Genomic DNA, 224687 nt, shown 5'->3' on the forward strand with positions numbered 1-224687 from the left:
TCGTAAAGGACTGCTGCGCGGGAAGCCCGGAACTGTGCGCGCCGCTGATCTCCGAACTCGCCTGCTGCTGAGAGGCTCGCCAATGCCCACCGATATCATCGTCTATCACAACCCGGAGTGCGGAACTTCGCGCAACACGCTCGGCCTCATCCGCAACGCGGGGCTTGAGCCGCATGTCATCGAGTATCTGAAGACGCCGCCGTCGAGGGCGATGCTGGAAAGCCTGATCGAAAGGGCCGGCATTTCGCCCCGCGACCTGCTGCGGGAAAAGGGCACGCCCTATGCCAACCTCAATCTCGGCAACCCAGAGTTGACCAACACGCAGTTGATCGACGCCATGATGGCGCACCCGGTCCTCATCAACCGCCCGCTCGTCGTGTCACCATTGGGCGTCAAGCTCTGCCGTCCGTCCGAGGAAGTGCTCAGCTTGCTGCCAACGGCACAACAGGGCGCATTCACGAAGGAAGACGGCGAGCAGGTCATCGACGCCAGCGGCAAACGCGTGGGCGCCTGAAGACCCATGAACAGCCCCGCACGCCCACGCCTATCTTTCCTTGATCGATACCTGACGCTCTGGATATTCATCGCGATGGCAATCGGAGTTGGCCTCGGCGCGCTGTTCCCGAGCCTGCCCGCCGCCATCGACAGCTACAGCATCGGCACCACCAACCTGCCTATCGCGGTCGGGCTCATCCTGATGATGTATCCGCCGCTCGCCCGAGTCCGCTATGAGGAACTGCCTCTGGTGTTCCGCGACAAGCGCATCCTTGCCATCTCGCTCGTGCAGAACTGGATTATCGGTCCGGTGCTGATGTTCGCGCTCGCTGTCATCTTCCTGCGCGACCATCCCGAATACATGACCGGCCTGATCCTCATCGGCCTTGCCCGCTGCATCGCCATGGTGATCGTCTGGAACCAGCTGGCGAAGGGCGACAACCAGTATGTTGCGGCCTTGGTCGCGTTCAACTCGCTGTTCCAGATCCTGTTCTTCAGCGTCTACGCCTGGTTCTTCCTCATGTTCCTTCCGCCGCTGCTGGGGCTGGGAGGCAGCGTAATCAACGTCAGCTTCTGGACCATCGCACAGGCCGTCCTCATCTATCTCGGCGTCCCGTTTGCGGCAGGCTTCCTCACCCGGCGCCTGCTGGTCGCACGCAAGGGCGCCGACTGGTATGAACAGCGCTTCCTGCCAAAGATCGGCCCCGTCACTCTGCTGGCGCTGCTGTTTACCATCCTGGCCATGTTCAGCCTGAAGGGGCAGGACATCCTGACGTTGCCGGGCGACGCGATCCGCATCGCCATCCCGCTCGTCATCTACTTCGTTGTCCAGTTCCTCATCAGCTTCTGGATGGGGAAGCTGATCGAGGCGGATTATCCCCGCACCACGGCGGTGGCGTTCACGGCAGCCGGCAACAATTTTGAGCTGGCAATTGCCGTTGCCATCGCGGCCTTTGGCCTTGCATCGCCGGTCGCCTTCGCAGCCGTGATTGGCCCGCTGGTCGAGGTGCCGGTGCTGATCCTGTTGGTGAATGTTGCCTTCTGGCTGGGCCGCCGATGGTTTCCTGCCACCACGCCCAACGTTGCCACCAAGGATAATACATGAGCCGTTTGCGCACTCTTCCAGACCCCGAACATTTTCCGGCGCTGAGGCCCGAGTATCTGCATCGTCTACCTGCGCTGGATCTCGGCGAACTCGACCCGCCGCCGCGCATCCTGCTGCTCTACGGCTCGTTGCGGGATCGTTCTTTCTCGCGTTTGGCGACGGAGGAGGCTGCAAGGCTGTTGCAGCTGTTTGGTTGCGAGACGCGCATCTTCGACCCATCCGATCTCCCGCCGCCCGACCTGTTTCCTTACGACGACCATCCAGCAGTCCATGAACTACGCGAGCACTCGATCTGGTCAGAAGGGCAGGTTTGGTGCAGCCCTGAAAGGCACGGGCAGATCACCGGCATTATGAAGGCGCAGATCGACCATCTGCCACTGGCCATGAAGGGGGTTCGCCCAACGCAGGGCCGCACGCTCGCGGTGATGCAGGTCAACGCTGGCTCGCAGTCGTTCAACAGCGTAAACACCTTGCGCATCCTCGGCCGCTGGATGCGGATGATCACCATCCCCAACCAGTCCAGCGTCGCCAAGGCCTACGATGAGTTCGACGACAATGGGCGCATGAAACCGTCGAGCTATTACGACCGGATTGTCGATGTCATGGAGGAGCTGGTGCGGTTCACCGTTTTGCTACGTCCCCACACCGATCAACTGGTCGACCGATACTCCGAGCGCAAGGATCGGAACGAGCCGGTGGAGACGCCGGTCGAGTTTGCGGGATTGGTTCGTTCGTAGCTGTCGCTGACAGTTCGCACCCGGCCAAACATTGCAGCGTCGCCGGTCTGCGATACGATGAACGGACGGCAGCTCTCGGGGCATGCGATGAAGGTCGGGAATGTCAGAAATGTCGGCGATTGCCGCCCCAAACGCCAGTTGCGGTAGGTTTGCAAAGCGACAGATCGGCCTAGTAACCTGGATTGCACGAGGTGCAGCATCGGAAATTCAAAAGCCATGCACGCCTATGCTGAGCGTTCGCTCTGCACAGTTTACTTGCCCGCTTTCCTATCGCACGCTCCCAGTTCAGGAATTTGCCAAAACGGGGATGAGTGATGCGAATGAAGCTGGTGCTGTTGGCCGGACTGTCGTTGATGAGTGTTCCAGCCATGACTCAGCCGGCCACAGCTGACGGCACGGGCGTTGCCGCGCTCGTCGGCGCGCTGGGCCGGATCAATTCGGCCACTTCCCCAACGCTCTCGCCCGACGGCAAGCGGCTCGCCTATGTGTCGAACAGCAGCGGCGTGCCGCAGATATGGGTGCAGGATGTCGGTGGCAACGCGCCTGCCCGTCAGATCACCAACCTCACCGATCCCGTCGGTTTTGTCATCTGGTCCCCGACGGCAGACGAGCTTGCCTATCAGGTGCTGCCCGGCGGCGGGTTGAACACGCAGATCTGGGTCGTGAAGCCCGACGGCACCAGTGCCCGAAGGCTGTCTCCGGGCGGCAAGGAAAACAACGGGCTGGACGGCTGGACGCGTGACGGCCGCTACCTGCTGGCAGAGAACAATGCGCGAAACCCATCGTCCCGCGATGCCGCGCTGATCAACGCCGCCAGCGGGGAATGGCGCTTCCTCACCTCCAACACCGGGCTGAACAGCATCACCGACGTGCGCGGCGACCGCGCCATCGTCACTCGTCTGGTCGGCCGGGGCGACAACAACCTCCATCTCATTGACCTGAAATCGGGCAGGGAGCTGCTGCTGACCCCGCACGACGGGAAGGCGCAGACGGGCTGGGGCGAGCTGTCTCCCGACGGCAGGCGGCTCTGGGTCAGCTCCAATATCGGGCGCGACCGGCAGGCTTTCGGCTATATCGATATGGCGGCCGACGGCACCCCTTCGCCGATCCGCTATCTCGCTACCCGCGACGATGCCGTGGCCGACAGCGCCTTGCTTAGCGACGACGGCAAGACCGCCGCGCTGGTGTGGAACGCCAACGGCCGCAGCAAGCTGGACTGGCTGGACACCGCGAGCGGCGGGATCACGCCCGGGCCGGAGCTGCCACTGGACATTGTCTCCCCCTATGAGCTGTCGCAGGACGGCAAGACACTCCTGCTCACCGGCTTCTCCGCAAACCGCACGGGTGACATCTACAGCATTGATCGCCCAAGCGGCGCGCTGACCCGGCTCACGCAGAGCCGCCATGACGGCGTCGATCTGGGCAAGCTGGTTCGCCCCGAGCTGATCGAATATCAGGCGGCCGATGGGGTGAAACTGTCTGGCTGGCTGTACCGTCCGCCGGGCGCCAAGGGGCCGCTGCCGCTGGTGTTCAACTATCATGGCGGCCCGGAAGGGCAGGCCCGCCCCACGATGAACCCCGACGCGCAGGCGCTGGTCGCCAACGGTATCGCGGTGTTCGCACCCAACGTCCGCGGCTCGTCCGGCTTCGGCAAGGCGTTCATGGCGATGGACGATGGCGCCAAGCGCGTGGACGGCGTGCAGGACATCAAGGCAACAACCGACGCGCTGGTGCGGATGGGCATTGCCGATCCCAAGCGTCTGGGCATCATGGGCGGCAGCTATGGCGGCTATATGGTGATGGCCGGCGTCACCGAATTCCCCGACATGTTTGCAGCCGGCGTCAATCTTTTCGGGGTCGTGAACTTCGAGAGCTTCTTCCGCGAAACCGAACCCTGGATGGCGGCGATCTCCACCACCGAATATGGCGATCCGAAAACTCAGGCCGAAATGCTGAAGCAGTTGTCTCCCATCCACAAGCTGGACCGTATCACCACACCGCTGTTCGTGCTGCACGGCGCCAACGACACAAACGTGCCGGTGGTGGAGGCCGAGCAGATCGTCGCCAGCCTGAAGGCGCGTGGCGTGCCGGTTCGCTACACCCTGTTCCCGGATGAAGGCCATGGCTGGCGCAAGACGGTGAACCGCGTGCGTTCCACCACCGAGATCGTGGACTTCTTCGTTCAGCATCTGAAGGCGCCGGCAAGCTGAGCAGTCGGTGACTTCCCAAGCGGCCAAAGAGGTTGGATCAAATCTCGCTGTTTCGGGTCGTCTGAATGGCAGACCGCTATCGGGCGTTCGACATTTTCGCCGAAGGTCGGATTTGTCGGCGGCTACCGAAGTCCGGCAATCAGGCCGTCCATCGTCCAGCGGCCCAGCCATTGCCCGCAGCGGGCTGCGGCGCCTTCGTGCTCTACTGATTCCGCATGCCTACGGCAGATCTCGCCGAAAGCCACGCCGTTGGCCGCATCTGCAAGCGCCGCTCCCTCGTCATCGGGGAGTAGGCGGAAGCAGGGCTCAAGCCCCGCCCGCCAGACTGCAACCGTTCCGGGCACCGGTAGGCGTGCGTTGGGCAAAGGCGGTATGTCCGCGCCGATTGCCGTCCACATGGGCGTGACGTCGTAGAATAGCGGCCTCGTCACCAGTTCGGGCGCGATGACGAGGCGCATTTCCTCCCAATCCCGTTCGGAAAAACGGGCGGTGGCTTCCGTGAAGCTGCCTGCATCCAGCCGCGCCCCATCCGGTGCGGTGAACAGCCTCGCCATCTGCCATTCCAGCCAGCACAATTCGGCAAGCTCGGGGTTGTCGGGAAACAGCTCGGCGAGCGTAGCGTCGAAGCCCGCGCCCAGCGCGTCCAGCGTCCAGCTGGTCGGTGGCTGGCGGATGCAATGGTGGCTGGCCGCTGCATCAAAGGCAGCGTCTCCGGCCCATGCGCGGCATTTGGGGAAGCTTTCCTGCAGGCAGCCAATCAGCCGCGCGCGATAGGCGTTGCGATAGACCTGAAGCCCCGCGTGCATCGACGGCGGCCAGCCGCCATCGTCAGGCTCTCCCGCGCTGGAGACGGTTCCCAGGAAGCCGCGCTGCATCTCGATCAGGCGCATCGGGCGAGCCCGCCTGCACCGGCTGCAATCGCGCGGGCGATAGCGAGTTCCGCCAGAATCTCCGGCAGCGGCGGGATATGATCGTCGCGCTCGATCATCACCGCCACCGGCCCCAGCCGGGGCAGGGTTTCGGCGAGCAGCGCCCAGACCGGATCGGCAACGGGCGCGTCGTGCGTATCGATCAGCATGTCGGAGCCCTGGCTATGGCCCGCCAGATGCACCTGCCGCACCCGGTCGGCCGGGATTCCTGCCAGCCAGGCGCGCGGATCGAGGCCATGGTTCGTGCAGCTGACGAACACATTGTTGATGTCCAGCAGCAGGCAACAGCCCGTCCGCGAACAGATTTCCGACAGGAACGCCCATTCGGGCATCTCGTCCCCGGGAAACTGCACATAGCTGGAGGGGTTTTCGAACAGCATGGGCCGGCCAAGCGCATCCTGTGCCTGATGGATATTCTCGCAGACGATCTCCAGCGCCTGCGCCGTCAGGGGCAGCGGCAGCAGGTCATGGCTGTTGCCGCCATCGACGCCGGTCCAGCACAGATGATCCGAAACCCAGAGCGGATCCAGCCGGTCCGCCAGCGCTCGCAGCCGCGCAAGATAGTCGCGGTCGAGCCCGCTCGCCGAGCCGATGTTGAGCGAGACGCCGTGCATGGCGACCGGAAGCGTCCGGCGCACGGCATCCAGCACAACGAGCGGCCGTCCGCCCTCGACCATGAAATTCTCGGAGATGATCTCCACGAAATCCACATCGGGCATCGGCGCGTCGAGGAATGCCGCATAATGCTCCCGGCGCAGGCCCAGGCCGAAGCCGGTAAAGGGCGGGATGAGAGGCTGCATGTCAGCTTCTTTCAGCGGTTTCGCCGCCCGGCCGCAGGGGGAAACGGCCGGGCGGCGCGCCTGTCAGCCGAGGTCGCCGATGGTGCCGCCAGCCTTCAGGCATTCGCCCGCCTGCATCGCCTTGAAGCCATGGCCCTTGCAGGCGTTCTGCCCCTTGCAGGCATGTTCCGCCGTCTTGCAGTCGGAATTGCCCTTGCAGCTGTGCAGGCCATAGCAATGCACGGTGTCGGTGGTGGTGAGCGCGCGGCCATTGCTGCCCTGCGGCGACGGGGCGGCCAGCGCCATGCCGGAAAGGGCGAACAGCGCAGCGGCCGATGCGATGGCGATACCTGTGGTGTGTTGGGTCATGAAATTGCTCCCATCTGATTCAGCCGAAGTGGCTATCCGGGATACGCACGAAGGGTGCGGCTGGTTACACCGGGCAATATCCGACAATCCGCGGACCGCCTGTAACTTCCGGGCAGGTGCCATCGAACAGGTCAGCAGAGGGCGGCGTTCGGCCGACCCGGAGGGAGACAGGACATGCGCAATATCACACGCACAGGCACCCTGCTGGCGGCGGCAGTCGCCGCCGGGATCGCAGGGGCCGCCCACGCCCAGAGCAAGCCGGCCATGGAAAAATGTTATGGCGTATCGAAGGCCGGGCAGAATGACTGCGCCGCCGGACCCGGAACCAGCTGCGCAGGCACCTCCACGACGGATTATCAGGGCAATGCCTGGAAGCTGGTTCCGAAAGGCAGCTGCCTGAAGATGCAGACGCCGAAGGGGCCCGGTTCCCTGACCGAGAAGAAGTGAGGCGGCGGTGACGGCGCTCTGGAGACTGGCGGGCCGGGCGCGTGATGGCGTGAGCAGCGCCTGGCCCGAGGCGCTGGCGCTGCTGCTGGCGCGGCTGTCGCTTGCAGGCGTCTTCTGGCGATCCGGCCGCGCCAAGATCGCCGACGGCAGCCTGTTCACGATCAGCGACAGCACCTACTATCTGTTCGCCGAGGAATATGGGGGCGTTCCGCTGCCATCGGACCTCGCCGCCATCCTGGCGACGACGGCCGAGCATGTGTTGCCCGTGCTGCTGGTGCTGGGGCTTGCCACCCGGCTGTCGGCGCTGGGTCTGCTGGGGATGACCATGGTGATCCAGATCTTCGTCTACCCGCAGGCCTGGTGGCCGGTACATTCGCTGTGGGCGGCGCTGGCGCTGGTGCTGATCGTGCGCGGCGGCGGGCGGCTTTCGGTAGACCATCTGCTGGCGGCCCGGCTCAGCCCAGCATGAGGGCCGACGGCGTCACGCTTGGCCGGCTGATGGCCGAAGCCCAGCGTGGCGACCGTCGCGCCTATGCACAGCTGCTGCAGGAATGCGCCGGCTGGCTGAAGCGCTTCTATGGCCGCCGCGTTCCGCCCTGCCAGATCGATGACCTGATCCAGGAGACGCTGATGTCGGTGCATGGCAAGCGCGCAACCTATGATCCTGCGCGCCCCTTCCTGCCATGGCTGGCCGCCATCGCCCGCTATCGCTGGGTCGATCAGCTGCGCCGCAGCTATCGCCGCAACGAGGTGGAAATCGACAGCGACATGGCGGCGCTTCAGGACGACGAGGCCGATGTGGTTGCCCGCATGAGCCTGGACGGGCTGCTGGCGCATCTGCCGCCGGCGCAGGCGCGCGCCATCGAGCTTGTGAAGATCGAGGGGCTGTCGATTGCGGAAGCCTCGCGCGCCACCGGGCAGAGCGAGCCGCTGGTAAAGGTGAACATACACAGGGGTTTGCGTAAGCTCTCCCTGATCGTCGAGCAGATGGACTGAAGATGGCCAAGGATAGCGACACACTGATTGCAGCGCTGGCGGCAGAACTGACCCCGGTGCGCCCGATGCGCCGCCGAACCGGGCTGGGCTGGCTTGCGGCCGCCGTGCTGGCAACGCTGGCGGTGACGGCCCTCTGGTTCGGCATCCGCGCCGACCTGATGGCGGGCGCCGCGCCGCCGCTGGTTCCGCTGGCAAGCGGGCTGTGGCTGCTGCTGGGGCTGGCGACGGCCTCCAGCGCCATTGCGCTGGGCACCCCCGAAGTCGGGCGGCGGTCCTCCGGCTGGCGGTGGACGCTGGCGATGGCGGCGCTGCTGCCGGCCGGCGCGCTTTTGACGATCCTGCTCAATGCCCCCGATGGCCGGATTCCATCGGGAACGGTGGAGTGGGCTTGCGTCGGCGATGCGCTCGCCCTCAGCCTGGTGACGGCCGTCCCGCTGATCCTCTGGCTGAGGCGGGCGGCACCCGTCTCGCCCGAGAGGGCGGGGGCGCTGGTGGGTATCGCATCGGGCAGCATCGGCATCTTCGCCTTTTCGCTGCATTGCCCGATCGACGGGTTCGCACATCTTGGGCTGGGTCACTCAGTGCCCGTAGTGATCGCCGCCTTGGTCGGCCGGCTGCTGCTGCCACGCTTCTTGCGCTGGTAGCTGTCAGCGGCTGATGCGCTTGCAAACTTTGCTGAATGCCCGTTAGTCTAGCGGCTGCTTTCGTGCCTTGAATCGCGATCACGCAATGTCCGGAAAGTCGGCGGATCATGCCAGGCGCACGCGCAAGCGCGAATGGCTGCTTTTGCGACGAATTCAGTCGTTCAAACGGGTCGCGCAGCTTCCGGAATGCAGCCCGCTACTCACTCTGGCGTCCGGTTTCTGCTTGTGTCACCACTGCAATCGGGGGTGCATATGAGCCACATCTTCATTTCCTGTTCCATCAGGACCCGGCGGTCGCCTGTCGGCCGATTGATACGGTGGAGGGTGCCGGCATGAGCCGAAACCTGCTTCTGCTTTTCAGCCTGCTTTGCCTCACCGCGGGTCCCGCACTGGCGCATACTGATGCCCCGGATGGCACGCTGTTGTCGTCCAAACCCTGTCCGCCCAATCCGAACCGCTCCTACGAGGACGTCGTCCGAATGATGCGCACGAACCTCGACAGCGAGGTGGAGGCGGCGCGTGCGGAAAACCTGGTCATGCCGCCGATCAGCGACGCACAGTTGACGGCGGCGCTCTCGGATCGGGCGCGGGTCGAGGAGGGGCTAGCCTATCGGGGCTTCGAATGCCGGGTCATCAGCTACGCAAGTGGCGGCTTGCGGATCGCCGGCCTCTTGTGGAAGCCTATCGAGACCGAAGGCAAGCGCCTGCCGCTGCTGATTGCGCTGCGCGGCGGCAACAACAAGTTCGGCCCGATGCAGCCATGGATGTACCAGGGCTGGTACGCCATTCTGAAGGCCGGCTATGTGGTGCTTGCCACGCAGTATCGCGGCGGGCCGGGCAGCGACGGCGCTGATGGCTTTGGCAGCCGGGGCGACCTTGACGATGTCCGGAACCTTGTGCCGCTGGCGCAAGCGCTAGGCTATGTCGATACGTCGCAGACCTTCGTGTTCGGCGGCTCCCGCGGAGGGATGCAGGCCTATATGCTGGCGCGGGAGGGGTTTCCGATGCGCGCCATGGCCATCCGCGCCGGCGCCGGCAGTGTTCGCGACGCGAACCGGCCGAAGTTGATGCCGATGCAGGCCCGCATGATGACGGACTATGCCGCAGACCCGGAGGCCGCGCTCGACCGCCGCTCTGCCATCTTGTGGGCGGATGAGATCAAGGTGCCCACTATCCTGTTTCATGGCACTGCCGACTGGCGCGTGCCGGTCAAGGACGCGCTCGACGTGGCGCGGGGGCTGAACAAGGCCGGCACGCCATTTGCGCTCCACATCTACGAGGGCGACACCCACTCGATGACGCTGAACGCCCCGGACATGATCGTGCGCACGCTCGCCTTCTTCGAACAGTATCGCACCGCAGACGGCGACGGCGCCAAATCGCCCCAAGCTGAAGCAGCGGACGCTGATCCACGCTGACAGCGAATTCGACAGGTAAGCCAACCACAACCTGCCATTCCGCTTTGGAATCTTTTCCCGCCACGCCAGCATGCCTGAACCGCCTTCGGTTATCGGGCACTCGGTCTAGGCCGGGGATGTCGGCTTCGTCGGCGGATCATGCCCGTCTTGCGGCGAACCAGGCCGCAACCTCGTCTTCGGTCAATTCTCCGGCCGCCAGTCGCAGGGCCATTTCGATGGCGTCTTCGGGCCGGAAGGCTAAAGGGACATCATTCAGCGCCAGAAAAAGGCGAGCCAGCACCCATGCCGTCCGCTTGTTGCCGTCCGTAAACGGATGGTTGCGCGCGATGCCGAAAGCATAGGCGGCCGCAAGCGCACACAGATCGGTCTCTCCGTAAGCCCATTGGTTGCGCGGGCGGGCGAGCGCCGATTCCAGGGCCGAAGGATCGCGCACACCAACTGGTCCACCGTGCTCAGCCAATTGTCGGTCGTGAACGGCAAGGGCAAGCTCAAGCTCGAGCCACACCGGCTCGACAGACGCTGTCATGGCTATTTCGCCAGAACGCGCAGGATGTCCCGATCTTCGCGCATGATCCGCTCGGCCACAGCCATCTTCTCCGCAAAATCCGGATTGGCGGCAGTGATCCGAATGCCCTCAGGCGTTTCGGACACGTACAGCGTATCGCCGACACCTGCGCGCAGCTTTGCCAGCAGCTCCTTTGGCAGAACAACGCCGGCGGAATTGCCAATCTTGGTGATCTTCAGGCTTGCGTTCATACTGCGGTTCTAACACTTCACGCCTGCCATTCAAAGAGCGGTATTTTGCCATTGGCCATTCCGGCCATTGGAGAAGTGTCATGGGACATTCTGATCTGGATCCCGCTGTGCGAGAGCGTCGTCCGTGGAACGCGGGAACGATTGTCGGCGCGAAACGACCACTGAAGCCCAGAGACGTCTGGGCGATCCGCTTCTACTTGGACGAGCATCGACGACTACGGGACAAGGCGATGTTCGACCTCGCGATCGACAGCAAGCTGCGTGGTTGCGACATAGTCAAAATGAAGATCGGTGACATTGCCGTCGGAGGATCCATCCGCAACCGCGCCACCATCGTCCAGCAAAAGACTGGCAAGCCAGTGCAGTTCGAACTGATGGCCGATGCACGCAAGAGCCTGCTGGCCTGGCTGGAGCGTCGAGGCGGTTACACCGACGACTTCGTGTTTCCGAGCCGTGTGGATTATCTCGGGCATCTGAGCACAAGACAGTATGCTCGTCTCGTTGACGAGTGGGTGACGGCCGTTGGCCTTGATGTTCGACAGTACGGCACGCATTCGTTGCGGAGAACCAAGGCCTCGATGATCTACAAGGCGACCGGCAACCTGCGAGCTGTGCAAATCCTTTTGGGCCACAGCAGGATCGAGAACACCGTTCGCTATCTGGGTGTCGATGTCGACGACGCCCTTACGCTCTCCGAGCGAACTGAGATTTAACTATCATGGCTCTCCGCTCCGGCGGGGAGCCCCTTTACTCCCGGCAAACGAACGGCAGGTTTCAGGATCTTCGTTACGGAAGTCCAACGTCTGGAATGTCGGCGTTACCGGTCTACCGCGCCCAACACGCTGTCAGCCAAAGGCCGTTGCATCGCCCTGGCATCCGCCCAAGGGGCGGCCATCCAGATGTCCCATTCCATCGGTTCGGTCAGGATCACCGGCATGGCCTTGGGGTGGACCTGCCGGACAAGATCGTTCGGCTCGGTCGTCAAAAACCCATAGAGATCCACCGTTATTTCGCCCTCCGCCAGCTTCCGCACTGACGTCCACCTCGTCCATAACCCGGCGAAGAACATGGGCTGATCGGAATCCACTGCCGCAAACCACTGGTTGCGGCTCTTGCCGTCTGCGGCACGGGCCGGTTCGGTAAAGGCGGTGACGGGAACGAGGCAGCGGTTCTCCACACCCAGCCAGCGCCGCCAGTGCGGGGATGCGGTGTTGCGGATGTTGGTGACGCCGCGATCGGTCTTCTTGCCCTCCAGCGCGAATGCCGGTGACGGCATACCCCAGCGTGCCATCACCAGTTCCAGATCACCCGCCGATCCATTGCGGACGATCGGCGCCTCCTGGTCCGGATAAATTGTCGCCAGGGCAGGCAGGTTGCCGACGCGATCCGCAATCTTCGGAAACAGGCGACGGACAGCCTCCTGATTGGTGGTGGCGCTATACAAATTGCACATGGCCGCACCCTGCCATCACCAATCTGCGCTGTCATCCAGACTCATGTTCTTTATTTGTTCCGTTTCGTCCAATATGCTTCGCGCATGCGACGCCCCGACACCATCGAACATATGTATCTGGATTTTGACGGCTTTTTTGCGTCCGTCGAACAGCAGATCGATTCGCGGCTGCGTGGGCGGCCGGTGGGGGTCATCCCCTATGTCGGCGGGACGCGCGCGATCCTGATTGCCTGCTCGCGCGAGGCAAAGGCGCGTGGCGTCAAGAACATCATGCCCGTGGATGAAGCAAAGTCGATCTGCCCCGACCTCATCCTGGTACCGCAGAAGCCGGAGATGTACCGCCGCGCACACAATGCGCTGGTGGCGGAGATCCACGCCGTAATTCCCATCGATACCGTGAAATCCATCGACGAACTGGCCTGCCGCCTTGGCGCCGACGACATCGCCGACCCCTATACGCTGGCCCAGCGGATCAAGCGCGCAATCCGCTATGGCATCGGCGCCAGTATCACCTGCTCCATGGGGTTCGCCGCCAATCGGCATCTGGCCAAGATCGCATGCGCCGTCGGCAAGCCGGACGGCTGCACCGTGTGGCGCCCGCAGGACATGCCCGGGCCGTTGATACGCATCCCGCTGGAGGATGTGCCAGGCGTTGGCCGCCGCATGGCCCAGCGGCTGGCCATTGCCGGCGTCGAGACAACCGAAGGCCTGTTACGCCTTGCCCCGAAAGAGGCGCGTGCGCTTTGGCGCAATGTGTCGGGCGAACGGCTTTGGTACGCGCTCCACGGCTATGCCATAGAGGCACCGCCCAGCCAGCGCGGCATGTTCGGCCATATGCGCGTGCTACCACCCGAAGGCCGTACCTTGCCAGCCGCGCGGGACATCGCGCGCCTACTGGCCGTGAAGGCAGCCAGACGCATGCGGCGGGAAGGCTACACCAGCAGCCTGCTGATGCTGCATGCCAGCCTGAAGGATGGCTGGTGGGGCCGGGAACGCGTGATGCGGCAGGTGCAGGATGATGCCGCCGTTCTGCAGTCACTCCTGCTTTTATGGTCAGAACTTCAGACCACAGCCGGCAAAAGCCGCCAGATCTTCCGCGTAGGCGTCACCCTTGGCGCACTAACCCCGGCAGGCGAGCGCCAGCTGGACCTTCTCGACGATGACGACGATGACCGTCAGCGCTGGGAACGGCTGGGGCGTGCCATCGATGGCGCCAATGCGAAGTTTGGGCGCACGCTCGTCAGCGTCGGTCCATGGGATCCGCCCAAAGGCGGCAATGTCGGCGGAAAGATCAGCTTCACCCGCATTCCGTCTGCCGAGGACTTCGCATGAGCTGGGCTGACACCCTTCAGGTGCTGGACCTCGATCCGGGCGATCGGCTGGAAATGACATGCCGCCGCTGCGGTCACCTTCGCTACATCGAGGTCACCAGGCTTCAGGCGCACCCGCTGCACCGGCAGCTCTATCTCCGCGAGGTGGAAGCCCGTTCCCGCTGCCGCGCCCGGGGATGTCGCGGGCTCATGCGTATGGCCCTGCCACGGCCTCACCAGACCAGCGGATTTGTGGGAGGCTTAGCCTGAATGCGTTGCAGGATTTTCAAGGTGCGTGGTTTCTCATTCAACCAATTCAGGCCGCATGAGTTCGAGCAATCGGTGAAGGGCTGGATTCGTATTTCCAGATGACCAGGCCGCGCAGAAGGGCAGCGTTATGGAAGACAGCGGGACATATGCGATACCGGGAACTGAAATCGATGTCGTGGCCTCGCTCGTTAGCGTCACTCCCATTTCCAGACGCACCAACTGCAGGAGATTGTCCCGGCCCACGCTTTGCTGATGGATATCGGGGTGATGTCCAAGATCGGCGAGCTGTTGAATGAGAAAGTCATGAATTTCTTCGCCCGGCGGCGCCTCGCTCACCAGAAAGCGTTCGTGGGACAATAGGCCAAGTTCAATCTCCGCTGCCTCAGCCAGCTTATGTGCGGTGGAAAGGGCAGCGAACACGCGCTCAGTCCATAATTGCCTGCTTTCACAGTCTGCCCACCCCTTTGTGCCGGTAAGAAATGCAATGTCAGTTGTGTGCTTCCTGATCGCGGCAACGTGCTCCGCAGGGTTGCATTCAATGAAAACAAGGTCGACGCCAGCGTGCCTGGACCGGAACTCGCTGATCAGACTTGGCAGATAGCCGGAAGCCATCGATGAAAAAATTCCGATGCGTAGTTCACCTTCATTTGCGGCACTGCGTCTGCCAACCACGTTCCTTGCCAGTTCAATGTGGGATAATGCCCGCCTTGTCCGAGTAACAAAATCTCTTCCCGCAGCGTTCAGGCGAACGCCAGATGGGCTTCGGTCGAAGAGCGGCGCGCCAAGTGAAAGCTCCAGCTCACGGATTTGCCTGCTGATTGCGGATTCCTGGACACGAAGGACAGCAGCGGCCTTGCGAAAGCTGCCGTTTTCGGCGGCCGCGATGACAAACTCGATCTGACGCAATTGCATCGACATTACGCAACACCTGCACCCATCGGGCCGACCCGAATTTAATCTGGAGCAGTGGGAAAAAAGCCTCAAGCAACATTCTGCACGGCCGCTGCCGAATCTGTCGCGATTAACCATCAATTTTCGATTTGGGGCTGGCTTCTGGCCTCAGAGGAGGCGCCACACCGACGAATGCACGCCGGAACAGCCGGAATTACGTCCCCGATTGCTTACATTATGCTTACATTTTTCGGAAATTCCAAAATGTAAGCATGGCAAATTCGGAACCTCTAATCTCAACTCACTGATTTAACAGTGAAAAACTGGTGCCGCTTAGGTGACTCGAACACCTGACCCCATCATTACGAATGATGTGCTCTACCGGCTGAGCTAAAGCGGCGAAACCAGCAGGGGCGCGGCCTTAGCAGCATGATGGCGGGGCTTCAAGGCTCTATCCATATGGCGGTGCAGATGCGGGGGGCACTTCCATTCGACGCGCGGGCACGCCATCTGGGGCGCATGTCCTTCGAACCCACCCATCTGGGCCAGTCCTCCGGCCTTCCCGCCTCTCCGGATGCGGCCGTGCTGGATTATCCGCCCAACCCGCATCCCGATGCGCTTTACCTGATCCGCTTTGTCGCGCCGGAGTTTACCTCTTTGTGCCCGGTTACGGGCCAGCCGGATTTCGCGCATCTGGTGATCGATTACGCGCCGGGCGAGACCATCGTCGAATCGAAATCGCTGAAGCTGTTTCTGGGCAGTTTCCGCAACCATGCCGGGTTCCACGAAGCCTGCACGGTGGGAATCGGCCGGCGGCTGTTCGACGAGATGAAGCCCAAATGGCTGCGCATCGGCGGCTATTGGTATCCGCGCGGCGGCATCCCCATCGACGTGTTCTGGCAATCCGGCCCGCCGCCAGAAGGGCTTTGGCTGCCCGATCAGGGCGTGCCGCCCTATCGCGGCAGAGGCTAGCGCACCCCGCCCATCCGTCAGGTTGATTCCCCCGGCCCGTCGCGCCACGCAACGGGCGAACCGACACTCAGGGAGAGACAATCATGGCAGGGCCGCTTCAGGGCGTTCGCATCATCGAAATGGCCGGGATCGGCCCCGGACCCTTCGCGGGCATGATGCTGGCCGATCATGGCGCAGAGGTGATCCGCATCGATCGCCCTGGCGCGCAGGCACCGGAACCGGTGCTGGGCCGCAGCCGCAAATCCATCGTGGTGGATCTGAAATCGCCCGAGGGGATCGCCGTGGTGCGCGATCTGGCGAAATCGGCGGACGGCTTCTTCGAAGGCCTGCGCCCCGGCGTGATGGAACGGCTGGGGCTGGGGCCGGACGTGTTGCTGGCGGACAATCCGAAGCTGGTTTACGGGCGGATGACGGGCTGGGGGCAGACGGGGCCTTATGCGCCCGCCGCGGGCCACGACATCAACTATATCGCGCTGGCGGGCGCGCTGCACACCTATGGCCGCGCGGGCGAAAAGCCCACGCCACCCATCAACATGGTGGGCGATTTCGGCGGCGGCGGCATGATGCTGGCGTTCGGCATGGTCTCCGCCATTCTCAGCGCCCGCGCCACCGGCAAAGGTCAGGTGATCGATTGCGCCATGACGGAAGGGGCCGCCGTGCTGATGGGCATGATCTGGGGCTTCCGCGGACTGGGTGCCTGGGCCGACGAGCGGGGCGTGAATATGCTGGATACCGGCGCGCATTTCTATGACACGTTCGAATGCGCCGATGGCAAGTTCGTCTCCATCGGCTCTATCGAGCCGCAATTCTATGCCCTGCTGCGCAAACTGACGGGGCTGGATGCAGACCCGGAGTTTGACGCGCAGATGGATCAGCGCCAGTGGGGCCCGCTGAAGGCGAAGCTGACCGCGCTGTTCAAATCCAAACCGCGCGATCACTGGTGCGAGCTGATGGAAACGACGGACGTCTGCTTCGCGCCGGTGCTCTCCATGGCGGAAGCGCCCGAGCATCCGCACAACAAGGCGCGCGGCAGCTTCGCGGAAATCGGCGGCATGACGCAGCCGATGCCCGCGCCGCGCTATTCCGGCACGCCGACCGCCACGCCGGTCGCGCCACCGGCGAATGGGGCGCACAGCGCCGAACTGCTGGCCGGGCTGGGCTATGATGCGGCGAAGATCGAGGCGCTGAAGGCGGCGGGCGCGTTCGGGCGCTGAGCGCTGCAAATGTCGCATTGACGGCCATGGCTGGAGGGAGTCAGAAGGGCAGCCATGGCCAACATTGTGACGCGTAGCATGCACACTCTTCTGATCGGCTTGCTGGCGGCCGGGGCCGCAGCTCCTGCCATCGCGCAGGATCTGGGCCTGATCGAGGATTATCGCGACGAATATGGCCAGGACGGGCCTGAGACGGAGGATGAAGATCTTCGCGTCGGCCCGCGCCCGCCCTGGACGTTCCAGATGCGGCTGGCCGGGGACTGGCGCACCAACCGTGATGTGTTCGCCGCGAACAGGCAGCCCGGCGTGGTGCTGGCACCCGATCTCTCGCTGTGGCGGCGCTGGAACCTCGGCGGGCTGCGCCTGTTCACGGAAGCGGGGGCGATCGCCCCCACCTCCATGTCGGATGGCGCGCTGGACAGTTCGGCCCTGTTCGCCACCGTAGAGCTGGAGGGCGGCACGCCGGGCGAGGGGCTGGTGCCCTATGCCGCGTGGGAGCCGTGGCGCGCCTATGGCGGCACCTTCCAGTCCCACATCGTTACGTTCCACACTTTTTCCGCCGGTTTTCGCCGCAGCTGGGGGCCGACCTTCGTCGATCTGTATCTGCGCAGGCAGGAAGCCACCATCGACATCGCCGAGCGCAGCAGCCTTGGCCTCACGGCGTTCCACAACTTCCCGTTGGGGCAGGGCGTGCTGAACCTGCGCGGCGAAATCGAGGGCCGCCGCTTCGACTGGCAGCCGGGCGGGCGCGAAAAGCAGCTGCGCACCCGGCTGCGCGCCCGCGCCATCATCCCGCTGGCGAGCGCCGTGGACATGCAGCTGACGGCGGACCTGCACCGCACCGACAGCAATTTGGAAGGCCACAGCTTCACCAACCTGATCATCGGCCCGACGATTCTCGCCCGCGTCAGTTTCTGACATGCGCGGCCTGCCGATCCTTGCGGCCCTGCCGTTGCTGCTGTCCGCCGTGGGCGGCCATGCGCAGGGCGTGTCGTCTGATTCCCGCACGGATAAGCCGCATGGCTTTCCGCTGGGCGGCGAAGGGGCTGCCGCTTTTGACGCAGGCAAGCCATGGACATTGGGCGTGCTGCTGCCCTTCGTATGGCAGAGCAACCCGGCGTCTGCCCCGTCCAACCCGCGCACCGGCACCGATCTGGCCCCGGAAGTGGCGCTGGGGCGCGTCTGGCAAGCCGGATCGCTGGAAGTGGCGGTGGAGGGCGGGCTGTTCCTGTCGGACATGTCACTCAGCGGCTATGACAGCAGCGGCTGGTTCGGCACGGCCACGCTCACGCTGGGCGACGCCACGGAGCAGTTTGCGCCATGGCTGCGCTATGATGTTGTCGCCGTCTATCTGGACCGGTTCGACACCCACGACCTCACCCGCCACGGCTTCAGCGTGGGGGTGTCGCGCAGCTTCGGCGATACCGCGCTGGAAGCCTTCGCCACCCGTTCCCCCACCAGTGGCGGCGTGGCGGATCGCAACGTGATCGGGCTGTCGTTGCAACAGGGCTGGCAGGCGGGGCCGGTGGGGATCGTCGTTTCCGGCGATGTGGAACAGCGATTCTATGATTATGATCCCGAATTCGGGCGGCATCGCAGCGTGAACCGTGCCCATGTGGCAGCCTCTGCCGAACTGCCGGTGACGAAGGCGCTGACGCTGCAACTGGCCGCGGAGGCCATGCGTTACCGCTCCAACGATCCCGATTGGTGCTTCACCAACTTCGTGATCGGCCCGCGCCTCGCCGTTCAGTTCGGATTCTGATTGACTTGCACGGGCCACGAGGCGACCGCATCCGCCATGCCGCGCGCGCCCTTCGCCACCGATCCCACCCGGTCGCGCGGGCGCCTGTTCGCCGAGGATGAAAGCCCCATCCGCACGGCGTTTGCGCGCGATCGGGACAGGCTGATCCACTCCACCGCCTTCCGCCGCCTGCGCTACAAAACGCAAGTATTCGTCGCCCCGGATGGAGATCATTTCCGCGTGCGGCTGACGCACAGCCTGGAAGTGGCGCAGATTGCCCGCACCATCGCCCGCGTGCTGAAGATCGACGAGGATCTGGCCGAAGTGGTGGCGCTGGGCCATGATCTGGGCCACCCGCCGTTCGGCCACAGCGGCGAAGACGCGCTGCAACGGGTGATGGCCCCCTATGGCGGCTTCGATCACAATGGCCACGCCATCCGCATCCTGACGCTGCTGGAAAGCCGCACCCCCGCCTATGACGGGCTGAACCTCAGCTGGGAGGTGCTGGAGGGGCTGGCGAAGCACAATGGCCCGGTTGCGAACCCCGGCTGGGCGCTGGCCGCGCAGGAGGAGGTCTGGCCGCTGGACCTCTCCAGCTTCGCCGGGCTGGAAGCGCAGGTGGCGGCGCTGGCGGACGACATCGCCTATAACGCGCATGATCTGGACGATGGCCTGCGCGCCGGGCTGCTGGAACTGGACGCCGTGTGCGAGGCGGTGCCGCTGGTCGATACGCTGTGGCGCGAAGTGAAGGCGCGCTGGCCCGGCGAAACCCGGCTGCGGCGGCTGCGACCGCAACTGGTGCGGGACCTGATCGGGGCGATGGTGGACAGCCTGCTCGCCGAAACCCGCGCCAATCTGGCGACCGTGCAGCCGCAACGCGTGGCGGACGTGCGCGCGGCGGGCCGCCCCATCGCGGGCTTCACCCCGGCGCTGCTGGCCGAACTGGGGCCGCTGCGCGCCTATCTGATGCGCACCATGTACACCCATGCCTCCGTAAAGCGCATCCGCGCCCCGGCAGAGCAGATGGTGGAGGACTTGTTCGCCGCCTGGCACGCCAGCCCGGGCGAACTGCCGGAAGGCTGGCGGGACCGATGCAAGACAGAGGAGGAACCATGGCGGGCGCGGATCGTGGGGGATTATGTGGCGGGCATGACGGACAGGTTCGCCATCCGGCAACACCGGAAGCTGACCGGGCGCGACATCATGCCGGATGGAAGCCTGTTCTAGCCGCGCTGACGGCGTTCGCGCTGGCTGCCCCCTCGTTCGCGCAGGTCGCGCCGAACGCGCGCACGCTGGCGCTCGCGGCGGGCTGGAAGGCAGGGTTCCTCTGCTCCGGCCTGTTCGTCGCCGGGCTGGATGAAGCCACTGTGACGGCCAATGATCTGCAGGCCGCCTACACCGATCTCGCGCCGCATATCGCCGGGCTGCCCGCGCGCATCGACCGCACGGCGAAGCGGGTGGAAGTGGGGGCCGGGGATGCCGCCCCGCCCCGCGTCGCACAGTTCGTGGAAGGGCGTGGCTGCGTGCAATTGCCCATCGGCGCAGGCCTTTCTCAGCCGCCATCCGGCGGCGGGGCCGGGCAGGTGCCGATGCCGCCCTCGCTGATCGGCGGGCCGGACGTGAAGGCGATGGACGCCCGCATCTGGCCGCAGGGCGACCGGCTGGCCACCGCCAGCCTGCCCGCCGCAAAACGCCGCGCGCTGGACCTCGCGGTGGCGGATGCCTTCACGGGCACCCGTTTCGGCGCGAACGGCCGCACCTCGGCGCTGCTGGTGGTGCAGGATGGCAAGATCGTCTCTGAACGCTATGCGCGCGGCATCGGCATGCACACGCCGCAACGCACCTTCTCCGTCGCCAAGTCGCTCGCCGCCGCGCTGATCGGCCGCGCCGTCGCGCTGGGGGTGATCGACGTGATGGCCCCCGCGCATGTGCCGGAATGGGCCGCCGCCGGAGATCCACGCGCCGTCATCACCGTCGATCAACTGCTGCGCATGCAATCGGGCCTGTGGACCAACGGCCCCGGCAACCGCACGGATTCGCTCTATTTCGGCGGCTCCACCGTGCCGGAAACCGCCGGTGCCGCGCCGCTGGAAGTGCGGCCCGCCAGCCGCTTCAACTATGCCAACAACGACACCCTGCTGGCCGCCCGCGCGCTGGATACCGATCTGGGCGAAGCCGCGCCCAGCTTCGCCTACACCCACCTGCTCTGGCCGCTGGGCATGACCCGCACCACCATCGAAAGCGACTGGCAGGGCAACCCCATCCTCTCCTCGCAAGTGTGGATGACCGCGCGCGACATGGCCCGGCTCGCCCTGCTGCACCTGAACAATGGCGCGTGGAACGGGCAGCAGCTGCTGCCCGAGAACTGGGTGCGAGAGGCCACCACCCCGACAGGCCCGCAACCCGCCGGGCGCAACGGCGAAGGCTATGGCCGCGCCATCTGGCTGCTCGGCCCGGCGCAGGGCCTGCCCGAAGGCAGCTACGCCTTCATCGGCAACCAGGGCCAGTTCGCGCTGATCGTGCCGTCGCGCAAACTCGTCATCATCCGCCGCGCCTTCGATCCGCCGGGCACGGACTTCCAGTTCATGGCGTTGGCGAAAGAGGTGGCGGCAGCGCTGGAGTAGTGGGGGCGGCTGGGGTTTTGAGCCTCCGGCGACCAAGGGCTTTGCCGTTGGAATCCGGCAGTCCGTTTTTTGCCTCCGGCGGGCAGGGAAATGATTTCCCTGCACCCTCAAAGTTGGCGTTGTGCTCAAGCTCCAGCGTCGTGCGAGTGATCAGATTCGATTGCCTGCGGCGCGACGAAGCCCTCTCCCCCTGCAAGGGGGAGAGATGGAGAGGGGGTGTCACCGGTTGGCCTGATCCACCACCATCCCCACAAACTCACCCCAAAACCCGCCGTTTACCCCAACCCGCTTTCCAACCCGCTCAGGCTGAGCTTGTCGAAGCCCCCGAAGCAAAAGCGCAACGGTTGAGGCCGGGGTCATTCCACATGAGGCTTCGACAAGCTCAGCCTGAGCGGGGGGGAGGGATATCGGGACAAAATTCCTAAGCGCCGCAGGCAATAAACTCCAACCTCACGCCAAGCGGATGGCCCCCACCCCAACCCCTCCCCTCAAGGGGAGGGGCTAAGAAAAAGTCCGGGGGTGCAGGGGCGTCACGCCCCTGCCGGGTCTCGGGCAGAGCCCGAGCCGCCGGAGGCCTCCACCCTATCCGCCTCAACCCAGCCGCCGCGCAGGCGCAACCTTCAGCGTCCACCGCCCCCCCGCCCCCCGCGCCTGCACCGCCCCCAGCGTGCCGGAGCCGCCCGCTTCCAGCCGGGCCAGCAGCCGGGCCAGTGCCGGGCCGTCGGCTTCGACGCCGAAGCTGCGCAAGCCATCGGCCAGCAGGCGGCGGCGGAGTTCGGCGGGGAGACCGTCCGGGTCCAGCAGCAGGGCGTCGCCGCGCGGTTCGCTGCGGGTGGCGAAGGCGCGGGCGGCGGCCCATGCGAGTGCGGCTTCGGCTTCGGCGAGGTGGGCGGTGCTGGCGGCCAGCCGATCTGGGTTCAGCCATGGCAGAGCGGTGAGCGCGGCGCGCGCCTGTGTGCGATCGAAGCGGGGGTTGCGGTTGGAGGGGTCGTCTGCGGGCGTCCAGCCCCGCGCCGCCACGAGGGCGGCGAGATCGGCGCGCCGCCAGCCGAGCAAGGGGCGGATCAGCGTGACCGCATCGCGTTCGCTACGGGCGCGGATGGCGGCCAGCCCGGAGAGGCCGCTGCCGCGCGCGAGCCGCAACAGCAGGGTTTCGGCCTGATCGTCGGCGTGATGCGCCGTCATCAGCACGCCGATTTGCCGGGCGCGGCACCAGCCGGCAAGCGCTGCATAGCGGGCGGTTCGCGCGCGGGCCTGCAAGTCTCCGCCGGAGGCAACCGAGACTGTCAGCGTGGCGTGCGGCAACCCCAGCCCGGCGGCGAGGGTGGCGACCATCGCGCATTCGCCAGCCGCCTCGCCACGCAGGCCATGATCCACGCTCAGCACATGCGCGCGGGGGCCGAAACTGTCGGCTGCCAGCGCCATCAGCGCCAGCGAATCCGGCCCGCCGGACACGGCGATGGCGAGGTTCGCCCCAGAGGATTCGGGGGCAAGCCGCAGCACTTCGGCTGCGAAGCTGTCGGCGGTCAGCGGCCCCATCGGGGCATCAGGGCGTGCATTTCGCCTGCGCGCGGGTGGCGGCGACATCGGCTGCGAACTGGCCGGTCATCCGATCCGGGAAGGATTTCCCCAGCTGGTCCAGCGTATCGCAGGCGGCCTTCACCGATTTCGGGCCCTTGGTTTCCAGAAGCGATTTCGCCAGCCACAACAAGCTGTTGTGCGCGCGCTGGCCCTTGGGGCTGTTCTGGTAACCGGCGTAGAAGGTGCGCGCGGCATTGGCCGGATCGCCCTGTTGCAGCTGTGCGCGCCCGGCCCAGAAGGCGGCGTTGGAGGCGCGGGCGTGTTTCGGATTGGCCTCCACGAAGCTTTTCAGCGCCTTTTCCGCCCCGGCGAAATCGCCCTTTTCATACAGCGCATAGCCCGCCTCATATTGCGCGGTGAGCGGATCGGCACCGGCGGTTGCAGGCGGCGTGGCGGGCGGGGTCGCGGCGGGCGGCGTTGCCACGGGCGGCTTGGCGGGCGGGGTGGCCGTGGGGGCCTTCACCACCGGCGGCGGAACCGGCGCGGCGGTTTCGGGCGTTGCGGGGGCCGCGCCCTTGCCTTCCAGCGCATCGAAGCGCGCGATGGTGCCCGCTTCCAGCTTCTGCATGGCGGATTCCATCTGCCGCAGCTTGAACTGAAGCTCTTCCACCTGCCCTGTCAGCGCGCGCTGCTGGGTTTCCAGCGCCGTGACGCGCTGTGTCAGGTCGACCAGCGGCGAGGTCGCGGGCGTGCCCGGCGCGGGCGCGGCGGGCTGGGCTTCGGCCACCACTTCGGGCGCGAAGAAGCGCTTGTCACCGCCGGGGAACACCTGCCGCTGCACCGCGCGCATCTGGCTTTCCAGCACGCCCACGCGCTTGTCGATCTGGCCGACCTGCGCCTGACTTGCGGGTGTGCTCTGCGCGAGAGCTGGCCCGGCGATCGCCAGCGCCGAAAGGCCCGCGACAAGAGATTTCATCATGTTGCTCCGCGAATCCGTCATCATAGGGGCCGAGAAAAGCCAGACCGGCCCTTGCGGCAAGCTGAATCAGCCCGCTGGAGCAGGCTGTGCGGCAGGGGGAGACGCCGCGGGCGGCGCGATCCCCGGCCGCAGGGTGGCGGGCAGGCCCCCGGCGGCGGGCGCGGGCCGGGCCAGCAGATCCGCCGGTTTCAGGGAGAGGTTGCGCACATGGTCCGCAGCGCCGCCGAGCGGCGGGATCGCGGTGGCACCCACTTTCACGTCCAGCGCGCCGGCGCGGCCGGTGCGCAGCGTCCAGTCCCGGCCTTGCGGCAGGGTCATGGTCTGGCCGGGGCTCATCGTGCCCATGAAGAAGGTTTCCTGCCCGTCGGAAATGCGCAGCCACACCTCCTCTTTCGCCGTCAGCGTCACCGGGTCCGCCGGGTTGGCGGCGGCGGGGGCGGCATCAGCCCCGGCGGCTTCATCGGCCTCCGGCTCGGCGGGGGCATCGGCCTGCTCATGCGTTTCCGGCACCGGCGGCGGCGCGGGCGTCAGCCATCCGGCCCCCCAGGCCCAGAAGCCGCCCAGCAGCAGCAGCAGCAGCGCCACGCTTCCGGCCACCAGCAACGGAGAGGGCAGGCGCTTTTCCTCCAGCGGCTGCAAATCCACCATTGTGGGGATCGGATCGCCCTTCTGACTCTCCAGCCGATAGCGTTCGGCGGCGGCGTTCGGGTCCAGCCCCACGGTGCGGGCATAGGCCTTCACAAAGCCCAGCGAATAGGTCAGCGCGGGCAGCTTTTCATGATCGTCGGCTTCGATTTCGCCAAGGATTCCGGGGCGCACCTTGGTGCGTTCGGCCACCTGCGCCAGCGTCAGCCCGGCGGCTTCGCGCGCGCGGCGCAGCGCCTCGCCGATGGTGCGCGGTTCAGCGACAATTTCAACAGGTGCGTCTGCGGCGACTTCGACTGTCGTTTCGGCGCTGGCGGCCCGCTTGCGGGCGCGCGCCGTTGCAGGCCGGGCCGGGGTCAGCGCGTCTTCGGGCTGGGACACGTCGTCAGCCGGCCCGTCATTCAACGGCGGCCCGTCTTGCAGCGGCGGAACGCCGTTCGCGCTGTCCACATTCGCGTCGTCCACCAGAACGTCCCTTCAGGCCTTTGGCGGGGCCTGTTTCCCGCGGTGGAGCAAGCCCTTGCCGGGCCGTCACACCTCTTGTTCGACACGGTTAATTCGATAGGCTCCGGCCGCTCGCAAAGTCAACCGCGCCCTATGCGCGCATCCCCCTAAACCCCCTGTGTGCAGCGGTTTCGGCCTGCCGTGCGGAAGCTTCGGATCGCCGCGCTTGTTGCGGCACAGCATTTCATGTATGCGCCGCCGCAACTTCTCCCTCCCGCAATCTGGAACCCCGCATGCAACTCCGCAACGTGGCGATCATCGCCCACGTCGACCATGGCAAGACCACCCTCGTCGATCAGCTTTTCCGCCAGTCCGGCACCTTCCGGGACAATCAGCGTGTGGAAGAGCGCGCGATGGATTCCAACGATCTGGAAAAGGAACGCGGGATCACCATCCTCGCGAAGCCGACGTCGGTGGAATGGAACGGCACCCGCATCAACATCGTCGACACTCCCGGCCACGCCGACTTCGGCGGCGAGGTGGAGCGCATCCTCTCCATGGTGGATGGCGTGATCCTGCTGGTCGATTCGTCGGAAGGCGCGATGCCGCAGACGAAGTTCGTGACGGGCAAGGCGCTGGCGCTGGGCCTGCGCCCTATCGTCGTCGTCAACAAGATCGACCGCCCGGACGAGCGGATTCAGGAAGTTCTGGACGAAGTGTTCGACCTGTTCGTGACGCTGGACGCCACCGATGAACAGCTCGATTTCCCGGTTCTCTATGCGTCCGGCCGCAATGGCTATGCCAATGAAGACCCCACCAAGCGCGAAGGCACGCTGGAGCCGCTGTTCCAGAAGATCGTCGATCATGTCCCCGCCCCGGCGCTCGACGTCGATGCGCCGTTCAGCTTCCTCGTGACGCTGCTGGATCGCGACAATTTCCTTGGCCGCATGCTGACCGGGCGCGTTCAGTCGGGCACGCTGAAGGTCAATCAGGCGATCCACGCCATCGACGCCGACGGCAAGGTGCTGGAAACCGGCCGCGCCTCCAAGGTGCTGGCGTTCCGCGGCCTCGATCGTGTGCCGGTGGACGAAGCCCGCGCCGGGGACATCATCAGCCTTGCCGGCCTTGCCGTCGCGACCGTGTCGAACACCATCGCCGACACCTCGGTGACGGAGCCGATCAAGGCGCAGCCGATTGACCCGCCGACGCTGTCCATGCGCTTTGCAGTGAACGATTCGCCCATGGCCGGCCGCGAAGGCACCAAGGTGACGAGCCGGATGATCCGCGACCGCCTGATGCGCGAAGCGGAATCCAACGTCGCCATCAAGGTGACGGAAAGCGCCGACAAGGACAGCTTCGAAGTCGCCGGGCGCGGCGAACTTCAGCTGGGCGTTCTGATCGAGACGATGCGCCGCGAAGGCTTCGAACTGGGCATCTCGCGCCCGCGCGTGCTGTTCGGCGAGGATGCGGACGGCAACAAGACCGAACCCTATGAAACCGTCGTCATCGACGTGGACGATGAATTCTCGGGCACGGTCGTCGACAAGATGAACATCCGCAAGGCCGAGATGACGGACATGCGGCCCTCGGGCGGCGGCAAGACCCGCATCACCTTCTCCGCGCCGTCGCGCGGGCTGATCGGCTATCATGGCGAATTCCTGTCCGACACGCGCGGCACCGGCATCATGAACCGGCTGTTCGAGAAATATGGCCCCCACAAGGGTCGGATCGAAGGCCGCAAGAACGGCGTTCTGATCTCCAACGGCGCGGGCGAAGCCGTGGCCTATGCGCTGGGGCCGCTGGAAGAGCGCGGCATCCTGTTCGTGGGTGTGGGCGAAGCGCTGTATGAAGGGATGATCATCGGCGAAAACGCCAAGACCGACGATCTTGAAGTCAACCCGATGAAGTCGAAGCAGCTCACCAACTTCCGCGCCAGCGGCAAGGACGACTCGATCCGCCTGACCCCGCCGAAAATCATGACGCTGGAACAGGCCATCGCCTATATCGAAGACGATGAAATGGTCGAAGTCACGCCCAAGAACATCCGCCTGCGCAAACGCTATCTGGATCCGAACGAGCGCAAGCGGCTGTCCCGCAATCTGAAGGCGACCGGCTGAGGTTCGTTAACTTCTTTTGTCTTGTGTTGCGTCAATAACTTTCATAGCCTCTCCGTGGGGAAAACGGAGGGGTTATGAAAACGATATTTTACTTCGCGCTGGCGGCTGCCAGTTTTGCGACGACACCGGCATTGGCAGCATCTGTTGTCGATCAGGCGGCTTATCTGCCACAGGATCCGGGCTATCTGCCCGCCGCGTCCACGCTTCGCCGCAACGGCAATTACGAGCGCTGGCAGGCGATGTCTGTTACCGCCGGGATTTCGGGGCAACTCACGCGAGTCGATCTGCAGGTCGCGCATGTCGTGGGCGATGCCGATCTGGTGCTGCGCATCGGCCATGGCGAGGTGACGGACAGCGGCTGGACCTCTGCAGGCAGCATCTCCACATCTTACCTGCTGGTGCCGACGGTGGCACAGGCGAACGATGGCGACTATCTCAGCGTCGACGTCTCGAGTCTCGGCTTTTTCCAGACCGCCGGCGAGACATTCTCGCTGCTGCTCTCGATCGGCCCGTCGAACTATAACAACACCTACAACTGGACGTTCGGCATGACGAACGATGGCGGCGTGACGTCCACCTACATCGACTATCCGGGTGGTGTGAACCGGCTGAGCGAAGACCATGGTCTCAGCTGGACGCAGGCCGCTGCGGATCGCGGCTTCCGCACATGGGTCGACGCCGGGGCCGTGCCCGAACCAGCCAGCTGGGCGCTGATGATCGCCGGATTCGGCATCGTCGGCGCGGCAGCCCGCCGCCGGAGGGCGGCTGCACAAGTCTGACGCCGGAGGGCGGCTGTTCAGGCCTGACGCCGGGTAAGCGGAACTCAACGATGTCGGCGCGGCCCTGAACAGGGCCGCGCCGCCCGTCTTTTACCGCGCCGCCCGGGCTTCTTCGAACTGCCGCTTCGCATCCTCCCGCGCCTTGCGAGCGACTTCGCCGCTCAGAATCTGGTCGTAGGTGCCGCGCGTGCCTTTCAGGCTGGTTTCCATTTGCCCTGCCATGTCCACCAGATTGCCCTGAAAATTGGGCCGGAAAAACCAGTGGGAGGCCGGTTGCGCGCCATAGAGTTCCCGAAACTTGACCAGCCCGGCGATCTGCGAATCCAGCTTATCTGCCACCTGCTGGATATCGCGCCGGGAAAAGCCGGGGGCAGAGGCTGCCTCGGGGCGCATCGGGTCCCACCAGCTGAACGGGTAATCGGGGGCCTGCGCCTGCAACCCGGCCACGATTTCCTGCCTGCGCGCCGGGTCCGTCTCGGCCCGCGCCAGCACCACCGTCAGCGAAGGGTCGCCCGTGCTGGCCGCCAGTTCGCGCAGCTTCGCCAGCGCCTGCGCCTGCCCCAGCGCCGCAGAGGCCACGTCATAATAGAGCTGCGCCGCATCCAGTTTGCGCGGTGCGGTGCCGGCATACATCGCCTGCGCCTCCGTCCACGCCGTCTGGCTGTCGCCCCGCAATTGGTGGAACAGGAACGCGTTATGGTAATGGTCCGCCGCCGTTTTCGGCCGCTTGATGGGGATGTTGATCTGCGAAGCGTCGCGAATATCCCCCACATCTTCGGCCACCACGTCCAGCTTCTGCTCGATGACGCCCAGCCGCTGGCCGATGGCCTCGATCCCCGATCCGCCGCCGCCGATCATCCACAGGATGGAAAACACCGCGGCCGAAAGGGTCATGAAATGGCCGATGTCGCAGGGCAGGCACTTGATCTTCTCGTCCAGATCCGGCCCCTCCGCCACTGCGGCGGGCTGCACCTGTTTCAGGCAGAAATACAGCGCAACGGCCGCCCCGCCCGCGAACAGCGCTGCCAGCATCCACGCCTGCACGCTGTCCGTCACCATGTTGGCCAGATCGCCCGCCACGCCCACGCTGCCCGCGATCGCCTCTGAAACCGGCTTCTGCCCGGGCCGCACCACCTGCCACAGCAGCTTCGCCTGTCTCGCCATCCCTGATCCCCCTTCACATTTCAGTGCTGTATAAAAAGCCGCCAGCGCGTGCGAAGGCAAGTGCAGATCAATCCACAATTGCCATTGCGGCGGCGCGCGCGCAGTTATGGCCCATGCCGTTTCCGCCCAGCCCGCACATGGCCCGCGCCCTCGCGCTTGCGCAGGAAGCCGCCGCGAAAGCGGAAGTTCCTGTCGGCGCGGTGCTGACCGCGCCCGACGGATCGACCTTGGCCGAAGCGCACAACCTCACCCGAACCCTGCCCGATCCCACCGCCCACGCCGAGATCCTCGCCATCCGCGATGCCGCCGCCCGGCTGGGCAGCGAGCGGCTGATCGGCTGCACCCTGTGGGTCACGCTGGAGCCATGCCCGATGTGCGCCGCCGCCATCGCCGAAGCCCGCATCGCCCGGCTGGTCTATGCCGCAGCCGACCCGAAGGGCGGCGGCGTGGAGCATGGCCCGCGCATCTTCGCCCACAGCCGCCACGCACCGGAAATCATCAGCGGCATCGCCGAAGCCGAAGCCGCCGCTCTGCTGAAGGCCTTCTTCGCCAGCCGCCGCTGACCCCTCTTGGACAGCGCCCGCGCCATCCCATATCCTCGGCTTACCGAAAGGACAGGCCAATGGCAGGCGGATGGGCGCGCGACGGTGCCGTGCAGGATCAGATTGACGACAGCGTGACAGACGCCGTGCTGCTGGCTCGCGCCCGCCTCAGCAGCGGCGAAAGCGCTACCCATTGCGCCGATTGCGGCGAACCCATCCCCGAACGCCGCCGCGCCGCCATGCCCGGCGTGCGAACCTGCGTGACCTGCCAGACAGAAAATGACGGCGCCCGTGCGCTCTCCGCAATCAACCGGCGGGGGAGCAAGGATAGCCAGTTGCGGTAACGGAGGCGCGGCTCACCCCAAAGCGCCGCAGGCATTCACGCCGACCCTCGCGCCAAGCGGATGGCCCCCACCCTGAAGGGGAGGGTGCCGGGTCCCGGGCAGAGCCCGGGCCGCCGGAGGCCTCCAACATCCCCCGCACCCCGGTTGCACCCGGCCGCGCCGCCCCCTAGGTCTGGCGGATGGACTCGCCCGCACCTGTCGCCCCGGCCCGCAAGCGTCTGGTGGATTATCGCCCGCCGGACTGGCTGGTGCCCGAAATGGCGCTGCGGTTCGAGCTGGATGCGGAGCGGACACTGGTGCATGCGCGAATGCGGGTGCGGCGGAACGGCGCGCATGCGTCGGCGCTGCAGCTGGACGGCGAGGAGCTGGAGCTGCTGTCTCTGGCGGTGAATGGCGTGGTTCGGCCGGTGAATGCCGCGCCGGAGGGGTTGGTGCTGGAGATCGACGGCGACGAAGCGCTGATCGAGACCGTGGTGGCCATTCGCCCGGCCGCGAACAGCCGGTTGATGGGGCTGTATAGCTCGGGCGGAAACCTGTGCACCCAGTGCGAGGCTGAGGGGTTTCGCCGCATCACCTTCTTCCCCGACCGGCCCGATGTGCTGAGCCGTTATCAGGTTCGGCTGGAGGCGGATGCTGCGCGCTATCCGGTGCTGCTGGCGAACGGCAATCCCGGGGCGGCCGGGGCGCTGCCGGACGGGCGGCATTTCGCGGAGTGGGACGATCCCTTCCCCAAGCCCTCCTATCTGTTCGCGCTGGTGGCGGGCGATTTGCAGGCGCTGGAGGATGCGTTCGTCACGCTATCCGGCCGCACGGTGAAGCTGGGGATCTGGGTCGCCGCGGCCGATGTGCCGCGTTGTCGCCATGCGATGGAGAGCCTGAAGGCCAGCATGGCGTTCGATGAACAGGTTTATGGCCGCGAATATGATCTGGATGTGTTCAACATCGTCGCGGTGCATGATTTCAACTTCGGCGCGATGGAGAATAAGGGCCTCAATATCTTCAACGCCAAATATGTGCTGGCGGATCCGGATACCGCGACCGACTGGGACTATGACGCCATCGCGGCGATCGTGGCGCATGAATATTTCCACAACTGGTCCGGCAACCGCGTGACCTGCCGGGACTGGTTCCAGCTGAGCCTGAAGGAAGGCTTCACCGTGTTCCGGGATCAGCAGTTTTCTGCCCACATCGGCTCGGCGGCGGTGAAGCGGATCGAGGGGGTGCGGCAGCTGCGCGCGAGCCAGTTCCCCGAGGATGAGGGGCCGCTGGCGCACGCCGTTCGCCCCGAAAGCTACGCCGAGATCAGCAATTTCTACACCGCGACCGTGTATGACAAGGGTGCGGAGCTGATCCGCATGATGGCGACGCGGCTGGGGGCGGCGAAATTCCGCGCCGCGACGGATCGCTATTTCGCCGACAATGACGGCACGGCGGCGACGGTGGAGGATTTTCTGGCCGCCATGCAGTCGCAAGGGCTGGAATCCGAGCTGTTCCGCCGCTGGTATGAGCAGCCGGGCACGCCGCGGGTGGCTGTGCAGGCGACGCATGCGGACGGACGGCTGGAGCTGCTGATCCGCCAATCCAACCCGAAGCTGCCCGGTGCTGCGCCGCTGCCCATTCCGCTGCGCTTCGCGCTGTTCGCAGCGGATGGCCGCAAGCTGCTGGAGCGCGACGATTTGCTGCTGACGGATGCGGAGACGCGGCTGTCAATCGAGGGGATCGCCGAAGCGCCGATCCTGTCTTTGAACCGGGGGTTTGCGGCCCCGATCCTGATCGAGCCTGCGCCGCGACGCGACGAGTTGCTGGTGCTGGCCGCGCATGAGGATGACCCGTTCGCCCGTTACGAGGCGGTGCAGCAATTGATGTTGTCTGCCTTGACGGCGTCGGCGGCGGGCGGTGTGGCCATCGGCCATGACGAAGTTGTGGAGGCGGCCCGCGCGCTGCTGGCGAAGGCGGGGGACGATCCGGCCTTCGTGGCCGAAACACTGCTGCTGCCCAGCGAGGCGCTGATCGGCGACCGGATGCCGATCGTGGACCCGGAGGCGATCCATGCCGCGCGCGAGGAATTGCGGTGCAGCCTATTGTCTGCGCTGCGTGAGCCGTTGTGGGCGGCGTGGCGCGGTTGCGACGCGCCGGAGGGGCAGGCTCCGCGCGCGAAGGGGCTGCGGCGGCTGAAGGGGATTTTGCTCTCCCTGTTGTTGGCGGATGACGGGGCGGAGGCGACCGCAGCGGCCTTTGGCCAGTTCAGTGGCGCTGCCAATATGACGGACCGGATGTCGGCGCTGACGGCGCTGTCGCATTCGCAAGGTGCCGAACGGGACGATGCGTTGCGGCTGTTCGCGGCGCGCTATGACCTGCTGCCCGAGGTGCTGGACAAATGGTTCCTCGCCCAATCCTCCTCCACGCGCCCCGACACGCGGGCGGTGGTGGAGGCGCTGGCGCAGCATCCGCGGTTCGATGCGCGCAACCCGAACCGGCTGCGCGCGCTGGTGCTGGGCTTCGCCATGAACCAGACGCGCTTTCACGATCGCGACGGCGCGGGCTATGCGCTGCTGGCCGGGCATGTGCTGACGGCGGACCGCATCAACCCGCAATCCGCCGCGCGGCTGGTGCAGCCGCTGGCGCGCTGGCGGCGGCTGGCCGAGCCATGGAGGCCGCTGATGCGGGCCGAGCTGGAGCGCATCGCGCACACGCCCGGCCTTTCACGAGACCTGACCGAAGTGGTGACGACGAGCCTGTCATGATGAAAAAGCTGATCCTTGCGGCGCTGCTCGCCGCCACCCCGCTTTCGGCCGTTCCGGCCGTTGCCGCCACTGCGATTGCTGCGCAGCAAAACCCCGCGCCGCTGAGCGCGCTGGTCGCCAAGGTGGACATTCCTTACGAGCAGTTCACGCTGGCCAACGGGCTGCGCGTGATCGTGCATACCGACCGCAAGGCACCCATCGTTTCGGTGAATGTGTGGTATCATGTCGGCTCTGTGGACGAGCCGAAGGGCCGGTCCGGTTTTGCGCATCTGTTCGAGCACATCATGTTCCGGGGTTCCGAACACAGCCGGGTGGATCATTTCAAGCCGCTGGAGGAAGCGGGCGGCAGCCAGTTCAACGGCACCACCGATTTCAACCGCACCAACTATTTCCAGACGGTGCCGACCCCGGCGCTGGATCTGGCCCTGTTCCTGGAATCCGATCGCATGGGCTGGCTGCTGCCCGCGCTGGACGAGAAGGTGGTGAGTTCCGAGCGCGAGATCGTGCTGAACGAGAAGCGCGACGGCGAGAACCAGCCGGGCGGGCTGCTGTTCCCGGCGCTGCTGGCGGCGCTCTATCCGGCGAGCCACCCCTATTCGATCCCCGCCATCGGCCGCGAGCCGGACCTGCGCGCGGCCGGTGTGGAGGATGCGAAAAACTGGTTCCGGGGCCATTATGGCCCGAACAACGCCGTGCTGGTGCTGGCCGGCGATATCGACGCCAAAACGGCGCGGCCAATGGTTGAGCATTGGTTCGGGCAGATTCCGCCCGGGCCGACGCCCGCGCGCTTCGCCAGCCCGGTGCCCGAACGCAGCGCACCCACAAGGCAGACGCTGACGGACAAGGTGGCGACCGTGCAGCTGATGCGCGCATGGCCGCTGCCCGGCGAGGACACGCCCGGCATGGCGGCGCTGGAAGTGGGGCTGGCGACCTTCGGCAGCGGCCCGACCTCTCTGTTGTATGACAGGCTGGTGCGGCGCGAGCGGCTGGCGGTGGGGGTGTCCGCCGATGTGTATGGCTGGGAAGGCGCGAGCATCGCCATGATCGGCGCGGAAGTGCGCCCCGGCGTGGACCCGGCGCAGGTGGAAAAGCGCATCGACGAGTTGCTGGCGGAATGGAAACAGACCGGCCCCAGCGCCGACGAGCTGAACCGCATCGCCACCCGCTCCGTCGCGGGAACGATCCGCGCGTTGGAGCAGGTGGGCGGTTTCGGCGGCAAGGGGCAGACGCTGGCCGAAGGCGCGGTGTTTTCCAATGATCCGGCTGATTACAAGCGGCAGCTGGCGGAAATCGCCGGAGCCACGCCGGAAACCGTGAAAGCCGCCGCCGCGCGTTGGCTGACGCCCAACGATCACCGCGTGACGCTGATGCCCGGCGAGCGCAACCCGACCAGCATCGACGCACCGCAAGCCGAGCGCGTGGTGACGGACGCTGCAAAGCCCGCCACGCCCGGCTTCCAGCCGCAGGGCACGCCCGCAGACCGCAGCTTGGGTGCGCCCGCCGCCGGGGACATCACGAAACTGACCGCGCCGAAGATCGAGCGCGCCACGCTCTCGAACGGGATGAAGGTGCAGTTCGTCGCCAATCATGCCGTGCCGGTGGTGCGCATGCAGCTGGCGCTGGACGGCGGAGTTTCGGCTGACAGCAGGGCGAAGCCGGGCACGCAACGGTTGATGCTTGGGCTGCTGCGTGAAGGAACCAACGGCGCGCTGGGCGCGCTGGACGGGCCGGAAATCGCCCGGCGGCTGGAGCGGCTGGGCAGCAGCGTCTCCGCCTCTGCCGCGCTGGATCGCACGCGCATCAACCTGAACACGCTGACGCCGAACCTTGCCCCATCGCTGCAACTGTTCGCCGATATCGTCAGCCGCCCCGCCTTTCCGGAGGATCAGCTGGAACGGATTCGCGGGCAGGTGCTGGCGGACCTTGCCAATGAAGCCACCGAGCCGGGCGGGGTGGCGATCCGCGCCGCGCCCGCGCTGATCTATGGGCCGGCGCATCCCTATGGGCAGAGCTTCAACGGCAATGGCACGCCGGATGGCGTGAAGGCGGTGACGCGCGCCGATCTGGCGGCCTTCCACGCGGCCTTGCTGCAACCGGCGGACGCGGTGTTGTTCGTGGTGGGCGATACCTCCATGGCCGAAGTTCTGCCGCTGCTGGAGCAGAGTTTCGGCAAGCTGAAGCCCGCCGCCGCGCCGCTGCCGCTGGCGAAGGCGGCGGTGCCTGCTCCGCAGGCCCCCGGCAAGGTGGTGCTTTATGATCGCCCCGGTGCGCCGCAGGCCTTCATTCTGGCTGGTGCGCCGCTGCCGCTGACCGGGCGTGACGACATCCTGCCGCTGGGCCTTGCCAATGACGTGTTCGGTGGGCTGGCGACCAGCCGGTTGAACAAATTGCTGCGCGAGGAAAAGGGCTGGTCTTATGGCGCGTCCTCCTCTGCTGCGCCGACGCGGGGGAACATGCCCTTTCTGCTGACGGCGCCGGTGGATCGGGCGCGGGCGGGTGAATCCATCGCGGCGATCCGGGGCTTGCTGGACGAATTTCATGGCAAGCGCCCGCCCGAGGCGGCGGAGGTGGACCGCGCCCGCGCCTCCTCCATCCGCAGCCTGCCTGCCGATTTCGAAACCGGCGGGGCGATGCTGGGGGCGTTGGAGCGCGCGGTGGTGCTGAACCGGCCTGACGATTATCTGGCGACTCTGCCGGCGCGGATCGAGGCGGTGCCGCTGCAGGCGGTGCGGCAATCGCCCCTGCCCGCCGCCGCCGATCTGGTGTTCATCGTGGTGGGGGACAAGGCGACTCTGGAGCCGCAGCTGAAGGCGCTGGGCCTGCCCGTCGAATTGCGCAGCCTTCCCTAGAGCGGCCTCCTGCCGGTTTGGATCACCGAGACGTGTTTGGGCGGGCCAAGGGGTAGGAGCAAGGAGGGAGCGATGCTTGAGCATCGTGACCGACACGGCGACGCCCCCCTTGGTTCGCCCAAACACGCCTCCGGTCGCCGAAGGCGATCCCGGTGGTCCAAACCGGCTGGAGACCGCTCTAAAGGCGTAGCTTGTCGCCTCGCGCCTCTGGCGGTCCAACGGGCCGAAAGAGGAGAGGATCATGACCAAGCTTTCGCGCGCCGATTTCGAAGCGGCGCTCGTCACCACGCATTTGCCGACGCTCGCCCTGTGCGCGGTGCAGGCCAGCGGCGATGATTCGCTGCTGGACCTTGGCATCCCCGTTTATGATTTCTTCGGCGATGGCATGGGCGATTTCCCGCCCGAGGTGCAGGCGAAAATCCGTGCCGAGGCGGACCGGGTGCTGTGGCCGATCCTCTCTGGCGAGGCGAAGATGGCCGATGCGCCGTCCGAAGCGCGCATCAGCCGCATGATCAGCTGGATCGCGGGCGGCGAAGTGCCCGCGCATTACCTGCCCTTCCTGCAGGAGGAGCTGGCGCTGGACGGGGTGGACCACAAGGCCCCCGCCCCCATCGCCGCGCCGCGCAAGCTGACGGCGCTGATCGTGGGCGCGGGCATGTCCGGCCTGCTGGCGGCTTACCGGCTGCGGCAGGCGGGCGTGGAGGTGACCATCGTTGAGGCGAATTCCGACGTGGGCGGCACATGGTTCCTGAACCGCTACCCCGGCGTGCGGGTGGATACGCCCAACCACCTGTATAGCTATTCGTTCGAGCCGAACCATGACTGGCCGGAATTCTACAGCCAGGGCGAGGTGCTGCTGGGCTATTTCCAGCGCTTCGCCAGCCAGCATGGCTTGCGTGACCTGATCCGCTTCAACACAAAGGTGGAGGCGGCGGAATGGGACGGTGCACGCGGCAAATGGCGGGTGCGGACCTCTGCCGGGCCGATGGAAAGCGACATTCTGATCTCTGCCGTGGGGCAGCTGAACGAGCCGCGTTACCCGGATATTCCCGGCTGCGACAGCTTCGCCGGCCCGGCCTTCCATTCGGCGCGCTGGCGGCCTGACGTGGATTTGAAGGGCAAGCGGGTTGCGGTGATCGGCACGGGGGCGTCGGCCTTCCAGTTCGTGCCGGAAATCGCGCCAGAGGTGGCGCATATGGACGTGTTCCAGCGCACCCCGCCATGGCTTGGGCCCACCGACAATTATCACGATCCGGTGCCGGACGCCTTCCAGTGGGCGGTGGAGCATATCCCCAACTACGACAAATGGTATCGCTTCTGGCTGTTCTGGATGCTGACGGACGGCATCATTCCCAACGTGACGGCGGAAGAGGGTTGGAATGGCCCCGAGGGCACCATTGGCGCGGCCAATGCCGAGTTGCGCGCCGCTCTGGTGGAAAAGATCGCCGCGCAGGTGGAGGCGAACCCGCATCTGCTGCCGCATGTGGTGCCGAGCTATCCGTTCGGCGGCAAGCGTTCGCTGCGCGACAATGGCGTGTGGCTGAAAGCGTTGCAGCGCGACAATGTGGAGCTGGTGACGACCGGGATCGACCATGTGGAGGCCGACGCGGTGATCACCACGGACGGCCAGCGCCACCCGGCCGATGTGCTGATCTATGGCACCGGCTTCCACGCATCGGATTTCCTGCGCAGCTTCACGGTGAAGGGGCTGAGTGGCAAGGATCTGCACGAAAGCTGGGCCGGAGACGCCCGCGCCTATCTGGGAATGATGGTGCCCGGCTTCCCCAATTTCTTCATGATTTATGGGCCGAACACCAATATCGTGGTGAACGGATCGATCATCTTCTTCTCGGAATGTGCGGTGAACTACATTACGGAAGCTGCGCGCCTGATCGCGGCGCAAGGCCCCTTCACCGTTCGGCAGGACGTGCATGACAGCTTCAACGCCAAGGTGGATGCGGAAAATGCGATGATGGCATGGGGGCAGCAGGGCTTCACCAGCTGGTACAAGAACGCCAGCGGTCGCGTCAGCCAGAACTGGCCCTTCGCGCTGGTGCACTATTGGCAGGCGACGCGCAGCCCCAGCCCGGACGATCTGGAGCCGGTGACGCCAGACAGCGCGCCGCCCGGCCAGGCCGCCGCCTGAGCCGATGCGCCGCGCCGCCCATCCCGAACCGCATGCCGTGGAGCGGATCGGCTGGCTGCGGGCGGCGGTGCTGGGCGCGAATGACGGCATCCTGTCTACCGCGGGTCTTGTGATCGGCGTGGCGGGCGCCGGAACGGGCCGATCCGACATCCTGCTGGCGGGGATCGCCGGGATGGCGGCTGGCGCGCTTTCGATGGCGGCGGGGGAATATGTCTCCGTCAGTTCGCAGAAAGATGCGGAAACCGCCGATCTGAAGCGGGAGGCGGCGGAACTGGCGGCGCAGCCGGAGGTGGAGCTGGCCGAACTGGCCGCCATCTACATGGAGCGGGGGATGGACCGGCCCACCGCCGAGCAGGCCGCGCGGCAGACGAGCGAGCATGATGCGCTGGCGGCGCATGCGCGGGCCGAACTGGGCATCACGGCGGCCACCGTCGCCCGGCCGTTGCAGGCGGCGCTGGCCTCTGCGCTGACATTCTCCGCCGGGGCGGCGCTGCCGCTGCTGGCGGTGCGGTTCGCGCCGGAGCCGCAGATCGCCTTTGTGATCGCCGTCACCACCCTGCTCGCGCTGGCGCTGCTGGGCTGGCTGGGGGCATGGGCGGGCAAGGCCCCGCCCGCGCGGGCGGTTTTGCGCGTGAGCTTCTGGGGTGCGATCGCCATGGCCGTCACCTTCGGCATCGGCAAGCTGGTGGGCACCGCCGTCTGACCAACGAAAAAGGGCGGGGTTTCCCCCGCCCTTTCCGTTTCGTGCCTGAGGCGTTGGCCGTCAGAACTTCGTGCGCAGCGTCAGCCCGAAGGTGCGCGGTTCCGCCATGAAGCTGCCGAACAGCGTGGTGGCAGGCGTGCCGTTGCTGGCCGTCTGCGCGATGCTGCCGGAGCCTTGCAGCGGCGCGTTGAACACCACTTGCCGATATTGTTCGTTGAACAGATTCTGCGCCCAGGCCTCGATCTGCCACTTGCGATCATTGCCGTTCAGGCCCAGCCGCGCGTTCACCACCATCACCGGGGCCTGCGCCTTTTCCGGGAACAGGTCAGACCCGGTGTTGATGCCGGATTGCAGCCGGTAATCGACATAGACCAGCGCGCCGATGTCATCCGTCACCGGCGGGGTCCAGGTGAAGGCCCCCGTCTGCACCAGTTCCGGCGCGTTCGACATCTGCTGCCCCGGCAGGTTCGCCAGCGCGGACGTCAGCTTGCGGCCGCCCGCGCCCACCAGATTTTCGCGATACTGGCTCTTGGCGTAGGTGAGGCCGAGGTTCACGCTGATGTTGCGGGCCGGGAAGATCAGGCTTTCCAGTTCCACGCCGGTGGAGGTGACGCCGCCGCGCAGCCGGTCCGGATCGCAGGTGCCGTCGGCTGCCAGAGCGTCGCGGCAGGACTGGATGTTTTCCACCACATAGGAAGTGCCGTTAAAGGTGTTCAGCTGGAACTGATCATACACGGCGCGGAAGGCCGCGACGTTCAGCTGGAACGAGCGCAGGTCCAGCTTGGCGCCGATTTCCATGCTCTTCACCTTCTCCGGCTCGAACGCCAGCTGGGACAGATCAGGCGTGGTCGGGTTCAGCGGCGAACGATCAAGGTTGAAGCCACCGGCCTTATAGCCCAGCGAGTAGCTCGCGTAGGTCATCAGCTGGTCGATCGGCTTCCAGCTGAGCACTGCCGTGCCCGTCCATTCGCTTTCCGACTTCGACGTGCTGTCGGACAGGTTCAGGATGGGGTTGATGGCGCAGGGTGCCGCCGCCAGCGAGGCGAAGGCCGGGTTGGAGGCGATCGCCGTGCAGAGCGTGTTGTCGCCCACGAGATCGACGTCCAGCGTCTTTTTCTCGTTGGTGTAGCGCGCGCCGACGGTCAACTGCAGCGTATCCGGCACCAGATCGAACACATTGTGCGTGAAGATGGCGAAGTTGCGGCTGGTCTGGTGGAAACGATCCTCCACGGTGCCACGGCCGTTGATGGTGTCGCCGGGGCGGCCCACGGCGGCGGCCACCGCGTCATAGCCGTAGAGGCCCGGAATCGCGAGGCCGCTCCACAGCGCGACGGGCGAGCGCAGCGCGGCGGGGATCAGCGGGTTCGACACGATGGCGGTGGCGACGCTGCGGTTCACGCAACCGTTGGAGCCGGGGGCCAGCAGACCGGCATAGCCGATGGAGGCAGCCGTGGCCGACAGGCTGTTGGCCACGAGGCAGTTGGTGTAGGTTGTGGCGTCCTTGCCGAAGCGCAGGTCGTCCGTCATGTCCAGCGTTTCATGGGCGAAATAGCCGCCCACCAGCCAGTCCAGCCGATCATCAAAGGCGCGGCCGTTCAGGCGCAATTCCTGGCTGAAGGTGCGGAAGCGGCGGGTCTGGTTGTCGCGCGCGAGGATGTCCAGATTGTTGAAATCCGCATCCTGCCCCATGCCGACCTGCCAGTCGCGGTAGCCGGTGATGGAGGTGAGATCGCCGAAGCCGAGTGACCAGTTCACTTCGGCCGAAAGACCCCAGTCCTTCACGTCGGAGCGGTAATCGCGGCCCGGGGTGATGGAGGTTTCGCGCGCCGTGGTGTCATCGCTGATCACCGCACCAAGGCCGCGCAGAATGCCGACGATCGGGTTGTTCTGGGTGACGTTCACATTGCCCTGCGCATCGCGCGTGGCCATCTGGAACGGCTGGTAGCTGGCGGCGCAGCATTCTTCGTTGCGCTTGGCGTAATCGCCCGTCACGCGGATCTGCAGATCGTCGTTGGGCGTGAACAGCAGCTGGCCGCGCAGCAGCCAGCGGTCGCGATCGTTCACGGAACGGCCCGAAATCACGTCCGTCACGAAACCGTCGCGGCGGGTGAACACGCCATCCACACGATAGGCCAGCTTGTCTGCGATCAGCGGGCCGGTCACGCCGCCGGCGATGCGCCAGTAATCGAAATTGCCATAGGAGACTTCGGCGGTGCCGCCGGTTTCGAACTCCGGCTTGGCCGTCACGATGTTGATCAGGCCTGCCGAGGCGTTGCGGCCGAACAGCGTGCCCTGCGGCCCGCGCAGCACTTCGATCCGCTCGATCGCGCCCAGTTCGGTGAGGCCGACGCCCGAGCGCGAGCGATAGACGCCATCGATGAACACCGCGACCGAGGATTCGAGGCCGGGGTTGTCGCCCACGGTGCCGATGCCGCGAATCCGCGCCACGCCGCCGCCGGATTCCGACGAGGAGGAGGAGACGAGCAGCGACGGGCTGATCTGGTTCAGCTGGCGGATATCCGACGCACCGGAATTCTGCAGGCTTTCAGCCGTGATCGCGCTGACGGCGATCGGCACGTCGCTGAGCGCCTGCGCGCGCTTGGTGGCGGTGATGATGATATCGCCGCCGAAATCGCTTTCGGATTCGACGGCCTGGCTGTCCTGAGCAGCGACGGGCATAGCGCAAAGCAGCGCCACAGACGCGAGAAGGGTGGAACGCATGATGTCTCCCAAGGGTAATGTGAATGCGGCGCCCTCCACAGCGGCCGCTGATTGACCGGTCAGCTAGGCGTCTGGCGCAAGCTGGTCAAGCTTTGCTGCGCCGCACAAGTTCGCTTTGAGACCCTCACTGTTGCAACAGGGCCACGCTATTCGCGGCGTTTCGCCGCAGTTTCAGACGAAAGTCGCGTTTCCATCCCATTACCCTCCCAGCTTCGAGGCTGGAAGCCTCTGCGGCAATGCATTAGCGAGCGGCCAGCAAAGGGAGGACTTTATGGCACGTCTGGAAGGCAAGATCGCGCTCGTCACCGGGGCCGCATCCGGGCTGGGCAAGCGGATGGCGGAACGCTTCGCAGGCGAAGGCGCGCGCGTGCTGCTGACGGACCTGAACGGCGAAGGCGCAGTCGCGGCTGCCGCCGCCATCGGCCCCAACGCCGCCGGGTTCGCGCATGATGTGACGAGCGAAGCGCAATGGATCGCCGCGATCGCCGAAGCCAAACGACTGTTCGGTGGGCTGCACATCCTTGTGAACAACGCCGGAATCGGCACCCCCGGCAGCGTGGAAGACACCAGCCTGGAGAGCTGGCGGCTGGTGCACGCCATCGATCTGGACGGCGTGTTCCTCGGCTGCAAACACGCCATCCCGCTGATCCGCGAAACCACCCGCGCGGAAGGGAGCCGCGGCTCCATCCTCAACATTTCGTCCATCGCAGGCGTCATCGCCTCGGGGCGGATGGCGGCCTATAACAGCGCCAAGGCCGGGGTGCGCCACCTCACCAAATCCGTCGCACTGCACTGCGCCTCCAAAAAAGACGCCATCACCTGCAACTCCATCCACCCCACCTTCATGGACACGCCAATCCTCGACAATTTCCAAAGCGCGGGCGTGACCAAAGAGGATGTGAAAGCCAAACTCGGCCGCCAGGTGCCGCTGGGCGTGATCGGCGAACCCGACGACGTGGCATGGGGGGCTGTCTACCTCTGCTCGGATGAAGCCCGCTTCGTGACCGGAGCGGAGCTGTTCATCGATGGGGGGATTTCGGCGATGTGAGTGGGCGGGGGTTTCTGCCTCCGGCGGCCAAGGGCTCTGCCCTTGGAACCCGGCAGGGAAATGATTTTCCTGCACCCTCTGACTTTGCGTTGCGGCCCAGCTCCAACGCTATGTGAGTGATCAGATTCCATTGCCTGCGGCGCTAAGCTTCTCTCTCCCCCTGCAAGGGGGAGAGTTGGAGAGGGGGTGTCACCGCCGGGCCTGAGCCACAACATCCCCTCAAACCCGCTATCATCCCAACCCACTTTCCAACCCGCTCAGGCTGAGCTTGTCGAAGCCCTCAACGCGAAAGCGCAACGGCTAAGCCCGGGTCACACCAGATGGGGCTTCGACAAGCTCAGCCTGAGCGGGAGGAGGGGCAATTGGAGACTCCCCCAAAAGCGCCGCAGGCCATAAACCCCCAACTTCGCGCCAAGCGGATGGCCCCCACCCCAACCCCTCCCCTGAAGGGGAGGGGCTAAATAAAAAAGTCCGGGGGTGCAGGGGCGTCACGCCCCTGCCGGGTCTCGGGCAGAGCCCGAGCCGCCGGAGGCAAATACCACGCCCCCGCCGCTCATTCCCCCCGATACGCCGCGCGGGGATAGGCTCGCCCACGTTTCACCACGGTTTCCACGCTGCGGATGTTGGCGATGTCGGCCAGCGGGTCTGCGCGAAGGATCACGAAGTCGGCGAGTTTGCCGGGGGTGAGGGTGCCGCGCTCTTTCTCTTGCCCGGCGGCGACTGCGCCGAGCCGGGTGGCGGCTTCGATCACGGCCATGGGCGGCATTTTCACGTCTCGGGCGAGGAACAGCAGTTCTTCATGCACTTCGGGCCATGGCTCGCTGGCGGGGAGGGTGAAGTCGGTGCCGGTGGAGATGGGCACGCCCATGGCGACGGCTTGTTGGGTGAGGGCGATCACGGCTTTGCCGGAGCAGCGCAGAGGGTTGGCTTTCGGGTCTGCCTTGCGGCTGGCGTCTTCGCGGACGAACAGGCTGCCGGTTGCGTCGACGAGGATATGCTGGGCGAGGATTCGCCGGAACAGCCCGGCCATCACCGGGTCGTCTGGTTTCAGCAGCCGTTCGTCGACGGGGGTGCGGTCTTCGTAGGAGGGGTGGATGTTCGGCTCCACCTGATAGGCGAGGTAGCAGATGTGGCTGACGCTATCGACGCCCGCTTCGATGCCGTCTGCCGGGCGGGTGGGGAAGATGGCGCTGTGCGCCCACACCATCAGCCCTTGTTTATGCGCTTCGGCCGTCAGCGCGGTGACGAGGTGGGGCGGCAGGTCTGCGTAGATTTTGATGGCGGTGGCCCCGGTTCCGCGTACCAGCGTCATCGCCTGTTTCAGGTCCGTGCTGTCGTCGATGGCTTGCATCCATGGCGCGGTGCCGGGTTTCCAGCCCCGGCTGGCGGCGGCCACGCGCGGGTCTGCGAAGAAATCCGGGCCTGCGGTGATGGCGGCGAAGAAGATGTCGGGCGCGGGGATTTCCGCTTCGCGCGCGGCGCGCGCCAGTTCGGCGACGGCGCGGTCATCGTCCGCCATGCTGCGCACCATGGTGACGCCGCCATAGAGGTTGCGGCGCAATTTCGCCTCGGCCTCTTGGCGGTTGGGTGGGGTGGCGAGGTGGACATGGCTGTCCACAAGACCGGGGATGATGGTGCGGCCCGCCACATCCACGCGGGTTGCGCCGCCAGCGTTCAGGCTGCCGCGCGGGCCGATGGCGAGGATGCGTTCGCCCGAGACGAGCAGATCCTGATTCAGGCGGGCGGGCGCGCCGGTGCCGTCTATGATGGTGGCGCCGGAGTAGAGGGTGGCGGGTTCGGCGAGTGCCGGGGCCGACAGTAGGGCGGCGATCAGGGCAGGAAGCAGGCGTTTCATCCGCCCGGAATAGAAAGCGGGGGGCCGTTGCACAACGGCCCCCCGCCTGTTTCCGACCCTCAGTTGTCGATGTTGCGCCGGAAGGTTTCCGGCAGGAACACAAGGCCGATCACGAAGGTGAGGCCCGCGACGAGGATCGGATACCACAGCCCGAAGGTGATATCCCCGGTTGCCGCCACCATGGCGAAGGCGATGGTGGGCAGGAAGCCGCCGAACCAGCCGTTGCCGATGTGATAGGGCAGGGACATCGCCGAATAGCGGATGCGGGTGGGGAACAATTCCACCAGCAGCGCGGCGATGGGGCCGTAGACCATGGTGACATACAGCACCATGATGAACAGGATCAGCACCACCATCGGCTTGTTCATCGCCGCCGGATCGGCCTTGTCCGGATAGCCTGCCGTGGTGAGTGCGGCCTTGGCTTCGTCTGCGAAGGCGCTGATGGCGGCCTTGCGGTCATCCCCGGCCAGCACCGACGGATCGGCGATGGAGAGCGTCACGCCGCCGATCTGCACGGTTGCGCCCTTGCCGGTGCCCGCAGTCTCGATGTTGTTGTACGAGATGCCGGCCTTGGCGAGGAAGCTTTTGGCAACGTCGCAGCCGCTGGTGTCATATTTCGTCTTGCCGATCGGATCGAACTGCACCGAGCAGCTGGCCGGATCGGCCGACACGGTGACGGGCGCGCTGGCCCGGGCGTGCGACATCGCGGGGTTGGCATAGCGTTCCAGTGCGCTGAACAGCGGGAAGTAGGTGAGCGCGGCGAGCAGAAGCCCGGTGAGGATGATCGGCTTGCGGCCGATCTTGTCCGACAGCCAGCCGAAGATCACGAAGAAGGGCGTTGCAAGGGCAAGCGCGATGGCGATCAGGATGTTGGTGGTCGCGCCATCCACGCGCATCATCTTTTCAAGGTAGAACAGCGCATAGAATTGCCCGGTGTACCAGATGACGGCCTGCCCCGTGACGGCCCCGAACAGCGCGATCAGCACGACCTTCAGGTTCGCCCACTGGCCGAAGGCTTCCGTCAGCGGCCGCTTGGAGGTGGTGCCTTCTTCCTTCATCTTCTTGAAGACGGGGCTTTCCTCCAGCTGCATGCGGATCCACAGCGAAACGCCCAGCAGCAGCACCGAAACGAGGAAGGGAATCCGCCAGCCCCATTCCTTGAAGGCATCCTCGCCGACGATGAAGCGGGTGCCGATCACCACCAGCAGCGCAAGGAACAGGCCCAGCGTGGCGGTGGTCTGGATGAAGCTGGTGTACAGCCCGCGCTTGTTGTTGGGCGCATGTTCGGCGACATAGGTGGCAGCGCCGCCATATTCGCCGCCCAGCGCAAGGCCCTGCAGCATCCGCAGCAAAACGAGGATCAGCGGAGCCGCCACGCCGATGGCAGCATAGTTGGGAAGCACGCCGACGCAGAAGGTGGCGACGCCCATCAGCCCCATGGTGACGAGGAAGGTGTATTTCCGCCCCACCATGTCGCCCAGACGGCCGAACACCAGCGCGCCGAACGGCCGCACGGCGAAGCCCGCCGCGAACGCGCCCAGCGCGAAGATGAAGCCGGTGGTTTCGTTCACGCCCGAGAAGAACTGGGCGGTGATGATGGTGGCCAGAAGGCCGTACAGGTAGAAATCATACCATTCGAAGACCGTGCCGAGCGAGGAGGCGAGGATCACCTTCCGCTCGCTCTGGGTTGGCTCATGATGTTTCGGCAATGCCCCCGGATCGTCGAGAGCGTCTGCGGTTGGCGGTGTCATCTCTCTCTCCCTGTTTTGTGTGACAATTGATCAGAAGCTGTATTTCGCGGCAAGCTCGAAACGATCGAGGCGACCGGTCGCGCCCGAAACGATCTCCCGCTCGGCGTGGCGATATTCGATGCCGACATCGAGCGCCTTCACCGGCGTCCAGAACAGGTTGCCCGCCAGGCTCCATGCGGATTTGTTCGCGGCGGGCGGGATCAGCAGATCGGGGTAATCGACATTCTGAAAGCTCGCCATGAAGGTGGAGCGGACGTTCGCCGTCCAGCCGAACTTCAGGGCGGCGAAGCCCGCGACCGTTCTTACGGTGGAAAGATCGGTGCCCGCCAGCACGGCGTCGGGTGCGAAGTTCAGGCCGAGATAATGGCCGATGCCCTGCCCGTAGTTCAGCATGAAACGCAGATCGTGGCGGCCATCCGGGCCGAAGGGGATTTTCCCCGCGCCGGAGATGCCGAAGCCCAGCTTGCTGTCGCCCTCGCCGGACTCGTTCACCGCGCGAACTTCGTGCAGCAAACCGGCCAGCGAGAACTCGGCCTTGCCGGATTTCACCACCAGCTTGGTCGTGAGGTCTGGCAGGCGATCATCGTCATTCTCGATCAGCGCGGCCGAGGTGGTGCTGATGGTGGCGGATTCGGGATTCTCCAGCGCCACCGCGAGCTGCACCTTGGGCGAGAGCGTTGCGGTGTAGCGAATGAGCGGCTGGCGCACGAACACCGAGCCTTCCGTGGGGCCGATGAAATCGGTGGTTTCCGGCAGCACGCCGACATTCTGGAAGGTGGACCAGTCCTGCCCGATCAGCAGCTGGCCGGATTTGCCGGTTAGGGTGAAATAGGCCCGGCGCAGCGCCGGATTGTAGCCGTTGGTCGTGCGCTCGGAACCTTGCGAGCCTTGCGCCGTCTGGAAGTCGATCTCGGTATAGACGCCGACCGTCTGTTCCCCCAGCGGGGTGGAGCCGGAGAGCCAGAAGCGGCTCTGCTTCACATGCATATTGCTGTGCGTGGTGGCCTCGCCGCCGATGGGAATCTGCTGCGGCAGATAGAAATCGCGCAGCAACTGGCCGGACGAGGTGGTGCCCGCCGAATAGCGCGATACCGCAGACCACAGCTTCACATAGCCGCCGATCTTCAGCGTGGTGTTGCCGGATTTGAAGCCATCCGCTGCGGGTTTCGCGGCCTTTTCCTCCAGCGCGGCGACACGGGTTTCCAGCGCCGGGGCTGCCGGGGCAGCGGCTACGGCGGCGGGCGTTGCTGCGGCCTTTGCTGCAGCCAGTTCGGCCTTCAGCCGACCGATCTCGGCTTCCATCGCAGACAGCCGCTGCTCGATATCGGCAGTGGAACTTTGCGCGGCGGCGGGTGCGCAGAGCGCGGTCGCAGACAGCAGCGCAAGGCCGATGTGGCGTGGTGACATGGCGATTCTCCCCGCCCGTCGCCGCTTCTCCCAAGCGGCTTTCGGGCAGGCTGGATCATCGCGGCTGAACCGGGGGCGGAAACAGCCCGGCGAAAGTCTTGTGCGACAAAGGTCTTGGGCTGCCTGTGATTCCCGACAAAGGTCGGGGCTTCCCCATCCCGCGCGATTGGCGCTAGCCTGCGGCCAACATGCCGGGTGCGCGCCGTGGGAGTCGGTGCCCCGTTATCTGGGAATAGCATTGGGGAGAGTTTCGGATGAACGATCATGTCTATCCCGTGCCCGCGGACTGGGCCGAGCGCGCCAAGATCAACAAGGAGCGCTACGCGGAGCTGTATCGCGAGAGCCTGAGCAATCCGGACGCCTTCTGGCGGCGCGAAGCGCAGCGGCTGGACTGGCAGAAGCCCTTCACCAAAGTGTCCGAAAGCAGCTTCGACGAAGCGACCTTCGGAATCAGCTGGTTCTCAGACGGGCAGCTGAACGTCTCCGCCAATTGCATCGATCGGCATCTGGCCGAGCGCGGCGACCAGCCCGCCATCATCTGGGAGCCGGACAGCCCCCCTGAAATGGGTGGGGGCGAAGGCCGCATCATCACTTATGCGCAGCTGCACGAGGCCGTGTGCCGGTTGGCGAACGGCCTGAAATCGCTGGGTATCCGCAAGGGCGACCGTGTCACCATCTATCTGCCGATGATCCCTGAGGCCGCCATTTCGATGCTGGCCTGCGCGCGGATCGGTGCCATCCATTCCGTGGTGTTCGGCGGTTTTTCCCCGGATTCCATCGCCAACCGGGTGCAGGATTGCGATTCGCGGCTGATCATCACCGCAGACGAAGGGCTGCGCGGCGGCAAGGTCGTGCCGCTGAAGGCCAATGTGGATGAAGCGCTGAAGCTGCTGCACGGCCCCACCGTGGAAAAGGTGGTGGTGGTGACGCGCACCGGCGCGGGCGTGTGGATGGAGGAGGGCCGCGACCTTTCTTACGAGGAGCTGGTCGCCGCGCAATCGCCCGACTGCCCGGCGGACGTGTTGAACGCGGAAGACCCGCTGTTCATCCTCTATACCTCGGGCTCCACCGGCAAGCCCAAGGGCGTGCTGCACACCATGGGCGGCTATCTCACCTGGGCTTCGATGACGCATGAATATGTGTTCGATTACCGCCCCGGCGAGATTTTCTGGTGCGCCGCCGACGTGGGCTGGGTCACGGGCCATTCCTATGTCGTTTATGGTTCGCTGGCGAACGGGGCCACCACGCTGATGTATGAAGGCGTGCCGAACTTCCCCGATTTCAGCCGCTTCTGGCAGATCATCGACAAGTATCAGGTGCAGATTTTCTATGCCGCGCCCACCGCGCTGCGCGCACTGATGCGCGAAGGTGATGACTGGGTGACGAAAACCAGCCGCGCTTCGCTGCGCCTGCTGGGTTCGGTGGGCGAACCGATCAACCCGGAAGCGTGGGAATGGTATCACCGCGTGGTGGGCGAGGGCCGCTGCCCCATCGTCGACACATGGTGGCAGACGGAAACCGGCGCGGCGATGATCACGCCCATGCCCGGCGCGACGGACCTGAAGCCCGGCTCTGCCAGCTTCCCGATGTTCGGCGTGGAACCGCAACTGGTGGATGGCGACGGCCATGTGCTGGAGGGCGCGACCGAGGGGAACCTCGTGCTCACCCGCAGCTGGCCGGGGCAGATGCGCACCGTGTGGGGCGATCACCGCCGCTTCTTCGAAACCTATTTCACCACCTATCGCGGCAAATATTTCACCGGAGACGGCTGCCGCCGCGACGCGGACGGCTATTACTGGATCACCGGCCGGGTGGATGATGTGATCAACGTGTCTGGCCACCGCATGGGCACGGCGGAGGTGGAAAGCGCGCTGGTGGCGCACGCCAAGGTCGCCGAAGCGGCCGTGGTGGGCTATCCGCACGATCTGAAGGGGCAGGGCATTTACGCCTATGTCACGCTGAACGCGAATGACGTGCCGTCTGAAGCGCTGCGCCGCGATCTGGTGCAGTGGGTGCGAAAAGAGATCGGCCCCATCGCCACGCCGGACGTGATCCAGTTCGCGCCGGGCCTGCCGAAAACGCGGTCCGGCAAGATCATGCGCCGCATCCTGCGCAAGATTGCGGAGAATGACGTCTCCAGCCTTGGCGACACCAGCACGCTGGCCGATCCCTCTGTTGTGGCAGACCTTGTTGCCAATCGCGCGGGAGCCTCCGATAAGGCGGCATGACCAATGTCGTCATTGCCGACGACCACCCCATGTTTCGCGCGGCCCTCAGGCTCGCGGTGCAGGGGGTGGCCCCGTCTGCAGCGATTCGGGAGGCCGGAACGCTGGATCAGGCGCTTGAGGCGGTGCGGGCGGAGCCCGCGCCGGACCTGATTCTGCTCGATTTACGCATGCCCGGTGCCGAAGGCTGTTCCGGCGTCGCCATGGTGCATGCGGAGCGGCCGGATACGCCGATTCTGGTGATTTCCGCCGCTGACGCCCGCGCGGCAGCGCCGCAGGTGCGGGCCTGGGGGGCGATCGGCTTCCTCTCCAAATCCACGGACCTGCCGGAGATCGAAGCCGCCGTCGCCCGGGCGCTGAACGGAGAGGCGGACCCTGCCCCGCAACCGTCCGACGCACAGGACGCCGAGCTGGAGGATATGGCCGCGCGCATCGCCAGCCTGACGCCGACGCAACTGAAGGTGCTGATGGGGGTGCTGAAGGGCAAGCTGAACAAGCAGATCGCCTGGGAACTGGATATCTCCGAAGCGACCGTGAAGGGCCATATGACGGCGCTGATGCGCAAGATGAACGTGATGAACCGCACGCAGGCCGTGCTGGCGGCGCAGGCGCTGCAACTGGAGCCGCACGTTTGAGGGGCTGATTTCCGGGCGTTTTTCCAACGCTCCCCCCCCGGGGGCTGTCGGCCTTTGCCGCCTCTCCCCTCCGCCCGCTCAGGCTGAGCTTGTCGAAGCCCGTGGAGGATGCCAGCCCCGGCTCAGCCGTTGCGCTTTGACGTCCGGGGCTTCGACAAGCTCAGCCTGAGCGGGGGAGAGGTCAGCTGGAGCGGGACAGAGGACAGGCTCCAGACAGAGAACCGGCAGGCGACGCCTGATCACAGAGCATGCAATCGCCCCAACCTCGCTTCACCGCTCCCGCTGATAGCGCAGGTTGACGCTGGATTCACCCAGCGAGCTGACTTCCAGCAGCACGCTCCAGATTCGGCTCAGCGTTAGTTGCACGGTGGTCAGCGTGTTGCCCTGGCTGTCTGTCAGCACTTCCACATAGACATTGCGGGACAGCCTTTTGCCGATGGCGATGCCGGTGCCCATGTCGGTCTGGGCGTTGTCGCCCACCAGCCGCAGCCGGTCCACCCCGACCGAGCGGCGGACCTTGCCCATCGTATCCACGCCGGATTGCAGCCCGGCAATGGCGGTGGCCAGCTGCACCGCCTCTGTCACGCTGAGGTCCGCCACGGAGGAGCCGAACAGCAGGCGGGAGAGGATTTCATCCTCCGGCAGTGCAGGGGACGAGCTGAAGCGGATGTCCGGCTGGCCCGCCGTGCCGCTGATGGTGACGAAGGCGGTGACTTCCGCTGCCTGCGTCTGCGCCTGAATGTTGATGGAACTGTCCAGCGGGCGGCCATTGAAGCCGACGCGGCCCGATGTCAGCTCGAAGGTGCTGCTCGCGAAGTTGAACTCGCCGCGCACCAGCGTGGCGGTGCCGATGAAGCGCGGATCGGCCACGGAACCACGAATGCGGATGTCGCCGCGCCATGTGCTTTCCAGCCCCATGCCCTCCACGAGGACGCGGTCGTCCGCGCGGACCCGCACGTCCAGCGCGATGTCCGACATGCGCAGCGTCGGCTCGGCCTCCGGCATGCGCACTTCGCCTGCGCGGCGCACCTGCAGCTGCGGAATCTCGCTGGTTTCCACCTGCACCAGTTGCACCCGCGCCGAATCGACACGCAGATCGCCGGACAAGGTGATGCGGCGGCCCTCGCCCGCCAGCCGCAGCGGGCCGGTGAGGGTGAATTCCATGATATCCGAGTTGGCGAGCCGCGCCCGGCTGAGGTCCATCTGCAGATCGACCTGCTGTTTCAGGCCGAAGCGCACGAAGCCCGAGCCGGAGATGGTGCCGCCGTTGGCGCGGCCGGTGATGCTGTTCAGCTTCAGCAGGTCGCCGGTGAAATCGCCGTCGAACGCCATGTCGACGATTTCCGTGCCCAGCATGGCGTTGCGATAGACCAGCCCCTTGCCTCGGGCGATGCCGGTGAGCGACGGGTTGGCAGGCGTGCCCGAGATATCCGCGCCGATGGCGATGGAGCCTTTGAGTTCCTGCCCTTCCATTCCGGCGAGCGCCCACAGCGGTTCCACCGGGCCGTTGTAGCGGATGCCGCCGGACAGCTGGCCCTGTTCGAACCGCTCCTGCGGGGTTTCGCCCGGACCCGGTTCCAGCTTCAGCACCAGCCGCCCCAGATCGTTGTTCTGGTAGGACATTTTGGCCCCCATTTGCAGGCCGGTGCCATCGGATTTCGCGGACAGTCGCACGTCGATGGGGATGGTGATCCCGGTGACTCCGGCGCGTTGCAGGCCGGTGATGGTGAGGTTGGCCTCTCCCGCCGGGATACGGGATTTACCGTCGCCCCGGATCGCCAGCTGCCCGTTCACCTTGCCGCCGAAGCCCCAGCGATCCGACACAAGATCGAGGATGGAGAGATCAACATCGTGCAGCGCCAGCCGGAGGTCCTGCTGCTGGCCGAAGCTGCCCTCCATATCCACCTGCCCGCGCGGCAGCAGCAGCCGCGTCGGCATCAGCCGCCAGCCGTCGTCCGTTTTCACCAGCCGCGCCGGGCGCTCCAGCTTCATCGGCAACTGGCCCACCTGACCGTTCATGAAAAACACATAGCCATCCGCCACGGATTGCACGCGGCCGGTGGCCTTGAACGGCTGGCCGTCGCCGGTTCGGCCGCTGGCGTTCACCGTGGCCACGCCGCTGGTGCCCGCCAGATTGGCCGCGCCGTTCACCTCCGTCAAAACCAGCGTGCCGCGCCGTACGCCGGTGGCGGCGAAGCTGCCGCGAATCTCGGGCTTGTCCGGCACCAGCAGGATGGTGGCGCGGGCGGCCCCCTTGCTGATGGCGATCGGCTCTGCCAGCGGGATGCGCGCGTTGATGGCGCGGGCATCCATATCGACTTGCTGGATCGCGCCCGAGGCAGCGAAATCGAGGGTGGCGTCCAGCCCGTGCCCGTCCACGATCAGCCGGCCGGCAAACGGCCCGGCCGGGGTCTGCACCAGCCGCCCGCGCGCTTCAAGGCTGGCGATGGCGGCGCGCTCGATATCGAGGCTGAGCGGTTTGCCTTCGCCAAAGCCCACCACCACACGGCCATCCAGCGGGCCTTGCGGGCTGTCTCCCTTCGCGGTGACGAGCAGGCCGCCGGGCGCGGGGGCGATTTCGGCGACGAGGTTCGTCACGTCGAAGCCGAAACCGGGTTTGGGCATGGTGAGCGTGGCGTGCGGGGCTTTAGAGGTGCCGGAGGCGACCAGCGTGAACGGACCATAGGCGCGGCTCTGCCCCTTGGCATCCAGCGTGAAGCGGCCGCTGGCCGGATCATAGCTGGCCTTCGCGCCCGACACGTTCAGATTGGGGCTGCTCAGCGTGGCGTTGCTGACGCGGATCGTGCCATCCGGTGCCAGCGCGAAGCCGCCACGCATGGCGGGAAGCCCGCCGAGGAAATTCTTCATCGAGGCGTTGGCGAGCCCCAGCGCCCGGCCGTCAAAAGTGCCGGACACGCTGAGCGCGCCGTTCGCCGGACGCAGCACATTGGCCTGCACCCGCGCCGTGATCGGCCCCACACCGGGAAGTTCGATGCGGGTGACGCCCGCGTTCAGTTGCGCCGTCGCCCGCCCGTCGGGTGCGAGCGAGCCGCTGCCGCTGGCGTCCACCATGGTCGTCTGCAGCCTGACGTTGGTGGCGGTGATGGTGCCGTTGGCGAAACTGGCCGTGCCGGACAGGAGCGGCCGTTCCATCAGCGCGGCGGTTTCCGGCGGCAGGCCCACCAGCCGGGTCGCGCTGGCGGTGAAGGCAATCTGCATCGGCCGCGCATCGGTGGCGAGGCGAAGCTGCCCTTCGGCCACCAGCCCGTCCGCGCCCATCGGCCCTTGTTCGCCCGCGAAGCGCAGCGTGTCTGCGGTGGCGCGCCAGCGGATGTCCGGGTCTGCCACCGGGCCGCTCGCCGTCAGCGTCGCCTGCATGCCCGCGCCGGAAAGGGTGGGTGACACCGTCTGCGGCTGCTTCAGCACCAGCGTCATCTGTACGCCGTCCAGCAGATTGTCGCTTGTGTTGATGCGGCCGCCACCCGCCAGCGCCAGCGCGGCCGAGTTGGCCATCAGTTTCAGATCGAACCAGTCGCCGTCGCGGCTTCCGGCGGCGTCGATCGCGATGGCCGGGGCGGCCAGATCGGCCAGCGCGCCCTTGGGCAGCAGCGGCAGCGGGAACAGCTGGCCCTGCGCGCGGAAGCGTCCGCCGTCTGCGCTGAGTTTCAGGTCCGCCAGCGCGGTCGCCGCCTCGCCTTCGCCCATGGAGGCGTCGAGCTGGCCGCGCCATTGCTGCCAGCTGCCCTTGCCGCTCGCCTTCAGCGCCAGCGGCTTGTCGAAGTTGATCGCCGTCGTGACCATGCCGCCCACCGGCGCGCGCAAATCCGCATCCAGCTGGAACTTGTCGCGATCCGGCTCGGCATCCAGCAGCAGCAGCAGCCGGTCTCCGGCGGCGGCGCTAGCTTGCGTGTCCAGCAGCAACCGGCCCGAGCGGATGTCGGCGCGGCCCGTGGCCGCCAGCACTTCTTCGCGCCCCAGCAGCGGCTTTTCCAGCACGATTTTCGGGAAGCTGAAGCGCCCCACGCGGATGTCGATATCGGGCAGGATCGGCTCGTCCGGGTCGCGCGGGTTCAGCTTCCACATCCGCAGCAGCCGCACTTCGGGCACGTCCAGCCGGTTGATGGAGACGACACGGCGGACAAGGGTGATCGGCTCCCAATCGACATCGGCGCGCGGAATCAGCGCCAGCGGGCCGTCCAGATCATGCACCACCACGTCGACCAGCTGGAATTGCGACAGCAGCGAGCCGTCGATCCGCCCCACCTCATAGCGGATGCCCGATTCGGGCTGCAGGCCCGACACCCGGCTGGCGACGAAAGCGCGGCCGCCCGGCGTTTCCGCCAGCCACCACAGCCCCAGCGGCACGGCGGCGGCGAGCAGCAACACCACCGCCAGCAGCGCGCCCAGCAGCCATGCCCACCAGCTGCGGCCGGCGCGGTCCTCTGGCTCAGATTCGTCCGGTGCGGGGATCGGCTCGTCCGCCATCAGAAGGCCTGGCCGATGGAGATGTAAAGGGCGAACGGCGGATCGAGCTTGCTGCGGTTGATCGCCCGCGCGACGTCGATGCGGATCGGCCCGAAGCTGGTGAAGTAGCGCGCGCCCACACCTGCGCCGAAGCGCACGTCGCTGAAGCTGGGGCCGACATCCTTGTTCACGGAACCGGCATCCACGAAGGCGACCGCGCCGAAATCGCCGAAGCGGTGGCGCACTTCCACGCTGGATTCGAACAATCCGCGCCCACCCACCGGCAGGCCGTTTACGCCCAGCGAGCCGACCGACTGGAAATCATAGCCGCGCACCGAGCCGCCGCCGCCCGCATAGAGGCGGCGGGTGGGGGCGATCTTCAACAGGTCCGCCCCGGTGATCGCGCCGACCCGCGCCCGCCCGGCGAGCACGGTGGATTTCGCCACGCCCTGATAGGCGCTGCCTTCAAGGAACAGGCGGGCATAGGTTTCCACATTGGTGCCTTCGCGGGACACCTCCGGGTTCACATCCACCCGCAGCCGATAGCCCGATGTCGGGTCCAGCAGATCGTTGGAGCGGTCATAGCCAACCCACAGCGGCAGGCTGGCGAACAGGAAGTCCCGCCGTCCGCTGTCCGGATCGAGATCCAGCGTCACGCCCTTGCCCCGCTCGCGCGAGATGCCCAGTTCGAAGGCGGCATTCCATGTCCAGCGCTTCTGCCAGATCGGCGTGGAGGCACGGCCGATGCCCACGCCCAGCGTGAACTGCTGCGCCGAATAGGCAGCCGGATCGAGGTTCGCGAGATCGGCCGAAATATCCAGCGTGCGGTCGCGCTGGCGGAAGTTGCCGAACGAGAGCGCAGCCGAGGCGCGCTGCTCCTCGGTGCCGAGCACGGCCCGGGTCGTCAGCATGCCTTCCGGCTCGATGAAGTTGCGGTGCCGCCAACTGCCCTCCAGCCGGAAGCCTTCCTCGGTCGCATAGCCGATCTGGCCTGTGAGCAGCCGCTGCGGGCCGCGATTGCCCAGCACCTGCATTTCCGTCACGGCGCGCCCCTCGGCGTCGCGGATGCCGGTATCCACCGGACTGACGGTGACGCCGCCGAACTGCTGGGTGGCGATCAGCGCGCGGCGGAAATCATCCACCAGCCGCGCGTCATAGGGCTGGCCCGGCCGGAAGCGCGCGATCACCTGCGCATGCTGTTCGTTGAACGGGCGATAGCCCGTCAACTTGATGTCGCCGAACACCCCCTGCGGGCCGATATCGCCCGTCAGCAGATAGGTGCCGGTGGGCTTGTCGGTATCCAGCACCACGTCGCGCACGCCGATTTCCGCAAAGGGATAGCCGTTGCTGTTCAACTTCAGCAGCAGCGCGCCTTCGGCTTCTTCCACGGCGACGGCGCGGATCGGGTCGCCCACCTGCAGGCCGAAACCCTGCGCCAGTTCGGGCCGGTTCGCGGGGATCAGGTCCAGCACGATCTCGCGCCAGCTGTAACGTTCGCCGGGCACCACGATCAGCCGGATGTCCGCTTCGCCCTCCGTCTCGAAATCGGTCTGCACGGCGACGGTGGCGCTGTACCAGCCTTCGGAAAACAGCAGCCGTTCCATCAACTGCTTGTCTGCATTGGCGCGCGCGGCGAGCTGGGCGGCGGTGGCCGGGCGGTTCTGCCCGCGATAGAGCGCCGACAGGCGGCGGAAATTCGACTCCAGCCCGGTCGGCTGCAACCCCTCCACCGTCACGCGATAGCGCACGCCGTCGCTGGCCACGTTGGTGAAGCTGATATCCGTGCGCGGGGCCGGATCGAAGGTGGCGAGCGGCGGCAGCGGCGCGACCAGCGCCGGGTCCATCGCCTCCACCGGGGGCAGCACCAGCGGTTCCGCCGGTTCCTCGGGCAGCGGCTTGTCGGCATCCGGAATGGGCGGCAGCGGCGCGAACAGATCGTCATCCGCAGGCGGATTTTGCGCCAGCGCGGGCGAGCCCATAGCCAGCAGCCCCGCCATCATGACGGTCATCCCCCGGGAAACAGGCAGTCGGCTCAGGCTCACGCGACCGACAAAGACATGTCCGGCGGCAAAGGCAAGCATTTCAGTCATGAATCGGCTGCGGCTTGCGGCAGGCGGGGCTGGCGAGGGGGCGTTTTGCCGTCTAGGGAGCCGATTCTGACCTGAAAGGACCGAAGATGCCCGACACGCTGAAGCTCGCCACCGAAACCGGCGAGGTGACGATCAAGCTGCGCCCGGACCTCGCGCCCAACCATGTCGCGCGGATCGTGGAACTGGCCGACAGCGGCTTCTATGACGGCGTGGTGTTCCACCGCGTAATTCCCGGCTTCATGGCGCAGGGCGGCTGCCCCAACGGGCGCGGCACCGGCGGATCGAGCCTGCCCGATCTGAAGCAGGAATTTTCTGCCGAGCCGCATGTGCGCGGCACCTGCTCCATGGCGCGCACCTCCAACCCGGACAGCGCCAACAGCCAGTTTTTCATTTGCTTCGACGACGCCCGCTTCCTGGACAGGCAATATACCGTGTGGGGCGAAGTGATTGAAGGCATGGAGCATATCGACGCCCTGCCCAAGGGCGAGCCGCCACGCGCGCCGGGCAAGATCGTGTCTGCCCGCAGCGCGTAAAGGGTTGCGCGTCGCACGTCAGGCGAAGGCGAGCAGCGCGTCTGCGGTTTCATCGACAGCGGTCACCATCAGCATGTGGCCGCTGTCGATTTCCGGCATCGGCCAGCCATTGTCCCGCGCTTCGGCCGCGCCCTTGCGCGGCGCGGCGAGGCTGTTGCCCAGCGCCAGCACATAGGCTTTCGGCAGCGTGTGGAAGCGGGGCGGCAGCGTCGGCTGCGCTTCGGCAAAGCAAGCCCATGGCATCGGCGTCTGGCGACGGTTGACCCACTCGAAGCCGGAGTGATCGGCCGGAACGCCGAGGATGTCGGCCGTATAAGGAAGCTGTGCCTTCGCGCCCACATACACGGCTGACGCCTCTGCCGCCTCCATCGCCCGCGGTGGCGCGCCATCGAACAGCGCCGTGCCTTCCCCCATCGCCACGCCATCCAGCGAGACCCATTGCCGCACGGCGGGGTGCGCCGTCGCCAGCGCGGTGGGACGTGCGCCATAGCTGTGGCCAACGAGGACGACATCCGTCAGCTCCTCGCAATCCATGAGCGCCAGAAGGTCCGTGGCGTGGGTTTTCACGCCCGTTTCCGGCGTCAGCAGATGCGCGCGTTCACCAAGGCCCGTCAGCGTGGGGGTGAATACGCGATGGCCGTGCGCGCGCAGCAAATCCGCCACCGGCCGCCAGCACCAGCCACCCTGCCATGCGCCATGAACGAGAACGAACTGGGTCATTTTTTGATTTCTCCTCCGCTTCGCTTCGGGCGCGCAGTCGCGCTTGCGGTGGCTTCGCCACCGGGCTTGTCTGATCCTCCGCTTCGCTGCGGGCGCGCGGCCGCGCTTGCGGTGGCTTCGCCACCGGGATCCTCCTGCCAGTAATCGAAGCAGCGCTGCTGATGCTGTTTCACAAACCGTGCCGCCTCAGGCCCGGTGAACAGGCCCTGCCATTCGTCATGATCCTTCGACAGCCACCACCCCTGCCCGGGCAGTCCATCCGATTGCCGCACCACAAGGCTGGCGAGGCCGGGGCGGTCCTGCGCGCGCTGGCGGCTGTCCACCTCTTCCAGCGCGGCGCACAGCTGGCCCACCTGAAAGCGCTGGAACGGGTGGCCGAACCAGCGGAACACGTCGCCATAGCTGATCGGCTCGGCATTGCCCGCCTTCAGGATCAGCAGGGCCTCAAGTTCGTCGATGGGGAACAGCGCCATGTTGCATGGCTAGCGCATGACAAAGGCAGGCGCTACACGCCGGAGACGATGAGCATAGGTGAATATCCCGCCACGCGAATGCGGCGGCTGCGGCGGCAGCCATGGTCGCGCGCGCTGGTGGCCGAAACGCAGCTGACGCCCGCTGACCTGATCTGGCCGATTTTCGTGCGCGACGGCACCGACATCGCCGAGCCGATCGCCACCATGCCGGGCGTGTTCCGCCATTCGGTGGACAGGCTGCCCGCGCTGATGCGCGAGGCCGAAGCGCTGGGAATCCCGGCCATCGCCCTGTTCCCCTATACCCAGCCCGAGCGCCGCTCCGACGATGGCGCGGAAGCTCTGAACCCGGACAATCTGGTCTGCCGCGCCTTGCGCGCCATGCGCGATACCGGCGCGAACGTGGGCCTGCTGACAGACGTCGCGTTGGACCCCTACACCAGCCACGGCCACGACGGGCTGGTGGACGACAGCGGCTATGTGCTGAACGACGTAACGGTGGATATGCTGGTGGGGCAGGCGCTGAATCAGGCGCGTGCCGGGGCCGATATCGTCGCCCCGTCCGACATGATGGACGGGCGGGTGGGAGCAATCCGCGCCGCGCTGGAGGCGGACAGCCTGCACGATGTGCAGATCATGGCCTATTCCGCCAAATATGCCTCCGGATTCTATGGCCCGTTCCGCGACGCGGTGGGCGCGGGCGGCTATCTGAAGGGCGACAAGAAGGGCTACCAGATGGACAGCGCCAACGCCCGCGAGGCGCTGCGCGAAGTCGCGCTGGACATCGCCGAGGGCGCCGATTCGGTGATGGTGAAGCCGGGCTTGCCCTATCTGGACATCGTCGCCCGCGTGGCGGAGCGCTTCGACGTGCCGGTGTTCGCCTATTGCGTCTCCGGCGAATATGCCATGGTGGAGGCTGCCGTCGCCGCCGGGATGCTCGACAAGGACCGGGTGGTGCTGGAACTGCTGACGGCGTTCCGCCGCGCCGGGGCCTCTGGCGTGCTCACCTATCACGCCCCCCATGCCGCGAGGCTGCTGAACGGATGACCGACTTCGACCGGCTGCTGGCCACCGACCAGGGCGCAGACGCTATAACCATCACGCCCGTCAGCGAGGCCGGGTTCGACGCCTTTCTGGGCGGCTTGCCCGAACTGGCGCGCACAGCGGTGGCGGCTGCCGGGTTCAAAGGCCGCGCCGACACCGCCCTGTTCCTGCCCGGCGGCACCGGCCGGGACTGGAGCCTGGCCGTGGGGCTGGGCGCGAGCGAAGCGCCGGGTCGTTGGACATTGGCGGCGGCGGCGAACCAACTGCCCGAAGGGCGTTACCGCTTTAGCGGGCCGTTGCCGCCACAAGCGTTGCACGGCTGGCTGATGGCGCAGCATCGCTTCAGCAAATACCGCAAGCCGGACGACGCGCGCGGCCCGCGCCAGCTGCTGGCTGATCCCGCCGCCGTCAGCCGCGCCATCGCCGATGCGAACGCTGTGGCGGAGCTGCGCGACCTGATCGACACCCCCGCCGAGGATCTCGGCCCGGGCGAAGTGGAGGCGGTGATCCGCGCGCTGGCCGAGAGCGTCGGCGGCAAGTTGCAGGCCGTGGTCGGCGAGGCGCTGATCGATCAGAATTTCCCCGCCATCCACGCCGTGGGCCGCGCCTCTCCGCGCAAGCCGCGCCTGATCGCGATGGACTGGGGCGACCCGCAGCATCCGCTGGTCGCCATCGTCGGCAAGGGCGTCTGTTTCGACACCGGCGGGCTGAATCTGAAACCCGGTAATTCCATGGCGCTGATGAAGAAGGACATGGGCGGCGCGGCGCATGCCATCGCGCTGGCGCGGCTGCTGATCGCCCGGCGGCTGAAGCTGCGCCTGAAGCTGGTGGTGGCCGCCGTGGACAATGCCGTCTCCGGCGATTCGATCCGGCCCGGCGACGTCATCTCCACCCGCAAGGGCCTCAGCGTGGAAGTGGGCAACACAGACGCGGAGGGTCGGCTGGTCCTCGCCGACGCGCTGGCCTTCGCGGCGGAAGCGAACCCGGCGCTGATCCTCGATTTCGCAACGCTGACGGGCGCGGCCCGCGTGGCGCTGGGGCCGGATCTGCCCGCGCTGTTCGCCAATGACGATGCGCTGGCGGACGGCCTGCTGGCGGCGGGCGCGGCGGCTGACGATCCGCTGTGGCGGCTGCCGCTGTGGCAGCCCTACACTCGGCTGTTCCGATCCGACATTGCCGATCTCAACAACAATGCCGAGGGCGGCTTTGCAGGCGCCATCGTCGGCGGATTGTTCCTTGAACGCTTCGTGCCCAAGGGCACGCCTTGGGCGCATGTGGACACCTATGCGTGGAACGGCACGCCGAAGCCCGGCCGCCCCAAGGGCGCGGCGGCGTTGTCGCTGTTTGCGGCGCTGGGCCTGCTGGAAAGCCGCTTTTCATGAGTCTTCCCCGCACCCTCAGCCGTATCAGCGGCCCGCGTGACGCCCAGCCGCTGGGGCCGCTGGACCCGCGCGAACATGCCTGGCGCGACGATCTGGCTGACATCGCGCTGGCGGGGCGAGTCGCGGTTCCGCACTATGCCCGGCCGGTGGAGTTTCGCGCCCTGCGCCAGACTCCGGTGCTCAGCGCAGACCGCAGCAGCGCCGTCGCCGTGTCCGAGCTGCTCCCCGGAGAGCGCTTCGCCGTGCTGGACAGCGGCCATGGCCACGCATGGGGCTTTTCCGTCGCCGATCATTATGTCGGCCATGTCGCGCTGGACGCGCTGGGGCCGGTGGATAGCAGCACCGCCACCGAAGGGCTGATCGGCCCGGGCGACGCGCTGCTGTTCCGCGAACCGGGCATCAAGGCCGAAGTCGCCGCCACCCTGCCGCTGGGATCGCGGCTGCACTGGCAAGAGTATGATGAGCGCTTCGTGCGCATCGTCGGCGGGGCAATGGATGGGCTGTTTCTGCACCGCCGCCACCTGCTCCCCGCCGATGGCGACCCCACGCTGGACTGGGTGGAGGTGGCGCTGCGCTTTGTCGGTGCGCCCTACCGCTGGGGCGGGCGCAGCCGCAGCGGCATCGATTGCTCAGGGCTGGTGCAGGTCTCCCGCCAACTCGCCGGGCTGCCCTGCCGCCGCGACACCGACATGCAGTTCGCCGGCCTGACTGAAGACGTGCCGCAAGGCGAAGCCCGACGCGGCGACCTCGCCTGGTGGCCCGGCCATATCGGCATCCTGCTGGACCGCGACACCCTGCTGCACGCCAACGCCCACTGGATGGCCTGCCGAATCGAACCGCTGGCCGACGTCGTCGCCCGCGCCGGTGCAGGCGGCGGCCCGGCAGAACCGCGCGTGCGGCGACCCTGAGGTCGGGGGCCGTTTTTTTGCCTCCGGCGGGCAGGGAAATGATTTCCCTGCACCCTCTAAGTTGGCGTTGTACGCGAGCTCCACTGTCGTTCGTGTGATGGGATTCGATTGCCTGCGGCGCTACGAAGCCCTCTCCCCCTGCAAGGGGGAGAGATGGAGAGGGGGTGTCAACGCCGGGCCTGATCCGCTGACATCACAACATGCGCAACGAAAAGCGCCGCCGACCATAAACCCAACCCTCCGCCACCCCCCACTGAGTCCCCCGGGTCACGCTTCGTGAATTTTCGTCGCATCTGAATTGCTTCGCCTTGCCGGGCCGATATGGCTGGGCTAAGGCGCGCCCACGAAGCGACCGGGAGAACGGCCGATGACCATTCACCCCGGATTCTTCGGGTGACCGCAGATAAAAGGACAGCCTTCGAAGCTGCCGAGCGGTCAGGCGCCCTGGGGAGGGCAGGTGAACGGGCTGCGGGCGGCGAGGAGATTGCTGGCGTGTCGAATGTGCAATCGAAACGGGATGAAGCGACGGTGTTCGGGCATGACGGTCTGGTTGCCGAGCTCGAACGGCTGGAGCTTCCCAAAGATTACCGGCCCACGGACGACGAGCCGTTCATGAACGAACGGCAGCTGGCCTATTTCCGGGCTAAGCTGTTGCGCTGGAAGGCGGATATCTCGGCAGAGGCGAAGGCCACGCTGGAGACGCTGAAGGAAGGCCCTATTCAGGAGCCCGACCAGACAGACCGCGCCTCGTCCGAAACCGACTGGGCGCTGGAACTGCGCACGCGGGACCGGCAGCGCAAGCTGATTTCCAAGATCGATTCGGCGCTGCGGCGGATCGACGCCGGGGATTATGGCTATTGCGAGATCACCGGAGAGCCGATTTCGCTGCAGCGGCTGGAAGCCCGGCCCATCGCCACCATGACGCTCGAGGCGCAGGAGCGCCACGAGCGCGAGGAGCGGGTGAGCCGGGACGACTAGGCCCGTCTGGTTCGGATGCGCGAGCCTCAGTGAGGCTGGCGCTGCATTTCCTCTTTCAGCTTCAGCTTCTGCCGTTTCAGCTTGCTGAGCATGGTGAGGTCTGGAAGCGGACGATTCATTTCTGCGGCAATCAGCCCGTCAATCTGTTCATGACGGGCGTTCAGAGCCTGCAGATGCGCGGTAGCCATAGAGCCTATCCTTTCGCTGTCCGTTCGGCCCGGACCATCCGGGCCGGACAAGCAGTAAATCACGGCTTGGCGCGCATGGGAACGGCTGTTTCACATATGCCATATTTGACTGGATATGGTGTGGCGATTCCGGGGCGAAGCCCCAGATGTGGGCGAATCCGCCCGCCCACTGCACCGTGGCGGGCGCGAATCGGCAGCGGCGTTGACGGGGTGGCGCGAAGCCGCCAATGGCGGCGGGTGCACTGACGCATTTACGGATGGCCTGGCAGGGAGCGGCGATGGACGAAGCGGAGCTGAAGGCCAGGCTGAACGCGCTGACGCAGGAGCATCGCGACCTTGATGCCGCGATCGAAGCGCTCGCCCGCTCTACCACGGCGGACATGCTGCAGATCGCCCGGCTGAAGAAGCGCAAGCTGCGGCTGAAAGATGAAATCGCGCTGATTCAGGACTTGCTGATTCCCGACATCATCGCCTGATCTAACCCGCAATAGTGCGCCACCACCTCGTGGAAGCGCTTGATGCCCTGTTCCAGCCCGCCCAGTTCCAGTTCGGCGATTGCCCCTGATTCCAGCCCGCGCTGCCCGGCTTCGGCGGCACCAAAATCCTCCACGCCGAACACCTGTCCGTCAAGCAGCGCCCAGCTGCGTTGCCAGTGCGCCTCTGCCTTCTCTGTCTGCGGCTTTTCCGGGATCAGCATGAAATCCTCGACCAGCGTTTCCCCCACCGCCTGCGGCATCAGCACCATCAGATTCACATAATCCGGGCTGGCGACCAGCACGGTGCCGGGGAACAGCTGATAGGCATAGGTGAGGATGCGGCGCAGCGCCGGCCAGTCCGCGAAATCCACGCCGTCCAGCCCGCCCAGCCGCGCCACGGCGGAACGGGCGTGCGGACCGACGGTGTCGCCCGCCGTCAGCCCGTCCTCGAAGAATTTGGCGATGCTGTTCTGGTGCAGCCGCTGCACATGATAGCTTTCCAGAAACGCATCCATGATGAGCTTCCAGTTGGACCTGACCCGGTGCGTGCGCCGGGCATAAAGATGCATCTCTGCCAGCCCCAGCGCATCGAAATCGGCGGCGAGCGGGCCGGTCGCGAGATCGAAGCTGGCCGTTGCGGCCCGTTGCGGCGCGGCCCAGATCAGCCCGCCCGCCTCTGCACAGGGAACCGGCACCAGCCCGGTTTCGCGCTTGTTGAGGCCGGGGAAGGTTTCCGGGCGCGGCAGGCCCTTCAGCTGCCCATCCAGCGCATAGGCCCATGCGTGATAGGGGCAGATGACCAGCGGTTCGGCCACCGGCTCCGGCGCGTCGATCAGCCGGGTGCCGCGATGGCGGCAGGCGTTCAGGAAGATGCGCAGCGCGCCGCGTTTATCCCGCATCAGGATCAGCGGCGCGCCGAATCCGTCATGCGTCATCAGCGTGCCCGCCTGTGGCAGCATGGCCGAAGGGCCGATCACCACGGGGAAGGCGTGGAACAGCTTCGCCTGTTCGGCGGCGAAATTCTGCGCGCAGGTATAGATTGCGGCGTCCACCGTGGAGCGGATGAAGGGATGCGTCCGCGTGCCGTCGCGGCACTGCACGGCAAGGGCGATCTGCGCATCCGTCGGCGCGCGGCGCCGGGGTTCGTAAGGCGCGTTCATGGGGGCCATAGTGCGCCCTGCGGGCAAGCCCCCGCAATCCTGTTTCAATTGCGTGGAAAAGCAGGCAGACAGGGTGCCGCATGACAGACACCGCACGCCCGGACCGCTCGCTGGTCGCCGCCATCCGCCCCTATCTGGAGAAGGAACCGATTGGCGCGCTGCTGCTGGGCCTGTCCTCTGGCGCACCCTTCGCCATGATCGCTTCCACGCTGACCACGCGGCTGGCGGAATCCGGCATCGACAAGAAAACGGTGACGGCTTTCGCGCTGACCTTCCTGCTCTATAACTTCAAATTCCTCTGGGCACCGTTCATCGATCGCATCCGCATTCCCGGCCTTGCCGCCGCCGTGGGGCAGCGGCGGGCGTGGCTGTTCCTGATCGCCGCCTGCACAATTGCCGCCATTGTCTGGATGGGGCAGGTGGATCCGGTCGCGGATATCCGGCTGATGGTGATCGCCGCGCTGACGGTCGCCTTCTTCGGGGCCACATTCGACATCATCATCGACGCCTTCCGCATCGACAGCCTGAAGCCAGACCAGCTGGGCGCGGGGTCGGGGATGAGCCAATATGGCTGGCGGCTCGGCTCGGCGGGCGCGGGCGCGCTGGCGCTGGTGATGGCGGAACGTTCGGGCTGGAACACGGCCTATGCGGCGGCGGCAATGTTTGCGCTGCCCGCCGTCGCCGCCGGCCTGCTGCTGGGCGAGCCGGTGCGGCGCACCGCCGTGCTGGCGAAGGAAAAGGCCGAACCCTTCCTGAAGCGGGTGCAATCCACCTTCGTCGCCCCGCTGGCGGACTTCCTGACGCGGCCGAACGCCTGGCTGGTGCTGCTGTTCGTGGTGATCCACAAGATCGGCGACACGCTGGCGAACCTGTCGCTGCGCATCCTTCTGGCGGACCTTGGCTTCGATAAGGATGCCATCGCCGCCTATGATGTCGGCTTCGGACTGGTGGCCTTCATGGTGGGCATCTTCGTGGGCGGTATCGTCTATGCGCGAATGGGCATGATGCGATCGGTGATGCTCAGCCTGATCCTGATGGGCGTATCCAACCTGATGTTCGCCTGGCTGGCCACCATGGGCCCGGTGAACTGGGCGCTGGCCGCCACCATGGGGTTCGAGAATTTCGCCAGCGGCATGGGTGGCGTGGCCGTCGTCGCCTATCTCAGCTGGCTGTGCGACTTGCGTTTCACCGCCACCCAGTTCGCGCTGCTCTCTGCCATGTCGTCCATCCTCGGCCGTTTCGTGCAGGGGACGACGGCTGGCGCGCTGATCGAATCCATGGGCTTCGTGAATTTCTACCTACTCACCACGCTGTTGGCGGTGCCGGGAATCCTGCTGTTCTGGGTTTTGATGAAGCGCGAGCCGCCCGCGCCCGCCAGCGCACAGCCCGGTTCAGGAGCCCCCGCCGGATTGTCATAATAAGCGGCTAGAGGCCGCCTACCGGGTGACAGGCCCGGCAGGAGGTCAGACGCTCGATGCTGCATCAATCGATCGCAACAACTTCAGTCGCCCCCCAGTTGCTCGCGCGAGCGCCGCACATCCACCGGCAAGGCCAGTTGGACGTGCGCATCGCCACCAGCGAGGAGGAAATCGCCGCCGCGCAGGCGCTGCGTTACCGGATTTTCTACGACGAGATGGGCGCGAAGCCGACGCTGGCCATGCAGGCCGCGCGCCGCGACATCGACGATTATGACCATGTCTGCGACCATCTGCTGGTGATCGACCATGGGCTGGATGGGCGGCCGCAGGTGGTGGGCACCTACCGGCTGCTACGCCAGCAAGTGGCGGAGCGGCAGCGCGGCTTCTATTCGGCCGGGGAATATGATCTGGCCCCGCTTCTGGCGTCTGCCGGTGGCCAGTTGCTAGAACTGGGCCGCAGCTGTGTCGCGCCCGAACATCGCAACACCACCACCATCAGCCTGTTGTGGCGCGGCATCGCCACCTATCTGGCGCAGCACCGCATCAGCCACATGTTCGGCTGCGCCTCTTTACACGGCACCGATCCGGCGCATCACGCCGCCGAGCTGAGCTATTTGTATCACCACCATCTCGCTCCGCCGCAGCTGCGCGCCCGCGCGCTGGCCCATGCGCCCATGGACCTGCTGACCGCCGGAAGCTATGACGTGAAGGCGGCGCAGCGCGCGCTGCCGCCGCTCGTCAAAGGCTATCTGAGGGTCGGGGCCATGGTTGGGGACGGCGCGTTCGTGGACAGGCAGTTCAACACGGTGGACGTGTTCGTGCTGATGCCCGTGGACGGCATCACGCGCCGCTATCTCGACAGGTTCGCCACCGCCAACGACGCGGTTTGATCGCCGCCTTCCGATCTTTTCTGGGCACGGCGCGGCGGGAAACGCTGCCCGATCATGTGCTGCTGGGCGAGGGTCGGCTGCCGCTGATCGCACGGGTGAACCCGCGCGCGCGGCGCATGTCGCTGCGGCTGTGCACCGCCAGCCGCAGTGTGAAACTGACGCTGCCGCCCCGCGCCAGCCTTGCGCAGGCGCGTGCGTTTGTCGCCTCGCATCAGGGCTGGATCGAGGCGCAGGCCGCGCGGCGGCTGCCGCAACCCTTGCCCTTCGTTCCCGGCGCGCTGCTGCCGGTGGCAGGCGAACCGCTGCGGCTGATGCCCGGCAGCGGGCGCATCGCGCGGCGCGACGGCGACACGCTGCTGGTGCCGGGCGAAGGCCCGCTGTTCGCCGCCCGCACCCAGCGCTGGCTGAAAGCGGAATCGCTGCGCCTACTGGACTCGGAAACCCGCAGCATCGCCGCGCTGATCGGACGCGAGGTGAAAGAGGTGCGCGTGGCCGATCCGCGCAGCCGCTGGGGCAGCTGCGCCGCCGACGGGCGAATCGCCTACAGCTGGCGGCTGATCCTCGCGCCGGACTTCGTCCGCCGATCCGTGGTGGCGCACGAAGTCGCGCATCTGGCGGAAATGAACCACTCCGTCCGCTTCTGGCGGCTGGCGACGCAATTGCTGGGCGAACCGCACGACAAGGCACGCAACTGGCTGCGCGCGAACGGGCCGCTGTTGCTGAGCTATGGGGTGGCGGATGGCGGCGGGTTGGCGGAGAGGGTGTAGTTGAGGGGGCGCTGCCCCCTCAAACTCCCCCGGCAGGGGCGTGACGCCCCTGCACCCCCGACGTTTTTTGCCCCTCCCCTGCAGGGAAGGGGTTGGGGCTATCCGCTTGGCGCGAGGGTGGGTGTTTTAGTGCCTGCGGCGCTTTGGCGTGTGTTCCACGCGCCTCACCACCCGTCACCCGGATCAAGTCCGGGGTGACGGGTGTGGTTGGTGGGGAGGGGGGTGGATCAGGCCCCACGTCGCTCCCCTCTCTCCACCTCTCTCCCCAACGGGGAGAGAGAGCCTGTTGCGCCGCAGGCAATCGAATCTGATCACTGAAGCGGCGTTGGGAGTTTAGGCGCGGCGCCAAGTTTGAGGGTGCAGGGAAATCATTTCCCTGCTGGGTGCAGGGCAAAGCCCTGCCCGCCGGAGGCAAAAATCCCCGCAGGCCGTGTTCCAGAAGCGCAACCCCAAGCCGCCGATGCCCCCATCCCTCAATGCAATGTCAGCACCCCATCCACAGCCCGGAATTCGGCCGGGCTGATCAAATCGCGGTGGGCGACGCGGATGGCATGGATGGTGGCTTCGATTTCGCGCCGCCAATGCTCCAGGAAGCGGGCGAGTTCCGGGAAGGATGGGGCGAGATCCCAGCTTTGCCAGATATATTGCTGCAGCAGGCTGGGGTGATCCGGCATCCAGTAGCTGATTTCCGCCGTGAGCAGCCCATAGCCCGACATTTGCAGCCGGAACCCGTCGTCGATGGATCGCATGCCCGTCTCCTGCCTGTTGGGAGGGCATGGTTCATTGGATTGCGATTTTACGCAAGATGCTGAATTGTAACGTGAAACTGGCAGCACTCTTTGCCGGTGAGTGCCAATGGATCAGCGGGTGGCGCGCACCATGTCCACGATATCCGGCAGGCCCCGGCCCAGTGCGACGGCTTGCGCCTCCCTGCCGCTGATCTTCATCCAGAACATCCGCCAGTCGCCCATGAAGCTCCACCATGGCTTCACCCAGCTGGCGGGCTTGTTATGTTCGAAGCGGAAGTGGCCGATCCATGCGCAGCCATAGCCGAACAGGATTCCGGCCAGCACCAGCCACCAGTTGCCGGTGGCGATCAGCGCGGCGAGTGCCGCCAGCCCGCCCGCAGAGCCGAGGTAATGGATGTTGCGGTTCCGCTGATCCTGATGCGCGGCCATATAATAGGGCCAGAATTCGGCGAAGCTGGTGGGGATGGGGGGCTGGTTGGTGGACATGCCCGCATCATAACCCATCAGGCCTGTGGGATGAACTTGGCAATTCTATCAAAGGCGCGGTCCAGCGTTTCCACCTCCGGTGTCAGGCTGATTCGCACATGGCCGCGTCCGCCTGCGCCGAAGCCGCTGCCGGGCACCACCCCCACCTGCGCTTCATCCAGCAGGCGGCGGGCGAAGCGCTGATCGTCCGGCTCCACGCCGCGGCAATCCAGCATCACGAACATGCCGCCAGCGGGCATCGCCGCCGACAGTCCCTGCAGCGCGTTGGCGCGGGCGACGACATGTGTGGCCCTGTTGCGGAAGGCGAGGCGATAGTCCGCCAGTTCGGAGTCCGGCAGGGAGAGCGCGACCACGGCGGCGTCCTGCACGAACTGGCAGACGCCGAACAGCGCGGCTGCGCACCAGTCCCCCAGTGCGGCGATCAGCCGCTCAGGCGCGATGGCCCAGCCGACGCGATAGCCCGTCATCGCATGGCTTTTCGACAGGCTGTTGATGGAGACGGTGCGGCCGCGCGGGCCGTGCTGCCATGCGCGCACATCCTGCCCGTCGAAGCGGAAATGCGAATAGACTTCGTCCACCACCAGCCACAGATTGTGCTGCTCGCACAGTTCCGACAGCCGGACATAATCCGCCGGGGAGAGCGCGGTGCCGCCGGGGTTGGCCGGGCTGTTCAGGAACAGGCAGCGGGTGCGCGGGGAGATGGCGGCGGCGATCGCCTCGATGTCGGTGGACAGGTCCGCGCGGGCGGGCACGCGCACGGCGGTGGCCCCGGTGGCGGCGACCACGCCCGGATAGGTGGCGTAGAAGGGGTCTGACAGGATCACCTCGTCGCCTTCCCCTACGATCAGCGTCAGCACCGCCAGCCCGGCGTGCTGCGCGCCCGGCATCACCATCACATGGCCATGTTCGCAGCCTTCCGTGCGGGCGATGGCCGAGCGCAGCGCGGGTTCGCCGTGCAGCGGGGTGTAATGGGTGCGCCCGGCGTCCAGCCCGGCCTTGGTGGCGGCAACGATGGCCGGGTGCGGCGGGCACACGGGATCGCCCAGCGTCAGCAGCAGGATGTCCTCTCCGGCGGCCACGCGGCGCAGCCCTTCGTCGGCGATGGCCCAGCTGCTGGCCTGCCCCACGGCGGCAAGGCTGCGCGCGCGGCTGGAAAGGGGGGGCAGGGGCTCAGTCATCCGGCAACTCCGCTTCGGCTTCGATTTCGACCCGCCATTCGGGCCGTAGCAAAATGGCCCCCGCCACCACGGTGGCCGCCGGGCGGATCGCGCCGAACAGCCGCCCATGGGCGCGGCCGACGGCCTCTGCGTCGGCCGCGTCGCGCAGGAACATGCGCGTGCGTACGATGTCGGCGGCATGACCGCCCAGTGCCCCCACCGCCTCCACGATGATTTGGAGGCAGCGCTCCGCCTGCGCTTCGGCGTCGCCGGGCGTGCTGGAGCCATCCGCCTCTACGGGGGCCGTGCCCGAGACGAGGATGCGGCGGCCCACGCGCACCGCGCGGGAGAAGCCGATGCTGGCTTCATAGGGAGAGGCGGAGGCGTGGCGCGCGCGGGGCATCGGGCGCGCTTAGCGGGCGCTGCGGCGGGTGGGAAGAGCGAAGGGCATCCGGGGCCTTACGCCCCGGTCAGCGCCTTCAGCTGCCAGCCCACCACCAGCAGACGCCCTTCCGCGCGGATCAGCGCGAGGCCCGCATCCAGCGCCTCGCGTTCGGCGTCGAGCAGGCTCAGCTGCGGCTTCATACCCGTCTGTACTTCCAGCCGGGTGGCGCGCAGCGCCTCTGCGGCTGCATCCTGCTGTTGCCGGGCAGCTTCCAGCATCCGCTGCGCGGCGGAAACACCCTCGAAGGCGGCGATGGTTTCGGCCTCGATTTCGCGGCGCGCGCCTTCGTTTGCGGCCTGCGCTGCGGCGGCGTTGGCCTTCGCCTCGGCGATGCGGCCCTGCCGCCCGCCGTCGAACAAGGTCCAGCGGGCGCGCACGCCGACCACGGCCTGATCGGCGCGGTAATCGGGGAAGAACTGGTCCCGCACGGTGGAGGCCTCGGCGAAGGCACCGACGCTGGGCAGCCAATCCGCCGTGGCGGCCCTGGCCTGCGCCTGCGCCGCGCGGGCAGCGCCTGCGGAAGCCGCCAGCGCGGGGTTCGCGGCCAGCGCGGCGGAAACAGCCGCCGCGCGGCTGGCCGGTGCGGCCGGAGGTGGCGGCAGCGGGCCGAGGGCATCCGGCTCCAGCCCTGTCAGGGCGTTGAAGCGCGCCACTGCCCCGGCTTCGGCGGCAACCGCGCCTTCCAGACCGGCCTCTGCCTCTGCCCGCCGGGCGCGGGCCTGGCTGAGATCGGTGGAGGGTGCGTCGCCCGCCTTGTAGCGCAGCCCGGCCTGCCGCTCGATCTCGCGCATCTGCACCAGCTGGGCGCGGCGCAGATCAGCTTCGCGCCGGGCGGTGGCGACTTCGGCATAGGCGGCGGCGACTTCCACGGAAATGTGCGCGCGGGAGAGTTCGGCCATCGCCTCTGCGCTGCGGCGCGCGGCGCGGGCGGCTTCGCGGCCGGCCAGAATCCGCCCGCCCGCGAACAACGGCTGCTCAAGGCTGGCAAGCGCTGCGCGCGGGTTCACATCCGCCGCCTGCAAGCCGAAATAGCCCTTCGGGTCCAGCCGACCCACGCCATAAGTGCCGGAAAGGGTGGCCGTGGGCAGCAGCGCGCCATCGGCCTGAGACACCCGCGCCCGCGCCGCCGCCAGCTTGGCATCGGCTTCGGCGATGGTGGGGTTGGAGGCGAGCGCCGCCGCCAGCGCCTCGTCCAGAGAGACGGCAGCGGCGGGCCGGGCCGCGCCCAGCAGCAGAAGCCCTGTGATCAGCAGGCGGATGGCGGGCGAACGCATTGGCGTGCTCAGCGGAAGGCGTTGCCCGGGCGCAGGCCCAGTTTGCGGAAGATGATCGCGGCCGGGCAGAAGCCGGTGAAAGCGGCCTGAATCATGTTCGCCCCGGCAAAGGCCGACAGCCAGAGCCACAGCGGGTTCACGAAATGCCCCAGCGCCAGCCCGGCCAGAACCACGGCCCCGGCAAAGGCGAGAACGGCACGATCAATGTTCATCGCATCTCTCCTTGTTACTTGCGGGTGCGCAGCTTTTTCACGCCCATCGCATCGAGGGCGAGCTTTTCGTAAAAGGGTTCGGATTCCCCTTTGCGAACCTTGCGCAGGAAATATTTTTCGAAGGCGATTTTCGCCACATGCACCCATTTCCCGCTGGACGACCAATTGGTGTTCCGCGGCGGAATCTGCGGCTGGGCCACGAACGCAACGCCACCATCACCAAAGTCCGCCAGACAGATGGCGTTCCAGCTGGCCTCGAACTCCGGCTCCTTGCCGTCGAGCAGGTCGGACAGGTTGTGGGCGACGGCCGTGACCATCGATTCGATCATGAAGCCCGTTTTGGGCACGCCGACCGGAACCGGGGTGGGGCCGGTCGGCGGGATCGCCACGCACACGCCCAGCGCAAACACGTTGCGGAAGCCGGGGTTGCGCTGATGCTTGTCCACCAGAATGAAGCCGCGCGGGTTGGTCAGCCCTTCGATGCCGAACACGGCGGGCACGCCCCGGAACGGCGGCATCATCATCGCCAGCCCGAACGGCAGGTCATGCGCCTTCTTCACCTGCCCGTCGTCGCCGATTTCCTCCACATGCATCATGTTCGGATCGACCGAAGTGATCCGGCTGGAGGTGAGCCATTTGATATGACGTTCCCGCATTTCGGATTCGAGCAGGCCCTTGGTATCTCCGACACCGTCCAGCCCGAGATGGCCGATATAGGGTTCAGAGGTGACGAACGTCATCGGCACCTTGTCCCGCACCTTGCGGCGCTTCAGCTCGGTATCCACCAGCATGGCGAATTCATAGGCCGGGCCGAAGCAGGACGCGCCCTGCGCCGCCCCCACGATCACCGGTTTGGGGTCTTCGGCCAGCCGGTCGAACAGGTCTGCGGCGGCAGCGGCATGATCGGTCTGGCAGATGGAAATGGTGTTGGCTGCCGGCCCGAAGCCCGGAATCTCGTCGAAGGCGAGGTCCGGCCCCGTCGCGATTACCAGCCAGTCATAGGAAAGGCTGGTGCCGTCGTTCAGTTCCAGCCGGTTTTCGGCCGGATGCACCCGCTTTGCCCCAACGGAGGTGAAGCCGATGCCCTTTTTCTTCATCACCGGCGGCAGGTGCACGCGGATCGCCTCCGGCTCCCGCCAGCGCACCGCGACCCACGGGTTCGACGGCACGAACCAGTAATCATCGGAATTGGAAACCACCATCAGTTCCGCGCGACCCTTTACAGCGTCGGCCACTTCATAAGCGGCAATGGTGCCGCCCAGTCCGGCGCCCAGAACGATAATCTTCGGCAGTGCCATCTCGCCCGATCTCCCCGCCAGTCGGCGCCTGAATTTTGCCCGGAATGTGACCCGGTGTCTTGACTATATATTAGTAATATAGAATATATGCAAGTATGAATTCAGGAGACGAAAACATGTTCGGATTCGGCAGGAAGGCCAGCCCGCGTGACATCGGCGCACAGGCGCTGGGCGGCATGGTGACGGCGGGCGAGGTGCTGGTGGTGGACGTGCGCGAGCCGCATGAGTTCGCGGCTGGCCATATTCCGGGCGCGATCAACCTTCCGCTCTCGCGCTTTTCCCCCGCACAACTGCCGGATGCAAAGGGCCGCAAGCTGGTGCTGAACTGCGCGGCTGGCGGGCGCTCTGCACGGGCGATGGCCGCATGCGATTCGGCGCGCGCCGCAGTCGACGGGCATCTGGCAGGCGGCATGTCCGCATGGGCGGCGGCCGGGCTGCCCGTCGAGCGCGGGGCCTGATCATGCGCGCCCACCTGCTATTGACGGCTCCGCTGGCGCTGGCCCTTTCGGCGTGCGGCAGTGGGGAACCCGCCGCCGTGCCGCCGCAAGCCGTCGTGACAGGCGAGCGCTTCACCCTGCGGCCGCAGCAATTACCGGATCTGGCCGAGGTGCCCGCCACCGTCACAACGCGCGATATGGCAGAGGCGCGGGCGCGGATTCCGGGCGTACTGACGGCTCTGAACGTACACGCGGGCAGCCGCGTTTCCGCCGGGCAGCCAATCGCCCTCATCACCGACAGCCGGTTGACGCAGGAGGCCGCAGCGCAGGGGGCAGGCGCGGCGGCTGCCGAAGCGCAGGCTGCGCGCGCGAAGGCCGATCTGGATCGAATCCGTTTCCTGCACCGCGAAGGCGTCTATGCGCAGGCGAAGCTGGACGAGGCGCAGGCCGCCTCGCGCGCGGCCAATGCCATGCTAGCGGCAGCCCGCGCCCAGCAGGGGGCGGTGAAGGCGGTGGAGGGGCAAGGCGTGGTTCGCGCGCCAGCCGCCGGAACCGTTCTCGTGGCCGATGTGCCGGAAGGCTCGGCCGTCGCGCCGGGGATGCTGATCGCCACCATCACAGCCGGGCCGCCCATCGTGCGGCTGGACGTGCCCGAAGGGCTGGCCGCCCGGCTGCGGGCGGGTGCCGAGGTGCATGTGAGCGGGCTTGCGGGGCAGGCGGCAGGTGAAACGGCGATCGGCCGCATTGTCCGAATCTACCCCGGCGTCAGCGATGGGCGGACCCGCGCCGACGTGACGGTTTCGGGCCTCAGCCCCGAACTGGTTGGCCAGCGCGTGGCCGCCGCCGTGGAAGCCGGCGCGCGCGAGGGGCTGGCCGTTCCCGCCCGCTTCGTGGAACAGCGCTTCGGCCTGCGCTTCGTACGCCTGTTGTCGGCAGACGGCAAGCGCGCCGCCGATGTGCCGGTGGAGGTGCGCCCGCTGGCCGATGGCCGGGTGGAAATTCTCTCGGGCCTGCATGGCGGAGACATGATCCTCGCGCCGCACGCAGGGGCTGGAAAATGACTCGCCCCGCCGTGCCACTGGGGGTGGCTGGTCGGCTGACGAAGGCGACGATCCAGTCCCCCCTCACGCCGCTGCTGCTGCTGGCGAGCCTGCTCATCGGGCTGCTCGCCATCATGACCATCCCGCGCGAGGAGGAGCCGCAGATTTCGGTGCCGATGGTCGATCTGGAACTGTCGGTTCCCGGCATGTCGGCAGCCGATGCGGTGGAGCATGTCGGCAAGCCGCTGGAGGAAATCCTGCTGGCGACCCCCGGCGTCGAGCATGTCTATGTGCAGGCGCGCGACCATGGCGTGCTGGTAACGGCCCGTTTCGAAGTCGGCTCCCGCCCGGAGGATGCGGCCATCCGCGTCTCCGAACGACTGGACGCCAATGCCGACCGCGCGCCGCCCGGCGTGCCGTGGCCGAAGGTGACGGTGCGCGGGATCGACGATGTGCCGATCCTCGTTCTCACCCTGTCGCCCGAACCGGGCGTGGCGGATCGCTGGTCGGACCGGGAGTTGCGCCAGCTGGCCGCACGGCTGCGATCGGAAATGCTGAAGGTGCCGGATGTCGGGCTGACCTTCCTTGTCGGTGGCCGGTCGGAGGCGATCCGCATCGTGCCCGATCCGGCGCGGCTGGCAGCGCATGGCGTGCCGCTGTCCGCGGTGATCGAAGCGGTGCAGCAATCCTCGCGCAGCTTCCCGGCGGGCACCGTCCGCAACCGGGGAGAGGCCGACCTGCTGGTGGCGGGCGGGCAGGTTCGCTCGGCGGCCGACCTCCAATGGTTGCAGCTGCGCTCTGTCTCCGGCGCGCCGGTGCTGTTGTCTGACGTGGCGCGGGTGGAGCAGGGCGGATCGGACGATCAGGCCCGCAGCTGGCGCATGACGCGCGACGAGCAGGGCAGCTTCACGCTGGCCCCGGCGGTGTCCATCGCCATCGCCAAGCGCACGGGTGCGAACGCGGTGACTGTTTCGGAAGCGGCGGTCGCCCGGCTGGAGAGCCTGAAAGGCAGCCTGATTCCTGACGGTGTGCGGGTGGAAGTGACCCGCAACTATGGCGAGACGGCGAACGAAAAGGCGAATGAGCTGATCTTCCACCTCGCGCTCGCCACCGTCTCCATCGTGATTCTGGTGGGCTTCGCGGTCGGCTGGCGGGAAGCGGCGGTGACAGCCATCGTCATCCCCACCACCATCCTGCTCACCATGTTTGCCTCCAAGCTGATGGGTTACACCATCAATCGCGTCAGCCTGTTCGCGCTGATCTTCTCCATCGGCATATTGGTGGATGACGCCATCGTCATCATCGAGAATATCGCCCGCCATTGGGCGATGCGAGACGGGCGCGGCCGGATCGAGGCCGCCATCGATGGCGTCGCGGAAGTGGGCAATCCCACCATCGTCGCCACGCTCACTGTGGTGATGGCGCTGCTGCCGATGCTGTTCGTCTCCGGCCTGATGGGGCCTTATATGGCCCCCATTCCGGTGAACGCCTCTGCAGCGATGATCTTCTCGTTCTTCGTCGCCGTGATCATCGCACCCTGGCTGATGGTGCGCTTTGCGCGGATGACGATCTTCGGTGTCGATCATCATGCGGCTGATGCGCATGGCGGCAAGCTGGGGCGGGCCTATGAAGCGGTGGCGAAGCGGGTGATCGCCACGCGCGGCACGGCGCTGGCCTTCCTGCTCGTGGTGGGCGTTGCCACGCTCGTCGCCGGTTCCATGTTCTATTTTCGCGCCGTCACGGTGAAGCTGCTGCCGTTCGACAACAAGTCGGAACTGCAACTGGTGCTGGACATGCCGCCCGGCACCAGCCTTGAAGACACGCAGCGCACGCTGATCGCGCTGGCGGGCATTGCCGGGCGGCAGGGCGAAGTGACGGCGATGGACCTGAACGCGGGCACCGCCGCGCCGTTCAACTTCAACGGCCTTGTCCGCCATTATTTCCTCCGCCGCGATCCCAATCAGGGCGATGTGATGATCACGCTGCAGCACCGATCTGACCGGGCGCGGTCCAGCCATGAGGTCGCGCTTGCCTTGCGCGCCGCTCTGAAGGCGGTGCCGCTGCCGCCGGGCGCGACGCTGGGCGTGGTGGAAACGCCACCCGGTCCGCCGGTGATGGCGACGCTGCTGGCGGAAATCTACGGGCCGGATGAAGCCAGCCGCCGCGCGACTGCGATGCAGGTGGAAAAACTGTTCCGCAGCGTGGATTTCATCGTCGATGTGCAGAACAGCTTCCGCACCCCTGCGCCGCAGCTGCAACTGCTGCCGAACCGGGTTGCGATCGATCATCTGGGCCTGTCTGAACGGCAGTTGCTGGATAGCGTGAGTGCGGTGATGGGGCGGCAGGTGGCGGGCTATGCCCCGCGCGGCGGCGGGCAGGTGCCACTGCCGATCGAAGTCTCGCTGGATCAATCCGCGAAGCAGTGGAACGGCGCGTTACAGGCCACCCCGGCCGCCGTTGCCGCCACACCAACGGGGCCGCGCCTTGTGGAACTGGGCGAACTGGTCACCGCGCAGACGGCAGAGGGCAGCCATATGCTGTTCCGCCGCAACGGTCGCGCCGCGGACATGGTGATGGCGGAACTGGCAGGCACGCAGGAAGCGCCGATTTACGGCATGATCGCCGTGCGCGACGCCATCGACGCGTTCGACTGGGCAAAGGCAGGGCTGGTGAAGCCGCTGATCCGCCTGAACGGCCAGCCGACGGATGAAAGCGTGCCCAGCCTGCTATGGGATGGCGAGTGGGAGATCACCTGGGTGACCTTCCGCGACATGGGCGGGGCCTTCCTGGTGGCGTTGCTGGGCATTTATGTGCTGGTCGTGGCGCAGTTCCGCAACTTCAAGGTGCCGCTGGTGATCCTGACCCCCATTCCGCTGACTCTGGTGGGAATCGTGATCGGCCATATGCTGTTCCGCGCGCCTTTCACGGCCACCTCGATGATCGGTTTCATCGCGCTGGCGGGGATCATCGTGCGCAATTCCATCCTGCTGGTGGATTTCATCAACCACGCCCGCGCGCCGGGCAAACCCATGCGCGACGTGCTGCTGGAGGCCGGGCGGATTCGCTTCAAGCCCATCCTGCTGACGGCGCTGGCAGCGATGATCGGCGCAGCGACCATCCTGATGGACCCGATCTTTCAGGGCCTCGCCATCAGTCTGCTGTTCGGGCTGGCATCTTCCACGCTGCTGACGGTGCTTGTGATTCCTGCAATCTACATCATCCTGCGGGATGATGGCCTGCCGCCGACGCACCAACCATTGCCGGATGCGGCCTGAGCCGCCCCTCGAACGACAGAAGGAGAGACAGACATGGCACAGGATTGGCCCGGACTGATCGCGGAGATGAACCCGCAGCTGGCTGCGTTTCGCGGATTGCAGCCCGATGTGATGAAGGCCTTCGCGCAGATGGCGCAGGCCGCCACCACCACGAACGCGCTGGATACGAAAACGAAAGAGCTGATCGCACTGGGCATTTCCGTCGCGGTGCGCTGCGACCCGTGTGTGGCCTATCATGCGAAGGCAGCGGTGAAATCCGGCGCGAGCGAAGCCGAAGTGGCCGAAGCTTTGGGGCTGGCCGTTTACATGGGGGCAGGCCCCAGCGCCATGTATGCGGCCAAGGCGCTGGAAGCCACGCGCCAGTTCGCCCCCGCAGATGGCACGGCCTGAGGCGATGGCCGCAACCGACCCCGGCGCACAGGCCTTCTGGGACGCGCGCTTCGGCAACAGCGAGTGCCTTGTGTTCGGCGAAGCGCCGAACCTGTTCCTGAGCCAGCAGGCGCATCTGTTGCCGCCCGGTTCGGATGTGCTGGCCGTGGCGGATGGCGAAGGCCGCAATGGCGTTTGGCTGGCGGAACAGGGCCATCGCGTGACCGCGACCGACATTTCGCCGGTGGGGCAGGCCAAGGCCCGTGCGCTGGCCGCAAAGCGCGGCGTGACGCTGGACTTCGTGATCGCGGACCTCGACGAATGGGACTGGCCGGAAGCCGACTATGACGCGGTGGTGGCCATCTTCATCCAGTTCTTCGGTCCGGATGCGCGCGCCCGCATGTTCCAAGGCATGAAGCGCGCCGTGCGGCCGGGCGGGCTGATCCTGTTGCAGGGCTATCGCAACGAACAGCTCTCCTACGGCACCGGCGGGCCGGGGGCAGTGGAGAATCTCTATACCGAAGCGCTGCTGCGCGAGTTGTTCGCGGACTGGCAGATCGAGCACCTCGCCGTGCACGACAGCGCGCTTGCGGAAGGCCCGGCCCACAACGGCATGTCGGCGCTGATCGACCTTGTCGCGCGGCGTCCTGCAAACGGCTGAGGTTCGTTACTGCGGCAGGCGCGACGGCAGGGTGCGGGGCGGCATATGCTCGATCCCTGCGCGCACACGCGTCAGCCGCGCGCGGGCGATGATCACCTCGTCCTGAATGGGCGCGGTGTCGCTCAGCGCCTCCAGCCCCTCGTCGCCGTCGGCCGCGCCCCACAGCTTTTCCCGCCGCCAGGCATCCCGGCCCCGGGCCTCCGCAGTCCGCAACAGATAGGCTTCCACATTGTCGGGGCCGCACATCGCCCGCCGCAAGGCTCACATAGGCCCCTTGCAGCAGATCATCGCAATCCACCCGGCGCGTCAGCCGTTCCACCTGCGCCAGCAGCCCGGTCCAGCCCGCCCACAGGCGATTCGCCGACATCTTCTGGAATTCGTCATGATCGCCATCAGCCAGGGGGCAGCGCCGCCAGGCGCAGTTGCAGTCAGTTTCATGACATCCGGCAGTAAGCCTGATCTCAGAGACCGGGCAGCCAGCCCATATGCTCGCCCAGAATGATGAGGCCGATAGAGATCAGCGCGATGCCGCCCAACAGTTCCGCCTTTTTGCCGAAGCGCACGCCCACGGCCGCGCCGATCAGCATGCCGATGGTCGTCAGCACAAAGGTGGAGACGCCGATGGCGGCGGCCACCACCCAGATGTTCACGCCGATGAAGGCAAGGCCCACGCCGACAGCCGCCGCGTCGATGCTGGTGCCGATGGCCGTCAGCACCAGCCCCAGCGGCCCACCGCGTTTCGGCGTGTCCGCTTCCTCTGCGTCTGGTGCCTCGAACGATTCCTTGATCATGTGGCCGCCCACCAGCGCCAGCAGCACGAAGGCGATCCAATGGTCGATCGCCTGCACATAGCTCGCCGCGAACGAGCCCAGCGCATAGCCGATCAGCGGGGTGATCGCTTCGATGATGCCGAACACCAGCCCCCATTTCAGCGCGACGGGCCATGTGGGGCGGTGCGCCGCGCCACGCCCCACGGCGGCGGCGAAGGCATCGGTGGACATGCTGAGCGACAGGATGAGGATGGCAATCGGGGTCATTGAGGGCAGGCTCCTCCGGGCGGGCGAGACACGCGCCCACCTCCGCCCGGTGCGGCGGTGGACGGCGATGGTCTCGCAACGCGGGCCTGCCTTTTCGGGCCGGTCCGCTGATGGTGCCACGCGGGCGGATCGGGATCCGGCCACGAGCCTGTTGACACCACCCCGGCTGTCTCGCCGGATGCTACTCCCCAACGGGTGACGCGCTCCTACCGCCCGGCCGCCGTTCAGGCAAGCCCTTCGCCGCCCACCAGCAGCACGGCTTTGCCGCAGCCTTGCCCGGAAATGGCGGCGTTCAGCGCCGCGCCGAAATCCGCGAAGTCATGCACCGTGCCGACGGCCGGGCGGATGCGCCCGTCTGCCGCCATCGCAAGCAGCTCTGCCATCTGCCCCGGCACTTCGCGGCCGTCGAACAATATGTGCTGTCGCACATCCACGCCGATCAGCGCCGCGCCCTTCATCAGCGTGAGGTTCGCGGGCAGCGCCGGGATCGGCCCGCCGACAAAACCCACCACCAGATGCCGCCCGCGCCAGTGCAGGGAACGGAAGGCCAGTTCGAACAGTGGGCCGCACACGGGATCGAACACGACATCCGGACCCTTTCCGCCGCAGGCCGCCTTCAGCCGATCCCGCCAGCCGTCCTGCGCAGTGTCGATCACCGCGTCCGCGCCTTGCGCCAGCGCGAAGTCGCGCTTGTCTGCCGCGGAGGCCGCCGCCACCACCTTTGCCCCCAACGCCTTGCCCAATTGCACCGCAGCCGAGCCGACTCCGCCCGCCGCGCCCAGCACCAGCAGCGTTTCCCCGGCGGTCAGCCGGGCGCGATCCTTCAGCCCGTGCAGCGCCGTCAGGTAATTCAGCGGCAGCGCGGCGGCTTCCGCGAAAGGCAGCCGGTCCGGGATGGGCCAGACCATCGGCGCAGGCGCGACGGCCAGTTCGGCGAAGCCGCGCCCGGCCATCGCCGTCACGCGCTGGCCGACGGCAAGGCCCGTCACGCCTTCGCCCAGCGCCGCCACCACGCCCGCCACTTCCTGCCCCGGCACATGCGGCAGCGGCGGCTTCACCTGATAGCGCCCCAGCGCCACCAGCGAATCCACATAGCCCACGCCGCAGGCCGCCACCCGGATCAGCACCTGTCCCGGCCCGGCTTCGGGTTCCGGCACCTCGCGCTCGGCATAGCTGGCGAGGGACTCGAGAGTTTCAGCGACAATGGCCCGCATGGTCTGCTCCTGCCGGAAAAGGCCTGCCTAGCGCGGCCGGCCCATACGGAGACCCTGCGAAAAGCAGCAAGACTGCACGGCCCGCCGATGCTGTCACACGGCCTGCCGACAGGCCCTTGCCCCCGGACGCCTTCATACTTTTATCTTGGCGGCAATGAACGGTCGCCATCTCTCCATGTCCCGCCGGGCCCTGCTCGGTGCCGCCGCTGCCCTCGGCGCGGCCCCCGCGCTTGCTGCCCCGCAGCGCAGCCTCGCCGATGTCGCGCGCGAGGGTTTGCAGAAGCACGGCAACGCCACCCTGCATCGCGATCTGGTCGGAATCGCCGATTTCGCATCGCCCTCGCGGTCGCCGCGCTTCTATCTGGTGGACATGGCCAGTGGCCGCGCCAGCAGCCATCTCGTCAGCCACGGTCGTGGCTCCGACCCCGATCACAGCGGCTGGGTGGAGCGCTTCTCCAACGATTTCGGCTCTAACGCCTCCTCGCCGGGCGGCTATCTCACCGCCGACTATTATTCCGGCAAGCATGGCCGCTCGCAGCGGCTGATCGGGCTGGAGGCCAGCAACAACAATGCCGAAGCCCGCGCCATCGTGATCCACGGGGCCTGGTATGTCTCTGACGCGATGGCGCGCCAGCATGGCAAGATCGGCCGATCCGAAGGCTGCTTTGCCTTCGATGAAGGCAATGGCAGCCTGAACGAAGTGCTGGCCCGGCTGGGGCCAGGGCGGCTGCTTTATGCCGGGCGGTTCGATATCGCCTGAGGAGGCGGGGCACTGTTGCCCCTTCGTTCTTACCCCGGACTTGATCCGGGGCCTCGCTTTTCTGCTCCAACATTGTCGAAAAACAGCTGGACCCCGGATCAAGTCCGGCGTGATGGTTGTTGGGATGTTGGTGGATCAGGCCAACCGGTGACACCCCCTCTCCAACTCTCCCCCTTACAGGGGGAGAGGGCTGCGGTGCGCCGCAGGCAATCGAATCTGATCACCCTCACGGAACAGGAGTTGCGGCGCGACGTGAATTTTGAGGGTGCAGGGAAATCATTTCCCTGCCGGCCGGAGGCAATCAGCCTACCCCTGCGCGTCGGTCTTGCGGCCCATGGCGACCAGATAGGTTTCGCTGGATTCTTTGCGGCTGGCAGGGGGTTTGGCGTGGCGGACGCTTTCGAAGCGGCGTTTCAGTTCTGCGACCAGCGGGCCTTCAGCGCCGCCGCCCAGCACCTTGGCGACGAAGGTGCCGCCGGGGCGGAGGACGCGGACGGCGAAGTCTGCTGCGGCTTCCACCAGCGCCATGGTGCGCAGATGGTCTGTGGGGGGGTGGCCGACGGTGTTTGCGGCCATGTCTGACATCACGAGGTCGGCCTGGCCGCCCATCAGCTCGATGAGTTTGTCGTCCATGCCGTCTGCGAGGAAGTCGCCCTGAACGAAATTCAGGCCCGCGAGTGGCTCGATTTCGAGCAGGTCTATGCCGACGACGGTGGTTTTGGGGCGGCGTTTCAGCACGACCTGACTCCAGCTGCCGGGGGCAGCGCCGAGGTCTACGACGCGGTCTGCGCCTTGGAGCAGATCGAAGCGTTCATCGAGTTCGATCAGCTTGAAGGCGGCGCGGGCGCGCCAGCCTTCGAGTTGGGCGCGTTTCACATAAGGGTCGTTCAGTTGCCGTTCGAGCCAGCGGGCAGAGCTGTTGGAGCGTCCGCGCCGGGATTTCAACCGGGTGCGGCCGCCGAGCGACCGGCCGCCGGTGCGGCCGCCGCCGCTGCGCCCTGTCATGGCCGTGCTGCCCGTGCGCTGTCTGGGCGGCGGTTTTGCCTTGCCCTGTTGTCCCGGGGGGTGGTTTTGCCTCTGTCGTCTCGGGCCATCATGCTTCTGAGGATTCCTTCGCGAATGCCCCGGTCTGCGACGCGCAATTGTGGGGCGCTTCCCAGATCGATCAGGGCTTCCAGGATGGCGGCGCCGGCGACCACCAGATCGGCGCGATCCGTGCCGATGCCGGGGATCAGCGCCCGTTCGTCCGGGGCTTTTACGGCGAGGTCGTGGCTGAGCGCAACCAGATCGGCGGTGGTGGCGAGCGAGCCGTCCACCTGCCTGCGATCATATTGCGGGAGGCCCATGTTCAGGCTGGCGAGCGTGGTGACCGTGCCGGATGCGCCGAGCAGTTGCACTTCGCCCTTCAGCCGCGCCTTCAGCGGGGCGAGATGCTCTGCCACGCGCGCTTTCATGCGCTGATAGGCTTCCAGCCGCCTTGTGGGGTTGCCGGCATCGAGCGGTTCGGTTTCCCCCAGCGAAACGACGCCCCATGGAACACTGATCCAGCAATCCATGCGGATGGAGGGCGGCTGGTTGCGGCCGCCGTTCACCCGTTCCAGCAGGACGACCTCTGTGGAGCCGCCGCCGATATCGAACACCAGCGTGCGGCGGGCTTTTGGATCGATGAGGGTCTGGCAGCCGAGCACGGCCAGCCGGGCTTCTTCCGCCGGGGTGATCACGTCCAGCGCGAGGCCGGTTTCCTCGTAGACGCGACGGACGAATTCCGCGCCATTTTCCGCGCGGCGGCAGGCTTCTGTGGCGACGCTGCGGACCTGGATGACGCCGCGCCGTTGCAGTTTATCGGCGCAGGCGGCCAGCGCGGCGACGGCGCGGTCCATTGCGGCATCGGACAGGCGGCCCGATTGCATCAGCCCTTCGCCCAGCCGGACGATTCGGGAGAAGGCATCTATCACCTGAAATTCGGTTTCACCCGCCGGACCGGGGATGCGGCGGGCGATCAAAAGGCGGCAATTGTTGGTGCCGAGATCCAGTGCGGCGAACGGCCCGCGCGGGTTGTTGCCCTGTCGTGAATCCAGCCGGGAATCCGGTTCCCGCAGCATGCGCCGTTCGGCGGCCTGTGCCCGCCCGTTTCGCGGTTGTTCCGCGCCATTGGTGCCAATGCTGGCACCGCTGCCGGGCGTGGTGCCGGCTCGCATCTCCGCCATCGTCGTCGTCCTGTCCCGCCGGAAGCCGGATGAGGCTTCAGGCACTTGCAGCCAAGCTAGCATGGGAATGGGGATTAACAAGGCCCGGTTCCGCCGGGAGAAGCGGCTGGCGCGCAACAGCCCATTGCATCGGCCCGGACTCGTCGTTATAGGCCCGGCTTCCCAAGGCCTGGGCCCTCGGCGATGAACGGGGACGTAGCTCAGATGGGAGAGCGCAGCAATCGCACTGCTGAGGTCAGGGGTTCGATCCCCCTCGTCTCCACCAGGCCCTTTTGGATTTCGAAATCTGCGCGGGTTTGCGACCATTCGCAGCCTTTGCAGTCTTCATCCCGACCCGCCGGTCTGATGTGCCGATTATTGCCTATGCTGAACGGGCGCGGGAAATGATCAGGCGGTGAACAGCGCCTCCGGCACTGTCGTCAAGCCTTTGATTCGAATCCGTTTGAAGCGGGCGAACCCGCCGGATACCAGTTCCACGTCGCGGCGCGCCACACCGCAGCGTTCGGCCAGAAAGGCCAGCGGCGTTCGGTCGCTTTGCCATCCTCTGGCGGGGCCGCCACATCCACTTGCAGGAGGCCGCCCTTGATGCCGCGAATGCGGTCTGTGCGGGCGCCGGGGCGGGCTTTTACGTTGATGAGGAGGTCTGTGCCTTCGATGCGGATCGCGGCTTCGATCATGCGTCCCGGATGCGCAGGAGGGCTTCCTGTGCGGTGCTGGCGACCAGTGTGCCGTCTTCGGCGTAGATCAGGGCGCGGGAGAGGCCGCGACCGGCTTGGGCCGACGGGCTTTCGCAGGCGAACAGCAGCCATTCATCGGCGCGTGCGGGGCGGAGGAACCACATCGCATGATCGAGGCTGGCCATGAACAGGCTGGGGCTGGGCATGGGCAATGTGTGGGGGAGCGCCGCCGTGCCCGCGAGCCAGTAATCCGACAAATAGGCGAGCAGGGCCGCCTGTTCGGCCGGGCCTGCGCCTGCGCCGCTGGGCAGGCGCATCCAGATCGCGCGGTTGGCGGGGCCTTCGGGCTGTTGCAGGAAGGAGCGGGGGTTGGCGGGTTTGACTTCGATCGTGCCCAACTGCCCGCGCCAGCGGACGCGGATCCAGTCCGGCAGTTCGGCGGCCATGGTGTCGGCGAGTTCGGGCAGGGTCAGCAGATCGTCCGGACGGGGGATGCCGGGGGGTAGCTGCGCCTGATGATCATAGCCGCGTTCCTCTGCGTGGAAGCTGCATTCCATGTGGAAGATCGGCTCGCCTTCCTGCACGGCGGTGACGCGGCGGGTGGAGAAGCGGCCGCCGTCTCGGGTGCGGTCCACCTGATAGATGGCGGGGGCATGGGCGCGGCCCGCGCGCAGGAAATAGCCGTGCAGCGAGTGGACGCTGCGCGCGCCGCCTGCACCGGAGCCTTCCCCCACCGTTGCGATGGCGGCCATGAGCGCTTGTGCCAGCACCTGACCGCCGAACAGCGCGTCATTCGCGTTGCGATGGTTCAACCGGTTGCGGAACAGATCCCGATCAAGCCGCTCCAGCGCCAGCAGTGCCCGCGCGTCGCGTCCGTCCCACTGCAGCGCGGTTGGCTGAATCGACTCTTCCACCTGAAACCCCCGAAAAATCTGCGGCGACACCTGCCGGAGGTCTTCCTAATAGTATCCGGCAATGACCAGTCCAGACCCTGCAGGCGCGATTGCCGCCGCCACCGTGATCGTTGTGCGCGATGGCGCCGACGGACTTGAGATTTTGGCGATCGAGCGGGCGAAGGGAATGGGGTTCGCCGGTGGAGCGATCGCCTTTCCGGGCGGCAAGGTCGATCCGGGTGATGCGCCTTCCACGGAGGCCTTTATCGGATTTGCCGGGCTTGCGCCCGATGACGCGATTGCCCGGGTGGCTGCCGCGCGCGAAGCGTTTGAGGAATCCGGCATCCTGTTTTCCGCCGGGCCGGTGGTGGATCATGGCACGCGCACCCGGCTTCGGCCTGCCTCAGACAGCCATGCGATCGGCTTTGCGGAATTGCTGGGTGAGATCGGGCACAGTCTGGATGCCGCCGTGCTGCGGCCTTTTGCGCGCTGGTTGCCGCCGATGGGGCTGCACAAAAGGTTCGACACGCGCTTTTATGTGGCGGCTTTGCCCGAGGGCGAGGTGATGCTGGCGGATGGGCATGAGGCCGTGCATGCGCGCTGGGCCACACCTGCGCTGTTGCTGCGGGAAGCGGACGAGGGGCTGATCAGCCTGTTGTTTCCCACCCGCTGCAACATTGCGCGGTTGGGGCAGTTTGCCAGTGCGGCGGCGTTGCTGGCGGATGAGACTCCGCCGCCGTTCGTTCAGCCTGACATATTGGAGGATGGCTGGCTGAGCATTCCTGAGGGGATCGGCTATCCCTATGTTCGGGAGCGGCTGGAGCGGGTGCGCCGGGAGTAGGGGCGGGCTGCCGGCCCGCCCGGAGTTGGTCAGGCCGGGCGTTTGCGACGGCGGGCTGCGCCGCCGACGAGGCCGAAGCCAGCGATCATCATGGCCCAGGCTGCCGGTTCCAGGGCAGGGTCATATTCGATGAAGCCGACTTCCTGTGCGATGAAGCGGGCATCGTCATAGTCATTGTCGCCGCCGCCCTGCATGTCTTCGAAGCCGATCGCTGCATATTGGATGCGGGCGAACCATTTGCCGCCGATACGGTTTCCGCCGTTGTAGGCGTCGGCATAGAGGTGGTTGAGGCCATCGGAGTTCAGCGAGGAGTTCGAGAAATAGGTCTCTCCGGTGTTGGTGACATCAAGATAGAAGGAGATGCTGGAGCCTGCCTCGACCCAACCATAGTTCCATGTGGTGCCGCGGGCCACTTTGTTGCTGAGGCTGAGGCCGAGATCGACGCCGTTCACGACGACGCCGAGATAGCTTTTGTAGCCCGCCGTGCTGCCCACGAAGCTGATGAGCAGATCGCCATCGGTGAGCTTTTCGAAGCTGTAGCTTTTGCTGATGGCGACGCCGGGGTTGCTGTAGATGAGGCCCGCAGCCTGAGCGGACGTGCCCGCAAGTGCGGACATGATGCAGATTGCCGTCAGTCGCTTGCGCATTTCGTTTCCTCTGTCGATGAAGAAGACCCGTTGCAGTGCAGCAAGAAGTGTGCCGAACAGGGTTAACGCCGCTAAGCGGTTGGTTAGTTTGCGATCCTGATACGAAAGAATTGGCAGTGTTTAGGCCACACTGTCAAAATCCCTTACAATTCTTAGGGGCGCAGGCCTCTGGCCTTTGCGCCGGGCTTTAATGCCCTTTGGGCGGTTGCGGCGAAGGCGCACAATTCTTCCCGCGTTTCTTCGGGTGCGATGATCGCTTCGACGCCGAAGCGTTCGGCCGTTCGGAAGGGGCTGCGCACGCGTTCAAGCCGGGCGCGGATTTCGGCGAGTTTCGCAGCTCGATCCTCGGCGGCATCCAGTTCGCTTTTGTAGGCGGCTTCCAGCCCGCCTGCGATGGGGAGGCTGCCCCAGTCTCCGCTGGGCCATGCCATGCGCCAGCGGAACCGGTCTGCCGGGGCGTGGGCGGAGCCGGCCATGCCATAGGCCTTGCGCAGGATCACGGTCGCCCAGGGCACGCTGGCCTGATAGATGGCGGCCAGCGTGCGGCTCCCCCAGCGGATGGTGGCCTCGTCTTCGGCGCGCCGCCCGATCAGGAAGCCGGGGTTGTCCACCAGATGCACGACGGGCAGGTGGAAGGTATCGGCGAGGTCCACCATGCGTTCGACCTTGCGGGCGGTTGCGGCTGTCCACAGGCCGCCCAGCGCTTCGGGGTTGGAGGCGATTACCGCCACGGCATAGCCATCGAGCCGGGCGAGGCCGGTGACGACGCCCAGCCCCCATTCCCGGCCGATTTCGAACCAGCTGCCTTTATCGACAATGGCTTCGACGATGGGGCGGATGGGGTAGAGGCGGCGCGAATCGCGCGGGACGGCGTCGTTCAGCCACGATTCGCGGCGGGCAGGGCGATCACGGCCCTTCACCCGCGCGGGGAGTTTATCGACGCTGGAGGGCAGATAGCTGAGGAAGCGGCGGAGGCGTTCGAACGCTTCCGCTTCTGAGCCGACCCTGTCATCCACGGCGCCGTTGCGGGCGTGGATGGCGGCCCCGCCGAGATCTTCCTTGGTGCGGACTTCGCCTGCGGCGGCGACGACCGGCGGACCAGCGACGAACATTTGCGACAGGCCATCGACCAGCAGGCTGTAGTGGGCCATGACCATGCGCCCGGCCCCCAGACCGGCGACCGGGCCCAGGCCGAGCGCCACCACCGGCACTTGCGACATGTTGGCGACCATTGCTTCCCAGCCGGGGATTTCGGGGATGTAGGTGTGGCCCATGTTTTCGAGCGTTTTGACCGAGCCGCCGCCGCCGGTGCCCTCGATCATGCGGATGAGCGGCATGCGATATTCGGTGGCGAGACGTTCCGCTTCGAGCAGCTTGCGGTGGAGGGCGGCGTCTGCCGCGCCGCCGCGCACGGTGAAATCGTCTGCGGTGACGACGACGGGGCGGCCGTCTATCTCTGCGCGGCCGAACAGGAAGTTGGCGGGGAGGAATGCCTGCATCTCCCCTTCCGGGCCGTAGCTGGCGAAGCCTGACAGCTCGCCGATTTCACGGAAGGTGCCGGAATCGGCCACTGCCGCGATTCGGGCGCGAACATCCATTCGGCCTGCCGCAGCTTGACGAGCGAGTTTGTCTGGGCCGCCCATCTGCCGGGCCAGATGTTGCCGCTGACGCAGCTCTTCGATTTCAGAATCCCATCCCATGGCCCAAGCATAGTGGGAGATACGGGGCCGCCAAGCCTCTCTGTAGTAGGGTGTTTTGCGGTTAGAGGCGGCGGATGAGGGAGTGGACGCGGGCGATCCATGGGGCGTCTGCGATGACGGTTTGCCGGGCGCCGGGGCGGGCTGGGAGCAGGTGCAGGCGGTTGCCTTCGGTGGCGACGAGGCGGCCGAAGATGAAGCGGCCGACCTGACGCGGGATGAGGACATCCGTGTTGACGGCCTCTGCGAAGCGATCCGGCGGGAGTTGTTCGAGCCAGAGTTGATCCCCGGCGCGGTAATCGCCCTGCGAATCGCGGACCATGAGGCCGATGGTGCCTGCGAGCGGGGTGGGGGCGTGGATCTGCAGCTGTTCGCTGAGCGGTTGTGCGCCATCGGCCGTGAGTTGGGCGGCGACGGCGATGGCGGTGTCGCCTTCTTGCGCGATGAGTTCGCGCGGTTCGACTTGCAGGGCGACCGCGAGCTTTTCGATCCATGGCACGGTGAGTTGGCGGGTGCCGGTTTCGAGGCGGCCGATTGTGACCGCCGTGGTTGGTGGCGAGCAGAGGGCGGCGACTTCGGCCAATGTAAGCCCGCGCGATTTGCGGATTTCCCTGAGGCGGCTCATCATTTGAAAAGTCTCCGGTTTGATTCTGTCCTACAGAATGACCAATATGGCAGTTCGGACGCTCTGTCGAGAGGAGTGGTGCCATGGTGGATGCAATTGACTATCCAAATCGGGTGATCGGGCGGCGGGTGTTGCCGCCTTCGGACGCGGTGGACCGGCAGCTGGTAGCGGTGAATCTGACCGAATCGCCTGTTGGCTGGTTGGCACGGCGGGGGATGCTGACGCCGGTGCAGGTGGCGGCCGCCGAGCGGCTACGTGCCGATCATGGCCGGGCGGGGCTGGCGGCGCGGGTAACGATGCGCTGGGACCCTTCGCCGGGCGGGCGGTCTGACGGCTGGCGCGATGGGGCGCATGCGCAATCGCTGGGGGCGATCGATGCGAAGCGGCGGTTTGATGCGGCGCTGGCGGCTGTTGGGCCGGGATTGTCCGACATTCTGTGGCGGGTGGCTTGCGAGGGCGAGGGGCTGGCGGATGCGGAGCGGGGGCTGGGGTGGCCGGTGCGGGCGGGGAAGCTGGTGCTGGGACTGGCATTGGATCGGTTGGCGGCTTTCTATGAAAACCAATATGGTAAAATTCATCTTGACAATCGTGACGGTCTGGATTAGAGATTCGGGCATGCTCCGAAATTGCGACTGAGGGGTTGCGGCGGGCGGGTTGGTGCTTCCGGGGCGAAAGGCGGGCGGGGTGATGCGCGGGCTTTCGTTGATGGAGCGCTTTGCCCGGTTGCCTGTTGGCCGGCGTGCGGGACTGTTGACCGATCTGGATACTTCCCGGCGGCTGGGGCTGATGCGGGCATGGGGCTGGACGGCGCGACCGGCGCAGCTGGCACCTGACGGGGACTGGTCCCTGTGGTTGATCCTTGCCGGGCGCGGCTTTGGCAAGACCCGCGCTGGAGCGGAATGGGTGGCGGCGCAGGCGCGCCGCCACCCTGGTGCGCGCATCGCTCTGGTGGGGCAGACGGCCAAGGACGGGCTTGGGGTGATGATCGAGGGCGAGTCTGGCTTGCTGGCGGTGGGGGGAGGCGGGTTCAGGCCGGTGTGGCAGGCGGGGCGGCGGACGTTGTTGTGGCCGAACGGGGCGCGGGCGACGCTGTTTTCGGCCTTGGAGCCGGACCAGTTGCGCGGGCCGCAGTTTCATTTCGCCTGGTGCGATGAGTTGGGGGCCTGGCCGAATGCGAGGGAGACACTGGACATGCTGCGGATGGGGCTGCGGCTGGGCAGCCATCCGCGCATTGTCGCGACGACGACGCCCCGGCCGATTCCGCTGCTGCGGGATTTGATGAAGGCGCCGGGCACCGTGGTGACGCGCGGCTCGACGTTCGACAACCGGGCGCATCTGCCGGGGCAGTATCTGGCGGATGTGACGCTAAATTATGGCGGCACCTCTTTGGGGCGGCAGGAGCTGCTGGGGGAGTTGCTGGAGGCGCGCGAGGGCGCGTTGTGGACGCTGGACGGCCTGGATCGCTGCCGGGAGGCCGAGGTGCCGTCGCTGGTTCGGGTGGTGGTGGGGGTGGACCCGCCCGCCGGGCCGGGCGGGTGTGGGATCGTGGTGGCCGGGCTGGATGCCGACGGTGTGGCGCATGTGGTGGCGGATGCCAGCCTGTCTGCCGTTTCGCCGGAGGTGTGGGCGGCTGCGGTGGCGAGCGCCTATCGGCGGTTCGAGGCGGACCGGGTTGTGGCGGAAGTGAACAACGGCGGGGCGATGGTGGAAACGGTGCTGAAGGCGGCGTGCCGGGAATTGCCGTTGAAGCAGGTGCGGGCGGCCAAGGGCAAGGTGGCCCGGGCGGAGCCGGTGGCGGCTTTGTATGGCGCGGGCCGGGTTCGGCATGCGGGGGCGTTTCCGCAGCTGGAAGATGAGATGTGCGGGCTGATTTCGGGCGGCGGCTATGTGGGGCCGGGGAGTTCGCCGGATCGGGCCGATGCGCTGGTTTGGGCATTGACGGAATTGCTGCTGGGGCGGCCGGGCGCGGGGCCCGGCCTGCGGATGCTGGCGGACTGACGGGAGACCTGGAACATGGAACCTTTCTGGACGCAGGAGCCCTGGGCTTCTGCGCTGAGCTGGGCGCGCCTGCGCCTGACCGAAAGTTCGACCTGGGTCGGCTTTGCGACGATCGCGGTGGTGCTTGGGTCTGATCCGATGCAGGCGCATGGGCTGGCGCAGGCGATTTCGCTGATCATTGGTGGAGGGCTGGTGACGCTGGGACCAGACGGCAAGCGCGGAGATGATGCGTGAGCTGGGCGCGCAAGCTGTTGGGGCTGGAGGAAGCGAAGGCGCTGGCACCGCCCCGGAGTTGGCTGGGTTCGGAAGGCGGGGTGGCCGAGCCGCCGTCTGGCTATGCCGGGCAGGTGCGGGCGGCGCTGGGCAATCCGGTGGCGTTGCGGGCGATCCGGCTGGTGGCCGAGGGGCTTTCCAGTGTGAAACTGTCTGCAGCGGGTGAGGCGCATCCGGCGGTTGAGCTGCTGCCGCCTGCCTTGCTGGAGCAGCTGGCGACGCATCTGCTGCTGCATGGCAATGCCTATGTGGAAACGGGGCTGGATGCAGGCGGGCGGGCGGCGACCTTGTGGGCGCTGCGGCCTGAACGGATGCAGTTGGAGACGGATGCGCGCGGCTGGCCGCTGGGCTGGATCTATCGGGTGGGCGGGCATGTGCAGCGCTTGCCGGTTTCGGGCGATGCGGCGCGGCCGGGGCTGTTGCATCTGAAGGCGTTCGACCCGCTGGACGACCATCTGGGTTCGGGCTGTGTGGGGGCGGCGAGCGAGGGTGTTGCGCTGTTGCAGGCGGCCGGGCGCTGGAACCGATCCCTGATTGCGAATGCGGCGCGGCCTTCGGGGGCGTTGGTGCTGGACGGGGAGGATGGGCCGCTTTCCGCCGAGCAATTCTCGCGGCTGCGCGAGGAGATCGAGGCCGGGTTCCAAGGGCATCGCAATGCCGGGCGGCCGATGCTGCTGGAAGGCGGGCTGAAGTGGCAATCGCTTTCGCTGACGCCGGCCGAGATGGATTTCCAGAAGGCGCGCGAGGCGGCGGCGCGGGATGTGGCGCTGGCCTTTGGCGTGCCGCCGATGCTGCTGGGGCTGCCGGGGGATTCGACGCATGCCAATTATGCCGAGGCCAATGTGGCCTTGTGGCGGCTGACCATCTTGCCGCTGTTGAACCGGATATTGGACGGGGTTTCCCGGCATCTTTCGGTCTGGTGGCCGGGGCTGATGCTGGAGCCTGATCTGGATCTTGTGCCCGCACTTTGGGCGGATCGGGAGCGGCTGTGGCGGCATGTGGGGGCTGCCGAGTTTCTGGATGAGGATGAGAAGCGGGCGATGCTGGGGTGGGCTCCGCGTGAGGGGAGGGCCGGTTGATGGACGCACTGGTGCGGATCAGCGGCTATGTCAGCCGTTTCGACAGCGTGGACCGCGGTGGAGACATCGTGCGGCGGGCGGCGTTTCTGGGCGCGCGAGCCGATGTGCCGCTGCTGTGGCAGCATGACCCGGCCCGGCCGATCGGGCGGGTGCTGAGCCTGACCGAGGATGGTGTGGGCCTGAAGATGCTGGCCGGGGTGAGCCCGGATTGCCGCGACGGCGAGGATGCGCTGGCGCTGATGCGCAGCGGCGCGGTGGATGGATTGTCGTTCGGCTATCGCGTGAAATCTGCCAGGCCCCGGCCCGGCGGGGGGCGCGAACTGCTGAAACTGGAGCTGATCGAATGCTCGGTGGTGACGCTGCCGATGCACGGGGAGGCTCGCGTTTCGGCGGTGGGCTGAAGCGCGGTTGAAGGGGCCGGGCGACCGGCTGGAAGGGGCCCGATGGTTGGGCTCCGGTGAGGAGACATGCAGCATGGGGTATGAAACCAAGGCTGCCGCGGTGGTGACCGCGGCGGATGCGGCCGCGCAACTGGACGGTGCGGGCGCAGAGGCGCTGCGCGGCGAGCTGGATGCGCTGCGCATGGAGTTGAAACAGGATCTGGACGGGCTTTCGCGCCGGCTGGTGTCGGCTCCGCCGGTGATGGGTGGGGCGATGGCGACGCGCTCGACTGCGTTCGGCGATGCCTATCTGCGCAAGGGCATGGAAGCCGGGTTCGAGAGCAAGCGAATGTCGGTGGGCGTGGGTGGCGAAGGCGGGCTGGCGGTGCCGCTGGAGATCGACCAGCGCATCGAGACGACGCTGAAGCAGATTTCTCCGATCCGTGCTCTGGCCGATGTGGTAAAAATTGGTTCGGCCAACTATCGCAAACTGGTTGCTTCTGGCGGCTTTGCCTCTGGCTGGGTGGCCGAGACGGCGGCGCGGGCCGAGACCTCGACCCCGGTGTTTTCCGAAGTGCTGGCACCGATGGGTGAGCTGTATGCCAACCCGGCCGCCACGCAGGCGATGCTGGACGATGCGCTGTTCGATGTGGAAGGCTGGCTGGCGCAGGAAGTGGCGACCGAGTTCGCCCGTGCCGAGGGTGTGGCTTTTGTCTCTGGCAGTGGTGTTTCGCAGCCGAAGGGGTTCCTGACCTATCCGGTGGCGACGGCCGGGGATGCGACCCGCCCGTTCGGGACGCTGCAATATGTGGCGGCGGGTGCGGCCGGAGGGTTTGTCGCCTCCAACCCGCACGACAAGCTGATCGATCTGGTGCATTCGCTGCGGGCACCTTACCGGCAGGGCGCGGCCTGGGTGATGAATTCCAACACCATGGCGACGGTGCGGAAGTTCAAGGATTCGACCGGCGACTTCATCTGGAAGCCGGGCCTGCTGGAAGGGCAGGCTTCGACGCTGCTGGGCTATCCGGTGGTTGAGGTGGATGCCATGCCGGACATTGCGGCGAACAGCCTGTCCATCGGTTTTGGCCAGTTCAGGAGCGCCTATGTGATCGCAGACCGGGGCGAGACTGCCGTGCTGCGCGATCCCTATTCGAACAAGCCGTTCGTTCACTTCTATGCCACCCGACGCGTGGGCGGGGCGCTGGTGAACAGCGAGGCGCTGAAGCTGATGCGCTTCTCTGCGACCTGATCCCTTGCTGACCCCCACTTGCCGGGGGGCTTCGGCCCCCCGGTTCCTTTCCTGATCTGGCCGGAGCTGGCGATGGCGATTGTCTCGACTGCCGTTGAATCGAACGGTTGGGTGCTGGCTGTGACCGGCGATTGGCCGCAGACCGGTGGTGCCTGGGAGTTCAATGGCGCGGACCGGCCCAATGGCCGCTTCCTGCTGAGCGGCGTGGACCAGTTTCCGCTGGATCCCAAGGGTTCGCCCAAGGTGGTGCTGCAGGTTCGGACAGCCGGGTATGACCGGATTGGCGGGCAGGCGGTGGCGAATGCCGCGCGGGCGATGCAGATCGTCGCCACCAAGGTGATGCGGTTGCCGTACCCGGATGCGAAACTGCTGAACGAGACCGACAATGGCAACGGGACGCGGACCGTTCGGCTGGCGTTGAGCAAGCGGGTGCCCGCCGGGGCGAGCATCGTGCAGGCGAGTTTCGGGGCGGGCTGGAAGCAGGGCGAGGCGGCTACGGTGCTGACGGCCGTGGCGAACCAGTCTGTGCGGCAGGTGATCCCGGTGATCAGCCGGTGGGCGACGCCGAGTTATCTGCCGGTGATGGGGACCGATGACAGCCCCAATCATATCGGGCGTGTGGATTTGATCGTGGCGGCGGAGCATCCTGAGCATTTCGGCCCGGCGCGCAACCAGGCGGTTGCTGCGGTGAAGCTGACGGCGACGGATGGGACGATCACCAAGGAATATTGGTTCAGCGAGCCACAGACATCGCCTGCGCATGGTGACAATTTGCGCTGTTGGGGCGGGGAGATCGATCTTTCAGGGTTGAACCCCGGCCTGATCACCGTGCATCGCACGATGTATCCGTGGATTGGCGAGGCGCGGGTTTCCGGGACGGGGCATGTGGCTTCGGTGAGCGGCGGTGTCGGCCCTGCGCACGAAACCCCGCTGCACATGATCTATGACCCGACCGGGAGCCGCCACGGTAACCGGCGGCGCTATGTGTTTGTGGACAGTGATTCTCCGCGAGTGGCGCAGGCGGATGTGGCGAGCGTGGTGTTGCACACCGACATCGATTCCGCGCGGTCGGCACCGGTGGCGAGCAAGGCCGGCAACCTGATGGTGGCGCTGCAGGCGTTCAAGAACCTGCTGGTGGCCAGCCCGACATTGGCCCCCCCCGATGCCAATGGCGTGAGCAGCGCAACGCGGGCCTGCGATTATTGGGAAATCATCCTGACGGACGGGCAGGCGCACACCGTGGGCGGGGCGATCAGTTCTGCGGCTCCGCATTTGAACCCGTGCGAGGGGCTGACCATCGTGCGTGGCGATCCGGCTGCTGCGAATCCGCGCGCGACGACAATCTTGCGTGCGAGCACGGCGTATGTCGTGCAAAATCAGCGCTGGTGGTTTCGCGACCTGCGGCTGGAACTGGGCGGTGCCATGCTGTTCAGCGGCTCTCCGACGAGCGGCGTGGGGGTGACTGAGCGGGTGACGCTCACTGGGCGAGCCGGTTTCGAGACCAGCACGACCGGAATCTATGGATCGAGCGGGAGTTTCCAGAACCAGATTGTTGACAGCGATTCCTTCGCGCATGGCAACCAGCCCAGCGGCGTGTTGATCCGCAACATGCAGCGCACCCGGATTGCGGGTGGGACGACGTTGATCGGCGTGACCATCAACCGGGAAGCCGGCACGCAGCGGACCACCTCCGCATTCTATTTGGCGAAAGACACACCGGACCAGATGATCTGGAACTGCCGGGTCTATGAATGGCCGGGCTCTTTGATGACCGTGCTTTTGGGGGCAGGGCTATTCGGCAATCCCGCCACGATGCTCCGGCTTGCTCTGGTGAATGTGCAGCTGGAAGGGCAGGCCGGCGACCCAGCGCACCAGTTGGGGGAATATTCCTATATCCAGATGCAGGACTGCATCTGGGAAGGATGCACCCTGTTGGGTAGCCGCTATAACTGGCACAATGAAGCGCCGATGCCGTTCGTTTCGAGCGGGACGACGGTGACGGCCGGGGTGCTGAACCATGGGCTTGCGGTGGGCGAAGCGGTGAGCATCGCCGGGCTGTTGCCCGAGGCATACAACGGGACATTCACGGTGGCGAGCGTGCCGGATGTGAATCGCTTCACCTATGTGGCGGCGAGCGAGCCGGGAGCTATGGCCACTTACAAGGGTGGCACGGTTAAGCGGGTGGCGGGCGGGCCGGTGATTCCGCTGGTGCGCATGTCTTTGGAGCATAACGGCAATTGCCTTCGCAATGTGGTGTTCGACCGCAATGCGACGAAGCAGGACCAGTGGATCGCCGACGGGACGCAGACCGGTTGCTGGGAGCTGCTGTACGGAGTGGGGCAGTCCAGCGTGTTTCGCGCGAACCGGGGGGTGAACAGCCCCTTCGACTGGCAATATGCCTTTGACGGCATGGGGTCTGAAGCGGACACAGACTATGCCGTACAGACCAATCCGGCGGCCTATAAGGACTATTATGGGCTGGTGAACGACGCGACCAACAGCGGTTCGGGCACCTGGGGCGGGGATTATCGGCCGAGTGTTGCGAAGGCCAGCCGGCTGATCGGCAAGGCGACTCTGGCCGGGATCGACAGGGACATCGACGGACAGGTGCGCGGCGCTAGCTTCGCGGCCGGGGCCTATGAGGCAGACGAAGTCGTTGTGCCGGAGGTGACGCTTGCGGTGGTTTCGGCCGTGCATGGGCATGCGGCGGGCGTGGGTGTGTTGAAATGGACGGCTGGGCTGGGTCCGGCGGCGGCTGCGCACGCCCAGCTGGTGACTTCTCCGCTGTTGCTGGCGGTGCCGCCGGCGGCGGAGACGGGTGGTGGGCAGCGGACTCTGGTGGTGGGGTTCGAGGACAGGGGCATCGCGGTTTCGGGCGAATGAGGCAGCACAATTCGGGAGAATTTTGATGGGCAAATGGGTTGCAGGCGATGTGCTGGACGGTGCGCTCAGCGTGATCGCCATGGCGGATCGGATGATCGCGCTGACGGGTCAGCCGGCGTCGTTTCAGGCGGCGATTTCGGGTGGTCTGGCTGAAGCCGCAATGGCTCCGGCTGATTATACGATGCAGTCAGGTGCCGGGACCGGCAGGCGGATTGCGATTGCCGGCAAGTCCGGCGCGACGGTGACCGGTTCGGGCATCGCCGATCATATTGCGCTCGTCGATATGGCGGATGGCAAGCTTTTGTATGTGACGACCTGCCCCGCGACTTCTCTGGCGGCGGGTGGAAGCGTGAGTTTCGACGGCTGGACCGTGGAGATTGGGGCACCGGCCTGAGCGCGGGTTGGAGGAGATGGACATGTTCCTGAAGGATCCGGACGCGGTGCTTGACTATCAGGTCGACTGGGCCGCGGCGATTTCGGGCGGGCAGGCGGTGGTGGCCAGCAGCTGGGCGGTTTCCCCCGTGGAGAGCGGCGGGCTGGTGGTGCTGGAGTCCGGGCTGGACGGCGCGATGGCGCGGGTGCGGCTGGGGGGCGGGGTTGTCGGCCACGTGTATGAGGTGCGGAATCGCGCGGGCTTTTCCGACCTGACGGTGGATGAGCGCAGCCTTGTGCTGCGGGTGGAGGATCGCTGATGCCGAGCATCGAGAAGACGCCGCCTGCGGCCGCGCTGGCGGAACTGAAAGCCTATCTGCGGATCGAGGACAGCGGGGAGGATGCGCTGTTGTCTCAGCTGTTGCGCGCCGCGACCGAAACCGTGGAGGCCATGTTGGGGCTGCTGCTGTTCGAGCGCGAGGTGGAGGAGCGGGGCGAGGTGCGGGACGGCGCGTTGCGTCTGGTGGCGGAGCCTGCGCGCAGTCTGGTGAGCGCTGAGGCTGTGGCGGCGGACGGGACTGGGCGGGTTCTGGCGGCCGGCGAGGGGCAGTTTCGGGTTGGCCGCTATGGCGAGGGACGGCTGGACGTGCCTGCGTTCCCGGACTGCCAGCAACTGGTGGTGCGTTATCGCGCGGGGATGGCGAGCGACTGGAACTGGGTACCCGAAGTGCTGCGGCTTTCGGTGATCCGGGCGGCGGCGCATTTCCATGCGCATCGGGATGCCCCCGACGAGCCGGGTGTGCCGCCCGCCGTGCGCCGCATGCTGACGCCCTGGCGGGCGCGGCGGATTCGTTAGGAGGCAGACATGGCCGAACTGGCTGGGAGGCTTTCGGAGCGGGTGCGCTTCGAAGGCCGGGATGACGTGCGCGGTGCGGCTGGCGAGCGCGAGGGCGGGTGGCATTTGCGCTTTGAGCGCTGGGCGCGGGTGGAGTTGCTGTCTCGGTTCGAAGGTGTGACGCCGCGGGCGGATACGCGGCAGTCTGCGCGGCGCTGGCGGCTGGAATTGCGCGACGGGGTACGGCCGACGCTGGACATGCGGATCCGCTGGCGGGGTGAGCTGATGCTGCCGACCGCCATCGAGACCGATCCTGCGAAGCCCGGCCGCATCATCCTTTGGGCCGAGGACTGGAACGACTGAGGAGGCAGCATGAAGGCAAGCCTGGAACTGCAGCGCCTTGTGGCGTCTGCACTGGCGGAGGATGCGCATCTTGCGGCGCGCGCCATCGCCGTTTTCGACGGGCCGCCGGCCAACGCCCGCCCGCCTTATCTTTCGATCGGCGGCGATACTGTGGTGAGCCGGGCCTGGCAGGGCGGCGAAGGGACCGAGCATCGGTTCACGATCAGCCTGTGGGACAATCGCGACAGTCTGGCCGAGGCGAAGGCGGTTCTGGCGGACGTGGAGCGGGCGGTACTGGCGATTCCGGCCTTTCGGCCCGGGCTGCGGCTGATCGGATTGCGGCTGGCGCGCGGCAGCGTGCGGCGCACGGCAAAGAACTGGATGCTGGGTCAGCTGGAATTCCGGACCCTGAGCGTGATGGAGAATTGACATGGCGGTTGAGAGTGGAGCGGCATTCCTGCTGAAGATCAGCGATGGCGGCACGCCTGAGACGTTCCGCACAGTGGCAGGCCTGCGCACGACGCAGTTGAGCCTGTCTGCCGAGCCGGTGGTGGTGACACACAAAGGCTCTGGCGGGTGGCGGCAGTTGCTGCCTTCTGGCGGGATCCGGGCGGTTTCGATCAGTGGGGCTGGGGTGTTCACCGGGTCTCAGGCGGAAGTGCAGTTGAAGAACCGTTTGCTGAACGGAGCGCTGGACCGGTTTGAGGTGAGTTTTGAAGGCGGCGAGCGGCTGCGCGGGGCGTTTCAGGTGACCCGGCTGGACTATGCCGGGGATTTCAATGGCGAGCGCAGCTACACGCTTTCGCTGGAGAGTTCCGGGCAGGTGGAGAGCCTGTGAGCGCGAACCCCGTGCGGGGCGAGGTTGCATTGCCGTTGGGCGGTGTTGCGCGGGTATTGCGACCGAGTTTTTCGGCGCTTGTTGCGGCGGAGGAAGAGGCCGGGAGCCTGTTCCTGATGCTGGACCGGGCGGCGAGCGGGCAGGCGCGGATTTCTGACATGAGTGCCTTGTTCTGGAATTGTCTGGGCGACCGGCAGGACGGCGAGGGGCGCGCTTCGTTCGAGGCGGCGCTGCTGGCGCAAGGGGTGGCGGCCTTGCTGCCGGTTTATCGCGCCCTGCTGTCGGCCGTGTTCGGCGGGCGCTGATGCAGCTGTTTGCCGATTTGGCCCGGCGTGCAGCGTTGGTAGCGACCGGGCAGTTGGGTTGGTCTCCAGATGAGTTCTGGCGGTCGACGGCGGCCGAGCTGGCGTTGGCCATCGAGGGCCGGGCGGGGCCGGGAGAGCCTGCGCCGCTGGACCGGCGTGAATTGGAACGGATGCAGCGGGGAGCAAGCGATGGACGATGAACTGGATGCGCTGGCCGTTCAGGTACGGGCTGATACGCGTGGCTTTACCGACGATGTGGGCGAGATGCGCGGCGTGCTGCGCGAGGGGCTGGGGCGTGAGGCTGACAGTGTTAGCCGTGGGATCGAGCAATCCTTGCGGCGGGCGGCGCGGAGCGGGCGGCTGGAATTCGAGGATCTGGGCAGGGCGGCGGCGAGGGCGCTGGGCGAGATTGCGGGCGCGGCGTTGAAGCTGGATGGGGCCGGGCTGTCCGGTTTGCTGGGGCAAACCGGGACCGGGTTGCTCGGGCTGCCGGGGCGGGCGACCGGCGGGCCGGTGGCGCCGGGACGGGCCTATGTGGTGGGGGAGCGGGGACCGGAGTGGTTCGTACCGACATCAAGCGGACGGATCGAAACCGGATCGGGCGGCGGGCAGCAGGTTCGGCTGACCGTGAACATGAACGGCGGAAGTCGGCAGGATAGTGAGTTCATGGCGCCGACTGCACGTCAGCTGGCGCGCGAGGTGCGCCGGGCACTGGAGCGGGCCAATGGTTGAGGTTCCGGCCTATCTTGCCAGCCGCGAGGATCAGGTGCGGACGGGTTGGGTGAAGCGATTCCGGCCGCAGCTGTGGACCGTCGATTTTGCCCGGCCGATGATGGCTGCTGTGACGGCTCCGCAGCTGGGGCTTGTGCGGCTGGATCTGGACTTTCTGACGAAGGGTGATCTGGCGGGGCTGATCTGGGAGAGCGAGGATCGCTGGTCTCACCCGTTGCTCGCTTATGCGACCGACCGGGACTATCGCGGCTGCCGCTTGCGGTTCGACTGGGTTTCGGGGCCGGGGGTGATGGCGCTGGATGCGCTGAACGGGCCGGTGTTGACGCTGGAGGGTCGGGATGCGGCCGGTGTTGCGCGCACCTGGTATGTGCGGCTGTGGAATTATGCCGTTGTTTCCGGGACTTCTGCAGCGATTTCGCTGGAGTTCGACCAGTTGAGGGCTGGGTTCGGGACGGATGGCGAGCCGGTTTATGCCGGTGATATCGACCGGATGTTCATCTCCATGGTGCCTGTGGGGTTCGATGGAAGTTCGGGGGCGCTCGCGGCACCGGTTTCGAGCTGGGTGGAGCTTCGCAATCTGCGGGCGGACGGGCTTCGCACGATGCTGGCCGTGGGGGATGCGTTTCTGCCGCCGCATGGGCTTCGCATGTCCTCTGGCTATGATGACAGTTATCATCAGGCACCTGAGCGGCTGATCGAGCAATGGGAGGCGCTGGGGTATCGGGCGCTGGCCAACCATTATGTGGGGATGAGCCATTATTATGCGCTGTCTCATGTAGGGGCAGGGCGGTTCGAGGTGGCGGGTGGGTTGTGCGGGGCTGCTGTGGCCTGGCACCGGCGGTTGCTGCAGGCTGGCGGGGAGGCGGGGTTTGAGCTGATCCTTTCGCTGTCATTCGAGTTGTTTGATGCCAATGCGCCTGCGGGTTGGGCCCAGCGGGACAAGGATGGCGAGCGGGCGCTGACGGGGTGGCTTCCGCCTTCGACATTGCTTTCGCCCTGCAATGGGCAGGCAATGGGGTGGTTGCAGGGGATTGCACGAGCCTTTGCCGGGCTGGCGGCGGAGACCAGCCAGCTTGTGCAGTTTCAGGTGGGTGAGCCCTGGTGGTGGGTGGGGCAGGCCGGAAAGCCCTGTTTTTATGATGCCGCGACGGTGGGTCGATGGACGGTGGAGACCGGCTCGACGCCTCCGTTGATGGCGGATGTGGTTGGCGGACGGACGGCGGCGGAGCGGGCGTTTCTGGATTGGCTGGGTGCGCGACTGGCGGAGGCGACGCTGGCGTTGAGTGGGGCGGCGGCATCTGTGACGGGGGCGGGCTATCGCTCCCATCTACTGTTCTATGCGCCGCAGGTGTTGGACGTGGATAAGCCGGAGCTTTGGCGCGCCAACATGCCGGTGGGTTGGGCGTGGCCGGCATGGGATGTGCTGCAGCTGGAAGACTATGACTTTGTGACCGCCGGGAACGAGGCGGGCATGGCGCGGGGCGTTGAGGCGGTGGATGCCCGGCTTGGCTATCCGGCTGAGGCTCAGCATTACCTCGCGGGTTTCGTGCTGAACGCGGCGGATGCGCAGAAGCAGTGGCCGTTGATTGCGGCGGCTGCGGCGCATGCGCGGGATCGGGGGGTGGCCGAGCATTTTCTGTGGGCGTGGCCGCAGGTGGCTCGCGACGGTTTCACCTGGCTTGAGCTTGGGCCTGCGCCCGGGGCGGAGGATGTGATGGACGAATTTCATGATGTGCGCTTTCCGCTGGATACGGGCTTCGAAGCCGTGGGCGGACCGGGGTTTTCGACGCAGGTGGCGGTGCTGGCCTCTGGCTATGAGCAACGCAATGCGATGTGGCAGGGGGCGCGGCTGTCTTACGACGCCGGGTTGGGGGTGCGATCGGAAGCTGATCTGGCGTTGCTGCTGGCGTTTTTCCGGGCACGGCGGGGGCGGGCGATCGCGTTCCGCTTTCGTGACCCGATGGATTGGACCAGCGCGCCGTTCGGCGAGGCTGTTTCGGCAGAGGATCAGCTGTTGGGCGTTGGCGACGGACAAGCGCTGAGTTTCCAGTTGGTCAAGCGCTATGGTGCTGAGGCAGGATCCGAGGTGCGCAGGATCAGTCGGCCGTATGACGGGAGCGTGCGGATATCCGTGGGGGGTGTCGAGCCGGATGGTGGGTGGACGTTGCAACCCGGCGGGTTGATCCGCTTCGAAGATCCGCCGGGCGCGGGAGCCGAGGTGCGGGCTGGGTTCGAGTTCGATGTGCCAGTGCGGTTCGACGTGGATCGGCTGCAGATTTCTCTGAGCGGTGTGCGGGCCGGTGAGGCACAGGCCGTGCCGCTGGTGGAGGTGTTTGAATGAACGCAGGGCCGCAATGGCTTGACCGGCCGCTGACCAGCATCGCCTTGTGCTGGCGGCTGGTGCGGGCCGATGGGCTGGCTCTGGGATTCACCAGCCATGACCGCGACCTGAGAGTGAACGGCCTTCTGTATCGGGCAGGACCGGGGATGACACCTTCGTCTGTGAGCCAGTACGCCGAGTTGGAGCCAGACAACATGGAGATCGGGGGCGTTCTGGACGATCGCTCGATCCGGGCGTTCGACCTGGATTCGGGGCGTTGGTTGAATGCGCGGATCGAGTTGTTCGCTTGCGACTGGAGCGAACCGGATACGCCGCTGGCATTGTTGCGAGGCGCGCTGGGGCAGGTGAGCCGGAGCCTTGCGGCTAGCGGCGGAAGTTATCGGGTGGATTTGCGCAGCGGGGCCTATGCGCTGAATCTGCTGCCGCCGATGGAGCTGTCTCCGACATGCCGGGCGCGACTGGGCGACGGGCGTTGCGGGGTGGATATGGCTGGTCGCGTGCGGCGTCTGGCGGTGTCTGGCGGTGGCGGGTCGGAGTTGCTGTTGCAGGCGGAACTGGCTGATGCGGCAGATTTTTCCGGCGGTCGAGTGCGGGTGCTGGACGGCATGCTGGCCGGGCTGGATTTTGGTGTGATCGAGGTGGCGGGGGCGGTGGTCCGGCTGGATTCGCTGTTGCCCGCAGCGATTGAGCCGGGGACGCGGGTTCGGTTGAGCGAAGGTTGTGACAAGCGTTTCGCGACCTGCCGGGATCGGTTCCAGAATGCCGAGGCGTTTGATGGCGAGCCGCACGTGCCGGGTGCCGATACACTGGTGCGCTATGTCGACCCCTGAGCGGCACCCTAACGCCGATGCAATCGTGGCGGGCGCGCGATCTGCGATTGGCACTGCTTTCCGCCCTCAGGGCAGGGGCATTGGAGGGCTGGACTGTCTGGGGCTTGTGCTTCGCGCGGCGGCGCAAGCCGGGGTCGAGGCTGGAATCGGGCCGCAATTGCTGCGCGGGCATACGATGGAGTCTGCACGGGACATGCTTCGCGAGGTCGGTTGCAGGGAGTTGCCGCTGGCGGCGATGCAGCCCGGAGACGTGTTGCTGTGCAATCCGGCGGTGCGGCAGGTTCACTTAGCGGTTCGCACCGAGCTGGGCGTTGTGGAGGCCTGCGCGCGGTTGCGTCGGGTTGTGGAGAGGCCCGGGCTGGACGGTGCGCTGTGGCGTTCGGTCTGGCGCTTACCCGAAGGAGGTGAGTGATGGCGTCGGTGTTGTTTTCAACCATCGGGCAGGCCGTGGGCGGGCCCTTTGCTGCCGGAATCGGTGCTACGGTGGGGGCGAGCCTGGATTCGGCGCTGACGCGTCGCGGGAGCGCTGACGACAGCTATGTTCAGCAATCCGCCTATGGCGAGGAAGTGCGGGCGCTGTTTGGTACGACCCGAAGTGCGGGCCATCTGGTATGGGCATTGCCGCCTGCCGCCGGCGGGGGACGCAAGGGCGACGGACGGCGGGAAGCAGATGCAAGTTTTGCGATCGCAGTTTCGACCGGGCCGGTGCTGGAGATCGGGCGCATATGGGCGGACGGCCGGGAAATCCGGTCTGCGGACGGCGTGTTCGCGTTCGATGTGACCATGCGCTTGCATAGCGCACCTGTTGCACGGCCGGATCCGCTGATTGTTGCGGCGGAGGGAGCTGGTGGGGCACCGGCTTTGCGTGGTTTGAGCCATGTTGTTTTCGAGGGTTTTCCGCTTGGCTCGTTCGGCAATCGCATTCCGAGCCTGAGCTTCGAGTTGGTGGCGGACCGGGATACGCCGGATGCCTGGCTTGGGGTGGTTGCGGCCGACGCAGGCATTTCCGTTGGGCAGGGGGCCTCGCCCATTGCCGCGACCGGATTCGTGTCTTCGGGGGCGGCGCGATCGGACGATCTGCAACGGCTTGCCCGGATGTCGGGCGCGGAGCTTGCACTGGTTGATGGTCGCTTGAGGCTGGGCGGGGCGGCGCGTGAGTTTGACGTGCCGTTTGACGAGCGGCTCCAGCCCGGAGGCGATACGGATTTAGAGCAGCAGTCGGTGAGGACCGAGCCCCCCACGGCCGTGAGTCTGATCTACATCGATCCCGATCGGGAATATCAACGGGGGCTTCAGCGTGCGGCACGGGACCGGGCCGGGCGGCAGGTGCAGTTGAGCTGGGCAATGAGTTCGTCCGCCGCGGGAGCGATGGAGTTGAGCCGTCGACTGCTGCTGCGGGAAGAGGCGGGGTGCGATCGCATCAGCCTTCAGCTTCCGCCGCGCTGGCTTCATCTGTCTGTTGGCGATGAGATTCTGCTGGAGGATGGCGGGCGGTGGCGGATCATTCGGCGGGATATCCGCAACTTTGTTGTGACGGTGGAAGCTGAGCGTAATGTTGTCGTGGGTAGTTTGCCGCCCGCCTCATCCGATCCGGGGAGGAGTCTGCCGCTTCCGGTGATGCCAGTGGGGCCTACGAGCCTGACTGTGTTTGAAACGCCTGTTCCCGTGTTTGGCGATGGATCGACGGTGATGGTGGCCGGCGGCGGAGATGCCTCGTGGCGTGGTGCTGACATTGGTGTGATGACCAATGGAGAAGTGAAGAGCATCGGACGACTGGAGGCTGGCAGGGCGTTTGGGACCTTGCTGTCGCCATTGCCGATGGGGCCGGACACCATATGGGACGAGCGGAATGTCATTCTGGTAGATGTGCCTGGCAGCGAGAGTCTGTTGAGCCGTGACGGAATTGCGGTTCTGTCTGGCGCGGGGCTGATTCGAGTTGGCAACGAACTGATTCAGGTTCGGGACGTTCAGCGGCAGGGGGATGGGGCGCTGCGGCTTTCGGGGTTGTTGCGCAATCGGTTTGGAACGCGTGGGCCTGATACCGGGTGGCCGATTGGAACGCCGATGGTGGAATTGCCGGCTTCGGGCGTTCCGAGCCTTTCGATTTCCGCTGAGATGATTGGTCGCGAACAATTGATTCTGGCCGAAGGGCGCGGGGATCCGCCGGGCGGCACGGAGTTTTCCTATCATGTGGAGGGGCGGGGGCTGGCACCTCTTGCGCCTGTTCATGTGTCTGCGCGGATTCGGGCCGATGGGGTGTTCGAGTGCCGCTGGGTGGAGCGGCGACGCTCGGCGTGGATTTGGTCGGACGAAGGGGTATTGCCGGCTCAGCAGTTCGTCTGGTGGTTGCGTGCTCCGGGGGGAGAGGTGCGAAATCTGGCTGTGAGCGGATCGCAGTTGCTTCTGGATGCGCAGCAGCGGTTGGCGTTGTTGGGTACGCCCTGGTCGTTGGGGGAGTGCCGATTGGAGGCTGTCGGCGATGGGCCTGAATGGGTTCGTTGTTCGCCTTGGGTGAATTTCTGAATGGGAGTGGGACATGGTTGAATTGACGGCGCGGCATCGCATGCCGCTTCTGGTGGCGGGCCAAGGCCAAAAGGATATCACGCACAATGAGGCGCTGTTGCAGGTGGATGCGCTGCTTTCGCCGGTTGCCGAACGGGCGGATTTGATTGAGCCGCCTTTGACGCCCGTTTTCGGCCAGTGCTGGCTGCTGCCTGCTGCCCCTTTGGCGGCCTGGGCCGGTGAAGCAGGCAGGCTGGCTGTGTGGACCGAGGGGGGATGGCGCTTTTTCGATCTGCCTGTAGGAACCGCAGTCTATGTGAAATCAACGGGAAAACTGATGCGCAGATATGCTGGGGGTTGGGCCGACGAGCATTGGGCCGGGGTTGTCGGTGCTTCGGTTCCGTCTCCATCGGGGGGAAGCGTGATTGACGGTCAGGCACGCTCTGCGATCAATCAGTTAACCCAAAGGCTCGTGGCGGTTGGGCTGCTTGCAAGCTAGGCTGAATTGGTCTCTCCATTGCGCCCAACATGTTGCTCTTGTAACACAGTTTTGGTCTCGCGACCCCTTGCTAAGCCCATATGCCCTCGTTTAGATGGCTGCGCCTTAGTGCGTCATTACGTTGAAGGGGATAGTCATGGGCAAGTTCGCCGTTGCGGTCGCGCTGGCGACCACGGTGCTGGCAGGAGCCGCGCAAGCGCGCGATAACTCCTGGTATATTGGGCTCGAGGCTGGTGGTTTCGTTGCTGAAACCAAGAGCTGGGATATCGAAACCGCCGCTGGCGTTGGTGTTTCGAGCGCGTTGCGCAACAAGTATGAACCCGGCTGGGAAGTCGGCGGCGTGCTTGGTTATGACTTCGGCGCTTTCCGGAGCGAATTCGAAGTTTCGTACAAGAACGCCAATCTTGATGCGATCACCGTTGCGGGCGGGATCCCGCCCATCGCTTGGGGCAACCCGGCGTGGGGCGGCCTGGGTGGTGTGGGCGTTCCGCCCGCCGGTCGCTATGACAGTGCTGACGGCAATGCTCAGATTCTGTCGTTCATGCTGAATGGCATGTTCGACTTCGGTGCCGAAGAGGGTTCGCCGTTTGGTGGCTTCGTCGGCGGTGGTGTCGGTGTGTCGCGCTTCAAGGCGCACATCTGGCAACTCCAGAAATATGGTGCCGCGTTCTCTGATGACAGCGACACCGGCTTCTCTTGGCAGGCCATTGCGGGCGTTCGTTACGCGCTGTCCGACAAGATTGACCTGTCGCTGAAGTACCGTTTCTTCAACATGAACGGTGTTGACCTTCAGACGACCAATGGCCACGATCTTTCGGGCAATTGGCGTAGCCACAGCCTGCTGCTGGGCCTGAGCTTCAACCTGTACGAAGAAGCTCCGCCGCCTCCGCCGCCTCCGCCGCCTCCGCCGCCTCCGCCGCCTCCGCCTCCGCCTCCGCCGCCTTCGGTGGTTGTGCCCGGGCCGTTCCTGGTCTTCTTCGACTGGGATAAGTACAACATCACGCCGGAAGCTGCTGCGATCCTCGATCGCGCCGCGGAAGCCTATGTTCAAACCGGCCAGTCGTCGGTGGTGATTGATGGTCACACCGATACGTCGGGTCCGGCTGCCTACAACCAGGCTCTGTCGGAGCGTCGGGCAAATGCCGTGAAGGCCTATATGGCTGGCAAGGGTATCCCCGAAGCGCAGATGACGACGCGTGGTTTCGGCTTCAACCGTCTGCTGGTCGACACGCCGCTGGGTGTGCGCGAGCCGCAGAACCGCCGCGCCGAAATCATCTTCGGTCAGCCGACGAACTGATAAATGGCTGGCGGGGGTTTAGGCCTCCGCCAACCATAAAATTAGGACCCGTACAGCTAATGTGCGGGTCCTTTTTTATTTCGGCTTCTTCTAATTTGTCGTTTCCGAGCCAGCTTAATCAGACAACGGATCTCATGAAGGGGAATTCATAAGACGTTGCCGCGAGTTCGGAATGTGGTTGCTTATCCCCTCCGCCAATTCAGCGACAGCGGCGCTTTCCTTGGCAGGGATCCGTCAGCACCGGAACCACTGCCCATTCATATTTGGGGAGCAAGATCGGCTCTTGCCGTTGGTTCACGCTTTCCCTTAGTGCAGGCAATTCTGTTGCCGCGAATTCCGCGAACTGGCCCTTTGGAATTGCAAGGGCCTTACGCCCGACGATGGCGGCCTTGTTGCAGAAGCTGATCTGTCCGTCGAAACTAGCCCAGCTTTGGTTTGCGCGCGTCGCATAAGTATCGAACGCCCGTTGCCCGATGCGCGGGCCCTGCGTGCGGACGAAATACCCCGTCATCAGCTTGAATGACTCAGCCATTTCGTCAGAATGTTGCCGCAACAGTGCGTTGTAATTGGGCACTGTACCCAAAAACGGCGAGAACTGGCATTGCAGCGCCGCGACGTTCAACCCAGCGCGCAAGGCCCAGACCTTGTCTGCCCTGTCTTCCTTCGTGTTCAAGCCGGCCAGCGGGGCCGGGGCAGTCATCGCCCCGGCCTCGTGGCCTCCGAACGCGATTCCGCCCAGCAGTGCGCAGGTGGTCGCCAGCAGAAATCTGGCGGGCGGAGCCTTCCGGATGTGATCCATCAGCCCAGAATCTTGCCCAGTTGCATTGCAATACCCATGTCGCCTTCAACCTTCAGTTTGCCCATCATGAAGGCCATTTGCGGGTTTTGCTTGCCAGAAGCAATGTCGGTGAAATCGGCGATCGACACCTTTACCCGACAATCCGCGGGTCCATTGTCATTGTCTACAACGGCAGGCGTCGCAGTGCCGTCGATTCGAACGGCACCATCGTCCCCAAAATCAAAAGTCACAACCTTGCCGGCAATGCCCCCATTCTTGGCAACACGATCCGACATGCCTTGGGTAATTTCTGTGAGGCTCATTTTTCTCTCCCTCCACTTGTAAGAAAGGCCGCCTTTCTGGGGCGGCCTTTCCGGAACCATTCGATCATTCGATCGATGTAAGCCAGACTACTTGGCCGGCGCTTCCGCCGGGGCAGCAGCGGCAGCAGCGTCGGTCGCAGCAGCGGCGGCGTCGGTCGCAGTCGCGGCGGCATCAGTGGCAGCAGCAGCGGCGTCGGTCGCAGCTTCCGCAACCGGGGCGGCGTCAACAGGAGCGGCGTCGGCCGGGGCGGCTTCAACAGCAGCAGCTTCGGTCGGGGCAGCAGCCTCTTCAGCCGGCTTGGCGCCACCGCAAGCAACAACGAACAGAGCGGCACCGGACACGAGCGCGGCAGCCTTCACCTTCTGGAGAACTTCACCCATTATCTGACTCCTGATTGGTCTTTTGCAAAAGTTCTGGAGTTCCCGGTCTCAGCCGACCCCGAACCGGCACAAAACCTAGCGGCAATCCGAGGCAGCCTCAAGCGTCTTGATTCGCGGAGGAGCGGATGCCGACAAAGAGTGCATCAAAACCGGCAGATTGTGTGACAGTGCCTCATCCAGTGCCTGCATCGTGGCCAACGGTGCCAGATCCACAACCCGCGCGACACCATGTCCAGCAATCCCGCACGGCACGATCGCGGAAAAATGCCCCAGATCGGTCGAGACGTTCAACGACAGGCCGTGAAAGCTGATCCATCGCCGCACACGCACCCCGATCGCGCCGATCTTAGCAAGTCCCGTGCGGGTCTGCACCCAGATGCCGGTTCCGGCATCGCTAATGCCAGCCTCGATGCCCAGCTCCCCCAAGGCGGCAATTGCCCAGGCTTCCAGCCCGGCGACATAACGTCGCACGTCGCGCCCGCGCTTCCCCAGATCGAGCATCGGATACACCACGCGCTGGCCCGGCCCATGATAAGTAATCCGCCCGCCACGGCCGACGTCGTGGATCGGGAACCGCCCCGGTTGCAGCAGATCTCCCGCCGTGGTGCTGGTGCCCGCTGTCAGAACCGGCGGGTGCTCAACCAGCCAAATTTCCTCGCCCACGTTGCCCGACATCATCGCTGAGACATGCGCCTCCATCGCTGAAACCGTTTCGGCATAATCGGACAGTCCCGGGAACGGGCGCCAGATCGGATCGGGCAAAGTCTCCATTGTTGCGCCAGATAGGGCTTCAATTGCGCCATTGCCACCGAATTGGCGCTCTTAGACTCTAGCCGCCGGAGTCCCCGCTATGGTAACTATCCGGCAATGCCCATGTATCAGACGAAATCACATCCGATGAAAGCGCTTCGCGACTGCGCGGTTGCCGTCCTCTTTGGTGCCGCAACACTGTCGCTCCCAGCGCCGGTGCAGGCCCTCAGCCTGTTCGATCAGCAGAAATATGCCGCCTTTGTGGCCGACGCGAACACCGGCGAAGTGCTCTATTCCCGCCGGGCCGACATGCAGCGCTTCCCGGCCTCCATTACCAAGGTGATGACGCTGTATATGGTGTTCGAGCAGCTGGCCGCCGGCACGCTGAAACTGGATGACCGCGTGGTGATGAGCCGTTTTGCCGCTGGCCAGCGCCCTTCGAAGCTGGGCTTGAAGGCGGGCGAAAGCCTCACCGTCGATCAGGCGATCAGAAGCCTTGCCACCAAATCCGCCAACGATGTCTCCGTCGCGCTAGCCGAGCATATCGCGGGCAGTTCCGAGGAGTTCGCGCGCCGGATGACGCTGCGCGCGAAGCAACTGGGAATGTCGAACAGCTATTTCGTGAATCCGAACGGGCTGCCGGATTCTCGGCAGGTCACCACTGCACGCGATATTTTCATCCTGTCGCAGGCGACGATCCGCAGCTTCCCGCAATATTACAGCTATTATCAGCAGCAGCAGTTCGTGTTCGGCAACCAGGTGCTGCCGAACCACAACCATTTGCTACGCACGATGCCCGGTGTGGACGGTATCAAGACAGGCTTTACCAACGCCGCCGGCTTCACGCTCGCCGCATCCGCCGTGCGCGATGGCCGTCGACTGATCGCGGTGGTGCTGGGCGGTCCCTCCCGCGTCGCGCGGGACAGCAATGTGGAAAGCCTGCTCTCGGCCGGATTCGCGGTGCTGTCCGCACGGGATCGCGGGCAGACTGTTCAGGTCGCGGATCTTCTGGCTGAGCCGGGCGATCTTAATGACGAAACGCTGCGGCAACTGGTTGAACAAGGCAGTGGAGACCCGCCGCCCCGTCGCCGCTAGAAGCCGCCGCTAAACTGGCCTGCCCGGTAAAATCGCAGTCTTTGCGCCGCAACGCACAATAAGGGCTACATTTCGCAATCCGCCTGTTCTACCAAGCTGTTCATCAGCATCGCTGGGGCAGGAGGGCAGACATGACGGCTTTCGAAAATGGCTCTGGTTCGGACGGCGGCTCTGGTTCCGGCAGCTCCGGCGCGCGTTCGCCGCTGCGCCTGTCCCGGCGCAGTCTCGTCTCGGCAATGGGTGTGGCCGCAGTCGGCTTCTCGCTGCAGGCCTGCGGCGGCGGCAAGGGCGGAGATGGCGACAAGCTGAACTTCTACACTTGGGATACCTATATCGGCGAAACCACGCTGGCGGATTTCAACAAAGCCAGCGGCGTCAAGGTGCAGACCAGCTATTTCTCCACCAATGACGAGCTGTTCGCCAAGCTGAAGGCCGGAAATCCCGGCTATGACGTGATCGTGCCCTCCAACGAATTCGTCACCCGGATGCGGCAGGCCGATATGCTGATGCCGCTCGATCTCGCGCAGATTCCCAATCTGAAGAATATCGCCCCGGAATTCCTCGGGCAGGATTATGATCCCGCGCCCAAGCACAGCGTGCCCTACACTTGGCTCGTCACCGGCATCGGCTATCGCAAGTCGCGCGTGAACGGCACGCCGGATAGCTGGAAATGGCTGTATGATTCCGATCTTTACAAGGGCCGGATCGCCCTGCTCTCCGAAGCGGCGGACCTGATCCGACTGGGCGCCAAATATCTGGGCAAATCCCTGAACGGGATCGACGCCGCCACCATCAAGCAGGTGGAGGAAATGCTGATCCGCCAGAAGCCCAACATCAAGACCTTCCACGAAGACAATGGGCAGGACCTGCTGCTGGCGGGCGATGTCGATCTGGTGATGGAATTCAACGGAGACATCGCGCAGATCGCCGCCGAAGATCCGGACATCGGCTTCGTCGTGCCGAAGGAAGGCTCGCTGCTGAACGCAGACACGCTGGCTATCCCCAAGGGCGCGCCACGCCCGGAATTGGCGCACAAGTTCATCAACTTCCTGCTGGATGCAGAGGCTGGAAAGCATATCGCCGAAACCATCCTCTATCCCACGCCCAATTCGGCTGCGAAGGCGCTGATGCCGGAATCCTATCGCGAAAACCCCATCATCTTCCCTTCGGGCACAGGCATGGACAACAGCGAATGGGGCAAATTCGAAGGCCCGGAACAGCAGCGCCTGTTCGAGGAAGCCATTACCCGCGTCCGCGCCTGATCACTGAAACCGGGGGCGGGCGATGAGCGGGGGTGAAACCGACTGGAAGCGGGCCAAAACCGGCTTTGCGGCGCTGCTTGGGCCGCCGCTGGGCTGGTTCCTGCTGTTCTTCGCGGTGCCGATGGCGGTTGTCTGGGCTTACAGCTTCGGCACCAATGTCGGCATTTCCGACATCGAGATTTCCGGCACCTTCGCCAATTACGCCCGCGCGCTGGAGCCGCTCTATCTGGGCATCATGGGGAAGTCGCTGGCCTTCGCGGCGCTCGCCACCCTGATCTGCCTGATCGTCGGCTTCCCCGTCGCGCTCGCCATCAGCTTCGCGCCGCCCAATCTGAAAACATGGCTGCTGATCGGCGTGATGCTGCCCTTCTGGACAAACCTGCTGATCCGCACTTATGCGCTGATCGCCCTGCTGCGCGATGAAGGGTTGATCAATTCGGGCCTCGAACTGGCCTTCGGCTGGGCCGGGTTCGAACGCCTGAGCCTCATGAACAACAATTTCGCGGTGATGGTGGGGCTCGTCTATGTCCATCTGCCCTTCACCGTGCTGCCGCTCTACGCCGCGCTGGACAGGCTGGACCGGTCCCTGCTGGAGGCCAGCTTCGATCTCGGTGCCGGGCATTTGCGCACCATCTGGAACATCGTGCTGCCGCTGGCCGGGCCGGGCATCATCTCGGCCGTCCTCCTCACCTTCATCCCGGTGCTGGGCAGCTATCTCCAGCCCGATCTGCTGGGCGGGCCAGATAGCCAGATGATCGCCAACGTGATCGAACGCCAGTTCAAGCGAGCGAATGACTGGCCCTTCGGTGCCGCACTCGCCTTCATGCTGATGTATCTCACTTTGTTCGGCATCGCGCTCCAGTCCCTGCTGAAACGGCGGGAGAGGCCCGAATGAGCGAGAAACCCGGCCTGCTCGACTACGCCCGCCGCTGGCCGCTCCGGCTGTGGATGGGGCTGGTCTTCATCTTCCTCTACGCCCCCCTCGTCGTGCTCGTGGTGATGAGCTTCAACGACAGCCGCCGCACCACCAAATGGCAGGGCTTCACCTTCGATTGGTATCGCAAGGTGTTCGAAGACACCGAGCTGGTGCAGTCGCTCATCAATTCGCTCACCATCGCCGCCCTCTCCACCGTCATCAGTCTGGCCCTTGGAACGCTGGCGGCCATCGCGCTCTGGCGCTTCCGCTTTCCCGGCAAACCGCTGGTGGATGGGGCCTTTTCGCTGCCCATCGTGGTGCCGGAAATCTGCATGGGCGTCGCCATGCTCATCTTCTTCGCCCGCGTCATGCCATGGCCGTCGGGCCTGCCATGGCCCTTGTCTCTGGGCGCGATCGTCATCGCCCATGTCGCCTTCAGCTTCCCCTTCGTCGCCGTCGTCGTGCGTGCCCGGCTACACAGCTTCGATCGCTCGCAGGAAGAAGCAGCCCGCGATCTGGGCGCCAGTGACTGGCGCGCCCTGTGGGATGTAGTGATCCCGCACCTGCGCCCGGCGCTGCTCGCAGGCGCGCTGCTGGCCTTCACTCTTAGCCTCGATGATTTCGTCATCACCTTCTTCACGGCCGGGCCGGATACCGTCACCTTCCCGGTGAAGGTCTATTCGATGGTGCGCTTCTCGGTCACGCCGAAGGTCAACGCCATCTCCACCCTGCTGCTGCTGTTCACCGTCCTCCTCACCTTCATCGCGCTCCGGCTCCAGGCCCGAGCTGAAGCCGAAAAGACCAGCTGATGCCAGATCCGGCTCCAAAACGGACCATCATCGAATTCCGGAACATCACCAAGCGCTTCGGTCCGGTGACCGCGGTGGACAATGTCTCCCTCACCATTCAGGAGGGCGAATTCTTCGCCCTGCTCGGTCCGTCCGGCTGCGGCAAGACCACGCTGCTGCGCATGCTCGCAGGCTTCGAAACCCCCACCTCGGGCCAGATCCTCATTGACGGGCAGGATGTCACCAAGGTGCCGCCCAACAAGCGGCCGGTGAACATGGTGTTCCAAAGCTACGCCGTTTTCCCGCACCTCTCGGTCATCAAAAACATCGAATATGGCCTGAAGATGGAGGGGGTGCCCGCCGTCGAACGCCGCGAACGCGCCGAAGCCGCCCTCGCCGTCGTGCAGTTGGAAGGCTATGGCGAGCGCATGCCCGATCAGCTGTCGGGCGGGCAACGCCAACGTGTGGCGCTGGCCCGCGCCATCGTCAAACGCCCACGCGTGCTGCTGCTGGATGAACCCCTCTCCGCGCTGGACGCCAAACTGCGGGAAGAACTGCGCTTCGAAATGTCTGCCCTGCAAGACAGGCTCGGCATCACCTTCGTCATGGTCACCCACGATCAGGACGAGGCGCTGGCGCTCGCCAGCCGCTGCGCGGTGATGAACAAGGGGTCCCTCATGCAGGTGGCGACCCCGGCCGACCTTTACGAATTCCCCGCCACCCGCCTCGTCGCCGATTTCATCGGCAGCGTGAACCTGTTCGAAGGCCGGGTGGAAGAAGATGAAAGCGATCATGCCATCATCCACTTGCCCGAAATCGGTATCAAGGCGTGGCTGGATCATGGCACCGGGGCGTCCGAAACGGTGCAGATATGGCTCGCGCTGCGCCCGGAAAAGGTCGAACTGCACAAGCGCATGAACGGCGAAGGCCCTCCCACGATGGAGGGGACACCGCCCGGTCATAATGTGGTGAAGGGCCGGATCATGGACATCGCCTATCTCGGCTCCGAATCCGTCTATGATGTGATGCTGGAAGGCGGCAAACGCGTGCGCGTGATCCGCCCCAACCTCACCCGCTGGGATCAGGAGGATTTCAGCTGGGATGAAGACGTCTGGCTCGGCTGGCACGCCGAAGGAGCGCATGTCCTGCTCTCATGAGGCCCCGCGAATCCTATATCCCAGTCCCCGGCGGTCGCATTTTCGCGCTGGAATGGGGCGAAGGCCCGCTGCTGCTGTTCACCCACGCCACCGGCATGTGCGCGCGCGTCTATTCCGAACTGCTGGAACCGCTGGCAGACCGCTTCCACATCATCGCCTATGACGCGCGCGGCCACGGCCGCACCGAACTGGAGGCCATCCCCGGCCAGATTCCCACGGATTGGGTTCTCTACCGGCAAGACCTGCGCAACCTGATTGAAGCGCTCGGCGGCGGCCCGGTCCGCCTCGCGGGCCACAGCTTCGGCGCCAGCGTCTCGCTGGAGACCGCAGCCGACAACCCCGGCCTCGCCACCTCGCTCTGCCTGATCGACCCGCCCTTCATCCCCTTCGCGCAGGCCGAAGCCTATCGCACCGCCCGCGATGCCGGCACCGCGATGCCCAACCATATGGCGGATCAGGCCGAACGCCGCCGCAGCCACTTCGCCAGCCGCGAAGCCGCCCGCACCGCCTACCACAACCGCGGCGTCTTCACCGGTTGGCCAGACCGCGCGCTGGACGATTATATCGAAGGCGGCCTCCTGCCAGACGAAACCGGCGTCCGCCTTGCCTGCACCCCCGCATGGGAAGCCACCAGCTTCCGCGGCGTCACCAGCAGCTTCCAGAGCAGCGTCACAACGGTCAATGTCCCCCTCTCCCTCCTCGCAGCCAGCCACGGCAGCACCGTCCCCGCGCACGAGGAAGACTGGATTCGCGCCCATGTGCGCAACGCCATGGTGCAACGTGTCCCCAACACCGGCCACTTCCTCCCCGTCACCCACCCGGACCTGATCCGCCCCCACCTCGCCGCCTTGGTCTGACGCCTCGGTCATTGTTCGGCGGCAGCGTTGGAGTTGAGGAGGCTCTGCCCCCTCAAACTCCCCCGGCAGGGGAATGATTCCCCTGCACCCCCGAAGTATTTAGCCCCTCCCCTGCAGGGGAGGGGTTGGGGTGGGGGCTGTCCACAGGGCGCAAGGTTAGAGATTTGGTGCCTGCGGCGCTTTGGAGCGTGTCCCACCTACCTCCCCACCCGTCACCCCGGACTCGATCCGGAGTCTAGCTGTTCTTCTCCAACGTTGCGGGTGAAAGCTTGACCCCGGATCAAGTCCGGGGTGACGGTTGTATTTGTGGGGATGTCAATGGTTCGGGCCAACCGGCGACACCCCCTCTCCATCTCTCCCCCTTGCAGGGGGAGAGTGCTCCGTAGCGCCGCAGGCGATCGAATCTGATCACTCGCACGGCGTGGCAGTTGGGCTGCAACGGAAATTTAGAGGGTGCAGGGAAATCATATCCCTGCCTGCCGGAGGCAAAAAACCCACCTAGCCCTCAAGGCGCCACAGCCGACAAATACAATATCTGCACCTCAACCCCCACGCGCCCATCCGCCGCCGCCTCCCGCGCGAAGGCCGCTTCGGCGGCCGCCCAGCGTCGGGGCGTCGTCAGCCCGCGCCCTCGGCTGGCCAGCCAGCCGCTGTCACCATGGGCGCGCACGTCCCGCGCCAGATCGGTGAGGGACTGGTAGCGCAGCGTCAGCGTGTCCACTTCGGCCACCGGCTCCACAAACCCGGCGCGTTGCAGCAGCCCGGCGGCTTCGGCCGGATCCACCGTCGGCCCCACACGCGGAGAAACCCCGCCGCCCGCCGCTACATCGGCCTCCAGAAAGGCGTCGCGCACCGCGCCCAGCGAAAATCCAGCGGGGAAGGCCGCCTGAAAGCGCCCGCCGGGCCTCAGCGCCCGGCGGCACAGCAGCAGCGCGCCGGGCAGGTCGTTCACGCCGTGCAGCGTCATGAAGGCGGTGATGCTGGCGAATTGCCCGTCGGCGAAGTGGCGCTGATCTTCCTCGCCCGCAACACCGCCATGGGCAGCGGCCAGCCGGGGCGACGGGTCCAGACCGGTCACGCCCGGCGGCGGCAACATCAGGCCGATCCAAAGCTCCGGGCCTTGCGGCGCAGCGCCCCGCAGTTGCCGTCGCTCCGCCAGTTCGTCGGCCACATGCCACAGCATCTGCTCGCGCCCGGCGATCAGCCCGGCGGCCCGGTCCCGCGCGCGCTGCCGCGCCTTTCTGTCGAATGGCTCCATCTGCGCCATGGCGCGCCTGCCCTCATTTCATGCTAGCTAGCCGGGATGGCCGCTGACAGTCTGATCCTTGCTTCCGCCCGCTCGGCGACGCGCGCGCTGTTCGATCTGCTGATGCCGCCCGCCTGTATGGCCTGCAAGGCCCCGGTTGCAACGCCGATCAGCTTCTGCGGCGATTGCTATGCCGCGCTGAAGCCGATTTCCGGCGCGCGCTGCCTGCAATGCGCCGTCCCGCTGCCGCTGAAATGGCAGACGGAAACCCACTGCCTCGGTTGCCTCAGCGAACCGCCCCGCTTCGATCGCACGGCGGCCCCCTTCCTGTATGACGGCCCGACAAGGCAGTTGGTGCTGGCCTTCAAGAACGGGCGGGAGGCTTATGCCGCCCCGATGGCCGCCGCCATGCTGCGCGCCGCGCCGGGTTGGGCCGGGCCGGAAACGCTGGTCTCAGCCGTGCCGCTGCACCGCTGGCGGCTGGCCTCGCGCGGCTACAATCAGGCGCTGGTGCTGGCCCGCGCCATTGCCAGTGCCACGGGTGCGCCGCTCGATCCGGAGCTGCTCCTCAGGGTGAAGGCCACGCGCAGCACACGCGGGCTTACCCGGCCGCAACGACAGCGCAATGTGCAAGGCGCGTTCCGGCTGGCCGACGGCGCGAAAGATCGGATCTCCGGGCGTGACATCCTGCTGATCGACGATGTGATGACGAGCGGGGCCACCGCCTCTGCCGCGGCGGGCGTTCTGAAGCGCGGCGGCGCGGCCCGCGTCTCCGTGCTGGTCCACGCGCGGGTTGCAGCGACAGACATGGCTCCATATGTTGAAGGTGCACGCAGTCAGGACGATCATGGCCAGAGTTGAAGTCTACACCAAATTCTACTGCCCCTATTGCACGCGCGCGAAGGCGCTGCTGGCATCGAAGGGGGTGGAGATTGAGGAATATGATATCAGCATGGGCGGCCCGCAGCGGGCGGAAATGATCGAGCGCGCGGGCGGCCGCACCACGGTCCCGCAGATTTTCATCGACGGCCGCCACATCGGCGGGTCAGACGATCTCGCCGAGCTGGACCGTGCAGGCGGGCTGGATCCGCTGCTGGCAGCATGACGAAGCTCGGGCTGATCCAGACCCGCACAGGCCTCGATCCGGACAGGAACGCAGCCGAACTCGCCCGATCCGCTGAACAACTGGCGGCAGAAGGCGCGGAGATCATCTTCACGCCCGAAATGTCGGGCCTGCTGGATCGCAATACCAAGCGGCTGATCGCAGCCTCCCGCACGGAAGCGGACGATCCGTCGCTCAACGCACTGCGCGATGCCGCCCGGCGGCACGGCGTCGCCATCGCCATCGGCTCGCTCGCGATCCGCGATACACAGGTGTCGCCCGAAGGCCGCCTCGCCAACCGCAGCTTCCTGATCGCGCCGGACGGCCGCATCGCCGCCCGCTACGACAAGATGCACCTGTTCGACGTCGATCTCCCCAACGGAGATCGCTATCGCGAATCGGCCAGCTTCGTGTCGGGCCAGCAGGTGCAACTGGCGGACCTCGCATGGGGCCGGCTCGGCCTCACCATCTGCTATGATGTGCGCTTCCCGCAGTTGCACAACGCGCTGGCGCTGGCCGGCGCGCAGCTGATCGCCCAGCCTGCCGCCTTCACCGTCCCCACCGGCGAAGCGCATTGGCATGTGCTGCTGCGCGCCCGTGCCATCGAAACCGGAGCCTTCATCGTGGCGGCGGCGCAGGCGGGCCAGCATGAGGACGGCCGCGAAACCTATGGCCATTCGCTGGTGATCAGCCCCTGGGGCCGGGTGCTGCTGGATATGGGCACGGAACCGGGCATCGCCACGGTCGATATCGATCTGGGCGAAGTGGCGGACGCCCATGCCCGCATCCCCAACCTTGTCCACGCCCGCCCGCTGGCCGCGCCGCAGGTGGCAGACGCCCGATGATCCTGTTCGATCTGAAATGCGGCCAGTCCCACATCTTCGAGGGCTGGTTCGGCAGCAGCGCCGATTATGAGGCGCAACAGGCGCGCGGCCTCGTCTCCTGCCCGATCTGCGGCTCGGCCGAAGTGGACAAGGCCGTGATGGCCCCGGCGGTCTCTCCCAAGGGCAACCGCGTGGTGACGGCGGCGGAACGTCAGGCCGAAACGGCCCGACTGCAAGCGTTGCGCGCAGAGGTGGAGGCGAATTGCGACTATGTCGGCCGCGATTTCGCCACCCAAGCCCGCGCCCGCCACGAAGCAACGGAAAGGGCCGCGAACGGGGCAACAGCGAATGGGGCAGAGGCAGACAGCACAGCGCAAGCCCCAGCCCGCGGCATCTACGGCGAAGCAAGCCTCGCAGAAGCAGTCGATCTCCTCTCGGAAGGCATCCCGGTCGCCCCACTCCCCTTCCGCCCCCGCCGCCTCGCAGACGCCTGAGACTTGCGAATTCCCGGCCGATGCCGCAAGGGCGCGCCATGGTCCCGTAGCTCAGCAGGATAGAGCGGCGGTTTCCTAAACCGTAGGCCACTGGTTCGAATCCAGTCGGGACCACCACCCTTTTTCATTTCTTGTCTTCTTTCAATGCCTTGGCTGAAGATTTGTCTAGCTTCGCACGATGCCTAGACAATTTTGCAGCACCTGCGTCTGCGAGTTTCGCTTTATTGGCCTGCTGAATGTAGCGGATCGGCTCACGTTCGGTTTTCCATCCACCCCACGCCATCAACTCTGGCACCGTAGCGCCGGCGAGCGCCATTCGGATCGCCGCCAACTTCCGCAAGCCGTGGGCACGGCCGGGAACTCCGGCCGTCCGGCATCGATCTCCGAACCAGTTGCCAAACCCGGCATCGGAAAAGGGGCGACCGAACTCTGTGACCAAAAAGCAAAGACTATCCGCTTTGTGCTTGTTCAGCGCAGCGCGGAGATCTCGCATGATCGGGATATCCAGATCTTCACCATTCTTGCGCGCCCGGAATTGCAGTCGATCACGCTTTACATGCTGTGGTCCCAGTCGAATGGCGTCACTCCGGCGAGCGAAGGTGCCCAACATCAGATGCATAGCCAAATGCTCTTTTGAGCCTAACGGAAAACACCGATTGAAACTGACGATTTCTTCCTCAGTCCACGCTCTGTGGCCGTCGGTCTTGCGAGCGTAAGGTTTGGTTTCCCGCCAAGGATTGGTCTTGGCGAGGTTCGGAATGGACCATGACCACAACGTCTTCATCCGCTTCCGAAAATTATCGGCTGCAAACGGGCGGTCCGCCATTTTGGCAAGAATCCGGCGTGCTCCGTCAGCGTCAAGGCTCGAAACTGGATGCCCCCCTATCGCTTCAGTCAATCGTCCGAGCGAAGTGTTCCAGGCTTTGCGCGTGGCTGGCCCCTTACGTGACCATTCGTCCGAAGCCCGGTACCGCCCCACCATGTCACCAATAGTACCCGGCAAGTAGCGATGGGCTCCAATTGTTGTCGGCGTGACCGTGCCAGCCATGAGCGCATGATATTCTGTTTCCCATTCTGGAGAGAATAGTTGCGCCTTCATATAGGTATCGATGCCCTTCTTCGCGCAACGGAAGCGATAGCGTGCAATACCGCCACCATCTCGAAAGAAGCTGACGTAGCGTGGGAGACGAACTTGCTTCACCACTTGCCGACTTCGATTGCGTCATCAATATCGCTTGGAGAAATTGATTCACCCGAGGTCAGCGGAAAGGTTTCAACTCTTTTTCTCCCATCGGGAGAGAAGTTCAAAACGACGCGCACACCTGCGGAGGTGCCGGCCTTGAAAGCGGCCGTCAGTTCACTTTGCGTGAAAGCATTGACGCGCTTCTTACCAGCTACACGGCCTTCTGAAGCGGGAAAGGGCGTTTGAATTTCAATGTGACTAAACTCACCCATGGCTTACCTCCGGTTCCACCATATTCGTGTCCAAGAATTCTTGAATGGCATTCTGGGGGATCAGGTAGCGATTGCCGCGCTTCAAATGACGAATGCGGCGCTCAGCTAGCAGCTTGCGTATCGTCTTAACCGACCAGCCAGAGCGTTGAGCGAGCTGTCGAGGGGTCAACAGATCGCCTGAAATGCCTTGCATTGCTATTTTCTCCCAAAAACGAGCCAGATGGGGTATGACTTGGCACATGATTCGTTTCAGGGAACGAATGAACACCATTGGGGAACAATTGTCAACATGACGGGGATGCAGGGTATTGGCAGTCGGCTGGCGTCTGCGCGCGCGAACAAGCAGGTATCGCAGGTTAAGGCCGCGGCAATGCTCGAGATTTCCGACAAAACCTATAAGAACTACGAATTAGAGAAGCGAGAAATCCCATTGTCGACTGCCATTGTGTTTTGCGAAGCCTTCGAAGTTGATCTGGAGTGGCTGGTCGGGTTGCAGGCGAATGCTGGGGAGAAGAGTGTCGCGCTTGTCTCGGAAACCATCGAGGCGCTTTTTTCGGAGGCGCAGGAGCGCAAGTTGTCTCTTAGCCCGAATCGGGCTGCAAAAATCGGCACGTACATTTTCCGCAACTCCACCCAAAAGGGCACGAGCCCCCAAGCTGAAGCTGGGCCGATCTTCGATATGTTGAATGATACGTGAGGAGGTGAAAAGTGATGGGCGGACGACCGACACTTGAGGCCAAGCTAGCCGACCTGGCGAACAAATTTCGCTTTGTGGGCATGGCGCTTGTTCTGATCGCCGCCTTGGCTTTTATATTCGACCCTCGCGGAGATGACTGGCCCTTCGATCTACTTTCATTTGTTCTCGCGATCATGTTGGCGATTGGTTGCACCTTGCTTGTCTGCGGACAATTAATGGTTCGCAAGCTTGTCGGCTTTGGTTCGATGGAGCCGCCACCTGTGACAATACCGAAATTTAAAGATTGAACCCCGCGTGGCTGCATCTGGCGGATTCTGGAAGCCTGCAATCATTTGAAGTCGTATAAGCCCGAGACAGCTTCTGAGAGCAGGTGCTGTGCCAACCCCATGCTAACGCCTCCACCACGTCGCGGATGTGTCGACCCAACATGTTAGCGTTTCGACCAATCCTTTAACATGTAAGACCGAACATGTTAAAATTCGGTCTGCATTCTACACCCCATGTCGCGCCACCTTTCGGCGTCCAAAATTGATCAAACGAAGATCGAGATTTGGGAGGTGGAGGTGCTGACGTGGGGGACGGAAGATGTAGGGGCGCACACGGCCGCCCCCTCCAGCAGAATAGGATCATTTCCTTCGCCGCAGCGATTGCGCGTTCGTCCATTCCAGCTATGCTGGAGGGACTGTCCGGTACGTCCCGGCGGGGAGGCTTCAGAACCTCTTGGCATAGCAGCCGGTCGACACAGATGTCGGCCGGGTGGCCGTCACGCATGTCCAGGGTCCGCCTAAAGGTGGCGGCGCCTTGTGCTATGCAGGGTTCTGAACACCCGGCTCGGGCCGCCTCCGGATGCAAACGGAGACAGGTGATGGCCCGACATATGAAAAATCCGCTCGCGTATCCGGCGGCAAAGGCCCGCCACCGTTTCCATCCAAGCAAAATACTGGCCGTCGCTGGAATGCTGGCCGTCTTCGCCGTCCAGAATCCGGCCATCGCGCAGGACCGCAACCAGTCCAACGAACTCTATCACATTTTCGACCTGAAGACGGCTGCTCCCAAGCGGGATGTAATCGCCGCAGCCGGTGCCGGCCTGAAGCGCAACACCAGCGATGCGCAGACGATGACGCCAATCGTGATGGGCGCGCCTCCCGAAACACCCGGCCGCTTTACCATCCGCAACCCGCTGGAAGGCAGCGCCAGCATGAGCGGGATTGCGGCGATGATCCCTGCCTCGCAATTGGCCCAGTTCAAGCAGGCCTCGTGCGATGGCGCGGTCTGGATCGCGAATGCGCTGCGCAAGGTCCGGGGTTCGCAGAACCTGCGTCTGACGCTGTGCCTGTTCCCCTATCAGCAGGGCTATCAGCTGAACGTCTATGGGATCGACGTGAAGGAACAAGGCGGGGGGATTTCCGCGCGTCTTGGCCTGGCCCTGGCCGAACAGGTGGTTGGAAAGCCCGACGGGTGGACGGAGAAGACCATCCTCGACGTCGTCCGGGAGATTCAAGCAAAGACCGGGGCGACGGTCAGCTATGTTGAAGGGCAGCCTGAGATCGCCGGTAAGCCGTGGGAAGTGCCTGCGGCGGGCGTCGGCGGAGAAGGCGCGCAATGAAGAGCTAAGGGCCAATCTCCCTGTCGAGTTCAGCAACAGCGTTCATTTGCCCTTGTCCTTAGCGCTGGACTTAGGCCGCGCCGCGCCAATCTGCTTTGCCTTCGCAGTCGCCTCGATGAAATGCCGTTCCACCGCGCTGGGGGCTTCCAACTGCCGCTCATGCCACTTGTCATATTGCGCAACCGCCTTGGCCTTCGCGACATCGGCGGAAATCTTGCCGGCATGGGGCAGCACTTCGCGGTCGCCCAGCTTCAGGAAATCGTCCAGCTTGGATATCCAGCCCTGCATCGTCATCGGCTTGCGCGCCATCGCCTGCAATTCGGCAAACTCCAGATAGGCAGTCACGATGCGGTTCAGCGCCTCGATCTCGTCTGCTTCCAGATAGTTTTTGGCGACTTGCGCATCCGCCTTGCGCGGCGGGCTACCCTTCGTCTGGTTGGCCCAACTGGTCAGCCCCATATGCTCCTTGCTGGCGTCCGCCCGCTTGGCGATGATCTCCGCCGCCGTATGGCCGTGGGCTGCCCAGTGCATCTTGTTCTGTACCGTCTGGAAGAACAGCTGGCTGGCCTCTGCGCTGCCGTCATAGTCCACGCTGGTGGCATAGATATCCAGCACCTTCTTGTAGAACAGCTTTTCCGAGGATCGGATATCGCGGATGCGGGACAGCAGCTCTTCGAAATAGTCAGCGTCCGGCTCCTTCAGCCGGACGTCGTCCATCGCGAAGCCCTTCACCAGATACTCGGAAAGGGTGGTGGACGCCCAGCGCCGGAACTGGCTGCCCCTGAGGGAGCGTACGCGAAAGCCGACGGCGAGGATCATGGGCAGGCTGTAATGCGCCACCTGCCGCGCGACGCTGCGTTCGCCCTCAATCTGAACTATTGAGAATTGCTCAATAGTTGCCTCCGGCTGCTCACCCTCCTCGAGTATCGCCTTGATATGCTTGTTGATGTTGGAGACCGTCGTCTCAAACAGTTCCGCCATCTGTATCTGCGACAGCCAGGCGGACCCGTCCTGCGCCTTCAACTGGATAACGGCCTGGCCGTCCTCAGTGTTGTAGAGGATCATTTCACCCGACATAGCCAAGCCTTTTCAGATGGTCGAACATCACTGCCTCGGCCTCGTCGCGCTTGGCGATCAGCATCTGCAATTTGGCGATTTCCGCTGCCACGTTCACGGCTTCGTCATCCGCGCTCGTCTGCACATATGGAACAGGCGCGCGACGTTCAACGTGCGATTGCAGTGGCCGGCGCACGCGCAACATATCACCGGTCTTGGTTGCTGTTGGAGGGTATAACCGTCGGCCTCGTCGCCGGTTTCTGGATCCGTCGGCATAACTGCCATCCGACCTAACAATCTGTCGGCCTGAAACCTGCCGTACACTCATCTCGGCGTGTAAAGTTCGCAGATAGCGCGGAGTCCGATCCCTAATCAGCGCGGTGCTCACGAGCTACCGGGCGAGTTTCAGTGCCTAACACCAGTTCCAAAATCATCTAAGTATTCGGAGGCAGGCCGCACGCCAGTCAGCAGAAGATGTTCGCGGGCTCGTGTGCAGGCAACGTAAAGCAGTCGCCGCTCGGTCTCGTATATTTCGTCGAGTTCTGCCTCGTCCGCCGCGTCGGCAACACGTTCATCCAGCGGCAGGATGCCCTGATCGCAGGCCATCACCACTACAGCGCGAAATTCAAGCCCTTTGGCAAGATGCATCGGCGCCGCTGTGATAGCACCCCCTTCCGCTAAGCCCGCCAACGCCACACGAGCACGGACAACGAGGTCTGAGGTGCGGACGAAGATGCCGACCTCGTGAGCGGCTACACCATCAGCGATCCATCCGGCAATTGTCTCACGCACCACGGTAGCTTCGTCAGTGCCGGAGGCAAACGTTTCGACTTGCGGCGACGGTCCGTCGAACACTGACACGATGCCGCGCCGCTCATCCTCCAAACCATCAACGTCCCGCAAAACGACGGGCAGCAGATGGTCGGCAGCTTGCCGTATCTGCTGCGATGTGCGGTAACAGACCTTAAGCGTATGCGATCGGCCGCGCACCTCGACGCCTAGACTCGACCACGAATAGGGATGCTGAAAAATCCGCTGTCCTACGTCGCCGGCCAAGAAGAGCGCGTCCGATGAGGCGGGCGCCAGTGCGGCGAAGAAACGAAGCTCAGCCGGCGCCAGATCCTGCGCTTCGTCGAGGATGATGTGGTCGAACGGCTTGCGCGACCGGTCGGCCAGCGCCTGCGCCAGCCCAGTGAACACTTGCGCCCAGGTGGTGTAGCGCTCCGCCGCCAAGGCAGACCGCACCGCATCGAATACCGGCCAAAGCCTTTCGCGCTGGTTCGGGCCAAGCCGGCTCTTCCGGCCCATGCGCTGAACGGTCGAATAGGCGTCGAACGTCGTGATGCCCCATGCGTCGATGACGTTAGTCCATTCGGACAGCAGAAATCGGTCGGAAAAGCCCTTCAGTTGTGCGGCGTTCGCGGCCTCGCTCAGCCGTTCGCGCAGCAGGACATCAGAAGCAATGCGCGGCCGCACGCCGTGTTCGAGCTGATACATTTGCTCGGCGATGCCGCGGAACGAGGCCGTGGTGATGCGCGGCACGATGCCGCCAGTCTCGGGCGCCAGCACCAGCAGCTTCTTCGCCATCGCTTCGGCGAGCGGTTGCGAGAAGCTGGCGAGCAGAATACGGGCTTGAGGATTCTCGCGCGCAAGCCGCACTGCGCGGTGAATCGCGACGATCGTCTTGCCCGTGCCGGCAGAGCCCGCAACCGCGCGGAGCCAGCAAAGCTGCGGTCGACAAGGTCGCGCTGCGACGGATGAAGGAACACCCCCCATTTTTCCCAAGGAAAGGCCAAAGCCTGCTCGAGTTCGTCTTGGTCGGCGATCGGGCGGATACGGCGCAGCGCATCAGGATGCGTGAAAGGATTGGTCGCGGCGGGCGCGGGAGTGGGAACCGGCAGCGCGCCCGTCGCGGCGTATTCCAGCAGCGCCTCGGATGCTTCGCCCGGTAGATGCTCGGCTAGTGCAAAGAACTTTTCCTCGGTTGCCGCACGGACATCGGCAAGCCAGTCCATGGGCACGCCGATCGACAGCAGGGCGTCGTCGCCAAGCGAGGCAAACAACTGCGGTTGCAGCGTTGTGGTGGCTGTCGTTTCGGGCATGACGAAGTCGAAGGTAGCCGGCGGCGCGATATCCTCGACCCGCTCCCGCACCTCCACGATCTGCACCGCGCCGGTGCGCGGATGCGCCTCGATCCGGCGGCGCTCGGCCCAAGCATAGGCACCGTCATGATGATCAACATAGGCGACCAGCATCGAATCGCCTGTCTTGTGGATGATCAACCGCACGTCGCGGCTTACCCGCGCTGACCAGAAATTCTGATCCTTGCTTTTTTCGATGCGGTGAAGCTGGAGGCCGTTGCCGGTCGCGTCCACCTGCAGATCGAACACGCTGGCCTTTACCGCCTTCTGATCCTGCGTGGAAAGGCGGCTGAATGCAGCGGTGAAAGTATCGGCGATAAGGAAGTTCATGGTTACGGTTTTGACACCATGCGAGCACGCTGCTTTTCAAGATCCTTAGTCTTATCTTCGATGGCTCGCGTGGCGCTAGCAATCGCAGCATTGGCTGCGGCGAGTTTTGCGGTTTGATTATTCAGTTCTTTGTCGGACTCTCGGATCGTACTCTGCGCAGATATTATTGCGCTCTGCAAGGTAAATACTTGACCATTTACTTCTTTCATCGATCCGTACAGAGATAAGGCTGCAGCGCCCAATGTTACCGCGACTACGGCTATCGCGACATACAGAATTCTCTTGGTCAGTTCCTTGGCGCGAGTTTCGACAGCGTCTTGAAACTCGGCTTCAAGTTTCTCCATCCGCCCGGCATGTTGGTCAGTAAGTCTTTTGATACTCTCATCGACTTGGGCCTTGATTGCCGCTTCAAGATCTACAGCCATATCTGCCTCCCGCTTACACCCCAAACACCTTCATCACCTCGTCGCCGAAGTGGTTGATGACCTTCACCGCGATGCGCCCGCCTGCCGGTCGCTCGAACGGGCGTGAAGTATCGGAATACAATGTAGCCCAGGCATCCTCGTCGATTTCGGCCCGCAGCGCGGTCTTGAGGCTCTTGTAGGGGTCGTTCGCGCCCAGGAAATAGGCGTGGCGGACGAAGAAGCTCTCTTCGTTGTAATCGGTGTCGATGAACCAGGCCGCGATGCCCTTGGTGTCGCTGGAGCGGATGTCGCCGGTGTTGGGGTCGAACACGTCGACGCCGTTCACTTTCACCCGGATCGTCGCGCCGCCATCATCTAGCACCTTCACATCTGGTTCCCCGAATACGACGAACATGTTGCCGCGGCCGGTGTTCTTCAGTTCTTCCGACATATGCATGTCGGGGTTAATCCGCGCCTTTAGGATGGTGAGGCTGCCGAGCTTGTCGAGCTCTGACGAATGCGCGTCGAAGTTGAAGGCGCAGGCGATCAGCACGTCGAAGCGGTTGTCCACCGCCTCGCGTGCGGCAGCGACCAAGTCCTGCCGGCCGACGGTGCCATATTCGGGGCCGATCAGGATCGCGGCGCGGCGTTCTGGGCCATCCTCGCCTTCGATGCCCCGCCCTTCGATAAACGTCGCGGCGGCACCGATGAAGTCGCCGGGCCAGGGTGCGATACTCTCGAAGGTGATGCGGTCGCCCCTGGCCTGCTGCTTGACGCCCTCGGCCTTGAGATAGTCGATGACGATCGCGGCGAAATCGCCACCGGCAAGATCGGCGTCGGCGGCCGAGCGGGCGGCGTCGATCGTCTCGCTCAGTTCCTCCTCGCTGGCGGGGAGGACGCGGTGCGGCGACAGGCTCTCGACCGTGAACGGGCCAGCAACGCGAACGCGGGCGCTGTCGGCGTAAGGCTTGTCGTAGAGATATTCCACGTCGGCGCGCGCGGCGATACTGGCGTCGATCTCGCACTGGCGGGCGATGCGCGCTTCCCACCATTTGGCGTGCGGGTCGGCAGCAGCGGACGGCGCGGCGGCAGGCAGTTCGTGCAGAATCTGCCATTCCTCCCATGCCTCGCCCGTCGCGGCGTTCAGTTCAGCGCGCAGTGGTTCGAGCACCGCTTGCCACTTCTTCCAAATGTCGTCGATCAGCGGATTGTTGGCGATCGATTTGAGCGTAATGTGCGGCACGCGCTCATAGACGAAGCCCTGTCGGATATCGTCGTGCACCGGCGTCTCGGGCGGCAACGTTTGCGTGAGCGCGGCTTCCTTGGCGCGCCCCTCGCGGCTGTCGGCGAGCAGATACCACGGGTAGCGCGCCGCCATCAGCCGCGTGCGGGCGAGCGCCAGCGCAACGCGGCTGGTGTCCATCGTGATCCAGCGCCGGCCCCATTGTTCGGCGACATAGGCGGTGCTGCCGGAGCCGCAGGTGGGGTCGAGCACGAGATCGCCCGGATCGGTCGTCATCTGCAGACAGCGTTCAATCACCTTTGTGTTCGTCTGCACCACATAAACCTTATCGGCCGAGAATGTGCTGGTAGCTGTATCCTCCCAAAGATTAGTTAGAGTTGTAATCGAAAAGTCAGTCGCAAACTTCTTGCCATAGAGGCGATTGGCAATGATCGCTGTGCGGCCGGCACGGACCAGATTTTCGGTTGCGATCTTGCCCCACTTGTAGCCCTTGTTGTTGGGCGCGACGAGGTCTGTCCCCTCGGCTCGGACCGGACCAAAATGCGCCTCCCGGCCCGTCCCCCAGATCTCATCGGTTGCCTTGAACCGGACCCCGTCGGCGCCCTGATAGTTATAGGTTGAGTCCAATTTAGCTTCGGTTTTCGCGGGGAAGAGCGCCCGCACCTTCTGACGGCGGCGATCCTTCGCATACCAGAGAAGGTAATCAGATATTCCAAAGATGGTATTGGTGCTAACAGCCGTGCGGAAGGTGATCAGAGATCTGAAGTTATCGGCTCCAAAAATCTCGTCTAGAAGGTTGCGAACGAGATGGACGTTTTCCTCGCCCATCTGCACAAAGATTGAGCCGCTGTCAGTCATCAGATCGCGCATCGCTGTGAGCCGGTCGCGCAGATAAGTCAGATAGCTGTGGATGCCGTCCTTCCAGGTGTCGCGGAATGCCTTCACCTGTTCGGGCTCACGACTGATGTCCGCTTGCTTACGGTCGTTCACTTCGCGCGATCGTGTCGACACCTGCCAGTTCGAACTAAACTTGATGCCGTAGGGCGGGTCGAAATAGATGCACTGGACCTTGCCCTTCAGGCTTTCGCGCTCGGACAGGCTGGCCATCACCTGCAGGCTGTCGCCCAGAATCATGCGGTTCGACCAATGCTGGTCGTGCTGGTAGAATTCGGCGCGCTGGTCGGGTTCGACGCCGTTGAAGTCAGCGAACAGATCGGGCGCATCGGTGGTCGCCTCGCGCACCTCGGTGGTGCGGCGCTTCAGGTCATCGATGATCGCCTTGGGGTGGATCTTCTCCTGGATGTAGAGCGGTGGCACGTTGACGATCAGGTCCGACCAATCCTGCCGGTCCTTGCCGCGCCAGACGAGTTGCGCGTCGGCCAGTGTCAGCGTGCCAGTTTCGGCGAGAGTCGCCTGCTGTTCCGGCGTGATCGTGATTCGCGCCCCGTTCCAGATAATCTCGGGCACGCTCGGTTCCTCTTCGGTTCGGGTCTCGCCCTCGGCCAGCGGCCGGGCGCGGGGATAATGTTTGGGCGGCAGTGGATCGGTGTCCTCCACCCGGCGGAAGAAGCTCTCCATCTCCGCCGTCGGGATATTCCGCCGCATTGCCTCGTCGTGACGCAGCGCGCCGACCTGTTTCGGGGTGCCGGGCTTGCGGGCCATCAGACGGCCGCCCCGTCGATGAGCTTGGTGACCAAAGCCTTGAACTCTTCCTCGGTGGTGTAGGGATCGGTGAACTCAGCGAATGCCCAGCGCCCGTAGCCGCCGAGCGCGTTGACGCCGGGCACCCACAGTTCGCGCGCGGTTTGCGCCTTGGCCTTGTCGCTTTCGTCGCGCTGGCCTTTCATTTCGACCACCAGATTGAGCGGCTCGGCTCCAGTGTCCAAACGAACGAGGAAGTCGGGCAGGTAGCGCCGCATCGCGCCGCCATCGAGATAGGGGATCTCGAAGCCGAGCGCCTGGTTCTTGGCATAGGAAAGTACGCGGTCGTGCCCTTCCAGCGCCTGAGCCAACGCAACCTCCCAGCTTGAATCCCGGACGACGTGACTGATCTGCGATCGGGGCGGCTGAGCACCGGTCTTCCAGCACTCCTTGGAGGTGATGAAGTTGACGTGCCGTGTCGATCCGCTCGGATTGTAGGGATCGAGCACCGCGACGATGTGGCCGCCACCGCCGCGAGTGCAGGCGATATCAATCTTCTCCGCAGCACGGGCGAGTTGCTCCTGATAGAGGATCGCGCCGATGGGCACACCCTTGGTGACCAAGTACCCTTCGTCGATCCAACGTCTTGCGAGCCGCTGAATCTGAGGGAACAGATGCTGTTTGGGAAAGCCGTCTTCGTCGCGGAAGTGCGTGTAGAGCAGATGCTTGGCGAGGTTGAAGCTAATCTCCGAGGGGCGTAGCTGCGCCAGCACCTCAGGCGTGATGGTGACGCCAGCGCCGACGATGCCCTCCATCGTCACCGAGGTCGGACCGATGTCCTCGGGCGTAATGACAAGGCGGCTGTCTTCGTCGAATTCAGCGTGCAGCCGGTCGGACGGAAGCTCACGTCGGTAGCCGCTGACACGCGGGAAGCGGATTTCCAGTTCCGCGCGCTCCTGGATCGCATGGACTCGGGTTACCGGCTTGGGCGGCTTGGGGTCGACCTTCTGCGGCGAACGCGCAAAGTCGAACGGAATGCCCATGATGTCGGCATATTCGACGTCGAACAGACCGTCCTTGTTTAGCTCGTATGACTGCCTGCGGAGACCACGACCGACAACCTGTTCGCATAGCAACTGCGTGCCAAATGCGCGAACGCCGAGGATGTGGGTGACAGTGTTAGTGTCCCAGCCCTCGGTGAGCATCGACACCGAAACAACGCAGCGAATCTGCTCGCCGAGCCGGTCCGGGCGGCCCACGGTGTTCATCACCTCGCGCAGCAGGTCGCTTTCGTTGATCTCGCCCTTGACGCTGCCGGCACCTTCGCGCGCGGCCAGTTCGCGCTTGAACTGCTCGATCTCGGCCGACGCAGCCTCCTTGAAGCCCTTGTCGAGCGCCTCTCCGGCTTCAAGCTGGCGAGAGTCGATTAGCAGTGTCCGGGGGCGTGGAAGTCGACCGCCATGCTCATCATAGTTGCGGAACAATTCGAGATGGCCGGCATGGAAAGCGGCGCGCTCGCCCACCTCGGCGTCGCCGCGTTCAAACCCTGCGATCCACTCGAACACCAGTTTCGAGATAGCGGTGTTTTGGCATACGACGATGAACACTGGCGGCACGCCAATGCCCGCCCGCTGCCACCGCTCGAATTCGCCGGCATAATGACTGTAGAGCGAGTTGAGCGCTGTGAGCAACAGTGGGTTGAGGTCGAACGGGCTGAGCTTGTTGGCGCTCGCAGTCGATTTCGGCATCGACTTGCCGATGTGCTTCCACAGGTCGCGATAAACGACTGTGTCAGTCTGGACGAGATTGTCGGTGACCGGCACACGCGGTAGCTTAACGATGCCGCTCTCGATCGCGTCCATCAGGCTGAAGTCGGACACGACCCAGGGGAACAGCGTGCCTTCCTGATAGCCGGAGCCACGCAGGAAGAACGGCGTCGCCGACAAATCATAGACCGCGCGGACGCCGCCGCTACGCTTGCCCTTCTTCAGCTGCCGGTCGAGCGCCTCAATGCCGTTGATCCACAGCCGCGCAGCTTCTTCGTTCTGCTCGGCTTCCTTCTTCTCGTCACCGGTCAGCGCGCCCTCGGTATCGCCGCCGACCTTGTGACGATAGCAATGGTGCGCCTCGTCGTTGATGACGTTGACGCGCTCGAACCGCAGCAGCTTGCCGCACGCCCGGTCCAGCATCTGTGCATCGGTTTCGATCGTCCGGACCGGCTCGGGGTCGTTGCCCTGCAGGAAGCTGCGCGCCGCCTTGGGCATCGCAAGCGTCTCACGGTGCTGGAAGCTGTGGTAGTTGGTGATGACGATCTCGGCGCGGCGGATCTCGGGCAGCATCTCTGGTGGCACGATCTCCCGCGTGTCGTAATAATTGCCCGATTCGCTCGGCAAGAGCACTCGCAGCCGGTCCTTGATCGTGATGCCCGGCGCGACGATCAGGAAAGCGCGCGAGAAATCCCTGGTTTCCTTGCGCGCAGCGTTGATAGCCTGCCAGGCAATCAGCATCGCCATGACGGTTGTCTTGCCGCTGCCGGTGGCCATTTTCATCGCAAGCCGGAACAACGCCGGATTGGCTTCCTCGTTGTCCTTGGCGATCTGGTCGAGCAGCCCGCGGGTCGCAGCCCGCCGCGGCGCGACTTCGGTCAGCCAGATCATCGTTTCGACGGCTTCGATCTGGCAGAAAAAGGGGTGAGGGCCCGCCCACTGATCTCCGGGACGACGCCAATGCTCGAGCAATCGCTGGGTTGCAGGCGTAATGCCCCAGTCGCCGGGGTTGGGAATCACGCGCCACGCATCGACATAGCTGCGGATCTCGTTGATCTTGGCGTTCTCGGTATAGGTCTCGAGGTCAAGCGATGCCTGCGCCACGGCGGCTTTCTTCCGCGACGCTGGCACCGGCACGACGAACTTCGACGGGCGACGCCCCGTGATCGGCTCGCCCTCGATAGGCTGGCCGTTATCGTCCAGCGGGTGATAAAGGGACGGTGGCGCATAAGGCGAGTTCAAGATTGGTCGTTCGTAAAAGCTATTCGTCACCCGCGCCCCCTTGCTCAGGCTTCATATTGGGAAGCGAGAGCGCGATCCTGATAGCGGATCACTATCCTTTCGGCGAGCGTTTGGTCGCTCATCTCCGCCCGGCCGATTTCTATTTCTTCGCGCACTTTCCCAGCATGTATAAGTTCATTTTTCCTATGGCAGGAACCTTCGAAATTGCTGGCTCAAGAGCTAGAGCGCCCAATCAGCCTTGCGCATAGCCTCGGCGGTCTGCTCTGCGTTGATCGTAATAATGTGCTGCGTTCTCGCTGGTTTGCCCGCCGGATTGTCGAGAAGCCCAAGTCGTTTCAGCACATAGAACAACATCGCGTATCGGACTTCGAGTGCTTTCGTCCCACCTTCCATTCCATAGTCTTTTTCAACACCAGTCCGCTGATTCTGGCTCAGTCCAGGGTGTGGGCCAATTACGACAACGAACCGGTCGTTCCACATCTTGTCGCTGTCGCCACCGAGACCCGGCCCGTCGAAATCGCGCGCTCCGGTTATGCGTGGAATGAGGAAGTCCTTAAAACGTTCGCTTTTGTGGCAGTATGCTCGCACATGCCAGCGGAAGCCATCGAATCCGAATGCGTGCGGAGTTATCCGCCGCCAACCGGGATCAGGCGCGCTCATGGATTGGTATCGAACTTCCAGCGAACGCTTCTCCCGCACGGCGTTTAAAACGGACTGCAGACAACCAGCATCGACGTCACGAGCTGGATTGAGCACGATATCTATTTCGGGTGGCGAGCCAAGCCAAGTCTCGGCCGGCTCCATCAAGCCCTCTCCGAACGATCGGAGCCGAACCAAATATTCCGACGGTCCCTCCGTGAGAAACACGGAGCTGAAGTGAGGACCAGCCACGTACCGCTTAGAGGTTTTGTCGTAAACGGCGTTTTCTGGCGCACGCTCCTGATACAGTGTCAGGTCTTTCGAGGCCTGCGGTTCTGACACGCCAAACGTCGTCATTATGTCGGAACGACGCACGCCGCCTTCCCAAAATAGGCGGAATTCGATGAACTCGAGCCGTCGCTCGACGCCCCACTTGATCTTACTTGCAGGTCCCAATGAACTACGCTCCGGATAGGGATAGAAAGTATATGGACAACGTTATAAGTCCCGTGTAATTTCTATCCCCATAGGCGAATCGTGTCAATCGATTCCTCACCCGGCGGCACCCCGCTTCCGGGAACGAGGAATCGTGTCTGGCGGGATCGCACAGGGAAACGCGAAAGGGCCTTCAATGCCGCTGAACAATACACAGCTGCGATACTACGACTATAACGTGCTCCGCCTGCCCAAGGACAAGCGGACCGAATACAATGCGCAGGTCGATCGCCTGATCGAAAACCTGCGCAAGAATGTCCGGGACAAGACCGAGATCAAGATCACGAAGGTGGTCAAGGCGGGCTCGTTCGCCAAGCACACCATCCTGCGCAAGACGACCGAGGATCCAGTCGACGTGGATGTGGTGTTCTACATCTCGGGTAAGGACGCGACGGTCGAGACGATCGAGACGCTGACGGCCGACATCACGAAGCTGCTGGAGGCGCAATATCCCAATAAGTCGGTGGAGGACTTCACCATCCAGTCGAAGGCGGCGACCGTCGCGTTCGTGGGCTCGGGACTGTCGGTCGACATCGTGCCGGTGATCCAAGACGATGAGGCCTCCGAATATGGCTGGCAGTACGACATCCGCGACGGCAGCAAGACCCACACCTGCGCGCCGTGTCAGGTGAACTTCGTCTACAAGCGCAAGCAGACAGATCCCGACTTCCGCACCTTGGTCCGGCTGGGCAAGCGCTGGAGCCGCCGGGCCGAGGTGAAGGGCCTCAAGTCGTTCCACGTCGAGCTGATCATGGCGCACCTGCAGGACACCCTGGGCAAGCCGACGAGCATCGAGCAGCGCTTCCGCGACTTCCTCCTCTACATCGCGCAGTCGGAGCTCAAGCAGGTCATCACCTTCCCGGAGAACGGCTCGTCAATTCCCTCCTTCAGCCATCCAGTCGTGATCATTGATCCGGTGTGCAACACCAACAACGTCGCCAGCCGGATCTCCGAGGCCGAGCGCAAGGCAATCGTCAAAGCGGCCCACGAAGCCTGGGAAACTGCCAACTTCGCGTCAATCGAGAACGATGACGCGGTGTGGAAGGAACTCTTCGGCCCCAAGTTCCGGACGGAGGACCAGTGATGAACACGACCACCACCACCGAGACCTACAGCACCACCGACATCCAGAACGTCGTGCGGCGCTTCCAGGCCGACCTCAAGATGATCGCCGACAGCACCGGGGCCATCTCGAGCGAGGACGTGGCGAACTACGTTCACGACATCGAACTGCTGGCCAAGAAGGGATACCTGGCCTCCGTCGACGTGACTCTGCTCGACTTTGCAACAGAGGTTTGCGCCGCGCGCTACACCGTCGACACGGACGCGGGCGGGCTCGTCTCAAGCCGGCCGGGCAATGTAATGTGGCCTCGGGTGACATCCCCGACGCTCCGCATCGTGGTTTACTACACGAGTACCTACGACCCTGATGCGCGCCAGGCGATGGGCAGCAAGCTCCACTTCACCTGGTCCACCAACTACGACGACACCAGCCATGCCAGCCTCAACGATGGCGGCGGGCGCAACTATACCAGCGGCTCGTACGGGCTGAAGCGTAAGGATTGGACGAAGTGAACCAGACCGATATCTTCGACAGCGAGACCGTCGTGCCGGACGCGGGCCTTGCGCAGCGCGCCGGGACGCTTCTCGGGTTCCAAGAACGCTACGCCCGCGTGCACGATCAGCTGCGACTGCTCCTCGCCGCCGACAAGCTCGGCGACTGGAGCCAGCGCCACCACAGCCGGCCGCTCGCGATTACCCACCTCGTCGCCGACCAGTATCCGCTGGTCGTGTTCCACGGCGACGTCGGCACCGGCAAGACGGCGATGGCCGAGTGCATTGCCAACCGCCTGCTCTCCGAGGCCCGTTCCGAGGACGCGACGATCTTCCGGCTGTCCAACCGCGTGCGCGGCAGCGGCAAGGTCGGCGAGATGACCACACTGCTCGCCGAGGCCCTCAAGCGCGTCACTACGTCGGTCGGCAAGACGCGGCGCGCCGTCCTCGTCATCGACGAGGGCGACAGCATCGCCGCGGCCCGCACGCAGGAGCACAGCCATCACGAGGACAAGGTCGCGGTGAACACCCTGATCCAGGGCATCGACGACTTGCGCCGCTACAAGGGGCGCATCGTCGTGATCCTCTGCACCAACCGGTTGAGCGTCCTCGATCCGGCGCTGCTGCGCCGCGCCGCCATCGTCGACCGGTTCGACCGGCCGACCGACGTGGAACGCCGCGCGCTGCTCGAAATGGACCTCGACGGCCTCGACATCACTCCGGCGCAGATCGGCGAACTGGTCGAGCTGACGGGCCCGATCCAGGCGAAGCCCGGCTGGACCTATTCGGACTTCCGCACCCGCTTTTACCCCGCCGCAATGGCGAAGGCCTTCCCCGACGGCCCGCTCCGCTACGAACATCTGCGCGCCGCCGCCACCGAGATGGCCGGGTCGCGCGTGATGGACGACCGCTGATGGCCCGCTCCCCCCTTCTTGGCCGCCGCATCCACATTGCCGGCAGCATCTCCAAGGATCCCTCTTTCGCGTCCCTGGACGACGTCGCCGTGGCGCGCGAGATGGTGTCCGGGCTGGTGCGCGCCCTCATGAAGCTGGGCGCGACGTTCGTCGTCCCGGTCGACGCCGAGCCGAAGCGCGACGACGGACAGCCGATCTGCTTCGACTGGCTCGTCTGGCAGACGATCAGGGACACGATCTCGACCCGCCCAGCCAGCGCTCCGGTACCACTCGCGGTCGCGGTCCAGCACCACAAGAACGAGGACCAGATTCCGGAGGAGTTCCATGCGCTGTGGGACGAGATGCGGGATTCGCCCGTGGTCCGGATGGAGAGCGCCGCGCGCTGGAACATGAACAGCAAGCGCATGGAGGTGCAGGCGCGGTACGGCGACATCCTGATCGCGCTCGGTGGCAATGAGGGGGTGCGGTTCCTCGCCGACCTCTATCATGCCGCAGGCAAGCCGGTGATCCCGCTGAACCTGCCGATCACGTCGGAAAACGAGGGCAGCCGCCGCCTCTATTCCTTCGGTGAAGCGAGCGGCAACAGCCGCAAGTTGTTCCAGATCGCGAACGGCGGGGATTCGCACGACTGGATCAACCGCATCCGCTTCCCGGCCCGTCAGTCGGTGCAGGACAGGGTCACCGTCCTGGTCGGCTTGCTCGAGAGCTTGGAGCGGCCGAGGGCGTTCGCGGTCCGCCTCTTGGCGCCCGACCACAACGAGTTCGCGGCTGTCCAAGGGTTCTTCGACACCGTCGTGCAGCCGGTGATCGAGGGCGATCTCGGCTACCGCCTAACCGTTATCGACGGTCGCCAGGCGTACGATCACGCGCGCATCGACGACGAGATCTTCGCCAAGCTCCACCGGGCAAGCGTCGTGGTCGCCGACATCACCGGGTCGCGGCCCAACTGCTTCCTCGAACTCGGCTACGCGCTTGGGCGGTCCATCCCTACGATCGTCACTGCGCGTGACGGCTCCGACACGCCATTCGACATCAAGACGCTTGCGGGGCACCACTGGAAGACCGACGGTACCGCCGAAGACCGCCGCAAGGCGTTCCGCGAGCACTGGGAGGCGGTCCGCAACCGTCCGCCGCTCGTCACCGTGGAGGAATTGATCGCGTGAGCACGTCCAAGCAGGAAACCTTCATCTCGATCGACGTAGAGACGGCGGGCCCCATTCCAGGCGAATACAGCATGCTCTCGATCGGAGCCTGCGTCGTGGCCGACCCGTCTGCGACGTTCGCGTGTGAGCTGAAGCCGATCAACGCTAGGTTCGTGCCGGAGGCGCTGGAGGTGTCGGGGATGTCACTGGACCGGCTTCAGCGGGAGGGAACGAAACCCGAGGCGGCCATGCATCGATTCCGCGCTTGGATCGATGAGGTCGCGGGCGACAGCACGCCGGTCTTCGTCGGGTTCAACGCGCCGTTCGACTGGTCGTTCGTGAACTACTACTTCCACAAGTTCACCGGCGAAAACCCGTTCGGATTCACCGCCCTGGACATCAAAGCGCTCTGGATGGGCTTGTCGGGCTGCACTTGGGCGGACACCCGCTCAAGCCGCATCGCGGAAGAAATTCATCCCCAACTCGACGGTGATCACGATGCACTCCACGATGCACTGTACCAAGCCGAGCTCTTTCGGTTGATTCTTAGCCGGCGATCTCGCCTCATTCCCGCTTTGTAACCGAACCATCCGGCCACCCTCCTGCGTTGAAGCGCCAAGGCAACTTCCGCACCATCCAGGAGGGTGGCTAGATCAATTACGCGGTGTCCGACGAGGCCGCCGCTAATCCCATCCTGCCGCCTCCATGGCAGCGGCATATCGGATCCGGTCGACGACCTTCTCCATCTCGCGCTCGGTCAGTATGTAGCGCTGAAAGAACCAGCGATTGCAGAGTATGTATCCGGCCTTCAGCAGACGCTGGGCGTGCACGGTCTCGGCGATCATCGCATCGAGCTTGGTATCAAAACGCTCGATGACCTCGATCTCCGCCACGACGTTCTGCAGCAGCAAATTTCTCAGCCGCCGGTAGATCACCTTGTTGCCAAACTCGTTGTAAGCCGCGCATCGAAAATGCTGCTTTACCCGGCGACGGATCCGCCTTGAGACCCCGACATAGATTGGCAACGCCTTGAACTGGCCCAACGGATCAGGCTGTGTGGGATCGAGGATGACGTAGACGACATGGGTTGCACCGTCCGCCTGCTGACCGACGCGCTCCGCCATATCCTCGATGATCGTATGAAGTCCGGGCCTCGTGTGTTTTTTGCGCATTCCGGCCATGACGAGCCTCCTTCCGGCTGATGATGATCAGCCACGAAGCCCCCCTCTCTCCTCTCGGCCTGCTGGCAGGCCGCCCGCACCCGACGTCATGGTCCTGTGTTCTGGCAGGTGCGGTCTCGTTTGGACGTACCCATCCGGCGAGCCCCGCCTTGCCCGACCGCTGAGTGAGCGCTGTTAAGCGTGCTCTTGTGCGTGCGCTTAGGAGCGGTGGATGAGCCAGATCACGGTGTTCGCGGGGCCGGAACGGCGCCGGCGGTGGAGCGAGGAGGAACGGCTGCGTGTGCTGGCCGAGGCGTTCTCGCCGGGGGCTTGCGTTGCGGAGGTCTGCCGGCGGCATGATATCTCCACCTCGCTGATCTACACTTGGCGGAGCAAGCTGCGGCAGGCCCATGCCGAGGCGGAGGCCAGCGAGCCGCCCGTGCCAGCCTTTGCCGAGGCCGTGGTCGTCGATGAGGGTGCTGGGTCCTGTGCCGGAACAGCACCGGCGATGGTCATCGACCTGGCCCGTGGCAAGCGGATCAGCGTGTTTCCTTCGGCGTTGCCGGCGCAAGTGGTCGCCGTGCTGAAGGCTCTGCGGTGATCCCTGCCGGGGCGCGGGTGTGGCTGGCGATGGGGCACACCGATATGCGGAAGGGCATGCAGGGCCTGGCGCTGCTGGTGCAGCAGGCGCTCGAGCGCAATCCCCATGGCGGGGACCTCTTCGTCTTCCGCGGCCGGGCCGGATCGCTGGTGAAGATCATCTGGCATGACGGGATCGGCATGTCGCTCTACGCCAAGCGGCTCGAGAAGGGCCGCTTCGTCTGGCCCTCGGCGAAGGACGGGATGGTCTCGCTGACCGGCTCGCAGCTGGCCTGCCTGCTCGAGGGCATCGACTGGCGCAACCCGCAGTACTCGTGGCGCCCGGCCAGCGCCGGATAGGCGCAAAGCTCAGCATTTCCGGCTTGCTTCGGGGGCCCGGCGGTGATTCACTCTCCGGTGTGGAAGCCACCCTCACGCCCCTTCCGGACGACGTCGCAGCGCTCAAGGCGCTGCTGGCGGCGGCGACCCGGCGGGCGGATGATGCCGAGGCCCGGCTCGCCCATGCCCAGGCCCGCGAGAGCGCCACCGAGGCGGTGATCGCCCACCTCAAGCTCCAGATCGCCAAGCTGAAGCGGGCGCAATACGGCACCAGCGCCGAACGTACCCGCCACCTGCTCGAGCAGATGGAACTGCAACTCGAAGACCTCGAGGCCGATGCGACCGAGGATGACCTGGCTGCCGAGGCCGCCATAGCGAAGGCGACCAGCGTGACCGCGTTCGAGCGCAAGCGCCCCTCGCGCAAGCCATTCCCCGATCATCTGCCACGTGAGCGGGTCGTCATCCCGGCGCCCTGTGCATGCCCCGCCTGTGGCGGCGAGCGGCTGTCCAAGCTCGGCGAGGACGTGACCGAGACGCTCGAGGTGATCCCCCGCTCATGGAAGGTGATTCAGACCGTGCGCGAGCGGTTCTCGTGCCGGGACTGCGAGACGATCACCCAGCCACCCGCTCCCTTCCACGTGGTCCCGCGCGGATGGGCGGGCCCCAGCTTCCTCGCCATGCTGCTGTTCGAGAAGTACGGCCAGCACCAGCCCCTCAACCGCCAAGCCGAGCGCTTCGCCCGCGAGGGCGTGCCGCTCAGCACCTCGACCCTGGCCGACCAGGTCGGCGCGGCAACGTTTGCCCTCATGCCGCTCTACCGGCTGATCGAGGCCCATGTGCTGGCCGCCGAGCGACTGCACGGCGACGATACGACGGTGCCGGTGATGGCCAAGGGCAAGACCGATACGGCAAGGCTCTGGACCTACGTCCGCGATGATCGGCCCTTCGCCGGATCCGATCCGCCGGCGGCATTGTTCCATTACTCGCGCGACCGAAGAGGCGAGCATCCCCGGGCGCATCTCGCGTCGTGGTCAGGGATCCTGCAGGCCGATGCCTACGGCGGGTACAGCGAACTCTATGCGGAGGGGCGCCAGCCCGGCCCCGTGCTCGAGGCGGGCTGCTTCGCCCATGCGCGGCGCAAGTTCTTCGAGCTGGCCGATGTCGCGGCCGCGGCCCGGCGCAGGAGCCGCAACGAGCGGACCGGCATGATCTACCCGATCGCGCTGGAGGCGGTGCAGCGGATCGATGCGCTGTTCGATATCGAGCGCGGTATCAACGGCAAGTCCGCTGCCGACCGGCTCGCGGTCCGCCAGGAGCTGAGCGCGCCGTTGATGGCCGAGCTTCACGCCTGGCTGACCAGCCAGCTCGCCAAGCTGTCGCGCAACCATGATCTCGCCAAGGCCATCAACTACATGCTGCGGCGCTGGGACGCCTTTACCCGCTTCCTAGACGATGGCCGTATCTGCCTCACCAACAACGCGGCCGAACGCGCGCTGCGCTGCGTGCCGCTGGGGCGGAAGGCTTGGTTGTTCTGCGGGTCCGACCGCGGTGGCCAGCGGGCGGCGGTGCTCTACACGCTGATCCAGACCGCCCGGCTCAACGATGTCGATCCGCTGGCGTGGCTTGCCGATGTGCTGGCGCGGATCGCGGATTGCCCGGTCAGCAAGCTTGGCGAGCTGCTGCCTTGGAACTGGCGAACCTCAAAAGTCTGATCTTCAGTCGCTGAACTTCGGCAACTCCGGGCAAGGCGCCCAAGCTCCAGTCAGAAGCATCGCGGCAAGCCCCACTTGCGGACACTCGTTAGATGCAGCAAACTCATGCCATGTCACCCTATGCCGAAGTGGATCCGATCATTGACGTTTGGGCAGCGGCGACAGTGAAAAAGCTCTTCACAGAATGGGCAGGCCGACCTGCTAGGTTTGCCTATTTGCCTGGTTTGCGCCCATTCGAATGCTTCCAAATCTCGATTAATCCTCCTCTTGGTGGTCATGTCGCTGTGCTCGCTCGATCCGTCGATACTGACGATGAAAGCGAATTCAAACAGTGCTGGGAAGGCGCAACCGAGACCCTTTCCACGATGCTCGATGAAGCCACAGACCAGGTACGAGCATGGGTAAACCGATCACCGGCGACTGGCGGCTAACCACAAAATATCGCCGTTCCGCGGCCTTCGCCGGATGGCTACGTTTGGACCGTCCGTTTACGGTTTGATCTCCAACCCCGCGCAGCGATCTGCGATGAGCGTCGTCATCTTGTCCCGAACTGTCCGCACACTCTCCAACTCAGCCGCGAACGCGGGCAGACGTAGGGCGGGCGCGGCTGCCGCGACCAGTTCAACGAGCTCGGTCATGGCCACATCTGCCTTCCCCTCGGCCAGCCCGATGGTCCGCGCTGCTGCCAGAAAATCCCCCCGCGTCAGGCGATCATCCTTGCCGTTGAGCTTCAGCGCCATGCGGTCTCCGCCCAGGCCAGGGAAGACCCGCGTGGTAACCGCATCATAGAGCGGCGCGAACCGAACCGAGGTGAACGCCCTCCCACCCGGCTCGGCGATCTTGAGCAGCGCGAGGTTCTTGAGGTGCATATCGCCATCGGCGATCAGCCAGGCGAACACTGCGCGGCGGAACAGGATCTCGAGATCTGCTGCAGGATCGGTGGAGAGAGGCCGCAATCCGCGCGCCATGCGCTCGATGGTGCCGTCATATTTTGCCGAGGCCGGGAGATCGAGGACGGAGCAGAAATCTTCCAGTGCAAGCCGCCGTTGGTCGTCCGGGCCATGGCGAATATCGAAGCGCTCAACCACGAGCGCGGGCGACATGCCGTCCGGCATCGGCGTCAGCGCGACCTCCGGCACGGCAAAGTCGGCGGCGCGGCCCAGTTCCAGACAGAGCCATTCGACGATTGGCAGCATCTCGAAGCCGGCGGCGCCTGCGGGCTTCAGGATATGCGTGAATGGCAGGTCGATCGCCGGCAAGAGGGCGCCATCGGCCGCAAGGTGCATCGGCCCCTTGATCTGGACGCCCGACAGCCGAGGCGTTTCGGCCCGGGCAAAGATGCGCGCGAGGTTCTGCTCGAAACTCTCCTCGATCACACCGCGCGTCGGCCCCTCATAGCGGCCGGTGAAGCGCCCCCCCTCGACGAAACCCGCCAGTCTGGTCGTCAGGATATCCGCCGGCAGGCCTGCCAGTTCATCGCGCGCCTCAACCACGGTGACATTGGACATGTAGCGCCGCCCGCGCTTCAGCGCCTCGCGGTCGTCGCGCTCATGCAGCACCTGTGCCAGCCAGCCTTCCGGCAGCAGCGATTCGATAAAGGCCGGGAGTTTGCCCGGTGTGGTCTCGCGGACCAGGGCCGGGCCTGAGCGCCGGGCCGGCTTCCAGCGCCACTCAAAGCCATCATGCATCAGGCGACCCAGAGGCTCGCCATGCCAGGCAATCAGCAGATCGAGCGCGGCCTTGTTGGCGGGCACCTTGGCCGCTCCCGGCTGCACCAGAAGAAAGCGTTCGGCCCCTTCACCCTCTCGATACCAGCCATTCTCGCGCGCCAGTGCCCAGACTGCATCGGCCGCCTGCTTCGGCGTGCCGTGCTCTTCGACCAAGCGCGCGGCCATCTGCACACGCATCTGCGCCGTGATCGCGCTGGCATGTTCGCTGCGCAGGCGAAAGGCTTCCAGAAACCGCTGTCGTGGTGACGACACGTTGATGCGGAGTTCTCCCAGCTCATCGCCAACCGCCGCTGTCGCCGTCGAGGGATGCGGGGGCGCTTCGTTCTGGACGATCTCCAGGCTGCGCAGCCGGGTCCGCTGGTTGCGGCGACCGCTGATGAACAGCCGTCCGTCCGGCGTCGGCGCGAGAAGTACAGCGCTTGCCGACGACAGATAGGCGTTGGGATAGAGATAGTGCGCGATGCGGACCGCATGGCCCAGAATCGCGGCATCGGCATCGGCCTGCCTGTCGACATAGATGCCTCGCACGAGCTGAACGAGTTCGCCCGCCTGCGCCCGTTGGTGCGCGCGCTTGGCATCGATCGTTTCGCCAACCAGATGGATGGTCATCGGCATATCCCGTATCTCAGATGCGTGATAATTTCATTGTCGGGCCGTGAAATGCAAGAATTATCTCGCATCTCAGATGCGCGATAATTCCAAAGTGAGATGCTACCGCTCAACGTCCCGTTGCCTCGTCTGTCCCAGTGAACTGGTGATATCGGGTTCCCGTTCCGGTGATTTCCGGAGGACAGTGCTATTGACCGCCTCGATCGCCGACGTCTTGTCACCAGCGTTGCCGGCCACCGAGCGTTCCAGCCCTCTGGCACTATCAACCACCAGCGTCGCATGTTCGGCGATCCGGGTGATGGCGACCAGGAATGAACGGGTGGAGTTCAACATCTTCTCCCGCTCGCTCATCAGGATGATGCCGCGTTCGGCGGTCATACCCTGCGCAACATGCACGTTCACGGCATAGGCCAGATCGAGCCGTTCCAGCATCGGGTCGGTTCGGGCGAGGGTGTGACGGTCGCCATTGACGGTGCGCACTGACACCATGTTCCGATCCAGCTTCTCGATGTTCGCGATATCGCCATTCAACAGGCCGCGCTCCCGGTCATTGTCGGTCCAGCGGATGCGGTCGCCTTCAAACAGCGTGATGGTCTTTGGCTCGAAGATCGAGACCGCATCATGGGCAAGGTTGCGGGGCAGCCGGTCGGGCTGGTACTGCCGAACGGTTCCATCGGCCATGCGGAGCTGAACCTTGCCATCGTCCGCCCCGTACACCTCGCCGCGATCCCCGCGCGCGAACCCCTGGCTCGGCAGGCTGGTGCGGAACTCAACGGTCCGGCCCGGCTGATAGCCCTTCATCTGCCGGGCGCCTTCTCGGGTGATGGTCACGCGGTCGAGTGTGTCGAACCGCTGACCTTGTCCTCCCAGTTCCCCACGTGCGATGCGCTCTTGCTGGACCGCCACATTGGCGGCCGTTCGCATGGCCCTGCCGGAGGCGAGCAACAGCGTCTTGTCTCTCTGCTCTGCTGACAATCCAGCCCATAGCCTCGCGGCTGTCTCCGGCCCCTTCGCGAACGGTACTTCACGGGTATCCGGTTTCAGCACCTCGAACGCCCGCGCCATATCCGCGTTCTCCAGCGCGGCGTTTAGCGCCAACATTTGCGGTGACCGGGCGCGCAGGTTCTCGGTGATGGTAGAAGTGAACACCGCATGCGTCTGCAACAGCTCGAACGGCTTTCCGGCTTCAATGGCTGGCAACTGCTTCACGTCGCCGGCCAGGATCAACCGCGCCACCTCCGCCCGGTTGGACAGATCGATCAGGCGGGCAAGGCGCTCATTGCCGATTTGCGACGCCTCGTCGACGATGATGACGGACCCGGACAACGTATCGTGACCTCTGGCCATCTGCTCGGTGCTTGCCGAGCCATCGAGCACGCGACTGAACTTGCCAAGGAAGCTGTCAACCGTGGAGGTGGGCGCATCGAGCTTCGCACCAAGATCCCGGGCGGTGCGGCCGGCATGGGCCAACGCGAACACGCTTCGTCCTTCCGCCTTCAGCAGGTGCGCGACCGATATCAGCGCAGCGGATTTGCCGACGCCGGCGCCGCCCTGCACCAGCACCACCCGATCGGTGGACTGCAGGATATCCACCCCCGCCTGCTCCTGCCCCGGGTTGAGCCGACGCAGACCCAAGTCGCGCGCCGCCTGCTGCAGGCGCGGCCCGGTCTCAACCCCCGTCGCCAGCGGTGGAACGGCATCACGGCCCGCATGCGCCAAGGTGATCACCCGCTGTTCCAGCGACAATGCCGATTCCGTGGTCATGAGCCGCTCGCCACCTAACAGCAGCCCACGCCCGGTCAGGTGCGCAATGCGTGCTTCTACATCCGCTACGGTCACTGGCCCGCCACGTTCCAATGCCGCGCGGATGAGATCACTGCGATCGAACGCCGCTTCGCGCTCACCAAGTTCGCGCGCGGCGGATGCAACCGCCTGCGCCGCAGCATAAGCGCGAGGGTCAAGCCGACCCAACCGTTCCGGCACCAGCGGATCGCCATCCCTCGGCGTCAGGCCCATGGCGGACACGATCGCCAAGCCTCGCACTCCGATACCACGCGCATTTTCCAATGCCTTTGACCAGATGGTTTGCTGGCGGGCGCTACGGACAATAGCATCGGCGATCAAATCACGGCCATCGAACCCGACGCGCTCCGCTGTCTCCAGCCATTGCGCCTGCCGTTGCTCCGGACTGAACTCCGGGTTTTTCGCTTGCCGGGTCGCGAGGGCCGCGAGTTCCCGTTCGCGCGGGCTACCTCGGTCGCCCTTGGCGAGAGCCTCGAGGATTTCACTGCGGCGGGTGGAGAAGGCTTCAACCACCTCGCGGGAGACACCCTTGACCTCGAACGCGCCACCGACAGGATTTTTTGCCGGGACCGTCTCATAGCCCAGCGCCTCCACGCGGCTGCGCAGCTCCGCATTGTGGATGGCGCCCAACTGATGCTGGTTCTTGTAGAGCTCGTCATTCCGGATAGCATGCCACTTCTGGTCCGACGCGAGCGTGGCGTTCGCCAGCACGACATGCACATGCAGCTGCGGTTCCTGATTGCGGTTGACCGTGTGCAGGAATGTGGCGGCGACCAGATTGCCGGTCTTCTCCACCTGCTGAGCCTGCATGTCGGAGTTCCAGACCCGTGCCTCGATCAGGCTTTTCTCAGCCCATGTCAGTGTTGCAGACACCGATTCCCGGAAGGCGATCGTCAGCCGCTCATCCTTTGCCAAGAGCGCCAGCAGCGACAGAGATTTTGGCGCGGAGAAGGTGATGTCAGTGCCGGGCCGGTGATCACCTCTCGGGGCGGCGATCACCGCGCCATTGGGCAGTCGGCCTTCCAGCACCTCAGCGAACACCTGTTCGTCCACTCTTCCAACAAGGCCGAGCTTCTGCGCACCGGCCCCATACCATGCGCTGGCGTCGATTGCCTCCCCTGTGCTGTAGTAGTTGTCGGCTCGATAGTAGCTGGAAGCTGCAGCAGCGGATCGCAGGGCGGTGACGTTGATCACCGGTCCGCTGCCTTGATCGCGCGAAGAGCGCTCTGCCGCCGTTCTTTGGGCATCGTGCAATCATCAACGCCAAACCTCCGGTTGATCATCCGGCAGACATGTTCGTCGTCCGCAATCAGCCGGTTCGCCACTGGCACCGCCAAAGGCTGGACCTGACCAGCCAGAAGCAGGAACACCAACGTCGACACGACGCCAACCATCGCCGCGCAGACTGACAGAAAGCGGAGCGACAGCACACGATCATCGCCCAGAATCAGGTTGTGCTGAACACGCGGCGCAGTCGCAGCCACGCGAACGGCTTCAAGCTGCTCGCTGACCTGATCCAGCACTGGTTTCTGCGCCTCAATCAGGCGGTCATTTGCTGCCTCGACCTCTGCGCGAACCTCCCTCACCTTCTCGACGAAGGGTTGGTAAGATTGGCGATTCATCTCGTTGATGCGGGCAGTAAGATGCTCCCGTGCCGCCTGTATTGCCTGTTCGCTGGCCACAAACTCTTCAAGACGCCGCTTATCGTGCCGCTGATTTGCACGCTGAGATCGATCCAGTTCCATGATCAACTCACGGACCTGGATCACCAATGTGCTCAGGCTCGTATCGATACGCGGCCCGTCGTCGGCCTGGAACGCAAGCCGGCCTGCATCATGTGCCTCCACAACCTCTTGTGCGGCTGCGCGCAGGAGGTCCGCGCGGGATTGACGGCGTGCCGCCGCCACGCGGTCGATGCCGGCGACGAGCCGATCATCGTAGCTCACGTTGATCTGTGCCATCAGGATTCTCCCGCCTGAGCACCTGACGCGCAGGGCGCGGAACGGGAGGGCGACATGCGAAGACCACGGAGACGAACACACGCTATCTGTTTGATATAGAAGGCTTCTAGTGAAGCTGCCGGCCGTGTGCAAAGCTTGCACCCAGCTTCTCCTCCGTGCCTAGAACTCGACGTAGAGACTAGATGCGAGCAATTACAACGAGTTGCCTCATAACCCTTGCCACTCATGGGTAGCGTGGTGTGTGCATTTTCTACGCACCAGTTGATGGAGGGAAGATGCGTATCGGGCTTGGGAAAGCGGATGCTGGCACGGCTCCCTCCTCTCGAAAGGCGGCATCGCCCGGCCCTTTCGAACATGGCTGCAATAGCACCGTTGCCCAGGGGGCTCATGCCCGCTGATGAGTGCACAGCGTCACAGCGGACCTCCTGCGAAGCTGCCGTCAGAAGCGGCTCGAGAATGGGTTACGGCTTGGGTGCCAGACGGCAGGGTTTGCGCGCGAAGCCCTGCGAAGCCGGTGGCGATCGCGATCCGGCCCAGTTCCTGCTGTCGATTGAGAATGACCCTCCGCAACGTCTCGGAGGGCACCAGCAACAACAGATGCTCCCCCACGCGCATGGCCTGGCAGGGCTGGAGCAGGTTGCGGTAGGCACCCTCTCCGATCACCGTCAGGGCCTGACGTCTGAACTCGGCGGCCTCAGCGCTCTCGCCCGCCACTTCGGTGCAGATGGGCTCGTCAGGTGGCGGCTTTGCCCGTTCCTGCCGTGATCGGCGTTCCGCCGCCGGAAAGGGGGTAAGGGGGATTCTATGGTGGTTCTTAAATGTATTGCCCGCAACTTCTGCGGGGGTCGGCGGCAAAACCTGCGGGGGTGCAGAATCTGCGGGGGTGCAACTATTGCGGGGGTGGACGAGGTACATGCAGCCCCGCCCCGGGCGTTCCTGGCGGGTGACATGGCCGGCGTCGACAAGACGCTTGATGATCGACTGCACCGTCCGTTCGCTGGCTCGCGTTTTGAAACAGAGCTTCGGGATCGACGGCCAGCAATAGCCATCATCGTTCGCCCAGTCGGCCAGCGCCAGCAGCACGAGCTTGTCGTTCCCCGACATCTCGCTTTCCCACGCGATGTTCATGAGACGAATGCTCATATTCTGCCGGCTGCCGCGATAGACAGTCCGCAAAATTCTCTAACGATTTCAACGAGCGAGAAGGCAAAATTAGCCAACCCAACCTGTTGATAACAAAGACATCTTGGACTCCAGTCGGGACCACCACCCTTATTGTCGAGACCGGTTTAAACTGACTCGAAAACCCGCTTATAGTGCTCACGATAAACTCGTGGGCGATCGTACTGCGTGGCAGCATGATTCTCGAGCGAACTGAAGCAGCCGATCGAGCTGGTTCGAGCGCTTGGCGTAAGGATCTCCCGACCGCGTCAGCGAGTTTGAAATCGGCGTCGCGGTATTCGCCGCCGACATCGCCGCCGTTTCCGCTTTTGCACTCGCTCGCTGATACCCTCCGGTCGTTCATACGGGTAAACCGGCTTCCCGGAGATATTGGGAAGCCGGAGTTTTCAAATTTCGGTTCGCTCGGACGGTGTCAGGGCGTCATCGACATCTACGCCGAGGTATCTGACGGCATTTCGATATTGGTATGGCCGAGCAGGATTTGCACGCCTCGAAGATCGCACGTGGCCTTCGTAAACTTGCATCAGGCTGGGTCATGGTCGATCCTCTTTCAGGATGAAGGTCAGGCCCAGCTGTTGGCGGCGGCGCTTTCGTCGCCGAAATCGGTGGAGCGGGTCAGCGCATCCCAGGCGTCATATTCCGCCGCGAGTTCGGCCAGCTTGCGGTCCACCAGCGTGCGGGCGTCCGAGCCCAGCAGCAGGTGCGCAGGCGGGTTGTCGCTGCTCACCAGCTTCACCACCGCCTCGCCCAGCTTTGCGGGATTGCCGATCTGCTTGCCGCTCATGGCAAGCCGCTTTTCGCGGATCGGGTCCATCAGCGCATCATAATCGGCGATAGCTCGCGGGGCGCGGTTCATGGAGCGCCCGGCCCAGTCGGTGCGGAACGAACCCGGCGCTACCGCCGTCACATGGATGCCCAGCCCCTTCACTTCCTTGCCCAGCGCTTCGGAAAGCCCCTCCAGCGCGAATTTGGAGCCATGGTAGAAGCTGAGGCCGGGCAGCGTGATCAGGCCACCCATCGAAGTGATGTTGATGATATGCCCTGCGCGACGCTTGCGCATGGCGGGCAGCACCGCCTGCGCCACCGCGACGGCACCAAAGACATTCACCTCGAACTGGCGGCGCAGGTCTGCCATCGTCGATTCCTCGAACGTGCCTTCATGGCCGTAGCCCGCGTTGTTCACCAGAACGTCGATCGGGCCGACCTCGCGTTCCACCCGGTCGATCGCCGGCCGGATGGCGGGCTCGTCGGTCACATCCAGAATGATGCCGAACGACCGGCCGGGGACCAGTGCCGTGAAGGCCGCCTGCTGCTCCTCGCCGCGCAGCGTTCCGACCACCCGGTCGCCAGCCGCCAGCGCCGCATCGGCAATCGCCCGGCCAAAGCCGGAGCTTACGCCGGTGATGAACCATGTCTTCATAAGGACTTCTCCTGATCTGGATGACGGTGTTGCCGTCGCCACTGCTATATGCACCGGCAAGGCCGTCGATGAGAGGCCAGCAGCCGCGTGCCTATTGTTTCATCCCGATTTCTTGGTGCCTCAGCGGTCCGGGGGCCGGGGCGGCGTGTTGATCAGCGGTTTCGCGTTCGGTCTACGAAACGCAGGATCGGCCGCAGAGCCGCACCTCGGACACGCTGCTTCAACGTCTGTGGCCGATGCACCTCCGGGGCCGATGGGGTCTCTCCCGGTGCGGCGAAGCGGGGAAACAGCGACAGTGCGTTCGCCCGACAGACTGCGCTCCGCTGCTGCGAGTCCCACAGGGGCAGAGTGTCGACCTCCTTGACCTGAAGGGCCGTGACAGGCGCAGGGGCGAAGGGAAAGTCGCTGCCGAACAGGATGTGGCTGTGATCGACCAGTTGCCCGAGCGCCGCCATCGCGAATGGAGACGGCGAGAGCGCCGTGTCGAAGTAGAAACGGCGCATATAGGTCAGCACGCCTTGCGGCGCGCGTTCGGCGAAGGCCGGCATCATATTGGCCAGCGACAGTCGCCACGCCGCATAGGGCAGGAAGCCGCCGGCATGGGCCAGAATCCAGCGGATTCGCGGATAGCGCTCCGGCACGCCCATCAGGATCAGGTTGAGCGAGGCCCGCGTGGTGTCGCACAGGAACTCCATCAGGAATCCGGGCATGTTGAGGCCCAGCGTCTCGCTGCTCGGATGGAGGTTCGGGTGGATGAAGACCACTGCGGAGCGCCGATCCAGCTCTGCCATCAGTTCCTCGAAGCGTGGATCGCCCAGAAAGACGCCGTCCACGCTGCCCAGAAGCACCACGCCGTCTGCGCCCAGTACATCCAGCGCATGGATGGCCTCTGCGCACGCGGCGGCGGTGAACGGCATGGGAAGGATGGCGAACGATCCGAAGCGGCCCGGATGGCGCGCGGCCATGTCGGCGGAAAACTCGTTGCAGGCGCGCGCCAGAGACCGGGCTGCGGCCTCGTCGGCGAAGCGGACGCCGGGCGCGGAGACGGAGGTGATCGCCGTTCCGATGCCATGCAGGTCCATGATGTCCAGCGACTGCTGCGGGCTCCATTTGGGAACCGGCCCTCCGGCCATGTCGGAGATGCCGTGCCGGGCCAGCGCCTCCAGCAGGGCAGGGGGCAGCAGGTGATGGTGGACGTCGATCCGCCCGGAAGCCTTTGGTGGGGAAGGGCTCATGCGTTTGTCCGTGTCATGGGCGGCGTCAGGCGCGCCAGATGAAGTCCGGGCCGGGCATATGCCGGCCGTCGTCGATGCCGATCTCCCGCGCGATCAGCCGATTGAGCTTGGCGTTCATCAGCAGGATCAGATCACGGGCCGCTTCCGGGTTCGCCGCGAGATTGCGGGTTTCGCCCGGGTCCGTTTCGGTATCGTAAAGTTCCAGATCGTTGCGCGCGACAAGGTCTTCCCACGCAAGCGGGGTGTTGTGACCAGTCGGCGCAAAGTAGCGCGCGAACTTGTATCGCCCGTCGAAAACCCCGCGCATCTGGCCCCGCTTGGATAAAACACCGCGAAACTCCGGCTTGACCAGCGCTGTCAGGCTGAGCGCCTGCCCGCGCTTGCGCGCTTCCTCGAAGGCGAGGGACGCCAGATGGTCCTGATAGATCAGGCTGGTCCAGTGCAGCAGAAGCCCGTCGCCCGTCTGGCGCGGGTCCTCCTGCGCCGGATCGAGAATCACGGTGCTGAGGTCACGCCCGACGAGTTCGGGAACGTCCTGCCGGACCGCTGCCGGCGCAACGCCGGCCAGCCCCAGCAATGTCGGAACCATGTCGATATGGCTGGCGAGCGTGGGGGTGGAAACCCCGCCCGGCCGCGACGGGTGCCGCACCAGCAGCGGGATTTGCGTCGCCTCCCGATAGGGAAGAACGCCCTTCCCCCTGATTCCGTGCACGCCCAGCATCTCGCCATGATCGGCGGTGAGGACCACGATGGTGCGGTCGGCCTGTCCGCTGGCGTCCAGCGCATCCAGCAGGCGCACGATGTGGGCATCGCTCTCGCGAATGCAGTTGTAGTAGTAGTTCACGAACTCTGCGGCGGCTGCGCTGTCCTGCATATCCAGTTGGCCCAGCGCATACTCGTCCGTCAGCGCATACTCCGCTGCGGCAGGCAGTTGGCTACCGGGCGCGACTGGCCCGAAGTTGGCGGGCGGCGGATAGCCGAGCGCTTCCCGGTAGAGCGGCGTATCCGGCGGACGCGAAAGCGCATCGGGGTAGAGGATCTTGCGCGTCGCGGTCATTTTCGGGCCGGACGTGTAGTACATGATGTCGTGCGGGTTCAGGATGTTGACGGCGGCGAACCATGGCGTCTGCGCCGACTTCTGCCGCTCCAGAAAGGCGACGGCCTTGTCGGTCGTCTGGCCGTCCTCGTCATGCCCTCCAAGGGGGCCGTCGATCTCGTGGCCGGTCCCCGTCTCATCGAAGCCATAGCTGAGGATTTCGGCCTGAACCTCCGCCTCGGACAGCGCCTTGCGGCGGGGGCCATGGAGCTTGCTCAGATGCCACTTGCCGAAATAGGCGGCGTGATAACCGGCCGCGCGCATCAGCGTGCCCAGTGTCGGCACGTCCGTCTTCAACTCCGGCGCATAGGGCAGCGGCATATTCTCCCACACGCCGTTCCGCTGGGAATGCTGGCCGGTGTAGAGGATCGCCCGCGCGGTCGCACAGACCGGCGACGGCGTGAAGGCGCGGGTGAACGAGAGAGATTCCCGCAGCAACCGGGCACGACCGGGGCAGTGGCGCTCGATGAACCCCTTGGGCAGCAGCGACCAGGCCTGTTCCTGATCGGTGGTCACCAGAAGGATATTATAGGGTTTCGCGCCCTTTGCGACAGGCAGCCGAAGATTGGGCTGACCGGCCGGGCGGGTCGCCATCCACACCGCCGCGGCGCTTGCGACTGTCAGCGCACCCGCGCCCGCGAGCAGCTTTCGGCGCGACCAGAGCCTCATGGCTTTCCTCCGTCACCCGTTGCGGGTCGATCACGGCCTCCATCCGCCCGCGCGCGGAACCGAAGCGGCCAGCCGACGTCGACGGGCGCGGGAAACGCGGTGCGCGTCGGTGAAAAAGCCATTTTCTCCCCAAAATCTTGCATTAGACTAATTATGTTATGTTTAGACAGATATGATCAAAAATATCAATAGCGCGTCACATTGCCATCCGCTTAATAATCCCGACTGATGACACCCCAACCCAGACGCGCGATGACCTCAGCACGCCGCCGAATGCGCGAGGCTGCAATTCGTCTGTTCGCCGAAAAGGGATCGACCCAGGTCTCCATGAGCGAACTGGCGCAGGCCGCCGGGGTCGCGCGCGGCACGGCGCACAACAATCTGGAATCGACGGACGCCTTCTTTCGGGAGATCGCCAGCGAACTGGCCGACGAGATGAATGATCGCATCACCATCAGTTCCGAGGGCGTCAGCGATCCCACCCGCCGCCTCGCGCTGGCCATTCGTTTCTACATCCGCCGCGCGCACGAAGAGCCCGATTGGGGCCGCTTCCTTCTGCGCTTTGCAATCAGCGAACAGGCCCTTCAGGCCTTCTGGCTTGGGCAACCGGTGCAGGATCTGGCCAACGGTCAGCAAAGTGGCGCCTTTCACTTCCGGCCGGACCAGATACCCTCGGCCATCAGCTTCATCGCGGGCAGCGTGCTGGGCGCAATACTGCTGGTGCTGGATGGCCACAGAACCTGGCGTGACGCGGGGCAGGACGCGGTGGAGTTTGTCCTCAGGGCAATCGGCGTCCCCGGCGAGGCCGCGCGAGAACAGGCGATCAGCGATCTGCCACCGTTGCGAGAGCTTCCTTCGCCGCCCACACGCTCACGCAAGGGCGACGTCGCCGCGGCCTGACACTGCGGCATCCTCCGGTCGGGCCGGGTGCGTCCGCGTGTCGCCGAGCAGATTCAGGGCAGCGTCTACCAGTTCGGCAGCAGTGTTTGCCGGTCCGTCGACAAGAACCACGCGGTCGGGCCGCACGATCGCCGCCCAACCGATCGGCGCGGCCTTCGGGGTCAAGGTTCCGTCGACATCCTCGAAGGTGCCGGGGCCTGCGCATGGGCGGCCCGCGTGACAGAAATGGACGAGGCCATAGCCGCGCGCAGACCAGAGCCGCCGCAGATCGGGCGGAAGCATCGTTCCGGGGTCGACGCCGAACCCCACCAGACAGAAGGAAGACCCGAGCGCCTCGTCACTGCGCACGAGCGCACCCGTCTGCAACCGGACCCAGCCTTGCGGGATTTGCGCGCCCCGCACCAGCAGCCCGCCCCCGCGCCCCTTCACAAACAGGCCATCGCGAAAGCGGTTCTGCGGCTTCACGCCCAGTTCGTCGAGGAACCGGCGCAGCATCGGAACTCCGCGCAGCCCGCGCATCAGGCCGTGCGCCGCGATGGCCTGCAGGGCACTGCGGGGCATGACCAGCCCGCCCATGAACTTGGCGAGACCAATCATCGCCCGCGCGTGCGGGCGGCGTTCGGTGTCATAGCTGGTCAGGATCTGCGGGAGAGCCTCACCTTTGACGATTGCCGCAAGCTTCCACGACAGGTTCGCCGCGTCCCGCAGGCCGGCGACCAGACCCTGACCGACAAAGGGGGGCGTGATGTGCGCCGCATCGCCCGCCAGCACGATCCGCCCGCGGGCAAAGGCCTCGCAGCAGCGGGCGTGGAAGCGATAGACGGCCCGCCGTTCGATCTTCAACTCATCGGGCCTGAGCCACGGCCGCAACAGCTCGGCGACGCGCGCGTCGCTTTCCATCATCTCGCGGGTTTCGCCGGGCCTCAGCATGAACTCCCAGCGCTCGCGTCCGACGGGCGCAGGCATATGCGGCGTCGGACGTCTGGGATCACAGATAAACTCGATGTGATCGATGGGCGACGGCACATCGAGCGCATCGACGATCAGCCAGTCCTCGGCATAGGTCTGGCCCGTGAAATTCTGCCCGATCACGCCGCGCACGAACGACGTAGCGCCATCGGCCCCGACGAGATAGGCGCTGCGAATGCGCGTTGCCCGGCCCTGACCGTCGCGCACCATCGTGACGACGCCGTCCTCAGTTTCCGTAATCGCCGTCGCCTCGCACCCGGTCAGGACACGCACCGTTGCAAGGGTGTCGACCCGCTTGCGCAGGGCGGCTTCCAGGTCCGGCTGGGCGAAGGTGACGAGCTTTGGATGGCCGTCGATGGCGCCGGCGGTGTTCACCTGACCGAACTGCCCCACGAACGGCGAATGCATCTTCACATAGGGAATGGCGAGGCGCGGAAAGGAGTCGTCGCTGAGGCCCGCCATCTGCAGGATGCGCAGCGCCTCGTTGTCGAGGGCGATGGCGCGCGGCTGCAGGCTCATCGCCTCGGCCTTGTCGATGATGATCGTCTCGATCCCATAGCGCCCGAGCAGGCACGCCACGGCAGCACCGACGGGGCCATAGCCGACGACGAGCACCGCCGTCTCGATTTCGGTGAGATTGGTCATCGGTTGCTCAGCTTCCGGCCACGATGCGCTCGGCCAGCGCCGGGGCGATCCGGTTCAGCAGGGGAAGGAACTTCACCTTGCCGGGGTATATGGTGGGCTTGCCCTTGCGCGCGCCGGCCAGTGTCTGGGCGACCACGTCCTGCGGCGGCATCTTCGGCACGCTCCGATGCCGGACGGAAGGTGTGTCGACGACGGGGGGGCAGACCTCCGTCACCGAGATTTCGAGCGGGGCAAGGGTGCGCCGAAGGGTCGTGGTCAGGCTGTGCAGCGCGGCCTTGGACGCCGAATAGAGGGGCACGCGTGCAGACGGCACCAGCCCATAGCCCGACCCGACAACGATGAGACAGGAGGGCGCGCCCGCCTTCAGGAGCGGAAGAAACTCGGCGATGAGGTTGACCGCGCCTTCGTAGTTGACCCTGATTTCGCCGGTCAGGTCGGCGCACATGTCCAGACCCGCCAGATCGACCTCGCGGGAGCCGCCGGCGTTGCTGACGAGCAGATCGATGCGGCCATGGGCTTCACGCACCATCGTGGCGAACGCCTGCACAGAGGGGCGATCCGTCACGTCGCACGGGATGGCCTCCACCTTCGGAAGCGCATCCTTCAATTGCCCGAGGCGTCCGGTGTCGCGCCCGCAGGCATAGACCGCGTAGCCCTCGCCCAACAGTTGCGCGACGAAGGCCCGGCCGATGCCCGAGGAGCCGCCGCTGACCACCGCGATCCGCACAGCGGGCTTGACGGCCTTGTCGCCGGTCATGCGCTCAGTCGCACTTCGTGGTTGAACGGCAGGCGACCGAGGCTGCGCCGGGCCGTCTCGGCCTGCGATCCACTTGCTGCGACGGCCATGATCATCATCCCGCGCGTCGGATCGTCGACGACCTCCAGCTCGGGCAACAGCAGCCCGGCTTCGGAAAGCTCCGACAGTGCCGCTTCACGGATCGCGTGGCGTTTCAGCGCGGGCTTGAACACCTTGCCCACCGGCGTGAGCGGCATCTGATCGATGATGTGGATCGCCTTGGGCACAGCGGCGCGTTCGCTGATCTGCGCTTGCGCAAATTGCAGCAACTGGCTTTCGCTCGCCACCGCTCCCGGCTTCAGCTGGACATAGGCGACCGGCAACTCACCGACGCGGGGGTCTGGACGCCCGATCGCCGCAACGATCTGCACGGCGGGGTGGCGGTGCAGCGGTTCTTCGATCGCCGCCGGGTCGATATTGTGCCCGCCGCGGATGATCAGCTCTTTCTTCCGGCCCGTCAGCCAGAAATAGCCCTCCGCGTCCTGCCGTCCGAGATCGCCGCTGTTCAGCCACGTCCGGCCGTCCCCCGCGTCGATCCACAGGCCCGCGTTCTGCGCGTCGAGCCGATAACCATTGAAGACGTTGGGGCCGCTGAGGACCAGCACCCCGACTTCGTCGACCGCGCAGTCACGGACATAGCCACCGGCCTCGTCCAGAATCACCGCTTTCATTCGCTGGCCGGGAAGGCTCAGGCCGATGGAGCCTGCCCGCCGTTCGCCGGCGGGCGGGTTGACGCTGGAAACGCAGGTGGCCTCAGTCAGGCCATAGCCCTCCAGAATCCTGAGGCCCGTAAGCGCCTCGAAATCCTGCATCAACTGCACCGGCATGGGCGCAGCACCGCACAGGCCATACTCAAGGCAATCGATGTTTCGCCCATCGATCGGCGTCTGCAAAAGCGAGGCGTAGAGCGTCGGCACGCCGCTGAAGAAGTTGATGCGATGCCGTTCGACGATCTCCCAGAAGCGCGGCACCACGCCTTCGCCGCGATAGCCCTGCGGCGTCCCCAAGACGACATGCGCGCCCTGCGAGAAGGGGACGAGCCCTGTGACCATGACGCCGTTGACGTGAAACAGCGGCAAGCCACAGAAGACCGTCTTGCCGCGTCCGATCCCGTTGCCCATGAATCGCGCGATCGCCCGGGCATTGGCCGTTTCGGCACCGTGGCGTCGCATGGCGATCTTCGGCGCGCCCGTCGTTCCGCCGGTGCAGAAGAAAGAGGACGCGTCGGTCGCGGAGATCCGCCTGCCGCTGACCAGATGGTCGGCTGGCTGCTGTCGCGTCAGCGCACGGAAATCGTGAACCCGGACAGCGGACGGCACTGCGCCCCGCAAGCCTCCGGGGCCGCAGGCCTCGCGGATCGTGCGTCGTTGCAGGAGGCGCGCGCCGAACCCTTTCAGGCCTCTGACGCGGTCGGCCAGATTGACGAGCACGACGTGGCGCAACGTGGGCACGTTCGGTGCCACGGCCCGCACCTTGTCCCAAAGATCGACATCCGGAAACGGCGCAAGACTGACCAATATGGCCGCACCCGCCGCATTCAGGATGTCGGCGATCGCCTCGGGCTCCAGCAGCGGATTGATCGCCAGGACAATGCCCGTGGCTTCCCCTCCCCAGAGCACGAAGTGCGTTTCGGGCAGATTGGGCAGGAGGAAGGCGATGACCGTGTCGCGCGTCGCCCCCAGCGCATGAAAGGCGTTCGCGGTCCGGCTGATCTCTGCCATCAGCTGCCGGTAGGTCCAGGTTTCCGGCCTTACATGGTCCTGCACTGTCAGGAAAAAGCTCAGCGCGGGCGCATCGGGATCGAGCGCCGCGCCCTGCCGCAGAAGATCATAGGTGCTTTGCGGCCATGCCGCAGGCGGGCCCTCGGCTTCGATGGCCCGAACGTCATCGATGGACGCAACGCCCGTCACGCCTGTTCCTCCGCGACGATGCGATTGCGCTGGACGCCCAGATCGATGCGCCCGTCGGCGCTGCGGATCCGCGTCTCGACCACATCACCCGGCTGCAGATACTGGGTTCGCTTCGACTGGATTTTGAAGAAGGCTTTCCACTTCATCGCTTCCGGCAGCAGGGCGCCCAGACGCTGGCGGGCCGGCGACGGCACGGCCAGCGCACAACCGGCCGGAGTGCCCGTGGCCAGCAGGTCGCCCGTGGCGAAGTCGTGGACGGCGGAGAGTTCCGTCAGCGTCTCCTCGGGGCCGAACACCAGATTTCGGCTGTTATCCTGCTGGCGGACCTGGCCGTTGACGCACAACGTCAGTTCCAGATCCCCGAGGGTCGGCATGTCGTCGCGCTCGAACAGGCACAGGAACGGGCCGACCGGCCCGAAGGTGCGGAAGCTCTTGCCCTTGTGGAACTGCATTTCGGGGATCTGGATGTCGCGCGCGGAATAGTCGTTGACGATGACCGCGCCCGCGACGAAGTCGAACAGATTGTCCGGCGTTACTGTCACCGGGCCGCTGATGTCGCGCCGCAGGATCAGGCCCAGCTCCACTTCATAATCGAGGAAGCGGACCCGGCGGGGGCGCACGACGTCGGTGTCGGCCGGGACGATGCAGCTCGGGGCCTTGGTGAAGATCATGTTGTAGTGTTTGGTGTCCGGGTCGAGGCCGGATTCGATCATGTGCTGGCGGTAGTTGGCGCCCTGACAAACGAAGCGCTGGTTGCGCGTGACGGGTGAGAGGATGGCCACCCGGTCGAGCGGGATGCGAGGCCCGTCCAGCGCTTTCAGCCCGTCCAGCGTCGTTCCGCGCAGGAAGTCTCCGGTCGTCTCGAAGTCCTGCGGCACGGGGATGATGTCCCGGCCGTCCACGACGCCCCAGCAGGTCTTTTGCTCAAACAGATACCGAACGATGGTGACGGCCATAAGGTCTTTCCGTGTGAGAGAGGGGGATGGCCTTCAGCCGAACAGCCGGGCGAGCGTGATCAGCTTGCGGACCGACAGGTCGGGACTGCGGCGCACATTGCGGACGAGCGCGGCCACGGCGGGCAAATCCATTTTGGGCCGGGTGAAGCTGGCCGGCATCTTCTGGCCCCACTGGGACATCGCCTCGCGCGTCGCCGGGTGGAAGCCGGTCGGCCTGTCGCTGGTGAACAGGTCGCCGTCGCAATAATGCTCGTGCTTGTCGCCCCACGCATCTTGCCAATAATCGAAGATCTGGCTGCCAAGGATGTGGCGGCCAACGCCCCAGGCGTGCCGCCAGCCCCGCTCGTGGAGCACCCGCTGGCCCATGCCGATGGCGTCGGTATCCACGACTTCAAAGGCACTGTGGCTGTAAAGCGGCGCGAACCCCTGCGCGAGCGCCAGCGTGTGGTGATCGGCCGGCTGATCACCGAGATCGAGCCGCAGGAACGCCACCGCCGGTGAACCGTCCGGCAACAGCAGCACGTCGCTTGGTATCAGGCCCAGATGCGCGCAATACCAACCGCTTGTCTGCTGGTAATCAGCGACCTCAAGCACGACATGCCCCAACCGCAGCACCTCCGGCGGCTGGACCGGCGGCCTTTGCGTCTGATCGATACGGACTGCCTCGCCGTTGAAATTCAGCGGCAGGGGGTTGCGATGGGCCAGAGCCGGTTCCAGTGCCTGCCCATGCACGACCTCGACCCGAAAGCCAGACGGGTCGGTCAGGACGACCCGTCGCCCACCGGCCGGGTCCGGTATCGGCTCCACCGCCGAAGCGCCCGGAACCGTGTCCGCCAGAAGCCGGAGCTGGTCGCTCGAACTGACTTCGAACCCGAAACCTATGAACCGCGCCGTGCGGCCGCGCTGCAGGCGGTAGCAATAGGGTGCCTGCATGGCACCCCGCAGCAGGACCATTTCCTCGCTTCGAAAACAGACTTGCAGTCCGAAATCGACGAGGAATCGGACGGCCCGATCGAGATCCGGGCGCTCGAAGATCAAAAACGCCAGCCGCTCGGCCTTCACCGTCGGGGACGGATGCCGCACGGGCTGGGCAGTTGTCATCTCAATCATGGTTTCGACGCCATCGGCAAGCCGACGCCAACCCTTCCTCTGTTCGACAGTCGATCTGATGATCGATATTAATTTGAACATATATGATCAAATATTCTCATAATGTCCAGATTATTTGGTCAAACCGGCAGGGATTTGAGCACCTGCGGCTGTGGGAGGTGCACGACGACGCGCGTCAGGTCGCGCCGAGACCGGCCAATCAGCCCCCTCGAAGGGGCCACGCATTGATCGATAAGATTGGACATTTATGTCCAATACAATCATTAAATGTTTAATGCGTATCATCTGGCACGTCCACGGAAAGTGGGTTGCAGGGCCTGCGAACTGTCGGAAATCAAAGCGCAGGCCTGCAACGAGGCGGTCGCGAAGGAGGCCTCCATGCGTCGGATCGTTAAGGTGATCATTTCGGTCGGCGGGGTGCTGACCCTCGCCGTTGGGGCCGCGGTTGCCATCGCTTACTGGCCGAGCCCCTTGCCGCCGCCCCAACGGGTCGCGGCAGCCCCGCCGCTCCGCATCGACAACGTCACGGTCGTCGACGTCGAAACAGGTGGCCTCACGCCTCACAGATCAATCCTGATCGTGAACGGCAAGATCGCCCGGATCGCCGGAGTCGATCAGATCGGCGAAGTCCCGGGCGTGCGCCGGATCGACGCCGCGGGGCAGTATGTCGTGCCCGGCTACAACAACATGCACAGCCATATCCTTGGCGCTGACCATCCCGGTGCGGGGCTCGCCCTGATGTTGGCCGAAGGCGTGACGGGCTTTCGCCAGATGAGCGGTTCGGAACGCCTGTTGAAGCTGCGCCGGGAAGGCCGGCTGCCGCTGAACGAAAACACCCCGGAACTGCTGGAGACGCCCGGCGATCTCGTGATGCCGCTGAACATCGCATCCACCGCCGACGCCGGGGCGCTCGTCACGTCGCAGAAGCGCCAGGGAGCCGACTTCATCAAGGTCGGCGCCACGACTCCGCCCTTGCTCTACGCGATTTTGTCAGCCGCGCGAAAGCAGGGCATCCCGGTCGTCGGCCATCTTCCTGAAGGCATTGATCCCGTTCTCGCCTCGCGAAACGGCATTCACTCGATCGAACATCTGGGCCCCGGCGACACGATGTGGATCGGCTGTTCCGAGAAAAAGGTAGCGCTGATGGAGGAGGCCGAGCGTCATCCCTCGGTGCCGGCCCCGCCCTTCCCGATACCGGAATTCGCACAAAAACTGCTGGAACCGCTGGTATCGCGGGTGATGGCGCGCCGCCTTCTCAACCCGGCGGCGTTCGAAAAGGAAGAGGATGTTCGCCGCCTGCAGGCCGCCTTCGACAGCTATGATCCACAGCAATGCCGCGCGCTGGCGCAGGAACTCGCGCGCAACGGCACCTGGATGGTCCCGACCCTCGTCAGGTTGCGGACCCAGTATCTGCAGGATTTGCCTGAGTATCGCATCGATCCTGCGATTCCCTATCTGGAACCAAGGGCCTATCACGCATGGACCGAAGTGGCTGACATCTTCGCGGCGCTGCCGGAAAGCTCGCGCCAGACCTTTCGGGAGGGCTATGGCCGAAGCCTGGCCCTGACGGCGCTGCTGGCGGACGAGGGGGTCCCGATGATGACCGGAACCGACGGCAGCTATCAAACGCCCGGCCTGAGCATGGGGCAGGAGTTTCGGGAACTCGCCCGGGCGGGGCTGTCGCCGCTGAAGATACTTCAGATGACCACGCGCGATCCGGCCCGGTTTCTGGGCCGGACCGAAACCATGGGCAGCGTCGCGGTCGGCAAAAACGCCGATCTGGTTCTCCTGTCCGAAAACCCGCTGTCGGATGTTTCCAACTTCGAACGCATCACCGGGGTGGTGCGGTCCGGCCACTACCATTCACAGGAAGAACTGGCGCTGATGCGGCGTCGCTCCTTTCAGTTTGCGCAGAGTGCTGCACCACTTCTGCACAACTTCTCAATTCGTTCCTGACAACAGCCGCGCCACCGCTTGAAGCCGGGCGCGCAAGGTTCTCCGACAACTTCGGGGAAACCGCATGACTTCGAAAACCTCTACCCACAGCTTCATCGCCAAGGCCGTCGGTGCCCTGCTGCTGGTGCTGCTCGCAGACTGGCTCGTTTACGGGAACATCATCACCCCGGCCTTCGGCATCTTCGCTCTGGGTTGGGCGGCCGCCATTGCCATCCTCCACAAGCGTTTCCTGAATCGCTGGCTCATCGGCATGGCCGCCGCCTTCGCCCTGCTGCTCATTGAGGATCCGAGCCTGCTGGCCTGGCTGCTGTTCGGAATCATGCTTGCCGCCGGAGTCATGCTTCCCCGCATGCGTCGCTTCGACGACGCCTGGTCATGGCTCCTGCGCCTGCTCCTCGTCGGGGTGCTTGCCCTCGCCGGACCCTTCAGGGACCTTCACCTGCTTGGCCGGTTGCAACGCCGTCAGCCGGGCCGCCAATGGTCCGACTGGGTTGCCCTGCTGGCTCTCCCGCTGGGCGGTGGTGCCCTCTTCCTGTGGTTTTTCAGCGAAGCCAACCCGCTGATCGGGCGGGCGCTCGGCCATCTTCACCTTAGCTGGCCGAATTTCGACACAGTCTTGCGTTTCCTTTTTTGGGCGCTGGTTTTCACCATGGTCTGGGCCATCATCCGCCCCGCCCGTTTTCATCTCACGATGCGCAGCGCCGACGCGGCCATTGCCCGGGCCCTGCCGGGAATCTCGGTCGGTTCCGTTACCCTCTCGCTCCTCGTCTTCAACGCCCTCTTCGCGCTGCAGAACGGCCTCGATCTCGTCTTCCTCTGGAGCGGCGCTCCGCTCCCGGCCGATGTGACACTCGCCGACTATGCCCATCGCGGTGCCTACCTCCTGATCGCAACGGCTCTCCTGGCCGGGCTGTTCGTGCTCGTCGCGCTTCGTCCCGGAACCCCGATGGCGCAGAACCCGCGCCTCAGGGCACTTGTCTCGCTGTGGATTGCCCAGAACATCCTTCTCGTCGCATCCTCGATGTTGCGCACCATCGATTATGTTCAGGCCTATTCCCTCACCGTCCTCCGCCTCTCGGCGCTGCTCTGGATGCTGCTCGTGGCGATCGGCCTGTTGCTGATATGCCTGCGCCTGCTCGGCAGCCGCAGCACCGGCTGGCTCATCAACGCCAACGCGCTGGCCGCCGGCCTGCTACTCTGCATCTGCAGCATCGTCGATCTCGGTGAAGTCGCTGCCCGCTGGAATGTCCGGCACGCCCGTGAAGCCGGCGGCAGCGGACCGTGGCTGGACCTTTGCTACCTCAACCGCCTCGGCCCCTCGGCCCTTCGCCCCCTCACCGAACTGGCGCTGACCACCCGCGACGACGCCTTCGGCAACCGCGTCCGCTTTGTCCGGCAAAAGGTTCTCGAGCAGACGCTCGACAATCAGAAGCAGGTCAGTTGGTCGTGGCGGAATCAGCGCCGACTGGCCCGGGCAGGCAGTGCCACGATCCCCGCCGCACGCCCCGTGCCAGCCGGTGCCTTCCGTGCCTGCGATGGCGCGATCATCTTTCCCACCCCCAGAGAGACTGCGCCACCAATCCCCACGCCCACCCGGAATCCGCCTCCAAATCTTCCGTTGACGAACGAACCCGCGCGATGATTCAGTGCCCCATGCCTCGCACCATCCTGATTGCCGACGACGATCCGCACATTCGCGAGCTGCTGGTCTTTGCGTTCAGGAAGGCCGGTCTGGACACGGTGGAAGCAGCCGATGGCGAGGTGGCGCTGGAAACCGCCGCTGCCACGCCGCCCGATCTGATCGTCCTCGATATCAACATGCCCCGCATGGACGGGCTGGAAGTCTGCCGCCGGTTGCGCGCGCTGGGCGATGTGCCGATCCTCTTCCTGTCGGCCCGCGACGACGAGATCGACCGCGTGCTCGGCATCGAACTGGGCGCGGACGATTATGTGGTGAAACCCTTCAGCCCGCGCGAGGTCGTTGCCCGCTCAATGGCGATCCTGCGCCGCACCGGCGGCTCCCCGCCAAAAGTGCAGGCCGCGGGTTCGGTCGCCCACGGCCGCCTCGGCCTCACGCTCGACGCGTGGGAAGCCGCGTGGGACGGTGTGCCGGTCCCGGTGACCGTCAGCGAATTCGGAATCCTCCGCGCGCTGATCGTGATGCCCAACCGCATCTTCAGCCGCGACGCGATCATCGCCAGCCTGCGCGGACCCGGCTTCGCCGTCACCGACCGCACGATAGACAGCCACGTCCGCAACCTGCGCGCCAAGTTCGCGGCGCTCGGCGGCACTGACATCATCGAGACGCGCGCCGGAATCGGCTATCGGCTGGGTGCCTGCAAGGGCAGCGGCTGCGCTTGATCGGTCGGCTGAAAGCCATCGTCAGGCGCCATTGGCCGGCGCTGCACCTGCGCACCATCCTGTTCGCAACGTTGCTGCTGGTGGCGGCACTCCCCGGCTTCGGCGCGCTGTTCCTGCGCGTTTATGAGAACACCGTCGTCCGCCAGACCGAAGCGGAACTGGTCAGCCAGGGGGCAGCGCTTGCGGCAACAGCCGCGCAACTCTGGCCCGGACGACAACAGCCGGTCGGCCAGCAAGCGGGCTATGCGCCCGAACCCCCGGCCATCGATCTCAGCAGCGCGGTCCAGCTGCCGGAACGGCCGGCAAGCGTCCCGGCCGCCCGACCCGCCGATCCGGCGGCCGAGACTGTCGCGGCAATGCTGCAGCCTGTGATGGCGGAAACAGCCCGCACAACGCTCGCATCACTCAGGCTGATCGACCGCTCCGGTGTCGTCGTCGGCGGCCCTGAAGCCGGGCGGCAACTCGTCGGCGTCGTCGAACTGCAGGCGGCGCTCGGCGGCCGGCCCTCTACCGTGCTTCGGCGCAACGGTGCCTATAGCCCACGCTATTCGATGGAATGGCTGAGCCGCGCGGCCGCCGTCCGCCTGCATCATGCCCGGCCGGTGATCGTGGATGGAAAAGTTGCCGGTGCCATCCTTCTCTCGCGCTCGCCCCGCGCGCTGTTCCGCGGCATCTACGAGGATCGTGGCAAGATCGCCCTCGGCGTTGCCCTCATTTTCAGTGCGCTGGTCGTGCTGGCAGGCTTGCTCTCGCGGGGCATTGCGCGGCCGATCGACAGGCTGGCGTCCGCCACAAGATCGGTCGCGGCCGGTGGCGGAGACGTGCCCGAACCGCCTGCAACCGCGGCAATCGAAATCCGCGACCTCTACCGCAACTTCGCCCAGATGGCCGAAGCCATCGGCCACCGCTCGCGCTACCTGCGCGATTTCGCCACTGCGGTCAGCCACGAGTTCAAGACACCGCTCACCTCCATTCGCGGCAGCGTCGAACTGCTGCAGGACCATGGCGACATGAGTGAGGCCGAGCGAGTGCGCTTTCTTGCCAACATCGCGGCAGATGCCAACCGGCTGAACCTGCTTGTCAGTCGCCTCCTCGATCTCGCCCGCGCCGATATGCAGCCCGCACGCGACGAGCGCGCCGACCTGCGCACGATTCTGCGACAATCGGCCGATTCGCTCAGTTCCGAAGGTTTCACTGTCGAGATGTCGGGGTTCGATGCCGCAGTTCCGGTCATCTGCCCCGCTGCAAGCCTCGAAACGATCGCCACCATCCTCATCGACAACGCCCGCCTCGCGGGTGCCTCGCGCGTCCGTTTCTCCCATGCGTCCCCCAAAGCCGAACAGGTCGAACTGATCTGCGACGACAACGGCCCGGGCATCCCCGAGGCCGACAGGCAACGGGTGTTCGAGCCCTTCTTTACCAGCAGGCGGGCAGGCGGCGGCACTGGCCTTGGCCTGCCCATCGCCCGCTCCTTGCTCGAAGCAGCGAGCGCCTCGATCCGGCTCGAGCCCATGGCAACCGGCAGCCGTTTCGTGATCGTCCTGCGCAGTGGCCTGCTTCAAAGAGCGCCGGCGCAAGGGGACCAAGTGGGCCGGCGCGCTTGAGGGGCTGAAAGTCGGGCGGATCATCAACGAGCCAGCAGCAGCTGCATTTGTCTACGGTCTGGATCGATTGGAAGCGCCTGTTTTACGCACCGCATGGTGGAGTGCTGATTCTTGCGCCGCAGGTGCGGAAATTTCCAAAATGGCAAATTTCGTCACAAATTTCCGATATTCGACCAGTCGAGAAACTTTGTCGTGTCTGCCAGTTGCTATCTCCAAGGTCTGCCCATAACTTCGGTTGCAGTCCGGGATGGGATCAACAAAGCCCGCATGATCGGCGCAGGAAATCGCCACGGCAGGGCAGGAGAATAAGATGGGCAGAAATCCTGCCTTGCGCACCGCTTCAGAGGGAAAGGCCCCGGTTGAGGTGCTGCGCGGGGAAACGGCTGTGGTGATGGACGGTTCCAACAATCCCGGGCAGGTTCTTCGGCAGATCCGGACCGAGAATGACTGGACACTCGCGCAAGTCAGCCAGAAGGTTGGTCTTCCGGTTTCGACCTTGTCGAAGGTCGAGACGGGCAAGATGTCGCTCAGTTACGATAAATTACTGAAGATCAGCCGGGGCCTTAACATCGATATCGCCCGCCTGTTCATGCGGGAAGCGCCCGAGCCGGCCGCTCGCTTCACCGGCCGCCGCAGCATCACCCGCGCCCGCGAGGGGCCGACGATCCGCACCTCCACCTACGCCTATGTCTATCCGGCGGCGGAGTTGCTGAAAAAATCGCTGAATCCGATGATCATCGACGTGCAGGTGCGTTCTATCGAGGAATTCGGGGAATTGATGCGCCATCCCGGCGAAGAATTCGCGCTGGTTCTGGAAGGTTCTGCGGATTTCTATTGTGACCTTTATGCCCCGGTCCGGCTGGAAACGGGCGATTCCATCTATTTCGATGGCGCGATGGGCCATGGTTATGTTGCCACGGGCGATGGCCCGTGCCGAATCCTGTCGGTCTGCTCTGCCCGCGACGAGGAACTGAAATCCGCCCTGCATCCGATCGACGAGACAGACGACTGAAACTTCACATGTCGCGATTGGAGAAAAATTTCAATTATTGAAAATATCCTGATCTCGTGTCACAGCTGAAACCAGTTCAGCGGACAGGTGGCGAATGGGGAACGGGTTGACGTCGAACAGCTTCGACTGGCGCACCAAGGGCATCCCGGCAGGCGGCGCGCCGATCACGGCGGGCGAACTCGCGGCGCGGCAATGGCGCGTTACCCGCGAAGATCTGATGCTGCCGGTCGCGCTGCTGCGGAAATCGGCGCTGCTGCACAACAGTGACTGGATGCGCCGCTTCACCGCGCTGACGGGCGTGCGCCTCGCCCCGCACGGCAAGACGACGATGAGCCCCGAGCTGTTCGCCATGCAGATGGCGGACGGGGCGTGGGGCATGACCGCGGCCACCCCCGGCCATGTGCGCATCTATCGCGAATTCGGCCTGCAGCGCATCCTGCTCGCCAACCAACTGGTCGGGCGGCAGGCCATCGCCTATGTTGCGGGCGAACTGGCGCGCGACGCCGGGTTCGATTTCTACTGCCTCGTGGATTCCGTGCGCGGTGTGGAAATATTGGAAGCGGGCCTGTCCCGCACACCCGCCGGGCGGCCGCTGCAAGTGCTGATCGAGCTGGGCTATGCGGGCGGCCGCTCGGGCCTGCGAGACGATGCCGAGGCGCTGCAACTGGCGCGCCGCATCGCCGCTTCGCCGCTGCTGTCGCTGCGCGGGATCGAGGCATTCGAAGGCATTGTGCAATCCCGCGACGAAGCCGAAACACTGGTCGGCGGCCTGCTGCACCGCATCCGCGCGCTGGGCGAAGCGGTGCTGGCGGAAGGGCTGTTCGAAGGCCGCCCCATCCTCTCGGCGGGCGGCTCCTCCTTTTTCGATCTCGTCGCGGGGGACCTGTCCGCCCCGGCCTTCGATGTCGTGCTGCGCAGCGGCTGCTACCTCGTGCACGACAGCCACTTCTACCGCGATCTGGTCGAGCGGCTGATCCGCCGCTCCCCCGCCGCCGCCAGCCTTGGCGAAGGGCTGCGCCCGGCGCTGGAAATCTGGGCGCATGTGCTCTCCCGGCCGGAGCCGACGCGCCTGCTGGCCGGGCTGGGCAAGCGCGACACCTCAGACGATGTGAGGCCGCCGACCCCGCTTGGCTGGTGCCGCCCGGAACTGGGCGAAACCGTGCAGCCGCTGCACGGGCACAAGGTGGTCCGGCTGGACGATCAGCACGCCTATCTGGACATCCCCGCCGATTCGCCGTTGCAAGCCGGGGACATGATCAGTTTCGGGATTTCCCACCCCTGCACCACGTTCGACAAATGGCGGACGATCTTCATCGTCGATGACGATCTCACCGTCATCGACGCCATCACCACCTGCTTCTAGGCGAAAACCTCTCTCAATCGTCGACAGGCTCGGTCGCGGTCTTGACGCCTTCCACCACCGTCTTGGCCGCGCCGACCACGTTCAGCCCCTGGGTGCAGCCGGTGATCCCGCCCGCGCCCGCCGTGGAGCAGCTGCCGATTCCGCTGGCGGCGGTGCGGCCCGACACGATGGCGGCGCGGTTCGCCGCCACCTGATCTTCACGGGCGATCTGCGCGGCCTTCTCCGCCTCGCGGATGTCCTTCGGGATGCGGTAACGCTCCTCCTCGGGCCTGCGGGCGCAGACGATGATCTCGTCCGGGTTGCTGGCCTTGGGGCAGGGATCGTCGCCGAACACCTGCACTGTGCGGGAGCGGTAATTGCCATCCTGTGCGGCAGCGGGAACGGCCGCGAGCGGCGCTGTCGCCAGTGCGAGTGCGAGGAACCAGCGCATCAATCCTAATCCTTACCAAAGGGCCGCCCGGGCCCATCAAGCCTCACCCCGTATGAACCGCTCCTGACCTTGCCGCAACAGTTGCGCTTGACCGGTGACAAGCGCATCGGCGAAGCCAAGGGAGCATCGGGGCAACATCGGGCCGGAAGGACGCTGGGTTGGCGGCAGGAATTCACACCTTGGGGGTCGCCTCGCTGAGGGCCGGCTATCAGGCGGGCCGGATCAGCGTGGCCGCCGCCGTCGATCATTATCTCGCCCGCATCGAACGCTTCGATCCCACGCTGAAGGCCTTCACCTTCGTCGATCCCGAAGGCGCGCGTACCACCGCCCGCATCAGCGCCGAACGCTTCGAATCCGGCACAGCCCGCCCGCTGGAGGGCGTGCCCATCGCCATCAAGGCCAATATCGATGTCGCGGGCTGGCCCGTCACCGGCGGCATCGCCGCATGGCGGGATCGCCGCCCCACCACGGATGCACAGGCCGTGCGGCTGCTGAAAGACGCGGGCGCGATCCCGCTGGGCCTCACCAACATGCACGAAGGCGCACTGGGCGCCACGACGGACAACCCCTTCTACGGGCAGACGCAAAACCCCCACCGCAGCGGCTTCACCCCCGGCGGTTCGTCGGGCGGTTCGGCGGCAGCCGTCGCGGCCGGGCTGTGCGCGGCGGCGCTTGGCTCGGATACGCTTGGCTCCATCCGCATCCCGGCAGGCTGGTGCGGCATCAGCGGGCTGAAACCGGCGCCGGGCCGGGTGCCGAACGGCGGCCTGATCCACCTCGTCGAGCGTTGGGATGTCATCGGCCCGCTCGCCCGCTCCGTGGAGGATTGCGCGGCGCTGTTCGCCGTCCTCTCGGCGCCGCGCGAAGCCCGCCCGGCGCAGCGAATCGCCGCATGGTCCGGCCGCCCGCAGATCGAAACCGATCATGCGGTGGACGCCGCCGTGCGCCTCTCCGCCCGTCTGCTGGAAGGGCTGGGCCTCAGGGTAGACGAGCCCCGGCTGCGCATCGACTTCGAACGAGTCCGTCTCGCCGGATTCATGGAAGCTTCCGCCGAAGCCCGAACCCGCTTCGGCGCAGCCGCCACAGCCGCCCCCCAAGGCTTCTCGCCAGCGTTCCGCACCTATCTGGATTTCGCCGCCGGGATCGAACCCGCCACCCGCGCCCAGGGCCAAAAGGCGATTGAAGCCGCCGCCACCGAACTGCGCGCCCAACTGCAACTGGCAGACGCTATCCTCATCCCCGTCACCCCCGGTCCCGCCTTCGCCCACGGCACCCACGGCCCGGTGACACTCGCCGATTTCACCGCCCTCGCCAACTTCGCCGGCCTGCCCGCCCTCGCGCTTCCGGCGGGCTGGACATCCCATGGCTTGCCCGTCGGCGTGCAACTCATCGGCCGGGCAGGGGAGGACGAAAGCTTGCTGGCGCTGGGCGCAAAACTGGAATCCGCCCTGAACGCATGGCAGCCGCCGGTGGATTACCGCTAGGGCGGGGGTGGTTGCGGAAGGGGGCGCCTCCGGCGGCCAAGGGCTTTGCCCTTGGAACCCAGCAGGGACATGATGTCCCTGCACCCTCAAAGTTGGCTGAGCGGGCCAACTTATACGTTGCGGACGTATCAGATTCGATTGCTGCGGCGCACCGCAGCTCTCTCCCCCTGCAAGGGGGAGAGTACGAGAGGGGGTGTCACCGGTTGGCCTGAACCACTGCACCACAACAAGCACTACGGAAGCGCCGCAGGCTATACTCCTCACCACCCCAACCCCTCGAAGCGAAGCTGACGCGAAGCGTCAGCGGGAGGGGCTACAAAAACGTCGGGGGTGCAGGGGCGTCACGCCCCTGCCGAGGGAGTTTGAGGGAGCAGAGCTCCCTCAACCGCAACTCCTGCCGCAAACCGCAACGCTACCAGAAGCGCTCGCAGTTCACCGGCCCCTTCTTCGCCGGCGCGCCGTCCAGCCGCACGGATGCGGAATAGAAGCTCCAGGCGCTGGCAGTGGGTGCCGAGCGCTCGGAAACCACCAGTTCGAACGGCGGCCGGCCGGGGAAGGCGACGGACCAGCTGCGTTCGCCTTCGCCCACACCCAGCTTTTCGCAACGCATCAGTGTGACGGTCGCCCCGCGCGCGGCAAAGGCGGATTGCATGTCCAGCGGCAGCATTGCCCCTTCCTCCGTCCAGTTGACGCTGGCGGTTTCCGGACGCCCCTTGCCTGCGATGGCGAAGTCGAATTTGCCGATCTGGCCATTTGCGAGGCTGCCTTGCTCTGCCCGCGGCAGCCAGCGCACCTTGGCCAGACGCTGGCGCAGTTCCGCGACAGAGGGTGCACCGCCCGGCCCGCCGGGGGTGGCCAGAATCAGCATTTCAGCGGCGGGCTGGCTGGCGGCCACCCGGCTCCATTGTTCGGTGCACTCGCCGTCGATCCAATCTGTCTTGGCGGGCTTTTCAGCAAGAATCGCCTTGCGGCAGCTGGCTTTGAAGCGCGCTGCGGCATCGGCCAGCACGGGCGGCACAGCCCCGGCCGGGGCTGCGGGGCCGGCCGGGGCCGCTGCGGCCGAAACAGCCGGGGCTGTGCCTGCCATTGCGCCCGTCGCCGGGCGCGCGGCGACCTTGCGGCCGTCTGTCGCCACTTCCTCGAACCGGCCTGCGGCGGCGTTCCAGCGAAGCTCGTCTCCGCAGCGGGCCGGGCCACTGCACACCACGCCTTGCCGCGCGATCTGCAATTTTGCGGGCGGGCCATTCAGCACGCGGAATCCCATCACCTTGTCTGCGAAGGCCAGCCGGGCGTCGCTGCCATTTCCCAGCCACAGCTCCAGCCGCGCGTTGCCGTCCGGCCTGAACAAATTGGGTTTGCCCACACAGGGCACATTGCCTTCGGAGATCAGGAAATCGGTTCGCCCGTCGCCGGTAAAGTCCGCTGGAATCACGAACCGGCCCTGCCCCTGCATGCTGCCCAGCGTTCCGCCCGCCTGCACGCAGCGGGCCACCAGTTCGTTCACCCGCGCCTTTATTGGTTCGGGCACCACGCCCTGCGCATGGGCTGCGGATGCAAACGCCAACGCCACCACCAGTGCCGGAACTCTCATGCCGCCCTCCTCAGCTGTTGCCCTGCGCAGAGTTTGGCGGTTGGCTGGGCGGCGTCAATCCAGCCCGCGCAAAAAAGCCGCCAGCGCCTGCGGGTAAAGCCGATGCTCGGCGATCAGCACCCGCGCGGCCAGCGTTTCGGCCGTATCGCCCGGCTGCACCGCCACCCGCGCCTGCCCCAGCACCGGCCCCGCATCCAGCTCCTCCGTCACCAGATGCACGGTGCAACCTGCTTCAGCGTCTCCGGCGGCCAGCGCGCGGGCGTGCGTGTCCAGCCCCGGATAGAGCGGCAGCAGGGAAGGGTGGATGTTCACCATTCGCCCGGCCCAGCGCCGCACGAATTGGGGGGAGAGGATGCGCATGAAGCCCGCCAGCGCGATTGCTTCCACATCATGCGTTTCCAGAATGGCGGTCAGCGCCGAATCATAGGCTTCGCGATCCGCGAACGGCTTGCCCGGCAGCGCTTCGGCGGGAATTCCCATGGCGCGCGCCGCCTCCAGCCCCGGCGCGGCGGCGCGGTTGGAAAGCGCCAGCACGATTTCGCCCGGATAATCCGGCGCGCGCGCGGCTTCGGCCAGCGCCAGCATATTGGTGCCGCGCCCCGACAGGAGCACGGCGACCCGACGTTTACGCATCATGTGCCGCGGTCCAGCCGTCCGGCTGACCCCACAGCCCGGCTACCCCACGAACCTCACAGCCCTTCGCGCCGGGCACAATGTCGCCCACCGCGAACACCGATTCGCCCGCCGCCGTCAGCACCTCCGTCACGGCCTGCGCGTCGGCGGGCGCGACGGCCAGAATCATGCCGATGCCGCAATTGAAGGTGCGCGCCAGTTCCGCCGCTTCCATCCGGCCCTTTGCCTGCAACCATCCGAACAGCGGCGGCAGCGGCCAGTTCGCGGCGTCGATCACGGCGCGCGCCCCTTCCGGCAGCACGCGCGGCACATTTTCCAGCAGCCCTCCGCCGGTGATATGCGCCAGCGCATGGATGCGCCCCGCCTTCAACAGCGGCAGCAGCGGCTTCACATACAGCCGGGTGGGGGCCAGCAGCGCGTCGATCAGCAGCGTTTCCGCATCGAACGGCGCGGGCGCGTCCAGCGCTTCGTCCGCCACCAGCCGCCTGAGCAGCGAATAGCCGTTGGAATGCGCGCCCGACGAACCGATGCCCAGCAGCAGGTCGCCCGCCGCCACCCGGTCCCCCGTCAGCAGCTCGTCGCGTTCCACCGCGCCCACCGCGAATCCGCCGAGATCATAATCGCCCGGCGCATACATGCCGGGCATTTCCGCCGTTTCCCCGCCGATCAGCGCGCAACCGGCCCCCGCGCAGGCGCGGGCGATTCCGGCCACCACGCTTTCGGCAACGCCCGTCTCCAGCTTTCCGGTCGCGAAATAATCCAGGAAAAACAGCGGCTCCGCACCCTGCACGATCAGGTCGTTCACGCACATGGCGACCAGATCCTGCCCGATCGTGTCGTGCCGCCCGGTTTCGATGGCGAGCTTCAGCTTGGTGCCCACGCCATCGGTTGCCGCCACCAGCAGCGGATCGGCGAAACCCGCCGCCTTCAAATCGAAGATGCCGCCGAATCCGCCGATCTCCGCATCGGCCCCGGGGCGGCGCGTGGCGCGCACCAGCGGCGCGATCATCTTCACAAGCTGGTTGCCGGCTTCGATGGAAACGCCTGCGTCGGCGTAAGTAGCGGGGCGGTCGGGGCTGCTCATGGCCGCGCTTTAGCGCCTTGGCCCTTGGAATCCCACCCTGCATGCGCCAAAGGCAATGGCAATATGCAGGCATGGCGCGGGTTCGCAGTTGGAATGGCAGCAGTGGCGCTTGCAGCGACCGCTCCTGCGCTGGCGCAGTCTGGCCTGAAGGCCGCCGACGCAAAGCCGAAAGCCAAAGAGGCAGACCCGGATGTCCCCACCGCCATCGGCGGCAGCGGCGGCCTCGTTGTCTCCGGCGTGGAGGTCGATGTCGGCGGCAAAAACCCCAACGACGCGCGGATGAACGGCTGGAGAGAGGCGCAGCGCCTCGCATGGCCTGGGCTCTGGGCGCGGATGTCGGGGCAGAGCGCCAGCAGCGCGCCGCGCCTTGCCGACAGCGCGCTCGATTCCATCGTCTCTGCCATCGAGGTGGAGCGTGAGCAGGTCGGCCCGGATCGCTATGTCGCCCGCCTTGCCGTGGTGTTCGATCGGGCGCGCGCCTCCTCTTACCTCGGCAGCTATGCGGCGCTCGCCTCCTCGCCGCCCTTCCTCGTGATCCCGGTGCTGCAGGACGCCGCGACGCGGATGGCGCATGAACCCGCCTCGCCATGGCTCTCGGCATGGGCGCGGCTGCGCGCGGGCGAAAGCCCCATCGATTATGTGCGGATCCAGCCGACCCCGGGGGACACCATCCTGCTGAACGCATGGCAGGCGGAGCGGCGGCACATCTTCCTGTGGCGGGCGTTGATCGACCGTTACCAAGTGGCGGACGTGCTGATTCCGGAACTGATCCTTGATCGCAGCTGGCAGGGCGGGCCGCTGACAGGCCTGCTGATCGTGCGATTCGGCCCCGCCGGGCGGGAAATCGGCCGGGTGCGGTTGACGAATCGCAGCGGCGACGTGGCGGGCCTGATGGACACCGCCGTGCGCGAATCAGACAAGCTCTATGTCGCCGCCTTGCGCGCGGGCAATCTGCTGCCCGATCCCAATTTGATCGAACCCGACGTGCCCGCCACCGCGCTGGAGGATACCGGCCCGGAAATCGGCGGCGGCTTCGAAGGCGGCGGCGGCTTCGCGGTGCGGGTTGCAACACCGGACGACGCGGCGCTGCAGGCGATCCAGTCCATCGTCGCGGGCACCCCGGGCGTGGAGGGCGTGCGGCTGCAAAGCCTTGTGCTGGGCGGCGAATCGGTGCTGGAAATCGTCTCCGCCGTGCCGATGGCCGATCTTCGCTATGCGCTGGACGCGCGCGGCCTGCGGCTGGAGGGCGGATCGCTGCGCCGCCGCGCTTCGGGCGAAGCGGCGCTGCCGCCGCCCGCCCCGGCCGCGCAGGAAGAGCAATTGCAGGAATCGCCGGGGCCGGAGGCGCGGAATTGAGCGCGCCTGAGCAGAAGGCCGAACATCAGATGGTGCTGCCGCTGCGCTGGCGCGCGGCGCAGGGGCAGAAGGATTTCTTCGTTTCCGATGCCAATGCGGAGGCCGTCACCTTTCTGGATGGCTGGTCCACATGGCCGGTTCCCGCCGCCTTGCTGATCGGCCCGGCAGGCAGCGGCAAAAGCCATCTGGCCGCCATTTTCGCCCGCCGGTCCAACGCCCGGCTGTGGGACGATGCAGATCGCATTTCCAACGAAGAAGCGCTGTTCCATGCCTGGAACGCCGCGATGGACGAACGCCGCCCGCTGCTGATGACGGCCCGCTCCATGCCGGCGGATTGGAACCTGACACTGGCCGATCTGAAAAGCCGCCTCGCCGCGACGCCACGCGTACAGATTCGCAGCCCTGATGACGCGCTGCTGGAGGCGGTGTTTCTGAAGCAATGGCGCGATCGCGGCGTCGAAGCCCCGGCGGACGTCACCCGCTATGTCCTCTCTCGAATCGAGCGCAGCTTCGAAGGGATCGCCCGCACGGTGGAGGCATTGGATAAGGCGGCGATGTCGCAGCAGCGCCCGCTGTCCATCCCGCTGGCGCGCGAAGTGTTCATCGATCTGGATCTGGAAGAGCGTTAAGTTTGGCAGTCATAGCTTCGCAACCGCAGCAATGCTAAAGGGGGCGGCGATGGCCAGCATCAATCGTCCCCTGCCGCTTCAGCCTGTCGAGCCGCATCGCGTGCTTGGTTCCGGCCGTTATCTCAACCGCGAACTCTCATGGCTCGCCTTCAACACGCGGGTGCTGGAAGAGGCGATGAACCCGGCGCACCCGCTGCTGGAACGGCTGCGCTTCCTCTCCATCTCGGGCAACAATCTCGACGAATTCACCATGGTGCGGGTGGCGGGCCTGCGCGGGCAGGTGGATGAAAATATTGAGACGCCTTCGCCCGATGGCCTCACCCCGGCGCAGCAATTGTCCGAAATCGTCGAGGCGGCGAAGGGCCTGATGCTGGAACAGCAACGCGTGTTCGGCGTGCTGCGGAAGGCGCTGCGCACCGCCGATTTCGCCATTCTGGATCATGAGGAACTGAAGCCGCAGGAAGCCGTCTGGCTGGAGGAGCATTTCCTCGATCAGATTTTCCCCGTGCTCACCCCGCAGGCGATCGATCCGGCGCACCCCTTCCCCTTTATCCCGAACAAGGGCTTCAGCCTTGTGTTCGATATGAAGCGGCAGGCCGATGGGGAGCGGATGAACGCCCTGCTGATGCTGCCGCAGATGCTGCCGCGCTTCGTGCGGCTGCCGGGCAAATCCGCGCGCTATCTGGCGATGGAGCAGGTGCTGATCCGCTATTTCGGGCTGATCTTCCCCGGCTTTGAGCGACTGGGGCAGGGCAGCTTCCGCATCATCCGCGACAGCGACATCGAAATCGAGGAAGAGGCCGAAGATCTCGTCCGCTTCTTCCGCAGCGCCATCAAGCTACGCCGCCGGGGGCAGGTGATCCGCCTGAAGGTGGAAGCCCACACCCCGCCGCGCCTGCGCGACATGGTGAAAGAGGCGCTCGCCGTTCACGACCGCGACGTGATGGTGGTGGATGGAATCCTCGGCATCGCCGACCTGGACGGGCTGGTGGACGAGGACCGGCCGGACCTGAAGTTCGAGCCTTACAGCCCGCGCTTCCCCGAACGCATCCGCGAACATGGCGGAGACTGCTTCGCCGCCATCCGCGACAAGGACATCATCGTCCACCACCCGTACGAAAGCTTCGACGTGGTGCTGGCCTTCCTGAGGCAGGCCGCCGCAGACCCGGACGTGGTCGCCATCAAGCAGACGCTGTATCGCACCGGCAAGAACAGCCCCATCGTCCGCGCGCTGATCGACGCGGCAGAGGCCGGCAAGGCCGTCACCGCCATCGTCGAGCTGAAGGCCCGCTTCGATGAAGAGCAGAACCTCACATGGGCCGCCGCGCTGGAACGCGCTGGCGTGCAGGTGGTCTATGGCTTCATCGACTGGAAGACCCACGCCAAGGTCTCCATGGTGGTGCGCCGCGAAGGCGGGGAACTGAAAACCTATCTGCACCTCGGCACCGGCAATTATCACCCGATCACCGCGCGCATCTACACCGATCTTTCTTTCTTCACCGCCGACCCCGGCCTCGCCCGCGATGTGGCGCAGGTGTTCAATTACATCACCGGCTATGTGGAGCCGCAGGGGCTGCGCCATCTGGCGATGAGCCCGCTGAACCTGCGCTCCACCCTGATGGCCGGGATCGACGCGGAAATCGAACATGCCAAAGCCGGGCGTCCGGCGGCCGTATGGGTGAAGATGAACAGCCTCGTCGATCCGATCATCATCGAGAAGCTGTACGAAGCCAGCAACGCGGGCGTGCAGGTGGACATGGTGATCCGCGGCATCTGCTGCCTGCGCCCCGGCGTGCCGGGCATGTCGGAACATATCCGCGTCCGCTCGGTGATCGGCCGCTTCCTCGAACACAGCCGCATTGTCGCGTTTGGCAACGGCCATCCGCTGCCCAGCCGCGAGGCGAAGGTGTGGATCACCTCGGCAGACTGGATGCCGCGCAACTTCGACCGGCGGGTGGAACTGCTGATCCCGCTGCTGAACCCCACCGTGCATGCGCAGGTGCTGGATCAGGTGATGGTTGCCAATCTGAAAGACGATGAACAAAGCTGGGCGATGCAGGCAGACGGCAGCTATCAGCGGCTTCAGCCGGGCCATCCCAGCTTCAACCTGCATCGTTATTTCATGACGAACCCCAGCCTGTCGGGCCGGGGTCAGGCGCTGAAAGGCGGCCATGCGCCGCGACTTCTGGTGGGAGGCGAGCCAGGGGCGGACGCCACCACCGGGCAATAGGAGGCAAAGGCCGGAACCGCATGAATCAGGGGACAGATCTCATCACCACGCCGGGCGGCTTCCTCGCCTGGCCCATATCCGAGGATGAGGGCGACGAGGCCTGGACTCCGCCCGAAGCCGATCCCACCCCGCGCCTCGGCGTGGTGCTGGTGAACTACAAGGGCACGGCGGACACGCTGGAATGCCTGGAATCGCTGCTCCGCTCGGATATTCCCCTGCGTGTCGCCGTGGTGGAAAACGCGTCGGGCGACGACTCCGAACAACTCATCCGCGACTGGGCGGCCGGGAAAACGCTCTATGCTGCCCCCGAAGGCCCACTCGGCGCGCTCTCCTCGCCGCCGCTGGACAAGCCCGTGCCGATCGAAGTGATCGACGGCGACGAAGCGTTGCGCCACGCACCCGGGGAGCGCACGCTGTCGCTCATCCTGTCCGACAGCAACCTCGGCTTCGCCGGCGGCAATAACCTCGGTATTCGTTACCTGCTGAAAGACCCGAATATCGAAGCGGTCTGGCTGCTGAACAACGACACGGTGGTGGAGCCCGCCGCCGCCCGCGCGCTGCTCTTCACCATCCGCGCGGATGCCACGCAGGGGATGATCGGCACCGTCATTCGCTACTATCACGCGCCGGACAAAGTGCAGGCGCTCGGCGGCATGACGTTCAACGCCCTCACCGGCGCCACTGCGGGCATTCACGGCAACAAGCCATTCAAATCCCCCTGGGACAGCCGGGCCGCCGCCCGGCAGGCGGCCTGCGTGCTGGGGGCCTCCCTCACCGTCACCCGCCGCTTCGTCGAAACCGTCGGCCTGATGTCAGACGCCTATTTCCTCTATTACGAGGAAATGGACTGGGCCCGCCGCAACGCCAGCCGCTTCTCCATCGGCTTTGCCCGCGGCTCCGTCGTCTATCACAAGCATGGCAACTCCATCGGCTCTTCGACGAAAAAGGGCGGCCGCTCGGCCCAGTCCGAATATTGGCTGCTGCGCGCCCGGCTGCTGTTCTACCGCAAATATCATCCCCTGCTGCTGCCGGTAATCTGGCTGCAAGGCGCCGCCCTAACCGCCCGCCGCGCCCTGCGCCGCCAGCCGAAGAGCGTGAAGGCGATGACACGGGCGCTGTTCTTCCGGCCGTTGTAGCGCGCCGCCGCCGGGATTCGTTGCGTTCGGCGGGCGCGGGGGGAAGCCGGCCTGTGTTTTTTTGCGCGCCGCGCGGGCTGGGCTTTGCCCTGCACCCCCAGTATTTGCGTTGCGCTCCAACTCCAACTCCAGCGCCGTGCGGATGATCAAATTCGATTGCCTGCGGCGCAACAGGCTCTCTCTCCCCACTGGGGAGAGAGGTGGAGAGAGGGGAGCAACGCCGGGCCAAGCCCACTAACCTCCCCACCACCCACAATGTCACCCCGGACTTGATCCGGGGTCCAGCATTCTTCTCCAACGTCGCCGAAGAGCAGCGGGACCCCGGATCAAGTCCGGGGTGACATGTCGTTAAGCGCCCTTCTGCGTGCGCAGCTTGCGCGGGGTGCACCAGCCGTGGGCGCAGGCGTTGGCGCTGTCCGGCACCGGCGCGCCGCGTCCGTTCAGGTCCACCCATATCGTGCCGCTGGCGGAGCAGACGGGCACCAGCCCGCGCGCCAGCGCCGGGGTGGTGGCCTGCAGCAGTGCCAGCAGGATCAGCGCAGGCAGGGCCTGTTTCATGATTCGGGGCCGTCTTCCTCGTCTGTCAGGATGCGCTGGGCGGCCCCGTCCAGATCGTCATACTGGCCGGATCGCATCGTCCACAGGAAGGCCGCAAGCCCGCCGAGGCCCAGCAGCAGGGCGATGGGCAACAGGAAGCCGATGGTCGTCATTTTGGCGCTTTCAGCCTGAGCGCATTGCCCACCACAATCAGCGACGAGAGTGACATGGCGACCGCCGCGATCAGCGGAGTCGCGAAACCTGCCATCGCGATGGGCACGGCGAGGATATTGTAGCCGATCGCCATGACGAAATTCTGTCGCACATGGGAATCGGCCCGGCGGGCGGTTTCCACCGCTTGCGGCACCGCCATCAGGCTGTCGTTCAGGAACAGCATGTCGGCCGCCGTCTGCCCCGCGTCGGATGCGGAGGAGGGCGCGATGGAGGCATGGCCGCCCGCCAGCATGGGCGCATCGTTCAGTCCATCGCCCACCACCAGCACCTTATGCCCTTCGGCCTTCAGCGCCTCGATGGCGGCCAGCTTGTCGGCCGGGGCCAGCCCGGCGTCCCAATGCGCGATGCCCAGCGCCTGCGCGGCGTGGCGCACCGGAGCCTCGCGGTCGCCGGAAAGGATGCGGATCTCGAAGCCGTCGCGCTTCAGCCGGGCGATGGCCGCCGCCGCGTCAGGGCGCAGCGGGTCTTCGAACGGGATCAGCACCGCTGGCTGCCCGCCCTTGCGGAACGCGAGCGCGAGCAGATGGGTGTCAGCCGCGTCGGCCCCGGCCCAGTCCGGCCGGCCCAGCCGCAGCCGCTCGCCGTTCACCTGCGCTTCTAGCCCCAGCCCGGGATGCTCCGTCACCTCCGCCAGCGGCGTAGGCGTGATCCCCTGCGCCCGCGCGGCGGCCAGCAGCGCGCGGGAAAGCGGATGGCGGCTTTTCGCCGCCAGCCCCGCCGCCAGCGCCAGATCGGCGTCGCTCAGCGGCAGCACGCCCACCGGCGTCGGGCGGCCCAGTGTCAGCGTGCCGGTCTTGTCGAAGATCAGCGTGTCGCATTCGGCCAGCCGCTCCAGCGCGCTGCCATCTTTCACCAGCAGGCCCCGCTTCATCAGCACGCTGGCCGCGCGCACCTGCACGGCGGGCACCGCCAGCCCCAGCGCGCAGGGGCAGGTGATGATCAGCACAGCGATGGCCGTCACCAGCGCCTGATAAAGCCCTGCGCCCGCGATCAGCCAGCCGATGGCCGTGAACAGCGCCGCCAGATGCACCACCGGCGCATAAAGCCGCGCGGCACGGTCGGCGATGCGGGTGTAACGCGCGCGGCCCTGCTCGGCGTCTTCCATCAGCCGCACCACTTGCGCGAGGAAGCTCGCCTCGCCCACGGCGGTGGCTTTCATGGCCAGCGGCCCGTCCAGATTCAGCGTGCCCGCCAGCAGCTGGCCGCCGGGGCCAACGGCTTCGGGCAGGCTCTCGCCCGTCACCAGAGATCGGTCGATGGCGGAACCGCCTTCCAGCACCAGCCCGTCCACCGGCACACGCTCGCCTGCCGCCACCAGCACTGTCATCCCCGGCGCGACGCTTTCGATGGGCCGCCATTCGGTGTCGCCCGAAGGCGCGCGCACCAGCGCGCCGGGGGCCGATTGCTTCAGCAGCGCCGCCACCCCGGCGCGTGCCCTGTCCCGCATCAGGCTGTCCGCTACCCGCCCCAGCAGCAGGAAGAACAGCAGCATCACCGCCGCGTCGAACCATGCCTCATGCCCGCGCGTGAAGGTTTCATACAGGCTGAGCGCGGTCGCCAGCACCAGACCGATGGAGATCGGCACATCCATATTGGTGCGCCCTTGCCTGAGCGCACCCCATGCCGAGCTGAAGAAGGGCATGCCGGAATAGGCGATGGTGGGCAGCGCGATGGCCGCCGAGATCAGGTGGAACAAATCGCGCGTCGCCCCGTCCGCCCCGGACCAGACCGAGACGGACAGCAGCATGATGTTCATCGCCGCGAAGCCCGCGACAGCCATCGCCTTGATCAGCCTGCGGGAGGCCGGATCGGAGCCTTGCGCCGCCACGTCGGCGGGCGCGAACGGCCGCGCTTCGAACCCCGCCGCTTCGACTGCGGCAAGGATGGCTCCGGGATCGAGGCTGCCGTCCGCCCATTCGGCCGTCAGGCGGCGCGTGGTGAAATTCACCCGCGCTTTCGTGATCCCTGGCAAGCTGCGCACGGCGCCTTCCACCTTGCGGATGCAGCCGGCGCAGTGGATGGCGGGCACATGCAGGTCGATCCGCCGCTCGCCCGGCGCGGCTTCGGCCGTGAACAGGTCCAGATTCGATGGGGCGAGCGTCGCCATGGCTCAGCCCGGAATCACCAGCCGGTCGGCGAGATAATAATGTTCCCCCCCGCGCGAGAGGCGGAATTCCGCCAGCCAGCGGCCCGGCGCCAGCCCGTGCGGCACGGCATAATGGCCGGGCGCGGTTTCCACCAGCGTGACGTCTCGCGAAGGCTCGGCCCCCAGCGGATGTTCCAGCGTGGCCACCACTTTCAGCCCCGTCAGCGGGCTGCCCAGCGAGTTCAGCGCCTGCAAAGACAGCAGCGTGCGGTCTGCATGCGCCGTCACGCTCCAGCCCAGCGCCTTCTGCCGCCGCCCTTCCGCCAGCCAGCCGTTGAAATTCTGGCTGGCGACATAGGAGTTTTCCACCACCAGCCCCGGATGGCTGCGCGTGGCACTGACTGCCAGCGTGATGTTCACGGCGATCACCAGCGCAAAGCCGCCGCAGATCACCAGCGCCGCGTCACGGCCCGTGAAAGGGCGGCTCATTGCGCCGCCACCGCGCTGGCAGGGGCGGAGAAGCGGGTGGTTTCCATGGCGTCTCCCTCGCCGTCTACGGCATGGGCGTTGAAGCGGATGTCGGTCTGCTCCGCGTGCAGCGAAGCCACCGGTGCCCGCACTTGCAGGCGATAGGTATCCACCCCGTCGGGCCGCACGTCCAGCCGGACCGTCGCGGCAGGCTCGCTGCCCGTCACGGGGTCAGACAGCCGCGCGCCCTGAAGGCCCGAGACGCTGACCTCGAACTGCCGCGGCCGCGCTTCCTTGTTCAGCAACTTCACCGTGTAGCTGTTGCGGATATCCCCGTCAGACAGTTGCACATAAACGGGGTTGCGTTCCTGCGCGACATGGATGTCCATCCGCGAGCGCCCGGCCAGCACCACCAGCATGGCGATGCCGATGGCAGACCACACCGCGAAATAGATCAGCACACGCGGGCGCAGCAGCGTCTTCCAGATCGGCTGAAGCGCTTCGCCCTTGGCTTCAGCCTTGTCGCGGTTCAGCGTGCTATAGCCGATCAGGTCCAGCGGGCGGCCCAGCTTGTCCATCACATCGTTGCAGGCGTCGATGCACAGCGCGCAGGTGATGCACTCCAGTTGCGGCCCGTTGCGAATGTCGATCCCGGTGGGGCACACATTCACGCAGGCCATGCAATCCACACAATCGCCCAGCCCGGCGTCTTTCGATTTGGCGCTGCCGCGCGGCTCCCCGCGCCAATCCTTGTAGGTGACGATGAAGCTGTCTTCATCCAGCATCGCCGACTGGATGCGCGGCCATGGGCACATGTAAGTGCACACCTGTTCCCGCATCAGCCCGGCCAGCGAATAGGTGGTGAAGGTCAGCACGCCGATGGTGGCATAGGCCACGAACGGGGCCTGCCCGGTGAACAACTCGCGCAGCAGCGTCGGCGCGTCGGTGAAGTAAAACACCCACGCCCCGCCCGTCAGCACAGCGATCAGCAGCCACACGGCGTGCTTGGAGGTGCGCTTGGCGAATTTCCCGGCGCTCATCGGAGCCTTGTCCAGCCGGATACGCTCGTTGCGGTCGCCCTCGATCCAGCGCTCCACCACCATGAACAGGTCGGTCCACACCGTCTGCGGGCAGGCATAGCCGCACCATGCCCGGCCCACGCTGGTTGTCACCAGAAACAGCCCCAGCCCCGCCATGATCAGCAGGCCGGCGACATAGTAAAATTCCTGCGGCCAAATCTCGATCGGCCCGAAGTAGAAGCGCCGATGCGCCAGATCCACCAGCACCGCCTGATCGGGGGAGAATTCCCCCCGATCCCAGCGCAGCCATGGTGTGATGTAATAGATGCCCAGCGTCAGGAACAGCACGGCCCATTTGAAGCGGCGGAACGGTCCATCCACCTTCTTCGGGTGCACCTTCTCCCGCTTCTTATACAGGCTTCCGCCATTGTCCCCCATCTGGGGTGCGGGTTTCAGCACGCCGGGCATGTCGTTCACTCGCCGCCGCCAAGGCTGTGCACATAGGCCGTCAGCTGGCGGATGGTGGATTCGGGCAGCTTCTCTTTCCAGGCCGGCATCACGCCCGCGCGGGAGTTGGTGACCGTGGCGGTGATGGTGGCGCGGTCGCCGCCATAGAGCCAGATGCCGTCCTTCAGGTTGGGCGCGCCGAATTCGCGCATGCCTTCGCCGTTGGGGCCGTGGCAGCTGGCGCATTGCGCCGCGAACACATCCTTGCCACGCACCGCCATGGCCGCATTGTGCGGCTGGCCGGACAGCGCCAGCACATGCTCCACCACGTCGCCGATCTGCCCCTTGGTCAGGATGCCGTCGCGGCCGAAGGCGGGCATGGCGGAAACATGGGTGTTGTCATTGTCGGGCTGGCGCGCGCCGTTCACGATGGTCGCATGGATTTCCTCCATGCTGCCACCCCACAGCCAGTCATCGTCGTTCAGGTTCGGATAGCCCTTCGCGCCCGCCGCCCCGGTGCCATGGCACTGGATGCAATAGACTTTGAAGGCCGAACGCCCTCCCTCGATGGCGGCCTGCATCAGCTGCGGATGATCCTTCAGCTCGTTCAGGGGAATGGTGTCGATCCCCTTCAGCGCCACGTTGCGATCGGCCTGCAGATCGGCCAGCGCCTGCTCGCCCTGCCCGCGCGTGGAATAGCCGAGCGTGCCGCGGGTATAGCCGCCGGGCACCGGAATGGCCGGATACAGCACCACCCACACCAGCGCGAAGGCGATGGTGGCGTAGAAAATCCACAACCACCAGCGCGGCAGCGGGTTGTTCAGCTCCTGAATGCCGTCCCACTCATGTCCAGTGGTGCCCGGTCCCCCGGCTTCGCTGTGTTTCGGATCAACGCTCATGGTGGGTCTCTTCGTCACGGAAGGGGATCATGCGGGCGTCGTCATGCACCGCGCGGGAGCCGGGGCGGAACGCCCAGCCCACAAGGGCAGCCAGCGTGACAACCATGAAGACCAGCCCCCAGCTGTCGGCGAAATGGCGGAGTTCCTGATAATCCATAGCGGGTCTCCTCAGCGCCGGTTCTGTTCAGGCACATAGCTGTCAAAGTCGACCAGCGTGCCCAGCATCTGCAGATAGGCGACCAGCGCATCCATCTCGGTCAGCCGCGTCGGGTCGCCGTCGAAATCGCGCGCCTGCGCCTTGGGATAGCGGCGTTGCAGGTCGGTCGGATCGGCGTTGGGATCGGCCTGCGTCTTCAGGTCGGCCAGCGCATGTTCGATCTGCTCGTCCGTATAGGGCACGCCAACTGTGCGGTTCGCCTTCAGATGCGCCGCGATGTCGGCCATCTGCAGCTCCCGCTTCTTCAGGAAGGGGTAGGTCGGCATGATCGATTCCGGCACCACTTCCTGCGGGTTCGTCAGGTGCTGCACATGCCATTCATCGGAATAGCGGCCGCCCACGCGCGCCAGATCGGGGCCGGTGCGCTTCGAACCCCATTGGAAGGGGTGATCATACATGCTTTCCGCCGCAAGGCTGTAATGGCCATAACGCTCCGCTTCATCGCGGAAGGGGCGGATCATCTGCGAATGGCAGGTGTAGCAGCCCTCGCGGATGTAGATGTTGCGCCCCGCCAGCTCCAGCGGCGTGTAGGGGCGCACCCCTTCCACCTTCTCGATGGTGTTCTCAAGGAAGAACAGGGGCACCATCTGCACAAGGCCGCCGATCAGCACCACCACCAGCGTCAGCACCGCAAGGATGGTGACGTTGCGCTCGACCTTTCCGTGATTTTCGAAAATCATGTCTCGCGCTCCTATTCGGCCGGCTGGGCATGCGCGGCGGCCTTGGCAAAGGCGGGCGCGGCAAGCGGCTTGTCTGTTTCAGGGTTATAGGGAAGCCCGGCGTCCAGCGGCGCTTCGTCGCGCAGCCGCCCCTTTGCCGTCATCCACACGTTCCACGCCATCAGCAGCGCGCCCGCCAGATACATCACCCCGCCAAGCCAGCGGATGATGTAATAGGGGTGCATCGCCGCCACGACTTCGGCGAAGGCATACACAAGATACCCCTCGGCGTTGAATTCCCGCCACATCAGGCCCTGCATGATGCCGGCCACCCACATGGACGAGGCGTAGAGAACGATCCCCCCCATCGCGAGCCAGAAGTGCCAGTTGATCATGCGCAGCGAATACATGCGGCTCGCGCCGAACAGGCGGGGCGTCAGGAAGTAAACGCAGGCGAAGGTGATCATGCCGTTCCAGCCCAGCGCGCCGGAATGGACATGGCCGATGGTCCAGTCGGTGTAGTGGCTGAGGCCATTCACCGCGCGGATCGACATCACCGGCCCTTCGAACGTCGCCATGCCATAGAATGCGAGCGCGGCGACGAACATGCGGATGATCGGATCGGTGCGGATCTTGTCCCATGCGCCGTCCAGCGTCATCAGGCCGTTGATCATGCCGCCCCAGCTGGGCATCCACAGCATCACCGAGAACACCATCCCCAGCGTCTGTGCCCAATCGGGCAGCGCGGTGAAGTGCAGATGGTGCGGCCCCGCCCAGATATAGAGGAAGATCAGGCTCCAGAAGTGCACGATGGACAGCCGGTAGGAATAGACCGGCTTGCCCGCCTGCTTGGGCACGAAATAATACATCATGCCCAGGAAGCCCGCGGTCAGGAAGAAGCCCACCGCATTATGGCCATACCACCATTGCGTCAGCGCATCCTGCACGCCGGACCACACCACATAGCTTTTGGGGCCGAAACCCACCGGCACCGCCAGATTGTTGACGATGTGCAGCATGGCAATGGTGATGATGAAGGCGAGGTAGAACCAGTTGGCCACATAGATGTGCGGCTCCCGCCGCTTCACGATGGTGCCCACATAGACCACGAAATAAGCGACCCAGACGATGGTCAGCCACAGGTCCACATACCATTCCGGCTCGGCATATTCCTTGGACTGGGTGATGCCCAGCAGATAGCCGGTCGCCGCCAGCACGATGAACAGCTGGTAGCCCCAGAACACGAACCAGGCGAGGCCGGGCGCGAACAACTGGGTGCGGCAGGTGCGCTGCACCACCCAGAAGCTGGTGGCGATCAGCGCATTGCCGCCAAAGGCGAAAATCACCGCAGAGGTGTGCAGCGGCCGCAAACGCCCGAAGCTCGTCCACTCCAGCCCCAGATTCAGCACCGGCCACGCCAGCTGAGCGGCAATCACCACCCCCACCAGCAGCCCGGCAATGCCCCAGAACACCGTGGCGATCACCCCGGCCTTGATCACGCCGTCATAATAACCGCCATTGTTGGTATCCGGCAGCAACCAGCCGCCATTGGGGTCCGGCTTCAGCCGCCCCACCGTGGTTGCAACCGCCAAGATGCAGGCGATCAATATGATCACCCCATGAATCGCGAACCCGGCGCTCGTCGCCGTCGCAATCATGAACAGCGACAGGATCCCGAACAGCAGATAGGCGCCGGCTGAGAAGAAGGCTGACATGTCTCTTTCGCCCTGACCAAGTTGATTCTCACCCGGATGCCCCCGGATGTTTCAGGCTGCTCTTTCGGGCTGTTTAGGCAAAGGCGCTTTGATTCCGGTCAAATGGCGGGCGGTGTTGTGGGTGGTGGTTTTGCCTCCGGCGGGGCGGGCTCTGCCCTCCACCCGGCAGGGAAATGATTTCCCTGCACCCTCCAAGTTTGCGTTGTGCCAAAACTCCAACGCCGTTTGAGTGATGAGAGATTTGATTGCCTGCGGCGCTACCTTACTCTCTCCCCCTGCAAGGGGGAGAGTAGGAGAGGGGGTGTCACCGGTTGGCCTGATCCACCGACATCCCGACAAGCGCAACGAAAAGCGCCGCAGGCAGCAACCGGCTTCACCCGTTCATACATCGTCACCCCGGATCAAGTCCGGGGTGACGGGTGTGTTGGCGGAAAGGTTGGCGGCTTTGTCGGGGGCCTTCGACAAGCTCAGGCTGAGCGGGTGGCGATGCTGTGGGTGTGGGGAGGACGGTGGATCAGGCCCGGCGTTGCTCCCCTCTCTCCACCTCTCTCCCCAACGAAGAGAGAGAGCCTGTAGCGCCGCAGGCAATCGAATCCGATCACCTCCACAGCGTGACAGGTGGGCCGCAACGCAAAGTCAGAGGGTGCAGGGAAATCATTTCCCTGCCGGGTTCCAAGGGCAGAGCCCTTGGCCGCCGGAGGCCCCCCAACCAACCGCCTCACCCCAAAGGCGCAGGCGGTAGCCCCCCGCCCAGCGCGGCATAGAGCGCGGCCAGATTGTCCAGTTCCTGCCGCCTCAGCGAGATCAGCGATTGTTCGGCAGTGAACAAATTCCGTTCGGCGTCCAGCACTTCCAGATAGTTGGCGACGCCTTCGCGGTAGCGGATGCGGGCCAGCCGGGCGATCTGGCGCTGGGCTTCGGTGGCGCGTTGCTGGGCGGCGACTTCTTCGGCGAGGTGCTGCCGCCCGGCGAGGCCGTTGGAGACTTCGCGGAACGCCTGTTGCACGGTGTTTTCGTAGGTGGCGACGGCAATGTCTTCGCGGGCGACGGCGACGCTGAGATTGCCCTTGCGGCGGCCCCAATCGAAGATCGGCAGGTCGATGCTGGGGCCGAACGCCCATGTGAGGCCGTTGTTGGTGAACAGGCCGGACAGTTCGGACGAGGCATAGCCGAGATTGCCCGTGAGAGAGATGGAGGGGAAGAAGGCGGCGCGGGCGGCCCCCACATTGGCACGGGCGGCTTTCAACTGCTCTTCGGCGGCCATGATATCGGGCCGGGCGGTCAGCAGGTCGGACGGCATCCGCGCGGCGAGCGGTTGCAACGGCTGCTGCGCGCTCAGTGGCAGGGCGTCTGGCATATCGTCCGGCAGCCTGCCGCCGATCAGCATCAGCACACTGTTGCGGGCTTCGGTGCGGGCCAGCTTCAGCGCGGCGAGTTCGGTTTCAGCCTGCGTCAGCAGCGATTCGGCCTGCCGCCAGTCCAGCGCGGAGGTGACGCCCGCGTCCAGCCGGCGCTTGGCGATGCGCAGCCCGTCTTCACGGCTTTTCAGCGTGGCTTCGGCCAGCGCGATGCGTTCTTCCGCTTCCCGCGCCATATAATAGCTGCCAGCGAGGTTGCGGATCAGCGTCAGCCGCGCGGCGCGTTCGCCTTCCACGGTGGCGAAATACTGGCTGCGGGCGGCGGCCGTCATGTTGGGACGCGGCCCCAGAAATCCAGTTCGAAGGCGGGCACCGCCACGCCGACGGAGGCACGGTTGCCGGTGAACGGCTCGCCGCCGGTATCCACCCCGGCGACACGGCTGCGCGTGGCGCCCGCAGAGGCGGCGACCCCCGGCAGCTGGTCTGCACCCTGAATACGATAAAGGCCGCGCGCCTCGTCGATGCGGGCTATGGCGACAGCGAGATCGCGGTTCCGCTCCAGCGCCAGCCCGATCAGCTGGCGCAGCCGGGGATCGGGGAAGAAGGCTTCATAGCCGATTGCAGTGGCGGGCATGGCCCCGGCCGGGTCCGGCGCGGCTTCGGGGGCATACCAATCCGCCGATGTCGCCAGCGGTTCCGGGCGCTTGTGGTCAGGGGCGAAGCTGCACCCGGCGAGCAGAACCGCCAGCAGGGGGATCAGGCGCTTAGTCATGGTGCGCACCCCCGCTGCCAAAGTCGGAACCGGGCGGGGCCTTGGGCGGAACCCCTTCCTTGCCCAGCCAGCGGCGGACGGAGAGGTAAAACACCGGGATGAAGAACACGCCCAGCAGGGTCGCGCCCAGCATACCGCCGATCACCCCGGTGCCGACGGCGATGCGGCTGGCCGCGCCCGCGCCGCTGGCCATGAACAGCGGGATCATACCGCCGATGAAGGCGAGCGAGGTCATGATAATGGGCCGCAGCCGCATGCGAACGGCACTCAGCGTGGCGTCCAGCGGCTTCTTGCCGTGATTCTCCTCCTCGATGGCGAATTCCACGATCAGGATGGCGTTCTTGGCAGACAGGCCGATGATGGCGATCAGGCCGACGTTGAAATAGACATCCGCCGAAAGTCCGCGTGTCATCGTCAGCAAAATCGCCCCCAGCACGCCCAGCGGCACCACCAGCAACACGGACACCGGGATCGACCAGCTTTCATACAGCGCCGCCAGCAGCAGGAAGACGATCAGGAACGACAGCCCCAGCAGCAGCCCGATCTGGCCGCCGGCCTGTTTTTCCTCGAAGCTGATGCCCGTCCATTCATAGGCGAAGCCCTGCGGCAGGGCGGTGGCGAGCCGCTCCATTTCCGTCATCGCTTCGCCGGTGGCGCGGCCGGGCGCGGCCATGCCGGAGATCGTCATGGAGGGATAGCCATTGTAGCGTTGCAACTGCTGTGGGCCGGAAATCCATTCCACCTGCGTGAAGCTGCCGAACGGCACCATGTTGCCGGCGCTGTTGCGCACCTTCAGCGCCAATATGTCCTGCGGCGTCATGCGATAGGGCGCATCGGCCTTCAGCAGCACCCGCAGGATGCGGCCTTCATAGGCGAAATCATTCGCATAGGCAGACCCGAAGGCAATGGCGAGCGTGGCGTTCACATCCGCCACCTGCAAGCCCAGCGCCCGCGCCTTTACCCGGTCGATCGTGACGCGCAATTGCGGCGCGGCTTCCTGCCCCTCAGGCCGCACGCCGGTCAGGATCGGGCTCTGGCTGGCCGCACCCAGCAGCTGGTTGCGCGCCATCAGCAGCGCATCCGGCCCCATGCCGCCCACATCCTTCAACTTGAACGAAAAGCCGCTGGAGTTGCCAAGCGCCGCGATGGGCGGCGGGGTCAGCGCGAACACGAAGGCCTGACGGATCTGCGAGAAGGCCATATTGGCCTGCCCCAGCAGCGAATGTGCCTTATCGGCCTCGGCCGTGCGCTCGTGCCATGGCTTCAGGGCGGTGAACACCATGGCGTTGGCCTGCCCCTGCCCGAAGAAGCTGAAGCCGCGCACCGCCACCACATTCTGGATGGCCTCCTGCTTGCCATAGTGGGCCGTCACCTGATCCACGGCTTCGTCCGTGCGCGGGCGGGTCGCCCCGGACGGCGCCTGAACCACGGTGAACAGCACGCCCTGATCCTCTTCCGGCAGGAAGCCGCCGGGCAGCCGCCCGAACAGGATCGCCGTCAGCCCCGCCATCAGCAGGAACACCGCCAGCCAGCGCAGCGGCGCGCCCAGCATATGCCCCACCCGGCCCTGATAGCCCTTGGTCACCCGATCGAACCAGTTGTTGAAGCCGTCGAAGAAGCGCCGGACCGCCCCACGCGGGGCATCCGGGTCGCGCGGTTCGTGCGGCTTCAGGAAGGTGGCGCAGAGTGCCGGCGTCAGCGTCAACGCCAGCAGGGCGGAAAAGCCGATGGAGACGATCAGCGTCACGGCGAACTGGCGATAGATCGCCCCGGTGGAGCCGGGGAAGAAGCTCATCGGCACGAACACCGCCATCAGCACCAGCGTGATGCCGACAATGGCCGAGGTGATCTGCCCCATCGCCTTCTGCGTCGCCTCGCGCGGGGGCAGATGCTCCTCCGTCATGATGCGCTCGACATTCTCGATCACCACGATGGCGTCATCGACCAATATGCCGATGGCCAGCACCATGGCGAACAGGGTCAGCACGTTGATGGTGAAGCCGAAGGCCGCCAGCCCAAGGCAGGCCCCCAGCAGGGCGATGGGCACGACGATGGTGGGAATCAGCGTGGCGCGCCAGCTTTGCAGGAACAGGAACATCACCAGAAACACCAGCAACACCGCTTCGAACAGCGTTTTCACCACCTCCTTGATGGATTCAGAGATGAAGGGCGTGGTGTCGTACGGAACGGACCATGTGATATCCGCCGGGAAGGTGCGGGACAGTTCGTCCATCCGCGCCTTCACCCCTTCAGCGGTGGCGATGGCGTTGGCCCCGGTGGATTGCTGCACGGCGATGATGGCGACGGGCTTGCCGTCCAGCGTCGCCTTGGTGTCATAGCTGGCGGCCCCCATTTCCACCTTTGCGACATCGCCCAGCGTCACGGTGGAGCCATCCGGGTTGGCGCGCAGGATGATCCCGGCGAACTGTTCGGCGGAGGAAAAGCGCCCCTGCGTCAGGATGGTGGCGTTCAGCTCGGTGCCGCGCGCCAGCGGCAGGTCGCCCAACTGGCCGCCGGGGCTCTGGCTGTTCTGCTCCTGCACGGCGGCCAGCGCGTCCGCGGCAGACATGCGGAAGTTCGCCAGCCGTTCGGGGTCCAGCCAGATGCGCATGGCATAAGGCGATCCGAACAACTGCACATTGCCCACGCCATGCACCCGGCGAAGCTCATCCACCACGCGGGCGTTGGCGAAATTGCCCAGATCCTCGACGTTGTTCGCGCCGCCCTTCGATCCGATCGCCACCAGCAACAGGAAGCCCGCATTGGCCTGCTGCACCGGGATGCCCTGCCGCCGCACATCTTCGGGCAGGCGGGGTTCCACCAGCGTCAGCTTGTTCTGGACGTCCATCTGCGCCACATCGATATCGGTGCCGGATTCGAAGGTGGCGGTGATGGTGCCCACGCCGTTCGCGCCGGAGGTGGAGGCCATGTAGAGCAGCCCCTCCACCCCGTTCAGCTCCTGCTCGATCACCTGCGTCACGGATTGTTCCACCGTGGTCGCGTCCGCGCCCGGATAGGTGGCGGTGATGGTGAGCGACGGCGGCGCGACGTCTGGATATTGCTCGATCGGCAGGCTGTAGAGCGCGATTGCCCCCACCAGCGAAATCAGCAGCGCCACCACCCATGCGAAGATCGGGCGGCCGATGAAGAAACCGGAGAACATGGCTTAGTTCGCCCCGGCCGGAGCTGCCTGATTCGCGCCCGCCTGATTCTGGCCAGCCTGCCCCGGCACGGGCTTCGGCGGGGCGATGCGCACCGTCATGCCGGGCTGCTGCACCTTCTGCCCGCCGTCCACGATCACCCGTTCGCCCGGCTTCAGTCCAGACAGCACCACCCATTGCGAACCGCGCAGGTCGCCCAGTTGCACCGGCCTGGCCTCTGCCTTGTTATCGGCCGTCACCACCAGCACCGCGCCGCCGCGCGGCCCCACCTGCACCGCGCGCTGCGGCACCAGAATGGTGTTGGAACGGGTGCCCGCGAACACCCGCGCCCGCACGAACTGGCCGGGCAGCAGGATCGCGCCGGGGTTGGGGAATTCCGCGCGCAGCGCCGCTGCCCCGGTGGATTCGTCGAAGGCGAGATCAAAGAAATCCAGCCGCCCCGTCTGCGCGAAGATGGTGCCATCCTCCAGCTGCAGCTCCACCCGCGTATGCCCCACGCCCGGCGCCTTCAGAGCGCCGGATGCGATGTCGCGCCGGATGGCGATGAACTCCGAGCTGGATTGGGAGAAGTTCACGAAAATGGGATTCACCTGCTCGATCACCGTCAGCAGCGTGCCCTCGCCGGCGTTCACCAGCGCCCCTTCCGTCACCTGCGCCCGCCCGGCCCGGCCCGAAATCGGGGCGGTCACCGTGGCATAGCTCAGGTTCAGCCGCGCCGATTCCACCTGCGCGCGGGCCTGTAACACATCCGCATCCGCCTGCCCCAGCCGGGCCACGGCGGCGTCATATTCCTGCTTGCTGATCGCCTGATCCGTCAGCAGCGGCCGGTAACGGTCCACATCCTGCCGGGCGTTGCGCGCCGTCGCTTCCGCGCGCTGTGCCTGCGCCAGCGCCGCGGACAGGCTGGCCTGCAACTCCCGCGGATCGATCGCGAACAGCGGCTGCCCGGCGCGCACATCACTGCCTTCCTCGTACAGCCGCCGCGCGACGATCCCCGTCACCCGCGCCCGCACTTCCGCCGTGCGCACGGCCTGCACCCGGCCGGGCACTTCGATCACATTGTCGATGGTGCCCGCCCGCACCGTTTCCACCGAGACTTCAGGCGGCGGCATCTGCGGCTGTTCGGCCCCCGAACAGGCGGCAACAGCCGTCAGCAGCGCGAGGGCGGAGATCCGGCACAGCTTGTCCAGGCCCATCGGTGAAACCCCCGTCCATTTGTGCGTTTTTGTGAACCCGGTCATCCCTCGCGAGGTGCCGGGCTGCCCCCGAAGCGTCAACCCACGCGTGGGTATAGCAGCTATTCCAGCACGACTCAAATTGCGTCGCCGACAGGAAGCAGATGGCCCCGGCCCTGTGCATGGGCGCGCGAAAGGTGAAGCGTGATTGCACGATGAAATTGGCCACCGCAGACATCACGCAGACCAGCCCCCACCACCCCGAAACGGATGATGCGGGCGAGTTCGGCACGGTGAGACTGCAACGGCATCGCCCCTCCTGTCGCCTTTGGCCATAGCCGTTCGGCCCCGTGCGATCAAACGACTTTGCTGCAATGCGGCAGGCAAGGATCGCAAACGAACCATAGCGGCACTTGCTCTCGCCACGCCGCACGGTCAGGCCCGCTGGCCGGTGTCCGAGCCAGCGTCGCCATCCTCCTCGGCCAGGCGCAAATGTTCGCGCTGAGCCTGATCGGCGAGTATCTGGGCCGGGCCTGACTCCCCAAGCTCAGCCTGAGCGGGGGAGGCGCGGTATCAGCGCGCCTTTTCCTTCGAGATCCGGCTCATCAGGATCGCTGCGCGCTTGGCCTGCAGGGGGATGCTCGTCAGGTCGACGAACTCGCGGTCCGTATGGTAGCCGCCGCCTGCCACACCCAGCCCGGCGAGGCTGTCCAGATCGGCCGCCACGAAGCCCACATCGCCCGCGCCCCGGCGCAGTGGGTCCAGCTCGGGCATGGCGGGCAGGCCCAGATCGCCGTTCACCCCGTTCAACCGGGCCAGCAGCGCCCGATTGCCCTCGGTCGGGGCCATCGGCGGATAGGGATCGTTGAAGACCAGCTCGGATTTGGTTTTCGCGCTGTTCTGGGCCGCGATGGCGATCATCTTCGCCTTCACCCGCTCGGTCTGCTCGTTGGACAGGCTGCGGAATTCGCCCACGGCGACGGCTGTCGGCGGAATGATGTTGGATTTGCCGGTCGCTGTCGCCCGCACGCCTTCGGCGTCCACATCCACCCGCTCGCCGCCCGCCAGCAGCCCCACATTGAAGGTCAGGCTCGGCTCCGGCAGTTCGGCGCGGAAGCGGGCGAGGATGCGGCTCATTTCGAACACCGCGCCATCGCCCATCCGTTCAGAGAAGATGCTGCTGCTGTGCCCGGTTTCGCCGCTGGTTTTCAGCGTCCATGTGTTGGAGGACCGCCGCGCGATCGAGCCCATGTCCTGCCCGTTCAGGCGCACCAGCCCTTCGAAATCCAGCGCCACGTCGGCGCGTTTGCCTTCCGCGATCAGGTCGCGCCGGGAAATGCTGCGCGGCTTGCCCGCCTCCTCCTCGTCCCCCGTCAGTGCGACCACGATGTTCGCGTCCTTCAGCGTGCCCGCCGCCTTCATCGCCTTCAGCGCAGACAGCATCACCACCACGCCGCCCTTGTTGTCCGCCGCGCCCGGCCCCTTGCCCACAGTGCCTTCGCGGCTGAAGCGCTGGAACGGGCTGTCTGGCTCGAACACGGTATCCATATGGCCGATCAGCAGCATGCGCTTGGTGCCCGGCTTGCCCTTATGCTCCGCGAACAGATGCCCCGCGCGCTGCACTTCGCCTTGCGGAATCCAGCGCACCTTGAAGCCCAGCGCCTCCAGCTCGGGGCGCAGCATCTCGGCCACCTTCGTCACGCCTTCGATATTGTTGGTGCCGCTGTTCTGGTTCACCATCCGCTCCAGCAGCGCCACATCGGCGTCGAAGGCGGCGTCCACCGCCCCCACCATCTTCGTTTCCGCCGGAGACAAAGCGGCCAGCGCAGGCGTTGAGAGGATCAGGGCGGCGGAGAGGAGAGCGGTGCGGATCATCCGGTTTTCCTACGGAAGCTCCCCCGCTATCGCAACGCCCTTCCGTCCGGCGACATGACATGCCATCAGGCGCGCCGAAACAAGAGGACGATATGGCCTTCATTGCAAAAATCCTGCTGCTGGGGTCCGGGGAACTGGGCCGCGAGTTCGTGATTTCCGCCAAGCGGCTGGGCGCTGAGGTGATCGCCTGCGACAGCTATGCGGGTGCCCCGGCCATGCAGGTGGCAGACGGCTTCGAAATCTTCTCCATGCTGGACGGAGAGGCGCTGAAGGCGGCCATCGCCAAACACAGCCCCGATTATGTGGTGCCCGAAATCGAGGCGATCCGCACAGAGGTTCTGGCCGAGCTGGAAGCCGCCGGGCAGAAGATCGTCCCCTCCGCCCGCGCCGCGGTGATGACGATGAACCGCGACCGCATCCGCGAAGTCGCCGCCACCGAACTGGGCTTGCGCACCTCGCGCTATCGCTATGCCGAAAGCCTCGCCGAGGCCGAAGCCGCACTTGCCCACACCGGCGTCCCCTGCGTGGTGAAACCGGTGATGTCCTCCAGCGGTAAAGGGCAAAGCACCGTGCATCAGGCGAAGGACATCGTCGCCGCATGGGACTATGCCGTCGCCAACATGCGCGGAGACCGGGCGCGGGTGATCGTGGAGGAATTCATCGCCTTCGATTATGAAATCACCCTGCTCACCATCCGCCACAAGGACGGTGTCAGCTTCTGCCCGCCCATCGGCCACCGGCAGGAACGCGGCGATTATCAGGAAAGCTGGCAGCCCACACCGATGTCCGCACAGGCGCTGGCAGACGCCGAAGCCATGGCGACAAAGGTGGTGGACAATCTGGGCGGCCACGGCCTGTTCGGGGTGGAATTCTTCGTCCGTGGCGAGGAGGTGATCTTCTCCGAACTCTCGCCCCGCCCGCATGACACGGGGATGGTGACGCTGATTTCGCAGAATTTCTCCGAATTCGATCTGCACGCCCGCGCCATTTTGGGCCTGCCGATACCGCCGGTGAAGCTGCTCGCTCCTGCCGCCTCCGCCGTGATCCTAGCAGAGCGGGAGTCCGCCGATTTCCGCTTCGAAGGTCTGGCAGACGCCCTCGCCACGCCGGGCGGCGAGGTGGATGTGCGCCTGTTCGGTAAGCCCACCACCCGCCCCTACCGCCGCATGGGCGTGGCGCTGGCGCAGGCCGACAGCGCGGATGCCGCCCGCGCGCTCGCCGCCAAGGCGGCCGCCGCCATCCGGATCGTCGGCTGATGCCGGGACGCCGCCACATCCTCGTCCTTTCCTGCGCGGATCAGCCGGGAATCGTCGCCGCCGTCGCCGGGCATATCGCTGCCAGCGGTGGCAACATCACCGAATCCAGCCAGTTCAACGATCCCGACACGGATCGCTTCTTCCTGCGCACCGTCTTCGAACTGGCCGCAAAGGCAGACGTCGCCCCCCTGCGCGACGGGTTCGACAGGCTGGCCGCCGCTTATGGCATGACCCTGCAACTGCGCGCGGCAGACATGCGCCCGCGCGTGCTCATCCTCGTCTCCAAATTCGATCATTGCCTCGTCGACCTGCTCTACCGCCAGCGCATCGGCGAACTGGACATGGAGGTGGCCGGAATCGCCTCCAACCATGATCTCACCGCACTCGGGAACCCGGATTTCGGCCAGATCCCCTTCCACCACCTCCCCGTCACCGCCGCCACAAAGGCCGCGCAGGAAGCACAACTGCTGCAACTGGTGGCAGACAGCCGCGCAGACCTCGTCGTCCTCGCCCGCTATATGCAGATCCTGTCAGACGATCTCGCCGCCGCCCTTTCCGGCCGCTGCATCAACATCCACCACAGCTTCCTGCCCAGCTTCAAGGGCGCGCGCCCCTATCATCAGGCGCATGATCGCGGCGTGAAACTGATCGGCGCCACCGCCCATTATGTCACAGCCGATCTGGATGAAGGCCCCATCATCGAACAGGATGTCGAACGCATCAGCCACGCCGACACCCCCGAAGACCTCGTCCGCAAAGGCCGCGACATCGAACGCCGCGTGCTGGCCCGCGCCGTGGCGCTGCACCTGGGCGGCCGGGTGCTGATGAACGGACGGCGGACGGTGGTGTTCCGGGATTAGAGCGGGGGGGGCAACGGCTCTGCGTTAGGAACTCCTGCCCCCCCGTTTTTTGCCTCCGGCGGGCAGGGAAATGATTTCCCTGCACCCTCTACATTGGCGTTGTGGCCCCACTCCAACGCCGAGCGGGTGATCCGCTTTGATTGCCTGCGGCGCAACGCGGCTCTCTCCCCCTGCAAGGGGGAGAGTTGGAGAGGGGGTGTCACCGGTTGGCCTGATCCGCTGACATCACAGCAAGCGCAACGGAAGCGCCGCAGGCTATAACCGACTTCTATCCCCCCACATCGTCGCCCCGGACTTGATCCGGGGTCCAGCCGTTCTTCGGTGACGTTGGAGTAGAAAAGCGGGACCCCGGATCAAGTCCGGGGTGACGTGTGGAGAGGGGGGTGGGCAGGCTCCAAAGCGCCGCAGGCACTAAACTCCAATCTCGCGCCAAGCGGATGGCCCCCACCCCAACCCCTCCCCTAAAGGAGGAGGGGCTACGCAAAAGTCCGGGGGTGCGAGCGGCGTCACGCCCCTGCCGGGTTCCAAGGGCAGAGCCCTTGGCCTTGCCCTGCCAGCGCTGGTCCGCCGCTACCGCAAACGAGGGCAGGGCGGCTCCTGCCCGCGCACGGGGGGCAGCGGTTTGCTGGCGTCTCTGGGCGTGGCGGTGACTTCGCCGGGGAGGCGGCCGCTGATGGCGATTCGTTCGGGTTTGCGGGCGCGTTGTTCGATGGGGGCGGGTTCGCCTGCGATTGCTGCGCGGATGCTGGCGGGGCAGATGGTGTCGATCGTGCCGGCGATGGCGAGATAGCCGTCTCCGTCTGGCACCAGCGTGGCGGTGAGGCGGGCGACTTCGCCGGTTGAGTCGGACAGGGCGGCGGCGCGGATTTCCATGGTGCCGTCATCCGCCCAGCCTGCGTAGCTGGCCAGTGCCGCGCGGGCGGTGAAATCCGATTCGAAGCTGAGCGCCAGCGGCGCGCCATCCCCGAAGCGAACTTCTGTGCCGTTCAGCACCAGTTGCGCCTGCGTGGGGAAGACAGGGCTGGCGGATGAGGGGGCGACAGCGACGGCTTCGGGGGCCGGGGTTTCGCGGAAATGGCCTTCCAGCGCCTTGGCGCGGACGGGCGAGGCGAACAGGCCGCTGGCGAGTTCAGGCTTGTCCCAGACGATGGATAGGCGGCCGATGCGCTTGCCCTCCAGCCGGAGCGAGGCCTGCGCGCCGGGGGCAACCACCCAGATTCGCGCGCCGTTCAGCGGTTTCAGCAGCAGCGTGGCGTTGGTGTCGCGCAGGGAGATCACCTGCCTGTCATTCTGCCATGGCACGCGGTTGACGATGGCTTCGGCGGCCTTGGCGCTGGCTGAGAGGGCTGTGTCTTCGAAGATCAGTTCGGCGGGCTGCATCCGCGCCTGCAGGCGATAGGGGAAGCCGCCGCCTTCGATCTTCGTGCCCGCTGGCAGCAGCTTTGACAGGTCCGATTCGAGCCGGGCTTCGTAGCCGCGCCACAGATAGGCCCAGATGGCGATGCCCAGCAGCAGCGGGATCAGCGTGGCCCACAGCGGAACGCGGCGCTTCATGCGCGGACCTCTGCGGTGAGCGGGTCCTGATTGATGGCGGCGTGCACGCGCGCCTCCATCTCCTCACGCGGGAGGTTGGCGGGGATATCGGGCAGGAAGCTGATGGTGATGGTGCCGGGGTGCTTCACGAAGCTGCGGGTCCACAGTTTGCCCGCATCATGGGCGATGGGGACGATGGGCACTTTCAGCCCGGAATAGATGCCGAACAGCCCGGCCTTCAGCGGTGGCGCGCTGCCTTGCGGCACCCGCGTGCCTTCGGGGAAGATGAACACGGGTCGCCCCTCGGCCGAGCGGGCGCGGGCCTGCCGGATCATGGATTTCAGCGCCGAGCCGGCCTTGTTACGCTCCACGAAAATGCTGCCGTGCCGGGCCGCCACCCAGCCCCACACCGGGATTTTCCGCAGTTCCGCCTTCATCACCACGGCCGGGTGGTGGAACAGGTAGAGCGTGAGCAGGGTTTCATAGGCCGAGGTGTGTTTGGAGGCGGCGATCACGCTTTCGTTGGGGATGCGGCCGCGCACCTGCAGGCGGATGCCGAGGATGATGCGGCAGCAGCCCACATACCATGCCGCCCATATGTGCGCGCCGCGCCGAACTGCCTCTGCCGAAAGGGGGGCGGCGAGCATGATCGACGTCGCGATCAGCGCCGAGATCGGATAAAAAATGATGTGGAACAGGATCGAGCGGATGAACGCCATCAGACCGGCCTGACCCTGAGCAGCAGCCAGCTGGCCTGAAACTTGGTATATTCCACCAGCATCGACCAGAGCGGCAGACCGGCCTTCACGCCATCATTCACCACCTGCACGTCGGCCGGAAGCCGGGCGGCCAGTTCCGCGTGGGCGCGCGGCATATGATAGGCGGCGGTGACCAGCCGGATCGACTTGAAGCGGTTTCGGGCCACCCAATCGGAGACTTCGATGGCGTTGGTGCGGGTGCTGTCTGCCTTGAAGCCGAGATCGACCTTGCAGCTGGCCAGCTTTTCCGGGATGCCTGCCGCCTTTGCCAGTTCGGCGGGCTTCACACTGGGGTGCACGCCCGACACGAGCAGCCGTTCGGCGAGGCCTGCCTTCAGCACCTCTGCCCCGCGATCCAGCCGGCCGGGCCCGCCGGTGAGCACCACCACCCCTTCGGTGACGGTGCCCGGCGCGGCCGGGCCGGGCAGCGAAAAGATGAACAGCACGAATCCGCCGATCCACAGCAGGGCGGCGAGCGCCAGCCCGCGCGCGAACCAGCCGAGCGCAGAGGGGCCGGTGGACCGGGATTGCCGCTTGCGGGCGGGGGCATTGGATTTGCTGGCGACCATTTGGCCGCAGACATAGCCGCGCCCGGCGGCGGCATGCAAACGCGGACTGCCGCGTTTCGGCTGGTCGGCATGCGTTTCGCGGGGTTTCCGCCGGTTAACCGCTTGTGCGGCGGGCAAGGTTCGTGGAAAAGGCGGCCATGCAGTTGACCTGCCCTAATTGCGGGGCGCGCTATCGGATCGACGCCAGTGACTGGCCGATGGATGCGGGCCCCGATGAAGAGCCTGTGTTCCGGCCCCGTCGCGCGCGCTGCAAGGTGTGCCGGTCCGTCTGGTCTGCCGTGCCCGAAGAAGAAGTGCTGGAGCTGGACGATCCGCTTCCGCCGGACGAGGAGCATCCCCGGCTGGCCGATGCGGCCTGGCCCGCGGTGGGCGGCTGGCCCGAGCCGAGGCCGGTGATTCCGCCGCCCGCGCCGCAGCCCGATTTCAAGCCCGCGCTGGACCGGCCGCCACCGGTGTTCACGCCTTCGGGCTTCACCCCGCCCAAGGATCCCGCCGGGGCGATCTATGCCGCGCCGCCGCGCCCGGCGATCCATTTCGAAAGCCCCCCCGTGCCGGTGCCGATGGGCGACCGGCCGCTGGTGCGGTCCCGCTTGCCGGGGCCGGGTGCTGGATTGTCTGTGTCGCTGCCGGAGGCTCTGCCTGAGCCGGAACTTGAATCGGCTCCGCCCGAGCCGGACGAGCCGGAGGCGTGGGACGAGGACGAGTATGAAGAGCCGCGCCGCCGTTGGCCGTGGGTGCTGGCACTGCTGCTGCTGATCGGCGCGGTGGCGCTGGCGCTGTTGTGGACCGGGCGGGTGCGGCCACAGGATTACGGGCTGCCGCCGTTCGACCCGACGGTGGTGGGCCTGCCCGGCGTGCAGGTGCCGAATGTGCGATTGCCGCAGGTGGATGTGCCCGATGTGAAGCTGCCGCGCACGCCGCCGCCGCCGCTGGCGCTGGAGGCTGCCGCCCTGCGCCGCGCCCTGCCCGGCGGGCGGACGGTGTGGGAAATCAGCGGCACGGTGCGCAACCCCACGGCGAAGGCGCAGGCTGTGCCGCCGGTGGAAATCCGCCTGCTGGATGCGGGTGGGCAGACGGTGGCGCGCTGGACGGTGAGGCCCGAGGCTGCCAGCGTGGCGGCAGGCGGCGCAGTGCGCTTCGAAACCAGCGCCATCGACCCGCCCGCAAGCGCGGTGAAGCTGAAGATGCTGCTGAAGCCCGGCGAGCTGGGGCGGCTCTGACCGGGCGGCATTTGCAGCGATTGCATTGATCCCGCGCAAGCTTTCCGGGTTCAAAACCTATCTGCTTGTCGCAGGTTGCGGGGCGGGCGTTCCCCCGGCAAGGAGTTCGGGCCCAATTATGATGGACCTGAACGGAGAATCCCGATGCACTTCGAATATTCCAAGCGAACGCAGGAGATGCTGGAGCGTGTGCGCGCCTTCATGGACGAGCATATCTATCCGAACGAAGCCCGTTACGAGGAGGAATCCGGCGGACCTGACCGGTGGAAGATCATCGAAGTCATCGAGGAACTGAAGCCGAAAGCCAGGGCTGCCGGGCTGTGGAATATGTTCGTGCCGCCCACCCATGGCGGCACGCCGGTGCACCATTTCGAGTTCGAAGGCACGCCGCTGACGAACCTGGAATATGCGCCGATCGCGGAAGAGTTCGGCCGGGTCGGCTGGTCGTCCGAGGTGTTCAACTGCTCCGCGCCGGATACCGGCAACATGGAAGTGCTGGCGCGTTACGGCAACCATGAGCAGCAGCAGCAGTGGCTGGTGCCGCTGTCGAAGGGTGAAATCCGCTCGGCCTTCCTGATGACGGAGCCTGCGGTGGCGTCGTCAGACGCGACCAATATTGAAACCTCGATTCGCCGCGATGGCGACGAATATGTGATCAACGGCCGCAAATGGTGGTCGTCCGGCGTTGGGGATCCGCGCTGCAAGATCGCCATCGTGATGGGGAAAACAGACACGTCTGCGCCCAAGCATATCCAGCAATCGCAGATTCTGATGCCGATGGATGCGCCGGGGATCACCAAGGTGCGACCGCTGCACGTGTTCGGCTACGATGATGCGCCGCACGGCCATTATGAGGTGCTGATGGAGAATGTGCGGGTGCCCGCCGCCAACATCATCTTCGGCGAAGGGCGCGGTTTCGAGATCGCGCAGGGGCGGCTCGGGCCGGGGCGCATCCACCACTGCATGCGCTCCATCGGCGCGGCGGAGCGGGCGCTGGAAAAGATGGTGAAGCGGCTGAAGAGCCGCGTGGCCTTCGGCCGACCGGTGGCCGATCAGGGCGTGTGGCATGAACGCATCGCCAATGCGCGGATCGACATCGAGCAGGCGCGGCTGTTGTGCCTGAAGGCCGCCTATATGATGGATACGGTGGGCAACAAGGAGGCCAAGGCGCTGATCGCGATGATCAAGGTGGTGGCGCCCAATGTCTCCACCCGGGTGCTGGACATGGCTATACAGGCGCATGGCGGCGGCGGCGTGTGCCAGGATTATGGCCTTGCCTCCAGCTATGCCGGGCAGCGCACGCTGCGGCTGGCCGACGGGCCGGACGAAGTGCACCGCGTGACCATCGCCAAGGAAGAACTGAAAAGATACAACTGAGCCGGGTGAGGGCGGCACGTCCGCCCCTTCCTTGCGTTTCGGGCGGCCGCGTCTTATGTCGCGGCCGTTCCCATTTTCTGAATTGCGAGACTCTGCCCGGTGCTGATGACCTTCCTTCTTGTTGTGCATGCCCTGCTGGCGCTGGCGCTGGTGGCGGTGATCCTGCTGCAGAAGTCTGAAGGCGGGGGCCTGACGGGGGGCGGCAGCGCGGGCGGGCTGGTGTCTGCGCGCGGCGCGGCCGATCTGCTCTCTCGCATGACCGCGATTCTGGCGACCCTGTTCATCGTCTCGTCTCTTGGGCTGGCGTGGCTGGCCGGGCACAGCAACCGGCCGCAGACGATTGACACCACGCTGGCGCGCGAAGCCGCGCCGGTTGGCCCGCTGGGTGCGCCCACGGCCCCGGCCTCTGGCGGCGCGCCGATTGCGCCTGCGCTGCCCACGCCCGGTGCCGGGTCTGGCGCGGCTGCGCCTGCCACACCGGCACCCGACGCACCGCCCGTCCAGAACTGACGGTTCCAATATTCTGTTGAAAACCGCTATCCCGGCGTGACAGCCGGGATGGCAGAGGCTAGGCATTTTCTCCCATGGCGCGGTTCATTTTCATCACCGGCGGCGTGGTCTCCTCGCTTGGCAAGGGCCTGATGGCCGCCTCTTTGGGCGCGCTGTTGCAGGCGCGTGGCTATCGCGTGCGGATCCGCAAGTTCGATCCTTATCTAAACGTCGATCCGGGCACGATGAGCCCCTATCAGCACGGCGAGGTCTATGTGACCGACGACGGCGCGGAGACCGATCTGGACCTTGGCCATTATGAGCGGTTCACCGGGGTCTCCTCCCGCAAATCCGACAATGTGACATCCGGCCGGATTTACCAGCAGATCATAACCCGGGAACGGCGCGGCGATTATCTGGGCGCGACGGTGCAGGTGATTCCGCATGTGACGGACGCCATCAAGGCCTTCGCCACCGCTGATTGCGACGATGTGGACTTCGTGCTGTGCGAGATCGGCGGCACCGTGGGCGACATCGAATCGCTGCCCTTCATCGAGGCGATCCGCCAGCTGAAGAATGACCTTGGCCGCGGCATGAGCATTTCCGTGCATGTGACGCTGGTGCCCTATATCGCCGCCGCCGGAGAGCTGAAGACCAAGCCCACCCAGCACAGCGTGCGCGAGCTGGCGGCGCTGGGCGTGCAGCCCGACGTGCTGGTGTGCCGCTGCGAACATCCGCTGCCCGACAGCGATCGGGCGAAGATCGCGCTGTTCTGCAATGTGCCCAAGGAAGCGGTGATTCCGGCGCTGGATGCGAAATCCATCTATGCCGTGCCGCTGCAATATCATCATGAAGGGCTGGACGCGCAGGTGATCCACGCCTTCGGCCTGCCGCCGGGTCGCGAGCCGGACTTGTCTCGCTGGGGCGATATCGTGGACCGTTTGCAGAACCCGGAAGGCAATGTGACGGTTGGCGTGGTGGGCAAATATGTGGGCCTGCCGGACGCTTATAAATCGCTGAACGAGGCGCTGGTGCATGGCGGCATCGCCAACCGCGCCAAGGTGAACATCCAGTGGATCGACGCCGAGCTGTTCGAGCAGGACGATTCGGAGATCGCCGCCCGGCTGGAGCCGATGCACGCGATTCTGGTGCCCGGTGCCTTCGGAGAACGGGGGGCGGAAGGCAAGATCGCCGCCATCCGCTTCGCGCGGGAACGCAATGTGCCCTATCTTGGCATCTGCTTCGGCATGCAGATGGCCTGTGTGGAAGCGGCGCGGAACCTGGCCGGGATCGAAGGGGCTTCCTCCACCGAGTTCGGGCCGACGGGCGAACCGATTGTGGGGATGATCACCGAATGGATGTCTGAAGAAGGCATTCAGCAGCGGCAGGCGGGCGGCGACCTTGGCGGCACCATGCGGCTGGGGGCCTATCCGGCGGAGCTTTCGGGCAACAGCCACGCCGCCTCTATCTATGGCGCGACGGAAATCTCCGAGCGGCACCGCCACCGTTACGAAGTGAACACCGCCTATCGCGAGCGGCTGGAGGCGACCGGCCTGTCGTTCACGGGCATGTCACCCGACGGGCGGCTGCCGGAAATCGTCGAGCGGCCGGATCACCCGTGGTTCGTGGGCGTGCAGTTCCACCCGGAGCTGAAATCGCGGCCGTTCGAGCCTCATCCGCTGTTCGCGAGCTTCATTGAGGCGGCGCTGAAACAGTCGCGTCTGGTGTAGCCTCGGGTTTCGGCGCTTCGGCCGGGGCAGGCGCTGACGGCGCGGCTTCCGGCGCGGCGGCGATGCTGTTTTCCGGCGGCTTGTTCGGATCCGGGATCGGATCGAACGGCGAGATGATGATCTGCGAACCGGCGGGGCGTTTGGGCGGGCACATCTCCTCCACCCCGTTCGGGCGGGAGTTCAGCAGCAGCGCGACTTCCTCCAGCACGCCGTTGCTCTTTTCGTCCGCCTCCAGCAGCAGCTTGGCGCGGGCGCAGAATTTCACGTCCTCAGCATATTGCGAATAGCGGTTGGCGAGCGCGGTGGTGAATTTGTCGTATTTCGCCTTGTCCCCCTCGCGCACGAAATGGGCCAGCAGCTTTTGCTCTCCGGCCAGCAGCTTGTCTTTCGCGCGGCGCACCCAGCTGTTGTAGGCACCGGGCATGGTGGCATCGGAATGGCCGCATTTCAGCGCGCTGACCATCAGCACCGTCTGCAGATCGCGCATGCGCGCGGCTTCATATTCGTCCGCTTCCCAGCAGGCCGCGGAAACCGGTGCTGCGACGACACCGGCCAGAGCCAGCGACGCCAACAGATTCGCCCATGCACGCATGAAACACCCCCCTTTGCGACAAGCCGCCATGCCCCGTGAACGGCGGCTCGTCCGCCGGGCTTAATGCCCAAGCGTCGCGAGGGTGTGAAGCCAGCTTTTCGGTAGGGAGCGAAGAAAAACCAAAGAAAAGGGCCGCCAGACTTGCGCCGGGCGGCCCCCATTCCAACTAACCCCTGATGGCCCTTTGTGTGGAGCGTTGCCATCCTCTTGCGGGAGGCGATGCGCTCCGGGCCGGTTCCCGAACCCTGGCCGGCGCTGCCGTCCTTGGTGAGGGCAGGTTAGGCGCTGGGTGCGGGGCTGTCATCAAACTGGAACATGGGATTCAAATTCGGTGAAGCGCTGTTGCGGCTGCGCCACAGCATGGGCTAGGGCAGCGCAGCTTTCCGGCCCATCCTGCGGCCCGTGATGTTTCGAGGTTCCATGCTGCTGTCCCGCTATCTGCTGCCCGTCATGAAGGAAACGCCGGCTGACGCGCAGATCGTTTCGCACCAGTTGATGCTGCGCGCCGGGCTGATCCGGCAGACGGCGGCGGGCATCTATGCCTGGCTGCCGCTGGGGCTGCGCGTGCTGGATCGCATCGCCGACATCGTGCGACGCGAGCAGAACCGCGCGGGCGCGGTGGAGCTGCTGATGCCCACCATCCAGTCTGCTGATCTGTGGCGGCAATCCGGGCGATACGATGCCTATGGCCCTGAAATGCTGCGTTTTCAGGATCGCGGCGGGCGCGAGATGCTCTATGGCCCCACCAACGAGGAAATGATCACCTCGATCTTCCGCGATTGCGTGAAAAGCTACCGCGACCTGCCGCGCACACTCTATCATATCCAGTGGAAGTTCCGCGACGAGGTGCGGCCGCGCTTCGGCGTGATGCGCGGGCGCGAGTTCCTGATGAAGGACGCCTACAGCTTCGACATGGACGAAGAGGGTGGCCGCGCCAGCTATGATGCGCAGTTCACCGCCTATCTGCGCACCTTCGCCGCGCTGGGGCTGCGGGCGGTGCCGGTGCGCGCACCCACTGGCCCCATCGGCGGCGATCTCTCCCACGAATTTCACATTCTGGCCGACACCGGCGAAAGCGAAGTCTTCTACGACTCGGCGCTGGACGCGGTGGACCTGACGGACCCGGATGCCCCCGCCACGCTGCGCGGCCTCTATGCGATGGAGGCCGAGGAGCATGAGAAGGTGGTGAATTGCCCGGTCCCGCCCGAGCGGCTGGCGAAGCGGCGCGGCATCGAAGTGGGGCATATCTTCTTCTTCGGCACCAAATATTCCGCCGCCATGGGCATGCAGGTGCAGGCGAAGGATGGCTCCCTCGTGAACCCGCTGATGGGCAGTTACGGCGTCGGCGTGTCGCGGCTGATGGGCGCCATCATCGAGGCGAGCCATGATTCGGCCGGGATCGTCTGGCCGGATTCGGTGGCCCCATTCGACGTGGGGCTGATCAACCTGCGCGTGGATGACGCCGCCTGTTCCGAAGCCGCGCATGCGTTGCAGGCGAAGCTGGAAGCGGCGGGGCTGTCCGTGCTGCATGACGACCGCGATGCGCGCGGCGGCGAGAAGTTCGCGACGATGGACCTGATCGGCCTGCCGTGGGCCATCACCATCGGCCCCAAGGGCGTGGCGGCCGGCACGGTGGAACTGAAGCGCCGCGCCACCGGCGAGAAGCATGAAGTCTCCTTCGAGAGCGTGCTGGCGAAGCTGATCCCTTGATTACCGCTTACGAGCGCATGATCGCCCGGCGCTATCTGCTGCCGGGGCAGGGCGAGCGCTTCATCGTGCTGGTTGCGGGCATTTCGCTGGTGGCAGTGGCGCTGGGTGTCGCCGCGCTGATCGCAGTGATGAGCGTGATGAACGGCTTCCGCGCCGAACTGTTCGACCGCTTTCAGGGCTTGAACGGCCATGCCGTGGCGCAGGGCTATGGCGGCCGCCTGCCGGACTGGCGGATGGTGGTGGACGAGGCGAAGAAGACGCCCGGCGTCGTCACCGCGATTCCGCTGATCGAGCAGCCGCTGATGGGCTCTGCCCATGGCCGGGTGGAAGGCGTGCTGGTGCGCGGGATGACCGTGGACGACATCCTGAAAACCGACGTGATCGCCAAAACGGTGAAGCAGGGCGATATCAGGCGGTTGAAGGAAGGCGAGCGCGTTGTCGCCATCGGCTCGGGGCTGGCGCAGAATCTGGGGCTGAAGGTGGGCGACGAGATCGCGCTGATTTCGCCGCAGGGCACCACCACGCCGTTCGGCACGGTGCCGCGCATCGTCTCTTATGAGGTGGGGGCGATTTTCGAGATCGGCATCTATGATTTCGACAAGGCGTTCGTGGTGCTTCCGCTGGGCGAGGCGCAGACGCTGTTCGATATGGGCGACGAGGTGGGCATGGTGATGATGACCACGCTGAACCCCGACAAGGTGGAGCAATATATCCGCCCGCTGGCCGACAAAATCGGCCTGTCCGCGCTGGTGAGCGACTGGCGGCAGCTGAACTCCGCCTTGTTTCAGGCGCTGGTGGTGGAGCAGGTGGTGATGTTCTGGGTGCTTTCGATCATCATCCTTGTGGCGGTGTTCAACATCCTCTCGTCGCTGATCATGCTGGTGCGGGCGAAGACGCGCGACATCGCCATATTGCGCACCATGGGGGCGAGCCGGGCGGCGCTGATGCGGGTGTTCATGACGGTGGGCACCGCCATCGGCGGGCTGGGCGTGCTGCTGGGCTGTGTGCTGGGCTTTCTGGTGCTGCACTTCCGCCATGGCATCATCATGGGGGTTTCGCGCATCACCGGCTCGAACCTGTGGGACCCGTCTGTGCGCTACCTCACGGAGCTGCCTTCCAAGACGGACCCGGTGGAGGTGGCGGGCATCGTGCTGCTGGCGCTGGGCTTAAGTTTTCTGGCCACCCTTTACCCTGCGTGGAAGGCGGCCAGCACGGACCCGGTGACGGTGCTTCGCTATGAGTGAGGCGGCGTTGCAACTGGCGGGGCTGACCCGCAGTTTCCGGCAGGGCGGGGCTGAAATCGAGGTGCTGCGCGGGGTGGACCTGACGCTTCAACGCGGCGAGATCGTGGCGCTGCTGGGGCCTTCGGGTTCGGGCAAATCCACGCTGTTGCAGGCGGCCGGGCTGCTGGAAGGCGGCTTTGGTGGGCGCATCCGCATCGACGGCATCGAGGCCGCCGACTTGGCCGACAAGGCGCGCACGGAACTGCGGCGGGACCGGCTGGGCTTCGTGTACCAGTTCCACCATCTGCTGCCGGACTTTTCGGCCGTTGAGAATGTGGTGATGCCGCAGCTGGTGAAGGGCGTGGACAAGGCAGCAGCCGAAGTGCGCGCGACCGAATTGCTGACGGGGCTGGGGCTGGGGGCGCGGCTGCATCACCGGCCCGCACAACTCTCCGGCGGGGAGCAGCAGCGGGTGGCGGTGGCGCGCGCGCTGGCCAACCGCCCGGTGCTGGTGCTGGCCGACGAACCCACCGGCAATCTGGACGAGGATACGGCGGCCAAAGTGCTGGACGAATTCCTGCGGCTGGTGCGCGAACAAGGCTCCGCCGCGCTGGTGGCGACCCACAACCGCGCGCTCGCCGCGCGGATGGACCGGGTGGTGCGGCTGAATCATGGGGTGCTGGTGGCAGGTTAGCCGCTCGCCTCGACAACAGGTGGCGTATGATGTACCTATGTACCTATGGGTGATCAGATTCATATTCGGGATGGAGAGACTGCCGGGCTGCTGCGGCTCTATGCGGCGCAGACGGGGCGCACCATGCGCGATATCCTGCGCGAAGCCGTTCGCGGCTATAAGCCCGAGCCGAAACCGGAACGGAGCCTGTCTGACCTCGACCATTTGCTGAAGCGGGACTGGGCGCAGCTGAAACCCGGCCATGGCACAATTGAGGATATGTACGACGATCAGGGCCTGCCGATTTGATCGCGGTCGATTCGTCGATCCTCGTCGGGCGGATGCGCGGCGAGGCCGACGTGCTGGCGATCCGGTTGCCGACAGAGCTTTGCCTGAGCAGCACGACCGCCGTTGAAAGTGCGGCATGGTGTGCCCGCAACCTGCCCGGCGGTCGGTCGGACTGGCTGGAGGCGTTTCTGGCGGATGGGCGGGTGCGGATAGACGCCTTTTCCCCGGCGATGGTGGAGATCGCCAGCGAGGCGCTGCGCAGCATGGGGCGCGGAACAGGCCATCCGGCGCAGCTAAATTTCGGTGACGCGATGGTCTATGCGCATGCGCTGCTGCTGGGGTTGCCACTGTTGTGCAAGGGCGATGATTTCCGCCACACTGATCTTCAGCTGGACCCTCGCTCTATCCTGACCGGCTGATTTGTCCCCAGCTATGTTGCACGCAGCGCTTGAGATCGGGCGTTTGCAGGATCAAGGTCCAGCGATGTTCATCCCCCTACGCGTGCAGTCCTGTTTCTCGATGCTGGAGTCCACCATCGAGGTGAAGGCGCTGGCGAAGGAGGCTGCGAAGCGCGGATTTCCGGCCATTGGGCTGGCGGATCGCGGGGCGCTGTTTGCGGCGATGGCCTTTTCCAAGGCCTGCATGGATGAAGGCGCGCAGCCGCTGATCGGCACCATGCTGCCTGTTGTGCGGGATATGCCGCCTGGATCGCTGCGGCCCGGGGCGAAGCCGCCGGTCGATCATCTGCTGCTCTATGCGCAGAACGCGGTGGGCTGGCAGAATCTGCTTCAGCTGGTGTCGGCCTCTCACATGGAGGGCGAGGGCGGGCTTGAGCGGCTGGAGGGGCAGAGTGAGGGCTTGCTGGCGCTGACGGGCGGGCCGGACGGGGCGTTGGCGAAGCTGCTGGCCGAGGGGCAGGCGGAGGAGGCCGACGCGCTGGCGCGGCGGCTGAAACAGCTGTTTGGCGACAGGCTGTTCGTGGAGATTTCCCGCACCGGCGATCCCGTTGAGAAGGCCAGCGAGCATGGGCTGCTGGCGCTGGCGCATGCGGAAGGCTTGCCCATCGTGGCGACCAACCCGGCGCAGTTTCTGGAGCCATCGGGCCATGCCGCGCATGATGTGATGCTGTGCATCGCCGATGGGGCCTATTTGGAATCGGCGGACCGCAAGCGATCCAACCCGCGCCATTACCTGCCCACCGCCGCCGAAATGGCGGAGCGCTTTGCCGACCTGCCCGAAGCGCTGGAGATGACGGAGCATGTGGCGAAGCGCTGCGCCTTCGCGCTGAAAAAGCGCGATCCCGTGCTGCCCAAGCTGGTGCCGGATGCCGAAGCCGAAAAGGCCGAGCTGGTGCGGCTGGCGGAAGAGGGCTTGCGGCAGCGGCTGGTGAAGCTGGCGGTGGACGAAGGGCCTTATTGGGAGCGGCTGGCGTTCGAGCTGGATATCATCGGCCAGATGGGCTTTTCCGGCTACTTCCTGATCGTGGCGGACTTCATCCAATGGTCCAAACGGCAGGGGATTCCGGTGGGGCCGGGGCGGGGTTCGGGCGCTGGTTCCGCCGTGGCATGGGCGTTGCAGATCACCGATCTGGACCCGCTGGCGCTGGGGCTGCTGTTCGAGCGGTTCCTGAACCCCGAACGCAAATCCATGCCCGACTTCGACATCGATTTCTGCGAAACCCGGCGGGAAGAGGTGATCCGTTACGTGCAGGGCAAATATGGCCGCGCGCAGGTGGCGCAGATCATCACCTTCGGAACGCTGAAGGCCCGCGCGGTGGTGAAGGATGTGGGCCGGGTGATGCAGCTGCCCTATGGGCAGGTGAACCGGCTTTCGAACCTGATTCCTGCCAACCCGGCCGACCCATGGGATCTGAACCGCACCCTGAACGGCGTGCCGGAACTGAAGCAGGAGATGGCGGCGGACCCGAAGGTGCAGCAGCTGATCAAGGTGGGGTTGCAGCTGGAAAACCGGCCGCGCCATTCCTCCACCCATGCCGCCGGCGTGGTGATCGGGGACAGGAACCTGTCCGAGCTGGTGCCGCTGTATCGCGATCCGCGATCCGATTTCCCCGTGACCCAGTTCGACTTGAAATGGGCCGAGGAAGCGGGGCTGGTGAAGTTCGACTTTCTGGGACTGAAGACGCTGTCTGTGCTGGAGCGCGCGCGGCAGCTGCTGAAGCGGCGCGGGGTGGAGATCGATCTGGAGACGCTGCCGTGGGACGATGGCGACGTTTATCAGCTGATGACGCGCGGCGACACGGTGGGGGTGTTCCAGTTCGAATCCGAAGGCATGCGCCGGGCGCTGTCTCTGGTGAAGCCGACCTTGTTCGAGGATATCATCGCGCTGGGCGCGCTGTATCGCCCCGGCCCGATGGACAATATCCCCAGCTTCGCCGCCCGCAAATGGGGGCGCGAGGAACCGGATTATCTGCACCCGATGCTGGAGCCGATCCTGAAGCCGACCTACGGCGTCATCATCTATCAGGAACAGGTGATGCAGATCGCGCAGGTGCTGGCGGGTTATTCGCTGGGCGACGCCGACCTGTTGCGCCGGGCCATGGGCAAGAAGATCAAGGCGGAAATGGACGCGCAGCGCGCGCGCTTCATCGAGGGCGCGGTGGCGAACGGCGTGGACGGCAGCCGCGCCGAGTTCATCTTCAACCTTGTCGACAAGTTCGCGGGCTATGGTTTCAACAAGAGCCATGCGGCGGCCTATGCGCTGGTGGCGTGGCAGACGGCGTGGCTGAAGCAGCATCACGCGGCCGCTTTCTATGCCGGGTCCATGGCCTATGACATCCACCTGACCGACAAGCTGGCGGTGTTCGTGGACGATATGCGGCGGCTGGACGTGCCGCTGCTGGGGCCGTGCATCAATGCCTCTGGAGCGGACTTCAGCCTTGAGGACCATGAAGGCCGCATCGCCGTTCGCTATGCGCTGGGCGCACTGAAAGGCGTGGGCGAGGGGGCGATGGAGGATATCGTCCGCGAGCGGGAGGCGAACGGGCCGTTCCTTGGGCTGGACGATTTCGTGAACCGAATCGATCCGCGCGCGCTGAACCGGCGACAGATGGAAGCGCTGGCGAGCGCGGGGGCGTTCGATTGTTTCGGGCTGGACCGGGCGCGGGTGTATGGGGCGGCGGACCTGCTGATGTCTGCCGCGACGCGCGCGGCGGAGCAGCGGCTGACGGGGCAGGGCGGGTTGTTCGGCGGCGACGCGGCGGTGGAAAGCGTGCAATTGCCCGAGGCGGCCCCATGGCCGCTGGGCGAGCGGCTGTCCAAAGAGCGGGAGGCGTTCGGCTTCTGGTTCTCCGGCCACCCGGTCGAGGCGCATGCCGCCGTGCTGGCCGCGATGCACGTGATCACCGCGACCGACGCGCTGGCGATGCGCGATGTGCCGGGCACGCGGCGGGGCGTAAAAATGGCGGGGCTGGTGGAAGACACCCGCTGGCGGGTGCCGCAGGGCAAGGGGCCGGACCGGCGTTACATGATGGCGGACCTGACGGACCAGTCCGGCAAATGGGGCGCGACCTGCTTCAACGCGGAGGGGCAGGAGGCGCTGGCCGCCGCGCTGACGGCGGGCGAGCCACTGCTGCTGGACGTGGAACTGCAATGGCGCGAGGGCGACGAAAGCCCGCGCCTGACGATCCAGAACGCCGTGCCGTTGAACGCGCTGGTGAAATCGGCGCGGGCGCGGCTGGAAATCCGGTTGAAGCCGGAGGCCGGGGTGAACATCGTGCCGATGCTGGCATCCTATCTGCAGCGCGGCGGCAAGGTGATGGCCGAGGTGAGGCTGCCGATGGCGGGTGGCGGCGAGGCGCAACTGCTGCTGGGCCGCAACTTCCTGATTTCCCCGGGCGCGGATATCGAGATATCGCAGTTGCCGGGGATCGAATCCGCGACGATCTCCGCGATGGGGGCGCTGGCGGCGGTTTAAGCGGCCCTGAAACGGGGCCAGTGGGGAGAGAGTTGGACATGCCGATTTCATTGTATGACGCCTTTGTGCCCACCACCCGGCAGATGCTGGGGTCTGTGCTGGCACTGCTGGACAAGGCCGAAGGCTGGTGCGCGGCGCAAGGGCTGGCGGAGGCGGAAATCGCGAATGCCAGCCTGCATGACTCGATGCTGCCCTTCGCCTTCCAGATCAAATCGGTGGCGCGGCATAGCCTTGGCGCGATCGACGGCGTGCGGGAGGGGAATTTCAACGGCATGTCCGGCGAAATGCCCGGCGATTTCGCAGGCATGAAGGCGCTGCTGGCGAAATCCGACGCCGGGCTGGCGGCGGTGACGGTGGCGGAGATGGAGAGCTTCATCGGCAAGGAGGTGCAGTTCACGCTGCCCACGATGAAGCTGCCCTTCACGGCGGAGAATTTCCTGCTGTCTTTCTCTCAACCCAATTTCTTTTTCCATGCCACCACGGCCTATGCGATCCTGCGCGCGAAGGGTGTGGGGCTGGGCAAGCGGGATTTCCTTGGCCAGCTGCGGCTGAAGCCATGAAGTCGCCCTTGCTGTTCGTGGCCGCGCTGGTGGCCGGGATCAGCTATATCGTCAGCTGGGCGCTGCCGTTGCCCGATGCCGCCGCCATTGCATGGAAGGGCGCGGGCGTGGGGTTGCTGGCGACATGGGCGAGCCGGCAGGGGCAGACGATCGACCATAAGCTGCTGGCGACCGTGCTGGTGCTAGGGGCGACGGCCGATATGATGCTGGAGATCCACCTCATTGCCGGTGCGGCGATCTTCGCGCTGGGGCATGTGGTGGCGGTGGTGCTGTATATTCGCAACCGGCGGGCCGGGACGGGGGTTCGCGACGCGGCGCTGGGGGCGCTGTTCGCGGCCGGGATGATGGCGCTCGCCTTCCATCTGGCCAGCCCTGACTGGGCACCTGCCGTGGCCATCTACACCCTGTTCCTTGCCGTGATGGCGGCGAGTGCGATGGCGTCGCGCTTTCCGCTGGCGGCGGCGGGGGCCTTGCTGTTCCTGTTGAGCGACCTGCTGATCTTTGCGCGGATGGGGCTGATCGCGAACCTGAGCTGGGCCGATCTGGCGGTGTGGGCGACCTATTTCGCGGGGCAGGCGCTGATCGCTTATGGCGTGGCGACGGGCCTAAAAACCACCCGTTAGCGCCATGGCGATCACCGCGGCCGCCATCACGGCGGTGGCCAGCCAGCCCCAGATGGCCAGAGGGCGGGAGATGGGGAGCGCGCCCATGGTGAGGCGGCGGCTGGCCACATACATCATGGCGGCCATGATCGGCACGGCGACGACTCCGTTGATCACCGCGCTCCAGAACAGCGCCTTGATGGGATCGATTCCGGCGAACTGGATGACGAGGCCGATGAGCGTGGCCGCGACGATCACGCCGTAAAAGCCGATGGCTTCCCATGGCTTGTGATCGAGGCCGGATTTCCAGCCCTCCGCCTCGCCGATGGCATAGGCGGCGGAGCCTGCCAGCACGGGGACGGCCAGCAGGCCGGTGCCGATGATGCCAAGGCTGAACAGGGCGAAGGCATAGTTTCCGGCGATCGGCCTCAGCGCCTCCGCCGCATCTGCCGCCGTCTGGATATCCCCCTTGCCATGGGCGTGCAGCGTGGCGGCGGTGGCGATGATGATGGCGATGGCGACGAGGTTGGAAATCGCCATGCCCGAAAGCGTATCGAAGCCGATGCGCTTGAATTCAGCTTCGGCCGGGGTGCCGTCTTCCGTGAGCGGGCGTTCGTGGTGGCGACCCATTTCCTCCACCTCCTGCGCGCTTTGCCAGAAGAAGAGATAGGGGCTGATGGTGGTGCCGAAGATGGCGACGATCATCACCAGCGCCTCTTTGCCGGGAATGCGCGGGATGAACAGCCCGGCGGCGACCTGTGCCCAGTTCAGCTTCACCAGCAGCAGCACGGCGAAATAGGCGAACAGGCTGAGCGTGAGCCATTTCAGGAAGCTGGCATAGCGCGGATAGGGGACGAACAGCTGCAGCGTGAGCGAAACGACCGCGAACAGGATCGTCATCCAGTGCGGCGGCAGGCCGGTGATGAGGCGGGCGACATCGCCCATCATGGCGAGATCAGCGGCGATGTTGATGGTGTTGGCGATGAACAAGAGCAGCACCAGCCCCAGCACCAGCGGGCGCGGGATGGCGGCGGCCATGTTGCTGGCCAGCCCCTTGCCCGTGACGCGGCCGATATGCGCAGAGACCAGCTGCACCGCGCACATCAGCGGATAGGTGAGCAGCATCGTCCACAACAGCCCGAAGCCGAACTGCGCGCCTGCCTGCGAATAAGTGGCGATGCCGGAGGGATCATCATCCGCCGCCCCGGTAATCAGGCCGGGCCCCAGCTGTTTCAGCCGGGCGGAGACGCGCAGGCGGTGGGTGAACTTCATGGCCGCAGGGTTTGCGCGATCAGCGGGTGGGATGCAAAGCCAAACATGAAGCCGGGGGGCGTTACCGCCGGGCGGACGCGTCCGGATCATGGCGTTGTCCTTGACTTTTGCCGATTCCCTCACTAGCTGCGCCGCCCATCCCACACGCGAAGGGAAACCTTCCGGTGCCCGGCCACAGTCGGGCTTACCTTCGCGGCGGAACCAACCGGTTAGGAGAAACTTTATGACGGACACCCCGCAGGTGTCGATGCAAGCGCTGCTGGAAGCTGGCGCGCACTTCGGCCACCAGACGCATCGCTGGAACCCGAAGATGAAGCCTTACATCTTCGGCGAGCGCAACGGCGTTCACATTCTCGACCTGTCGCAGACGGTGCCGCTGTTCGCGCGCTCGCTGGACTTCGTGCGCGCCACTTCGGCCGCCGGGGGCAAGGTGCTGTTCGTGGGCACCAAGCGTCAGGCGCAAGAGCCGATTGCCGACGCCGCGCGCCGGTCTGGCCAGCATTATGTCAACCACCGCTGGCTGGGCGGCATGCTGACGAACTGGAAGACGATTTCGGCTTCGATCCGCCGCTTCAAGACGCTGGAAGAGCAGCTTTCGGGCGACACGCACGGCTTCACCAAGAAGGAAGTGCTGAAGATGACCCGCGAGCGCGACAAGTTTGAAGCCTCGCTGGGCGGTATCCGTGACATGAACGGCCTGCCGGACCTGATGTTCGTGGTGGACGTGAACAAGGAAGACCTCGCCATCAAGGAAGCCAATGTGCTTGGCATCCCGGTGATCGCGATCCTCGATTCCAACTGCGATCCTGCCAACATCGCCTTCCCGGTTCCGGGCAACGACGATGCCAGCCGCGCCATCCAGCTGTATTGCAATGCGGTGGCTGACGCGATTCTGGTTGGCAAGCAGGGCCGTCAGGCGAGCCAGGGCGTTGACCTTGGCGCGGCTGCCGAGCCCGAAATCGAGCCCGCGCTGACGGCCTGAGTTTCGCCTGAATTGCCGGGCGGGTTTTTCCCCGCCTGTCATCAAACTGACCTTCGGGGGTTGCACGGAGCCGTGCAGCCCCCACACCCCTTAGAAGCAGAAGGAGCCGATCCATGGCCAACATTACCGCAACCCTCGTCAAGGAACTCCGCGACCTGACCGGCGCGGGCATGATGGACGCCAAGAAGGCGCTCGTCGAAGTGGAAGGCGAGATCGAAAAGGCCATCGACTGGCTGCGCGCCAAGGGCCTTGCCTCTGCCGCCAAGAAGTCCGGCCGCACGGCTGCTGAAGGCCTGGTGGGCGTTGCCGTTTCCGGCAATCGCGGCGCCGTGGTGGAAGTGAACGCCGAGACGGACTTCGTGGCCAAGAACGCGCAGTTCCAGGGCTTTGTGAAGGAAGTCGCCGGTGTGGCGCTCGCCAAGGGCGAGAAGGTGGAAGACCTGCTGGCCGCCGATTATCCGGCGGGCGGCGGTAGCGTGCAGGACGTGCTGACCCACAACATCGCCACCATCGGCGAGCAGCAGGTGTTGCGCCGCGCCGAAGTGCTGGAAGCGACCGGCGTGGTCGCATCCTACATCCACAATGCCGCGGCCCCCGGCCTCGGCAAGATCGGCGTGCTGGTCGCGATTGACAGCGACATTGCCGACAAGGATGCGCTGATGGCGATCGGCAAGCAGGTCGCCATGCATGTGGCGGCGGCCAACCCGCTGGCGCTTTCGATCGAGCATATCGATCCGAGCCTGCTGGAGCGTGAGCGCGCCATCGCCACCGAAAAGGCCGCCGGTTCGGGCAAGCCCGCCGACATCATCGAGCGCATGGTCGATGGGGCGGTGAAGAAGTTCGCCGGCGAACAGGCGCTGCTGAGCCAGGTGTTCGTGATCGACGGCAAGTCCAAGGTGGGTGATTTCATCGCCACCGAAGCCAAGCGTCTGTCCGGCAATTTGCTGGTGGCGAAGTTCATTCGCTTCCAGCTGGGTGAAGGCATCGAAAAGGCCGAGAGCGACTTCGCGGCTGAAGTGGCTGCTGCCGCTGGCGTCGCCTGATTTCGTGATCTTGCGCTGAAGCGCCCTCCCACCGCCCCGCTCCCCCGCCCAACCGCCCCAAGCATGACAATGTCGGGCGGTTGGGCGGGGGAGCGGGGCGGTGGGAGGGTGGCGCAGCCAAATAAGAGGAGGGGCGTTGCCGACATGTCGGCAACGCCCTTTTCATGTCTGCGTCCCGCCGCTAAGCGGGGTCAGTTCCAACAGTCAGGCTGTCCATGTCCTCTACGCCCCACAAGCGAATCCTCCTGAAGCTTTCGGGCGAAGCCGCCATGGGCGATCAGGCGTTCGGCATCGATCCCGCCACCGTGCAGCGCGTGGCCGGAGAGGTGAAGGCCGCGAAGGACAAGGGGCTGGAACTGTGCCTTGTGATCGGCGGCGGCAATATCTTCCGCGGCATGGCGGGCGCGGCCAAGGGGATGGACCGGGCGACCGCCGATTATATGGGCATGCTGGCGACCGTGATGAACGCGCTGGCCATGCAGGACGCGCTGGAGCAGGCGGGTGTGGAAACGCGGGTGATGTCCGCCATTCCGATGGCCGCCGTGTGCGAGCCTTACATCCGCCGCCGGGCCGAGCGGCATCTGGAAAAGGGCCGGGTGGTGATCTTCGCCGCCGGAACCGGCAGCCCCTATTTCACCACCGACAGCGGTGCGGCGTTGCGCGCGGCCGAGATGAAGTGCGATGCCTTGTTCAAGGGCACGTCGGTGGACGGCGTCTATGACAGCGACCCGAAAACCAACCCGTCTGCGACCCGCTATGAACGGATCGGCTTCGACAAGGTGCTGGCGGACAATCTGAAAGTGATGGATGCGGCCGCGATCGCGCTGTGCCGCGACAATCGCATCCCGATCGTGGTGTTCAACATCCGCGAAGAGGGTAATCTGGCCCGCGTGCTTGCCGGTGATGGCGTTTCCACCGTGGTTGGCGGATAAGGGCGCGGCGCGAGACGCGAATTGACAAGAAGAATAGGCGAGGACTGACATGGCTGATTTCGACGCCAACGCAACCAAGGCCGATCTGGACCGGCGCATGAAGGGCGCGGTGGAGACGCTGAAAAATGATCTGGGCGGGCTTCGCACCGGCCGGGCGTCCACCACCCTGCTCGATCCCGTGCAGGTGGAGGTGTATGGTGCGAACATGCCGCTGAATCAGGTGGCGACGGTGACGGCGCCCGAGCCGCGCATGCTGTCTGTGCAGGTGTGGGATCGATCCAACGTGCAGCCGGTGGAAAAGGCGATTCGCTCTGCAGGGCTGGGGCTGAACCCGGTGACGGAAGGGCAGACGCTGCGCCTGCCGATCCCCGATCTCACGGAAGAACGCCGCAAGGAGCTGGCGAAGCTGGCGACGCAATATGCCGAAAAGGCGCGGATCGCCATCCGCAACGTGCGGCGCGACGGCAATGACGTGCTGAAGACAGCGGAAAAGAAGGGCCAGATCAGCCAGGACGAACTGAAGCGGCTGGAAGGCGATGTGCAGAAGCTGACCGATAAGGCGATTGCCGATGCGGATGCGGCCTCTGCGGCCAAGGAGAAGGAAATCCTTGGCAAGTGAAGTGGTTCAATCCCGTGCGGCCCTCGGCTGAAGCCGAAGGCCCTGATGCTGCCGTCGGGCCTGTGCCCGGCGGGCCGCGCCATGTCGCCATCATCATGGACGGCAACGGCCGCTGGGCGAAGGCGCGGCGGCTGCCGCGCGTGGCCGGGCACCGCGCGGGGGTGGAGGCGGTGCGGCGCATCGTGCGCGCCGCGCCGAAGCTGGGGATCGAGACGCTGACGCTTTATGCCTTCAGTTCCGAGAACTGGCGGCGGCCTGCGGACGAAGTGTCTGACCTGATGAGCCTGCTGCGCCACCATCTGCTGGCGGAGCTGGAGGAACTGGATTCGAACGGCGCGCGGCTGAGCCTGATCGGCAACTGGCGGGCGATGAAGCCCGACGTGGTGGAGCGGCTGGAAAATGCCGTGCGCTCCACCGCGAAGAACACACGTTTCCAGCTGGTGGTGGCGCTGAACTATGGCGGGCAGGACGAGATCGTGCGCGCGGCGCAGGCGCTGGCGACACGGGTGGCGGCGGGCGAGATAGCCGCGCAGGCGATCACGCCCGAGCTGATCGAGGCGGAGCTGGACACGGCGCAGCTGCCGCCGGTGGACCTGATCATCCGATCGTCCGGCGAACAGCGGCTGTCGAACTTCCTGCTGTGGCAGGCGGCCTATGCGGAGATGTGGTTCACCCCCGTGCTGTGGCCGGATTTCAACGAAGATGTGCTGCGCGACGCAATCGACTCCTTCGCGCGGCGGGAGCGGCGCTATGGCGGCCGTTGAGCCGGTTGTGGCCGCGTCGGGTGGCTCCAACCTGAAATCGCGGGTGGTGGTGGCGCTGTTTCTGGGCGTTGTGGCCATCGCCGACATCTGGATCGGCGGCCCGGCCTTCACCTTGATGATCGCGGCTGGCGTGGGGCTGGTGCTGTGGGAATGGGGCGCGATGCACGGCACGCCGCTGGGCTGGCGCGTGGCCGGGCTGGTGGCGTTGGCGGGGGCAAGCGTGCTGGCGCATCTGCGGCAACCGCTGCCTGCGCTGATCCTGTTGCTGAGCGCGATCCTGATCCTGCTGGCGCTCTCCATCCTGATGCGCACCGGCGGCAAGCGCTGGATTTCTACCGGCTTGGCCTATGCCGGGCTGCCCGCCGTGGCGCTGATCTGGCTTAGGCAGCAACCGGATGGCTTCGCGCTGGTGATGTGGACCATGGGGCTGGTGTGGGCGACAGACATATTGGCCTATTTCGCCGGGCGGGCGATCGGCGGGCCGAAGATCTGGCCTGCCGTCAGCCCCAACAAGACATGGGCCGGGCTGGCGGGCGGCATGACGGGTGCGGCGTTATTTTCCATGCTGTTCGCGCATTATGCGGGCTGGCCGCAGGCGCTGCCACTGATGGCGCTTCTGGGCGCAGGCCTGGCTGTGGTGGCGCAGGCCGGGGACTTTTTCGAAAGCTGGCTGAAGCGCCGCGCCGGGGTGAAGGATTCAGGCAAGCTGCTGCCCGGCCATGGCGGCATCATGGACCGGGTGGACGGGCTGGTGCCCGTCGCCTGTGCGGTGGCGCTGTGGGTGAGCCTGCAGCAGCCTGCGGAGTATGTGATGGCGATGACGGAGCGACTGGCTTGAAGCGGCTGGCGATCTTTGGCGCGACGGGCTCCGTCGGCGCTTCCACGCTGGATCTGGTGGCGCGCAACCCGGAGCGATACCGGGTGAGCGTGCTGACGGCCGGGAAAGACTGGCGGCGGCTGGCCGAACTTGCGCGGACCTTCCGGCCCGAGCATGTGGTGATCGCAGACGAGACAGCCTTTGCCGATCTGGCCGAAGCGCTGGCGGGCGAGCCGGTGACAGTGTCCGCCGGGGCGGCGGCGCTGGAAAGCGTGGCGCGCGAGCCTGCCGATCTGGTGGTGGCAGCGATCGTGGGGGCAGCCGGGCTGAAGCCGACTCTGGCGGCGCTGGAAAGCGGGATTCCGGTGGCGCTGGCCAACAAGGAAGCGCTGGTGTGCGCGGGCGGGCTGATGACGGCCACCGCCGCGCGGACCGGCGCGGCGCTGCTGCCCATCGATTCCGAGCACAACGCGATCTTCCAGGTGCTGGAGGACAAATCCCGCGTGAGCCGCATCGTGCTGACAGCCTCTGGCGGGCCGTTCCGGGCGCTGAGCCGACAGGAGATGTCGGCGGTGACTCCGGCGCAGGCGGTGAAGCATCCGACATGGTCCATGGGGGCGAAAATCTCCATCGACTCGGCCACGCTGATGAACAAGGGGCTGGAGCTGATCGAGGCGCTGCATCTGTTCGGCGTGCGCGCCGAGCAACTGGGCGTGCTCGTGCACCCGCAGAGCCTTGTGCACGGGCTGGTGGAATATGTGGACGGCTCGGTGCTGGCGCAGCTTGGCCCGGCCGACATGCGGGTGCCCATTGCCCATGCCATGGCATGGCCCGAGCGGATCGCCACCCCGGTGGAGCGGCTGGATCTGGCGCGCATTGGCAGGCTGGAGTTCGAGGAAGCGGATCGTGAGCGATTCCCGGCACTTGCGCTTGCGGAAGCGGCGCTGGCGGCCGGGCAATGCCGCCCCTGCGTGCTGAACGCGGCCAATGAAGTGGCGGTTGCGGCCTTTCTGGACGGGCGGATCGGCTTTCTGGATATCGCCGCCGTGGTGGCCGAAACGCTGGAAGCGCTGCCCGCCCGCAGGCTGGACACGCTGGAGGATGTGTTCGAAACCGACCGGCAGGCGCGGGCGAGCGCACAACAATATGTTACGCGTGTGAAACAGACTTCATTTGCTGCCCGGAGGGTGGCCGGTTAGGATCGGGATATGGAAACGCTCGCCAGCCCCGGAATTCTCTACACCCTCGCGGTCTTCGCGCTTGTCATCGGCATCCTCGTGTTCGTGCACGAGTTCGGACATTATGCGGTCGCCCGCATGTTCGGGATCAAGGTGGAGGCCTTTGCGGTTGGCTTCGGCAAGGAGCTTGTCGGCTGGACAGACCGCAACGGCACCCGCTGGAAGCTGGGCTGGATTCCGATGGGCGGCTACGCCAAGTTCGCCGGAGACGCGAACGCGGCGAGCCAGCCGGATTTCTCTCTGGACGAGGCGCTGCCCGACGACGAGCGGGCCAATCTGTTCCACAACCGGCCACTGTGGCAGCGATCACTGGTGGTGCTGGCGGGGCCTGCCATCAACTTCCTGTTCGCGATTGCGATCTTCGCCGCCTTCTTCATGACCTATGGCCACCAGATCACCCCGCCGGTGGTGGGGGCCGTTGTGGCTGAAACGCCTGCTGCTGCTGCCGGGCTGAAACAGGGCGACCGGGTGATCAGCATCGACGGGCAGGGTGTCGACCGGTTCGAGGACATCAGCCGCATCGTCGCGATCAATCCGGGCACACCGATGGACATCCTTGTCGAGCGCGATGGGGCGGAAAAGCATCTGACGGCGAAGCCGCGCGTGATCACCGAGGTGGACCGCTTCGGCAATGAATATCAGCGTGGCCAGCTGGGCCTGCAATCCGGCCAGCTGGTCGTGGTGCGCCACGGCCCGGTGCAGGCCGTGCGCTGGGCCGTGATCGAGACATGGGCCACCGTGCGGATGATGTGGGATACCATCGTGCAGGTGGTGATGGGCCGCCGTTCACTGGACGATCTGGGCGGGCCGGTGAAGATCGCGCAATTTTCCGGCCAGAGCGCGGTTTTGGGTCT

At 65.6% G+C, this 224687-nt stretch carries 212 protein-coding genes and 3 tRNA genes (1 of these 215 running past the window's edge); 125 read left to right on the plus strand and 90 right to left on the minus strand.

Annotated features, from left to right (window positions below; all coding sequences use genetic code 11):
• The first annotated feature begins 82 nt into the window (after nt 1–82).
• The 4 genes from arsC (at nt 83) to FJQ54_RS15275 (ending at nt 4547) form a co-directional block, all read left to right on the plus strand.
• Complete coding sequence (gene arsC / locus FJQ54_RS15260; protein WP_140927255.1) at nt 83–514, plus strand: arsenate reductase (glutaredoxin); 432 nt, start codon at nt 83–85, stop codon at nt 512–514.
• Between the two features lie 6 nt (nt 515–520).
• Nucleotides 521–1600, plus strand: coding sequence for an ACR3 family arsenite efflux transporter (gene arsB / locus FJQ54_RS15265; RefSeq protein WP_140927256.1), 1080 nt, complete (start codon nt 521–523; stop codon nt 1598–1600).
• Nucleotides 1597–2337 (plus strand): arsenical resistance protein ArsH, encoded by a 741-nt coding sequence (gene arsH / locus FJQ54_RS15270; RefSeq protein WP_140929291.1) that lies wholly within the window; start codon nt 1597–1599, stop codon nt 2335–2337. Before arsB ends, arsH begins: the two co-directional genes overlap by 4 nt.
• 314 nt (nt 2338–2651) lie before the next feature.
• On the plus strand, nt 2652–4547 hold the full coding sequence (locus FJQ54_RS15275; protein WP_140929292.1) for a S9 family peptidase: 1896 nt from the start codon (nt 2652–2654) through the stop codon (nt 4545–4547).
• Nucleotides 4548–4669: 122 nt separating this feature from the next.
• On the opposite strand, the gene FJQ54_RS15280 is transcribed toward FJQ54_RS15275, so the two are convergent.
• From FJQ54_RS15280 to bufA2, 3 genes are all read right to left on the minus strand, one after another.
• On the minus strand, nt 4670–5437 hold the full coding sequence (locus FJQ54_RS15280; protein ID WP_140929293.1) for an HvfC/BufC family peptide modification chaperone: 768 nt from the start codon (nt 5435–5437) through the stop codon (nt 4670–4672).
• Nucleotides 5428–6276, minus strand: coding sequence for an MNIO family bufferin maturase (gene bufB, locus FJQ54_RS15285; protein ID WP_140929294.1), 849 nt, complete (start codon nt 6274–6276; stop codon nt 5428–5430). Before bufB ends, FJQ54_RS15280 begins: the two co-directional genes overlap by 10 nt.
• 63 nt (nt 6277–6339) lie before the next feature.
• Nucleotides 6340–6624, minus strand: a complete 285-nt coding sequence (bufA2, locus tag FJQ54_RS15290; protein ID WP_140929295.1) for a BufA2 family periplasmic bufferin-type metallophore — start codon at nt 6622–6624, stop codon at nt 6340–6342.
• Nucleotides 6625–6798: 174 nt separating this feature from the next.
• Between bufA2 and FJQ54_RS15295 the strand changes: the two genes are divergently transcribed.
• The 5 genes from FJQ54_RS15295 (at nt 6799) to FJQ54_RS15315 (ending at nt 10129) form a co-directional block, all read left to right on the plus strand.
• Entirely contained in the window at nt 6799–7071 is a 273-nt protein-coding gene (locus FJQ54_RS15295) for a BufA1 family periplasmic bufferin-type metallophore (protein WP_140929296.1), read from the plus strand.
• 7 nt (nt 7072–7078) lie between these two features.
• Nucleotides 7079–7540 carry a DoxX family protein gene (locus tag FJQ54_RS15300; RefSeq protein ID WP_181160191.1) on the plus strand — a complete coding sequence of 154 codons (462 nt, stop codon included), beginning with the start codon at nt 7079–7081 and terminating at the stop codon, nt 7538–7540.
• Entirely contained in the window at nt 7537–8067 is a 531-nt protein-coding gene (locus FJQ54_RS15305) for a sigma-70 family RNA polymerase sigma factor (RefSeq protein ID WP_140929297.1), read from the plus strand. The genes FJQ54_RS15300 and FJQ54_RS15305 overlap by 4 nt, the downstream gene beginning before the upstream one ends.
• 2 nt (nt 8068–8069) lie before the next feature.
• The gene (locus FJQ54_RS15310) at nt 8070–8711 is read left to right on the plus strand and encodes an NrsF family protein (protein ID WP_140929298.1); all 642 of its coding nucleotides are present in this window, start codon (nt 8070–8072) and stop codon (nt 8709–8711) included.
• Nucleotides 8712–9043: 332 nt separating this feature from the next.
• Nucleotides 9044–10129 carry an alpha/beta hydrolase family protein gene (locus FJQ54_RS15315; RefSeq protein WP_181160192.1) on the plus strand — a complete coding sequence of 362 codons (1086 nt, stop codon included), beginning with the start codon at nt 9044–9046 and terminating at the stop codon, nt 10127–10129.
• Nucleotides 10130–10265: 136 nt separating this feature from the next.
• Here the strand turns inward: FJQ54_RS15315 and FJQ54_RS15320 are convergent, their stop codons facing one another.
• On the minus strand, nt 10266–10655 hold the full coding sequence (locus tag FJQ54_RS15320; RefSeq protein WP_140929300.1) for a type II toxin-antitoxin system death-on-curing family toxin: 390 nt from the start codon (nt 10653–10655) through the stop codon (nt 10266–10268).
• A gap of 2 nt (nt 10656–10657) precedes the next feature.
• Nucleotides 10658–10885: an AbrB/MazE/SpoVT family DNA-binding domain-containing protein gene (locus FJQ54_RS15325; RefSeq protein WP_140929301.1), complete on the minus strand. Its 228-nt coding sequence runs from the start codon at nt 10883–10885 to the stop codon at nt 10658–10660.
• A gap of 80 nt (nt 10886–10965) precedes the next feature.
• Here FJQ54_RS15325 and FJQ54_RS15330 point away from each other — a divergent pair, with 80 nt between their 5' ends.
• Complete coding sequence (locus FJQ54_RS15330; protein WP_140929302.1) at nt 10966–11598, plus strand: tyrosine-type recombinase/integrase; 633 nt, start codon at nt 10966–10968, stop codon at nt 11596–11598.
• A 104-nt stretch (nt 11599–11702) separates the two neighbouring features.
• Here the strand turns inward: FJQ54_RS15330 and FJQ54_RS15335 are convergent, their stop codons facing one another.
• Nucleotides 11703–12338 carry an SOS response-associated peptidase gene (locus FJQ54_RS15335; protein ID WP_140929303.1) on the minus strand — a complete coding sequence of 212 codons (636 nt, stop codon included), beginning with the start codon at nt 12336–12338 and terminating at the stop codon, nt 11703–11705.
• A gap of 84 nt (nt 12339–12422) precedes the next feature.
• On the opposite strand from FJQ54_RS15335, the gene FJQ54_RS15340 reads away from it, so the two are divergent.
• Nucleotides 12423–13670, plus strand: a complete 1248-nt coding sequence (locus tag FJQ54_RS15340; RefSeq protein ID WP_140929304.1) for a Y-family DNA polymerase — start codon at nt 12423–12425, stop codon at nt 13668–13670.
• A 281-nt stretch (nt 13671–13951) separates the two neighbouring features.
• Here FJQ54_RS15340 and FJQ54_RS15350 read toward each other — a convergent pair whose 3' ends face one another.
• Nucleotides 13952–14836, minus strand: coding sequence for a LysR family transcriptional regulator (locus FJQ54_RS15350; RefSeq protein WP_207790441.1), 885 nt, complete (start codon nt 14834–14836; stop codon nt 13952–13954).
• Between the two features lie 297 nt (nt 14837–15133).
• Nucleotides 15134–15209: transfer RNA gene (locus FJQ54_RS15355), tRNA-Thr, on the minus strand.
• Nucleotides 15210–15328: 119 nt separating this feature from the next.
• Between FJQ54_RS15355 and queF the strand changes: the two genes are divergently transcribed.
• The 6 genes from queF (at nt 15329) to FJQ54_RS15385 (ending at nt 21360) form a co-directional block, all read left to right on the plus strand.
• Nucleotides 15329–15781, plus strand: a complete 453-nt coding sequence (gene queF, locus FJQ54_RS15360; RefSeq protein ID WP_140929306.1) for a preQ(1) synthase — start codon at nt 15329–15331, stop codon at nt 15779–15781.
• 83 nt (nt 15782–15864) lie between these two features.
• Nucleotides 15865–16995, plus strand: coding sequence for a CaiB/BaiF CoA transferase family protein (locus FJQ54_RS15365; protein WP_140929307.1), 1131 nt, complete (start codon nt 15865–15867; stop codon nt 16993–16995).
• Between the two features lie 54 nt (nt 16996–17049).
• The gene (locus FJQ54_RS15370; protein ID WP_140929308.1) at nt 17050–17913 is read left to right on the plus strand and encodes a hypothetical protein; all 864 of its coding nucleotides are present in this window, start codon (nt 17050–17052) and stop codon (nt 17911–17913) included.
• Between the two features lies 1 nt (nt 17914).
• Nucleotides 17915–18757, plus strand: a complete 843-nt coding sequence (locus FJQ54_RS15375) for a hypothetical protein (protein ID WP_140929309.1) — start codon at nt 17915–17917, stop codon at nt 18755–18757.
• A gap of 36 nt (nt 18758–18793) precedes the next feature.
• Nucleotides 18794–19963, plus strand: a complete 1170-nt coding sequence (locus FJQ54_RS15380; RefSeq protein WP_140929310.1) for a deoxyguanosinetriphosphate triphosphohydrolase — start codon at nt 18794–18796, stop codon at nt 19961–19963.
• On the plus strand, nt 19849–21360 hold the full coding sequence (locus tag FJQ54_RS15385) for a serine hydrolase domain-containing protein (RefSeq protein ID WP_140929311.1): 1512 nt from the start codon (nt 19849–19851) through the stop codon (nt 21358–21360). Before FJQ54_RS15380 ends, FJQ54_RS15385 begins: the two co-directional genes overlap by 115 nt.
• 591 nt (nt 21361–21951) lie before the next feature.
• On the opposite strand, the gene tilS is transcribed toward FJQ54_RS15385, so the two are convergent.
• The 3 genes from tilS to FJQ54_RS15400 form a co-directional block, all read right to left on the minus strand.
• Nucleotides 21952–22899, minus strand: coding sequence for a tRNA lysidine(34) synthetase TilS (tilS, locus tag FJQ54_RS15390; RefSeq protein WP_140929312.1), 948 nt, complete (start codon nt 22897–22899; stop codon nt 21952–21954).
• 7 nt (nt 22900–22906) lie between these two features.
• Nucleotides 22907–23860, minus strand: a complete 954-nt coding sequence (locus FJQ54_RS15395; RefSeq protein ID WP_140929313.1) for a tetratricopeptide repeat protein — start codon at nt 23858–23860, stop codon at nt 22907–22909.
• Between the two features lie 66 nt (nt 23861–23926).
• Complete coding sequence (locus tag FJQ54_RS15400) at nt 23927–24970, minus strand: helix-turn-helix domain-containing protein (protein WP_140929314.1); 1044 nt, start codon at nt 24968–24970, stop codon at nt 23927–23929.
• A gap of 272 nt (nt 24971–25242) precedes the next feature.
• Here FJQ54_RS15400 and typA point away from each other — a divergent pair, with 272 nt between their 5' ends.
• The gene (typA, locus tag FJQ54_RS15405; protein WP_140929315.1) at nt 25243–27066 is read left to right on the plus strand and encodes a translational GTPase TypA; all 1824 of its coding nucleotides are present in this window, start codon (nt 25243–25245) and stop codon (nt 27064–27066) included.
• A 74-nt stretch (nt 27067–27140) separates the two neighbouring features.
• A complete protein-coding gene (locus tag FJQ54_RS17875; RefSeq protein ID WP_235890493.1) occupies nt 27141–27845 on the plus strand; it encodes a PEPxxWA-CTERM sorting domain-containing protein in 705 nt (234 codons plus the stop codon).
• 90 nt (nt 27846–27935) lie between these two features.
• On the opposite strand, the gene FJQ54_RS15415 is transcribed toward FJQ54_RS17875, so the two are convergent.
• Nucleotides 27936–29009 carry a hypothetical protein gene (locus FJQ54_RS15415; RefSeq protein ID WP_140929316.1) on the minus strand — a complete coding sequence of 358 codons (1074 nt, stop codon included), beginning with the start codon at nt 29007–29009 and terminating at the stop codon, nt 27936–27938.
• 113 nt (nt 29010–29122) lie between these two features.
• On the opposite strand from FJQ54_RS15415, the gene FJQ54_RS15420 reads away from it, so the two are divergent.
• From FJQ54_RS15420 to FJQ54_RS15445, 6 genes are all read left to right on the plus strand, one after another.
• Complete coding sequence (locus FJQ54_RS15420; RefSeq protein ID WP_235890494.1) at nt 29123–29572, plus strand: nucleoside deaminase; 450 nt, start codon at nt 29123–29125, stop codon at nt 29570–29572.
• A 59-nt stretch (nt 29573–29631) separates the two neighbouring features.
• On the plus strand, nt 29632–29895 hold the full coding sequence (locus FJQ54_RS15425; RefSeq protein ID WP_140929317.1) for a DksA/TraR family C4-type zinc finger protein: 264 nt from the start codon (nt 29632–29634) through the stop codon (nt 29893–29895).
• A gap of 179 nt (nt 29896–30074) precedes the next feature.
• Nucleotides 30075–32639, plus strand: a complete 2565-nt coding sequence (pepN, locus tag FJQ54_RS15430; RefSeq protein ID WP_140929318.1) for an aminopeptidase N — start codon at nt 30075–30077, stop codon at nt 32637–32639.
• Nucleotides 32636–35488, plus strand: coding sequence for a M16 family metallopeptidase (locus tag FJQ54_RS15435; RefSeq protein ID WP_140929319.1), 2853 nt, complete (start codon nt 32636–32638; stop codon nt 35486–35488). Before pepN ends, FJQ54_RS15435 begins: the two co-directional genes overlap by 4 nt.
• Nucleotides 35489–35729: 241 nt before the next feature.
• Nucleotides 35730–37634, plus strand: a complete 1905-nt coding sequence (locus FJQ54_RS15440) for a flavin-containing monooxygenase (protein ID WP_140929320.1) — start codon at nt 35730–35732, stop codon at nt 37632–37634.
• A gap of 4 nt (nt 37635–37638) precedes the next feature.
• Complete coding sequence (locus FJQ54_RS15445; RefSeq protein ID WP_140929321.1) at nt 37639–38337, plus strand: VIT1/CCC1 transporter family protein; 699 nt, start codon at nt 37639–37641, stop codon at nt 38335–38337.
• A gap of 60 nt (nt 38338–38397) precedes the next feature.
• Here FJQ54_RS15445 and FJQ54_RS15450 read toward each other — a convergent pair whose 3' ends face one another.
• Nucleotides 38398–41058: a TonB-dependent receptor gene (locus FJQ54_RS15450; RefSeq protein ID WP_140929322.1), complete on the minus strand. Its 2661-nt coding sequence runs from the start codon at nt 41056–41058 to the stop codon at nt 38398–38400.
• A 271-nt stretch (nt 41059–41329) separates the two neighbouring features.
• Here FJQ54_RS15450 and FJQ54_RS15455 point away from each other — a divergent pair, with 271 nt between their 5' ends.
• Nucleotides 41330–42106, plus strand: a complete 777-nt coding sequence (locus FJQ54_RS15455) for an SDR family oxidoreductase (protein WP_140929323.1) — start codon at nt 41330–41332, stop codon at nt 42104–42106.
• Between the two features lie 553 nt (nt 42107–42659).
• Here FJQ54_RS15455 and FJQ54_RS15460 read toward each other — a convergent pair.
• The 3 genes from FJQ54_RS15460 to FJQ54_RS15470 are packed head-to-tail and all read right to left on the minus strand — an operon-like array spanning nt 42660 to nt 47119.
• Nucleotides 42660–43961: an amidohydrolase family protein gene (locus FJQ54_RS15460; RefSeq protein ID WP_140929324.1), complete on the minus strand. Its 1302-nt coding sequence runs from the start codon at nt 43959–43961 to the stop codon at nt 42660–42662.
• A 59-nt stretch (nt 43962–44020) separates the two neighbouring features.
• Nucleotides 44021–45712, minus strand: a complete 1692-nt coding sequence (locus tag FJQ54_RS15465; RefSeq protein ID WP_140929325.1) for an MFS transporter — start codon at nt 45710–45712, stop codon at nt 44021–44023.
• A 30-nt stretch (nt 45713–45742) separates the two neighbouring features.
• Nucleotides 45743–47119, minus strand: a complete 1377-nt coding sequence (locus FJQ54_RS15470; RefSeq protein ID WP_140929326.1) for a DcaP family trimeric outer membrane transporter — start codon at nt 47117–47119, stop codon at nt 45743–45745.
• A 254-nt stretch (nt 47120–47373) separates the two neighbouring features.
• Here FJQ54_RS15470 and acs point away from each other — a divergent pair, with 254 nt between their 5' ends.
• Complete coding sequence (acs, locus tag FJQ54_RS15475; RefSeq protein WP_140929327.1) at nt 47374–49347, plus strand: acetate--CoA ligase; 1974 nt, start codon at nt 47374–47376, stop codon at nt 49345–49347.
• Nucleotides 49344–49979 (plus strand): response regulator transcription factor, encoded by a 636-nt coding sequence (locus tag FJQ54_RS15480; RefSeq protein WP_140929328.1) that lies wholly within the window; start codon nt 49344–49346, stop codon nt 49977–49979. The genes acs and FJQ54_RS15480 overlap by 4 nt, the downstream gene beginning before the upstream one ends.
• A 270-nt stretch (nt 49980–50249) precedes the next feature.
• Here FJQ54_RS15480 and FJQ54_RS15485 read toward each other — a convergent pair whose 3' ends face one another.
• Nucleotides 50250–54464 (minus strand): translocation/assembly module TamB domain-containing protein, encoded by a 4215-nt coding sequence (locus FJQ54_RS15485; protein WP_140929329.1) that lies wholly within the window; start codon nt 54462–54464, stop codon nt 50250–50252.
• On the minus strand, nt 54464–56533 hold the full coding sequence (locus FJQ54_RS15490) for an autotransporter assembly complex protein TamA (RefSeq protein ID WP_140929330.1): 2070 nt from the start codon (nt 56531–56533) through the stop codon (nt 54464–54466). Before FJQ54_RS15490 ends, FJQ54_RS15485 begins: the two co-directional genes overlap by 1 nt.
• Before the next feature lie 86 nt (nt 56534–56619).
• On the opposite strand from FJQ54_RS15490, the gene FJQ54_RS15495 reads away from it, so the two are divergent.
• Nucleotides 56620–57066, plus strand: a complete 447-nt coding sequence (locus tag FJQ54_RS15495; RefSeq protein ID WP_140929331.1) for a peptidylprolyl isomerase — start codon at nt 56620–56622, stop codon at nt 57064–57066.
• Between the two features lie 18 nt (nt 57067–57084).
• On the opposite strand, the gene FJQ54_RS15500 is transcribed toward FJQ54_RS15495, so the two are convergent.
• Both FJQ54_RS15500 and FJQ54_RS15505 read right to left on the minus strand, forming a co-directional pair.
• On the minus strand, nt 57085–57786 hold the full coding sequence (locus FJQ54_RS15500) for an alpha/beta fold hydrolase (protein WP_140929332.1): 702 nt from the start codon (nt 57784–57786) through the stop codon (nt 57085–57087).
• Nucleotides 57783–58259, minus strand: a complete 477-nt coding sequence (locus FJQ54_RS15505; protein ID WP_140929333.1) for a ribose-phosphate pyrophosphokinase — start codon at nt 58257–58259, stop codon at nt 57783–57785. The genes FJQ54_RS15500 and FJQ54_RS15505 overlap by 4 nt, the downstream gene beginning before the upstream one ends.
• A 48-nt stretch (nt 58260–58307) precedes the next feature.
• Between FJQ54_RS15505 and hemB the strand changes: the two genes are divergently transcribed.
• From hemB to dksA, 4 genes are all read left to right on the plus strand, one after another.
• Nucleotides 58308–59303 carry a porphobilinogen synthase gene (hemB, locus tag FJQ54_RS15510; protein ID WP_140929334.1) on the plus strand — a complete coding sequence of 332 codons (996 nt, stop codon included), beginning with the start codon at nt 58308–58310 and terminating at the stop codon, nt 59301–59303.
• Nucleotides 59300–60682 (plus strand): leucyl aminopeptidase family protein, encoded by a 1383-nt coding sequence (locus tag FJQ54_RS15515; protein WP_140929335.1) that lies wholly within the window; start codon nt 59300–59302, stop codon nt 60680–60682. Before hemB ends, FJQ54_RS15515 begins: the two co-directional genes overlap by 4 nt.
• Entirely contained in the window at nt 60679–61590 is a 912-nt protein-coding gene (locus FJQ54_RS15520; RefSeq protein ID WP_140929336.1) for a C40 family peptidase, read from the plus strand. The genes FJQ54_RS15515 and FJQ54_RS15520 overlap by 4 nt, the downstream gene beginning before the upstream one ends.
• 612 nt (nt 61591–62202) lie before the next feature.
• Nucleotides 62203–62568 (plus strand): RNA polymerase-binding protein DksA, encoded by a 366-nt coding sequence (gene dksA / locus FJQ54_RS15525; RefSeq protein WP_140929654.1) that lies wholly within the window; start codon nt 62203–62205, stop codon nt 62566–62568.
• A gap of 26 nt (nt 62569–62594) precedes the next feature.
• On the opposite strand, the gene FJQ54_RS15530 is transcribed toward dksA, so the two are convergent.
• Nucleotides 62595–62756, minus strand: coding sequence for a DUF465 domain-containing protein (locus tag FJQ54_RS15530; protein WP_140929337.1), 162 nt, complete (start codon nt 62754–62756; stop codon nt 62595–62597).
• A gap of 278 nt (nt 62757–63034) precedes the next feature.
• Between FJQ54_RS15530 and FJQ54_RS15535 the strand changes: the two genes are divergently transcribed.
• Nucleotides 63035–63232 carry a YdcH family protein gene (locus FJQ54_RS15535; protein ID WP_140929655.1) on the plus strand — a complete coding sequence of 66 codons (198 nt, stop codon included), beginning with the start codon at nt 63035–63037 and terminating at the stop codon, nt 63230–63232.
• Here FJQ54_RS15535 and FJQ54_RS15540 read toward each other — a convergent pair.
• A complete protein-coding gene (locus tag FJQ54_RS15540) occupies nt 63199–64392 on the minus strand; it encodes an aromatic ring-hydroxylating oxygenase subunit alpha (protein ID WP_140929338.1) in 1194 nt (397 codons plus the stop codon). The two genes, FJQ54_RS15535 and FJQ54_RS15540, sit on opposite strands and share 34 nt — an antisense overlap.
• A gap of 80 nt (nt 64393–64472) precedes the next feature.
• Here FJQ54_RS15540 and FJQ54_RS15545 point away from each other — a divergent pair, with 80 nt between their 5' ends.
• The 3 genes from FJQ54_RS15545 to FJQ54_RS15555 are packed head-to-tail and all read left to right on the plus strand — an operon-like array spanning nt 64473 to nt 67467.
• Complete coding sequence (locus FJQ54_RS15545) at nt 64473–65810, plus strand: AmpG family muropeptide MFS transporter (protein ID WP_140929339.1); 1338 nt, start codon at nt 64473–64475, stop codon at nt 65808–65810.
• Nucleotides 65811–65866: 56 nt separating this feature from the next.
• The gene (locus FJQ54_RS15550; RefSeq protein ID WP_140929340.1) at nt 65867–66700 is read left to right on the plus strand and encodes a GNAT family N-acetyltransferase; all 834 of its coding nucleotides are present in this window, start codon (nt 65867–65869) and stop codon (nt 66698–66700) included.
• Nucleotides 66697–67467, plus strand: coding sequence for a M48 family metallopeptidase (locus FJQ54_RS15555; RefSeq protein ID WP_235890495.1), 771 nt, complete (start codon nt 66697–66699; stop codon nt 67465–67467). The genes FJQ54_RS15550 and FJQ54_RS15555 overlap by 4 nt, the downstream gene beginning before the upstream one ends.
• Nucleotides 67468–67940: 473 nt before the next feature.
• Here FJQ54_RS15555 and FJQ54_RS15560 read toward each other — a convergent pair whose 3' ends face one another.
• From FJQ54_RS15560 to FJQ54_RS15590, 7 genes are all read right to left on the minus strand, one after another.
• The gene (locus FJQ54_RS15560) at nt 67941–68216 is read right to left on the minus strand and encodes an usg protein (protein WP_140929341.1); all 276 of its coding nucleotides are present in this window, start codon (nt 68214–68216) and stop codon (nt 67941–67943) included.
• A gap of 111 nt (nt 68217–68327) precedes the next feature.
• Nucleotides 68328–68720, minus strand: a complete 393-nt coding sequence (locus FJQ54_RS15565) for a DUF962 domain-containing protein (RefSeq protein ID WP_207790442.1) — start codon at nt 68718–68720, stop codon at nt 68328–68330.
• Nucleotides 68720–69880, minus strand: a complete 1161-nt coding sequence (locus tag FJQ54_RS15570) for a pyridoxal phosphate-dependent aminotransferase (protein ID WP_181160193.1) — start codon at nt 69878–69880, stop codon at nt 68720–68722. Before FJQ54_RS15570 ends, FJQ54_RS15565 begins: the two co-directional genes overlap by 1 nt.
• The gene (locus FJQ54_RS15575; RefSeq protein WP_140929343.1) at nt 69873–70262 is read right to left on the minus strand and encodes a RidA family protein; all 390 of its coding nucleotides are present in this window, start codon (nt 70260–70262) and stop codon (nt 69873–69875) included. Before FJQ54_RS15575 ends, FJQ54_RS15570 begins: the two co-directional genes overlap by 8 nt.
• Nucleotides 70263–70318: 56 nt before the next feature.
• Complete coding sequence (locus FJQ54_RS15580) at nt 70319–71578, minus strand: TolC family protein (protein ID WP_140929344.1); 1260 nt, start codon at nt 71576–71578, stop codon at nt 70319–70321.
• An 8-nt stretch (nt 71579–71586) separates the two neighbouring features.
• Nucleotides 71587–71790, minus strand: coding sequence for a YgaP family membrane protein (locus tag FJQ54_RS15585; RefSeq protein ID WP_140929345.1), 204 nt, complete (start codon nt 71788–71790; stop codon nt 71587–71589).
• 14 nt (nt 71791–71804) lie between these two features.
• A complete protein-coding gene (locus tag FJQ54_RS15590) occupies nt 71805–73088 on the minus strand; it encodes an NAD(P)/FAD-dependent oxidoreductase (RefSeq protein WP_140929346.1) in 1284 nt (427 codons plus the stop codon).
• A 116-nt stretch (nt 73089–73204) separates the two neighbouring features.
• Between FJQ54_RS15590 and FJQ54_RS15595 the strand changes: the two genes are divergently transcribed.
• Genes FJQ54_RS15595 through FJQ54_RS15615 form a run of 5 tightly spaced genes read left to right on the plus strand, consistent with a single transcriptional unit; the run spans nt 73205 to nt 78870 of the window.
• Nucleotides 73205–73546 carry a rhodanese-like domain-containing protein gene (locus FJQ54_RS15595; protein ID WP_140929347.1) on the plus strand — a complete coding sequence of 114 codons (342 nt, stop codon included), beginning with the start codon at nt 73205–73207 and terminating at the stop codon, nt 73544–73546.
• A gap of 2 nt (nt 73547–73548) precedes the next feature.
• A complete protein-coding gene (locus FJQ54_RS15600; protein WP_140929348.1) occupies nt 73549–74586 on the plus strand; it encodes an efflux RND transporter periplasmic adaptor subunit in 1038 nt (345 codons plus the stop codon).
• An 11-nt stretch (nt 74587–74597) separates the two neighbouring features.
• Nucleotides 74598–77840: an efflux RND transporter permease subunit gene (locus FJQ54_RS15605; protein ID WP_140929658.1), complete on the plus strand. Its 3243-nt coding sequence runs from the start codon at nt 74598–74600 to the stop codon at nt 77838–77840.
• A 33-nt stretch (nt 77841–77873) separates the two neighbouring features.
• Nucleotides 77874–78230 carry a carboxymuconolactone decarboxylase family protein gene (locus tag FJQ54_RS15610; RefSeq protein WP_140929349.1) on the plus strand — a complete coding sequence of 119 codons (357 nt, stop codon included), beginning with the start codon at nt 77874–77876 and terminating at the stop codon, nt 78228–78230.
• Between the two features lie 4 nt (nt 78231–78234).
• Complete coding sequence (locus tag FJQ54_RS15615) at nt 78235–78870, plus strand: SAM-dependent methyltransferase (protein WP_140929350.1); 636 nt, start codon at nt 78235–78237, stop codon at nt 78868–78870.
• A 6-nt stretch (nt 78871–78876) separates the two neighbouring features.
• Here FJQ54_RS15615 and FJQ54_RS15620 read toward each other — a convergent pair whose 3' ends face one another.
• The 3 genes from FJQ54_RS15620 to FJQ54_RS15630 form a co-directional block, all read right to left on the minus strand.
• Nucleotides 78877–79116, minus strand: coding sequence for an RNA polymerase sigma factor (locus FJQ54_RS15620; RefSeq protein WP_207790443.1), 240 nt, complete (start codon nt 79114–79116; stop codon nt 78877–78879).
• Nucleotides 79117–79331: 215 nt separating this feature from the next.
• On the minus strand, nt 79332–79907 hold the full coding sequence (locus FJQ54_RS15625; protein WP_140929352.1) for a manganese efflux pump MntP: 576 nt from the start codon (nt 79905–79907) through the stop codon (nt 79332–79334).
• Nucleotides 79908–80131: 224 nt separating this feature from the next.
• On the minus strand, nt 80132–81121 hold the full coding sequence (locus FJQ54_RS15630) for an NADPH:quinone oxidoreductase family protein (RefSeq protein WP_140929353.1): 990 nt from the start codon (nt 81119–81121) through the stop codon (nt 80132–80134).
• A 154-nt stretch (nt 81122–81275) separates the two neighbouring features.
• Here FJQ54_RS15630 and FJQ54_RS15635 point away from each other — a divergent pair, with 154 nt between their 5' ends.
• Nucleotides 81276–81881: a murein L,D-transpeptidase catalytic domain family protein gene (locus FJQ54_RS15635; RefSeq protein WP_140929354.1), complete on the plus strand. Its 606-nt coding sequence runs from the start codon at nt 81276–81278 to the stop codon at nt 81879–81881.
• Between the two features lie 306 nt (nt 81882–82187).
• Here FJQ54_RS15635 and FJQ54_RS15640 read toward each other — a convergent pair whose 3' ends face one another.
• Together FJQ54_RS15640 and FJQ54_RS15645 are read right to left on the minus strand one after the other, a co-directional pair.
• Complete coding sequence (locus FJQ54_RS15640) at nt 82188–82886, minus strand: RlmE family RNA methyltransferase (protein ID WP_140929355.1); 699 nt, start codon at nt 82884–82886, stop codon at nt 82188–82190.
• Complete coding sequence (locus tag FJQ54_RS15645) at nt 82883–84079, minus strand: Ppx/GppA phosphatase family protein (RefSeq protein WP_408006042.1); 1197 nt, start codon at nt 84077–84079, stop codon at nt 82883–82885. Before FJQ54_RS15645 ends, FJQ54_RS15640 begins: the two co-directional genes overlap by 4 nt.
• Before the next feature lie 198 nt (nt 84080–84277).
• Between FJQ54_RS15645 and FJQ54_RS15650 the strand changes: the two genes are divergently transcribed.
• Nucleotides 84278–84353: transfer RNA gene (locus tag FJQ54_RS15650), tRNA-Ala, on the plus strand.
• 154 nt (nt 84354–84507) lie between these two features.
• Here FJQ54_RS15650 and FJQ54_RS15655 read toward each other — a convergent pair.
• Nucleotides 84508–84765 (minus strand): DUF167 domain-containing protein, encoded by a 258-nt coding sequence (locus FJQ54_RS15655; protein WP_140929356.1) that lies wholly within the window; start codon nt 84763–84765, stop codon nt 84508–84510.
• Nucleotides 84762–85679, minus strand: coding sequence for an acyl-CoA thioesterase (locus FJQ54_RS15660; RefSeq protein WP_235890496.1), 918 nt, complete (start codon nt 85677–85679; stop codon nt 84762–84764). The genes FJQ54_RS15655 and FJQ54_RS15660 overlap by 4 nt, the downstream gene beginning before the upstream one ends.
• A 61-nt stretch (nt 85680–85740) precedes the next feature.
• Here FJQ54_RS15660 and FJQ54_RS15665 point away from each other — a divergent pair, with 61 nt between their 5' ends.
• Complete coding sequence (locus tag FJQ54_RS15665; protein ID WP_140929357.1) at nt 85741–86499, plus strand: NUDIX hydrolase; 759 nt, start codon at nt 85741–85743, stop codon at nt 86497–86499.
• Nucleotides 86500–86528: 29 nt separating this feature from the next.
• Here the strand turns inward: FJQ54_RS15665 and FJQ54_RS17880 are convergent, their stop codons facing one another.
• The 3 genes from FJQ54_RS17880 to FJQ54_RS15680 all read right to left on the minus strand — a co-directional run bounded on the left by FJQ54_RS17880 (nt 86529) and on the right by FJQ54_RS15680 (nt 89471).
• Nucleotides 86529–87146 (minus strand): PEPxxWA-CTERM sorting domain-containing protein, encoded by a 618-nt coding sequence (locus FJQ54_RS17880; RefSeq protein ID WP_140929358.1) that lies wholly within the window; start codon nt 87144–87146, stop codon nt 86529–86531.
• A 152-nt stretch (nt 87147–87298) separates the two neighbouring features.
• A complete protein-coding gene (locus FJQ54_RS15675; RefSeq protein WP_140929359.1) occupies nt 87299–88846 on the minus strand; it encodes an acyl-CoA carboxylase subunit beta in 1548 nt (515 codons plus the stop codon).
• A gap of 61 nt (nt 88847–88907) precedes the next feature.
• A complete protein-coding gene (locus FJQ54_RS15680) occupies nt 88908–89471 on the minus strand; it encodes a helix-turn-helix domain-containing protein (RefSeq protein ID WP_140929360.1) in 564 nt (187 codons plus the stop codon).
• 80 nt (nt 89472–89551) lie between these two features.
• On the opposite strand from FJQ54_RS15680, the gene FJQ54_RS15685 reads away from it, so the two are divergent.
• The 22 genes from FJQ54_RS15685 to FJQ54_RS15790 all read left to right on the plus strand — a co-directional run bounded on the left by FJQ54_RS15685 (nt 89552) and on the right by FJQ54_RS15790 (nt 108223).
• Nucleotides 89552–90073: a DUF6456 domain-containing protein gene (locus FJQ54_RS15685; protein ID WP_235890497.1), complete on the plus strand. Its 522-nt coding sequence runs from the start codon at nt 89552–89554 to the stop codon at nt 90071–90073.
• Nucleotides 90074–90173: 100 nt separating this feature from the next.
• Nucleotides 90174–91466, plus strand: coding sequence for a DNA-packaging protein (locus FJQ54_RS15690; protein WP_408006043.1), 1293 nt, complete (start codon nt 90174–90176; stop codon nt 91464–91466).
• Nucleotides 91467–91481: 15 nt separating this feature from the next.
• Entirely contained in the window at nt 91482–91700 is a 219-nt protein-coding gene (locus FJQ54_RS15695; RefSeq protein ID WP_140929362.1) for a hypothetical protein, read from the plus strand.
• Nucleotides 91697–92818 (plus strand): phage portal protein, encoded by a 1122-nt coding sequence (locus tag FJQ54_RS15700; RefSeq protein ID WP_235890498.1) that lies wholly within the window; start codon nt 91697–91699, stop codon nt 92816–92818. The genes FJQ54_RS15695 and FJQ54_RS15700 overlap by 4 nt, the downstream gene beginning before the upstream one ends.
• Nucleotides 92818–93219 carry an HK97 family phage prohead protease gene (locus tag FJQ54_RS15705; RefSeq protein ID WP_140929363.1) on the plus strand — a complete coding sequence of 134 codons (402 nt, stop codon included), beginning with the start codon at nt 92818–92820 and terminating at the stop codon, nt 93217–93219. The genes FJQ54_RS15700 and FJQ54_RS15705 overlap by 1 nt, the downstream gene beginning before the upstream one ends.
• A 73-nt stretch (nt 93220–93292) precedes the next feature.
• Complete coding sequence (locus FJQ54_RS15710) at nt 93293–94447, plus strand: phage major capsid protein (RefSeq protein ID WP_140929364.1); 1155 nt, start codon at nt 93293–93295, stop codon at nt 94445–94447.
• A gap of 72 nt (nt 94448–94519) precedes the next feature.
• Nucleotides 94520–97330 carry a hypothetical protein gene (locus tag FJQ54_RS15715; protein WP_140929365.1) on the plus strand — a complete coding sequence of 937 codons (2811 nt, stop codon included), beginning with the start codon at nt 94520–94522 and terminating at the stop codon, nt 97328–97330.
• 25 nt (nt 97331–97355) lie between these two features.
• Nucleotides 97356–97724, plus strand: coding sequence for a hypothetical protein (locus FJQ54_RS15720; protein ID WP_140929366.1), 369 nt, complete (start codon nt 97356–97358; stop codon nt 97722–97724).
• 22 nt (nt 97725–97746) lie between these two features.
• Nucleotides 97747–98022, plus strand: coding sequence for a phage fiber-tail adaptor protein (locus FJQ54_RS15725; RefSeq protein ID WP_235890499.1), 276 nt, complete (start codon nt 97747–97749; stop codon nt 98020–98022).
• Complete coding sequence (locus tag FJQ54_RS15730) at nt 98022–98558, plus strand: head-tail connector protein (RefSeq protein WP_140929368.1); 537 nt, start codon at nt 98022–98024, stop codon at nt 98556–98558. Before FJQ54_RS15725 ends, FJQ54_RS15730 begins: the two co-directional genes overlap by 1 nt.
• Nucleotides 98559–98567: 9 nt before the next feature.
• Nucleotides 98568–98900, plus strand: coding sequence for a phage head completion protein (locus FJQ54_RS15735; protein ID WP_140929369.1), 333 nt, complete (start codon nt 98568–98570; stop codon nt 98898–98900).
• Nucleotides 98901–98909: 9 nt separating this feature from the next.
• A complete protein-coding gene (locus FJQ54_RS15740; protein ID WP_140929370.1) occupies nt 98910–99308 on the plus strand; it encodes a DUF3168 domain-containing protein in 399 nt (132 codons plus the stop codon).
• Nucleotide 99309: 1 nt separating this feature from the next.
• Nucleotides 99310–99717 (plus strand): phage tail tube protein, encoded by a 408-nt coding sequence (locus FJQ54_RS15745; protein ID WP_140929371.1) that lies wholly within the window; start codon nt 99310–99312, stop codon nt 99715–99717.
• Complete coding sequence (locus FJQ54_RS15750; RefSeq protein ID WP_140929372.1) at nt 99714–100022, plus strand: gene transfer agent family protein; 309 nt, start codon at nt 99714–99716, stop codon at nt 100020–100022. Before FJQ54_RS15745 ends, FJQ54_RS15750 begins: the two co-directional genes overlap by 4 nt.
• Nucleotides 100022–100222, plus strand: coding sequence for a phage tail assembly chaperone (locus tag FJQ54_RS15755; RefSeq protein WP_140929373.1), 201 nt, complete (start codon nt 100022–100024; stop codon nt 100220–100222). Before FJQ54_RS15750 ends, FJQ54_RS15755 begins: the two co-directional genes overlap by 1 nt.
• Nucleotides 100212–100754, plus strand: coding sequence for a tail tape measure protein (locus tag FJQ54_RS15760; RefSeq protein WP_140929374.1), 543 nt, complete (start codon nt 100212–100214; stop codon nt 100752–100754). Before FJQ54_RS15755 ends, FJQ54_RS15760 begins: the two co-directional genes overlap by 11 nt.
• Nucleotides 100747–103095: a DUF2460 domain-containing protein gene (locus tag FJQ54_RS15765; protein WP_140929375.1), complete on the plus strand. Its 2349-nt coding sequence runs from the start codon at nt 100747–100749 to the stop codon at nt 103093–103095. Before FJQ54_RS15760 ends, FJQ54_RS15765 begins: the two co-directional genes overlap by 8 nt.
• On the plus strand, nt 103092–103925 hold the full coding sequence (locus FJQ54_RS15770; protein WP_140929376.1) for a DUF2163 domain-containing protein: 834 nt from the start codon (nt 103092–103094) through the stop codon (nt 103923–103925). The genes FJQ54_RS15765 and FJQ54_RS15770 overlap by 4 nt, the downstream gene beginning before the upstream one ends.
• A 193-nt stretch (nt 103926–104118) precedes the next feature.
• The gene (locus FJQ54_RS15775) at nt 104119–104337 is read left to right on the plus strand and encodes a hypothetical protein (RefSeq protein WP_140929377.1); all 219 of its coding nucleotides are present in this window, start codon (nt 104119–104121) and stop codon (nt 104335–104337) included.
• Nucleotides 104337–106448: a phage tail protein gene (locus FJQ54_RS15780; protein ID WP_140929378.1), complete on the plus strand. Its 2112-nt coding sequence runs from the start codon at nt 104337–104339 to the stop codon at nt 106446–106448. Before FJQ54_RS15775 ends, FJQ54_RS15780 begins: the two co-directional genes overlap by 1 nt.
• A gap of 13 nt (nt 106449–106461) precedes the next feature.
• Complete coding sequence (locus tag FJQ54_RS15785; protein ID WP_140929379.1) at nt 106462–106926, plus strand: DUF2793 domain-containing protein; 465 nt, start codon at nt 106462–106464, stop codon at nt 106924–106926.
• A gap of 136 nt (nt 106927–107062) precedes the next feature.
• The gene (locus tag FJQ54_RS15790; RefSeq protein ID WP_140929380.1) at nt 107063–108223 is read left to right on the plus strand and encodes an OmpA family protein; all 1161 of its coding nucleotides are present in this window, start codon (nt 107063–107065) and stop codon (nt 108221–108223) included.
• Between the two features lie 199 nt (nt 108224–108422).
• Here FJQ54_RS15790 and FJQ54_RS15795 read toward each other — a convergent pair whose 3' ends face one another.
• From FJQ54_RS15795 to lipB, 4 genes are all read right to left on the minus strand, one after another.
• Complete coding sequence (locus FJQ54_RS15795; RefSeq protein ID WP_140929381.1) at nt 108423–108923, minus strand: hypothetical protein; 501 nt, start codon at nt 108921–108923, stop codon at nt 108423–108425.
• A 98-nt stretch (nt 108924–109021) separates the two neighbouring features.
• A complete protein-coding gene (locus FJQ54_RS15800) occupies nt 109022–109324 on the minus strand; it encodes an SCP2 sterol-binding domain-containing protein (RefSeq protein ID WP_140929382.1) in 303 nt (100 codons plus the stop codon).
• 87 nt (nt 109325–109411) lie between these two features.
• Entirely contained in the window at nt 109412–109705 is a 294-nt protein-coding gene (locus FJQ54_RS15805) for a hypothetical protein (protein ID WP_181160194.1), read from the minus strand.
• Between the two features lie 75 nt (nt 109706–109780).
• A complete protein-coding gene (gene lipB, locus FJQ54_RS15810; RefSeq protein WP_140929383.1) occupies nt 109781–110476 on the minus strand; it encodes a lipoyl(octanoyl) transferase LipB in 696 nt (231 codons plus the stop codon).
• A gap of 126 nt (nt 110477–110602) precedes the next feature.
• On the opposite strand from lipB, the gene FJQ54_RS15815 reads away from it, so the two are divergent.
• The 6 genes from FJQ54_RS15815 (at nt 110603) to FJQ54_RS15840 (ending at nt 116530) form a co-directional block, all read left to right on the plus strand.
• A complete protein-coding gene (locus tag FJQ54_RS15815) occupies nt 110603–111550 on the plus strand; it encodes a D-alanyl-D-alanine carboxypeptidase family protein (RefSeq protein ID WP_207790444.1) in 948 nt (315 codons plus the stop codon).
• A 236-nt stretch (nt 111551–111786) separates the two neighbouring features.
• Nucleotides 111787–112812: a polyamine ABC transporter substrate-binding protein gene (locus tag FJQ54_RS15820; protein ID WP_235890520.1), complete on the plus strand. Its 1026-nt coding sequence runs from the start codon at nt 111787–111789 to the stop codon at nt 112810–112812.
• Between the two features lie 22 nt (nt 112813–112834).
• Nucleotides 112835–113707: an ABC transporter permease gene (locus FJQ54_RS15825; RefSeq protein ID WP_140929385.1), complete on the plus strand. Its 873-nt coding sequence runs from the start codon at nt 112835–112837 to the stop codon at nt 113705–113707.
• On the plus strand, nt 113704–114537 hold the full coding sequence (locus FJQ54_RS15830; protein ID WP_140929386.1) for an ABC transporter permease: 834 nt from the start codon (nt 113704–113706) through the stop codon (nt 114535–114537). Before FJQ54_RS15825 ends, FJQ54_RS15830 begins: the two co-directional genes overlap by 4 nt.
• Nucleotides 114537–115673 carry an ABC transporter ATP-binding protein gene (locus FJQ54_RS15835; RefSeq protein WP_140929387.1) on the plus strand — a complete coding sequence of 379 codons (1137 nt, stop codon included), beginning with the start codon at nt 114537–114539 and terminating at the stop codon, nt 115671–115673. Before FJQ54_RS15830 ends, FJQ54_RS15835 begins: the two co-directional genes overlap by 1 nt.
• On the plus strand, nt 115670–116530 hold the full coding sequence (locus FJQ54_RS15840; protein WP_140929388.1) for an alpha/beta fold hydrolase: 861 nt from the start codon (nt 115670–115672) through the stop codon (nt 116528–116530). Before FJQ54_RS15835 ends, FJQ54_RS15840 begins: the two co-directional genes overlap by 4 nt.
• A gap of 505 nt (nt 116531–117035) precedes the next feature.
• On the opposite strand, the gene FJQ54_RS15845 is transcribed toward FJQ54_RS15840, so the two are convergent.
• Nucleotides 117036–117797, minus strand: a complete 762-nt coding sequence (locus tag FJQ54_RS15845) for a methyltransferase domain-containing protein (RefSeq protein ID WP_140929389.1) — start codon at nt 117795–117797, stop codon at nt 117036–117038.
• 36 nt (nt 117798–117833) lie between these two features.
• On the opposite strand from FJQ54_RS15845, the gene FJQ54_RS15850 reads away from it, so the two are divergent.
• The 5 genes from FJQ54_RS15850 (at nt 117834) to FJQ54_RS15870 (ending at nt 120313) form a co-directional block, all read left to right on the plus strand.
• On the plus strand, nt 117834–118637 hold the full coding sequence (locus FJQ54_RS15850) for a double zinc ribbon domain-containing protein (protein ID WP_140929390.1): 804 nt from the start codon (nt 117834–117836) through the stop codon (nt 118635–118637).
• Nucleotides 118624–118881 (plus strand): glutaredoxin 3, encoded by a 258-nt coding sequence (grxC, locus tag FJQ54_RS15855; protein ID WP_140929391.1) that lies wholly within the window; start codon nt 118624–118626, stop codon nt 118879–118881. The genes FJQ54_RS15850 and grxC overlap by 14 nt, the downstream gene beginning before the upstream one ends.
• The gene (locus tag FJQ54_RS15860) at nt 118878–119723 is read left to right on the plus strand and encodes a carbon-nitrogen hydrolase family protein (RefSeq protein WP_140929392.1); all 846 of its coding nucleotides are present in this window, start codon (nt 118878–118880) and stop codon (nt 119721–119723) included. The genes grxC and FJQ54_RS15860 overlap by 4 nt, the downstream gene beginning before the upstream one ends.
• Nucleotides 119720–120196: a DUF1178 family protein gene (locus FJQ54_RS15865; RefSeq protein WP_140929393.1), complete on the plus strand. Its 477-nt coding sequence runs from the start codon at nt 119720–119722 to the stop codon at nt 120194–120196. The genes FJQ54_RS15860 and FJQ54_RS15865 overlap by 4 nt, the downstream gene beginning before the upstream one ends.
• A gap of 40 nt (nt 120197–120236) precedes the next feature.
• Nucleotides 120237–120313 (plus strand) — tRNA-Arg (locus FJQ54_RS15870).
• A 7-nt stretch (nt 120314–120320) separates the two neighbouring features.
• On the opposite strand, the gene FJQ54_RS15875 is transcribed toward FJQ54_RS15870, so the two are convergent.
• The 3 genes from FJQ54_RS15875 to FJQ54_RS18135 are packed head-to-tail and all read right to left on the minus strand — an operon-like array spanning nt 120321 to nt 121922.
• Nucleotides 120321–121397, minus strand: coding sequence for a tyrosine-type recombinase/integrase (locus FJQ54_RS15875; protein WP_140929394.1), 1077 nt, complete (start codon nt 121395–121397; stop codon nt 120321–120323).
• Nucleotides 121394–121651, minus strand: a complete 258-nt coding sequence (locus FJQ54_RS15880) for a hypothetical protein (protein ID WP_140929395.1) — start codon at nt 121649–121651, stop codon at nt 121394–121396. Before FJQ54_RS15880 ends, FJQ54_RS15875 begins: the two co-directional genes overlap by 4 nt.
• Nucleotides 121644–121922 (minus strand): helix-turn-helix domain-containing protein, encoded by a 279-nt coding sequence (locus FJQ54_RS18135; RefSeq protein ID WP_408006034.1) that lies wholly within the window; start codon nt 121920–121922, stop codon nt 121644–121646. The genes FJQ54_RS15880 and FJQ54_RS18135 overlap by 8 nt, the downstream gene beginning before the upstream one ends.
• Between FJQ54_RS18135 and FJQ54_RS15890 the strand changes: the two genes are divergently transcribed.
• The 3 genes from FJQ54_RS15890 to FJQ54_RS15900 all read left to right on the plus strand — a co-directional run bounded on the left by FJQ54_RS15890 (nt 121872) and on the right by FJQ54_RS15900 (nt 123954).
• Complete coding sequence (locus FJQ54_RS15890; protein WP_140929396.1) at nt 121872–122348, plus strand: helix-turn-helix domain-containing protein; 477 nt, start codon at nt 121872–121874, stop codon at nt 122346–122348. The two genes, FJQ54_RS18135 and FJQ54_RS15890, sit on opposite strands and share 51 nt — an antisense overlap.
• An 11-nt stretch (nt 122349–122359) precedes the next feature.
• Nucleotides 122360–122635, plus strand: a complete 276-nt coding sequence (locus tag FJQ54_RS15895) for a hypothetical protein (protein ID WP_140929397.1) — start codon at nt 122360–122362, stop codon at nt 122633–122635.
• Between the two features lie 578 nt (nt 122636–123213).
• Nucleotides 123214–123954 carry a hypothetical protein gene (locus FJQ54_RS15900; protein WP_140929398.1) on the plus strand — a complete coding sequence of 247 codons (741 nt, stop codon included), beginning with the start codon at nt 123214–123216 and terminating at the stop codon, nt 123952–123954.
• Between the two features lie 42 nt (nt 123955–123996).
• Here FJQ54_RS15900 and FJQ54_RS15905 read toward each other — a convergent pair whose 3' ends face one another.
• From FJQ54_RS15905 to FJQ54_RS15935, 7 genes are all read right to left on the minus strand, one after another.
• Nucleotides 123997–125031, minus strand: a complete 1035-nt coding sequence (locus tag FJQ54_RS15905; protein WP_140929399.1) for a virulence RhuM family protein — start codon at nt 125029–125031, stop codon at nt 123997–123999.
• Nucleotides 125021–125155: a hypothetical protein gene (locus tag FJQ54_RS17980; protein ID WP_268920592.1), complete on the minus strand. Its 135-nt coding sequence runs from the start codon at nt 125153–125155 to the stop codon at nt 125021–125023. The genes FJQ54_RS15905 and FJQ54_RS17980 overlap by 11 nt, the downstream gene beginning before the upstream one ends.
• 260 nt (nt 125156–125415) lie before the next feature.
• Nucleotides 125416–126786: a UvrD-helicase domain-containing protein gene (locus FJQ54_RS15915; RefSeq protein ID WP_207790446.1), complete on the minus strand. Its 1371-nt coding sequence runs from the start codon at nt 126784–126786 to the stop codon at nt 125416–125418.
• Between the two features lie 697 nt (nt 126787–127483).
• On the minus strand, nt 127484–127906 hold the full coding sequence (locus FJQ54_RS15920; RefSeq protein WP_140929401.1) for a hypothetical protein: 423 nt from the start codon (nt 127904–127906) through the stop codon (nt 127484–127486).
• A gap of 13 nt (nt 127907–127919) precedes the next feature.
• The gene (locus FJQ54_RS15925) at nt 127920–130790 is read right to left on the minus strand and encodes a site-specific DNA-methyltransferase (protein ID WP_140929402.1); all 2871 of its coding nucleotides are present in this window, start codon (nt 130788–130790) and stop codon (nt 127920–127922) included.
• A complete protein-coding gene (locus FJQ54_RS15930; protein WP_140929403.1) occupies nt 130790–133807 on the minus strand; it encodes a BPTD_3080 family restriction endonuclease in 3018 nt (1005 codons plus the stop codon). The genes FJQ54_RS15925 and FJQ54_RS15930 overlap by 1 nt, the downstream gene beginning before the upstream one ends.
• A 189-nt stretch (nt 133808–133996) precedes the next feature.
• On the minus strand, nt 133997–134872 hold the full coding sequence (locus FJQ54_RS15935; protein ID WP_235890500.1) for a WYL domain-containing protein: 876 nt from the start codon (nt 134870–134872) through the stop codon (nt 133997–133999).
• Between the two features lie 175 nt (nt 134873–135047).
• Between FJQ54_RS15935 and FJQ54_RS15940 the strand changes: the two genes are divergently transcribed.
• Genes FJQ54_RS15940 through FJQ54_RS15960 form a run of 5 tightly spaced genes read left to right on the plus strand, consistent with a single transcriptional unit; the run spans nt 135048 to nt 139102 of the window.
• The gene (locus FJQ54_RS15940) at nt 135048–135995 is read left to right on the plus strand and encodes a CBASS oligonucleotide cyclase (protein ID WP_140929404.1); all 948 of its coding nucleotides are present in this window, start codon (nt 135048–135050) and stop codon (nt 135993–135995) included.
• On the plus strand, nt 135995–136486 hold the full coding sequence (locus FJQ54_RS15945) for an HORMA-1 domain-containing protein (protein WP_140929405.1): 492 nt from the start codon (nt 135995–135997) through the stop codon (nt 136484–136486). Before FJQ54_RS15940 ends, FJQ54_RS15945 begins: the two co-directional genes overlap by 1 nt.
• The gene (locus FJQ54_RS15950) at nt 136483–137379 is read left to right on the plus strand and encodes an AAA family ATPase (protein WP_140929406.1); all 897 of its coding nucleotides are present in this window, start codon (nt 136483–136485) and stop codon (nt 137377–137379) included. Before FJQ54_RS15945 ends, FJQ54_RS15950 begins: the two co-directional genes overlap by 4 nt.
• Nucleotides 137379–138542: a hypothetical protein gene (locus FJQ54_RS15955; RefSeq protein ID WP_140929407.1), complete on the plus strand. Its 1164-nt coding sequence runs from the start codon at nt 137379–137381 to the stop codon at nt 138540–138542. Before FJQ54_RS15950 ends, FJQ54_RS15955 begins: the two co-directional genes overlap by 1 nt.
• Nucleotides 138539–139102 (plus strand): 3'-5' exonuclease, encoded by a 564-nt coding sequence (locus FJQ54_RS15960; protein WP_140929408.1) that lies wholly within the window; start codon nt 138539–138541, stop codon nt 139100–139102. Before FJQ54_RS15955 ends, FJQ54_RS15960 begins: the two co-directional genes overlap by 4 nt.
• A gap of 102 nt (nt 139103–139204) precedes the next feature.
• On the opposite strand, the gene FJQ54_RS15965 is transcribed toward FJQ54_RS15960, so the two are convergent.
• The gene (locus FJQ54_RS15965) at nt 139205–139702 is read right to left on the minus strand and encodes a GIY-YIG nuclease family protein (protein ID WP_140929409.1); all 498 of its coding nucleotides are present in this window, start codon (nt 139700–139702) and stop codon (nt 139205–139207) included.
• A 211-nt stretch (nt 139703–139913) separates the two neighbouring features.
• Between FJQ54_RS15965 and tnpA the strand changes: the two genes are divergently transcribed.
• The 4 genes from tnpA to FJQ54_RS15985 all read left to right on the plus strand — a co-directional run bounded on the left by tnpA (nt 139914) and on the right by FJQ54_RS15985 (nt 142742).
• On the plus strand, nt 139914–140282 hold the full coding sequence (gene tnpA, locus FJQ54_RS15970; protein ID WP_140929410.1) for an IS66-like element accessory protein TnpA: 369 nt from the start codon (nt 139914–139916) through the stop codon (nt 140280–140282).
• A complete protein-coding gene (gene tnpB, locus FJQ54_RS15975; RefSeq protein WP_268920593.1) occupies nt 140279–140620 on the plus strand; it encodes an IS66 family insertion sequence element accessory protein TnpB in 342 nt (113 codons plus the stop codon). The genes tnpA and tnpB overlap by 4 nt, the downstream gene beginning before the upstream one ends.
• Nucleotides 140621–140679: 59 nt before the next feature.
• Nucleotides 140680–142311 carry an IS66 family transposase gene (tnpC, locus tag FJQ54_RS15980; protein WP_140929411.1) on the plus strand — a complete coding sequence of 544 codons (1632 nt, stop codon included), beginning with the start codon at nt 140680–140682 and terminating at the stop codon, nt 142309–142311.
• Between the two features lie 110 nt (nt 142312–142421).
• The gene (locus FJQ54_RS15985) at nt 142422–142742 is read left to right on the plus strand and encodes a hypothetical protein (protein ID WP_140929412.1); all 321 of its coding nucleotides are present in this window, start codon (nt 142422–142424) and stop codon (nt 142740–142742) included.
• Nucleotides 142743–142799: 57 nt separating this feature from the next.
• Here FJQ54_RS15985 and FJQ54_RS15990 read toward each other — a convergent pair whose 3' ends face one another.
• The 7 genes from FJQ54_RS15990 to FJQ54_RS16025 all read right to left on the minus strand — a co-directional run bounded on the left by FJQ54_RS15990 (nt 142800) and on the right by FJQ54_RS16025 (nt 154016).
• Nucleotides 142800–144650 (minus strand): HipA domain-containing protein, encoded by a 1851-nt coding sequence (locus FJQ54_RS15990; protein ID WP_140929413.1) that lies wholly within the window; start codon nt 144648–144650, stop codon nt 142800–142802.
• A gap of 102 nt (nt 144651–144752) precedes the next feature.
• Nucleotides 144753–147647, minus strand: coding sequence for a MobF family relaxase (gene mobF, locus FJQ54_RS15995; protein ID WP_140929414.1), 2895 nt, complete (start codon nt 147645–147647; stop codon nt 144753–144755).
• Nucleotides 147644–148414, minus strand: coding sequence for a ribbon-helix-helix protein, CopG family (locus FJQ54_RS16000; protein ID WP_140929415.1), 771 nt, complete (start codon nt 148412–148414; stop codon nt 147644–147646). The genes mobF and FJQ54_RS16000 overlap by 4 nt, the downstream gene beginning before the upstream one ends.
• Before the next feature lie 411 nt (nt 148415–148825).
• A complete protein-coding gene (locus tag FJQ54_RS16005; RefSeq protein ID WP_140929416.1) occupies nt 148826–149557 on the minus strand; it encodes a helix-turn-helix domain-containing protein in 732 nt (243 codons plus the stop codon).
• A 601-nt stretch (nt 149558–150158) separates the two neighbouring features.
• A complete protein-coding gene (locus tag FJQ54_RS16015; RefSeq protein ID WP_140929417.1) occupies nt 150159–151016 on the minus strand; it encodes an oxidoreductase in 858 nt (285 codons plus the stop codon).
• Between the two features lie 152 nt (nt 151017–151168).
• The gene (locus tag FJQ54_RS16020) at nt 151169–152251 is read right to left on the minus strand and encodes an amidohydrolase family protein (RefSeq protein ID WP_140929418.1); all 1083 of its coding nucleotides are present in this window, start codon (nt 152249–152251) and stop codon (nt 151169–151171) included.
• 25 nt (nt 152252–152276) lie between these two features.
• Nucleotides 152277–154016: a sulfatase-like hydrolase/transferase gene (locus FJQ54_RS16025; RefSeq protein WP_140929419.1), complete on the minus strand. Its 1740-nt coding sequence runs from the start codon at nt 154014–154016 to the stop codon at nt 152277–152279.
• Nucleotides 154017–154289: 273 nt separating this feature from the next.
• Between FJQ54_RS16025 and FJQ54_RS16030 the strand changes: the two genes are divergently transcribed.
• Nucleotides 154290–154916 carry a TetR/AcrR family transcriptional regulator gene (locus FJQ54_RS16030; protein WP_207790447.1) on the plus strand — a complete coding sequence of 209 codons (627 nt, stop codon included), beginning with the start codon at nt 154290–154292 and terminating at the stop codon, nt 154914–154916.
• Here FJQ54_RS16030 and FJQ54_RS16035 read toward each other — a convergent pair.
• Genes FJQ54_RS16035 through FJQ54_RS16055 form a run of 5 tightly spaced genes read right to left on the minus strand, consistent with a single transcriptional unit; the run spans nt 154887 to nt 161383 of the window.
• Complete coding sequence (locus FJQ54_RS16035; protein ID WP_140929420.1) at nt 154887–156530, minus strand: bifunctional 3-(3-hydroxy-phenyl)propionate/3-hydroxycinnamic acid hydroxylase; 1644 nt, start codon at nt 156528–156530, stop codon at nt 154887–154889. The genes FJQ54_RS16030 and FJQ54_RS16035 overlap by 30 nt on opposite strands.
• Before the next feature lie 7 nt (nt 156531–156537).
• Complete coding sequence (locus FJQ54_RS16040) at nt 156538–157287, minus strand: SDR family NAD(P)-dependent oxidoreductase (RefSeq protein ID WP_140929421.1); 750 nt, start codon at nt 157285–157287, stop codon at nt 156538–156540.
• Nucleotides 157284–159236 (minus strand): acyl-CoA synthetase, encoded by a 1953-nt coding sequence (locus FJQ54_RS16045; RefSeq protein ID WP_140929422.1) that lies wholly within the window; start codon nt 159234–159236, stop codon nt 157284–157286. The genes FJQ54_RS16040 and FJQ54_RS16045 overlap by 4 nt, the downstream gene beginning before the upstream one ends.
• On the minus strand, nt 159233–160192 hold the full coding sequence (locus tag FJQ54_RS16050; RefSeq protein WP_140929423.1) for a fumarylacetoacetate hydrolase family protein: 960 nt from the start codon (nt 160190–160192) through the stop codon (nt 159233–159235). Before FJQ54_RS16050 ends, FJQ54_RS16045 begins: the two co-directional genes overlap by 4 nt.
• 33 nt (nt 160193–160225) lie before the next feature.
• Nucleotides 160226–161383 (minus strand): VOC family protein, encoded by a 1158-nt coding sequence (locus tag FJQ54_RS16055; protein WP_207790448.1) that lies wholly within the window; start codon nt 161381–161383, stop codon nt 160226–160228.
• 297 nt (nt 161384–161680) lie between these two features.
• Between FJQ54_RS16055 and FJQ54_RS16060 the strand changes: the two genes are divergently transcribed.
• From FJQ54_RS16060 to FJQ54_RS16090, 7 genes are all read left to right on the plus strand, one after another.
• Nucleotides 161681–163258, plus strand: coding sequence for an amidohydrolase family protein (locus FJQ54_RS16060; RefSeq protein ID WP_181160195.1), 1578 nt, complete (start codon nt 161681–161683; stop codon nt 163256–163258).
• Between the two features lie 64 nt (nt 163259–163322).
• On the plus strand, nt 163323–164900 hold the full coding sequence (locus FJQ54_RS16065; RefSeq protein ID WP_140929425.1) for a DUF4153 domain-containing protein: 1578 nt from the start codon (nt 163323–163325) through the stop codon (nt 164898–164900).
• A gap of 11 nt (nt 164901–164911) precedes the next feature.
• Entirely contained in the window at nt 164912–165619 is a 708-nt protein-coding gene (locus FJQ54_RS16070; RefSeq protein WP_140929426.1) for a response regulator transcription factor, read from the plus strand.
• On the plus strand, nt 165616–167223 hold the full coding sequence (locus tag FJQ54_RS16075; RefSeq protein WP_140929427.1) for a sensor histidine kinase: 1608 nt from the start codon (nt 165616–165618) through the stop codon (nt 167221–167223). Before FJQ54_RS16070 ends, FJQ54_RS16075 begins: the two co-directional genes overlap by 4 nt.
• Entirely contained in the window at nt 167168–167452 is a 285-nt protein-coding gene (locus FJQ54_RS18140) for an Hsp70 family protein (protein ID WP_140929428.1), read from the plus strand. Before FJQ54_RS16075 ends, FJQ54_RS18140 begins: the two co-directional genes overlap by 56 nt.
• Nucleotides 167453–167533: 81 nt before the next feature.
• The gene (locus FJQ54_RS16085; RefSeq protein ID WP_235890501.1) at nt 167534–168235 is read left to right on the plus strand and encodes a helix-turn-helix domain-containing protein; all 702 of its coding nucleotides are present in this window, start codon (nt 167534–167536) and stop codon (nt 168233–168235) included.
• A gap of 94 nt (nt 168236–168329) precedes the next feature.
• Nucleotides 168330–169598 (plus strand): amino acid deaminase, encoded by a 1269-nt coding sequence (locus FJQ54_RS16090; protein WP_140929429.1) that lies wholly within the window; start codon nt 168330–168332, stop codon nt 169596–169598.
• 13 nt (nt 169599–169611) lie between these two features.
• Here FJQ54_RS16090 and FJQ54_RS16095 read toward each other — a convergent pair whose 3' ends face one another.
• Nucleotides 169612–170028 carry a hypothetical protein gene (locus FJQ54_RS16095; RefSeq protein WP_140929430.1) on the minus strand — a complete coding sequence of 139 codons (417 nt, stop codon included), beginning with the start codon at nt 170026–170028 and terminating at the stop codon, nt 169612–169614.
• Nucleotides 170029–170186: 158 nt separating this feature from the next.
• Between FJQ54_RS16095 and FJQ54_RS16100 the strand changes: the two genes are divergently transcribed.
• Entirely contained in the window at nt 170187–171512 is a 1326-nt protein-coding gene (locus FJQ54_RS16100) for an amidase (protein WP_181160196.1), read from the plus strand.
• Nucleotides 171513–171924: 412 nt separating this feature from the next.
• On the opposite strand, the gene FJQ54_RS16105 is transcribed toward FJQ54_RS16100, so the two are convergent.
• The 3 genes from FJQ54_RS16105 to purM are packed head-to-tail and all read right to left on the minus strand — an operon-like array spanning nt 171925 to nt 174820.
• Nucleotides 171925–173103, minus strand: coding sequence for a hypothetical protein (locus tag FJQ54_RS16105; RefSeq protein ID WP_140929432.1), 1179 nt, complete (start codon nt 173101–173103; stop codon nt 171925–171927).
• A 54-nt stretch (nt 173104–173157) separates the two neighbouring features.
• A complete protein-coding gene (purN, locus tag FJQ54_RS16110) occupies nt 173158–173739 on the minus strand; it encodes a phosphoribosylglycinamide formyltransferase (protein ID WP_140929433.1) in 582 nt (193 codons plus the stop codon).
• Complete coding sequence (gene purM, locus FJQ54_RS16115) at nt 173729–174820, minus strand: phosphoribosylformylglycinamidine cyclo-ligase (RefSeq protein ID WP_140929434.1); 1092 nt, start codon at nt 174818–174820, stop codon at nt 173729–173731. The genes purN and purM overlap by 11 nt, the downstream gene beginning before the upstream one ends.
• A 93-nt stretch (nt 174821–174913) precedes the next feature.
• Here purM and FJQ54_RS16120 point away from each other — a divergent pair, with 93 nt between their 5' ends.
• Genes FJQ54_RS16120 through FJQ54_RS16135 form a run of 4 tightly spaced genes read left to right on the plus strand, consistent with a single transcriptional unit; the run spans nt 174914 to nt 180171 of the window.
• Nucleotides 174914–176176, plus strand: coding sequence for a heavy-metal-associated domain-containing protein (locus tag FJQ54_RS16120; protein ID WP_140929435.1), 1263 nt, complete (start codon nt 174914–174916; stop codon nt 176174–176176).
• On the plus strand, nt 176173–176805 hold the full coding sequence (locus tag FJQ54_RS16125; protein ID WP_140929436.1) for an HdaA/DnaA family protein: 633 nt from the start codon (nt 176173–176175) through the stop codon (nt 176803–176805). Before FJQ54_RS16120 ends, FJQ54_RS16125 begins: the two co-directional genes overlap by 4 nt.
• Before the next feature lie 49 nt (nt 176806–176854).
• Nucleotides 176855–179035, plus strand: a complete 2181-nt coding sequence (locus tag FJQ54_RS16130) for an RNA degradosome polyphosphate kinase (RefSeq protein ID WP_235890502.1) — start codon at nt 176855–176857, stop codon at nt 179033–179035.
• A gap of 20 nt (nt 179036–179055) precedes the next feature.
• Nucleotides 179056–180171: a glycosyltransferase family 2 protein gene (locus FJQ54_RS16135; protein ID WP_140929438.1), complete on the plus strand. Its 1116-nt coding sequence runs from the start codon at nt 179056–179058 to the stop codon at nt 180169–180171.
• 348 nt (nt 180172–180519) lie between these two features.
• Here FJQ54_RS16135 and FJQ54_RS16140 read toward each other — a convergent pair whose 3' ends face one another.
• The 14 genes from FJQ54_RS16140 to FJQ54_RS16200 all read right to left on the minus strand — a co-directional run bounded on the left by FJQ54_RS16140 (nt 180520) and on the right by FJQ54_RS16200 (nt 196793).
• On the minus strand, nt 180520–180729 hold the full coding sequence (locus FJQ54_RS16140; protein WP_140929439.1) for a hypothetical protein: 210 nt from the start codon (nt 180727–180729) through the stop codon (nt 180520–180522).
• Nucleotides 180726–180881 carry a cbb3-type cytochrome oxidase assembly protein CcoS gene (gene ccoS, locus FJQ54_RS16145; RefSeq protein ID WP_140929440.1) on the minus strand — a complete coding sequence of 52 codons (156 nt, stop codon included), beginning with the start codon at nt 180879–180881 and terminating at the stop codon, nt 180726–180728. Before ccoS ends, FJQ54_RS16140 begins: the two co-directional genes overlap by 4 nt.
• On the minus strand, nt 180878–183049 hold the full coding sequence (locus FJQ54_RS16150) for a heavy metal translocating P-type ATPase (protein ID WP_140929441.1): 2172 nt from the start codon (nt 183047–183049) through the stop codon (nt 180878–180880). Before FJQ54_RS16150 ends, ccoS begins: the two co-directional genes overlap by 4 nt.
• Before the next feature lie 3 nt (nt 183050–183052).
• Nucleotides 183053–183517, minus strand: a complete 465-nt coding sequence (locus FJQ54_RS16155; protein ID WP_140929442.1) for a FixH family protein — start codon at nt 183515–183517, stop codon at nt 183053–183055.
• A complete protein-coding gene (gene ccoG / locus FJQ54_RS16160) occupies nt 183514–184983 on the minus strand; it encodes a cytochrome c oxidase accessory protein CcoG (protein WP_235890521.1) in 1470 nt (489 codons plus the stop codon). Before ccoG ends, FJQ54_RS16155 begins: the two co-directional genes overlap by 4 nt.
• Nucleotides 184984–184988: 5 nt before the next feature.
• Entirely contained in the window at nt 184989–185861 is an 873-nt protein-coding gene (ccoP, locus tag FJQ54_RS16165) for a cytochrome-c oxidase, cbb3-type subunit III (RefSeq protein ID WP_140929443.1), read from the minus strand.
• A complete protein-coding gene (locus FJQ54_RS16170) occupies nt 185851–186018 on the minus strand; it encodes a cbb3-type cytochrome oxidase subunit 3 (protein WP_140929444.1) in 168 nt (55 codons plus the stop codon). The genes ccoP and FJQ54_RS16170 overlap by 11 nt, the downstream gene beginning before the upstream one ends.
• 11 nt (nt 186019–186029) lie before the next feature.
• On the minus strand, nt 186030–186758 hold the full coding sequence (ccoO, locus tag FJQ54_RS16175) for a cytochrome-c oxidase, cbb3-type subunit II (protein ID WP_140929445.1): 729 nt from the start codon (nt 186756–186758) through the stop codon (nt 186030–186032).
• 11 nt (nt 186759–186769) lie between these two features.
• Nucleotides 186770–188452 (minus strand): cytochrome-c oxidase, cbb3-type subunit I, encoded by a 1683-nt coding sequence (gene ccoN, locus FJQ54_RS16180; protein ID WP_140929446.1) that lies wholly within the window; start codon nt 188450–188452, stop codon nt 186770–186772.
• 718 nt (nt 188453–189170) lie between these two features.
• On the minus strand, nt 189171–190142 hold the full coding sequence (locus FJQ54_RS16185; RefSeq protein ID WP_328592189.1) for an efflux transporter outer membrane subunit: 972 nt from the start codon (nt 190140–190142) through the stop codon (nt 189171–189173).
• Complete coding sequence (locus FJQ54_RS18030) at nt 190139–190582, minus strand: TolC family protein (RefSeq protein WP_328592190.1); 444 nt, start codon at nt 190580–190582, stop codon at nt 190139–190141. The genes FJQ54_RS16185 and FJQ54_RS18030 overlap by 4 nt, the downstream gene beginning before the upstream one ends.
• Nucleotides 190575–193745 (minus strand): multidrug efflux RND transporter permease subunit, encoded by a 3171-nt coding sequence (locus tag FJQ54_RS16190; RefSeq protein ID WP_140929447.1) that lies wholly within the window; start codon nt 193743–193745, stop codon nt 190575–190577. Before FJQ54_RS16190 ends, FJQ54_RS18030 begins: the two co-directional genes overlap by 8 nt.
• 3 nt (nt 193746–193748) lie before the next feature.
• Nucleotides 193749–194984, minus strand: a complete 1236-nt coding sequence (locus tag FJQ54_RS16195; RefSeq protein ID WP_235890503.1) for an efflux RND transporter periplasmic adaptor subunit — start codon at nt 194982–194984, stop codon at nt 193749–193751.
• Between the two features lie 507 nt (nt 194985–195491).
• The gene (locus tag FJQ54_RS16200) at nt 195492–196793 is read right to left on the minus strand and encodes a M20/M25/M40 family metallo-hydrolase (protein WP_140929448.1); all 1302 of its coding nucleotides are present in this window, start codon (nt 196791–196793) and stop codon (nt 195492–195494) included.
• A 92-nt stretch (nt 196794–196885) separates the two neighbouring features.
• Between FJQ54_RS16200 and purT the strand changes: the two genes are divergently transcribed.
• Nucleotides 196886–198049, plus strand: a complete 1164-nt coding sequence (gene purT, locus FJQ54_RS16205) for a formate-dependent phosphoribosylglycinamide formyltransferase (RefSeq protein ID WP_140929449.1) — start codon at nt 196886–196888, stop codon at nt 198047–198049.
• Nucleotides 198049–198909, plus strand: a complete 861-nt coding sequence (gene purU, locus FJQ54_RS16210) for a formyltetrahydrofolate deformylase (protein ID WP_140929450.1) — start codon at nt 198049–198051, stop codon at nt 198907–198909. Before purT ends, purU begins: the two co-directional genes overlap by 1 nt.
• 570 nt (nt 198910–199479) lie before the next feature.
• Here purU and FJQ54_RS16215 read toward each other — a convergent pair.
• The 3 genes from FJQ54_RS16215 to FJQ54_RS16225 are packed head-to-tail and all read right to left on the minus strand — an operon-like array spanning nt 199480 to nt 201769.
• Complete coding sequence (locus FJQ54_RS16215) at nt 199480–200463, minus strand: DUF2125 domain-containing protein (RefSeq protein WP_140929451.1); 984 nt, start codon at nt 200461–200463, stop codon at nt 199480–199482.
• Nucleotides 200460–201161, minus strand: coding sequence for a lysophospholipid acyltransferase family protein (locus FJQ54_RS16220; protein WP_140929452.1), 702 nt, complete (start codon nt 201159–201161; stop codon nt 200460–200462). Before FJQ54_RS16220 ends, FJQ54_RS16215 begins: the two co-directional genes overlap by 4 nt.
• Nucleotides 201161–201769 (minus strand): YdcF family protein, encoded by a 609-nt coding sequence (locus FJQ54_RS16225; RefSeq protein WP_140929453.1) that lies wholly within the window; start codon nt 201767–201769, stop codon nt 201161–201163. The genes FJQ54_RS16220 and FJQ54_RS16225 overlap by 1 nt, the downstream gene beginning before the upstream one ends.
• A 104-nt stretch (nt 201770–201873) precedes the next feature.
• Between FJQ54_RS16225 and FJQ54_RS16230 the strand changes: the two genes are divergently transcribed.
• The 4 genes from FJQ54_RS16230 to FJQ54_RS16245 all read left to right on the plus strand — a co-directional run bounded on the left by FJQ54_RS16230 (nt 201874) and on the right by FJQ54_RS16245 (nt 206585).
• Nucleotides 201874–202989, plus strand: coding sequence for a DUF3426 domain-containing protein (locus FJQ54_RS16230; RefSeq protein ID WP_140929454.1), 1116 nt, complete (start codon nt 201874–201876; stop codon nt 202987–202989).
• 144 nt (nt 202990–203133) lie between these two features.
• Nucleotides 203134–204366, plus strand: coding sequence for an acyl-CoA dehydrogenase family protein (locus FJQ54_RS16235; protein ID WP_140929455.1), 1233 nt, complete (start codon nt 203134–203136; stop codon nt 204364–204366).
• A 105-nt stretch (nt 204367–204471) separates the two neighbouring features.
• Complete coding sequence (gene secG, locus FJQ54_RS16240; RefSeq protein ID WP_181160197.1) at nt 204472–204876, plus strand: preprotein translocase subunit SecG; 405 nt, start codon at nt 204472–204474, stop codon at nt 204874–204876.
• A 74-nt stretch (nt 204877–204950) separates the two neighbouring features.
• Complete coding sequence (locus FJQ54_RS16245; RefSeq protein WP_140929456.1) at nt 204951–206585, plus strand: CTP synthase; 1635 nt, start codon at nt 204951–204953, stop codon at nt 206583–206585.
• On the opposite strand, the gene FJQ54_RS16250 is transcribed toward FJQ54_RS16245, so the two are convergent.
• Nucleotides 206548–207177: a hypothetical protein gene (locus FJQ54_RS16250; RefSeq protein WP_140929457.1), complete on the minus strand. Its 630-nt coding sequence runs from the start codon at nt 207175–207177 to the stop codon at nt 206548–206550. The two genes, FJQ54_RS16245 and FJQ54_RS16250, sit on opposite strands and share 38 nt — an antisense overlap.
• Nucleotides 207178–207597: 420 nt before the next feature.
• Here FJQ54_RS16250 and proS point away from each other — a divergent pair, with 420 nt between their 5' ends.
• From proS to FJQ54_RS16290, 8 genes are all read left to right on the plus strand, one after another.
• Nucleotides 207598–208887 carry a proline--tRNA ligase gene (proS, locus tag FJQ54_RS16255; protein ID WP_140929458.1) on the plus strand — a complete coding sequence of 430 codons (1290 nt, stop codon included), beginning with the start codon at nt 207598–207600 and terminating at the stop codon, nt 208885–208887.
• A 17-nt stretch (nt 208888–208904) separates the two neighbouring features.
• Complete coding sequence (locus tag FJQ54_RS16260) at nt 208905–210131, plus strand: lipoprotein-releasing ABC transporter permease subunit (RefSeq protein WP_140929459.1); 1227 nt, start codon at nt 208905–208907, stop codon at nt 210129–210131.
• Complete coding sequence (locus tag FJQ54_RS16265; protein ID WP_140929460.1) at nt 210124–210804, plus strand: ABC transporter ATP-binding protein; 681 nt, start codon at nt 210124–210126, stop codon at nt 210802–210804. Before FJQ54_RS16260 ends, FJQ54_RS16265 begins: the two co-directional genes overlap by 8 nt.
• A gap of 45 nt (nt 210805–210849) precedes the next feature.
• Nucleotides 210850–211092 (plus strand): hypothetical protein, encoded by a 243-nt coding sequence (locus FJQ54_RS16270; protein ID WP_140929461.1) that lies wholly within the window; start codon nt 210850–210852, stop codon nt 211090–211092.
• Entirely contained in the window at nt 211089–211490 is a 402-nt protein-coding gene (locus FJQ54_RS16275; RefSeq protein WP_140929462.1) for a type II toxin-antitoxin system VapC family toxin, read from the plus strand. The genes FJQ54_RS16270 and FJQ54_RS16275 overlap by 4 nt, the downstream gene beginning before the upstream one ends.
• A 64-nt stretch (nt 211491–211554) precedes the next feature.
• Nucleotides 211555–215004, plus strand: coding sequence for a DNA polymerase III subunit alpha (gene dnaE, locus FJQ54_RS16280; protein WP_140929463.1), 3450 nt, complete (start codon nt 211555–211557; stop codon nt 215002–215004).
• Nucleotides 215005–215042: 38 nt separating this feature from the next.
• Nucleotides 215043–215564, plus strand: a complete 522-nt coding sequence (locus tag FJQ54_RS16285) for a DUF1993 domain-containing protein (protein ID WP_140929464.1) — start codon at nt 215043–215045, stop codon at nt 215562–215564.
• Nucleotides 215561–216187 (plus strand): lysoplasmalogenase family protein, encoded by a 627-nt coding sequence (locus tag FJQ54_RS16290; RefSeq protein WP_140929465.1) that lies wholly within the window; start codon nt 215561–215563, stop codon nt 216185–216187. Before FJQ54_RS16285 ends, FJQ54_RS16290 begins: the two co-directional genes overlap by 4 nt.
• On the opposite strand, the gene FJQ54_RS16295 is transcribed toward FJQ54_RS16290, so the two are convergent.
• A complete protein-coding gene (locus FJQ54_RS16295) occupies nt 216170–217438 on the minus strand; it encodes an NRAMP family divalent metal transporter (protein WP_140929466.1) in 1269 nt (422 codons plus the stop codon). The two genes, FJQ54_RS16290 and FJQ54_RS16295, sit on opposite strands and share 18 nt — an antisense overlap.
• A 223-nt stretch (nt 217439–217661) precedes the next feature.
• Between FJQ54_RS16295 and rpsB the strand changes: the two genes are divergently transcribed.
• From rpsB to rseP, 8 genes are all read left to right on the plus strand, one after another.
• Nucleotides 217662–218420: a 30S ribosomal protein S2 gene (gene rpsB, locus FJQ54_RS16300; protein ID WP_140929467.1), complete on the plus strand. Its 759-nt coding sequence runs from the start codon at nt 217662–217664 to the stop codon at nt 218418–218420.
• 113 nt (nt 218421–218533) lie between these two features.
• Nucleotides 218534–219463 (plus strand): translation elongation factor Ts, encoded by a 930-nt coding sequence (tsf, locus tag FJQ54_RS16305; protein ID WP_140929468.1) that lies wholly within the window; start codon nt 218534–218536, stop codon nt 219461–219463.
• A gap of 215 nt (nt 219464–219678) precedes the next feature.
• Nucleotides 219679–220395 (plus strand): UMP kinase, encoded by a 717-nt coding sequence (gene pyrH, locus FJQ54_RS16310; RefSeq protein ID WP_140929469.1) that lies wholly within the window; start codon nt 219679–219681, stop codon nt 220393–220395.
• Between the two features lie 49 nt (nt 220396–220444).
• A complete protein-coding gene (frr, locus tag FJQ54_RS16315; RefSeq protein ID WP_140929470.1) occupies nt 220445–221014 on the plus strand; it encodes a ribosome recycling factor in 570 nt (189 codons plus the stop codon).
• A 95-nt stretch (nt 221015–221109) separates the two neighbouring features.
• Nucleotides 221110–221778 (plus strand): polyprenyl diphosphate synthase, encoded by a 669-nt coding sequence (gene uppS, locus FJQ54_RS16320; RefSeq protein WP_140929674.1) that lies wholly within the window; start codon nt 221110–221112, stop codon nt 221776–221778.
• Nucleotides 221765–222616, plus strand: coding sequence for a phosphatidate cytidylyltransferase (locus FJQ54_RS16325; RefSeq protein WP_181160198.1), 852 nt, complete (start codon nt 221765–221767; stop codon nt 222614–222616). The genes uppS and FJQ54_RS16325 overlap by 14 nt, the downstream gene beginning before the upstream one ends.
• Entirely contained in the window at nt 222613–223794 is a 1182-nt protein-coding gene (dxr, locus tag FJQ54_RS16330) for a 1-deoxy-D-xylulose-5-phosphate reductoisomerase (protein WP_140929472.1), read from the plus strand. Before FJQ54_RS16325 ends, dxr begins: the two co-directional genes overlap by 4 nt.
• Nucleotides 223795–223803: 9 nt before the next feature.
• On the plus strand, nt 223804–224687 hold the 5' portion of the coding sequence (gene rseP / locus FJQ54_RS16335; RefSeq protein WP_140929473.1) for an RIP metalloprotease RseP. Its footprint extends 259 nt past the window's final position; the window shows 884 of its 1143 coding nt (coding positions 1–884); it begins with the start codon at nt 223804–223806; its stop codon lies beyond the right edge, outside the window.

The organism is Sandaracinobacter neustonicus (assembly GCF_006385875.1).
GTDB lineage: Bacteria > Pseudomonadota > Alphaproteobacteria > Sphingomonadales > Sphingomonadaceae > Sandaracinobacteroides > Sandaracinobacteroides neustonicus.

Coding starts and splice junctions, on each gene's coding strand:
- arsC (WP_140927255.1), top strand. CDS start 83: ATGCCCACCGATATCATCGTCTATCACAACCCGGAGTGCGGAACTTCG.
- arsB (WP_140927256.1), top strand. CDS start 521: ATGAACAGCCCCGCACGCCCACGCCTATCTTTCCTTGATCGATACCTG.
- arsH (WP_140929291.1), top strand. CDS start 1,597: ATGAGCCGTTTGCGCACTCTTCCAGACCCCGAACATTTTCCGGCGCTG.
- FJQ54_RS15275 (WP_140929292.1), top strand. CDS start 2,652: ATGCGAATGAAGCTGGTGCTGTTGGCCGGACTGTCGTTGATGAGTGTT.
- FJQ54_RS15280 (WP_140929293.1), bottom strand. CDS start 5,437: ATGCGCCTGATCGAGATGCAGCGCGGCTTCCTGGGAACCGTCTCCAGC.
- bufB (WP_140929294.1), bottom strand. CDS start 6,276: ATGCAGCCTCTCATCCCGCCCTTTACCGGCTTCGGCCTGGGCCTGCGC.
- bufA2 (WP_140929295.1), bottom strand. CDS start 6,624: ATGACCCAACACACCACAGGTATCGCCATCGCATCGGCCGCTGCGCTG.
- FJQ54_RS15295 (WP_140929296.1), top strand. CDS start 6,799: ATGCGCAATATCACACGCACAGGCACCCTGCTGGCGGCGGCAGTCGCC.
- FJQ54_RS15305 (WP_140929297.1), top strand. CDS start 7,537: ATGAGGGCCGACGGCGTCACGCTTGGCCGGCTGATGGCCGAAGCCCAG.
- FJQ54_RS15310 (WP_140929298.1), top strand. CDS start 8,070: ATGGCCAAGGATAGCGACACACTGATTGCAGCGCTGGCGGCAGAACTG.
- FJQ54_RS15315 (WP_181160192.1), top strand. CDS start 9,044: ATGAGCCGAAACCTGCTTCTGCTTTTCAGCCTGCTTTGCCTCACCGCG.
- FJQ54_RS15320 (WP_140929300.1), bottom strand. CDS start 10,655: ATGACAGCGTCTGTCGAGCCGGTGTGGCTCGAGCTTGAGCTTGCCCTT.
- FJQ54_RS15325 (WP_140929301.1), bottom strand. CDS start 10,885: ATGAACGCAAGCCTGAAGATCACCAAGATTGGCAATTCCGCCGGCGTT.
- FJQ54_RS15330 (WP_140929302.1), top strand. CDS start 10,966: ATGGGACATTCTGATCTGGATCCCGCTGTGCGAGAGCGTCGTCCGTGG.
- FJQ54_RS15335 (WP_140929303.1), bottom strand. CDS start 12,338: ATGTGCAATTTGTATAGCGCCACCACCAATCAGGAGGCTGTCCGTCGC.
- FJQ54_RS15340 (WP_140929304.1), top strand. CDS start 12,423: ATGCGACGCCCCGACACCATCGAACATATGTATCTGGATTTTGACGGC.
- FJQ54_RS15350 (WP_207790441.1), bottom strand. CDS start 14,836: ATGTCGATGCAATTGCGTCAGATCGAGTTTGTCATCGCGGCCGCCGAA.
- queF (WP_140929306.1), top strand. CDS start 15,329: ATGTCCTTCGAACCCACCCATCTGGGCCAGTCCTCCGGCCTTCCCGCC.
- FJQ54_RS15365 (WP_140929307.1), top strand. CDS start 15,865: ATGGCAGGGCCGCTTCAGGGCGTTCGCATCATCGAAATGGCCGGGATC.
- FJQ54_RS15370 (WP_140929308.1), top strand. CDS start 17,050: ATGGCCAACATTGTGACGCGTAGCATGCACACTCTTCTGATCGGCTTG.
- FJQ54_RS15375 (WP_140929309.1), top strand. CDS start 17,915: ATGCGCGGCCTGCCGATCCTTGCGGCCCTGCCGTTGCTGCTGTCCGCC.
- FJQ54_RS15380 (WP_140929310.1), top strand. CDS start 18,794: ATGCCGCGCGCGCCCTTCGCCACCGATCCCACCCGGTCGCGCGGGCGC.
- FJQ54_RS15385 (WP_140929311.1), top strand. CDS start 19,849: ATGGCGGGCGCGGATCGTGGGGGATTATGTGGCGGGCATGACGGACAG.
- tilS (WP_140929312.1), bottom strand. CDS start 22,899: ATGGGGCCGCTGACCGCCGACAGCTTCGCAGCCGAAGTGCTGCGGCTT.
- FJQ54_RS15395 (WP_140929313.1), bottom strand. CDS start 23,860: ATGATGAAATCTCTTGTCGCGGGCCTTTCGGCGCTGGCGATCGCCGGG.
- typA (WP_140929315.1), top strand. CDS start 25,243: ATGCAACTCCGCAACGTGGCGATCATCGCCCACGTCGACCATGGCAAG.
- FJQ54_RS17875 (WP_235890493.1), top strand. CDS start 27,141: ATGAAAACGATATTTTACTTCGCGCTGGCGGCTGCCAGTTTTGCGACG.
- FJQ54_RS15415 (WP_140929316.1), bottom strand. CDS start 29,009: ATGGCGAGACAGGCGAAGCTGCTGTGGCAGGTGGTGCGGCCCGGGCAG.
- FJQ54_RS15420 (WP_235890494.1), top strand. CDS start 29,123: ATGCCGTTTCCGCCCAGCCCGCACATGGCCCGCGCCCTCGCGCTTGCG.
- FJQ54_RS15425 (WP_140929317.1), top strand. CDS start 29,632: ATGGCAGGCGGATGGGCGCGCGACGGTGCCGTGCAGGATCAGATTGAC.
- pepN (WP_140929318.1), top strand. CDS start 30,075: ATGGACTCGCCCGCACCTGTCGCCCCGGCCCGCAAGCGTCTGGTGGAT.
- FJQ54_RS15435 (WP_140929319.1), top strand. CDS start 32,636: ATGATGAAAAAGCTGATCCTTGCGGCGCTGCTCGCCGCCACCCCGCTT.
- FJQ54_RS15440 (WP_140929320.1), top strand. CDS start 35,730: ATGACCAAGCTTTCGCGCGCCGATTTCGAAGCGGCGCTCGTCACCACG.
- FJQ54_RS15445 (WP_140929321.1), top strand. CDS start 37,639: ATGCGCCGCGCCGCCCATCCCGAACCGCATGCCGTGGAGCGGATCGGC.
- FJQ54_RS15450 (WP_140929322.1), bottom strand. CDS start 41,058: ATGCGTTCCACCCTTCTCGCGTCTGTGGCGCTGCTTTGCGCTATGCCC.
- FJQ54_RS15455 (WP_140929323.1), top strand. CDS start 41,330: ATGGCACGTCTGGAAGGCAAGATCGCGCTCGTCACCGGGGCCGCATCC.
- FJQ54_RS15460 (WP_140929324.1), bottom strand. CDS start 43,961: ATGAAACGCCTGCTTCCTGCCCTGATCGCCGCCCTACTGTCGGCCCCG.
- FJQ54_RS15465 (WP_140929325.1), bottom strand. CDS start 45,712: ATGACACCGCCAACCGCAGACGCTCTCGACGATCCGGGGGCATTGCCG.
- FJQ54_RS15470 (WP_140929326.1), bottom strand. CDS start 47,119: ATGTCACCACGCCACATCGGCCTTGCGCTGCTGTCTGCGACCGCGCTC.
- acs (WP_140929327.1), top strand. CDS start 47,374: ATGAACGATCATGTCTATCCCGTGCCCGCGGACTGGGCCGAGCGCGCC.
- FJQ54_RS15480 (WP_140929328.1), top strand. CDS start 49,344: ATGACCAATGTCGTCATTGCCGACGACCACCCCATGTTTCGCGCGGCC.
- FJQ54_RS15485 (WP_140929329.1), bottom strand. CDS start 54,464: ATGGCGGACGAGCCGATCCCCGCACCGGACGAATCTGAGCCAGAGGAC.
- FJQ54_RS15490 (WP_140929330.1), bottom strand. CDS start 56,533: ATGACTGAAATGCTTGCCTTTGCCGCCGGACATGTCTTTGTCGGTCGC.
- FJQ54_RS15495 (WP_140929331.1), top strand. CDS start 56,620: ATGCCCGACACGCTGAAGCTCGCCACCGAAACCGGCGAGGTGACGATC.
- FJQ54_RS15500 (WP_140929332.1), bottom strand. CDS start 57,786: ATGACCCAGTTCGTTCTCGTTCATGGCGCATGGCAGGGTGGCTGGTGC.
- FJQ54_RS15505 (WP_140929333.1), bottom strand. CDS start 58,259: ATGGCGCTGTTCCCCATCGACGAACTTGAGGCCCTGCTGATCCTGAAG.
- hemB (WP_140929334.1), top strand. CDS start 58,308: ATGAGCATAGGTGAATATCCCGCCACGCGAATGCGGCGGCTGCGGCGG.
- FJQ54_RS15515 (WP_140929335.1), top strand. CDS start 59,300: ATGACCGACTTCGACCGGCTGCTGGCCACCGACCAGGGCGCAGACGCT.
- FJQ54_RS15520 (WP_140929336.1), top strand. CDS start 60,679: ATGAGTCTTCCCCGCACCCTCAGCCGTATCAGCGGCCCGCGTGACGCC.
- dksA (WP_140929654.1), top strand. CDS start 62,203: ATGAACGAACGGCAGCTGGCCTATTTCCGGGCTAAGCTGTTGCGCTGG.
- FJQ54_RS15530 (WP_140929337.1), bottom strand. CDS start 62,756: ATGGCTACCGCGCATCTGCAGGCTCTGAACGCCCGTCATGAACAGATT.
- FJQ54_RS15535 (WP_140929655.1), top strand. CDS start 63,035: ATGGACGAAGCGGAGCTGAAGGCCAGGCTGAACGCGCTGACGCAGGAG.
- FJQ54_RS15540 (WP_140929338.1), bottom strand. CDS start 64,392: ATGAACGCGCCTTACGAACCCCGGCGCCGCGCGCCGACGGATGCGCAG.
- FJQ54_RS15545 (WP_140929339.1), top strand. CDS start 64,473: ATGACAGACACCGCACGCCCGGACCGCTCGCTGGTCGCCGCCATCCGC.
- FJQ54_RS15550 (WP_140929340.1), top strand. CDS start 65,867: ATGCTGCATCAATCGATCGCAACAACTTCAGTCGCCCCCCAGTTGCTC.
- FJQ54_RS15560 (WP_140929341.1), bottom strand. CDS start 68,216: ATGCGATCCATCGACGACGGGTTCCGGCTGCAAATGTCGGGCTATGGG.
- FJQ54_RS15565 (WP_207790442.1), bottom strand. CDS start 68,720: ATGGGTTATGATGCGGGCATGTCCACCAACCAGCCCCCCATCCCCACC.
- FJQ54_RS15570 (WP_181160193.1), bottom strand. CDS start 69,880: ATGACTGAGCCCCTGCCCCCCCTTTCCAGCCGCGCGCGCAGCCTTGCC.
- FJQ54_RS15575 (WP_140929343.1), bottom strand. CDS start 70,262: ATGCCCCGCGCGCGCCACGCCTCCGCCTCTCCCTATGAAGCCAGCATC.
- FJQ54_RS15580 (WP_140929344.1), bottom strand. CDS start 71,578: ATGCGTTCGCCCGCCATCCGCCTGCTGATCACAGGGCTTCTGCTGCTG.
- FJQ54_RS15585 (WP_140929345.1), bottom strand. CDS start 71,790: ATGAACATTGATCGTGCCGTTCTCGCCTTTGCCGGGGCCGTGGTTCTG.
- FJQ54_RS15590 (WP_140929346.1), bottom strand. CDS start 73,088: ATGGCACTGCCGAAGATTATCGTTCTGGGCGCCGGACTGGGCGGCACC.
- FJQ54_RS15595 (WP_140929347.1), top strand. CDS start 73,205: ATGTTCGGATTCGGCAGGAAGGCCAGCCCGCGTGACATCGGCGCACAG.
- FJQ54_RS15600 (WP_140929348.1), top strand. CDS start 73,549: ATGCGCGCCCACCTGCTATTGACGGCTCCGCTGGCGCTGGCCCTTTCG.
- FJQ54_RS15610 (WP_140929349.1), top strand. CDS start 77,874: ATGGCACAGGATTGGCCCGGACTGATCGCGGAGATGAACCCGCAGCTG.
- FJQ54_RS15615 (WP_140929350.1), top strand. CDS start 78,235: ATGGCCGCAACCGACCCCGGCGCACAGGCCTTCTGGGACGCGCGCTTC.
- FJQ54_RS15620 (WP_207790443.1), bottom strand. CDS start 79,116: ATGTGCGGCCCCGACAATGTGGAAGCCTATCTGTTGCGGACTGCGGAG.
- FJQ54_RS15625 (WP_140929352.1), bottom strand. CDS start 79,907: ATGACCCCGATTGCCATCCTCATCCTGTCGCTCAGCATGTCCACCGAT.
- FJQ54_RS15630 (WP_140929353.1), bottom strand. CDS start 81,121: ATGCGGGCCATTGTCGCTGAAACTCTCGAGTCCCTCGCCAGCTATGCC.
- FJQ54_RS15635 (WP_140929354.1), top strand. CDS start 81,276: ATGAACGGTCGCCATCTCTCCATGTCCCGCCGGGCCCTGCTCGGTGCC.
- FJQ54_RS15640 (WP_140929355.1), bottom strand. CDS start 82,886: ATGACAGGGCGCAGCGGCGGCGGCCGCACCGGCGGCCGGTCGCTCGGC.
- FJQ54_RS15645 (WP_408006042.1), bottom strand. CDS start 84,079: ATGCGAGCCGGCACCACGCCCGGCAGCGGTGCCAGCATTGGCACCAAT.
- FJQ54_RS15655 (WP_140929356.1), bottom strand. CDS start 84,765: ATGATCGAAGCCGCGATCCGCATCGAAGGCACAGACCTCCTCATCAAC.
- FJQ54_RS15665 (WP_140929357.1), top strand. CDS start 85,741: ATGACCAGTCCAGACCCTGCAGGCGCGATTGCCGCCGCCACCGTGATC.
- FJQ54_RS17880 (WP_140929358.1), bottom strand. CDS start 87,146: ATGCGCAAGCGACTGACGGCAATCTGCATCATGTCCGCACTTGCGGGC.
- FJQ54_RS15675 (WP_140929359.1), bottom strand. CDS start 88,846: ATGGGATGGGATTCTGAAATCGAAGAGCTGCGTCAGCGGCAACATCTG.
- FJQ54_RS15680 (WP_140929360.1), bottom strand. CDS start 89,471: ATGATGAGCCGCCTCAGGGAAATCCGCAAATCGCGCGGGCTTACATTG.
- FJQ54_RS15685 (WP_235890497.1), top strand. CDS start 89,552: ATGGTGGATGCAATTGACTATCCAAATCGGGTGATCGGGCGGCGGGTG.
- FJQ54_RS15690 (WP_408006043.1), top strand. CDS start 90,174: ATGGAGCGCTTTGCCCGGTTGCCTGTTGGCCGGCGTGCGGGACTGTTG.
- FJQ54_RS15695 (WP_140929362.1), top strand. CDS start 91,482: ATGGAACCTTTCTGGACGCAGGAGCCCTGGGCTTCTGCGCTGAGCTGG.
- FJQ54_RS15705 (WP_140929363.1), top strand. CDS start 92,818: ATGGACGCACTGGTGCGGATCAGCGGCTATGTCAGCCGTTTCGACAGC.
- FJQ54_RS15710 (WP_140929364.1), top strand. CDS start 93,293: ATGGGGTATGAAACCAAGGCTGCCGCGGTGGTGACCGCGGCGGATGCG.
- FJQ54_RS15715 (WP_140929365.1), top strand. CDS start 94,520: ATGGCGATTGTCTCGACTGCCGTTGAATCGAACGGTTGGGTGCTGGCT.
- FJQ54_RS15720 (WP_140929366.1), top strand. CDS start 97,356: ATGGGCAAATGGGTTGCAGGCGATGTGCTGGACGGTGCGCTCAGCGTG.
- FJQ54_RS15725 (WP_235890499.1), top strand. CDS start 97,747: ATGTTCCTGAAGGATCCGGACGCGGTGCTTGACTATCAGGTCGACTGG.
- FJQ54_RS15730 (WP_140929368.1), top strand. CDS start 98,022: ATGCCGAGCATCGAGAAGACGCCGCCTGCGGCCGCGCTGGCGGAACTG.
- FJQ54_RS15735 (WP_140929369.1), top strand. CDS start 98,568: ATGGCCGAACTGGCTGGGAGGCTTTCGGAGCGGGTGCGCTTCGAAGGC.
- FJQ54_RS15740 (WP_140929370.1), top strand. CDS start 98,910: ATGAAGGCAAGCCTGGAACTGCAGCGCCTTGTGGCGTCTGCACTGGCG.
- FJQ54_RS15745 (WP_140929371.1), top strand. CDS start 99,310: ATGGCGGTTGAGAGTGGAGCGGCATTCCTGCTGAAGATCAGCGATGGC.
- FJQ54_RS15755 (WP_140929373.1), top strand. CDS start 100,022: ATGCAGCTGTTTGCCGATTTGGCCCGGCGTGCAGCGTTGGTAGCGACC.
- FJQ54_RS15760 (WP_140929374.1), top strand. CDS start 100,212: ATGGACGATGAACTGGATGCGCTGGCCGTTCAGGTACGGGCTGATACG.
- FJQ54_RS15765 (WP_140929375.1), top strand. CDS start 100,747: ATGGTTGAGGTTCCGGCCTATCTTGCCAGCCGCGAGGATCAGGTGCGG.
- FJQ54_RS15770 (WP_140929376.1), top strand. CDS start 103,092: ATGAACGCAGGGCCGCAATGGCTTGACCGGCCGCTGACCAGCATCGCC.
- FJQ54_RS15775 (WP_140929377.1), top strand. CDS start 104,119: ATGCTTCGCGAGGTCGGTTGCAGGGAGTTGCCGCTGGCGGCGATGCAG.
- FJQ54_RS15780 (WP_140929378.1), top strand. CDS start 104,337: ATGGCGTCGGTGTTGTTTTCAACCATCGGGCAGGCCGTGGGCGGGCCC.
- FJQ54_RS15785 (WP_140929379.1), top strand. CDS start 106,462: ATGGTTGAATTGACGGCGCGGCATCGCATGCCGCTTCTGGTGGCGGGC.
- FJQ54_RS15790 (WP_140929380.1), top strand. CDS start 107,063: ATGGGCAAGTTCGCCGTTGCGGTCGCGCTGGCGACCACGGTGCTGGCA.
- FJQ54_RS15795 (WP_140929381.1), bottom strand. CDS start 108,923: ATGACTGCCCCGGCCCCGCTGGCCGGCTTGAACACGAAGGAAGACAGG.
- FJQ54_RS15800 (WP_140929382.1), bottom strand. CDS start 109,324: ATGAGCCTCACAGAAATTACCCAAGGCATGTCGGATCGTGTTGCCAAG.
- FJQ54_RS15805 (WP_181160194.1), bottom strand. CDS start 109,705: ATGGGTGAAGTTCTCCAGAAGGTGAAGGCTGCCGCGCTCGTGTCCGGT.
- lipB (WP_140929383.1), bottom strand. CDS start 110,476: ATGGAGACTTTGCCCGATCCGATCTGGCGCCCGTTCCCGGGACTGTCC.
- FJQ54_RS15815 (WP_207790444.1), top strand. CDS start 110,603: ATGAAAGCGCTTCGCGACTGCGCGGTTGCCGTCCTCTTTGGTGCCGCA.
- FJQ54_RS15820 (WP_235890520.1), top strand. CDS start 111,787: ATGGGTGTGGCCGCAGTCGGCTTCTCGCTGCAGGCCTGCGGCGGCGGC.
- FJQ54_RS15825 (WP_140929385.1), top strand. CDS start 112,835: ATGAGCGGGGGTGAAACCGACTGGAAGCGGGCCAAAACCGGCTTTGCG.
- FJQ54_RS15830 (WP_140929386.1), top strand. CDS start 113,704: ATGAGCGAGAAACCCGGCCTGCTCGACTACGCCCGCCGCTGGCCGCTC.
- FJQ54_RS15835 (WP_140929387.1), top strand. CDS start 114,537: ATGCCAGATCCGGCTCCAAAACGGACCATCATCGAATTCCGGAACATC.
- FJQ54_RS15840 (WP_140929388.1), top strand. CDS start 115,670: ATGAGGCCCCGCGAATCCTATATCCCAGTCCCCGGCGGTCGCATTTTC.
- FJQ54_RS15845 (WP_140929389.1), bottom strand. CDS start 117,797: ATGGCGCAGATGGAGCCATTCGACAGAAAGGCGCGGCAGCGCGCGCGG.
- FJQ54_RS15850 (WP_140929390.1), top strand. CDS start 117,834: ATGGCCGCTGACAGTCTGATCCTTGCTTCCGCCCGCTCGGCGACGCGC.
- grxC (WP_140929391.1), top strand. CDS start 118,624: ATGGCCAGAGTTGAAGTCTACACCAAATTCTACTGCCCCTATTGCACG.
- FJQ54_RS15860 (WP_140929392.1), top strand. CDS start 118,878: ATGACGAAGCTCGGGCTGATCCAGACCCGCACAGGCCTCGATCCGGAC.
- FJQ54_RS15865 (WP_140929393.1), top strand. CDS start 119,720: ATGATCCTGTTCGATCTGAAATGCGGCCAGTCCCACATCTTCGAGGGC.
- FJQ54_RS15880 (WP_140929395.1), bottom strand. CDS start 121,651: ATGGGTGAGTTTAGTCACATTGAAATTCAAACGCCCTTTCCCGCTTCA.
- FJQ54_RS15890 (WP_140929396.1), top strand. CDS start 121,872: ATGGGGTATGACTTGGCACATGATTCGTTTCAGGGAACGAATGAACAC.
- FJQ54_RS18135 (WP_408006034.1), bottom strand. CDS start 121,922: ATGGTGTTCATTCGTTCCCTGAAACGAATCATGTGCCAAGTCATACCC.
- FJQ54_RS15900 (WP_140929398.1), top strand. CDS start 123,214: ATGGCCCGACATATGAAAAATCCGCTCGCGTATCCGGCGGCAAAGGCC.
- FJQ54_RS15905 (WP_140929399.1), bottom strand. CDS start 125,031: ATGTCGGGTGAAATGATCCTCTACAACACTGAGGACGGCCAGGCCGTT.
- FJQ54_RS15915 (WP_207790446.1), bottom strand. CDS start 126,786: ATGGGGGGTGTTCCTTCATCCGTCGCAGCGCGACCTTGTCGACCGCAG.
- FJQ54_RS15920 (WP_140929401.1), bottom strand. CDS start 127,906: ATGGCTGTAGATCTTGAAGCGGCAATCAAGGCCCAAGTCGATGAGAGT.
- FJQ54_RS15925 (WP_140929402.1), bottom strand. CDS start 130,790: ATGGCCCGCAAGCCCGGCACCCCGAAACAGGTCGGCGCGCTGCGTCAC.
- FJQ54_RS15940 (WP_140929404.1), top strand. CDS start 135,048: ATGCCGCTGAACAATACACAGCTGCGATACTACGACTATAACGTGCTC.
- FJQ54_RS15945 (WP_140929405.1), top strand. CDS start 135,995: ATGAACACGACCACCACCACCGAGACCTACAGCACCACCGACATCCAG.
- FJQ54_RS15955 (WP_140929407.1), top strand. CDS start 137,379: ATGGCCCGCTCCCCCCTTCTTGGCCGCCGCATCCACATTGCCGGCAGC.
- FJQ54_RS15965 (WP_140929409.1), bottom strand. CDS start 139,702: ATGGCCGGAATGCGCAAAAAACACACGAGGCCCGGACTTCATACGATC.
- tnpA (WP_140929410.1), top strand. CDS start 139,914: ATGAGCCAGATCACGGTGTTCGCGGGGCCGGAACGGCGCCGGCGGTGG.
- FJQ54_RS15985 (WP_140929412.1), top strand. CDS start 142,422: ATGTCACCCTATGCCGAAGTGGATCCGATCATTGACGTTTGGGCAGCG.
- FJQ54_RS15990 (WP_140929413.1), bottom strand. CDS start 144,650: ATGACCATCCATCTGGTTGGCGAAACGATCGATGCCAAGCGCGCGCAC.
- FJQ54_RS16000 (WP_140929415.1), bottom strand. CDS start 148,414: ATGGCACAGATCAACGTGAGCTACGATGATCGGCTCGTCGCCGGCATC.
- FJQ54_RS16005 (WP_140929416.1), bottom strand. CDS start 149,557: ATGAGCATTCGTCTCATGAACATCGCGTGGGAAAGCGAGATGTCGGGG.
- FJQ54_RS16015 (WP_140929417.1), bottom strand. CDS start 151,016: ATGAAGACATGGTTCATCACCGGCGTAAGCTCCGGCTTTGGCCGGGCG.
- FJQ54_RS16020 (WP_140929418.1), bottom strand. CDS start 152,251: ATGAGCCCTTCCCCACCAAAGGCTTCCGGGCGGATCGACGTCCACCAT.
- FJQ54_RS16025 (WP_140929419.1), bottom strand. CDS start 154,016: ATGAGGCTCTGGTCGCGCCGAAAGCTGCTCGCGGGCGCGGGTGCGCTG.
- FJQ54_RS16030 (WP_207790447.1), top strand. CDS start 154,290: ATGCGCGAGGCTGCAATTCGTCTGTTCGCCGAAAAGGGATCGACCCAG.
- FJQ54_RS16035 (WP_140929420.1), bottom strand. CDS start 156,530: ATGACCAATCTCACCGAAATCGAGACGGCGGTGCTCGTCGTCGGCTAT.
- FJQ54_RS16040 (WP_140929421.1), bottom strand. CDS start 157,287: ATGACCGGCGACAAGGCCGTCAAGCCCGCTGTGCGGATCGCGGTGGTC.
- FJQ54_RS16050 (WP_140929423.1), bottom strand. CDS start 160,192: ATGGCCGTCACCATCGTTCGGTATCTGTTTGAGCAAAAGACCTGCTGG.
- FJQ54_RS16055 (WP_207790448.1), bottom strand. CDS start 161,383: ATGTTCAAATTAATATCGATCATCAGATCGACTGTCGAACAGAGGAAG.
- FJQ54_RS16060 (WP_181160195.1), top strand. CDS start 161,681: ATGCGTCGGATCGTTAAGGTGATCATTTCGGTCGGCGGGGTGCTGACC.
- FJQ54_RS16065 (WP_140929425.1), top strand. CDS start 163,323: ATGACTTCGAAAACCTCTACCCACAGCTTCATCGCCAAGGCCGTCGGT.
- FJQ54_RS16070 (WP_140929426.1), top strand. CDS start 164,912: ATGCCTCGCACCATCCTGATTGCCGACGACGATCCGCACATTCGCGAG.
- FJQ54_RS16085 (WP_235890501.1), top strand. CDS start 167,534: ATGGGCAGAAATCCTGCCTTGCGCACCGCTTCAGAGGGAAAGGCCCCG.
- FJQ54_RS16090 (WP_140929429.1), top strand. CDS start 168,330: ATGGGGAACGGGTTGACGTCGAACAGCTTCGACTGGCGCACCAAGGGC.
- FJQ54_RS16095 (WP_140929430.1), bottom strand. CDS start 170,028: ATGCGCTGGTTCCTCGCACTCGCACTGGCGACAGCGCCGCTCGCGGCC.
- FJQ54_RS16105 (WP_140929432.1), bottom strand. CDS start 173,103: ATGAGAGTTCCGGCACTGGTGGTGGCGTTGGCGTTTGCATCCGCAGCC.
- purN (WP_140929433.1), bottom strand. CDS start 173,739: ATGATGCGTAAACGTCGGGTCGCCGTGCTCCTGTCGGGGCGCGGCACC.
- purM (WP_140929434.1), bottom strand. CDS start 174,820: ATGAGCAGCCCCGACCGCCCCGCTACTTACGCCGACGCAGGCGTTTCC.
- FJQ54_RS16120 (WP_140929435.1), top strand. CDS start 174,914: ATGGCAGCAGTGGCGCTTGCAGCGACCGCTCCTGCGCTGGCGCAGTCT.
- FJQ54_RS16130 (WP_235890502.1), top strand. CDS start 176,855: ATGGCCAGCATCAATCGTCCCCTGCCGCTTCAGCCTGTCGAGCCGCAT.
- FJQ54_RS16135 (WP_140929438.1), top strand. CDS start 179,056: ATGAATCAGGGGACAGATCTCATCACCACGCCGGGCGGCTTCCTCGCC.
- FJQ54_RS16140 (WP_140929439.1), bottom strand. CDS start 180,729: ATGAAACAGGCCCTGCCTGCGCTGATCCTGCTGGCACTGCTGCAGGCC.
- ccoS (WP_140929440.1), bottom strand. CDS start 180,881: ATGACGACCATCGGCTTCCTGTTGCCCATCGCCCTGCTGCTGGGCCTC.
- FJQ54_RS16150 (WP_140929441.1), bottom strand. CDS start 183,049: ATGGCGACGCTCGCCCCATCGAATCTGGACCTGTTCACGGCCGAAGCC.
- FJQ54_RS16155 (WP_140929442.1), bottom strand. CDS start 183,517: ATGAGCCGCCCTTTCACGGGCCGTGACGCGGCGCTGGTGATCTGCGGC.
- ccoG (WP_235890521.1), bottom strand. CDS start 184,983: ATGCCCGGCGTGCTGAAACCCGCACCCCAGATGGGGGACAATGGCGGA.
- ccoP (WP_140929443.1), bottom strand. CDS start 185,861: ATGAGCGTTGATCCGAAACACAGCGAAGCCGGGGGACCGGGCACCACT.
- FJQ54_RS16170 (WP_140929444.1), bottom strand. CDS start 186,018: ATGGATTATCAGGAACTCCGCCATTTCGCCGACAGCTGGGGGCTGGTC.
- ccoO (WP_140929445.1), bottom strand. CDS start 186,758: ATGATTTTCGAAAATCACGGAAAGGTCGAGCGCAACGTCACCATCCTT.
- ccoN (WP_140929446.1), bottom strand. CDS start 188,452: ATGTCAGCCTTCTTCTCAGCCGGCGCCTATCTGCTGTTCGGGATCCTG.
- FJQ54_RS16185 (WP_328592189.1), bottom strand. CDS start 190,142: ATGACGGCCGCCGCCCGCAGCCAGTATTTCGCCACCGTGGAAGGCGAA.
- FJQ54_RS18030 (WP_328592190.1), bottom strand. CDS start 190,582: ATGACTAAGCGCCTGATCCCCCTGCTGGCGGTTCTGCTCGCCGGGTGC.
- FJQ54_RS16190 (WP_140929447.1), bottom strand. CDS start 193,745: ATGTTCTCCGGTTTCTTCATCGGCCGCCCGATCTTCGCATGGGTGGTG.
- FJQ54_RS16195 (WP_235890503.1), bottom strand. CDS start 194,984: ATGACCGGGTTCACAAAAACGCACAAATGGACGGGGGTTTCACCGATG.
- FJQ54_RS16200 (WP_140929448.1), bottom strand. CDS start 196,793: ATGATCCGCACCGCTCTCCTCTCCGCCGCCCTGATCCTCTCAACGCCT.
- purT (WP_140929449.1), top strand. CDS start 196,886: ATGGCCTTCATTGCAAAAATCCTGCTGCTGGGGTCCGGGGAACTGGGC.
- purU (WP_140929450.1), top strand. CDS start 198,049: ATGCCGGGACGCCGCCACATCCTCGTCCTTTCCTGCGCGGATCAGCCG.
- FJQ54_RS16215 (WP_140929451.1), bottom strand. CDS start 200,463: ATGAAGCGCCGCGTTCCGCTGTGGGCCACGCTGATCCCGCTGCTGCTG.
- FJQ54_RS16220 (WP_140929452.1), bottom strand. CDS start 201,161: ATGGCGTTCATCCGCTCGATCCTGTTCCACATCATTTTTTATCCGATC.
- FJQ54_RS16225 (WP_140929453.1), bottom strand. CDS start 201,769: ATGGTCGCCAGCAAATCCAATGCCCCCGCCCGCAAGCGGCAATCCCGG.
- FJQ54_RS16235 (WP_140929455.1), top strand. CDS start 203,134: ATGCACTTCGAATATTCCAAGCGAACGCAGGAGATGCTGGAGCGTGTG.
- secG (WP_181160197.1), top strand. CDS start 204,472: ATGACCTTCCTTCTTGTTGTGCATGCCCTGCTGGCGCTGGCGCTGGTG.
- FJQ54_RS16245 (WP_140929456.1), top strand. CDS start 204,951: ATGGCGCGGTTCATTTTCATCACCGGCGGCGTGGTCTCCTCGCTTGGC.
- FJQ54_RS16250 (WP_140929457.1), bottom strand. CDS start 207,177: ATGCGTGCATGGGCGAATCTGTTGGCGTCGCTGGCTCTGGCCGGTGTC.
- proS (WP_140929458.1), top strand. CDS start 207,598: ATGCTGCTGTCCCGCTATCTGCTGCCCGTCATGAAGGAAACGCCGGCT.
- FJQ54_RS16260 (WP_140929459.1), top strand. CDS start 208,905: ATGATCGCCCGGCGCTATCTGCTGCCGGGGCAGGGCGAGCGCTTCATC.
- FJQ54_RS16265 (WP_140929460.1), top strand. CDS start 210,124: ATGAGTGAGGCGGCGTTGCAACTGGCGGGGCTGACCCGCAGTTTCCGG.
- FJQ54_RS16270 (WP_140929461.1), top strand. CDS start 210,850: ATGGGTGATCAGATTCATATTCGGGATGGAGAGACTGCCGGGCTGCTG.
- dnaE (WP_140929463.1), top strand. CDS start 211,555: ATGTTCATCCCCCTACGCGTGCAGTCCTGTTTCTCGATGCTGGAGTCC.
- FJQ54_RS16285 (WP_140929464.1), top strand. CDS start 215,043: ATGCCGATTTCATTGTATGACGCCTTTGTGCCCACCACCCGGCAGATG.
- FJQ54_RS16290 (WP_140929465.1), top strand. CDS start 215,561: ATGAAGTCGCCCTTGCTGTTCGTGGCCGCGCTGGTGGCCGGGATCAGC.
- FJQ54_RS16295 (WP_140929466.1), bottom strand. CDS start 217,438: ATGAAGTTCACCCACCGCCTGCGCGTCTCCGCCCGGCTGAAACAGCTG.
- rpsB (WP_140929467.1), top strand. CDS start 217,662: ATGACGGACACCCCGCAGGTGTCGATGCAAGCGCTGCTGGAAGCTGGC.
- tsf (WP_140929468.1), top strand. CDS start 218,534: ATGGCCAACATTACCGCAACCCTCGTCAAGGAACTCCGCGACCTGACC.
- pyrH (WP_140929469.1), top strand. CDS start 219,679: ATGTCCTCTACGCCCCACAAGCGAATCCTCCTGAAGCTTTCGGGCGAA.
- frr (WP_140929470.1), top strand. CDS start 220,445: ATGGCTGATTTCGACGCCAACGCAACCAAGGCCGATCTGGACCGGCGC.
- uppS (WP_140929674.1), top strand. CDS start 221,110: ATGGACGGCAACGGCCGCTGGGCGAAGGCGCGGCGGCTGCCGCGCGTG.
- FJQ54_RS16325 (WP_181160198.1), top strand. CDS start 221,765: ATGGCGGCCGTTGAGCCGGTTGTGGCCGCGTCGGGTGGCTCCAACCTG.